Raw genomic sequence first — 230,686 nt, 5'->3', positions numbered from 1 at the left:
ACTTTCTCTTTAGCTACTAATCTAAGTACTTGGCGAGCGACTTTTGCAGGTATTTGATCTTCTAACGTTTTAGCTGCAAGTGCTTCAATGTGTACCAGTGGGCTAAGCGCCAAGCTTTGTGCATCTATATTTATATTGTTAAGGCGGCGCACATAGGCATTATCCTTATATACCGGCATCGCCAAGCTGTAAAAGCGTGCATCGCCACGTGATGAATAAATTGGCAAGCGCAGTTTAAATTCATCTTGTTTTGGTACTAATCCTTGTTCAAATAAAACAATTACTTCGCCTTGTGATGAAGAAATAGTGGACGTATCGCCAAAGCGTTTTTTAAATTCATTTAAGTCTTGGTCAAACCCTTGTTTTTTAGCAAGGCGCATTACATCTTGCTGTAAATAAATATTGTTAGGTTGTATAGCCAATGCTTTTTTATAATCGATATAGGCGTCGTCGTATTGTTTATCACTTTGGTAAAGCAAAGCAGATAAGTAAAATGTGTAGGCATTTTGAAAGCCATTTTTTATGTCTCTGGTTACATTGCTCATGCTCGGATAATGTTGCTGAGCTTCTTTAACGGTTGAGTCTACTTCTGCTTCATTCTCGCTAAGCGCATCAACTTGTACTTTATTAGCTCGGCGAATTTCTACCAATGCGCCTTCAATATCATTTTTATACACGTAGTTAAGTGCTTTATAGCTATGAAGCATGCTCATTTCGTAAGCGGGTGGCACATAAGTTATTGCTGAGTCGTTGGTAAATAAAGCGTTACTTTGTTCAAGGCCAGCACTTACCTGTATTTTTGCGGCTTCACGCTTTTTTTGCATTCGCGTATACACGTTCTCAAATCTGCTTTGCGCATCATCTGGTGTGTTAGCTAAGTCGTTTAAACGAGCTTGCTCAAGTTGGTTGAGTAAGTAGCTGCTGTGCAGAGTGCTATTATTAGCAATAAGAGATTGCGCTTCTTCGATATTATTTTTCTCGATCGCATTTCTTATTGGTGTCATTTGCGTGGCATAGTCATTAAATAGGTCATTAAAGCCCATTGTGCTACATCCACTTAAAATCCAACAAAAGCTTAAAATTATACTTAGGCGCACTGCGCACTCCTCTTAATTTACTTGCATACATTAACATACTATTTTTGGCTAAATGTGTGAAATATTGTAAAAAATCGTAGAGTAATACTGACTGTTAGCAGACAAATATAAGATGAGATTGGTGAACAAAGTGTGAATTTTTCTTGTTGAGTAACAATAATGAAATGCTTAAGGTACTTTATTGGTCTTGTTAAATATAATGATCTCTAAAGCGTAAATGATCTAATTTATTAAAACTAAATACTCTCTTTGCACAGTTATACTAATCCTGTTTAAATGTGCTGCTCAGTAAGCGGTTTTATAGGCGCTTATGACAATGTTTTGAGCCTAGTAGGTTAATTAGTTAATTAAAATAACGCTGTAATTCGCTTTTATTGCTAAGGAATTTTTTTGAAAGCTACGTTGTACACAATCATTGCTTTAATTGCGTTTGCCGCAAATTCTCTTTTTTGCAGAATGGCCTTAGCCGAGGGCTATATAGATGCTTGGAACTTTACTGTTATTCGCTTGCTGAGCGGGGCTGCATGTTTGGGCATTATAATGGCAATTTATACCCATAATTTAAAACGTAAAGGCACATTCAATCCAGCTATTTTAAGTGACAGGGGAAGCTGGCGAAGCAGTATTAGCCTGCTTGTTTACGCGCTTTGTTTTTCGATTGCCTACGTAGAGCTAGATACCGGTACCGGTGCACTAATTTTATTTTCTGCTGTGCAGCTTACTATGATTGGCTGGGGTATTTATCAAAAAGAGCAATTAAGCGTACTTCAGTGGTGTGCATTTATAGTGGCGTTATCTGGTTTTGTATATTTAATGCTGCCATCTGCAGCGGTGCCTTCATTATTAGGTGCATCACTTATGGCACTCAGTGGTGTGGCATGGGGTATTTACAGTATTCGCGGTAAAGTGTGCGTATCGCCACTGCGTACTACTGGGTTTAACTTTATAAGAAGCTTAGTTGCTATCCCTGTTTTATTACTTGTTGGTATGAGTTATTTAAAAAATATGAGTATTGAAGGGGTGTTACTTGCGTGTGCCTCGGGGGCAATAGCGTCTGGAGTTGGTTATAGTGTTTGGTATGTAGCAATGCCATTGCTTAAAAGTACCCAAGCAGCGGTTGTGCAACTTTGTGTGCCGGTACTTGCCGCCATTGCTGGTGTTTTGTTTTTATCAGAGCAGGTAACAGTGGAGTTTATAGTAGCAAGCTCCTTAATATTAGGAGCTGTGCTGGTGTTTATTTTAAATAAAAAGAAGGCTTAACCTAACCTTCTTTTAGGTGGGCGGGCTCACGTTTGTTACAAAGCGTTTATAAATAGCAGGTAAGTTATCAAGTATTGCCTGCTTACCCTGTAGTTCACTGTTTTTTATGCATTCAAAAAGTATTTGCTCGCTAAGCTTATTCACTAATAATTGTGATTGCTTAATATGGCTTATATGCCAAAGCTCAGGCGCTACGCCACCTAAATCGTGCTGGTAAGGGCGATAAAAACCAAATTTAACTAAGTTAGTATCAAGCCAATTACTTAGAGATGCAAACGGGCCACCTTGCAGGTATTCTTCAGGTGTTAGCTGTAGCTTATAATCATCACTCACCGCAGCTTTGTCAAACACATCTAAGTCAGTGCCTAAATGGTGTCTGCTTGCGCCAGGTAGTGCAGAGTAGAGCATTATTGCTATGCATTTATCTACATCATTTAATTTAGTTAAATCTACAACCTTTTGCTGTTTATTATAAACAGGTCGAATACCTAAAAACTTATTATTCCAAATAATTGACTGGCGTTCAAAGTCGCGAAAGCTTGAGGCAATAGTAAGCTCAAATCCCGCTTTTTGAGCTGCACTTTGTAGTGCTAAAAAGTCGCTAATTATAGCGTTGTGCAAGCGATGATTTTGTATATCAGTTAAATGTGTATCACTTTGCCCTGTGATACACATTATTGATGTTGGTTTAGTTACATCCATTATGCTAAAAGTTGCTCTAGTATTTGCTCGTAAATGTCGGTAAGGGCTATCAAATCATCGGTACTTACGCATTCATCTACTTTATGAATTGTTTCGTTACGTGGGCCAAGTTCAATTACTTTAGCACCTGTTTGTGCAATAAAGCGACCGTCAGAAGTACCGCCGGTGGTTTCAAGATTCGTAGTTAAACCAGTTACTGATTTAATCGCTTTTACTGTGGCATCAACAAGTGGGCCGTGCTCGGTAATAAAAGGCAAGCCATTTACTATCCAGCTTAATTCATAATTTAAGTTATGCTTTTGTAGTATGTCATTTACACGTTGTTGTAATTGTTCATGTGTTACTTGCGTGCTAAATCTAAAGTTAAATTGTACTTCTAGCTCACCCGGGATCACATTACCTGCACCTGTGCCGCCATTAATATTTGAAATCTGAAAGCTGGTAGCAGGGAAGTATTCATTTCCGTTATCCCACACCGTTTGGCTAAGCTCAGTAAGGGCAGGGGTTGCTAGGTGAATTGGGTTTTGTGCTAAATGTGGATAGGCGACATGCCCTTGTACACCCTTAACAGTTAAAAAAGCGGTAAGTGAACCTCTGCGGCCATTTTTAACAACATCACCTAATACATCTCGTGATGAAGGCTCGCCTACTAGGCACATATCAATTTTTTCACCGCGCGCCTCTAGCGTATCAATTACACGGGTAGTCCCGTTTATAAACGGGCCTTCTTCGTCGGAGGTAATTAAAAATGAAATTGAGCCTTTATGATCTGGATGTTTAGTAACAAACCGCTCGGTTGCAACAAGCATTGCAGCTAACGAGCCTTTCATATCGGCAGCTCCGCGCCCATGTAATAAACCGTCTTTTATTAATCCTGAAAACGGCGGGCGTTGCCAATTTTTCTGTGGGCCTGTTGGCACAACATCAGTGTGGCCTGCAAAACAAAAGTGCGGTGATTGTGTGCCTTTTCGAGCCCATGTATTTAATGTGTCGGTAAAAAATAATGACTCAATATTAAAACCAACCGCAGCCAGGCGATCGTTCATCATCTGTTGGCAGCCAGCATCCTCGGGCGTTACTGACTCACGTTGTATTAGTGCTTGAGCGAGTGCAATTACATCATCTTTCATGATTTAAATATCTCATCGTATTGAGCTGCTTTAAAACCTAAATGGTAACTGCCATTGTTAACAAGTACTGGGCGTTTGATCATTGCAGGTTGTTCAACTAACAATGGGATAGCACTTTCTTTAGTCAAGCTCTGTTTTTGCTCATCAGTTAGTGCGCGATAAGTTGTGCCACGTTTATTAACAAGCTGTTCCCAATCGAGTATATCTGCAAAATCACTTACCATTTGCTCATTTACGCCATCTTTGCGGTAATCATGAAAAGTAAATTCGATGTTGTTGTCGGCTAAGTATTTTTTTGCTTTTTTGATCGTGTCGCAATTGCTAATACCGTATAGAGTGATCATAAATTTAGTTCTTCTTAATAATAGTTAATAATGTATCTACATCCGCATTTACATGCGAATGTGAGTAATGAAATGTGCCGAGGTTATGGCCGTTAAGTAAAATTAAACTGGCAAGCATGGGCGTTTCTAGTTCGCGTAAATCAAAATAAGCGAGGCGCTGGCCTTTACTTATTTCACTGCCGTTTAATTGTGCTATGTGTGTGTGCGTAATTGATTGCGAACCGGTAATAGTTAGGTTGATTAAAACTTTTAAGCCATTTTTAGCTTGTAAAATAAACTCAGTACCTGCGTTTTTTACTTGTAATAACGTGCCATCAAACGGCGCTAAAATTTTGTGACTACTGAGCTTTACAGTAATACCAGGACCGAGAATACCAAACCTAAAAATAGGTTCGGGATGTTCTTTAAGCGACATTACTTTACCTGTAAATGGGCTTGTAATAAGAATGGCATTACGAGGTGTTTTATTCAGTGCTAAATATTCTATTGTTTGTGCTTTCATATGCTATTGGGCCACCACGTTGTAACCCTCTTTTTTTAATGCAGTAAGCGCTTGTGACGCCGTTTGTTTTTTTACTAATATATAATCGGTATCGTAGGTTGAGATTGAAAAAATAGAAATTTTAGCACGCGCTAATACCCCCGATATATTGGCCATTATTCCCGTTAACGAAAAGCCAAGTGGGCCTACTACTTCAAGTGCTTGCCAATCAGACTCGGTATCTAGGGAGTGTATTTCAAAGCTACTAGGGCAAACAATGGATAGTTCATCATGAGTTTTAGATATAAAAAATAAAGGAAGCTTTAGGAGTGCCGCAGGTATGTCGGCGTCTACATCTAAACTGTGTATAGATAAAACTGTGCTGTGTAATAGTAATGTTTGTTTTGACATTAAACGCCTGCGATACAGCATTATTAATAGCTTTATAGTATAGATTATTGGCTTTAAATTAAAGGTGTAACAGCGACTAAAATAAGCGTTAGTAAATCGATTTTAATAGAGATTAAAAACTTACCCACAATTTCTGTGGATAAGTGTGGGGGTTGCAGGGTATAAATAGCCTAACTACTTAATTATTAAATAAATAATAGCTAGGCTATAAAAAGCACACGTTGTGTTTAATGTGCTATTAGCGCTTCTGCTTGGGCTGCCTGAATTGCAGTTAAGGCGATTGTATACACAATATCATCGACCAATGCACCACGGCTCAAGTCGTTTACGGGTTTGCGCATACCTTGAAGCATAGGGCCGATACTTATTAAGTCGGCACTGCGTTTTACTGCTTTATATGTTGTATTACCTGTATTTAAATCTGGGAATATAAATACAGTCGCTTTACCAGCTACAGGGCTGTTAGGTGCTTTTTTAAGTGCTACATTTTCCATTATAGCGGCATCGTATTGTAGTGGGCCGTCGATAATTAAATCAGGGCGTTTTTGCTGCGCAATTTTTGTCGCCTCACGTACTTTTTCAACATCGGCACCCGTACCCGAGGTACCCGTACTATAGCTGATCATTGCTATTCGTGGCTCTATGCCAAATGCGGAAGCAGAATCGGCAGATTGAATGGCTATATCTGCAAGTTGTTCAGCATTAGGATCTGGGTTTATAGCACAGTCACCGTAAACTAATACTTGATCTGGAAGCAGCATAAAAAATACGGATGATACTAACGATGATCCTGGTGCTGTTTTAATTAACTGAAGTGAAGGACGAATTGTATTGGCGGTGGTGTTTACTGCGCCCGATACCAAACCATCTACTTTACCTTCTTGAAGCATCTTTGTACCAAGCACAACATTATCTTGCAGTTGCTCTTGTGCTACTACAGCAGTTAGGCCTTTGCTTTTACGAATTTCGACCATAGGAGCAATATAATCATTAATGATACTTTTTGGCTCAATAATACTTACATGTTCGTTTAGCTCAATACCTTGTTGCTTGGCAATACGCATTATTTCTTCGCGATCGCCTAATAGTATAGTTTTAGCAATTCCGCGTTGTCCGCAAATAGCCGCTGCTTTTATAGTGCGAGGTTCATTCCCTTCTGGTAATACTACGGTTTTACCTGCTTTACGTGCTTTATCGGTTAATAAATAACGAAATGCAGGTGGTGATAACTTACGCGTTTTGCCTACACTTTGAGCTAGAGTATCGAGCCAGCTTGAATTGATATGTTCTGCATTGTGATCTTTTACTTTTTCAATGCGTTGGTCATCATCATTTGGTACTTCCATATTAAAGTTATGCAGTAACAGTGATGTACGCCATGTGTCGGCATCGGTTGCGAGTATTGGTAAACCGGTTTGCATGGCTTGCTCACACAAGGCCATAATACGTGGCTCTGGCTCATACCCTCCGGTTAACAATATAGCGCCAAGTTTAGTGCCATTCATTGCAGATAGGCATGCTGCAACAAGTATGTCTGAGCGATCGCCCGGTGTTACTAATAAAGTGCCTGGCGTAAAGTAGTTTAAAATGTTTGATACCGTACGCGCACAAAAAGTAATACGGCGCAGACGACGATGAAGCATATCGCCTTCGTTAATTATTGTTGCTTTTAAATACGCGCTTAAGTCTTTTACACGTGGCGCTACTAAGTCAAAATCCCACGGAATTGCGCCAAGCAACATAAACGGATTTTTTTTAAAAATAGGTAAAGACGCTAAACGATTTAATTCGTTTTCAAGCTCTTCAGGTTTGTAAGCATCGACTAAATCGGCGCGTGCACGGCCTTCTTCATCAAGTGGCGCATTTACTTTATTAAAAATACAACCCAGTACATGAGGATGATCAATGCCGCCATGGTTACCTGCTGCAATTTCAAGGCGGTCTTCTATTTGTGTAATGGTGTAATTACCAGGGGTAAGTACAAATACAATTTCAGCGCCGAGCGTTTGTGCAATTTCGCGGTTCACACGTCCAGCATAAGGTTGGCGACGAGTGGTTACCATACCTTCAATAATAGCGACTTCATCATCGTTAATTTTACTCTCAAAACGTTCAACAATTTCCTCTAGTAGGTCATCACCTTTACCGTCAGCAATCATTTGCTCAGCATAATCAAGCGCAAAAGGCAGAGGTGGATTAATAGGTGAGCCTTGAGTAACTATTTGTGTTGATTTTTCAGGACCTGTTTCGCCTGAACGAGGCTGAGCGATGGGTTTGAAAAAGTTAACTTTAACTGTTTTTTGTTCAAGTGCACGCACTAAACCAACCGATACAGACGTTAAACCCACACCGGTAGATACAGGAATCAACATAATACGACGTGCCATAATTAAAGTTCCTTTACTATGCTTGCGGCATCGTTTGCTATTACCCACTCTTCGTTTGTAGGTATAACGATAACTTTAATTTTTGTTTTTTTAATGCTAATAATCCCTTGTTGTCCAAATCGGGCTTTAAGGTTAGCTTCCTCATCGCAATCAATGTTTAAAAAGGCAAGTTGAGAGATTACTTTTTTACGAATAAGATTTGAATTTTCGCCAATACCGCCAGTAAAAATTACAGCGTCTAGGCGCTGTAATGGCACCATGTAGGCTGCAATTTGTTTGGCAAGCCGATAGCAAAACATATCGATTGCTAGAGTTGCTCTTTGATTCCCAGAAAGCGAAGCCTCTTCAATTGTACGGCAATCGTTAGAAAGCCCACTTATGCCCAGTAAACCGCTTTCTTGATTTAGTAAATCGTCAATTTGCTGAGCGCTATAGTTTAGTTGTGTAGTTAAAAAGTTAAATAAACCGGGATCGATATCACCACTGCGCATACCCATAATTAAGCCTGCAAGGGGAGTTAAGCCCATACTTGTATCAACACTTTTACCGCTTTTTATTGCACATACAGAGCAGCCATTACCTAAATGAGCACTAATAAAATTACTTTCTTCAAGGGATTGATTTAATAGCTGAGCGGCTTGATCTGCAACATAGCAGTGGCTTGTACCATGAAAACCATAACGCCTTACGCCAAACTCGGTATATAACTTATAAGGAAGGGCATATAGATAAGCGACTTCATCCATAGTTTGATGAAACGCGGTGTCAAATACCGCGACTTGGGGTAATCCTTTAAAAGATTCTTTTGCAGATGAAATGCCTAATAAATTAGCATGCCCGTGCAGTGGAGCAAGTGTAGCAGCTTGTGTAATTCCCAAAATAACATCTTCGTCGATAAGTATTGATTGTATAAAATGTTCACCACCGTGAACAACACGGTGACCTACTGCTATTAAATGCTCATCTAATTTATGTGATTTAATTAATGCCACTAGGGTATTGATTGCTTCAGCGTGAGCTTCGTTAGCTTTCAAATTAATAGCGGTCTTAGTCCCATTATATTTATATTTTATTGAAGGGGCTTCGCTTCCTAAGCGCTCAGCCAAACCAGAGGTAACCTCGTGACCATTATTTGAATCTATAATGGCGAACTTTAAGCTAGAGCTGCCGCTATTTAGCACTAAAACGTGTTGTGACCTAGGAGAGCTTGTAGGCATAAATTCAATTTCCATAAACAAGTTTAGTAAGTGAATACGTAATAGTTACACTTTCGGCATTAAATAAAGCAAAAACAGTTGAGTGATCAAATGCAAAGCAGTTAACGTAATGTTAAATACTTTACCTTAATTAGTGGGCTTTAGTCAGAACTATATGCTATTTAATAGTAAATTTAAGCTATTTAGCGCAGACAGTGTAACTCCTTCATTTTGTGTTACACTTTAGGTATAGCTCGTATTTGTATTGTATTTAAAAGCAGTATCTGTGAGGAGTCATGATGCAAAAAAGTGTGATGTCACAACTACAAACTGGCCGTTTGTATGGTAAAAAATGGCCGATGCGCAAAGAGCTTGCGCCTTTATTTTTAGAGTTTAGAGTAATTAGAGCAACTGAGCTGGCTATTACAGTAATGCCAATCTTGGCCATGTTAACGTTGTTTTTTCAGCTTAATTACTTAGGTTCTGATTTTTTACCTCAAGCTATTGCGAGTGCATTATTCTTTATATCGCTACCTTTACAAGGTTTATTTTGGTTAGGTAAACGAGCGCAAACGCCTTTAGATCCTGCAATGCAAAAATGGTACAACGAGCTGTACACTAAAATGGCAGCTAATGGATATCAAACGCAGTTAAGTGAAAACAAGCCCCGTTATATGGAGCTTGCTAACTTACTTAAAGATATGTTTGAAAAAATGGATAGAGCATTTACTAAAGAGCAGTTTTAGTAAATTGAGTTATGTAAAACGATAAGGTGACATCGTGCTCACCTTTTTCTTCGAGTGCTGCCCAGTGCTCGGGTCTAAATTTCCACGCGAATGGCGTCATCATTATTAAGTTTTTAATATCAGCAAAGCCAAGCATTACTTGCTCTGTTAAAAGAATTTGTTCTGATTTTTTAAATCCCTTTGGAATCGCAATTTCAGTATGTTCGTTTACTTCTGAATATATATACGATTTCAATTCTTTTAAATGACAAGGGCCAGGGCTTGCAACCACTAATGTTGCGTTTTGATTTGCAAGACGTTCAAGTTCTTCTTCAAACAAAGGTGCAAATACACTTACAAGTACATCAGCAAATTGGTTTTTAAAGGGCGCTTGGCTGATTGATGCCACACTAAATTGGCAATTAGGGTAGCGCTTTGCGGCATATTTAACGGCAGATTTTGAAATATCAACACCGTATACAATAGCGTTTGTTTTACTCGCTATTGCTTGGGTATAAAACCCTTCACCGCATCCTAGATCAATAACCGTATTCGCGCTTATTAGACCGACCAACTCGCTAAGATTTTGTTGTAAAAAGCGGTAGTACCCACGCTCTAAAAATGCGCGTCTAGCTTGCACCATTTCAAGGGAGTCGCCCGGTTGTTTTGAATTTTTTTGTTGTACTGGCAGTAAATTAACATAGCCTTCTTTGGCAAAGTCAAAGCTGTGGTTGTTAGCACAACGAAGTGTTGAATCAGCTTTCAAAAGTGCGAGGTTACATAGCGGGCATTGATATTGTAGACTCATGAGTCTAGGTAGTCCTTATCGTAAAAAGTTTTTACCCAATGCGGGCGATAGGTGATCATAATTGTTATAGCCATGCCGTTGAGCATTGCTTCAGGAAACCAAATTATGGCACTTAAATAAACGTAGTTATCTGCGAGTTCTTGCCAATTGTATTGCCCTATAGCTAAGTAAAATAGAGCACCTAGGCTTATTTTTATACAGGCTATAAACCCTGCAGTTATAAACGCACAAACAAATATATAAACAAAAAAATGACGAGGTAAATACTGGTAACTAATTATAAAGCCAAGGTAGCTTAGTAAAATAGGAATAAACGCACCAATAAGCAGTTGTACTGGTAACAGTTCAAGTTCAATTTGACCAAATGCAGTTAGTAGCGCTGTGGCAAGTAGGCTACTTAAAATCGTTAATCGCCAGCCTAAAATTAATGTAGCGGCGGTAACACCTAGTATGTGTAAATCAAGGCCCGTTAAAATTCCTGCCTTTATTCGCCAAAGCACTGCAAACACTAACGCACACGCAAGCACACCCGTTTGTTGAGCTGATGTGCTATAAAGCGATTTATATGTTTTTTTATCAAAGCTTAAAATAGCAATGATAATTACAAGGGACCAAAGTAGTCCATGTATTGTTATGCTGAGCATCGTAATTACTTAAATGTTGACCATATTGGGGCATGATCTGAGGGTTTTTCAATACCTCGAAGTTCATAATCAATACCGGTATCTATACAGCGTTCAGCAAGTTCATTAGTTGCAAGAACAACGTCAATACGAAGTCCACGGTTATCTACAAACCCTTTTGAGCGGTAGTCAAACCATGAGTATTGGTCGTCTGTTTCAGGGTTTTGCTCTCTAAAGGTGTCTTTAAATCCCCAATTAAGTAATGTTGCAAGCCATTCACGCTCTACCGGTTGGAAAGAACATTTACCTGTTTTTAACCAACGTTTTGCATTTACGTCGCCAATACCAATATCTAAGTCAGTAGGTGATATGTTTATATCGCCCATAACTATTACGTCCTGATCGGGTGTGTGGTTGGTTTCAAGGTGGGTCATTAAATCCGTATAAAACTGGCGCTTATAAGGGAATTTAGTTTCGTGATTAATATTATCACCTTGTGGGAAATAGCCGTTCATTACTGTTAAATCTCGACCGTTATCTTGCTCAACAGTGACGCTTATCATGCGTTTTTGAGATTCATCTGTATCGGTGGCAAAGCCTTTTAATACCGATTTAGGCTCTTTTTTGCATAACATAGCTACGCCGTAATGTGCTTTTTGACCATGAAAGTAGACGTGATATCCCATTTTTTGTACATCTTCTAGTGGGAATGCTTCGTCATGAACTTTAATCTCTTGCAAGCCAATAACGTCTGGTTGATGTTTGTCGATAATTGCTTGTAATTGATGAAGACGAGCACGCAGACCATTGATATTGAAAGAAATCACTTTCATAAAACTAACCTTAAATTTGGATCTATTTGATGGGTTAAATTGTATCAGTAAATACGCGTACATAACATGACTGAATTGAGATAATAGCTGCACAAATGTTGATCAATTGGTGGCTAAAGTTTAAACATTGTAAATGCAATATTAATTTACTAAATAAATAAAAAATTCAATTGAACTTAACTTTATTGAATATATAATGCGCGAAATTCACTTGTTTAGCTCGTTCAAATAGGATCTCTCATGAAAACACAACTACTTTTAGCTACTGCTTTATTAGCATCTGCAACTGCGTCAGCACAAAGCAATACTTACTTCAGTCAAGATAACAAAATTGAGTCTAAGTTATGTGTACTAAGCGCAAACGAAGGCTTTAGTGCTGCTCGTAAAGAAGCTGCCCAGCACGGTGTTTACCTATCTCGTTTTTCTAAAAGCATTTTATGTAATGGCGAAGATATTCGCGATATAGCTAAAAAAACGACGCTAAGCAAAACATCTGCTGATAAAATAGAAGTGTTTGCTAAAGACGCTCAACAAGAAACTCAATTATGTATGACGGCTTTAAAACAAGGTTTAGCACCTGTTCGTCAAAAAATTGGTAACTTAAACTCATTAAAATGTAATGGTCAAAACGTTACTGAGTTTGTTAAACGCTACCAAAACGCAGCAATCTAATAATTAGCTCAACTATATAACTAAAATTGAGATACCTGGTTTTTACCGGGTATTTTTTTGCAAAAATTACAAGGTTGTTTGCAAAGCTTGCAAGCTTAACTTATTGAAAGTGTTTAATAAATACACTTTAAATCATTAACTTATTGATTTGTATGGTTTAACTATTATTGGCATCCGAATTGTATTAACTAAAGTGACATTTAATTAATTACGAAGGATACGTCTTATGAAAAAGTTAACATTAGCAGCAACAATTTTAGCATCGTTAAGCCTAGCAGCTTGTTCATCTAATCAAGGCCTTGAAAGAATAGACAGTGACTTTGCAAGTTTAGATAATGACAGTGATGGCTATATCTCAAAGGTTGAAGCAGATGACGATAACATCTGGCAGCACTTTTCAAATATTGATACCAATATGGATAACGAAATTAGCCGCAAAGAGTTTAACACTTATATGAAGCTCAATAATGGCAAAGTAGCCTCTGATGCTGAAGTAAGTGAATCGGCATTTAAAGCTGAAATCGCTAAATTTGATAAAATTGAAAGTAGCTTTGCAAGTCTAGATAACGACAGCAATGGCTATATCTCGGTAGTTGAAGGTAACGACGATGATATTTCAAATCATTTTGGTTACATGGATAAAAACCAAGATAAACGCATCAGTAAACGCGAATTTATGGGTTACATTAAAAAATACGGTAACGCAGTAGCTGAAGACGATGCATTAGAAGCCATTAAACACAGTTAATAGTTGTTGATTTAATAACTAAAAAAGAAGCCAGTGCTAGTCACTGGTTTTTTTGTGTTTTAAATTAAGTTATTTGATAGATATATTTTCCTAGTTTGGTGTTGTTCTGTCATAATAGATGGCTGTGTATTTTTATTTGTTTAGAGTGTGTATGGTGGGTCGGCGAATTAGTGATGAACAACTAGTTGAGATCATTGAAGCGGCTATTTTTGTTGCAGATAAGCCTGTGAGTAAACGCCACCTTAAAGACACTGTATTAATAGATTTAGCTATTTCTATGGCGCGAATAAACGACGCAATAGATACAATACAAGAACATTTTCAAACTCGTGGTATTCGCTTAGTTGAAGTGGGTAGTGGGTATCGGTTTCAGGCATGCAGTAGTTTAAGCCCTTGGTTAAATAACTTGTGGCAAGAACGCGCACCAAAATACTCGCGTGCTTTACTGGAAACATTATCACTTATTGCATTCAGGCAGCCCATTACACGCGGCGAAATTGAGCAAGTAAGAGGTGTTACTACGGGTTCGAATATTATTAAAACCTTACTCGAAAGAGAGTGGGTTAAAGTGGTAGGGCATAAAGAGATTCCGGGAAAGCCGGCTTTATATGCAACTACTAAGCAATTTTTAGATTATTTTTCGTTAACTGGACTTGAAAACTTACCTGCGCTGCCAACAGAGCAGCAAAGTAAAATTAACCAGTTATTGAGCGATCCTTCTGTGAGAGAACCATCCGAATGAGTATACAAGGTGAAAAGTTACAAAAAGTCTTAGCCCGTGCAGGCGTAGGCTCACGCCGTGAAATGGAAAAATACATTGACGCAAACCGCGTTAGTGTAAACGGTAAAGTGGCAAAGTTAGGTGACCGTGTTGAAGAAACCGATTTGATTCGTGTTGACGGACACACTGTAAAAATTGAAGAAAAAGCAGACCGAATCTGTCGTGTAATTATGTATAACAAACCAGAAGGTGAGTTAAGCACACGTAAAGATCCAGAAGGACGCCGTACAGTATTTGACCGACTCCCTCGCATTGATGGTGAGCGTTGGATTGCAGTGGGTCGTTTAGATGTTAATACATCGGGTTTGATGCTCTTTACTAATGATGGTGAATTAGCTAACCGTTTAATGCATCCAAGCTATGAGGTAGAGCGTGAATACTCTGCACGTGTATTTGGTGAAGTAACCAACGAAACGGTTAAAAACTTACTACGTGGTGTTGAGCTTGAAGATGGTCCAGCCAAATTCACGACCGTTACCCCTATGGGTGGCGAAGGCGTTAACCGTTGGTTTAACGTAACGTTAAATGAAGGGCGTAACCGTGAAGTTCGTCGTTTATGGCAGTCTCAAGATGCGGAAGTATCTCGCCTTATTCGTATTCGTTACGGTAAACTAGAGCTTGATAAGCGCGTGCCACAAGGTGGTTGGATGGAGTATGATTTAGAAACAGTAAACTACTTACGCAAAACCGTTAAATTAGGCCGCGAAACACAAACTAAGCTTTCTGTTATGCCTGAAAAACGCAAAGATAAACGCGCTAAAATCAACCAAATTCGTAAAGCAGTTAAAAAACACAACCAACGTGTTAAGCCTACTAAACGTAAATAATCAATTAGTTATTTATTGAACACAAAAAAGCCGCTAACTGCGGCTTTTTTAATGTGCTTTTAAATAACACGGGACTTTGGCTGAGTTATTTTTTTACCTGAGCATCTAACGATTCACCATTCACTTTACTAGAATCATCGCTCATCAAGTATAAGTAGGTTGGCATTAAATCTTCTGGTGTAGCAAGGGTATCTCTATCTTCACCCGGGTATGCAGCCGCTCGCATAGAAGTACGAGTCGCACCTGGGTTAATACAGTTTACACGAATATTTGTTTTACCTACTTCACATGCCCATGTTTGCATCATGCCTTCTACTGCAAATTTCGAGATGGCGTATGGCCCCCAAAATTCACGGCCTTTGCGGCCTACACCTGATGACGTAAACACGATTGATGCATTATCAGATTTACGAAGAACAGGAAAAAGCGCTTTAGTGATCATCGCTTGCGCAGTCACGTTTACTTTCATTATGTTTTCGAACGTAGATGAGCAAAAATGTTCAAGTGGACCAAGTGACCCTAAAATACCTGCATTATTGAGCAAGCCATCAAGGCGGCCAAATTGATATTCAATTGTTGCAGCAAGGTCGCGATAGTTTTGTTTTGTTGCGCCTTTTAAGTCCATGGGCACAATTGCAGGTTTAGGGTAGCCTGCATTAACAATTTCATCGTAAACACATTCAAGTTTATTAGTTGTTTTACCTAATAAGATAACTGTAGCGCCGTATTTTGCATACGTAATTGCCGCTACTCGGCCAATGCCATCTCCGGCGCCTGTTATTAAAATAATTTTATCTTTAAGTGCGTTTTCAGCCGCTTGATATGTGCGCATAAAAGTACCCATTCATTTATTTTTTTTGATTTTAACATAGCAAAACGTGAAGTAATCGAATTTATTGTAAAATAAGGTGGCGAAAATAGAAACTTTACGTTAAGTTTAACTGGTCTAATGTCTCATTAATAATCTGATTACATTGTTTTAACTTAATACACTTATTAAACACACTATAAAAATAAAATATGTGCGGAGCCAACAATATGAAAAAAATGCTACTTTCACTCTCTGTTACAGCTGCCTTGGCAGGTTGTGGCGGCGGAGAAACGTTAGAAGATGTTAAGAACGACACAGCAGCCGTTATTCCAACAGCAACGGTTACATTTGACCCTGCTGCAGGTATCTTATCGGTACCTAATGATTTATTAATGAGTGGAACCCAAGACGGTACACTTAATATTCCTGGAGAATTAGATGACAACAATGTGTCTATTTCTCGAGCAGCTTATGCAGACCCTCAGCTTGCTCTAGGTGCACTTGATGGTTGGTCTTCGCAGGTTCCTTATAAAATTGATTTAACATTCCCACCAAATGTAAGTTTAGATGAAGCGTCTGCGGGAAGCCCTGGAACGGTAAGGATTTTTGAAGTTGTAATGGGTGCAAGCTTAACTGACGCAGAATGCTCTGTTGTAGCGGCAGGCACTGCTTGTAAATTAGTAGGTGAACTTACTTTTGGCGTTGACTTTGTAACTCAAGCTTCAGGTGATGCCGTTGCCATTATTCCTTTAAAACCATTTACAGCCGGTAGCTCATACATCAATATATTAACTACAGGGCTTAAAGATTCATTAGGGCGTTCTATTGAACCTTCTTCTACTTATGCCTCTGTGAGTGAAGAAGCGCCTTTAATTACAGAAGCCCAACTTGGTTTGCAAGGTGCTGTAAATAGCTACGAAAATGTAGTGGTAAGTTCAGGCGACATTTCAAAAGACGATATTATTTTTTCTAGTGCAATGACTATTCAATCAGCAGGGCCAGTGCTTGGTACTATTAAACAATTGTTAGCTGGTAGTTTGATAAACCCTGCAACTATACCAAAAATAACTGTTACAGAATCTGATGAGGTTGAAACGGTTAAAGATTTTTTAAAATTTCCTGATATAGCTACTTTTGCTCCATTTGATGCTGTTGAATATATTAAAGGCGAGATTACTTTACCAATGTATCTAGGCACACCAACAGGTAAAGGTATAAGCGCTTTGAATGACACATACTGGAAAGCAATGTGTTCAAGCCCTGTTGCAGTATTAAATCAGTTAGCTGCGGATCAAAAGTTACGAGATGAGGGTAAAGAAGAAGATATTGATGCAACTATGTTTGATGAAGGTCCTTATGAAGACGTTTGCCAGCAAATAAATGCTCGTCTACATGACTATCCAAAAATAGATATTACTCGGCATTTAACTAAATATAACCCAGTTCCACTAGCTCAAAGCAATGAGACTATACCTGTACAAATCACAAAGCCAATTTTAGCAGATATAAATGTTTATCGTTCAGCTTATGGTTTACCTGAGCTTGAAAGTATCCCAGAAGGTGGCTGGCCAGTTGTTATTATGCAACACGGTATTACAACACAAAAAGAAAGTATGCTTGCTTTAACGGCGCAGCTTTCTATTCAAGGCTTTGCAACGGTTGCTATTGATCATCCTCGCCACGGTGAGCGTGGTATAGATGTTGGTGATGATGGAACAGACGATTTTAATGCTACAACGGGCTCTGTCCTTAGCTACATGAACTTAAGTTCGTTACTAGTTGCACGTGATAGTCTTCGTCAATCGGCTGCTGATTTATTAGGTTTGCGTTTAGGCTTGAACTTTATTAATGATGCGACGATAAACAGTAAAGATGTAACTTACGTTGGACACTCTTTGGGTTCAATTGTTGCTCCAGCATTTATTGCTCAAGCTAATACGCCAATGGCAGAAACGCTTGATCCGCTATTTAATGTAAATACGGTAGCGCTTGCAAGTGGTGGTGGCGGTATAGCAAGCTTCTTACTTGAATCCGCTGCGTTTGGTCCATTTATCCAAGGTTCAGTACTTTCACAAGCGGGTACAACAGAAGCTGATGAGCTTAACGTTTACTTACAGGACGCTGCGCTTTCTAACTGTGGTTCATTTGAATCGGAGGATAAGGAAGCTTTTTTAACATGTGGTTACAGCGAATATATTGCATCACTTACTACTGCGGGTGAAACGACTAAACTTACTAACATTCAAGGTGTATTTACGCAGTTTGCTTTTGCGGCTCAAACAGCATTAGATAGTGGCGACCCTACGAACTACGCAGCCACTGTGAAAGCATTAGGTACTCCTGTTTATACTAATGTTGTTGTGGGTGATGGTGTTGATAACAAGCCTGACCAAGTGATACCACCAATGGCAGCTAATAATCCTATTTCTGGCACAATCCCATTAGCTAACTTGATGGGTCTTGAAACAGTAAGCTCTTCGCAAGCATTGAGTGAAACACCTTCTAGCTATTTAGTGAAGTTTACGACTGGCCATCATGGTTCCATTTTAACGCCAGCTCAAGATGATGCAGAGGCTTCGACTGTTGAGGGCAGTGCTGCTGCTAATGCAGAAATGCAGTTACAAGTAGCAACTTACTTAGCTTCTCGTGGACGTATGTTATTAGTGTCAAATCCTGAGATTGTGACTAATTAATAACCAGTAAAATAATTAACCTTTAAAAGCCACTGAAAAGTGGCTTTTTTTTGTTTTAAAGCATGCTAAATTAGCTGAAATTTATAAATGGAGAAACCTGTTGGAATTTTTATACGAGTACGGTTTGTTTTTTGCTAAGACAGTCACTTTTGTTATCGCTATAGCAGTTATTTTAATGCTTATAGTAGGTGCTGCAGTTAAGCCAAAAGCAAAAAAAGGTGAAATACAAATTGACGATATATCAGAGCAGTTAGTCGATCTTAAAGAAAGCTTTTTACAAAACACGCTGAGTAAAAAAGAGCTTAAAGCGCATCAAAAACAGCTTAAATCGCATAGTAAAAAAGCAGATAAAGATGAGCCTAAACCTCGTTTATATGTAGTTGATTTTGTAGGTAGTATGGACGCTCACGAAGTAGAAAGCTTACGAGAAGAAATAACGGCTATTATCTCTATTGCCGAACCAAGTAAAGACAAAGTGCTTATTCGTTTAGAAAGTGGTGGCGGTGTTGTACATGGATACGGACTTGCTGCATCACAGTTACAGCGTATTAAAAGTGCAGGCATACCCCTAAGTGTATCAATTGATAAAGTAGCAGCGAGTGGCGGTTACATGATGGCATGTGTTGCGGATGAAATACTTGCAGCCCCTTTTGCTATTGTTGGCTCTATTGGTGTTATTGCTCAGATACCTAACTTTAATAAAATATTAAAGAAAAACGATGTTGAGTTTGAACAAATAACGGCAGGTGAGTTTAAACGTACACTTACTTTATTTGGTGAAAATACAGATAAGGCCCGTGAAAAATTTCGTGAAGAAATTGAGCAAACACATGATTTATTTAAAACGTTTGTAAGCACTCAACGTCCAAGCCTTGATATTAATTTAGTGGCAACAGGTGAGCATTGGTTTGCAACTCAAGCAATTGATAAAGGCTTGGTAGACGTTATAAAAACAAGTGATGATGCATTGCTAGAGCAGCAGCATGAGCGCCAAATTTATAAGATTAAATACAAAATTAAAAAGGGATTAAGCGACAAGCTAGCTCTTGGCTTGAGTAGTGGTGTAAATAAAGTGGGAATAAACTTACTCTCTAAATTTAAATCCTTAAATCCTTAAATTAGAATGTTTTTAGAATTCAGTTTAATTATTTTGACTCGAAAAAAAACCTTGATGCAAAACATCAAGGTTTTTTTATAACAATAGTCATAGATTATGAATCAATAGACTTATGATAATCTTCTAAATCTTTAGCTGCATTGGGGTCGTTAAAGATACTCTCATCAAGTTCACCTTCAGATTTAGCTACAACACAGGTAACCATACAATCCCCGGTTACATTAACCGCTGTACGAGTCATATCTAGCAAGCGGTCTACACCGATAATAATTGCAATCCCTTCTACAGGTAAACCGACTTGGTTAAGTACCATTGCTAGCATGATTAAGCCCACACCAGGTACACCCGCGGTGCCCACAGAAGCAAGTGTTGCAGTTAATATAACCATAAGGTAATCAGAAATAGTTAAATCAACACTAAACACTTGTGCAATAAACACGGTCGCCACACCTTGCATAATAGCCGTGCCATCCATGTTAATAGTAGCGCCTAAAGGGATAGTGAATGAGGCAACAGAGTTGTTAGCGCCTAATTTTTTGGTCGCTGTTTCAAGTGTAATTGGCATGGTTGCGCTTGAGCTTGAAGTACTAAATGCAAATAAGCATGTATGCTTCATTTTTGCTAAGAAAGTAAGTGGGTTCAGGCCAGTTAATATTTTTAAAATTAATGTGTAGTTAACTAAAGCATGTAATAACAATGCCAACACCACAACACCAAAGTATTTGGCTAGGCTCACGATTAAACTAAGCTCAATTGTTGTAAACAGTTTAGCCATTAAAAAGAACACGCCATAAGGTGCAATGTTCATTAAAAGTGTAACTAGTTTTAAAATTACTGTGTTTAAATCCTCAAATACGGTAGCAACACGTTTACCTGCTTTACCACTTAATGCCATAGCTACACCAAATAAAAGTGCAAACACAATAACTTGAAGCATATTGCCTTTGGCCATTGCTTCAAAAGGATTTGTAGGAAACATATCTATAATTACACGTGCAAGGGTAGGTGCTTCTTTAGCATCGTAGGTTGCATTAGATGGCAGGCTTATTCCTTCACCAGGACTAAATAGTAGTGCTAGCGTAATGGCTACTGTTATAGCGATTGCTGTGGTTACTAAATATAAACCAATAGATTTACCACCTAGGCGACCTAATTTTTTAGGGTCACTTAAGCTACAGGTACCACAAACAAGCGATACAAATACAAGAGGCACAACTAACATTTTTAAGCTGGCGATGAATATTTGTCCACCAACATGGAAAATACCATCAACAAAAAAGGCTTTAATTGGCAAAGAGAATAACCCAAGAGGTATTAGATAATCGTCTTCACCAGCTAATATAGCCTGAAATATAAAACCTACTGTAACCCCAAGCGCCATACCAATCATGATGCGAGTGGTTAAACTCATTGAACGGATTTTTGACATATTTCCTGATCTACATTTTATAAATTTGCCATAGACTACCAGCAAGGAAATATTTACTACAGAAAAAGTTAGTATTTATTTAAAAATATTTCACTCAAAAAAGTAATAAAAAACTGTGATTTTAGACTAAGTTATAGGTTAATATTAAGCAGGAATTAATTTTGATTATAATAACAACGCTAGGGAGAGGTTTATGCCTTTAATGCGACTACTCAGCATTTCATTGCTCAGTTTTTTTCTTACAGCCTGTGGTGGCGGTGGGTCACTTGAAAAAGATGGCGGAACAATAGGTGATGGTACAGGGGAGACTGGTGGTGGGACTATTGTACAGACAGCCAATATTGAAATTTCTTTTGAAGACCGCTCTGTCACTGCAGATTCACCATTAGAAATAAAAGCAACTGTTTTAGGTGCTGATGGTCAGCCAGTACAACGACAAGAGGTTAGTTTTACAACCACATTAGGTTCATTTATTCCCGCAACTGGTAGTGCTCTAACCGACACAAGTGGGGTAGCAACTATTGAGCTAGCAGCTGGCAGCGTTGAAGGTGCGGGTACCGTTATAGCAACGTACGAAGATACTAGCAGTAAACTTGGCTTTTATACTGCAGGTGATGAAGCTCCATCGGATGATTCTAGCGCTAATATTGATATTAAAATTTTACAAAACTGCCCCGATAATTGGCTAAATATCGATCGTGATGCGATTGAGCTTAATTTCTCAGATTGTTCAGAAAATAGTAACCTCGTAAGTCAACAGGCTATTATCTATGCAAAAGTAACAAAAGCAGGAACAAATACTCCCGCAAGTGATGTACTAGTTAATGCTACGACAACATTAGGTGTTTTATTGCCAGAGAGCTTAACTGCAAAAACTGACGCATTTGGTATTGCAGTTTTAAATCTTTTGCCTGGAAGTAGCTCTGGTGTAGGTCAAGTTGAGTTGACATCACAAAATAGTATCGCATCAGCTTTATTTGAAATTAATGCAGTTCAAGTTAGTGTTGATTTAAGTTCGGGTATTGGTTCGTCAGCTATTTTATCTGCAGGTTCTACTACTGTAATTACAGCAAAAATTGTAGATAGTAATAATAATTTATTTATGACACCGCTTGAAGTACAATTTACGTCTGCATGTGCTCAAGAATCAACACCTAGAGCAACTATTGATAGTGTCGTAAGTAGTATTGGTGGGATCGCCAGTACAACATATAAAGCTGATGGTTGTAATGGTGTTGATACAATCACAGCCACGGTCGTTACTGGTGGTAATGTAGCAACACAAACGATTAGTATTAATGTAGCAGCCGCTAAGACTGGTTCAATTGACTTTATTGAAGCGACTAATCAAGTTTTAGCCATTAAAGGAGCAGGGGGACAAACTCTCACTGAAAACTCAGAGCTGACTTTTAAACTGCTGGATATTAATGGAACTCCAGTAGGTCAAAAGCAAATAGATTTTACACTTTCACAAAACCCCGGTGGGGCTTTATTAGGCAGTGAATTTGCATTTACGAACTCTGATGGTTTAGTAACTGTAAATATTCGCTCTGGAAGAGCTGCAGGTGTTTTATCTATTACTGCTTCGCATCAAATTGACAGTGAGGATGCCTCTCAAAATAGTGTTATCTCAATTGTTTCAAATGACATTACTGTTACAACTGGGGTACCAGATCAAGACAGTTTTACTCTTGCTGTGAAAACATTTAATACCGAGTCATTAAATGAAGCGGGAGTAACTACCGATTTAACCGTATTTGCCGCAGACCACTTTAATAATTTCGTACCGGATAATACAGCAATTTATATTGCTAGTGAAGGCGGTGCTGTAGGCTCCATTGATGGCGAGCAGTTTACTCCTTTATTGCTTTGCCGTACAACCGACGGCGTATGTAATGCACAGTGGCGTAGCCAACATCCTATTCCGTATCATTATAGTATTTACCAGAATTCAGTAGGGCAAAAGTGTGATCGACATTTTGGAAAAGCCGCACCTTGTTCTTTAGGCATCAGGGAGTCGCAATTAGATGCAAGTGGTAATTTAATCAATTATCTTGACAGTAGTGGTGTTGCAATAACCCTTAGTGAAGCACCAGCACTAGCGCCGATTGATTACCCTCTAGGTGGGCGAGTAAGTTTATTGGCTTATTCGGTGGGTGAGGAGTCCTTCAATGATGTATCAGCAAATGGCGTATTTAATCAAAATGAATTTGACTCTACATTGCAGGATTTACCAGAAGCATTTATAGACTTTAATGAAAATGGTGTGTTTGATGGTGAGTTACCTGCGCCAACTAACCCTGTTAACTCCAATGGCGGGGAAAACGAATGGTACGTTGAGCGCTCTGGTGCATTAAATAATGGCGAGTATGATAGCGGTGATAAGATTTATAATGGTTTATTATGTAGTGATGAAGCCCTTACAGCTAAGGCTTGTACTAGAGAAACAGTAAATGTACGTGCTCGTTCAGAGTTAGTTATGTCTGGTAGTACTCCCTATATTAGAGCTGTAACACCCTTAAATGATTGTACCTTAAATAGTGGTATTAGTTTAGAAGCCACTGATATGGCTGGTATGTGTGACATAAACCTGATTGATATTAGTAACTCGACGCCTTACAGCGCAATTTCGGTTACTATTTTCTTCAGTGATATTCATAACAACCCATTACCAGCGGGCACTACTGTTAAAGTAACATCTGATAATGCTGTATTGAAAGGATTGACTGACTATACTGTTACTAACACAGCGCAAAAATTTCCAGATTCAGTCACTGTCAATATTACTAAAGAGACAGATCCTGATGCTGTAGATTCTGGTTTTTTATATATTGAATTTGAAACACCTGGTGGAGTTAAAACTCAGTATACCGTGATGTCGATTTTGGATGAACCAGAGCCTTAGAAAAAATAAAGTATTTAAAATGCCAACCTTTAGGTTGGCATTTTTGTTTCTGTTCTATATATTCCACATCAATTAATCTAAAAACACTAGTTTGTTTAATTTAACGACAAAAATTGTTCGTTTATTCAGTAAATACTGAAAAGTTTGTATTAAAAGCTTGTAACAACTAGTGTTTGTAGATATACCTATAAATATTCGCGCCGCTTATAGCGGTAAACACATTTTTAATATTTGGTTAGAAATAGGCAACTATGGGCAAATCGCTAGTAATTGTAGAGTCACCTGCTAAGGCTAAAACAATTAATAAATATTTAGGTAATGACTTCATCGTAAAGTCCAGTATTGGGCATGTGCGAGATTTACCTACTTCAGGTTCGAGCAAAGCTAAAGTGCCGGCAACTAAAACGCCAGCAGAAGTTCGCAAAATGGAACCAGAAGAGAAAGCAGCGTATAAAAAGCAACGAGATTATACTAACCTGGTCGCGCGTATGGGTATAGACCCAAACCAAGGCTGGGATCCGCATTACGAAATACTGCCTGGTAAAGAAAAAGTTGTTCAAGAATTACAAAAATTGGCTGAAAATGCAGATCAAATATATCTCGCAACGGATTTGGATAGAGAAGGGGAAGCAATTGCTTGGCACCTTCAAGAAATCATTGGCGGCGAGCCTTCAAAGTATAAGCGCGTAGTTTTTAACGAAATTACTAAAAACGCAATACAACAAGCATTTGAAACACCAGGCGAGCTTAACACTGATATGGTTTATGCGCAGCAAACACGACGCTTTTTAGACCGTGTTGTTGGCTTTATGGTGTCACCTTTACTTTGGGCTAAGGTTGCTCGAGGACTTTCTGCAGGACGAGTTCAGTCTGTGGCGGTACGCTTATTAGTTGAGCGTGAACGTGAAATTAAGGCATTTATCCCTGAAGAGTTTTGGGATATTCATGCTGATGTTAAGAATACTGAGTCTGAGTTACGTTTAGAAGTAACCAAACAAGCAGGAAAGGCATTTAAGCCTGTAAATGAAGCTCAGGCTAGCGCAGCTGTTAAAAGCCTTGAGAATGCAGAATATAAAGTAATTAGCGTTGAAGAAAAGCCAAGCAAAAGTCGCCCAAGTGCGCCATTAATTACTTCAACCATGCAACAAGCGGCAAGTACACGCCTAGGTTATGGCGTTAAAAAGACTATGATGCTCGCTCAGCGTTTGTATGAAGGCGGTTATATTACGTATATGCGTACCGATTCAACTAATCTTTCAAAAGATGCGGTTGAAATGTGTCGTGAGTACGTAACGAACGAGTTTGGTGCTAAATATTTACCAAAAGATCCAATTAGCTACAGCTCTAAAGGTAATGCACAAGAAGCGCATGAGGCTATTCGTCCTTCAAGCGTTACTGTGTTGTCTGGTCATATCGAAGGCGTAGATGCCGATGCTAAAAAACTGTATGAGTTAATTTGGCGTCAGTTTGTAGCGTGCCAAATGGTACCTGCTGAATACGACTTAACAACACTGACTGTTGCAGCTAACGATTTCCAGCTCAAAGCGAAAGGCCGCGTGCTTCGCTTTGATGGTTGGACAAAAGTACAACCTGCTGTGCGTAAAAAGAACGAAGAAGATCAATCACTGCCAGCTGTTAAAGAAGGTGAAATACTTACTTTAATAGAACTTGATCCTAAGCAACATTTTACTAAGCCGCCTGCTCGCTTTAGTGAAGCAAGTTTAGTAAAAGAGCTTGAAAAGCGTGGTATTGGTCGTCCATCTACTTATGCGTCAATTATATCAACAATTCAAGACCGTGGTTATGTACGTGTAGAAAATCGCCGTTTCTTCGCTGAAAAAATGGGTGAAATTGTCACCGACCGCTTAGTTGAAAACTTCACTGATTTAATGAACTTTGATTTTACAGCTAAAATGGAAGGCCGTTTAGATGATATCGCTGAAGGTGAGCGTGTATGGACTCAAGTTCTAGATAAGTTTTATGCTGATTTTTCAACGCAATTAACTGTTGCTAAAGACGAGCCAGAGAACGGTGGTATGCGTCTTAACGAGATGGTTGAAACCGATATAGAGTGTCCTACGTGTAGCCGAAAAATGGGTATACGAACGGCATCAACTGGTGTTTTCTTAGGGTGTACTGGTTACAGCCTTCCGCCAAAAGAGCGTTGTACAACGACAATGAACTTAGTGTCAGGCGATGAAGCGGTTGCAGCCGATGTTGAAGACGAAGAAACTGAAAAGCTAATGCAGATGAAACGTTGCCCGATTTGTGAAACGGCAATGGATTCATACCTAATTGACGAAACCCGTAAATTACATGTGTGTGGTAATAATCCCGCATGTAAAGGGCATATAGTTGAAGAAGGTACCTTTAAAATTAAAGGCTATGACGGACCAATTATCGAATGTGATAAATGTGGCTCTGACATGGAGCTTAAATCGGGTCGCTTTGGTAAGTACTTTGGCTGTAATAATGACGAGTGTAAAAACACACGTAAACTACTTAAAAGCGGCGAAGCTGCTCCACCAAAAGAAGATCCTGTTCACATTACTGAGTTAGAGTGTGAAAAGTCAGATGCGTATTTCGTATTACGTGATGGCGCTGCTGGTATATTTTTAGCTGCAAATACTTTTCCTAAGTCACGAGAAACACGTGCACCTAAGGTAGAAGAATTAAAACGCTTTAGAGACCGCATTTCGCCTAAGTTTTATTATTTAGCAGATGCACCTGCTAAAGATCCTGATGGTAATCTTGCTGTTGTACGCTACAGCCGTAAAAATAAAGCTCAGTATGTTATGACTGAAGTTGACGGTAAAGCTACTGGCTGGACTGCTCATTATGAAGCAGGTAAATGGACAGAAGAAGCGAAGAAAAAGGCAGCACCTAAAAAGAAAGCTGCTGCAAAAAAGGCACCAGCTAAAGCAAAACCTAAAGCCAAAGCAAAGCCTAAAACTAAAAAAGAAGATGAATAAGCACGTTATCGCTTATTCATAACTTTTTATAGGTTTTAAAAAACCATAAAAAACCGGAACGCACAGCTTGTGTCTATTCCGGTTTTTTTATGCCTAGTTAAATGTTTTCGCAACGGCTTTATTAGCAGTACATTTACTAAGTGTATTGGGTATATCAATTTTTATTAAAAAACATAGTCATTTTATCGCACTAAATAGATCGCTAATTTAATGCAATTGGTATGATTAAATTTTAACAGAAGATACTTTTTTATAGCCTTCAGATTCAAGCTCATCATTTACGCATTTTAATACGTAGGCATTTAGCTCTTCATTGCTTACGTCATCATCTTTAGCCCAGTTAACACACATCTCTGTGTATTCTTTTACCATTTCGGCTGAAGCTGTTGGCGCATCGTCTGCTACCGCGTAAGTCGCAGATACTGCAAATAGTGGTGCTACGATTAATGCTAGCAATGCTTTTTTCATTCGTTTATTCCTAAAAAAATGGTGTGATGACTGATTTATCCAGTTTAAAGTTAGGTATAAAGCAGTAGTGCCCAATTCAGAACAACTCTGTTGGTATACTGATTTTTAATCGAAATTGAAATAAAAGATAACGAAATTTTTTTATCGTGAGGATGAGTAATTTACTTGTCAGTTTTTTAACTTTAGTAAGTACAGCATTATCAGCTGGAGTATTATATTTAGTAGCTAAGAAAACTTGATTCTGCGCTTTATACTAATAACTTTGAGATCGCTTTAGGGTAAATTGATTTCTTATGTTCAAAAATAAAATGGATAAGCGCCATTGTATATTTCTGCTATGAGGATATTTTAAGTTTGTAATATCAGCCGTATTATTTGATTTAGTCATAATAAATCCTCAATGTGTAAACACATTTCAGGACGAGACAGCGTTAAACACAAAAAAGCCCAAGTGAATAGCTTGGGCTTTTTTGTGTTTAACGCGCTTAGGTATACACTAAACGCAACTTTTGAGTCATTAACACTGAGCGAAAAAACATGCGTAAGGCTCAAGCGTTGTGGTGCCTTGGTCTAACTTTGCGCTGTGATGGCTAAGCTCGTTATATTCTTTAACGATTGATGTTGGCATATTAATAGCTGTTTGTTGCGAACTTAGATTAAACATGCAGAGCATTTTTTGCTCTCCAAGCGTTCTATGAAAAGCAAGCACAGGCTCAGGCGTTTCAATAAACTCAATATCACCTTCAAGTAGCACAGCTTGGTTTTTGCGCCAAGCCATAAATTCACGATAGGCGTTTAAAATTGAGTTGCTATCATTAGTTTGCACAGCGACTGATTGCTGTTTGTGTGCATCATCAACAGGTAGCCAAGGTTTTACTTCACTAAAACCCGCATTAGATGAATCAGCTTGCTCCCAAGGCATTGGCGTTCTGCAGCCATCGCGCCCTTTAAAATTAGGCCAAAATGTAATGCCATATGGGTCTTGTAAATCTTCAAAAGCAACTGATGCTTCACCTAAACCAAGCTCTTCACCTTGGTACATACACACACTGCCACGAAGGGAAGCAAGTAGGGCGGTTAACATTTTACATTGTTGAGAATTTATCTCGCCGTTTTTACTCCAACGACTTGCTACGCGCTCTACGTCATGGTTACTAAATGCCCAGCACGGCCAGCCTTCCGTCATACGCTGTTCAAGAGTTTGAACCGTAGTTCTGATATATTCACTTGAATAATCATTTGTTAATAGCTCAAAACTATAACCCATGTGCAGTTTGTCACCGCCTTGGGTATATTCTGCCATAGTCGCTAATGAATCCTCTGATGAGATTTCGCCGAGCGATACAGTACCTGGGTATTTATTAAGTAATGTGCGAATGTCTTGCATAAACTCAATGTTTTCTGGCTGAGTGTTGTTGTAGTAATGATATTGAAACGCATACGGGTTATCTTCGCTAAAACCGCGACCTTGGCGTTTATCTATTGGTTTAGCAGGATTGTCGCGAAGTAATGCATCGTGGTAGCAAAAGTTAATAGCATCAAGTCTAAAGCCATCGACGCCTTTTTTAAGCCAAAACTCTACGTTATCAAGCACAGCTTGTCTTACATCAGGATTATGAAAGTTTAAATCGGGTTGTTCGGTTAAAAAGTTATGCAAATAATATTGTCCACGGCGAGGTTCCCACTGCCATGCGCCACCACCAAAAATAGACAGCCAATTGTTAGGAGCTGTTCCATCTTCTTTAGCATCGGCCCAAACATACCAATCAGCTTTGTCGTTTGTTAAATTATCACGACTATCTAAAAACCACTGGTGTTGATCTGACGTATGGCTTAAAACCTGATCTATAATTATTTTAATATCTCGATCGTGAGCTTGGCTTATTAGTTCATCAAAATCGTTTAAGTCACCAAAAAGTGGGTCAATGTCGCGGTAGTCGCTAATATCGTAGCCAAAGTCTTTCATAGGCGATTTGAAAAAAGGTGAAATCCAAATTGCATCAACGCCTAAGCTCTTAATGTAATCAATACGATTAATAATCCCTTTTAAATCACCAATACCATCGTTGTTGCTGTCTTGAAAGCTTCGCGGGTAAACCTGATAAATAACCGCACCTTTATACCACTGCTTTTGGGCCATGCTTTTCTCCATTGTTCCACACAGTATTTAGACTATTTTTTATTGTGATTACGATTAATCACGTTATTTGCAAAAAGCATACGTGAAGCCTTTAATCCTGTAAAAAGTCTGCATACGTATGCACTAAAAATAATGTAATAAAATTATCAAAAATAAGCGCTTAGCGCAGCTTTAGAGAGATGCAATTTGTGTGTTTAATGTTTACCAATTATGTTATTCATTCATTTTTTAGTTAAATTAAACCTAACAGACTGTACTACAAAGGAAATATATCCCAGGCTTTATATTAAATGGTCTGACCAATTTAGCGCTTGGTAAATGTGGAATAATTTAAACTTTATTTTACAGCGATAATCAATTTCATCTTGTTTACATTTAAGTGAAGGTGCTATTAAGTTTCAATAGAATCGATTTAACTATTGATGTTTGTCTTGTATTTTTTATCCTGCTTATTTTTAATTAAATCAGCTGCTTAAAGTTGTGCGCGTGTAATGTGTGTTAATGTTAGGCTACATTGGAATTGTTGAATACGTATGCATAAAGTTGTTAATAAAATAAATCTGGCGTTAATATTCATCCTGACAACAAAATTAGCTCGCCTTGTTTAACTATCACTTAAATATTGAACGCGGGTATCACAATATGGGTAACGGGAAAACATTATGTCTATGTTCAAACCAAGTATATTAACTTTGGCATTAACAGCTGCAGGCTTATCAAGCTTTGCTACACAGGCTGCTCAAGAAGATACAATAAAAAAAGATGATGTAGAAGTTATCGAAGTTAAAGGCTTTCGTGGCAGTGTGGTTGAGTCTATTAACACTAAACGCTTCTCTACTCAGGTTGTAGAATCAATATCAGCTGAAGATATTGGTAAACTACCAGACTCTTCAATTGCTGAATCGATTGCGCGTTTACCTGGCTTAACAGCGCAGCGCTTAGATGGCCGAGCAAGTCGTGTCTCTATTCGTGGTTTTGGTGAAAACGAAAGTGGTACTACATTTAATGGTCGTGAACAGGTATCGATTGGTGATAACCGTGGCGTAGAATTTGACCTTTACCCATCAGAAATAATGAGCGGCGTTACTGTATATAAAACGCCTAACGCAAGTATCGAAGCCGAAGGTATTGCGGGTGTTATTAACATGCAAACCGTGCGACCTTTAAGTAAAGGCGAGCGTGTATTCCAAGTTAATGGCCAATACGAGCAAACCAGCTTTGATAAACTAAACCCAGACGGTAACGACGATGGTTACCGCGGTACTATTTCATACATTGATCAGTTTGCTGATGACACCATAGGTGTTGCATTTGCACTAAACACCATGAGCTCACCAAACCAAGAAAAACGCTGGAACTCTTGGGGTTACCCTGAATTTACCGCTGACGATGGTAATACGTACTCAATTTTAGGTGGCGCTAAACCATTTGTGCGTTCATCGACACTTGAACGTGATTCAGCCATGCTCGTACTTGAAGCGGCACCGACTGACAAACTAAATATGACGTTTGATGCATTATATGTAGATTTTACAGATGAAAAGATCTTACGTGGTATCGAAATTCCATTCGCGTGGGGACAAGGTAGTATCGACTCAAACAGTGTAGTAGTTGATGAAGCATCAGGCTTTATAACAAGCGCTGTAACCCAAGGTCAGCGTGTTGTAGTTCGTAACGATTATGAAGAGCGTGAAGCAGAATTAACCGCATTTGGTTTTAATACTAAATACGATATTGACGATTCTTGGTCAGTTGAATTTGATGCAAGTTACTCGCATGTAGATCGTAAAGTGTGGAGCCTTGAAAGTTACTCGGGCACAGGGCGCGGTGATTCACGTGGTGTTGCAGATAATCTAGGCTACACTTTTAATGGCAGTAATACTGGTGCTACGTTTACTCACGATTTAGATTACAGTGATTACAGCTTAATTCAGTTAGGCGGTCCTTTATCGTGGGGTTCAAGCAAGGCCTTAAATAATCAATATGGTTTAATTGATGCTGATGGAAATGACATTTCTGGTTATAAAGATCAGGCACAGGATGGATTCATAAATGCACCAACGATTGAAGATGAGCTGTCTACGTTAAAACTAGCTGCATCTAAAGTATTAGATAATGAATACTTCAGCTCAATTGAGTTTGGTATGTCTTATAAAGAACGCGAAAAAACAAAAGATTCGCAAGGTTTCTTTATGACGTTATCTGGCTTTTCGCTTGATAACCCTGGCATGCTAGCTGTGCCAGAGCAATATCGCATGGGTAGTGTTGACCTAGGCTTTATTGGCATGGGTGACATGATTGCTTACGATGTTAATGGGTTAGTAAATGACGGTTACTACAGTTTGTTAGATGAAAGCTTAACGAATACGAGCCATTTAACAAAATCGTGGACGGTAAAAGAAGAAATCACCTCAGTATTTGCACAGGCTAATATTAATGCCGAAGTAAGCGGCTTAGCACTTACTGGTAATGTGGGTGTACGTTATGTTCATACCGACCAATCATCGCAGGGTAATGCATTTAACACCGTTGATGATATTGTGGTTGCATCACCTACAAATATTAGCCACGATTATTCTCACGTTTTACCAAGCTTAAACTTATCACTTGCGATTGATGAGCAACAAACAGTTCGCTTTGGTGCGGCTAAAACAATTTCTCGTGCACGTTTAGACGAAATGAATGCATCTATTGATGCATCATATAATACTACACAGGATGAAAATGGTAACTACTGGTCTGTATCGGGTGGTAACCCTAACCTAGAGCCAAAAGAAGCAACTGGTTACGATTTAACGTACGAAAACTACTTTAGCGATGAAGGTTACTTTTCTGCTGCATTTTTCTATAAAGACTTAACCCAGTGGATTTTTGATGGTAAATACGCAATTGATATGTCAGGTGTTGCAGATCCATCAACAGGTGAAATACCAGCAACATCTGAGGGTACAGGTAGTGGTAAAATAAATGGCGGTGGCGGTGACCTATACGGTTACGAGTTATCACTAGCGTTACCATTTAAAGTTTTCCATCCGTCACTTGAAGGCTTTGGTTTAATTGCAAGCCACACAGGTATTGAATCTGATATTGAAGATCAAAACGGTAACGAGTACGAACTACCAGGTCTTTCAGATAAAATTCAAAGTTTAACGGTTTACTACGAGATGAATGGTATGCAATTACGTACCAGCATGCGTAAACGTAGTGCCTTTAAAGGTGATGTATATGGTTTAGGTTTTAACACCGAGCAAGTAGATATCCTAGGTGAAACAATTTGGGATATACAAGCTGGGTATGACTTCTCTGAAGCCGGTGTTGAAAGCCTTGAAGGTTTATCAATTCAATTCCAAGTTCAGAACTTAACTGAAGAGCCGTTCACATCGCTTTCTGGCGATAACGCGCTCCAAGTTCGCGACTATCAAGACTACGGTCGTACTTACTTGTTAGGCTTTAGCTACCAGCTATAATAAAGGTTGTGTTTAGGAGCCCTTGTAATTTGTTTTACAAGGGCTTTTTTATAGCTATTTTATCAAACTTAACAAAGCTTTAATTTGTAAACGTGGACAATAATATGAAACCAATAAAACACGTGATAATTGCAGGCGGTGGTACGGCAGGGTGGATAGCTGCAGCTTTGCTGAATAAAGTGTTAGGTAAAGTAATTAAAATAACCCTTATTGAGTCAAGTACTATTGGCACTATAGGCGTTGGTGAAGCAACAATTCCGCCAATTATTCAACTTAACAACGCGCTGGGTATAAACGAGCAAGATTTTATAAACGCTACTAATGCATCTATAAAACTAGGAATTGAGTTCGAAAATTGGAAAACCCCCTCTCATAGCTACATGCATGCTTTTGGCTCATTCGGAAAAGATTTTCCATTTTGCGATTTTTACAACTTTTGGGTAAAGGGAAAAATTACAGGTTGTGAAGACAGCCTATGGGATTTTTCATTAAATTACCAAGCAGCTAAACGGCATAAATTTGCACCATTAAATACTATACCTAACACACAATTACCTGGCTTAAGTTATGCGTATCACTTTGACGCAACACTATATGCTGAGTTTTTAAAAAAGCTCGCAACATCAAGCGGTGTTGAGCATATTGATGCCAAAATAGAGCAGGTTGAACAATGCCCTCTATCAGGGAATATAAAATCATTAAACCTAGATAACACACAGCAGATAAATGGAGATCTTTTCATTGATGCTACAGGTCAGCGCGCTTTATTAATAGAGCAAACACTAAATACAGGCTTTGTGGATTGGTCTCATTACTTACCATGCGACAGCGCCGTTGCTGTGCAATCTCAAGGCACTGATTCGCTAAAACCTTACACGCGTTCAATTGCGCATAGCGCAGGTTGGCAATGGCAAATTCCGTTGCAAAACCGTGTGGGTAATGGGCTTGTTTACTGTAGCCGTTATTTGTCTGACGATGCGGCAACTCAGTTACTATTAAATAATTTACCCGCTGATCCCATTACGGCGTCACGCGTTATAAAATTTAAAACAGGACGGCGCTTAAAGCAGTGGCATAAAAACGTGGTGTCGGTTGGTCTTGCTAGTGGTTTTTTAGAGCCATTAGAGTCAACCAGTATTCATTTAATACAAAGTGCCGTAACCCGTTTAATAAAGCTGTTTCCGCATAATGGTATTAGCGATGCGTTAGTTGCAGAGTTTAATAAGCAAAGCGTGATAGAAATAGAGCACATACGCGATTTTATTATTTTGCATTACAAACTGACGGAGCGAGAAGATTCTGTTTTTTGGCGCCAGTGTAAGCAAATGGAAATCCCCGATTCGTTGGCTCATAAACTCAATTTATTTAAACACACAGGTAAAGTAGTACGTGAAAACGATGAACTATTTGCAGAGGTTGCTTGGCAGCAAGTGTTTATAGGGCAGGGCCTTATACCCGATGATTACAATAGTATTGTTGACTCATTAAGCAGTGAACAACTTAACGATTTATTTTTTACATTAAAAACGCTTATTACCTCAACGGTAGAACAATTACCTACTCATAAAGATTTTTTAGCAAAAATTAAAAAGGCCTAATGATGCGATTTTTAAACACACTTTTACTTGTAAGTGCGTGCAGCCTACCAACTATTAGCTATGCACTTGACGTTGAACCTACCAATTGGTGGGTTGGCATGAACAAAAATACCATAACCATCATGGTGCATGAGCAAAATATTGCAAACGAGCAAATTAAATTAGCTAAATATAATGGTGTTAAATTAAATAAAGTAACGCGTACTGATAACCCAAACTATGTTTTTTTGAATATTACAATTACCGACGCCGCTAAAGCAGGAACGCTTGAGTTTAACAGCAGCGAAGCGAGTCAAAATTTTGAGTTTTCACTACTTGAACGTGATAAAAACAGCGCAAAGCGCCAAGGGTTTGCATCATCCGATACTCTTTATTTAATTAACCCCGATCGCTTTGCTAATGGTGATAAGCAAAACGATAGCGTTCCTAGCATGTTAGAGGCCGCTGATCCTAGTACTAAGGGGGGGCGCCACGGTGGTGATATACAAGGTGTTATAAACGCACTTCCATATTTAAACGATTTAGGCGTTACACAGCTTTGGTTAACGCCAGTACTTGAAAACAACATGCCAGATTATTCTTACCATGGTTATGCTATTACTGACTTTTATAAAGTTGACCCACGTATGGGCTCAAATCAGTTATACAAAATGTTATCTGTAAAAGCAAAAGAGCAGGGGATAGGCTTGGTAATGGATATGGTCCTTAACCATTTTGGCTCTGAGCATACTTGGGTTAAAGATAAGCCAACTAAAGATTGGATTAATTTTAATGGTGAGTTTAATAAAGGCAAAAATGTCACCAGCCATGCGCGCCAAACCATACAAGACCCACACGCCAGTGAATACGACAAGCGCCAGTTTAACGATGGCTGGTTTGTAGAAACCATGCCTGATTTAAATCAGCGCCAACCACTGTTAAGTGAATACTTAATTCAAAATGCGATTTGGTGGATAGAATACGCCGATTTAAGCGGTATTCGTGTTGATACCTACTCTTACTCAGATAAAGCATTTTTGAGTGATTGGACAAAAGCCATTATGCAAGAATACCCAAACTTTAATATTGTTGGAGAAGAGTGGACGTCTAACCCTGCAATTGCCTCTTATTGGCAACGAGGTAAAAATAATCAAGATGGCTATACATCAAGCCTACCAAGCGTGATGGACTTTTCATTGCAAGAGGCGGTAATTCAAGCGCTCAATGAAGATGAAAGCTGGAATACGGGTTGGGTTAAAGTCTATGAGTCGTTAGCTAATGACTTTTTATACCCTGATACCAATAATATTATGGTATTTGCTGATAACCACGATATGAGCCGTGTATACACCGAGCTTGGACAAGATGCTGCAAAAACTAAAATGGCCATGACGCTATTTTTAACTACGCGCGGTATTGCGCAAATGTATTACGGTACGGAGGTTTTATTAGATAACACCCCAAGTAAAGACCATGGCGATATTAGAATCGATTTCCCAGGTGGATTTAAAGGCCAAACTCGGAATGCCTTTACGGGCGAGGGGCTAACAAAACAGCAAAAAGAGATGCATAACACCATCAGTAACTTGCTTAATTTTAGAAAAAACAGCACTGCGCTAGATAAAGGCAAGTTAGTGCACTTTACGCCTCAACAAGGTGTGTATAGTTATGCGCGTATTAGCGACGAGCAAACTGTATTGGTATTTTTGAATAAAAACAAAAAAGAGCTAACTAAGAATATTAAGCATATGCAGGAAGTAATACCAAAAAATACCAAAGCACTTAACTTATTCACCCACAAAACACAGGTGTTGGGTAATACAGTTGCTTTACCGGCAATGAGTGCAACGGTATTAATTATAAATACCTCTCAATAGTTTACCTGAATACGTATGCAGCAACTGTATGGTTGCTGCAGTAATCTTGAGTATAAAGTTAATAACAATACTGACAAAAAAGACACACAATGAAAAAATCAGTTTATGTACCCGCAGTACTTTGTAGTGCACTTATTGCTACAGGGTGTTCAGAAAACAACAAACCTGAACAACAAACACCCGCACACATGCAAAATGAGCTTACCAAGCCGGTTGTATATCAAGTATTTACCCGTTTGTTTGGTAATACCGAAACTGCCAATGTGCCATGGGGCACTAAAGAGCAAAATGGTGTAGGTAAATTTGCCGACTTTAACGATGCAGCCCTAAAAGGCATTAAAGAGCTAGGTACCACGCACGTTTGGTATACCGGTGTGTTACACCATGCGTTAGTAGGCGATTATACTGATTATGGGATTTCTCAAGATGACCCAGATGTAGTTAAAGGCAGAGCGGGCTCACCGTATGCTATTAAAGACTACTACGATGTAAATCCTGATTTAGCAGTTAATGTTACTCAGCGAATGGATGAATTTAGCGCACTTATTGAGCGTACACATAATCATGGCATGAAAGTAATTATTGATATAGTGCCTAACCATGTAGCACGAAATTACCAATCCCTTGGCAAACCTAAAGGAGTTAAAGACTTTGGCGCACAAGACGACACCACTAAAGCGTATGATAAAAATAATAACTTCTACTACGTACCCGGGCAGTCTTTTCAAGTGCCAACATCGCCAGAGTATCAAGTTTTAGGGGATAATGAGCACCCGCTTGCTGATGGCTTTTTTGATGAAACACCCGCTAAATGGACAGGTAATGGTGCCCGTGCAGCAAAACCCGATATAAACGATTGGTACGAAACAGTAAAAGTTAATTATGGCGTAAAGCCTGATGGCAGCTACGATTTTGCTCAATTGCCAAGTGAATACAAAAATAAAGATTACCGTGCTCATTATGCGTTTTGGCAAGATAAAGAGCTCCCTGACAGCTGGTACAAATTTAGAGACATTGCACTTTTTTGGCTCGATAAAGGCGTTGATGGCTTTAGATACGACATGGCCGAAATGGTGCCTGTAGAGTTTTGGAGCTTTTTAAATTCGTCGATAAAAATGCAAAAAAGCGATGCCTTTTTGTTAGCTGAAGTGTACAACCCGCTAATGTACCGTGCGTATATTCACCAAGGTAAAATGGACTACCTTTATGACAAAGTAGGCTTTTACGACACACTAAAAGCCATAATGCAGGGTAAGCAAGCTGCTAATACTATTTTTGCAGCCCAAAGCCAAGTTACAGATATTGAAGCGCACATGCTGCATTTTTTAGAAAACCACGACGAGCAACGCATCGCTAGCCCTGATTTTGCAGGTGATGCACGCTGGGGAAGACCTGCAATGGTGGTTTCTAGCTTAATTAGTCGCGCACCTACTTTATTATATTTTGGCCAAGAGGTGGGAGAAGATGGCTCAGAAAACGCAGGCTTTGGCACAGCTACACGCACCAGTATTTTTGACTACATTGGTGTACCAGCGCATCAAGCGTGGATGAATAACGGCAAGTTTGACGGCGCTAATTTAACAAAAGAGCAGTCGGCACTTCGTGATTACTATAAAGCCATTATGTCACTAAATAGTTTACCTGCTGTGGTAGGCGGTGAAATGACTGAACTTAGCGTTACAGGAAGTGAGCGAGTTGTAGGTTTTACGCGCAAACTTGGCCAACAAACGCTGTACGTTTTAAGTAACTTTAGCAAACAAGCTCAAACAATTACGGTTAATTTATCAAAAGCGCAATTAGCGACACTTAGCGAGCACACTCAATTGCATGACTTACTTGAGCAGCACAGCACCGAGATCACATCAGGGTCGAAAGGCGCCACATTTACACTCACACTTGATGCATTTAGCAGCGCAGTATTAACAAATAAGGCTAATAATGAATAATCAAAATAATAGCGACAAGCCAAATCTAAGCTTTTGGCAAATATGGAACATGTGTTTTGGCTTTTTAGGCATACAGTTTGGTTTTGCCCTGCAAAACGGTAACGTGAGCCGTATATTTCAAACATTAGGCGCCCAAGTAGATGATATACCCATTTTATGGGTTGCAGCACCGATTACCGGTTTAATTGTACAGCCAATTATTGGTTACTGGAGCGATAAAACATGGGGTCGTTTTGGCCGTCGTCGTCCGTTTTTCTTTGTGGGCGCGGTGTTAACAACGCTTTCATTATTTATTATGCCGCATTCTCCTACGCTTTGGATTGCCGCAGGCATGTTATGGATTATGGATGCGTCAATCAACGTGACCATGGAACCGTTTAGAGCACTTGTAGGCGATAACTTGCCTGAAAAACAACGTGCTACAGGTTACGGATTACAAAGCTTTTTTATTGGTATTGGTGCGGTACTAGCCTCAGCACTACCATGGATGATGACCAATTGGTTTGATGTAAGCAATACCGCAGCGCCAGGGCAAATTCCTGAGTCTGTTAAATACTCATTTTATTGGGGTGGTGTTGTGTTACTCGTTGCTGTGCTTTGGACCGTTGCACGTACAAAAGAGTATAGCCCAGAGCAATTAGCGGCTTTTGAAAAGCAAAGTGCTCAACCTAATACCAGCAAGCTGGTTGATATTAACTTTAACAAAGGCGCCATTATTTTTGTGGTGTTAGGTTTAGCAACCCTCGCATTAGTAATGGGGTTATCGCTTGAAAAAGAGCTTTACCTACTTGCTGGCGGTTTACTAGCGTTTGGTATTGTGCAGTGGATAGCGGGTGCTTTAAAAAGTGCTAATAAAACCCAAGGTGGTTTTTACCAAGTAGTACAAGATGTATTTACTATGCCAGAGGCCATGAAGCAGCTTGCATGGGTGCAGTTTTTTAGTTGGTTTACGTTATTTGCCATGTGGATTTACACCACCGCCGCGGTAACAAGCTTTCATTATGGTAGTAGCGATGCAACCTCTAAGGCCTTTAACGATGGTGCAGATTGGGTGGGTATTTTATTTGCCGCCTACAATGGTTTTGCAGCTATTGCCGCGATGTGTATTCCGTTTTTAGTTAAAAAAATGGGCTTAAAAGGCGCGCATTGTTTTAATTTATTGCTGGGCGCATTAGGACTTGGCAGCTTTATGTTTATTCAAGACCCTAAAATGTTACTTATACCTATGATTGGGGTGGGGTTTGCGTGGGCGTCTATATTATCGCTGCCTTACGCCATGTTAAGTAACGCCTTACCAAGTAAAAAAATGGGCGTTTACATGGGTATTTTTAACTTCTTTATTGTTATACCGCAGTTACTTGCCGCCAGTATTTTAGGGCTTATTTTACGCCACGTATTTTCAAATCAGCCTATTTACGCATTATTAATTGGCGCAGCCTCGTTCGTTGTTGCTGCCGTTGCGGTAATGCGCGTTAAAAATTCACATTAAGGACACACAATGAAAAAATATAACCTTATAACCGCCTCACTTTTAACGTTAGGTTTAACTGCCTGTGGCGCTCAAAACACAAGCACGACGGATGAAACTACCGCTGCACAGGTTACATCGGCGCCAGGCGCACCAGGTGCTGAACCATTTTGGGCTTACGCGGGTAAAACCGGTATTGGTACATCGTACGAGCAATACCAAAACGGCCAATACACTGATGCAGCTGCCACGGGGGATGTATCTAAAGTATGGTTTTCAATCGCTAAAGGTATGATCACCGAAACCATGTTTGGGCTTATTCACCAGGCACAAATAAAAGACATGCAGTTTGTTGTTACAGGTAAAGACTTTACCGTTAGTGAAGCTGATGAATTAGATGTCACCATAGATTACTTATACAAAGATGCACAAGGTCGCCCACTTTCTCTGGCTTATAAAGTAACTAGCACTGATAAACAAGGGCGCTTTAGCCTAGAAAAACACATTTTTACTGACCCAGATGGTCAAACATTATTTGTACGCAGTGTATTTAACACTGAGCTTGAAGGGTTAAAAGCCTATGTTGTTGTAAACCCTTATATAAACAACAACGGGTTAGGTGACTTTGCTAAAACGACTGAGCAAGGCCTTGTCGCATGGGAAGACGATAACTATTTATCACTTCAATCAGTAACCCCTTTTAAAGCTAAAACGGTAGGCTTTACGGGTGAAAGTGATGGTATTAACGCACTTAAAACAACTCAAGCGCTAAACACTCATTATACAAATACTGGCGAAACAGCAGGTAACGTAAGCATGTTGGCAGAGCTTGGTGAAATAAGCGCTAACACCACCTTCGATTTAGCACTTAGTTTTGGTAAAACGCAGCAGCAAAGTATACAACAAGGCGAGCAAAGCTTAGCAAAAGGCTATCAAGCAGTGCTTGATCACTATAACGGTAAAGGTGAAGCGCTCGGCTGGCAAGATTACTTACAAAGCCTAAAACCGCTTAATACCATGGTTGAACAAACAGCCGATAACGGTAAACTTTTATACACCAGTGCCATGGTTTTAAAGGCACAAGAAGATAAAACCAATGCCGGTGCGCTTATTGCCTCATTGTCAAACCCTTGGGGCGAAACCGTATCTGCTAAAGAAGGCTCAACCGGTTATAAAGCGGTGTGGGTGCGCGACTTTTACCAAGTAGCCATGGCATTTATGGCGCTCGGCGATACCGCCACCGCAAAAATAGCATTTGAATACCTTGAAAAAGTACAAGTAAACAGCAAAACCCCGGGCAATAACGGCGATACAGGCTGGTTTTTACAAAAAACACATGTAGATGGTGAGCTTGAATGGGTAGGTGTACAACTAGATCAAACCGCTATGCCTATTATGCTTGCTTGGAAGTTACACAAAGCCAATGTACTCAGCGATGAAGAGCTAAAAAGTTGGTACAGCAAAATGTTAAAACCAGCAGCTGATTTTTTAGTTGATGGCGGCCTTGCTAAAATTTTATGGAACGACACGCAAATTACACCACCGGCAACCCAACAAGAACGCTGGGAAGAGCAAGAAGGTTATTCGCCTTCGACTACTGCGGCAATAGTCGCTGGCCTTATTACAGCCAGTGATATAGCAACGCTTAGTGGCGATTATAAAAACGCGCAGCGCTATCTTGCTACGGCTAAAAAATACAGCAGCGATATTGAATCGCAAATGTTTACTACTAAAGGTAACTTAAAAGGCCAGAATAGCGATGGCGAATACTTTATTCGTATAGGCCAAGATACCGATGCAAACTCAAACACTAAAATTAACGCTAATAATGGCCGCGAAGGGTTTAATAAAAAGCAAATTTTAGATGGCGGGTTTTTAGAGCTAGTACGCTATGGCGTACGTAGTGCTAACGACGAAAGCATTGTTAAAACACTGCCTGAGTACGATGACGAAACGCTTGAAGATAACCTACAAGTTAAATACAGCTTTAGCTTTGACGACGGCAGCGGCACATTTGCAGGCTACCGTCGCTACGGTAATGATGGCTACGGCGAAGATGAAGTTACGGGCACAAACTATGCCGAGGGTGGCAGTAATACACCAGGCCAACGTGGCCGTGTATGGCCATTTTTTACAGGCGAACGTGGTCATTATGAAATTGCAGCAGCCAATGCCAGCAATACATTCAATGACGTAAAACAAGCGCAAATTAAAAACAGCTATGTTAAAGGCTTGGAGCAATTTGCCAATAATGGTCTTATGTTACCAGAGCAAGTATGGGATGGTGTAGGTGTAAATAAAGCTGGGTATGAGCTAGGCGAGGGCACAAACTCAGCAACGCCACTTGCATGGACTCATGCAGAATACATTAAGCTTGTACGCTCACTCAGTGATGAACAAGTATGGGACTATTATCCGGTGGTTGCCGAGTCTCTAAAACACTAATATATAATACCAATTCGCTTAATTAAGTGAGCTATTTTGAGGCAGGCAAAACGTGTTGATAGCTAGGCAAAAAATTCGCTATTTAGTTGTTCTAAATAAGAATTTTTTAACGCAGTTAGCGACACGTTTAGTCCCGCAAAATGATTAAGTATTATTGCGGATTGGTATAAAATGCTGCAGTTATTAAAAAAGCTTCTAAATTTATTTAGAAGCTTTTTTGTTATATTGAAATTTTATTAGAATATTTTAACTGCTACTTTTTCGTGAAATTAATACAGGTGGAAGTAGGGTACTTTGAACTTCTTCACCACGTATCAGTTTTAATAGGTTTTCTACTAACATTTGCCCAGCAATAGTGGTGTTTTGCTCTATTGTGGTTAGTGGTGGGTTTACATAACTCGCAATGGCTATGTTATCAAAGCCGACTACCGCAACATCTTTTGGCACGTTAATATTTGCTTCTTTAAGTGCGCGTATAGCCCCAATAGCAATTAAGTCACTTGCAGCAAATAAGGCGTTAAATTTAATATTATTAGCAATTAATGAACGTGTGGCGTGATAGCCAGATTCTTCAGTAGAGATAGCATTAGCCATTTTACGCTCATTTATTTTAACGTTGTTAGCCCATAGCTCATCTTTAAAACCCTGAAAACGACTAAAAAATTCGGGGCTGTGATCAGAGGCATCACCAATAAAAGCGCAATCAGTTCTACTATGTGCAATAAAGTGCTCAGCGGCGAGCTTACCGCCACCGTAGTTATCGCAACAAACAGTTAAATCGGGACGGTTATCTACCGTTGCTCCCCAACAAACAAACTTAGTGTTTTGTTCAAGTAAGGTGTTAAATTTTGGTTGGTAATCAATGTAATCGCCATACCCGAGTAAAATAATGCCATCAGCTCTGTGGCTGTCTTCGTAGTCTGCTTGCCAATCAGCACTGGCCGATTGAAATGAAACTAATAAATCGTAACCTTCTTTAGCGCAAGCACGGGTAATACTGCCAAGCATGGCTAAAAAGAAAGGATTTATTTGGGACTCGTCAGAGGTGGGATCTTCGAACAACAATAATGCAAGCGTACTACTTTGTTGAGTGCGAAGGTTACTCGCATTTTTATCTACTTTATAATTAAGCTTTTTAGCTATATCGAAAACACGCTTGCGTGTTTCTTCATTAACAAGGTGGCTGTTACGTAAAGCGCGAGATACAGTTGATTGAGATACCCCTGCATAGTGGGCAATATCAAATGAGGTAGCTTTACCTTTCATTGTTACAACTTAATTAAATTGATAAATAATTGTGTCATTTTCGTTTATTGATGAATAATTTCAAGCTTTTTGTGAATTAACGTATATTTTTATTGATAAATTCCTGACACCGGTGTCATAATGTCAGTGTTTTATCATTTTGTTGTCAAAACGTATTCGCTGTCTATATCTTTTATAGGCAGCATTTTTTACTGTGATAGCTACTTTGAGGTGATAGCTCAAAGTATAAATAACAATGGTACACCATTGTAAAATAATAAGCATGAGTCGCTTAACAAAAGAGATAATACTATGAGCCCAAACGCTTCTGCCCAATTTGATCCCATCTTAGTTGCTGATGTTGGCGGCACTAATGCCCGCTTTGCTTTAATAACTGCTTTTAATGAACAGACTAACCAATTTATAATAGAGCACATTAATATTTTTCCTAGTGCCAATTTTGGTTCTCTTGAAAGTGCGCTTGAGCAATACTTACAAACAGTCCCGCATATTTCACCCAAACGCGCATGTTTAGCCGTTGCAGGGCCAATAAAAGCCGGGCAAGTGCATTTAACCAATTTAGGTTGGCATTTTAGCGTCAGTGAATTTAAAACTCATTTTGATTTACAGCAACTTGAAGTCATTAATGATTTTGCTGCCTTTGCTTACGCTGCACCTTACTTAGATCCTAAACAAAACGTCATTGTTAAATCAGGTCAAGCTGATGATAACGCAAACATTGGTGTTATAGGTCCTGGTACTGGTTTTGGTGCCGCGTGTTTAGTTAGAACGTCCCAATCTACCGCAGTGTTGAGTTCAGAAGGGGGGCATATATCACTTGCACCTGTTAATGAACTCGATACTTTATTATTAAATGAGTTACGTAAAGATCATCCCCATGTTTCTATCGAAACAGTATTTTCAGGTCCTGGCATAACGCATTTATACAAAGCAATGTCTGCGGTCAAGGGTGTAACAGCTAAAAATTTAGATGCCGCACAAATTAGCAGCCTAGCGAATAGTGGTGAATGTGACGTGTGTGATGCAACCTTAAACCAGTTTTGTGATTGGATTGGCAGTGTTGCTGGCGATCTAGCCGTAGTTTATGGCGCCTTAGGTGGACTATTTATCGGCGGTGGAATACTACCTCGTATGCAAGTAAGACTTCTTGAGAGCCGTTTTGTTGAACGATTTTCGCAAAAGGGTATTATGTCGCAGTACGCAGGGCAAATCCCTGTAACACTCGTAACACAAGATAATATTCCGCTTATTGGCGCTGCTGCGTGTTTACACAATAGCAAATAGGGCTTTGGTCTTACAGGTTGTATTTGGATAATGGATAGATGAAAAAAGTAACCATAAATAGTGTAGCAAGCCATGCAGGGGTTTCTAAAAAAACCGTATCACGCGTTTTAAACAATGAGCCTAACGTAAGTGCCGCGACCCGAGAAAAGGTGCTTGCGGTATTTAAAGAGCTTGATTACACCCCAAATCCAATTGCACGAGGTCTTGCTCAAAATCGTAGCTTTATTATTGGCTGTTTATACGATAACCCAAGTAAAAGTTATATTACCCGAGTGCAAACGGGCGCCTTAGAAGCGTGTAAAGAAAACAATTATAATTTATTGATACACCCTTGTGAGTTTCGTGGTGAAGCACTTATAAATAATATTGAACAATTACTACAAACTTCTCGATTAGATGGCATTGTATTAACGCCTCCTTTTGGGGATTTTGCTAAACTCGTTTCCTTTTTAAAATCTAAAAAAATCCCTTACGCAAGAGTTGCATCGGCTTTACTACAAGATGATTCAATTTCTGTGCGTAGCAACGATGAGCAAGGCGCATTTGAGATTACCGAGCATTTAATTAACCTCGGTCATAAATCGATAGCCTTTATTAAAGGGCACCCAGATCACAGTGCCACGCAACAACGTTTTAAAGGTTACAGGCGTTCACTTGCAAGCCATGGTATAGAATTTGACGAGCGCTTAGTCGAGGAGGGTAATTTTAGTTATCACTCAGGTGTAGATAGTGCACGTAGTATTTTAGATTTATCACCTAGGCCAACCGCTGTATTTGCATCAAACGATTACATGGCGGCAGCCGTACTTAAATTAGCAACTCAGCGCCAATTAAAAGTGCCTGATGACATTTCAATAGCTGGGTTTGATAATGCACCCATTGCACGTCATATTTGGCCTGGGTTAACAACGATTGCACAGCCCGTTGAGGAAATGACAAAACAAGCCGTAACACAACTAATTTCACACATAGCTCAACCACAAGAGCAGCCGTATCAGGTAACGCTTGAGTCGCGCTTGATTACACGTGAGTCAACCTCTGCGATAAAATAGTGAGTTAAGGATATTTTCACAGTAGCCCGAATATGAGTGACGCTTATTCGGGCTTTTTTTACTCTGATCTTGCTAAAATATACTTTGTGCCTAAAAATGAATTAGGTCATTATTCGGTCATGTTAAAATATTAGACTATTTTTGTTACCTAGGGTTGACACCGGTGTCATTGCTATGCGTTAATACAGTGACACCGGTGTCAGGGTTGTTGTGAGAGGCTCCCTGGTAGCGTACCTTTGAACGGGTAAATCAAAGATGCTCAGTACAGTTATTTACGTGGAGTCTGTAGTTGCTACTGAGCCTTTATCCTCTAACTAATAGAGATGAGTTAAATTATGTTACATCCTCGTATTCAAGAAGTTACCCAGCGCGTTATCGAACGCAGTAAAAATACCCGTCAAGATTATTTAGAACGCATTTCACACGCAAAAAAACAAACAAGAGTTCGTGCCGGTTTAGGTTGCGGCAATATAGCCCATGTTATGGCTGCTTGTAGCAGTGATGACAAAGCGCGCTTAAAGGCTGATGAGCAGCCAAATCTTGCTATTATCAACTCATATAACGATATGCTTTCGGCTCATGTGCCATACAAAGATTACCCAGATTTAATTAAAGACATTGCTACCAAATTCGATGCTACAGCACAAGTTGCTGGTGGCGTTCCTGCAATGTGTGATGGTGTTACGCAAGGGCGTGACGGCATGGAACTTTCACTTTTTTCTCGCGATGTAATTGCTATGTCTACAGCAATTTCTCTTTCGCACGATGTGTTTGATGGCGTTTTTTGTTTAGGTGTTTGTGACAAAATCGTCCCGGGTTTATTAATTGGTGCATTGTCGTTTGGTCATTTACCTGTGTTCTTTTTACCAGCAGGTCCAATGCAATCAGGTATTCCTAACAAAGAAAAAGCACGTATTCGCCAAAAGTTTGCACAAGGTTTAGTAAGCCGCGAAGACTTATTAGAAGCTGAAAGTGCGTCTTATCACAGCGCAGGTACGTGTACGTTCTACGGTACTGCAAACTCAAACCAAATGTTAATGGAAATAATGGGCTTACACCTTCCTGGTAGCTCGTTTATTAATCCTTACACAGAGCTTCGCGATGGTCTTACAGGTAATGCTGTAGAAACAATGCTTAAGCAACTTACAGATGATAAAGACAGTCCGTGTTTAGCCGATGTGATCAGTGAAAAAACGATCATAAACGGCTTAGTAGGCCTGCTTTCTACAGGTGGTTCTACTAACCATGCCATTCATATTGTTGCGATAGCAAAAGCGGCGGGCATTCAGGTTACGTGGAAAGATATGTCTGATTTATCAGAAGTTGTACCATTACTTACACGTATTTACCCTAACGGCTCAGCTGATGTAAACCATTTCCAAGCAGCTGGCGGTATGGGTTTCTTAATGCGAGAACTAGCAAGCGCTGGTTACTTACATACAGATGTTAAAACAATGTTGGGCGATGGCCTTGCGCCATACATGACAGAGCCTCGTTTGGATAAAGACGATAGCTTGATCATGAGCGACTCAACTGGCCCAACTAAAGTTAAATGGGTAGATTGCCCAGCAAACTCGCACGATGAAGAAGTACTTCGTCCAGTGAGTAACCCATTTAGTAAGCAAGGTGGTTTGCAACTTCTAACGGGTAACTTAGGTAAAGCTGTCATCAAAGTGTCAGCTGTTGCTGAAGAACATCAAACCGTTACTGCTCCTGCAAAAGTATTTAGCTCGCAAGGTGCTCTGCAAGACGCATACACGCGTGGCGAATTAAACCAAGACTTTATTGCCGTGCTAAAAGAGCAAGGCCCTAAAGCGAAAGGTATGCCAGAGCTACATAAATTAACGCCAGTAATGGCAACGCTTCAAGATGAAGGCTTTAAAGTAGCCATTGTTACTGACGGCCGTATGTCGGGCGCATCAGGTAAAGTACCTGCTGCTATCCACTTAGCACCAGAAGCAGTAGAAGGTGGCATTATTGCTAAAATCCGAGAAGGTGATTTAGTAACGCTTGATGCGCCAAACGGAATTTTAAAAGTACACGTTAGCGACGAAGAACTTGCTAAACGTGAAGCAGAACTTAGCCTGCCAAGTGCAACATTTGGTACAGGTCGTGAATTATTTACTGGATTTAGAAATATCGTAAGCAGTGCCGATTTAGGCGCGAGTGCTTTTGGACTTGAATAAATATTAGCCATACTGGGTAATGAGGAACAAGTAATGAGTATTGAAAAAATCTTAGCATCGGCACCCGTAGTGCCAGTGGTTGTAATCGAAAAATTAGAAGATGCAGCACCACTTGCAAGAGCGTTATACAACGGTGGCTTAAAAGCCTTAGAAATAACACTACGTACACCTATTGCTGCAGAAGCTGTAAAGCTAATGAAAGCAGAAGTACCTGAAGCTTATGTAGGCACTGGTACGGTAGTAGATAAGGTGAGTTTTGATCTTTCGGTTGCCGCTGGTGCAGATTTTATGGTGAGTCCAGGTGTTAGCGACGAGCTTATTGCTTTAGCTAAAACATCAGATATACCATTTTTACCAGGCGCTGCAACTGCAAGTGAAGTTATGCAACTTGCGTCGCATGGTTTTAAGTATTTAAAATTCTTCCCCGCAGAAGCTGCCGGCGGAACAGCAATGCTTAAATCAATCGGTGGCCCATTACCACATATTACTTTTTGCCCAACTGGCGGCATTAGCCTAGCAACTGCACCTAACTATTTAGCGCTTAACAACGTTATTTGTGTGGGTGGTACGTGGATGCTAGATAAACAACTAATTGAAAATAAAGACTGGCAAGCAATTGAAGCGCTTGCTCGCCAAGCAAGTGAACTTAAATAGGAGTCTAAAATGATTAATGTAGCAATTAACGGTTACGGCCGTATCGGTAGAAATGTTTTACGTGCACTTTATGAGTCAGCTCAAAACAGCGAAATTAAAATTGTAGCAATTAACGATTTAGCACCAGCTAACGTAAATGCACATTTAACGCAATATGATTCAGTTCATGGTCAATTTTCTAAAAAAGTAACGCTTGAAAATAACACTATGCTAATTGGGGATGACGTAATTACGTTAACGCAAGAGCGTGATCCTGCAAACTTACCGTGGAAAGAGCTAAACGTAGATATCGTTTTAGAATGTACTGGTTTTTTCACTAAACGTGATGACGCTGCAAAGCACATTACTGCAGGCGCTAAAAAAGTAATCGTATCTGCTCCAGGTACTGGTTTAGATGCAACAGTAGTACATGGTGTAAACAGCGACGTAATTAATGCTGATAGCAATATCATTTCTAACGCTTCTTGTACTACTAACTGTTTAGCGCCAATTGCAAAAGCAATTAACGACACAGTAGGTATTGAACAAGGTAGCATGACGACTATTCACGCTTACACAAACGATCAAAACTTATCTGACGTTTACCACCCAGATTTATACCGTGCGCGTAGTGCAACTCAATCTATGATCCCAACTAAAACAGGTGCTGCGGCAGCTGTTGGTTTAGTATTACCAGAACTTGCTGGTAAATTAGACGGTATGTCTGTACGTGTTCCTACAATCAATGTTTCTTTAGTTGATTTTACGTTTATCACTAAGCGTGATACGACTGCAGAAGAAATCAATGCAATCATGAAAGAAGCAGCAACGGGTTCAATGAAGAGTATTTTAGAATATAACGAGCTTCCGCTTGTTTCTATCGACTTTAACCATAACCCAGCGTCGTCAATCTTTGATGCAACGCAAACTAAAGCCAATGGCAAACTAGTTAAAGTAATGGCTTGGTACGACAACGAGTGGGGTTTCTCAAACCGCATGTTAGACCAAGTTAAAGCATTAGGTCAGTACTTATAATTGACCTTATAAAAGTTTAGCTTTATCCAACCAAGCCACGCATTGCGTGGCTTTTTTGCGTTTGGTTTATCTGTATATTTGCAATTCAAAATTAGGAGGGAACTATTTGTATTTTTTATACCCTAAATTTTGTTAATATGTGGGTGTGTTAATCAATGGAATTTCGTTGTATTTAATCAACTCAACGACGCAAGGAATAATAAAAATGATCAGAGCTTTATCGCGAAAAGTATTTCGCACAAATCATCTTCAGATAGGTGAGGGCAACATAAGTGGCTACATAGCCTGCTTTTTAGCAATACTGAGTTGCTTAGGCGTATTAGCGTTTCACTTTCCTGAATACTTAACGACACCAGAGCTTAGAAAAAGCTACAGCGTCGACTTTTTACGTCAGCTTATGTTTGCATCATTATTGGTCTCGGGCAGTTTAGGATTACTTAACTTTGTACGTAATACCAATAAGCGTTTAGGGGCTACAGCGTGGTTTTTTATTTTACTCGCTATCATGTTTGGCGGACCAAACGTTGAAGTAAACGAATTTGCTACCGACACACCTTACATAGGGCTTGATTGGTTTATTTTAGATTTACTCGGCTCAACACTCATATTTATTGTTATTGAAAAGCTACTACCCCATCGAAAAGAGCAAAAAATATTACGTAGCGAGTGGCGAGGCGATTTAAACCACTTTTTTGTAAATCATTTAATTATTGGTTTTGTATTACTCGTTACTAACCACTTTGTGCATTATGGCTTTGGCTGGGCTGTATCATCTACAGTACAAGGTTATATAGAGCAAACTCCCTTTGTAGTGCAGTTGTTTTTAATAATACTCGTGGCTGATTTAATGCAGTATTGGGTGCATCGTGCCTATCACGAAGTCCCTTTATTATGGCGCTTTCATGGCGTACATCACAGTGCTAAAGAAATGGATTGGTTAGCGGGCTCTCGCCAGCATATTCTTGAAATACTCGTTACCCGCAGCTTAGTGCTCACGCCTATATTTGTACTTGGTTTTTCACAGCAAATAATTAGTTTGTACGTAATAATTGTGGGTTTACAGGCTGTGTTTAACCATGCAAATGTACGTGTGAAATTTGGCTGGCTAAAGTATTTTATGGTTACACCGCAGTTTCACCATTGGCATCATGCGTCAGATAAAGCCGCGATTGACCGAAATTACGCTGCACATTTTTCGTTTTTAGATTATGTGTTTGGTACTGCTGTTAAAGGCCAAAAAGAGTGGCCACAAGCGTATGGCGTAGTCGGGGATTACATGCCCGTAGGTATGCTTAAACAACAGGTTTACCCGTTTAAGCGCACTAAATAAGTGCGAAAAATCCGAATAAACATAAAATAAAAGCGAGCAAGGTGTTACATTTTGCTCGCTTGTATTATTAATATTAAACTTATTTTAGCTCAACTAATAACTCAGTAAATGTTGGCCTTTGATTTAATGCAGGTTGCATCGCACATTTTGCCATATCGGACATTTTAACAAAGAGCTCACTTTGTCTATCATCGCCAGTTACCGTGCCTAATAAGTCTTCAATTAAACACCCTAATGCACGTACTTCAATTAACTCGATTTGCTTTTGTTGATAATCACTTAGCATGGCTAAGTTTGTGGCTGCACCAAAATCACCAAATAATACATCAGCATCTTTGTTTATCATGGTGTTATGCGCATACACGTCGCCATGGCTTACTTTACAAATATGTAAGTGATGCAGCGTACTTACCATTTGCTGTGCAATTTTTAAAATAGAGTGAGTTGAGTAATGGCAATCATCATCAAAGGTATCACGCGTACAGGTTTCAAGGCTTGGAGGCAGGCCTAAATTAGTAAAGCTTTTATCTATTAGCTCCATCACTAAACCTAGCTGATCACTTTGCTCTATGTAGGCAAGTACCTTAATTAAATTAGCGTGATCGCCTGCTTGTAAGCAGCAATTTACTTCATCAAGCGGGTAGCCGTCGCTGGTAATTGCGCCTTTAAATAATTTAATAGCTACAGCGCTATCAGCTGCTTGCGCTAAATGAATAACGCCCGATGCACCTTGGCCAATAACATGACTAAGTGTGTAATCGTTAAGAGGTTTATTTTCTAAGCTGCTTTTTGTAAGGCACTGGGCTTTATTAAAATCGTTACCGGCAAACGCAAGCCAAGCAAGTTTAGGCAGGTCAAACAGCCAGTCGTCTACGTGTGTTAAGTTATTAGCAGAGAGCCTAACAAGCTCAAGGTTTTTACACTGCGCCATGCTACTTGGCAGTTGCTTAAGTTGATTGCCCGCAAGCGCGAGCTTTTTAAGCTGGGTATAATTACCAAAATCTTCAGGCAATTCGCTTAACGTATTATCGGTGAGTATTAGCCACTCAATATTTTTTGGCAGGCTGTTTAAAGCAAATTCAGAAATTTGGTTACCTTTAAACGCGACCATAATTAAAGCAGGGCATTTAGCGAGCACTTTAGGAATATGCTTAAACTGATTAAACGATAAAAACACACGCTTCAGGTGTGTTAAACAGGCAAATTCATCAGGTAGTGTTGATAATTTATTATTTGATAAATCAAGAACTTCAAGCGTGTCAGCTAAGCTAAAAATTTCTTCAGGAAATGTCGTTAGCTCTTCTACCAATTGCAGGCGAGTAACACCAACAAGTTTGCCACTTTTAAGCTCTTTAAGGGAGTTCATATTAATACCATGTTCTAAAAATGAAAAAGCCAACATAGCTGTTGGCTTAAAGTCGTTCTAACTTACTAAATTGTTCTTTAAAATTGCGCGTTATGGTAAACGTTTTGTACGTCGTCGCAATCTTCTAACATTGCTAAAAAGCGTTCCATAACTTCAACGTCTTCGCCTTCAATCGGCGTTTCAATTTGTGGCACAAAGCTAATTAGGTCTTCGTCAAATTCAGTCACGCCCATTTCTTCAAGCGCTGTACGCGTATTGTTGTACTCTGTGTGAGGAGCAAAAACAGTGACTTTACCGTCATCTACTTCTACGTCAGTTACATCAACATCAGCCATCATAAGAGCTTCAAGTACTGCTTCGTCGTCATCACCGTCAAATACAAAAATAGCAAGGTGGTCAAATAAATGTGAAACAGAGTTTTGAGCGCCAATTTTAGCATTTGCTTTGGTAAAACAAACACGTACATCAGCAAAGGTACGTTTGTTGTTGTCTGTTAAACAGTCAACAATAATCATACAGTTACCTGGGCCGTAACCTTCGTAACGTGTTGCTGCGTAGTCTTCACCACCGCCGCCTTTTGCTTTATCGATTGCGCGGTCAATAACGTGTGCTGGCACTTGGTCTTTTTTAGCGCGTTCAATTAAACGACGTAATGATAAGTTACCATCTGGGTCTACACCGCCGTTTTTAGCACAAATATAAATTTCTTTGCCGTACTTAGAATAAACTTTAGTTTTAGCACCCGCAGTCTTAGCCATTGAATCTTTTTTGTTTTGGTAAGCTCTTCCCATCTGCGTTTCGCCTTAATATATGTAAATAATAGAATAAAATTATAGTGTGTATTCTAAAGGTAAATGCATTCAAGGGCTAGTAAGTATTAAAGCTGATTAAAACAGTCGCGTTTAAAAACTATCTCAAATGTATTTTAGTGAGGGGATTATCGAGGGACTTAGACGTTGGAATTATATCTATTCTTGTAAATTTAACTCAATAAAAAAGGCAACCTGTATAACAGCTTGCCTTACTAAGTAATAAAAAGTAAGTATTACTTACCAAATACGTACACGTTCATCTTCAGGAAGGTATAACGCATCGCCTGGTTTTACATCAAACGCTTTGTACCATGCATCGTGGTTACGTGGCGCCTGGGCTCTAAAGCGACCTGGGGCATGTGTGCCACCACGCAGTTGGTTAAGCATGCTTTGCTCAGTACGTTTTTCTTTCCATACTTGTGCCCACGCAAGGAAGAAACGTTGATCGCCAGTCACGCCGTCAATAACAGGCGCTTCTTTACCATTTAAACTTAGCTTGTAAGCGTGATAAGCCATCGACAAACCACCCACATCACCAATATTTTCGCCAAGGCTATTTCGACCATTAACAAAGTTACCTTCAATTGGCTCGTATTTACTATACTGCGCAGCCAGTTGATCAGCTTTTTTGTCAAATGCAGCGCGGTCAGCATCAGTCCACCAGTTACGTTGCACACCGTTTTCGTCTGACTTTGAACCTTGATCGTCAAACCCATGACCCATTTCGTGACCAATTACAGCGCCAATACCGCCATAGTTTACAGCCGGATCGGCATTTGGATCGAAAAATGGCGGTTGTAGAATCGCAGCTGGAAATACAATTTCATTAAATGAGCTATTGTAGTAAGCGTTTACGCGTTGTGGCGTCATGCCCCAGCGGTTACGGTCTGTTTTTTGTAGCTCTTTTTCAACACTTTCTGCGTGGAAAAACTCACGCATGTTTTTTACATTACCGATTAAATCGTTTTTAGTAATGCTTAAACCATCATAAGACTGCCATACATCGGGATAACCAATTTTTGGTACAAAGGCAGCTAGTTTAGCGCGTGCATTTACTTTTGTGGCATCGCCCATCCACTCAAGGTTATCAATACGTTCACCCAGGGCTGTACGAAGGTTTTCAACCAGCTCTGACATTTGTTGTTTAGATGATTCAGGGAAGTAACGCGCTACGTATATTTTACCAATAGCAAAACCAAGCGAACTTGTGCCTGACATTTCACTTATTGCACGTTTCCAACGAGGGCGAGGCTCTTGCTGTCCGTTTAGTTCTTTGCCAAAAAAAGCAAAGTTAGTATTAAATACGTCTTCTGATAGTAAACCTGCGTTACCGCTAATCGCGTGATACGTTAGGTAGTCTTTCCAAACTGCAATATCTTCTTGATTGATTAGCTCAATCATCGCCTTTATTGGCTCAGGCTGAGATACATTTAACTGAGGTACTTTATAACCTGTTTGCGCAAAATATAAATCCCAGTTAAAACCAGGATAAGCAGTGCTTAAATCGGCGCGTTCAATTTGGTTTAGCGTTAAATCGCGATTACGGCGCTTTTCACGAGGCCAATGACCTTGTGCAATTTTGGTTTCAAGATCAACAATTGCTTGAGCACGCTCAGCGGTATTTTCGACTCCTGCAAACTCAAGCATGTCAGCAATGTGGGCAACATAAGCTGTACGGGTTTTAACAAAGCGCTCAGCGTCTTCAAGGTAGTAAGAGCGATCGGGTAAGCCTAACCCACCCGCACCTAGTGACATTTCATATTTATTAGGGTCTAAGCGGTTAAACCACATGCCGCCACCCAACGGGGCTTTATTACCGGTTAACCAAGACTTTCCAAACATCTTAGCTAAATCATCAGTCGACGATATATCATTAATTTCACTTAATAATGGCTTAATTGGCGCTATACCTAGTTTATTAAGTGTTTCGGTATCCATGTAGGCGTTGTAAAAATCAGCGACTAGTTTTTCTTCTGCGTTTAAATCTTTACGTGCGGCTATTTCTTCAATAATAGCTTTAACATCGCCTTCGCTTCGCTCAGCTAATCCTGAAAATGCACCATAGCGGGTTTTATCTGCAGGCATTTCATAGTTGTCATACCATGTGCCGCTGGCATACATAAAAAAGTCATCGCCTGGTTTAACAGCCTCGTTACGCGCTGTTAGGTCAACACCAAAATTACCTAACTCTGCTTTTTGTGTCACTGCTGCAGTGGCTACTTTAGGTTGTTGCTCTTCTGTTTTTGTTGTTTGCGGCTCTGAACAACCGGTAATAAATGTGGCAGCTAATGCTGCGGCAATTAAACTCTTTTTCATTACTTACTCCTGAGTATCACTGATTGAATTAAAGTAGCAGTGAATCATTTTTATTGTTACGAATATTTAACTTATCGATTGTTATTGATATTAATCATACAAACAAACCTTTTGAGGTGAATCACCACAGCGCTCGATAAAACTAAAATAGAGGAAAAGAGAAAGGCTAATAGGTGCTATAAACGCTTTATTTACCTCGAATACTTAAAAGTATCCGAGCTAAGAGGGGTTACACACTATTTATTTTTTATGCTGGAGCTCCCACATACGGGCATATTCCCCGTCGAGAGTAAGTAACTCATCGTGCTTACCTTGCTCAATAATTTGCCCGGCTTTGAGCACAATAATGGTGTCTGCATCGGTAATAGTAGATAACCGATGAGCAATAACAATACTCGTATGATTACTGGCAACTTCACGCATTGCAGCAAGTATTGCTTGCTCAGAATGAGAGTCTAGTGCAGATGTTGCTTCATCAAAAATTAAAATAGGGGACTTTTTCAAAATGGCACGCGCAATAGCAATACGCTGTTTTTCGCCGCCGGATACTTTTAAACCGCGCTCACCAACCAGTGTTTTATCGCCTTTATCAAGTGTCGCTATAAAGTCTTTTAAGTGCGCCATAGCAATGGCTTCATCAATTTCTGTATCGCTTGCAGATGGTCTACCGTAAGCGATATTTTCACGAATACTGGTGTTAAACAGCACCGTATCTTGTGGGACGATTGCAATGGCTTGTCGAAGGCTCTGAAGTGTTACGTTATTTATAGCTTGGTTATCAATACTAATTTCACCAGCGTTTGTATCATAAAAACGATAAAGCAGTCGCGCTAACGAACTTTTACCAGCACCACTGGCGCCAACGATGGCTACTTTACTGCCTGCTTTAACACTAAAGCTAAGATTATTAAGAATAGGGCGATGCACATCGTAACTAAAACTTACATTTTTAAATGCAATTTCACCATGTTGAATATGTAACACTTTAGCGGTTGATGAATCAGTAATAAGTGGTTTTTTATTAAGTAGCCCAAGCATGTTTTCAAGGTCGGTAAGGGCGCGTCTTATTTCGCGATATACAAAGCCTAAAAAATTGAGCGGTAAAAATAACTGAATCATATATGCGTTAATCATCACAAGCTCACCAATAGAAAGCTCACCGGTAACCACTTCGCTTGCACCAAGCCACATTAAAGCCGTAATAGCACAAGCAATAATAAGTGCTTGGCCTGAGTTGAGCGCAAGTAACGACATTCTATTTTTTAATCGAGCTTTTTCCCAGTTTGCTAAAAAGGTGTCGTACGTTTTAGCTTCAAACTGTTCATTATTAAAATATTTTACAGTTTCATAGTTAAGTAGGCTGTCTATTGCGCGGGTATTACTTTGGTTGTCGGCAGCGTTTGCTTCGCGAATAAAGCGGTTTCTCCACTGAGTAACCACCACAGTAAAGGTAATATAAATAGCGACTGCCAATAATGTAATAAGCGCAAACCAAACAGAAAACAACGTGCCAAAAATAATCGCAACGGTCAGTATTTCAAACAAAGTAGGTACAATGTTAAACATTAAAAAACGCATTAAAAAGCTTAACCCGCTTGTACCGCGTTCTATATCGCGGCTAATGCCACCGGTTTGCCTATCTAAATGAAAAGCCAGCTCAAGTGAATGCAAATGCTTAAATACTTTTAAACCAATATCACGCATAGCGTGCTCGGTAACGCGCGAAAATACAGCATCTCTTACCTCACCTAAAAATACACTAGCAAAACGCAGTGCACCGTACATCAATAACAATAAAGCGGGGATAACTAACAGTGGGTTAATCGACTTATCTACCGAGTCTATAATTTCTTTAAGTGCCCAAGGCATTAAAAGCGTGGCACCTTTTGCGCCTATAAGCGCCATAAGTGCAATAAAAACACGGCCTTTAAATTTTGTAAGGTAGGGCCACAGTGTTTTTACACTTTGGCGTAAATTCATGGCGTCTGGTCGTTTTTCTGTGCTTTGTCTGGGGCGCATTAGTGATCTCTGTTAAAACTAAATACTTAATTAATAAGCATTGTATTTTAAATGCTTGCCCTTATATACTACGCATCCCTTATTTTAGTTTTAAAACGTGAATGTTTAAATTTAGAGTGTTTTTAACTGCCTTTTTGCTACTTGCTGCACTTTTTAGTGTGCAGAGCAATGCTATGGGCGCCTCACAAAATTTAAATATCAATATTAGTACGCAGGTTTCGCTTACTGATATTGCCGATTTAACTAAAATACAGCCTATTAGTAAGTCTGTAGATACTTCGCAGCATAAAAAAACGCATCAAACCGATTTTGACGGGCACCAACCAAGGTTAACTGCCAATAATTCATCATTGTTTTTGCACACTGTTCAAAGTGAGCCAGAATACGATGTGGTTTTTGAATTTTTTGCTCAAAATCTTGTTAGGCATATATTTTTACGACCGAGAGCCGTTAACCGTATACAACCTTGGTATACGTTTGTAACTAATAGTAAAAAGTCGCGCTTGAGTGGCTGGAAAGACGTTAATTTACTCTACAAAGCTGTAACTACCTACCACGCTTAATTTCCCTTATTTAATTTTATTAGGTTTTAACTTTTAAAGTTTTAGCCTGCAGATTAATTGTGCTTTTAAAAAGTACGTTGCTAGCTTTGCTGGCAATAAGGATTCAACATGTTAAGTTTTAAAAAAGATAAAAAGCCGTCTACGGCTAAATTTAAATTAAGCTATATAGCCATGCTAATAGTACTGGTTTTATTAGCTATCAGCGCATTACCAAATTTATACCCTAATAAATCGTGGTTGCACGTAAGTAATACGCCGCACAGCGAAACGCAATCTTTACCGAGCACTAAAACGCTAGTTACTTTTTTAAATAAACAAGGGCTAGAGGTTGAGCAGGGTTTAGATAAGCAATCCACTATTAATATACTTTTAAACGAGCCAACTAAAAGCGCTCAGGCGCAAGCGGCTATAAAAGCGCAATATCCAAACACGCAAGTTAAAATTATTGAGCATGCAACCAGCCCAACATGGTTACAAGATTTTGGTTTATCACCAATAAAGCTGGGTCTTGATTTAAATGGCGGTGTGCTATTTGTACTAGACGTAGATTTAGATAAAGCCGTTGATGAGCAATTAGTCAGTGCGTATCAACAAGCTAAATCAATCATTATTAAGCAAAAAGCACATGGCGTAAAAGCGCAGCAAACTCAGCATGGGTTTGAAATAAACGCACTGCCTAATGCAACCGACAAGTTAACCCCCGTTATTGAAGAGCTACAAAGCCGATTTGCTAATTTAGCCGTTGTAACAAGCAATAACGGCAGCGTTAAAACTGCCAAATTTAGTTATTCAGAGCAAGGCCGCAGCAGCTTTGATAAAGAAGTAATGGGGCAAACACTCACAACCCTTCGTTCACGTATTGAAGAGTTAGGCATTACCGAAGCGGTAACACAGCGCCAAGGAAAGCACCGCATTCGTATAGAGCTACCGGGCGTGCAAGATCCAACCGAAGCAAAACGTATTATTGGTGCAACAGCATCGCTTGGTTTTTACCAATTAAAAGAAATAGGCGGACAAACATTTAATCTGCAATCGGGCGGAACCATAAAGCTCGATCCTGTACCAATTTTTACAGGGGACCATATTAATAATGCAAACATAGGCCGCGATGATTGGGGCAAGCCACTTGTTCAACTTAGCCTAGACGGCCAAGGCGGGGATGCAATGTCGGCGTTTTCAAAAGCCAATATTGGTAAGCCAATGGCAACGGTATACTCTGAGTATTCTCAAAACGCTAAAGGCGAAGTAGTTAAAAAAAGCGAAGTTATTAATGTTGCTAATATTGCTCAGCATTTAAGTTCGCGTTTTAGTATTACCAATATGAAAAGCCAACAAGCGGCAGCCGATCTGGCATTGTTACTCCGTGCAGGATCGCTTACAGCACCCGTTACAATTGTGCACGAACAAACAATAGGGCCAAGCCTCGGCCAAGAAAATATTAGTAATGGCTTAGCCGCGCTTATGTTAGGCATGGGTATTACCCTTGCATTTATGGCGCTTTGGTATCGCCGTTTAGGTCTTATTGCAAACGTGGCACTTATATTAAATTTAACGTCGCTTGTGGGCTTAATGTCATTATTACCAGGGGTTGTGTTAACGCTTCCGGGTATTGCAGGCCTAGTACTAACCATTGGTATGGCGGTAGACACTAACGTAATAATATTTGAACGTATTAAAGAAGAACGTCGCCAAGGCCGTGCACCATATCAAGCTATTCAAGAGGGTTATAAACAAGCCGCAAATACAATATTTGATGCCAATATAACCACCATGATCACTGCACTTATTTTATACGGTATAGGCTATGGGCCTGTTAAAGGTTTTGCAATTACACTCGCACTGGGGCTTTTAACGTCTGTATTTACAGGTGTGTACGTATCAAAAATATTAAGCCAAACATTGTATTTAAAAATGGGTAAAAAAGTAGGAGTAAAAGCACATGCTTAATTATTTTTTGAAAGGTGAAAAGGGCACACGCTTACGCTTTATGGGTATGCTTTTAAGTGCCATTTTAGTGCTACTATCCGTATTTACGCTTACGCAAAAAGGTCTAAATTTTGGCCTAGATTTTACCGGCGGTTATTTAACTGAGTTTACAACCAGCCAAAGTGTCGAACTAAAAGAGCTTCAATCGTTTATTGCTAAAAATCACAACGGTGAGTTTGAGCTAACCGCGCAAGGTAATAGTCATTTTCAATTAAGAGAAGCGCCAAGTGCATCAACTACATCAACAACAGCTAATAGCCCTGACTGGCAAAGCGCTGTTACACAAAACGATGATATAAACGCACAGGTATTATCGTCAGCTTATATTGGCTCACAAGTGGGCGATGAGTTATTTGATCAAGGTTGTTTAGCCATGTTTGCTGCAATGATTGCGGTAATGATTTACCTTGCAGTGCGTTTTGAATGGCGTTTAGCTGTTGGCTCTGTGGTTGCGCTAGTGCATGATTTAATACTCGTTCTTGGATTGTTTTCACTATTACAAATTGAGTTTAACCTAACCGTGCTGGCAAGCTTACTGGCTATTATTGGTTACTCACTTAACGATTCAATAATAGTTGGGGATAGAGTACGCGAGCTTTTACGTGTTCAATCAAACAATGTACTTAGCCCTGCGACTATTATTAATAATGCGATTAAAAGTACGTTAACGCGCACCTTAATAACGTCGGGTACCACACTTGCGACGGTTGCGAGCGTTTGGTTACTTGCAGGCGCACCACTGCAAGGTTTTGCTATTGCATTATTTACCGGCATTGTAGTGGGTACGTTCTCGTCTATTTGTATAGCGGCAACCTTGCCGGAACTATTGGGCTTAAGCGCTAAAAACTACGAAGTTAAAGTAGATGCCCACACGCAAACATTATTAGATATGCCATAAGGTTTTTAATAAAACACAAGCAAAGAGCTGCACCAACCAACAGCTCTTTGCTTGTTTAATGCTTATTTAAACCCCGCTAGTATTCCCACCAAACTTGCGGGGTTTAAAACAATGGTTTTAAGCCTAGCAAAAATGTTAAACTAACTGCCTTATTTTTACTGCCAGTATTGTATTAATCCCCATGAATAAAACCCACGTTATCGAACATCTTCGTTTTGCGCTAGAAGCGCAGCTTACAACAGCAAAAGTAGCGGCAAAAACTGCGCACGACACCGCCACACATGAAGAAAACATAGCCGAAAACAAATACGATACCCTAGGGCTCGAAGCCGCTTATTTAGCACAAGGCCAAGCCCAGCGCGTAAACGATTGCTATAAAAGCATAGAATTGTTTGAGCCTGCCTTCAACGAAAAACCAACCGACAAAATAGCTATCGGTTCGCTGGTATGTTTAGAAAATGATAACGCAGCCCAAAAATGGTTTTATTTAGGCCCAGCAGCTGGTGGTTTAACGGTAAATGTTAAAGAGCACGCAATAGCTGTAGTAACACCCGGCGCACCAATGGGTAAGCAGTTATTAAATAAACAGATTGATGATGAAATTACGTTAACAATTGCAGATAAAGCCCACGAATACGTGGTGGTAGAGATTTTATAAAGCTTTCGTTTTTTAAGAGAGGTATTTGCTTGCAGAGCCATACCAAAGTAATAAACGCTTTTTTATAAATTAATTTGTCGGATGGCATAGCTTCGCCATTTATCCGACCTACGTCAATGTTGTATATATCTTAAATTTACGCTTTATTTATCTAATGCGTAACAAATAATATAGTGGACATACAATGCAATATCGTCGGAATTATGTAAAAGGAGGGTCATATTTTTTTACTGTTAATTTGCTCGACCGTAATAAATCGTTGTTAGTTGAGCATATTGATTTATTAAGAGAGTCTATCCGCGTTGTTAAATCCCAAAGGCCATTTTATATAGATGCATGGGTTGTGCTACCCGATCACCTTCATGCGGTTTTAACCTTGCCATACAACGATACGGATTATTCTGGGCGCTGGCGAGAAATTAAAAAGCGATTTTCAAAATCACTCCCAAAAACAGAGTTTTTAACTCAAACAAGAAAACGTAAAAATGAGCGAGGAATTTGGCAACGCCGTTTTTGGGAACATACCATTAGGGATGATAATGATTATTGGCACCATGTTAACTATGTTCATTTTAATCCGTTAAAGCATGGTCTAGTTAGTCGAATAGTTGATTGGCCTTATTCAAGTTTTCACAGAGCCGTAAAGCAAGGGATTTATACGAATAACTGGTGTGGCGAAAAGATATAAATTATTTGTAGGTCGGATAAGCGAAGCGCCATCCGACAAAGCCATAGCAACATAATACACTTTAGCTTTGTACAAAAGTTTGTTGTTGAATGAAATAACTTTGGCCTTTATTACGCGTCGGATGGCATTGCTTCGCCATTTATCCGACCTACGAGTTAGCCTTTTTCACAAACTTTGCTGTTACCATCATTTCGCCAATGCCATCTACTTTGCAATCTAGCTCGTGATCTTTTTTATCAAGCACTCTTCTAACTACCGCTTTGGTGCCAATTTTAATTACTTGCGAGCTGCCTTTAATTTTTAAATCTTTGGCTACTGTCACTTTGTCACCATCATTTAGCAAAGTGCCATTGGCATCTTTAACTAAAATTGCGTCTTCATCGCTTGTATTATTTGGGTTCCACTCATGGGCGCACTCGGGGCAAACAAGCAGTTGTTGGTCCTCGTAAACATATTCACATTGGCATTTTGGGCAAGCTGGTAGCGACATTTTTAACTCTTATAAAGTACTGTTTTGCGTATTTTAATCTGCATTAGTTGAAAAATATAGTTAATCAATATTTTTCATCTTCACGCTAAAAATATCTCGTTTGTGCGTTTTTAAAAAAGAGCATATAAAGCACATGTCGCTTAAGCAATTTAAGCGCTAACTCGTACAGTAGGTACCTGTTAAAGCACCCATCATATTAAGTGATTCGCGCAATGCCCACTTAGTACGATGGGTGTTTCTATTTATAATGCTTAGCAATGTTACTTAAGCATGCTTTTTATATTTTGACTTAACTAGGAAAAGTCGTGTTTAAAACCTTAATTGTGGTTGATAACAACGAGCAAACGCTTGCTCAATCGTTCGAAAATGTAATTACGTTTAATACCTACTTACGTGATTACCCAAAACATAACGAGCAAAAAACACGCATTATTAATCTGTGCGACTCAAGCCAATACTTGAGCAAAGGTTACTATTGCTCATTACTTGCAGAGGCGCGCAAGCACCAAGTTTTACCCAGTGTAAAAACCATTAATGCTCTTCGTAGTGGCCAAGCTCCTATGTTAAATGTGGGCCAAATAGACGGCATACTTTACTTTGGTATTGCCCAAAACGATTTACAATTAAAAGCGGCAAAGTCGGTATTTAAACAATACCCAGCACCTATTTTATTTGTTGATGAGCAAGGCTTATTACAACAAGGCTCGATGTCGTCTTTAAGCGAGCAGCAGTACAGCGAATTTGTTGCCAAACTATATGACTTTACTAAAACGCAGTGGCGTATTAGTTCTGTGCAACGTCGTTTTAGATGGGACATGGCAATACTTGTTGATCATAACGAAAAAGTACCACCGAGTGATAAAGACGCCATTGCACGTTTTATTAAAGCAGCGGCTAAACACGGTATTTATGCACAAGCATTAAGCTTTGACGAAATTGACAATATTGCCCAGTTTGATGCGTTATTTATTCGCCAAACTACAGCGATTGACCACCCAACGTATCGCCTTGCGAGCAAAGCGCAAAGCCTGGGTTTAGTGGTTATTGACGATGCTGAGTCTATTTTACGTTGTTGTAATAAAGTGTATTTACACGATGCGTTTAATTACCAAAAAGTGCCAAGTTTAAAAACGGTTGTAGTGGCTGATCAAGCAAATGAAACGCTTGAGCAATTAGAAGAAGCGTTTACGTATCCGCTTGTTTTAAAAATGCCTGAAGGGTCGTTCTCAAAAGGTGTGTTTAAAGTTTCAAACCGTGATGAGCTTGCCGCTAAGCTTACAGAGCTGTTTGAATATAGCGCATTAGTGCTTGCACAAGAGTATATGTATACCGAATACGATTGGCGAGTGGGTGTGTTAAATGGCCGTGCAATTTATGCATGCCGCTATTTAATGGCGCGTAACCATTGGCAAATTTATAACCACGATGCTAAACGGTTTTTCTCTGGTGGTTTTGAAACGCTACCTACCTTTGAGTTACCAAAAGCAGTATTAGATGCAGCTTTAAAAGCATGTAAAACAGTGGGTAGGGGTTTATATGGCGTAGATGTTAAAGAGCATCAAGGCAAAGCATACGTACTTGAAGTAAACGATAACCCAAGTATTGATCACAAAGTAGAAGACGGCTATTTAGGCGATGAGCTATACATGATCATTATGGATGAGTTTAAACAACGCTTAGAAGCACGAGGCCGTGGGTAATAACATGAGCAACCTTGTTATTCGAAAGGCGCTTAGCAGTGATTTAAATGCACTGATTGACGTTGAAAATGCTTGCTTTAATAACGATAAATTGAGCCCGCGCAGTTTAAAGCGCTGGCTAAGTGCTAAGCACGGTATTTTACTCGTTGCCCAAAGTGGCGAGCAAATATGCGGCTATGGGCTAGTGTGGTGCCATAAAGGGACGCGTTTAGCGCGTTTATATTCGCTTGCTGTAAAACCCACAATGCAAGGTAAAGGTATTGCAAAAGCACTGCTTACTAGCCTTGAAAAAGAAACGTGTGAGCGGGCTCGTATTTACCTTCGTTTAGAAGTGGCAGTAAATAACGAAGGTGCCATTGGGCTTTATAAAAGCTTGGGTTACAGAGTGTTTGGTCAATATAGCGATTATTACGATGACCACAGTGACGCACTACGAATGCAAAAAAACATTCGACAAACAAGTGAGCTAAAAGTGGCGCGTTTAACGCCGTGGTATCAGCAAACTACCGAGTTTACGTGCGGACCTGCTGCGCTATTAATGGCAATGGGCGCACTTGAGCCAACTACTGAGCTTAGCCAATCACATGAGCTGGCACTTTGGCGTGAAGGTACCACCATTTTTATGACATCGGGTCATGGTGGTTGCCACCCGTTTGGTTTGGCACTTGGGGCTAATAAGCGTGGTTTTAAAAGCGAGGTAATGGTTAATACCACAGAGCCTTTGTTTTTAGATGGCGTGCGCAACGAAAATAAAAAAGTGGTACTTGCCACCGTGCATCAACAATTTGTAGATGGTATTGCACAAGCAAATATACCGCTTACACATAAAGATGTAGAGCTTGAGCATATTGAGCAGTGGTTAAGTAAAGGCTTTAGTGTGCTGTTATTAATTAGCACATATAGTTTTGATGGTAAAAAATCGCCACATTGGGTGTGTGTTACGCATCTTGATGAGCACTGCGTGTATGTTCACGACCCGTTTTGTGAGCCCGGCAGTGATAAACAGCTCGCAATAGATTGCCAATATGTACCTATTGCACGAAGTGATTTTAGTAAAATGTCAGCGTTTGGTAGCCAACGTTTAAGAACAGCGGTGGCTATAGCTAATAAAATATAAGGTTAACAGTGACTTTTTTAGATTTAATTGATGTAGCCCCGTATTCATGGCCAGCTATTGGTACTGCGGCTTTTTGCGGTGCCATTATTGGAATAGAGCGCCAATTGCGTGGTAAACCTGTAGGCATTCGTACATCAGCCCTAATAACGTTGGGCACGTATTTGTTTTTATCCACTGCGTTTAATTTACAAGGGGATGTAATAGATCATTCTCGTGTAGTGGGGCAAATAATTACAGGTATTGGCTTTTTAGGGGCAGGCGTTATGCTCGCAAAAGATGGTGCAGTAGTGGGCGTTACATCAGCTGCAACCATTTGGGTGCTTGCATCAATAGGCGTTATGATAGCGACCGAAAACCTTGGCGCTGCAATAAAACTCTCGGTGCTGGTGGTGGGTATTTTATACGGTGTAGACGTACTTGAGGCTAAATTTAAAAGTTTAAGTAAAGGTGTACACACTAAAGTAAAAAACTATCAAAAACGTTATTATCGAAAAGAATTTAACGAATCAGAACGCCACTAAGAGTGGCGTTTTTTAGTGCTATTGAAATTAGTACTATTCGAACAAGCACTATAATTAGCCAAATAATTTTCGCCTAACTACTTTTCTATAGCCACTGGGTGTTTGGCTTAATACTTTTTTAAACACGCGGGTTAAATGCCCTTGGTCGTTATATCCCACTTCTAAAGCCACTTCTTGAATTGATAAATTTGATGATGCTAATAACTCCTTTGCGCCTTCTACGCGTAATTGTTGCCAATACTCAATAGGGCTTTGGTTTGTTGCGGCTCTAAAGCGGCGGGTAAAAGTACGATAGCTTAAGCTAAATTGGGCAGCGACTTCTTGCAGGTTTAACTCGGTGGCTAAATTGGTTTTTAGCCAAAATTGAATTTGTGCAATTAGCTCATCGGGGTGGCGGTCTACTGCACCTTCTAAGTAGCGTTGATCTTCGTAGGGTTTGCGTATTTCGTGCGAAAAGTTTCGCTCTACATGCTGCGCGGCGGCTTTTGTGTAGTATTGGCTAATAATATGTACGATAACATCTGCAAGGGCATTAAGGCTTGCTACGGTATAGATGCGTTCTGACTGGGTTATAAAAAAGTCGGGTTTTAAGCGTACCTGCGGGTAGTCATGGCTAAATTGTTTGGCGTAATGCCAATGGGTGGTAGCAGGGTGCCCATCAAGTAAGCCTGCCTCAGCTAATAAACAGTTGCCAGTGCCTACACCAATTATATGACTGCCTGCACTAAAGCTTTCGCTCAGCCAATCAACTATTTCTTGATTTGTCCGTACCACTGGGCGCGGGTTTCGCCAAATACCTGGCACTATAATTAAGTCGCTGTAGGGCGCGTTAGTTGTTATGCAATCAGGATTTATAGCAAGGCCTGCGCGGGTGGGTATAGATTCAGCATTTTTAGCCACTAAATTTATAGCAAGTGGCCTAAAGCTTTGCTTATCAAGATGCCCTTTAGCAAAGGCCTCGCCGGCTCTTAGCATTTCTATAGGTAGCGTTAAACTAGTCACTAATAAATGCGGATATACCGCTATAGCAATGTTTAGTGGTGGATTAGTGTGTTTATCAGTCATATAAATGCTCCGACCAGTGTATTTTGGCCTTTTGTGCTGAATATTTGGCTATTAAAGCACAATGTATAGTGCATAATCCATTTAAACTGCCTCCTCTCCTTATAACACGTTTCTAAAAGGTAAATTATGACAGCATTACCCGTTATAGTAGGCATGGGTGGCATTAACGCCGCTGGCCGTACTTCTTTTCATCAAGGTTATCGCCGTATCGTGTTAAATAGTTTAAATGCTCAAGATCGCAGTGAAACATTTTTAGGCCTCGCCACACTGATGAATCTAGTAAGCGTTGTAAACGGCCAATTACAAGATACACAAGGTAATAATGTTGAGCAAAGCGACATAGAAGCACGCTTTGGTGAGCAAATTATTGCTGGTACACTTATTCGTAAAATTGAAAAAGAACACTTTGACGCAGACGCAACACCGTGGCAGCAAAAAATGACACTGAGCGCATCAAGCGATAACGCAATTGTGTTTGAAACGCGTGCTCGCGACTTACCTGCACCTGTTCCAGCTAGCTGGCAAGTTGAAGAGCTTGAAGGCAAAAAAGTTAAAGTAACTATTGCAGCCGACTTAGACATAAAGCACGACTCAACACGCGATAACCCAATTAAATCTGCTGGGCAATTTCCGACTGGGTTTGATCCATCAGTTATGTATAACAGCCGCTATCAGCCTCGTGGTTTGCAAGCCACTATTTTTGCAGCTACTGATGCGATTAAATCAACTGGGCTTGATTGGCAGCATATTATGAATAGCGTAGAGCCAGATAAAATTGGTACCTATTCAGCATCTGTAATTGGCCAAATGGACGACAAAGGCCTAGGCGGTTTAGTAAAAGCGCGCCAGCAAGGCGACCGTGTTAGCACTAAGCAATTAGCACTGGGCTTAAATACAATGTCTACCGATTTTATTAATGCCTATGTTACGGGCAATGTAGGTACTACATTTTCAACTTCGGGCGCCTGTGCAACGTTTTTATATAATTTACGTGCAGCGGTTAATGACATACAAGCAGGGCGTACACGCGTTGCGGTTGTTGCAAGTGTTGAGTGCGCTATTACACCAGAAGTTGTAGAAGGCTTTGGTAACATGAGTGCACTTGCAAACGTTGAAGGTTTGCGCCGTTTAGATAACTTATCAAATGATGAAGAACCAGATTACCGTAATAGCAGCCGCCCATTTGGCGATAACTGTGGCTTTACATTAGGTGAGGGCGCGCAAGTTGCTATTTTAATGGATGATGCTTTAGCCCTTGAGTTGGGCGCTGATATTATGGGCAGCGTACCAGATGTGTTTGTAAATGCAGATGGCGTTAAGAAGTCGATTACATCACCTGGACCTGGTAACTATATTACAATGGCAAAATCAGCCGCACTTGCTAGCAGCTTATTAGGTAAAGAAGCACTGCAAGAACGTAGCTTTATTTTAGCGCATGGCTCAAGTACACCGCAAAATCGTGTAACAGAGTCTTTGATTTATCATAAAGTAGCGCAAACGTTTGCTATTGATAACTGGAAAGTAACAGCGCCAAAAGCGTATGTTGGCCATACTATCGCACCTGCAAGTGGTGACCAGTTAGCGATTGCGTTAGGCATATTTAGTCATAATATTATGCCGGGTATTACCACAATTGATAAAGTGGCTGATGATGTTTATAGCGATCATCTTGATATTCGTAATAGCCATTACGAATGCGCTGATATGGATATTGCTTTTATAAATTCAAAAGGCTTTGGCGGAAACAATGCAACAGCGACTGTACTTTCACCAAAAGTGACAATGCAAATGCTTGCTAAGCGCCATGGCGATGATGTTATGACTAGTTACACACAGAAAAATAGTGTGGTTAGCGCTTCGCAGAAAACGTATCAAACGCAAGCAGATTTAGGCCATTACGAGCTTATTTATCGCTTTGGCGACGGACTTATTGACGACAACGACATTGTAATAGACGAGCAAAGTATTCAGTTACCAGGCTTTGAAAAAGCAATTACGTTTAGCACAACAAACTCCTATCAAGATATGTTTTAAGCACACATACTTGTTAGCAAGGCGCTTTTTAAGCGCCTTTTTTAATGTCTATTATTTGATGCTAACTTGTATAAACGCTATATATATTTAGCAATTAAGCTGTGTTTGTTATTTCGCTTCCAGCCAATATAGCGCTTAGCGAGTAGGGTTGTTAGGCCAATAACAACGCCTATAAATAAAAGTGTTGCCGTGTAACTCATGCCATAACCTTCAGGCAAACCAACGAGAGTATCTGCGTAGGTCATATCGCTAAAATTAAAGCCAAGAATAGGTATAAGTAACCAAGCAATAGCATGTAATAAATACAAATGCACAAGGTATGAAAACATACTTGTTTTACCCAGTACTTGTAAAAAGTTATGCGAAAAATCGGTTTTTAAACCACTTAATGCCTTTAAAGAAATAAGTCCAAGGCCAACTGTAAGTAACATAAACTGCAGCGAAAGTGGATACTTTGTTGGGTTTAGAAACGACATAACAGTGAGCAATGTGCTTGTATGTATAGCAAATTGTGATGTATCACCGTATAAGTTAAATCCACGCAAAATGCCATAAAGCGCAAGGCAAGTAACCCCTAATAACAATGCGTGATTCATTACTTTTTTACTGTATTGTTGCGCTTTGTAATAAACACCAGCGCAATATGCCAATGCCATTAAGCCAACAATGGGGGCCACTGGGTAGGTTGTTCTAATTTGAAAATCAAAAGGGAGATCAAGTACATTTTTTTGATGAGCTATAGACCAAACAGTGTGTGCAAATGTATTAGGCTCAAAGTTTATACCATCAAACACATTATGCCCAAACACGAGTAATAAGTCTGCTATAAAAACGGCATAGATGCCTAGTAAACGCAAAAGACCTAATATTACAAACCCCCAGCCGATTGCCCAAATAACTTGTGCGTATAGCATTGGGTATAATGGGTTAAAGCTCCAAGACCACGAAACAATAGTAAATTCAAACAAAATTAGCACTAAACCACGAATAATTAAGCTCTGTGAAAATGCTTTAGTGGATACATATTTATGCTCTGTTATAGCCGCAGATAGGCCTGCTAAGAATACAAAAAGTGGCGCGCAAAAATGAGATACAAAACGCGTAAAAAAGGTGAGAGTATCAGTACCTGGAATGGTCATCGGATCGGTTACTGAGTAGTTTAGGCAATAGTACATGCCATGGTCTATAACCATGAATATAATGATAATACCCCGAAGTAAATCAATATGATGTAATCGAGGTGTTAAAGCTGAGTCCGACATTTAGGTTCAAAACATGTTATAAAATTTGCGTGTATTATATGTTATATAGTATCAGTGTGCGAGTTTGGTTGCTCATGCCTCGACTGTGTAATAGCTTCATTAAAAGCTATTTAAACTTTTTTACATACCTTAGCGTTATAAAATTAATAACGGCAAGCAAAATAGCTATTTCGTAGCGGCTATAGGCTACAGCTATACCAATTAAGCCCATATTCCAAATACTTGCTGCGGTTGCTGTTCCTGAGGTTGATTTGTTATTTTTCAAAATTGCGCCACCGCCAATAAAACCAATACCAGTAATGATACCTTGCAACATTTTAGATTGAGCTTCTGCGCCATCTAAAACCGACATAGCTATTAATGCATACCCACACGATGCAACAGCAACAAGAGGAAAAGTACGAAGGCCTGCACCATCATGGCTTCGTTCTCTGTCGTAAGCCATAGGTAGCGCAAGTAGGTATGCAATACCTAAGTGTATTAAGTTATCGATGATTTCATTCCACTGTAAATCAATTTCCATTATTGAGCCTATGCGGGTTAAATTTGTTAATAATAAGCAAACAGTGGGCCATAGCATAAATAGTTAATAATCAATGGTTTATTGTAGGAGGCTGTGTTTAATAAAAATTATTGAGGAAACTTTTACATGTTTTTATTACTATTTTACGCAATAGTTAATTTGATCTGAGTTTTAAAGCCTCGTATTCTTTTATCATGCCTTAAAGACGACTATGTGAACCTTTTGCCTTTAAATAAAACATTAATCACAACGACTAAACTTGAAAAAACAGCGTTACTATTTTGCGCTGGGTTATCTGTTTTTGCTTTTTTATTTCCTGAATTTCTCACAGATCACTTACAACCTACCATTAATAAAATTTTAGGTTATTTAGGGTCGCCATTTTTTATATTGGTAAACTTGTTACTTTTTTTTGTGATAGCTATTGCTGTAAGCCCATTAGGGCAACGAAAAATAGGAGGATCGCAAGCACTTGTTGAGTTTAGTACCTCTGGTTGGCTTTCTATGTTGTTTGCAGCAGGGATGGGCTCAGGGCTTATATTTTGGGGAGTAGCAGAGCCTGCACTACACACGGTTAACTCGCCTTTGAAGCAAAGCTTGTATTCAAACCATCAAACAAGTGGTTTGGCGCTTACCTTAGTAAATTGGGGCGCGCATGCATGGGCGCTCTATGCGGTATTTGGCTTGGTATTAGGTGGGCTTACTGGCAATAGTGGCAAAGCGGGCGATATTAGTGCTCCTGCGATCAGTGCAACTAAAGGCGTTATTAATCGGGCTTGGCAGTTACAGCTGAGCTTTAGCATTAAGTTAATTGCCATACTTGCAATATTTTTTGGTGTGGTGGGCACAATTGCTAATTCAACTTTATTACTGCGTAAAGGGCTCGAGCTTGAGCTAGGGGTTGAGTCTGCTTTATTTTCGGGGTTTATTATTATTTTTTTAATTGCGCTGCTCTATACCATTTCGGCAAAGTTGGGGCTTAAAAAAGGAATTCAAACTCTTAGTAAGTTTAATGTGTTTTTAGCATTTGCGCTTATAGTATGGCTATTAATTTTTGTGCCTATAAAGCCAATTATAGACATAGCGATAGGGGGTACATGGGATTACATTCAGCTTATAACCACAGGTACATGGCAGTTTGAAAGCGTACTCAATGACCCCGCATGGGCAGCAGGTTGGACATACAATTACTATTTTTGGTGGTTAGCTTGGGGCCCGTTTGTTGGTGTGTTTTTGGCAAAAATTAGCCAAGGACGGCCGGTTTGGCAATATATTGTAGGTGTTGTATTTGTACCAACCTTTGTGACTATTATATGGTTTAGTGTGTTTTCGGGCTCTGCAATTTCGTGGGATCAAACGCACAATGCAGGGATTTTAGCGGCTATTAAAGTCGATTATACGCAAGGGCTGTTTGTATTTTTCGAGCAATTAGGGTGGCAAGGCGGTTTATTGATTTGGTCAAGTTTATTGCTGTTACTCATTTTTGTAGCCACATCAGCAGACTCTGCTGTTTTGGTTATTCGCCAATTAAGTGGTGCAAGTGAAGCTCAAACATGGAGCTTGTATGCTTGGTCGTTTGCACTAGGTTTATGCGCTTTTGTTTTGTTAATACAAAACAATGAACCATTAAACAGAAGCGTTGCTATTATTGGCGCGCTTCCTTTTTTAATTATATTTATATTGCAATTAATTGGTTTTATTAAAGAGTTCATACGTGAATTTAAGCACTAAGGCTTACATTTTTTTACAATGCTATTTTTAAAATTGTATATAATTTAGGTAATTATATTGGTGGGGTTAATAATGCGTATTTTATTGATTATTTTATTTTCAAATGTATTAATTGGTTGCGCTGCTGCGGGTATAATTTTAGATGGGGCAGCGCGCTCTCAACCTGGCCCAGTAAATGTGGGGCCAGTTGTAAAAGATAAAGAGGGTTTTAGCTTTACTAAACTCGGTGCTGAAGCCGATATGGCTATACTTGAATTTATTAAAGGTAAGGGCAATAACAATACGGTACAAGTATGCAGGCAAGTGAGTAAAGTATTGAAAGAGTGTGTAGAGGTAGAAAAGTCATCCCTACACACTAATGAGCCTATGCAGTTAAAAACTGATGATGAAATAATAAGTGTTGGTCAATAAAGCTGCTTATAAAAAAGTAGCTATGATCGTAGCCTGCTTGCATTTCAAGTGTAAGCGGGTAGCCTTTTTTATCAGCAATAGCGACTAAGTTTTCTGGCTTAAGTTGCTCTTGTAAAAAGCCATCAGCATCGCCTTGGCTTACTAACATAGGTAAGTAATTAGTTGGCTCTGCATTTTTCATCAGCTCGCAGCTGTCATATTGTGCCCAAAGCGCTTTATCATTTCCTAAATAACCAGTAAATGCTTTTACACCCCAAGGGCATTCAACCGGATTTACAATAGGGCTAAAAGCCGAGGCACTTACAAACGCTGTCGGGTTTTTAAGTGCAACCATTAATGCACCGTGCCCGCCCATAGAGTGACCACTAATTGCTTTTGTGCTTGTTATTGGAAAATGTTGTTCAATCAATGCTGGTAACTCATTAACAACATAATCGTACATATTAAAATGAGTGTTGTAAGGAGCTTGCGTGGCATTTACGTAAAAGCCTGCGCCTTGTGCAAAGTCGTAAGCGTCTTCATTGGGTACGTTTTCGCCGCGTGGGCTGGTGTCAGGCGCTACAATAGCAATACCCAGCTCTGCCGCTTTTTTAAATGCACCGGCTTTTTGCATAAAATTTTCGTCGGTACAGGTTAAACCCGATAACCAATAAAGTACCGGTACTTTATTTGCTTCACTTGCGCCAGGTGGTAAAAATACGGCAAAGCGCATAGTACAATGTGTACTTTGCGAGCTGTGGGTATATTGCTTATGCCAACCGCCAGACACTTTTACACTTGAAATATTTTCTAACATACTTAATCCTTAAAAGCCGTAAACTTAAAAGTATTACGGCTTATTATTAAACGTATTTAAGCAAATATTAGTAATGAATTACTGTACGAATGCTTTTACCTTCGTGCATTAAATCAAACGCTTCATTAATATCTTCAAGGCGCATTGTGTGAGTAATAAAGTCACTAAGAGCAAATTCACCAGCCATATAACGCTCAACAATTTCAGGAAGTTGTGAACGGCCTTTAACGCCACCAAATGCACTACCACGCCATACACGCCCAGTTACCAGCTGAAACGGACGGGTTGATATTTCTTGGCCTGCACCTGCCACACCAATAATTACCGACTCACCCCAACCTTTGTGGCAACACTCAAGCGCTGAGCGCATAACGTCAACATTACCGATACATTCAAACGAGTAGTCGACGCCGCCGTCTGTCATTTCAACAATAACTTCTTGAATTGGCTTGTCGAAATCTTTTGGGTTAATTAAATCAGTTGCACCTAGTTTTGTTGCAAGGTCAAATTTAGTGGTATTTATATCAACACCAATAATACGACCTGCGCCTGCCATTTTTGCGCCAATAATCGCAGATAAACCAATGCCGCCTAAGCCGAATATAGCAACAGTGTCACCAGCTTTTACTTTAGCTGTATTTGTAACTGCACCCATGCCTGTTGTAACACCACAACCTAGTAAACAAATCTCTTCTAGTGATGCTTCTTTATTTACTTTAGCGAGTGAAATTTCTGGTAATACAGTGTACTCAGAAAACGTAGACGTACCCATGTAGTGATAAATTGGTTGGCCGTCTTTAAAAAAGCGTGTAGTGCCGTCTGGCATAAGGCCTTTACCTTGTGTTTCGCGCACGGCTGAACACAGGTTCGTTTTACCTGAAGTACACATTTTACATACGCCACATTCTGCAGTGTATAAAGGAATAACATGATCCCCAACTTCAACACTTGTTACGCCTTCGCCAACTGCATAGACAACACCAGCGCCTTCGTGACCTAAAATAGCAGGAAATATGCCCTCAGGATCTTGGCCTGATAATGTAAATGCATCGGTGTGACACACACCTGTAGCGGTAATTTTTACCATTACTTCGCCTTTTTTAGGCATCATCACATCAACTTCTTCAACACTAAGTGGTTGATTAGGACCCCAAGCAATGGCGGCTTTTGATTTAATAAATTCAGACATGTGTTTTATTTCCTTAACTGGCTATTAAAAAATAATTGTAGACCCAATTTGCTTGGGTGATGAGCTTATTGTATTTGTTTCTCAAATAATGATAATCTCAATTTTATTAAAACACTTTTACAGTATGGTAATAATGGCGCGTTGGGATGGAATTGATGAGTTTATAGCGGTTGGTGAAGAGGGAAGCTTTACAGCGGCTGCAAAAATGCTTGGGCTTTCGGTTGCGCATATTAGCCGCCATGTAACAGCGCTTGAGCAACGTTTAAATACGCAACTATTAACTCGTACTACTCGTAAAGTGGTTTTAACCAAAGAAGGCGAAGTGTACTTACATCAAATAAAGCACTTACAACACGCTATGGACGAGGCAACTCAAGGCCTTGCTCAGCAACAAAGTACACCTAAAGGTAAAATTAAGCTCACAGCACCAGTTATGTACGGAGAGAGCTTTATTATGCCCATAGTGCATAATTTTATGAAGGATCATCCCGAGGTCGAAGTTGTTGCCACACTAAGTAACGAACAAGAAAACTTATTAGAGGGCGGATTTGATTTAGCCATAAGGCTAGGGCACTTAAAAGATTCGAGCTTAAAAGCACGTAGGTTAAGTGCTCGGCGTTTTATAATGTGCGCGGCACCACAGTATTTAACGCGATTTGGTGAACCGCATACTTTAGGTGAGCTAAACAGCCATGAATGTTTAATTGGGAATAGTAGCTACTGGCGCGTAAACGAAAATGGGCGCGATAAACACATTAAAATAGCAGGGCGGCTACAGTGTAATAGTGGTTGGGCACTGGTGGATGGCGCAAAAAAGGGGCTTGGTATTGTGCAGCTCCCAGACTACTACATTGAAAACGAAATTAACTCAGGGCAATTGGTGCCTATTTTAACACCCTATCAACCACAGCAAGAAGGGGTGTGGGGCGTATATCCACCAAGGCAGTTTGTGGCCACTAATGTACGGGTATTGCTCGATTATTTAGTTAAAGGGCTGAAAACTTAACCGCGAATTAATGGTTAAACATGTATTGCTGTAAATATAGCCAAGTATCAGATTTATAAATTATTTCTTACATTTTACGCCATACCCAAAGGCACTTTTTTCGTGCTACTATTGCTCAATACTTTTACGATAAGTGTTAAAAATAATATGTTTCAACCGGTTAGCTTATTTATAGGGCTTAGATATAGTCGCTCCTCTAAAGGAAATGCGTTTATATCGTTTATTTCGTTTTTTTCTATTGCCGGTATCGCTATTGGTTTAATGGCATTATTCACGGTAAGCAGTGTAATGAACGGGTTTGAAAATAGCCTAAAAACCAATATGCTTGGACTTATTCCGCATGTTGAAGTTAGCGCAGGTAAAAACACTGCCACCCAAATGGGCAACCTTAAAACCGATCTCGAACAATCTCCTTATGTTGATCATGTAAGCTTGTATCGCCACGGCGAAGCTATCTTGCAAACGAATAAAGACTTGCACGGCGTTTTGCTGCAAGGCCTTTATAACTATAGCGGTTCTTTGTATAAAATTACCGATAAAATAGTGCAAGGCGATTGGAAAGCGGTATTAAACAAAAATTACAACATTGCTATAAGCCGTTATTTGAGCCGTAAATTAGGCGTTAGCGTGGGTGATAAGCTTCGCGTTATTATGCCTAATGCTTCAACGTATACACCCCTTGGGCGATTACCTAGCCAGCGTTTATTTAAAGTTGCCGCAATATACGAAACCGGATCTGAGATAGATATGGCACTTGCGTTTACGAGTGGCGCTTCGCTACAACGGGTATTAAAGCTGGATAAAAACACCGCCCCAAATTTAAGTGTTTCATTGCACGAACCTTTCGAGCTAGATGAATTTATTGAAGCAAGCCAACGTATTCTACAAGATCACAATTACAGTGATTGGCGTAGTACCCAAGGTACTCTATTTGCAGCCGTTGCTATGGAAAAGCGCATTATGTCTATATTGCTTGCCCTCATTGTATTGGTGGCTGTATTTAATATTGTATCGGCATTAACCATGATGGTAAGCGAAAAGCAAGGTGAAGTAGCCATACTACAAACGTTAGGTTTAACGCCTTCGCAAGTGCAAAAAGTGTTTATGGTGCAAGGCTTATATAACGGCGTAATTGGTACTGCAATAGGCGCATTTTTAGGTGTAATATTTAGTTTATATATAAATGAGCTACTTGCATTAGTGGGCTTAAACTTATTGGCGGGTATAGAGCTTCCGGTAAAATTTKATATTTTKAGTTTAGTAATAATAGCGTTTGCCAGTATTGCTATGAGCTTTTTAGCTACCTTATATCCTGCGCGTAAAGCCGCAAAAGTAAAACCAGCAGAGGTATTACGTTATGAATGATTTAGTAATTAGTTGTGAAAATTTAAGTAAAGTTTATCAAGATGGCAGCAACCAAGTTGAAGTATTAAAAGGTGTTGATTTAGCGCTGCAGCAAGGTGAAATGCTCGCTATTGTAGGGAGTTCTGGCTCTGGTAAAAGTACGCTTTTACACATACTTGGCACATTAGATACCGCAAGCTCAGGTAGCGCTAAAATTAAAAACCAAGAAGTTGCAAAACTTTCGCGAACAGAGCAAGCCGCATTTAGAAACCAAAACTTGGGCTTTATCTATCAATTTCATCACTTATTAATGGAGTTTAGCGCAGTCGAAAACGTGGCTATGCCATTATTAATTAAAGGCTTGAGTGCAAAAGAAGCCAAAGCTCAAGCGCTCGATATGCTCGAAAAAGTAGGCCTTGCACATCGCAGCTCGCATAAACCGTCTGCGCTTTCTGGTGGAGAGCGCCAACGCGTGGCTATTGCCCGTGCACTGGTTACAAAACCTGCGCTTGTGCTTGCTGATGAACCAACCGGTAATTTAGATAAACAAAATGCGATTAAAATTTACGATTTAATTAATGAGCTTAACCAAAGCTTAAACACCAGTTTTGTGGTAGTTACACACGATTTAGAACTTGCCGATAAGCTAGGAAAAATAGCTTATTTAGACGATGGAAAACTAGCTATTAAAGAGTCGCAGCATGTTGCTTAGTGCATTTTTAAGTAAACGTTTTAGAGCCTATTCAGGCCACAAAGATGAAAAAAACGGCTTTGTTAGTTTTATCGCTAAAGCGTCGACTATTGGTATTTTATTAGGTGTCGCGGTTTTAATTGTAGCGCTGTCGGTAATTAATGGTTTTGAGCAGCAACTAGTACATAGATTGCTAAGTGTTGTGCCGCAGGTTGAATATGTAGCACCAAGTAGACCCATCGCGAATTGGTCGCAAAAAGTTGAGGGTTTACAAACACAACCGCATGTAACAGGGGCTGCGCCATTTATTGCAGTGAATGGGATGGCGCAATATAAAAGCCAGCTAAAAGCGATAGAAATTCGAGGTGTTGAGCCATCGCTAGAGAGTAATGTATCGGCGGTAAACCAGTTTACCAGTGGTAAATTAGTCAGCCAGCTAGGCCTTGACGATGTAATTTTAGGTAAACAAATAGTAAAACAGTTAGACGCCAAAGTAGGCGATAACATTACATTACTTATTCCGCAAATTAGTCAAAAAGGTCAATCATTATTAGCGCCTAAACGCGTAACACTTAACCTTGCAGGTGTTATAGAAATGGGCGGACCGATTGATAGTACCGCTGCATTTATACATCTTAACAAAGCACAGCAATCATTGGATTACGATGAAACCCAAGTAACAGGGCTGCGTTTAAGTGTTGATGATGTGTTTTCGGCGCATCAAATAGCGCTAAAAGTAGGGCAAACTATTGACGACTACGTGTATATTTCTAGTTGGTTTAGAACTCAAGGCAGCCTTTATCAAGATATTCAAATGGTGCGTACCATTGTTTATATTGTGGTGTTTTTAATTATAGCGGTAGCTAGTTTTAATATTGTATCGTCCTTAGTGATGGAAGTACGCGAAAAACAAGGCAATATCGCAATTTTAAAAACCATGGGCGCGAAAGACAGTACTATTTTAGCCACCTTTGTAATGCAAGGCTTAATGCAAGCATTCATAGGCGTGGCACTAGGGACACTAATTGGCGTGGTATTAGCGCTTAATATAAGTGAGCTTTTTACGTGGATAAGCCAATTATTTGGAGCGAACCCACTTGAGGGCGTTTATTTTATAGAGTTTTTACCAAGTAAATTAGTACTTGAAGACATTGGTATTACAGTGATTGTTACGTTTGTGCTTGCGATACTTGCCACTATTTATCCTGCATGGCAAGCAACCCGCGTAGATCCTGCCAAGGTGCTTGGTAATTAGTAAAAGGGTTTAACATGCGAGCCAGTTACAGTGCAATGCACTTTGTTTATGTGCAATGGCTAAAGAAACGCTCAAAATCAGCAAGTGGCGCAGATGGCGTTTTTGCCTTTTCGCTTATTTTATTATTAAATTGTATTATGCTAGCTGGGGTATTTTTCCCGCATTTAATGGATACCGTAACAAGTGTGTCTCTTGTGATAGTGTGCTTAATTGGCATTGTTTTATTGTTAGGGATTGCAATGTTGAATGGGCTTTATTTAGGAAGCGGTAGCAATTATATCAATAATGTAAAACGTGCCTTTAGGGCTAATTCTAAAAAACGCTACTTTGTAGCAATGATAATTTGGTTATTTGGCTCTATTATTTTGGTATTTCCTTTATTAGCATTAAGGTTTGTTTATCCTTAGCGTTAACAGTAATAAACAATAGGGCACTATAACGAAACCTGTTAAACTAGGCGCTTATTTAAAATTAAGCAATAACTGCTTGGTTGCTATACCTCACTTTGGGATTTACTTTGACTAATAACGATATTTTACGCCGCATTCGCTACACTTTTAACTTAACTGATACTGCTATGGTAAATGTTTTTGCATCAGCAGAGCATACGGTCACCAAAGAGCAAGTAATTGCATGGTTAACTAAAGAAGGTGAAGAGGCTTTTACCCCAATAAGTGATACTGAGTTTGCTAGCTTTTTAAATGGGTTTATTAATACCCAACGTGGCAAACGCGAAGGTGAGCAACCAGAGCCAGAGAAAAAGCTAAACAACAATATTATCTTTATGAAGCTACGTATTGCTTTAAATATGAAAGCAGAAGATGTTATAGCAACACTTGCACTTGTTGATTTTGATTTAAGTAAACATGAGTTAAGCGCATTTTCTCGTAAAGTAGATAACAAACATTACCGTGTTTGTAACGATCAAATATTACGCTTGTTTTTAACTGGCGTACAAAAGCAGCACCGTCCAGAAGAGTCTGCTGAGTAACTCTGGATTTAGCTAATTAGCTTTTAGTTAATGGGTTTTTTACGAGCGCAATGCAGTATAAAGCCCATTAATTGTTATATTTTTAAACAAATCCACACCTAACCTAATACTTCTAAAACTCCCTTTTGAAAATATAAAAATTCGCTTGGCACTGTTCTAATTTTAAATCTGTGAATTTAAATTCATCTTTAATAAATAAAAATCAAACTTCCAATCAAAAATAATTTACGCAGCACGCGTTAAACATCCCAGTTTTTCATGCTAAGGTAATAGTTAATTATATTAAATTAAGACCTTAAAGCATGAATCATAAACTTGATCACGTTTACTTTAACATCTGATAAATACTTTTATTATTAACACGGAAGAATAATTATGAATTATATCCATAGCACAATCGCACAATTAAAAAATAGTAGCCCTGCACAATGCGAGTTTTATCAAGCTGTTGAAGAAGTACTTGAATCACTCGAACCTATCTTAGAAAACTCAGAAAAATACAAAAAAAATGCCATTATACAACGCTTAGTTGAGCCCGAACGCCAAATTATGTTTAGAGTTCCCTGGGTTGATGACGAAGGCAATATTCAGGTCAATAAAGGCTACAGAATTGAGTTTAACTCTGCACTTGGCCCCTATAAAGGTGGCTTACGTTTTCATCCAAGTGTGAATGCCAGCATAATTAAATTTTTAGGGTTTGAGCAAATATTTAAAAATGCTTTAACAGGTTTACCGATCGGTGGTGGTAAAGGCGGGGCAAACTTTGATCCAAAAGGGCGCTCAGATGCTGAAATAATGCGTTTTTGCCAATCATTTATGAACGAGCTCTATCGCCATATTGGCCCTACCACCGACGTGCCCGCTGGAGACATTGGAGTAGGGGCAAGAGAAATAGGTTACTTGTTTGGTCAATATAAGCGTTTGACTGGGCGCTATGAAGGTGTTTTAACAGGTAAAAGCTTATTGTGGGGGGGATCGCTTGTACGAAAAGAAGCCACGGGATACGGCGCTGTTTATTTTGCTGACTACATGCTGCAAGCGCGTGGCGATAGCCTACAAGGTAAGCGCTGCTTGGTCTCGGGCGCAGGTAATGTTGCTATTTATGCCATGGAAAAGCTTTATCAAATGGGGGCAACACCAGTAAGTTGCAGCGACTCTCGTGGCACTGTGTATCATGAGTCGGGTATAGATTTAAATCTTATTAAATATTTAAAAGAGCAATCGCGTGATTGCTTGAGCATATATAAACAAACTCACCCTGATGCTATTTATATTCCTGTAAATGACTACCCTAAAGATGGGCACGCTGTTTGGCGCTTTAATGCTGCCGCTGCTTTTCCGTGCGCCACACAAAATGAATTAACACAGGCAGACGCTAACGCATTATTATCCGGCGGTTGTTTATTAGTAAGTGAAGGCGCAAACATGCCTTCAACAAAAGAGGCTATTGATTGCTTTATTGCTGCAAAAATTGCGTATGGGCCAGGTAAGGCCGCCAATGCTGGCGGCGTTGCGACAAGCCAATTAGAAATGGCGCAAAATGCGAGTATGCAAAGTTGGACCTTTGAAGAAGTTGACGAAAAGCTAAAACAAATTATGAAAAATATATTTGTTACCGCAAACGACACCGCTACAGAATTTGGTGAGCCTGGAAACCTTTTATTAGGCGCTAACATTGCAGGCTTTAGGCGCGTTGCAGATGCAATGATTGAGCAGGGCGTCGTTTAATATTAAAGCTGAACAATAAGGCTTTACTATAATGTGACTTTAAAACTAGCCATAAAATTGAGTATATTATGGTTAGTTTTAAATATTAACGCCATTAATGAACTATAACCCTATAAAGCTCGGTCATAACAGCGTAGGATCAAGTTACTTTCGAATGAAAATTAGGTTTGCACTTTAGGTGCATTAACATATAAAAAATTATGCAACTAACTGCAAAACCATCACTTCCTAATGCGTTACTTATTTCTATTAGCACACCACAATTTAAAGGCGACGAAGCAACAGAGTCGCTTGCAGAGCTTGCTCGTTTGGTAACTACGTTAGGCTTTAAAGTAGTAGGTACACAATCGCAAAAGCAAAGTTCTACCCAAAAAGTTAATGTACTGGGCTCAGGTAAACTAGCTGAAATAGCTCACCTTACCGGCAATAAAGGGGTGGTTGAAGACGAGCAAGAAGATGGTTTACTTGATGAAGACTCTTTAACCGAAATATCCTCAGAAATCCCATCAAACGATTTAGATTTTGCTTGTGCCGATGTAGTGGTATTTGACTGCGATTTAACGCCTTCTCAACTGCGTAATGTTGAGAACCAGCTGGGTGTAGAAGTATTTGATCGCACCGGTATTATCATTGAAATATTTAGTCGTCATGCGCGTACTAAAACATCAAAATTACAAGTTGAAATTGCTCGCCTTAATTATGTCGCGCCACGGCTTCGTGAAACATCAACAGGTGATAAAGAACGCCAAATGGGTAAAGGTGCGGGTGAAACCACACTTGAGCTAAATCGCCGAAAGGTGCGCGATCAATTAGCAGAGTTAAAGCGTGAGCTTGTTAGTGTTCAAGATGTAATGATGGACAGACGTACGCAGCGCTCTGAGCTATTTTCAGTGGCTTTAATTGGTTATACCAATGCCGGTAAGTCGTCAATGATGCGCGCAATTACAGGCAGTGATGTAGAAGGCGAAAACAAACTTTTTGCTACTCTAGATACCACTGTTCGCGCGTTGTATCCGATTACACAGCCTCGTATACTCGTATCAGATACAGTTGGTTTTATTAAAAAGTTACCTCACGATTTGGTGGCTTCATTTCATTCAACGCTCGCTGAGGCACATGATGCGTCGTTATTGTTATATGTTGTAGATGCTTCAGATCCTTCTTTTCGTTCACAGCTTGAAGTAGTACATAAAGTACTGGCAGAAGTTGGGGTAGAAGGTAGTAAAAAATTATTAGTACTGAATAAGTCAGACCAATTAAGTACTGAGCAGCAGCAGTCGCTAATGGATGAATTTCCTGATGCGATGATGACCTCTACGCGTAATCCAGATGATATTAGTAAATTGCACAAATACATTATTGGTATTGCTCAAGAGGACATGATTGAAGAAGAGATTGTTATACCGTACACAGCCAAAGGTATTGTGGGCGAAATTCGCTCAAGTATGAGTGTTGTTAAAGAAGAATATGAATACAGCCATATTAAATTAACAGTGCGCTCGAGTGCGATTGATTTAGAACGTTTAAAAAAGAGAATGTTGAATTTATAATAAATTCAGCAGACAAAAAGCACAGCCAATTGGCTGTGCTTTTTAATAATTGCTTGAGATAGATTTATTATTCAGAGTTCAGGCTTTCTATAGAGGAAAAATTAAGAGAAGGCCTTGTCGCTTAGCTCTTCTTGCATTTGTTCTCGCATTTTAAATTTTTGCAGTTTACCTGTTACCGTCATTGGGTAATTTTCTACAAAACGGATATGTCGTGGCATTTTAAAATAGGCTAGCTTGTCTTTCAAAAACTCACGAATCGCTTGCTCATCAAGCACAGCATCTTCTTTTGGCTGGATCCAAGCGCATACTTCCTCGCCATACTTTTCATCAGTTATACCAAATATGGCAGCATCTTGAATGCCCGGGTAGGTGTAAAGTACTTCTTCTATTTCTCGAGGGTAAATGTTTTCGCCGCCGCGAATAATCATATCTTTAATGCGGCCAACAATCGTGACAAACCCTTCTGTATCCATGACACCTAAATCGCCAGAGTGCAGCCAACCTTCGTCATCTATTGTGGCTTTTGTTTTAGTTTCGTCATTCCAATAGCAGCGCATTATGCCAGCACCTTTACTACACACTTCACCAGGTTGACCAATTTTTTGAATGTTACCTTGCTCATCAATAATTTTAACCTCTGTATGGGCAAGGGCGCGGCCAACCGTCGTTACTTGCCGCTCTATTGAAGAGTCTGTTTCGGTAATGTTGTTTATGGGGCTGCACTCCGTTTGCCCGTAAGCAATCAGTACTTGATGCATGTTCATCAGCGTTTGTACTTTTCGCATTACTTGCTCTGGGCATGTAGAGCCTGCCATTACACCCGTTCGTAAAGTACTTAGGTCGTAATCGTTAAAGTTACTTAATTCAAGCTCACTAATAAACATAGTAGGTACACCGTGCAGCGCTGTGCATCCTTCTTGTTGAACTACATCAAGTGTTGTTTTTGCATCGAACGAATCACCTGGGTAAATGGCTGCTGCACCTTTACTAACACACAATAAGCTACCCAATACCATTGCAAAGCAATGATATAACGGGATAGGGATACATAACTTGTCATCGCTCGTAAAGTGCATAGATTCGGCGACGAACAACGCATTATTTAAAATATTTTTATGCGTGAGCGTTGCCCCTTTTGGGTTGCCAGTTGTGCCTGATGTAAATTGTATATTGATGTCTTGATCAGCATTTAAGTTTGCACCTATTGCTTTCAATTCAAGCTCATGAGCTGCTGTGGGCAAGTTAATAACATCATTAAAAGAGTACATACCAGGAGATGCTTTATCGCCAATGCGAATTATATTTTTAAGAGTGGGCAGTGCTTTTAAATTAAGTGTGTCTTTATCGCAAGTTGCAAGTTCTGGCGCCAAACCATTGAGCATTTCTAAATAATCACTGCCTTTGAAGTTTGATGCTGTGATTAGAGTAGAGCATTCAACACTATTTAAGGCGTATTGTAATTCGTTAGGGCGATATGCAGGGTTGATGCAAACCATTATTGCGCCAATTTTTGCCGTTGCAAATTGGGTTAAACACCACTCAATATTATTAGGAGACCAAATACCAACTCGCTCTCCTGGTTTTACACCAAGGGCCAGTAAGCCCATAGCAAGTTGATTAACTTCTTTTTGAAATTCTTTATACGTTAATCGAATTCCTTGGTGATGAACTACAACAGCTAACGCTTCTGGATTTTTGTCGACAATAAAGTCAAAGTACTCGCCGATAGTTGAATTTGTTAAAGGTGTGCTTTGTATACCTTTAAAATAGCTTTGGGATAACGGTAAGTGATTTATTTGTTCTACTTCTTTTACCGTAATAGTGTCTGTGTGCATTGCTCTCTCCATGAAATGTGTGTGAGTTATGTAAACTACAAAGTTAAAATAAACACATATTGTCGACAAAGAGAAGTGGAATTAGACTAATGTATTATTAGATTAATAAAAGCTAATACTACTTTTTGGACACAAAAAAACGCGTCTTACAATGTAAGTACGCGTTTTTAAATGAGTAATGAGTTTACATTTCGTCGCTACGGTACGTTTTTTTCATTATGTATACGTAGGCATTAACAAATGCATTTTCTTGATATTTTTTAAGGCCGGTTTCTTCAAAAGCAATTGGGATAGGGTTACGCTTAACTTGCTCTTTAATCTCGGTGGTTGAGAACACATGAACATCTAAATTTTCAATTAGCTGAATAGCGGTTTCCATTTTAAAGCCTTTTGCGCTGCCAGCAAATTTACCTTTAGGTTGACGCTCACGAATTGCAACAGAATCAATTTGGTAATCTTGCATTAGTTTTGCAAAATCGAATTGAAATTTACGCATTACTTCAGTGTCGTTACCGTTACCTAAGGTAAAGCGTGTTTGGCGCACATCGCGAATATCAAATACGTCATTATCTTTACTTAAAATACAAAGTAGTACATCACTACCGGTAATTTCTACACCACATGTTCTCATGTCTATTCTCTAAAATAACTTAATTACGCAGTATTATACGCAACGTACATTAAAATGCGAGTGTGGGTATAGTTGTTGGCGAGTAATTAATGCATTGGTGCTTTTATATTTGAATAAAATGATTTTTTTGCTTTAAAAGCTACATTTTATGGATAAAACGAGTGGATTTCACCCCTTTAAACTTGTAATTAAATGCGCGGCACGCGACAATATATCGTTGTAGTTGTATAGACCCTCATCTACATTTATTAGTCAATGCTTATTCGTAAAAGCGTTGTCGACTTATTCTCATTTAATTTATTTAAAATACACGTGATACATTGTAGGTGTCACCACTGTAGCAAGGATTTATAATGCCAGTTATTACTCTTCCAGACGGAAGTCAACGTAGTTTTGAAAACCCTGTAAGCACACTTGATGTAGCAAACGATATAGGCCCTGGTCTTGCTAAGGCAACCATTGCCGGTCGTGTTAATGGCGATCGTGTTGATGCATGTGACCTAATTAGTGAAGACTCTCGCCTTGAGATCATTACCGCTAAAGACGATGATGGCCTTGAAATCATTCGTCACTCTTGTGCTCACTTAATCGGTCATGCAGTTAAGCAACTTTTTCCAGACGCAAAAATGGCAATTGGTCCTACCATTGATAACGGTTTTTACTACGATATCGATATGGATCATTCATTATCACAAGATGATCTTGAAGCAATTGAAAAGCGCATGTTGCAACTTGCAAAAACCAACTACGACGTAGTGAAAAAAACAGTAAGCTGGCAAGAAGCACGCGATACATTTGAAGCGCGTGGCGAAACATACAAAATAGAAATTCTGGACGAAAACATCGCTAAAGATGACCGCCCAGGGTTATATCATCACGAAGAATATGTAGACATGTGTCGTGGACCTCACGTTCCTAACATGAAATTTTGCCAAAACTTCAAAATAATGAAAGTTGCAGGTGCATATTGGCGTGGTGATTCAGAAAACAAAATGCTACAACGCATTTATGGCACCGCGTGGGGCGATAAAAAGCAACTTAAAGCGTATTTAAAACGCCTTGAAGAAGCTGAAAAACGCGATCACCGTCGTATTGGTAAAGCGCTTGATTTATGGCATTGGCAAGAAGAAGCGCCAGGCATGGTATTTTGGCACAACGATGGTTGGAGCATTTACCGCGAGCTTGAAGAGTTTGTACGTGAAAAATTACGCGAATATGAGTACGAAGAAGTAAAAGGTCCAATGATGATGGACCGCTCGCTTTGGGAAAAATCAGGTCACTGGGAAAAATACTCAGAGGCAATGTTTACCACTGAGTCTGAAAAGCGTGAATACGCTATCAAACCAATGAACTGTCCTGGTCACGTGCAAATCTTTAATCAAGGTTTAAAATCGTACCGTGATTTACCACTTCGTATGGCTGAATTTGGTTGTTGTCACCGAAATGAACCATCTGGAGCATTACATGGCTTAATGCGTGTACGTGGTTTTACACAAGATGACGCTCATGTCTTCTGTACTGAAGAACAAGTAATGGACGAAGTTTCAGCGTGTATTAAGATGGTTTACGATACATATGAGACGTTCGGTTTTGAAAAGATCGTAGTTAAGCTTTCAACTCGCCCTGAGCAACGTATTGGCGATGATGAAATTTGGGATAAAGCTGAGCTTGCTTTAGCTGATGCGCTTAAACTAAATGATATCGAATTTGATTATCTTCCGGGCGAAGGCGCGTTTTATGGTCCGAAGATTGAATTTACTTTGTACGATTGTTTAGACAGAGCGTGGCAGTGTGGTACAGTGCAATTAGACTTTGCATTACCGGGTCGTTTAGGCGCTACTTATGTAGCAGAAAACAACGAACGTCGTACACCTGTAATGATACATCGTGCTATTTTAGGTTCTATTGAACGCTTTATTGGCATTTTAACTGAAGAGTACGCTGGTTTATTCCCGACGTGGCTTGCACCAAAGCAAGTGGTAATTATGAATATTACCGATAAACAGGCTCCATATGTTAAAGAAGTTGTACAAAAATTAAATAAACTTGGAATTAGAGCCGCTGCTGACTTGAGAAATGAGAAGATTGGCTTTAAAATCCGTGAGCATACACTGAAGCGTATTCCATATTTACTTGTTGTTGGCGATAAAGAAGTTGAACAGCAAGAAGTAGCAGTGCGTACTCGCACAGGTGAAGACCTTGGCAAATTTAATGTTGATGATTTTGTAGCTAAAATTAGCGAAGAAATTAAAAATCGACAGTAAAAATCGAGCGTGTAAGGCATTAACAAACAGCCATTTACACGCTTATATTATTGATATTCTTGGAGGAACGTACTATTAGAGGCGGCAAGAAAGGGCAACAAACAGCTCAAAAAAATCGTATTAACGAAGAAATTACAGCGCAAGAAGTTCGTTTAATTGACATTGAAGGCGAACAAGCTGGAATTCAGTCATTACAAGACGCGCAAACTATGGCCGATGCAGCGGGTGTTGATCTTGTTGAGATCAGTCCAAACGCTGAGCCGCCTGTTTGTAGAATCATGGACTACGGTAAGTTCATCTTTGAAAAAAGCAAAGAACTAAAAGAGCAGAAGAAGAAGCAAAAGCAAATCCAGATAAAAGAAATCAAATTCCGTCCTGGTACGGATGAAGGTGATTATCAGGTTAAGCTTCGCAACTTACGTAAGTTCTTAGAAGCGGGCGATAAAGCTAAGATTACTATCCGCTTCCGTGGTCGTGAAATGGCTCACCAAGAAATTGGTATAGAATTATTAAACCGTATCAAAGCCGATTTAGAAGAGCTTGCAGTAGTTGAGTCTTTCCCAAATCGTGTTGAAGGCCGCCAAATGGTTATGATGATGGCGCCTGTTGCTAAAAAATAATTTTTAAGCGATAATACGCACCGAAATTAGCTCAGGTCTGCAAGCAATATGCGAATATTCACCTGAGTTAACCGGTCTTAAAGTAAGATTGCGGCATTTATGTTGGGTCTTCACCGGAACATGGCAGTAAGTTAGGCCTAAAAGTGGAGCTATAGAAATATATCTCACGCCTGCTTACTAATTTAAAAGCAATACAATTGGAGTTATTGCAATGGCTTATAAGCTAAAAAGTCACAGTGGCGCTGCTAAGCGTTTCAAAAAGACTGCTTCTGGCGGTTTCAAGCGTAAACAAGCGCATCTTCGTCATATTCTGACTAAGAAAACTTCTAAGCGTAAGTTACACCTACGTCCTAAGATGATGGTTCATAAAAATGACCATGGTCTAGTTTCACGTATGTTACCGTTCGCTTAATAGGGGTTTTTAGAAATGGCAAGAGTTAAACGCGGCGTTGTCGCACGTGCACGTCACAAAAAAGTTTTAAAACAAGCAAAAGGTTACTACGGAGCACGTTCACGTGTTTACCGCGTAGCTTTCCAGGCTGTTACTAAAGCGGGTCAATACGCTTACCGTGACCGTCGTGCGAAGAAACGTACTTTCCGTCAATTATGGATTGCACGTATCAATGCTGCTTCACGTCAAAATGGTCTGTCTTACAGCCGTTTTATCAATGGTCTTAAAAAGACTTCTGTAGAAATCGATCGTAAGATCCTTGCAGATATCGCTGTTTATGACCAAGTTGCATTCGCAGCGCTTGTAGAAAAAGCAAAAGAAGGCCTAGCCGCTTAAGCTTTTTTATATAAGTATTAAAAAGGAGCCTATGGCTCCTTTTTTTGTGCCTGTAATTTAGTAACTTAAACTAATGAGTAATACCAATTCGCTTAATTAAAGGCTCTATTTTGAGGACGAAAAAACGTGTTAATAGCTAGGCAAAAAATTCGCTATTTAGTTGTTCTCGGCAATTGCTCCTGCATTGCACTACCTTGTGCATCCATGCAGTCGTAAATGAGAGTTTTTTAACGCAGGTAGCGACATGTTTAGCCCCGCAAAATGATTAAGTATTATTGCGGATTGGTATAATACTAATAAGTTTATAAAGCCTAAAAACACAGGTGTAAATGAGTGAAATGTATTTGGCTGTATTTTTTTGTTGAATCACCGCAGTTTCCTCATTATAAAAAATTTAGTTGATATAATTTATATAATTAAGGCGTTTGTTAGAGAATTTTATGTTTGCAAGTTTACTAATTTTATCTGCAAGTGTGGCGTATGACGCACACTTACCTCCACTCATTGAGTGGCAGGGGAAAAGCGTAGAGCTTTTACAAAAACAAGGGCCGTTAACAACTGACTTTGAGTTATCTGCAGGTGAAGCGTCGCCCGATTATGCAAATACAATGGCATTTGTAGATAGGTTAGTTGCTGCAAACCCTACTCAGTTTCAATCTCAAACTATTGGCTATAGTAATAGTAAACGCGCAATAAAAATGCTAATTGCCAGTGAACAAGGCTTTTTTGAAGCAAGGCAAATGGCTAATAGCACTAAGCCAACTATTTTTATCCAGGCAGGAATACATTCCGGTGAAATAGACGGTAAAGATGCCATGTTTATGTTACTCAGAGATATAGCGACGGGTAAGCGCCGTGACATTTTAAAAAAGGTAAACATATTATTTATTCCTATTTTAAATGTAGATGGCCATGAACGTAGCAGTGCATTCAATCGCATTAATCAACGAGGCCCTGCAAAAATGGGCTTTAGAACAAATGCTAATAACCTTAATTTAAATCGCGATTTTACTAAATTAGATACACCAGAAGTGAGAAGTGTTTTAAAGGTTATTAATGACTACAACCCAAACTTATACATTGATGTCCACGTAACCGACGGCGCAGATTACCAATACGATGTGACTTATGGTTACAATCCGGTATTTTCGAGCGAATCACCTGCGGTATCAGATGCATTAAACCAGTTTTTTAAACCTCTCATTGACGATACGCTAGCAAAGCAAGGACACACGCCTGGACCACTTGTTTTTGTTATGGATAAACGTGACTTTAAAAAAGGGTTAGCGGGCTGGGTTGCTACGCCACGTTTTTCAAATGGTTGGGGGGATTTAAAGTCTTTACCAACTATTTTAGTCGAAAATCATTCATTGAAGCCTTACAAGCAACGTGTTTTGGGAACTTATGTCTTTTTAGATGGTGCTATTACTGCGCTATCAAAGCACAGCCATGAGTTAGCTAATGCAGTTAAAAAAGAACAAGAATTTGTTCCTAAACAATTAATTGTAAAGCGTGGCTATGCCAAACAAGCAGATACGATTGCACAGTTTAAAGGCATTGAATATTCATCAAGCATGAATTCACTATCGGGTCAAAATGAAGTGAAGTATTTGGGTAAAGCACATACATATACTGACTTACCTATTTATTGGCAAAAAGATGTACAACATACAGTTGAAGTACCTAAAGCTTTTTTTATTCCGCCTGTATATCGCAATATAATTAAGAAACTAAAGTTACATGGTGTCTCTATTAATAAACTTGAAGGGGCAAACACACAGCCTTTAAAAGTAGCAAAGGTGGCAGACTACACGTTTGATAAAGCACCATTTGAAGGCCGTTTTAGAGTATCAGCAAGTTTTGATTACATCCCTGCTATAAATGTAGATTTAGATGGTTGGTACCAAGTAAATACCCAACAAAAAGCGGGCGAATTAGCGGTCCATTTATTGCACCCAGAAGCCCCTGATTCATTTTTTGCATGGGGGGAATTCAATACTATTTTTCAGCGTACTGAGTACATGGAAAACTATGCACTAATTCCGTATGCACGCAAAATGCTAAAAGATAACCCAAAACTTGCGCTTAAGTTTGATGAAAAACTTAAAGATAAATCATTCGCGAGTGACGCAGAGGCACGATTAAACTGGTTATATGAGCAAAGTCCATTTTATGATCAAGCGTACCTAAAGTACCCAATATTGATGTCATTCGAAGAAGAAGTTGTTATTCCAGATCAAAAAAGTAAAGAAATTTAATATGGAAATCATAGCTATACCTGTCACTGCCTTTGCACAAAACAGCCGTATTATTTGGTGTAGCGAGACTAAACACGCCGTGGTTATCGACCCCGGTGGCGACACTGATAAAATAGTAGCAGCCCTTAATGAGCATAAACTAGTATTAAGTGCTATTTGGTTAACGCACGGGCATTTAGATCATGTGGGTGGGGCTGATATTTTACGAAATCAATTTAACGTACAAATTATTGGTCCACAAAAAGATGAGTACTTTTGGTTTGAAAACTTACCTATGCAAGCACAGATGTTTGGATTTAAAGCCATTGAACCGTTTTATCCGGATATTTGGCTAAACCATAATGACACCGTGAGCGTAGGTAAACTTAGCTTTTTAGTGAAACATTGCCCGGGGCATACACCCGGTCATATATTGTTTTACCAAACCGATTACGAGTGCGTTATTGTCGGTGATGTTATTTTTAAAGGCTCAGTAGGGCGCACTGACTTTCCTAAGGGAAACAGTGAACAACTTATAGAGTCGATTAAGACGCATATTTTAACCTTACCTGATAATACTAAAATATTGGCAGGACATGGCAGCGACACGACAGTCGGATTTGAAAAGAAAACAAATCCTTTTGTGAGTGGTAAGTTTGGTTAAGTTGCTTATTTTAAGTTTACAAACTGCATAAAAATTAAAAATAAGCAGACTGAGTTTTAAAATGGTTGTATAATTTAACCAGTTTATTTGATAAATAAGAAATAAAATGTCTCTAAATCACGTAGATCGCCAAATATTGGCACTTTTACAACAAGATGCTAGTTTATCAACCGCAGAAATTGCAGATAAAGTAGGCTTGTCTCAATCTCCATGCTGGCGTCGAATCGCTAAGCTAGAGCAAGATGGTTATATAAAAAGCAAAGTGGCTCTTTTAGATGAGAAAAAACTTGGCTTTGATATGCTTGTATATGCACATGTGCGTTTATCAAATCACGGTAAAAAGAATCTTGCTGAGTTTGAAAAGCTGATCATGAGCTACGACGAGGTAACAGAGTGTTACACTATGGCTGGTACCATGGACTTTATGCTGCGCATAATTTCACAAGGCATAGAAGGGTATGAGCATTTTGTGCGCGATAATTTACTAAGCTTAGAATACGTTCAAGAAGTACATTCTAATGTAACAATGACATGTGTAAAACGCAGTACTTCCCTTCCTTTGTAAAAGCACTTCTTTTAAAAGCTAAACCATTTTTAGTTTAGCTTAACCACATAATGACAATTGTTAACTGAGCGCTAATTTGGTAGAATTTAGCGCTTTTTTTGATACCCATTACACCATTTGAGGACCTCAATGTTTAACTTACTCAGTAGGGCGCCTAGCTCTGCTAAAAACGATATTCTATCTGGATTAACTGTGGCGTTAGCCTTAGTACCAGAAGCAGTTGCGTTTGCCTTTGTTGCAAATGTAGAACCTTTGGTTGGTCTATATGCCGCGTTTATCGTTGGTTTAATTACGGCTATTTTTGGTGGTCGCCCTGGTATGATTTCAGGTGCAACCGGTGCACTAGCTGTTGTCATGGTAAGTTTAGTGCTTGATCACGGTGTTGAGTATCTATTTGCAACTGTGTTGCTGATGGGAATACTGCAAATTCTCGCGGGTGTATTTAAACTCGGTAAGTTTATCCGTATGGTTCCTCATCCGGTAATGCTTGGTTTTGTAAACGGGTTAGCAATTGTTATATTTTTAGCCCAGCTAGGGCAGTTTAAAGTGCCAGACGGTATGGGCGGACAAGAATGGATGACAGGTAATCCATTATTTATAATGCTTGGTTTAGTTGCATTAACCATGGCGATAATCCACTTTTTGCCAAAATTGACTACAGCAGTGCCTTCATCTCTAGTTGCCATTGTAACGGTAACCGGATTAGTGATTGGATTTGATTTAGAGGCGCATACAGTATTAGATTTCTTAAAAGGAATGACTGGTGACGAAGCTGCAACAATCGCTGGCGGCTTACCTGAATTTCATATACCTATGGTGCCTTTTAATTTAGAAACACTGAAAATTATCTTCCCATATGCACTTATTTTAGCGGCTATTGGTTTAATTGAATCATTATTAACGCTTAGCTTAATTGATGAGATTACAGAAACTCGTGGTCATAGTAATAAAGAATGTATTGGTCAAGGCGCTGCAAATATTACCTGTGGTATGTTTGGTGCAATGGGTGGTTGTGCAATGATTGGTCAATCAATGATCAATATTAATTCAGGTGGTCGCTCTCGTTTATCAGGTATAAGCGCTGCACTTATGCTACTTGGTTTTATTATTTTTGCCTCTAGCTTAATTGAAATGATCCCATTAGCTGCACTTGTTGGTGTTATGTTTATGGTAGTACTTGGTACATTTGAATGGGCAAGCTTTAAAATGATGAAGCGCGTACCATTATCAGATGCATTTGTAATTGTTCTTGTGTCGGGCGTGACGGTTATTACTGATTTAGCGATTGCTGTGTGTGTTGGTGTTATTGTATCTGCACTCGTATTTGCTTGGCAGCATGCGAAGCAGATATATACAACTAACTACATTGATCAAGAAGGCGCTAAGGTGTACGAACTACATGGTCCGTTATTCTTTGGCTCTGTTAAAAACTTTTCTGAGTTATTCGATGTGAAAAATGATCCTAAAAATGTGATTGTTGAATTTAAACACAGCCGCGTATCTGACCACAGTGCAATAGAAGCGATAGATACACTTGCTGACAAATACACAAAAGCAGGTAAACAACTTCATTTGCGTCACTTAAGTAAAGACTGTACGCAGTTACTACACAAAGCACGCGATTTAGTTGAAGTAAATGTAATTGAAGATCCTACTTATAAAGTGGCTTCTGACAAACTTGCATAATTATTTACTGAGTAAATAGCTTTTAAAAAAGCGAAAGGTTAAAGCCTTTCGCTTTTTTATTACACCTAGCACACAACTTTGCGTTAAGGCTCTTAAAAACCAAGACAGTTTGTAGTGCTAAACATTCTTATAAATCGATATAATGAGAAATATAATTATTATAAAAATTAACTTTTTTACTGATTTCTGTCGTTAGAATAATAAAAATAACGACCTGTTTAAAAATAAATTTTATATCATTTGAATTAAAACCCCTTGGAGTAAAAGTAAATTTTGAACTGGCAATCTTTGGTTGATAACCGACAACGCTTTTTTTGGCTTTTGCAAATTGCAGGCTGGATTGGTTACGCGCTAGTAAATTACATAGGCTCCAAAGTATTTGAAATGCGTGATATATACGTATTTGTTATTTTACTCAATGCTTACGCTGGTTGCTTAATGACAGTGCCACTTCGTTATATTTACCGTACTGTTTGGAATGCGTCGCCATGGGTACTGATGCTGGTTGTATTTGGTGCTTCTTATGTCACGGGTACTTTGTGGGCAGTAGTTCAAAAGTTTAATTTATGGGAAATTTACCGCCATGGTTACAGACCCCAAGAGTGGTTTTATTATTTACAGCAGGGCTTAGATTCAGTTTATATTATACTGTGCTGGAGTGGATTATATTTTGGTGTTAAGTATTATCAATTGCTACAAGGTGAACGCCAAAAAGCGCTTAAAGCGACAACCATGGCACACGAAGCACAATTAAAAATGTTGAGATACCAGCTTAATCCTCATTTTCTATTTAATACGCTTAATGCTATTTCCACATTAATTTTGGTAAAAGAAAACAAAGATGCTAATTTAATGGTGTCGAAGCTTAGTGACTTTTTGCGTTATACACTCAATACCGATCCAATTAAAAAAGTGCCGTTGGAGCAAGAGCTGCATGCACTTATGTTGTACCTTGAAATTGAACGTGTTCGTTTTGACGAACGACTAAAAATTAACATTGAAGTAAGCGAAGAAGCTAAACAAGCATTATTACCAAGCTTAATTTTGCAACCAATTATTGAAAATTCAATTAAGTACGCTATTGCGCATTTAGCACAAGGCGGTGTAATAGACATTAAAGCACAGGTGTTTGCTAACGAATTATTATTAGAAGTTGGCGATAACGGCCCGGGTACAGATATAAAAGATGGCCAGTTAGTCAATGCACAGGGCGTTGGTGTAGCAAACACAAAAGATAGATTAAAAACGCTCTACGAAAATAATTATTCGTTTGTATTATCACATAATACGCCAAGTGGATTAAAAGTTAATCTGCGGATCCCGTTTGAGAAGGCTGTGAAGAAATGATAAAAATAAAAACACTTATTGTTGATGACGAACCATTAGCACGTAAAGGTTTAGATGTAAGGCTTGCAGAATTTGCTGATATTGAAGTAATCAAACTATGCAGCTCAGGTGCTGATGCTATTGAAACGTGTAAAAACGAAAAAATAGATTTAGTATTTCTAGATATACAAATGCCAGGCATGAATGGCTTCGAAGTTGCCCGAGCGCTTAGTGAAAGCACAAAAGCATTACCTGCGATTGTATTTGTAACTGCTTTTGATCAATTTGCAGTTAAAGCCTTTGAAATTCATGCTTTAGATTACATTTTAAAACCCGTTGATGATAACAGACTAAAACAGGCGGTAGAAAAAGTGCATACCTATTTAAAAACGCAGCAAGACAACGCCCATAAGAAAAAACTAGCGAGTTTTGTAGCCGGGATTACTGGTAATAATTGCGAAGAAATTCTTAAAAAATTAGCCACTGGCGACACCTTAACAGACAGGCGTTACCCAGAGTCACTCGCTGTAAAAGAGCAGGGGGAAATAGTTAGAGTCCCCGTTGCTACTATTCAATGGGTTGATGCTGCTGGCGACTACATGTGTTTACATTGTGAAGATGGTCAAACACATATTTTACGTAAAACAATGAAAGAGCTAGAACAAGAGCTCGACCCTCAGCTGTTTGTACGTGTACACCGCAGTGCAATAGTAAATACAAAACAAATTAGTAAGTTGGTTACGCAGGTAAGTGGTGAGTATTTATTAGTACTTGAAAACGGACAAGAGCTTAAAGTAAGCCGTAGCTACCGTGATAAAGTAAAAGCAGCACTAGCAAGTTAAAACCAACGCCTTTACTACAGATATAAAAAATGCGAGCTTAGCTCGCATTTTTTATATTTACTAATTAATTACGCAACAGTTACAATTTTCATTGTGTTAGTTGCGCCCACAGTTTCCATTGAGTCACCGTGAGTAATAATTACTGTATCACCAGTCTGTAAAGAACCTTGAGAAACTAACGTATCAAGTGCCGCTTTTACCATACCGTCTTTTTCAGTTTTTGTAGAATCAAAAAATACTGGGTAAACACCACGATAAAGTGCTGTTTGGCCTAATGTACTTGCATGACGAGATAGCGAGTAGATTGGTAAACCTGAGCTTATACGCGACATTAATTTAGCCGTGCTACCAGATTCAGTGAGTGTGATAATTGCTTTAACCGAATCTAAGTGATTAGCTGCATACATAGCAGAAAGCGCGATAGATTCAGCGTTGTTAGAAAAGCGACTATCTAAACGATGCTTAGAAACGTGTGTTTCTTTTTGAGACTCTGCACCTAAACAAACACGTGCCATAGTTGCCACTGTTTCTTCAGGGTAATCACCCGCTGCAGTTTCAGCTGAAAGCATTACAGCATCTGTTCCATCAAGAACAGCATTTGCAACATCCATAACTTCTGCACGTGTAGGCATAGGGTTATCGATCATCGATTCCATCATTTGTGTTGCTGTTACTACAGTACGATTTAATGAACGAGCACGACGAATAATTAGTTTTTGCTTGCCCATAAGTGCAGCATCACCAATTTCAACACCTAAATCACCACGAGCAACCATTACTGCGTCAGACGCTAGAATAATGTCATCAACAGCTTCTTGTGTTTCAACGGCTTCAGCACGTTCAATTTTTGCAAGTAGTTGCGCTTTTGAACCAGCAGCTTCAGCAAGTGAGCGTACGTAGCGCATATCGTCGCCACTACGTGGGAATGATACGGCAATGTAATCTACGTCAATTTCAGCGGCCGTGATTAAATCTTCTTTATCTTTTTCGGTAAATGCTGGAGCAGTTAAGCCACCACCTAAACGGTTAATACCTTTATTATTAGATAAAACACCGCCAACAGTTACAGTACAATGTACTAAGTGCCCAGCTACTTTATCAACACTTAGTTGGATAAGGCCGTCATTTAGAAGTAGTAAGTCGTTAGGGCTAACATCGTTAGGTAATTCTTTATAGTCAATACCTACAGAGTTAACATCGCCTTCGCCTTTTTCCATTTTTGCATCAAGAGTGAACTTTGCACCCACAGCAAGCGTTACTTTACCTTCTTTAAAAGTAGAAACGCGGATTTTAGGGCCTTGAAGGTCAGCAAGGATAGCAATATGCTTGCCTAATTTTTTTGCAATATCGCGTACAGCTTGCGCACGGTCTTTATGATCTTGGGCAACACCATGTGAGAAGTTTAAACGTACTACATTAGCCCCAGCGATAATAATTTTTTCTAAGTTGTTATCTCTATCGGTAGCAGGTCCAAGGGTAGCGACTATTTTTGTGCGTCTTAGCATCAATTTCTCCTGTTTGCTTGGTGAAAGCATGTTGACGTTATTTTGTTGAATTAAAATATCTATATTAGATTAAAATATTTTAATTATGTGCAAACTTCAAAGGTTTGCCACTATTTTATACAAAACTATTGTGTCATCATTATGACACCGGTGTCAGAATGCGTCAATGATCTTAATTTCAATTAGCGTTGCTTTTAGTCACCCGAGAGCATTGATGTTTGATATAATTACGTAGCTTATTTATCTGTAATAAAAAAGCATGTTGTATGAGCTCATAGTTAGTATTTTATGACTGTATGAGTATAATGCACGCGGTATTATTTAATTTATACACTGAATTTTCTAACCAAATAGTTGTTACCGAGGAGGACACTAGATGCAAGTTGCATTAGTAGGGTTAGGCGTTATGGGAAAAAATCTTGCCTTAAACTTGATTGAAAAAGGCATAACGCTAGTCGCTTATGATAAAAACCCACATGCGGGTGAAGAGTTACTAAGTTGTGCCAAATCACAAGGCATGGCTGATAGGCTTCACATTGTCTCTGATTTAAGTGACATGGTAAGGCGTTTAGAGGCACCTCGTTCTATTTTATTACTTGTTCCTGCTGGTGAGTTAGTTGATACAGTTTGTAATGAACTTGTAGAGGCCGGCGTTAATTGTGACGATATGATAGTCGATTGCGGTAATAGTAATTATAAAGACGGTATAACGCGTAAACTTAAATACCAAAATAAATTTGAATTTGCCACTATGGGAATTTCTGGCGGTGCAGAAGGCGCTCGTCATGGTCCTGCAATGATGGCAAGTGGTTCTGAAGGTGGTTGGGAACGTATTGAGCCATGGTTTGAAAGAGTAGCTGCTAGCTATAATGGCGATTCGTGTTTTGCACGTGTTGGCCAATCAGCAAGTGGTCATTTTGTAAAAATGGTTCACAACGGTATTGAATATGCACTGATGCAACTTATTGCAGAAGTGTATCAATTACTTCGTTTAGGTACTAATCGTTCTCCAAAAGAAGTAGCTGAGATATTTAATGACTGGTCAGAGGGTCAATTAAATAGTTACTTACTGTCTATTTCTAGCCATATATTGTCACTTGAAAATCATAATAATGTACCGCTTGCGGACTTAATTGATAATAAAGTTGGCGCTAAAGGTACAGGTCTTTGGACTGCGCAAAATGCACTCGAACTTGGTATTGCTGTTCCTTCACTTGTTGCTGCTGTTCAAGCTCGTCATTTAACTAATGCATGTAACACAACGGCTGCACAAGAAATGACATATGCATCTAAATCAACGAACAATGTTGAAATTGATCTGGAAGAGCTAAAAGAGGCCTTCTTACTTTCAAGTTTACTTGCGTATCGTCAAGGTTTAGCGCTAATTAAAGGTGCATCACGTACTCATCAGTGGAAAGTAGATTTATCTAAAACGCTTCAAACGTGGCGCGCAGGTTGTATTATCCGTGCTGATTACTTAGATAGCGTTGCACAAGGTGTTGAATTTATTGACACTCTTGAAAAAGAGTCTAAATCTTTACGAAAAATTACCGGTCAAGCAATAATGACTGGTTTAGCATTCCCTGTATTGGGAGCTACACAAACGTATTTAGCAACATTAACGACACCGAGTAATGGGCATTTAGTTCAAGCCCAGCGTGATTACTTTGGTGAGCACGGCATAAAAACCCACAGTGGTGAAATGTGTCATTTAACTGATTTAGTAGATATAGACGCTAAAGTTAGATAATAAGCAGTTGTTTAAAACGATAAAGGCACGCTATTTAGCGTGCCTTTTGTATTTTTAGCCCTTAAAAATTAACGGCTTAACTCGCCGCGCAAATTGTCTTGCATTAAATGCCTAATTGTCTCGACCTCTAGCTTTTGACTCAGTAAATAATGTAATTTAGTTAAACAAGCCTCAAGTGTCATATCGTAACCACTAATTACACCAATATTTAACAGAGCATTACCTGTTGCATAACCGCCCATGTTTACATGGCCTTTTAAACATTGAGTTAAATTGATAATGACAACACCGCGCTTACTTGCGTCTTCGAGTATTGACAAAAAGCTCGGATCTTGTGGTGCATTTCCAACACCAAAACTAAGTAGCACCAGTGATTTAATATTGCCATTGACCAAGCTTTTAACTACCTCTTGGCTAATACCAGGATACAGATAAAGCACTCCGATAGGTTGAGGTGTTATAGGTGTAACTTGCAGCTCATTTTCAACATATGGGCTAAGCTGACCTTTAATAAGTTGAATATTAATACCCGATAACGCGAGAGGATCAAGATTAGGCGATGCAAAGGCGTTAAACCCATCCGCGTGTGCTTTAGTTGCTCTATTACCTCTAAACAGTTGGTTATTAAAAAAGAGACTTACTTCAGCAATAGGATAATTTGCAGCTAAATACATGGCATTAAGCAAGTTTACTTGGCCATCAGAACGTAATTGTGAGAGCGGTATTTGAGAGCCGGTTACAATCACAGGTTTAGTCAAATTTTCGAACATGAATGACAGTGCTGAGGCTGTATATGCCATGGTATCGGTACCATGTAGGACTACAAAGCCGTCATAGTCTTGATATTTATCTTTGATATCATCAGCAATAAGTTGCCAATGCTCGGGCGACATATCTGATGAGTCTATAAGAGGGCAGTATTCGTGAATATCAAACAAAGGCATTTCATCACGATTAAATTCTGCGTTATTTACTACGGTTTCTGTTAAAAAACCTTCAGCCGGAATATAGCCTCGACTCGATTTTTTCATACCTATAGTACCGCCTGTATAAGCGATATAAATGCGTTTACGTTTCATAAAAAAAGCCCAGTAAAAAAACTGGGCCTAGTATAACGTTAAGCAGCTTTAAATACAGCTGATTAGGTGAAGCTATGCACTTTTATTGTGCAACATTACACACTAAACAGCGTGCGTATACACCTTGTGGATCGTTGTAATCTTTAAGGTTTTCAACTTCAGTGCTTAATTGGTTAATAACACTTTGTAAATTAGCTTGTGTTGCTAACACAGATGTTTTTTGTGTTTGCAAACCAAGCATAGATTTAATAGACGCATTACCAAAAATGTCTTGAATCATTTTTTCTTGCGGGCTTAAATCTTGTTTGATTGTTTTAACTTCATAATGATTAAGCTTAGCAAGTGCAGCAGCGGCTTCAATCGCATCTTGTTTGTCGCCTAGCTTATCAACTAAACCGAGTTCTTGCGCTTGAGATGCAATCCAAACACGACCTTGTGCTATTTTATCTACTTGCTCAGGAGTCATATTACGCGCATCGGCAACTACAGCTAAAAAGCGACCGTATGCTTCTTCAACACTCATTTGAATTACTTCACCCATCTTTTCGTTAAGAGGGCGAGTGATTGAAAAACCAGCCATTTCGGTTGTAGCAACGCCATCTGAATAAACACCAATTTTAGATAAGGTTTTCTCAAATGTCATAAACGTACCAAATACACCAATAGAGCCGGTGATTGTACTTGGTGCTGCCCAAATTTCGTTTGCAGCAGAGGCAATCCAATAACCACCTGATGCAGCCACAGAACTCATTGAAGCAATAACAGGTTTACCAGCAGCTTTAAGGGCTAATACCTCAGCACGAATAACTTCAGAGGCAAACATACTGCCGCCACCAGAGTCTATACGTAGTACAACCGCTTTAACTTTATCATCAAGGCGTGCCTTACGAAGTAGGGCTGCTGTAGAGTCGCCACCAATTTCGCCAGCTTTACGCTCACCATCAACAATTGTACCTTTAGCAACAACTACCGCTACTTTTTCGGTAATAGGGTTATCAAATTCAATCGGTGGTTTAACTAAGCTTAAGTATTCACGAAATGAAACTTGCTTAAATGTTTTGCCATCTTCTCGTGCGCCCACTAAATCAATTAATTGCTTGCGTACTTGTTGATTTGTTTTTAAAGAATCAACCCACTGATGATCAAGTGCATATTTACCTGCATCGCCATCTGCAGCTTTCATTTTTTCAAGATATACGTCCATTGTCTCGTCAAAATTTGACTCATCAAATGGGCGAACAGCGGCAACATCTTGTTTGTATTCGCTCCAAAGAGCGCCTAACCAAACGCGGTTAGCTTCTTTAGCCGCATCAGACATGTCGTTACGAATAAAAGGCTCTACTGCTGACTTAAATGTACCAACACGGAAAATATGCTGCGTTACTTCAAGTTTTTCAAGTGCATCTTTAAAGTAAAGCGGGTACATGCCATAACCTTCAATACCTACGCTTCCGTATGGGTGCATAGCAATTTCGTCAGCATGCGATGCAATATAGTATTGTGCTTGAGTATAATAATAACCCGATGCAATTACTTTTTTGCCAGCTTGCTTGAAAGCATCAATAGCCTTTGTAATTTGCTTAAGTTTATTCAAATGTGCTTTAGGCATCTCTTGTAAATCAAGCAATATCACCGTGATGCGATCGTCTTTAGTCGCTTCGTTTATTACTTCAACAATATCGTCGAGTAATATTTCGCTTGGTGCTTCAGAACCAGAGGTTGCATCACTAATTGCGGCTTCAACTGGGTCTATATATGTTTTCTCTTCAACAATAGGGCCATTTAAGTTAAGCCTAAGTACAGAGCCATTTTCAACTATTATTTGATCATCGTCACTTGAGAGTGACACAAAGAAAATAATTACCAGTAATAAAAACAAAATGTTTAGTATTAAGCGACGAGAAAAATTAATTCCAGCCCAAATACCTTTAAATACCTTTGCTATCAAAATAGCTCCTTAATTTGGTACAGTTAATACATTAGTTCCATCTTAGCCTAGAATAAAAATAAATTTAACTGCTAAATCGTAACGAAGTGTTTATGAACCTGTATAAACGTAAGTTTTTACTGCTATTTTTAATTAAATGCATGCACATATTGCTTATTACTTGCCATTAAAGCAGAATTAGCTAATGTATACAGGTTAGACCAGTTAACGGGGCACAAGATGTTAGAACAACAATTACAACTAAAACACACACAATTACGTAACCGCTTAGTTATGGGCTCAATGCATACAGGTCTTGAAGAGGGCTGGCATAACCGCAAACGTTTACGCGCATTTTATGAAGCTCGTGCAAAAGGTGGCACCGCAATGTTAATTACAGGCGGATACAGCCCTAATTTACGAGGCAAGCTAACACCTATTTCTTCCTCATTTAATAGTTATTACGATGTGTTTAAGCATCGCGCTTACACAGATGCTGTGCATAAACACGGTGGAAAAATTTGTTTGCAACTACTACATGCTGGACGTTATGCATATCATCCTTTCAATCAAGCACCGAGTGCAATAAAAGCACCTATTAATCCTTACAAACCTAAAGCGATGTCGCTTGGCTCGATTAAAAAAACAATTAAAGACTTTGCGCATTCTGCCTATATGGCCGAAAAAGCCGGCTACGATGGTGTAGAAGTGATGGGTTCTGAAGGGTATTTGATTAATGAGTTTATGGCGCCGCACACCAATAAACGCGATGATGAATTTGGTGGCAGCCTAGAAAATAGAATGCGACTTGCACTTGAAATAGTTAAAGCTGTAAGAGCAAAAGTATCTGAAAAATTCTTAATTATTTTTAGATTGTCGGTCATTGATTTAATTCCAAACGGTTCAACACCAGAGGAAGTTATCATCCAGGCTACCGAACTTGAAAAAGTGGGCGTTGATATATTTAATACTGGCATTGGTTGGCACGAAGCGCGTGTACCGACTATTGCGAGTATGGTGCCACCGGGTGCATTTAAAGAAGCATCAAAGCGTTTAAAAGACGTAGTTAATGTCCCTGTGATTGCCGTTAACCGAATTAATACTCCAGAAATTGCGAACGATATTCTAAACGCAGGCGAGGCTGATTTAATTTCGATGGCACGTCCATTATTAGCTGATCCTGAGTTTTTTAATAAGTACGTAAACAATCAATCTAAACAAATTAATATTTGTATTGGGTGTAATCAAGGTTGTCTAGATCACGTATTTAAAAATAAACGTGCTACTTGTTTAGTTAATCCACAAGCGGCATTTGAGCTGGACTACCCGCTAGAGCAAGCAACAAAAGCTAAAAATGTATTAGTTGTCGGCGCAGGTCCTGCTGGTTTATCAGCCAGTTGTTACTTGGCTCAAAAAGGGCACAACGTCACGTTAATTGATCAAAAATCGCAAATGGGCGGGCAATTTAATTTAGCCATGCAGATACCGGGTAAAGAAGACTTTAACCATACACTTACTTACTTCACTAATGAGCTCGAGCGATTAAAAGTAACTGTGGAGCTTGGTAAAGCTTACGACGATTCAATGCTTAAAGATTATGATGATATTGTTTTTGCAACAGGCGTTAGGCCACGTGAAGCCTCTATTAAATGTAGTGACGATAAGCGTGTGTTTGCTTATGACGAAGTTATACGCGGAGAAGTAGCACTGGGCAAATCAATCGCCATTTTAGGTGCTGGCGGTATTGGTTTTGATATGGTTGCTTTTTTAAGTGAACATAAATCACAATCTATTAGCGAGTTTAAAACGCAATGGGGAATTGAGTGTGATGCACAACCTCATAAAGACGAGCGTCAATTGTATATGTTAAAACGCAGTTCGGGTCGTTTTGGTAGTGAGCTTGGTAAAACAACTGGTTGGATACATCGCCAAGTTGCTAAACAGCATGGCGTTAAACAAATTGCGGATTGCCAATATCAAAGTTTTGATAAAAATGGATTAACAATTAATGTTGCAGGAGAAGTTCAAGTACTGCCAGTAGATACTGTTATTGCCTGTATTGGTCAGGTTTCTAACAACGAAGTACTAGAAAGTTACACAGATAATGCAAAAGTGCATGTGATAGGTGGAGCTAAATTGGCTGCTGCAATTGATGCTAAACGCGCTATTTTTGAAGCCCTACAAGTGGCGAGGAGTATTTAACCTTTGTAAATAAATTGAAATAGTTTATCAATTTATACGGTCTTTGTTGTTTATAGTCTATAACTTAATAAACATTGAACACGCAGGATACGCATGAATAAACTAATCAGTTTTTATAACATAATATTGGGTAAACTATCGTTTTTAGATGGTTTACCTGCTTTACTATTTCGCTTGATTTTAGCTCCCGTTATGATTATCGCAGGTTATAACAAACTTGCTATAAGCACTGAAGCAGAAGGCTTTCTAAATAACTTTTTAGCATCGCCTGATGTCGTCCAATGGTTTGGTAATAGTGAATGGGGTTTAGGCTTACCGTTTCCTGATTTACTCGCTTTCTTAGCTGGATGGAGTGAATTTTTAGGTGGTTGGTTGTTATTATTTGGCCTTTTAACTCGCTTGGTGAGTATCCCGCTTATGTTCACAATGGTTGTAGCGGCTACTTCAGTACATTGGCATAACGGGTGGTTTGCAATAGCGCCGACTAATCCAGAAACAAGTGCTGCGCAAGTACTCGATTGGTTATCTATCCCGGGTGCAAAAGAAAGCCTCGAAAACTCACTAGAAGTACAAGACAGGATAGGAAAAATTCGTGGCTTAGTTGAAGAACACGGCTTTCCTGATTACCTATACGAAAAAGGTAAACCATCTATTTTAAATAATGGCATAGAATTTTCGGCAATTTATTTTGCTATGCTCCTAAGTTTATTTTTTATGGGCGGCGGGCGATTTGTTAGTATTGATTACTGGTTAAAGCGAAACGCTATAAAAAAATAGCGCATTAAATGTATTTTATTAATGGCCGCATAGTTGACCCTTTGCGGCCGTTTTGCATTTTAATTTCTCGGTATTTATTATTTAAGGTTTTAAATGTTACTCTATCGTTTTGAATTTTGAGGAATCGTTATGAACGCTATCGAGCTTTTACTTACCCGCCAATCAGACTCTAAACTAACAGAGCCGGGCCCTTCGCCTGAGCAGCTCGACATAATTAAGCAAGCAGCATTACGTGTTCCTGATCATGGCTGTATAGCACCGTGGCAGTTCATCATTGCTCAAGGTGATGCACGCAATAAACTGGGTGAAATTTACCATCGAAGTGCAGTGGCAGAGCAACAGGAAGAAAAAGTAATTAACCGAGCTAAAGAGCTTCCCCTGCGTGCGCCTATGATTGTAATAGCAATTGCTAAATATCAAGAACACCCAAAAGTTCCTCGTATTGAGCAAGTACAAAGTGCAGGCTGCAGTGTATTAGCAATGCAACAAGCTGCATTTGCTCAAGGTTTAGGTGGGGTTTGGCGCACAGGTTACTTTGCACAAAGTAGGGCGGTCAAAAAAGCGCTTAACTTACATGAGCAAGATGAAATTGTAGGTTACTTATACATTGGCACTCCTCAAGTCGAGTGTAAAAAGTCGCCTCGCCATACACCAGAACATTATTTTAGTAACTTGTGAAATAGTATGAACTTTATGCAATCTGCATAGTCATAATTCATTAAGGTTGCCTAGAGTAGTATAAAGAAGTTAGTGGTTTGGCTGTGAGAAGCGCTTGGAAGCACAAAAGTTAATAATTCTTCTTCAGTTTGTTTTTTAATCGGTTGTTTTTTGATACATTATGGAAAGTCTTAATAAAAATAACGATAAAGAAGACGAAAACAATGGGAAATTTATTTTTACAGGAAAAAGAAAACTGGCTTGCGTGGTCAATTTGGGGAATTGTTGGTGCTTTTGTAACACTGTATGTTGCAATGAGCACAAATGCATCACACCTTATAGCAGGCTCTTCAATAGGTATGCTAATACTATTAACTTTGTGGATGCAACAGTCTAAACGTTTTGACTTTGGACGGGCATTTAAAGTGTGTTGTTATGTTTTAGCCCTTAGTGTACTCCCCGCTTTTATGTTTGTAATAGTGCCAAGTGATGATTTAAATCGGTTTGACTTAATTTTTCAAAGTGTAACATTCACGGCATTGAGTTTATTGGCTTGTTTGATTTGTTCTTGGATTGCTCGCAGGCCTAAACAATATTACTGAGTATTGAATTAATAAGCGTATTGAAGTAAATAGCGTAACAAAAGAGCAATATGACTTGTTTTTAATCGTTTAATTATTATTTACGATTAATTTATATTTAGCTCTTTACAAGTAACACGTTTAACCATATTATTCGCGCCGTACGGAGAGATGGCAGAGTGGTCGAATGCACCGGTCTTGAAAACCGGCATGGGTTTATAGCCCATCTAGGGTTCAAATCCCTATCTCTCCACCATTATTTAAAAAAAACCGCCTTATAGGCGGTTTTTTGCTTTGTGGAGTTTAATTAATGACTAAAGCAACGAACCTATCAACCTCACAGCAATTAATAAAACATCTTTTATTATGGGTGGTATTTGGTTACTGCTATCAAAGTGCTATTAGCTTGTTGGCAAAAATGGCGGTCGACGCACAGCCAGAATATCCATTAATTACCGCTTTTGCTTATGGTCTTGGTTTTAATATTTTGGCTGCCCATCTTATTACTAAATATGATAAACATTGGCCAGTAATTGGCTCTGCTTTTATTGGTTTAGTAGGCTTAGTTGCAGTGCCATTTTTACTGTCTGGCGAATCTGGATTATTAGCTACTCCTTTACTTGTTGGAATTTTATTCACTTTACCGCTTTGTAGTTATATTGTTGGCCTAATTAAGCTAAAACTCAGCAAAAACTAGCCCCAAACGGGGTTTATTTTGTGATAGCATATACGTGTCTTTTAACTAACAAAACGTGAAAAACACATTATGTCAGATAATTTTACTACAGATGCTGAAAAAGCAAGTTACGGTATTGGCTTACAAATGGGTGAGCAACTTAAGTCTAATCCTTTTGAAGGCTTAAACCTAAATTCAGTATTTGAAGGCATGAAAGATGCGTACGCTGGTAGCGCATTTCAAGTTGAGATCCCTGAGATTCAAGCTGCATTCGAAAAGATTAACGAAGAGATCCAAGCTCGTCGTGAAGAAGAATCTAAAGTACTTTCTGCCGAAGGTATTGCATTCTTAGAAGAAAACGCAAAACGTCCTGAAATCACAGTAACTGAGTCTGGTCTTCAATACGAAGTACTAGCGACTGGTGAAGGCGAAAAACCAACTGCTGAGTCTACAGTACGTGTTGATTACCACGGTACACTAATTAACGGTACTGTGTTTGATAGCTCATACGAGCGCGGTCAACCAGCTGAATTTCCAGTTGGTGGCGTAATCAAAGGCTGGACTGAAGCATTACAAATGATGCCTGTAGGTACTAAATGGCGTATCTACGTTCCTCATGAGCTTGCTTATGGTGAACGTGGCGCAGGTGCTGCAATCGCACCTTTCTCAACGCTTGTATTTGACGTTGAGTTACACGAAATCCTTTCTTAATTTAACTATTAATTAAGAATTTAAAAAGCCGTGTTCAATTTGAACGCGGCTTTTTTGTGTCTGTAATTTAAGTGTTTAATTCAAATTCGATTAATTGAGTGTTCTATTTTGCGCTAAGAAAATAGTATCGATAAAAAGGCAAAAGCTTTTAATTAATTGTTATCACTAATTGCTCCTGCATTACTTTACCTTTTGCACCCATGCAGTTGTATACCAGAATTTTTTACGCAATTAACGTAAGATTTAATCCCTTAAATTGATCAAATATTATTGCCGATTGATATTATATATTCTAAAAATAAAAAACCGCATTAATAAAATGCGGTTTATAAATATATAAACTAAAAACTATTTTTTAATTATTAAAAATAACCACGAACACCAAAGCGGAAGTTTCTGCCAGGTAGTGGGGCTTTATCTTTAATAAATGAGCTATGTACAAAACCTAACTCATCAGTAATGTTATCCACGTTTATATACAGCTGTGCATCTACACTGCCTAAGCCTAATTGGTAATTAGCCTGTGCATCAAATAACGTATAGCCATCAGTTTGAGTTTCAAATGCAGTTACATCGTTTTGATCAAAGTAATGAGTACCTGTAAGCGTTAGTTGTAAATCACCTAAATCATACTGTAGCTCCGAGCCTAATTTATTGGCTGGGATACGTGGTAGGTTACCTTCATCATCTTTAAGTTTTGCACGAGTTGAATCACCAAATACTTTCACCATAGCGCTTGATGTAATTTGATAGTGAGCATCAAATTCAATGCCATATAGCTCTGCATCTTTACTGGTAAACTGATAAACCGCAACAGCATCATCATGTGCACCAATTGCTGATTCTAAACCGTCTTCTTCATCGTAAACTAAACCTGTATTTTCTTGGAAATAAAAGTTCTTAATATCGTTATAGAAAAAGTTAACGGTGTAACCAAAGTCGCCGCTAAAGCGTCTAAAGCTTAAATCTAGGTTGGTTGAAGTTTCTTGCTTAATATTTTCAGGTTCAAAATGTGCTTCATTACCCTCAATGTTATAACCAAGGCCAAGTTCATACGTACCCGTTGCAATGTGCAAACCGTTAGATAGAAGCTCTGCAGAAAGTGGAGCTCGCTCTGAATGAGAAATACTTGTCGCAATACTATGTCCCGGTTTGTACTGCCATATTGCACCCACTGATACACTTAAATTAGTAAAGCTTTTACTGTAATCAAGCGTTTCTTCGTCGTGTTCTTCTTCAGCTTCGTCGTGGTCATGGTCATGCTCAGCTTCTGAAATTTGGCTTTCTATTTTGTAATCTTCAATACGCGCGCCAAGTTCAATTGTAACGTCACCAAACTCACGCTCTTCTAGTAAATATAATGCGTTAGTTGTCGTTACACTTGCTGGTGTAAATGCTTCTTCACCAATTGCATCGTAGTCAGAATCGCTGTAGTGATAGCCAACCATGCCATGCCAATCAGCAAATTTATGTTCTACATTTAAGCGTGCTTCAGTCGTTTTATTTTTAAAAGTCGTACCAATTTCGCCATCTTCAATTTCGCTGTGCGAGTAATCTGTATAGCCAACACGTAGGTTGATGGTTTCAATCCAGTTATTATGAAGGGCGTAACTTACAAGCCCTTGCCAACGGTCTTGCTCTAAATGTGCATAAACGGCTTCTTCTGCTTCTTCATCTTCATGCTCTTCATGTTCTTCTTCAGTTTCGCCTTCGTGATCATGCTCGTGGTGATGCTCATGTCCTGGAATACCGTAATCGGTATCAATGCTACCGTAAGAAAAACCAATCGTTAAGTGCTCTCCAACATAGCTAGTACCAAAGTTAAGCGTTTCGCTATCAATGAAGGTGTTCTCTACTGAATCTTCTTTTTCAACATCGCCATCATCATCGGTGATAGTAAAGTTTGGTGTTTGGTAATCATCGCCGCTACGTTTTGTACCATCAAAATGAAAGTTAAAGCCGTCATTACCTGTTTCAAGTTTTGCAGCAACTGTGTTTGCGTTAGATACAGTGTCGTGGCTGTATTCAGCAGCACCTGTTAAATCGTCAATATTGCTAGTAGGAATGCGGTTATCAACCACGTTTACCACACCGCCAATTGCACCAGAGCCATAAAGTAGGGTACTTGGACCGCGAAGAACTTCAATTTGTTCAGCTGCTAAACTGTCGCTCGATGTAGCATGATCAGGACCAATTCGTGATGCATCGCTGGCATCTAAACCATTTTGTGTGATTTTAACGCGAGGGCCATCTAAACCACGAATAATTGGGCTTGATGATACAGGGCCAAAGTAACTTGCATTTACGCCTGGTAAACCTTTTAGAGTTTCACCAAGAGTTGGTTTTGATTTATTTCTTAATTCATCACCTGAGAGTACGCTTACTGGCGATATCATCTCGAGGCTATTTTTATGAAGTGCAGAGGCATAAACAACCACTGTCTCAACCGATGTTGGTTTAAGTGATACAGACAGATTGTTTGAAGATTCGCTAACAGCAATACGAGAGTCTACGTAGTTGTCTTTACTAATATGTAATTGGCTATTTGCATCGATTTCTATAGCAAATTCGCCTAAATCGTTACTTTTAACGCTTTGGTTTTTGCCATGTACATGAATTGAGGCATTTTTAATTGGTTGATTTTTGTCATCCATTACTTTGCCAGTAATAGTGGCAGCCAAAGCTGATTGAGAACATAAAACAGAAAAAATAGCAGAGGAGATTAATGTTAACTTTGTCATGGATATATTGGTTCGCGGTTACTATGTTGTGATATAATATAACACCGCAAAATTGACGAATCAACAATGTTATACTATAGCTCTTCTGTTTGCGTTTAAATCAACAAAAATACCGATAAGCTGTATTATTTATCATAAAATTTATAAGATATTGACTCTACTTAGCTATGAAGAACTATTTTACTCCCACTTAAAATAATTACTAAATATTAGGGCGTATTGATATTTCATGGTTGAATTTAAAGCTGTATGTTTGTTTTTTAGGCAAGGCGGAACCTATGTAGTGTGATTGTTCCTATAATACAGACGATAACGCAGCATAAATACCAGACATGTGCTGCCTAAAGGGTTCTTTCTAGGGATGATTAACGCTTCGTTGCCTACATTGATGTTGGTAAGGGGCGTGAGCAGGACGTGGAAGTTTTGCGCTGTTTTTCTTATTTTTACATGAATGTATGCCAGTAGGGTAACACAGGAGCAGTTACTGAGCCCACGAGGTACAAACTTCACGCCACGATTGAACCCCCCTAGATTTAACGAATTTCGACCCAGAAAAGCAACTAGCCTTAGATTAAAATCAATTTAATACACTGAATTATATGTATTTAAGTACCTCCTACTATTGTGTGCCTTTTATAAATGCGCGCATTATTGTTGACAGTTAATTGTTTTATAGTGTGCTGTGTGTAATTATCTTTTCTGTTTGAGCGCTTTTTTGCTAACAACAAATGCTTAAAAGTACATAATTTAATACGCACAATAGTAGGTCAACATGATTTTCAATCCTTATAGTGTAAAATTATCATTCGCTTTGTTTTGCTTAACAGTACTTACTGGGTGTAATAATGCGAAAACGTCGAATCAAGATTCAACTAAAGCAGTTAGCCCATTAAAAAAAGAACATATAATTTTTGATTTTGAACAAAACAATTACAGTCAGTATATAAATACAATTAATGGCTTTAGTGCATTAATAAAAGAAGGAGGAAACCATAAATTAGCGGTGACATTAAAATCTAAATCTAATGTAGAAAGTGACTTTGAATTCATAAACCCAAAAGGCTGGGATTGGCAAGCTATTGGAAATTTTGCGCTAGCATTAGATATTCAAAACCCTGATGAAGTATCTACACACTTATATATAAAAACAGCAGATAAGTCGGGTAAATTTCAAACTCGAAGTGTTGTTGTGCCAGCAAAGTCTCAAAATACGTATTACATAGAATTAAAAGGCGAAAATTTAAATGTTAATTCAGGTATTCGCTCAAACCCACCAAGTTGGAAAAGCAGTTATACGCCAATAATCTATAGAGGCGGACAAAAAAATATCGATGTTAGCAGCATTGTAAAAATATCATTTGGAGTAAAAGGGCTACTTGAAGATAAACGTATTGTAATAGACAACTTGCGCCTTATAAAGCCAACTAATTTTGATACTAACTATCTAAAAGGGTTAGTTGATAAATTTGGTCAAAATGCAAAATTAAACTTCACCAATAAAATATCTTCACCTGAGCAGTTACAAGTTATTTCTCTAAAGGAGCAAGGTGAGTTACAAAACTCACCAATTAAAGGACGTTCTAAATTTAGTGGCTGGAAAAACGGTCCACGATTAAAAGCAACGGGATATTTTAGAACCGAAAAATACAAAGGCAAATGGAGTTTAGTAGACCCACAAGGCTATCTGTTTTTTTCAACCGGTATTGATAACGTTCGTATGGCAAATACATCAACCATTACCGGGTACGATTTTGACCAAAGCTATATTAAGCAGCGCGAAGCTAATGATTTAACACCAGAGGATTCATTAGGATTAAATCCAGCTCCAAAAACTGCGTGGTCAACACGTTATAAAAGCTCAACACTAAGATCTGATATGTTTAATTGGCTACCAGAACCAAGCAATCCTTTTGCTGATAACTACGGCTACAGACGCGAAGTTCACATTGGTGCAATTAATAAAGGTGAAACGTTTAGCTTTTATCGCGCTAATTTAGAGCGAAAATATCAAACTCATAACAACAATGACTTAATGAAACAGTGGCAAAACACCACTGTAAAACGCATGCTTTCATGGGGCTTTACTTCTTTTGGTAATTGGATAGAGGAAGACTATTACCATACTAACCAATTACCTTACTTTGCTAACGCGTGGATCATTGGTAATTTCAAAACGGTAAGCAGTGGTAACGACTACTGGAGTCCATTACCTGACCCATTTGATCCATTATTCGTTGAGCGCGCAGATGTAACGCTTGCAAAAGTAGCCCAGCAAGTTAAAAACAGTCCTTGGTGTGTTGGTGTATTTATTGATAATGAAAAAAGCTGGGGGAAGATGAATTCAGACGCTGGACGTTACGGCATTGCAATTAATACACTTAAAAATAATGCTCAAAATAGCCCTACAAAAGCGCAATTTGTAACCTTGATGAATAATAAATACAGCCAAATTAGCAAACTTAATAAAGCATGGAATACACGTATTACCTCATGGGATGAGTTTGCTGCAGGCGTGACACTTACGCAGTTTAACGAGCAAACTAATATCGATTTATCAGCGATGTTGTTTCATTATGCTAATCAGTATTTTGCGGTAGTTGACGCTGCTATAGCTAAACATCTTCCCAACCAGCTGAATATGGGAGCACGTTTTGCTGACTGGGGCATGACGCCTGAAATAAGAGCCGCCGCTGCCGCGCATGTAGATGTGATGAGTTACAACTATTACCGAGAGGGATTAAATGAAGATTTTTGGGCATTTTTACCTGATATAGACATGCCCAGCATAATAGGTGAATTTCATAATGGGTCGCTTGATTCTGGGCTATTAAACCCAGGTCTTATACACACTCAATCTCAGCAAGAGCGTGGTACTAAATACAAAAAATATATGAATAGCGTTATAGATAACCCATTTTTTGTTGGTGCACATTGGTTTCAATACATAGACTCTCCACTAACGGGGCGAGCATACGATGGTGAAAACTACAATGTAGGCTTTGTAAATGTAACTGACATACCTTACAAACCGCTTGTTGATGCAGCTAAAAGCGTGAATAAATCGTTATATGAACGCAGATATAATAATGCAAAAAATTAAATATATACTAAGCGCTGTGTGTATTTTCTGTTTAGACGTATCTGATAATACAGTTGTCAAGGAAGCTAATACACAGCTACTTCAGCAAGGCCCCTATAAAATATTTAATGAGCAAGCACTTAGGTGCTTGACTTAAATAACCTTGTAAAAACCCTCGCTTCGGGTTATGACTGGCTAGAGGGGCCGGTTTGGGTTAATCAAGGAGGATATTTATTATATTCTGATATACCTAATCATCAGGTTTATAAATATACACCAGGTAAAGGTGCAAGTTTGTACTTAGCGCATAGTGGCTATTCAAATGGTTTAATTGTAAATAAACAAAATGAGCTTGTGCTTTTGCAATCGCGCTCACGTGTTATATCAAAAATGAAGACGCCATTAAACACGCCTAAATCACAATACCTACAAATTGTAAGTCATTATAATGGACAAAAGTTTAACAGCCCAAACGATGGCGTTTTTAACGACCAAGGCATGCTTTATTTTAGTGCTCCACCCTATGGTTTACCTAATCAATTAGATGATGAAGGCAAAGAGCTTAAGTTTCAGGGGGTATATTCACTTAAAAATACAGGGGAACTCACTTTATTGGATCGTGATCTTATTTACCCTAATGGGGTCGCATTATCAGCTGATAATAAAACGTTATATGTGGCGGCATCAAATGCTAATAAACCTGCGTGGTATCAGTATGATTTAAATGACAGTGGTGCAGTGGTAAATAAATCTTTATTTTATGAATTACCACCAGTAATTAAGTATGACCAAGGCTTACCAGATGGTTTAAAGGTACATAAAAGTGGGATTATATTTGCTACAGGTCCCAATGGGTTATGGTTATTTAATAAAAATGCTGAGCTACTAGCTCAAATTGAAATGCCAAATATTAGTGCTAATCTAACGTTTAACCAATCACAAAACCGCGTTTATATAACAGCGCATACACAGCTATTGGCACTTGATTTAAAATAGTTTTGTTATTCTATTGTTAAATTAAAGCCCCTATAAGCACGCTTAATAGGGGCTATTTACTCTTTGTTGCCTACATGAATGAAGGTAAGGGCGTGAGTAGGACGCGGAAGCTTTGCTCGGTTTTTACTTAGCCCACTAGTTTACAAATCTCACGCTGCGATTAAATAGCCTATAGTTTGAACAAATTTTAATTCTCAAAGAATAACAGGCCCTCGGATAATTTCGCTTAATTAAACAGATAACCTTTACAACAACAAACACCTGTTGTAAATTGTTAACAATGAACAGTGTCATGTAAACTAATTCGGTGGCTTAATGAAAGTATCATCACAAACAATCAAAAGTATAAAAGTCGAGTATTACCAAATTCCGCTAGCAGAAGTGTTAAGTGATGCAAAGCATGGCGATCACACTCACTTTGAAGTTATTGCGTTGCATATCATGACTCACGACGGGTATGAAGGGATGGGATATACCTACACTGGTGGAAAAGGTGGTCGCGCAATTTATTCACTCCTTAACGATGAAATAAAGCCCGGATTAATTGGGCAAAATTCTATGTCTATCATGGCAATTTGGGACAAATTGCAGTGGGATCTTCATTATGTTGGCCGAGGTGGACTACTTAGCTTTGCGATTTCAGCAGTTGATATAGCGCTGTGGGATATTAAGTGTAAGCGCTTAAATGCGCCATTATGGCAAGTTGCGGGTGGTAGCAGTGACCAAACAAAATGCTATGCAGGCGGAATAGATTTAAACTTTAGTAAAGAAAAACTGCTTAGTAATATAGATGGTTATTTAAATCGTGGCTTTAATGCAGTAAAAATTAAAGTCGGTAAACCCAACTTTAAAGAAGATATAGAACGTGTAGCCGCAGTAAGAGATCTAATAGGTAAAGATAAAACTCTTATGGTAGATGCCAATTACTCAATGACTGTTGAGCAAGCTATTCGTTTTGCTAAATCTATTGAAAAATACGACATAACCTGGTTTGAAGAGCCGACTATACCTGATGATTACAAAGGCTTTGCTCGCATAGCACAAGCGACTTCAATACCGCTTGCAATGGGTGAAAATTTGCATACATTGCACGAGTTTGGTTATGCGATTGAGCAAGCTAAGTTAGGCTTTTTACAGCCTGATGCGTCAAACATTGGCGGTATTACAGGGTGGTTACACGTGGCAAGTATGGCATATACACACAACTTACCAATTTGTAGCCATGGCATGCACGAGTTACATGTCTCACTGTTGGCATCTCAGCCTCATGCCGGCTTCTTAGAAGTTCATTCATTCCCTATAGATGAATATACAACACGTCCTTTAAGGCTTAAAAATGGCCAAGCATGCGTTCCAGATATAATAGGTACGGGTGTAGAATTTGACCCTCAACTAGTGAAACAGCATTTGATTAAACAGTCGTAATAACAAAAATTAGTAATAAAAGAAAAGAGTTGTTGTGTGTCCACAAATTCAGCGTAGAGATTATTTATCAAGGAATGAATAATTACCTCTTTGTCATAAGATTAAATTTATGAGTACTGATTTTGTGGACGCTTTTATAAAGTTAAATTGTGATTAGTATTGCAACTATTGATTGTTTTACACAAACCCAAATTGCTAAGTCTGCTGTAAATCCTATGGTTGTAATTAACGCCGAGAATAGTTTTATTTCAATGCTTTAAATTAATTAGTTAGGGGCTCTCACAACCCCGCCAAAGCCAGCTTAAATTGCTGGCTTTTTATATTTCACGGGGGGATTACCATTTATTAGTTCTACTAATAAATACAAATCTGTTTATGATGTGATTAATGTATGGGCACTCATTAGTGATTGACCGTACCGTTTAGGAGCCAGATTTTTAAAACTCAGATACAATTTTTATACTTAATTTTTATGTGTATTATATTTGCTTATTCTATTAGCGAAGAAGAAAATACATGTCTGCATCTCCAATCAATTTACTCGATAAATTTTCAAAGCTTTCACAGCAGTGGTCACCTAAAGTAATTGCTGAAATGAATGATTACCAATTTAAACTCGCTAAGATTGAAAATGAATTTACATGGCATTCTCATGCAAACACAGACGAAGTGTTTTTAGTTATTAAAGGAGAAATGAGTATTGAGCTTCGAGGAGTCATTAACACTGGGGAAAACAGTTCAGTACTCACCGCTGAAAATGATGTGTGGATTTAGGCTATTATACTAAATATAAGTATCTCAATGTATTGAGCAAAGTGCCTAATATTATTAAAGCTATTCAATAGCTGCTACATAAAAATACTTGATTAAAAATGGATTATTTATCAAATATATCGGCGTAATATTAATAGGCCCTTTAGCTTTATTTCCTGCTTGTGCCTTACTTGCTATTGTATCTGCTCTGTTTGGATATCAGCCCTTAAAAAACTATATAGATGCGATACTATTCTCGGCTGCAATGGTTGGCGGAAGCTTCTTTTATGTCTATTGCGTACTATTTGTTTACGGGGTACCAATTTCAATTTTATTAAAAAGATTTAATATTTGTAATTTACCTATGGTACTTCTAGCGAGTGTAACTCCATTTATTATAATTATTCCAATAGGGTGGGATGAGCCTATAAGACCCTTACTTTTAATTTGCTTTGGCTCTATTGTTGTTGCTATACACGCTTACTCTTGTTTAAAAGTAAAAAATTAACCAATAAACTTTTTGAGCTTAAATGAGAGTTACCGACTATCAATCATAAGTATATCGAGTTTATGCTGAGCTCTGGCCTGATTTTTTATGTCGATAGGTTCAATCATCTCGCATTCGTCTCTGATCATTTCAGGTATTAGGCTAGGGTAGTGGCGACAGTCCTCAGGTCGGTCGAGGTAGATACTGCAGGTATACATATTTTTAGCGAGAGGGTCTTTTTTAGGGGCAATTTCTAAAAATGGGCAAGCATTTAGCCTTAATCCTGTTTCAGGATCGAACCAAATCTCATTGTTTTTAACGTATTCATAAATTTCGGGATTAAAAAGCTCCCATAAATCTATTTCTTCTTTTGATGCGCTTAAATCGCCGCCGCCGTATTTAATACAGCATTTACCACACTGGTTACATTCTTTCATAATTTAGTTGGCTGTTAACGAGTTTAAGTTAGTTGCTAGTGTAGCACCGAATTTATTTATAGCTGTTCTAAAAGACTAGCGTTTTTGATAATAAACAAATCATACATACTAAAATTACTGATGACATACCTTGTTACCCTTTATAGCGTGCACATCAATATGAATAGTTTAGGCTCAATGTTTATAGAAATAAATTAGCAGGGAGTAACCATGAAAGACGCTTTAGATAATTTTAAGACAGAATTTAATGCAAAACGCTTCTATTGGAAAAATCTGAAAAGCAACAAAGCAAAAGTGTTCTTTATCCTCTTATTTGTAGTTGTTGTTGTGCTAAAAATATTTACGACTGTTTTTACCTTCGATTGGATAGTGGGTTTGCTTTAGTGCCTTTTTCCGTTTCTACCTGAGTACGTTAAGTTATAGGGCGTGTTGAACTCTGTGGATTGAAATTTGTTCAATCTAGAGTCGATTTAATCGCGGCGCGAGGTTTGTAACTTAGTGGGCTAAGTAAAAACCGAGCAAAGCTTCCGCGTCCTGCTCACGCCCCTTACCTACATCCATGTCATAGGTAAGATCTTAAGAAATTGAGTTGAAGCTCAATTCATGATCAAATGGTTGTTACCACACAAACCACAGAATCAAGAAAAGAGCTTCAAATGAATGCTAACATTTTTATTAATAAGTTAAAAAGTATCCTAAGTGAAAAAAAACTGAACCGACTTGGTAAACAAGTAGCATTTACTAAAAGAGAAAGAAATATTACCGCATTTCATATGGTTGTTAGTCTTGTTGCTGCGCTTGGGGATAAAAAACGATCTATTTATCCGAAATATTAAGAGTTTATAATCAGCTAACAGGGCAGTCTATTAAGTATAAGCCTTTTCATAACCAGTTAGTTAAACCTGAACTAGCTGAACTAATGCGAGAGGTAACAAATAGAGTTTTTAATTGTTGGATAAATGATGCGCTTAAGTACACTAAAAAAGATTTGTTCAAGTTTGAGAATATTTTAATTCAGGACGGTAGCTCTATTATGCTTCATCGTTCTTTAAAAGATGTTTTTCCTGGGCGATTTTCAAATACGTGTCCAGCAGCCATTGAATTGCATGCTACTTTAAATTTAACGCAAGGTTGCTTTGAAAAAGCAGGTATAACACCAGACAGTTACTCTGAACGTGAAGAACTTCCAACATTTAAAGAGTTGAAAGGACAGTTGTTACTTGCTGATAGAGGATATTATTCAGGTAGTTATATTCATGAATTAGATAAAGCAGGAGGATTTTACGTATTAAGAGCGAAGGGATTAAAAGCAGTCAGAGTACATAATGCTTTTAAGCAAAATGGACAGGAATTAACAGGAAGTCATTCCCCAAAGTTATGTGAATTGCTTCCCGAATTACCTAAAAATGATCTTATTGATATGAATGTTAGCATAAAAAACAAGCTAACAAGAGTCATTGGGTATTGGTCAAAAAAAGAAAAACAATATACATTTTTAGTCACTAATTTATCTATTGATGAATTTACAGCGACTGAAATAGGCAAATTATATAGGTTACGCTGGCAGGTTGAATTACTTTTTAAGGAGTGTAAGTCTTATAATAATTTACGCGGCTTTCAAACATCAAACGCAACCTTACAAGAGGCGCTAATTTATGTAAGTTTAATAGTAACCACGCTTAAAAGATTTTTAACTGGCTGTATTGAAAAGATATTTAAAACTGAAATGTCTACAATGACAGTAGCAAAAACAACGGGTGTTTGGTGGATTGCCATATTAACAGCGATTATTAGGAAGCATAGGAAAGGATTGTTAAATGCAGTTAATGGAGCATTTGACTTTCTGAGGAAAAATGCAGCTAGGGCACACCCCAAACGCGATCGAAAAACAGGAGTATTTCAGTATGGGGTAGAGCCAAATTTTTAAGGCTGTACTTAATGTTTTTCTTAAGTACCTACCTATGACATCCATGTAGGCAACAAAGAGTTAATCGTCTCTAGAAAGAACCCAAAGGGCAGCGCATGTTTGGCATTAATGCTACGTTATCGCTCATTTATGGGGAATAACCACACAATATAGGCTCTGCCTTGCTTAACTACCAAACATACTGCTGCAAATTCAACCACCAAAGATCAACACGCCCTAGCCCTAATTTGAATAAAATTTTAACCACAAGGCGTTTAACGTCCACGCTATGGTCATTATTAATGTATTATTACGCCATACAGCTAATTCAATAAATCAGTGGTTAAAATAAGCTTTTAACGACTGAACATACTATTTTTACTAAAGTAAAAGCATTTAGTTTAGTAACTCTAAAGGATACCTCGCGATGATGAACACAAAAGTATATAAAGCGGTACATGACCTTGCAGAAGATTTAATGGCGGCAGCTAATAAAAATAACCGTGAAAAGTTTGAATCGTTATTTGCAGAGCTAAAAGCTATTTGTATAGAAAATGAAAACACATCAAAAGATCACCCTGTACAATGGGAAACGCTAGCTGATTTTACCGAAGAGCTAGAGGAGGCAATCACTACTTATGAAAAAGCATTAGAGAAGTCGGTTGCGATTAATAACAAAGATCACATGTCGTCAGTTGCTTTTTCAATGGCTACGTTACAACTAGAGCTTGGTCAAAAAGACGAGGCCATTAAAAATCTTCAAAATGCTAAAGTTAGCGCTAATAAAATTGAAGACAAAGAGCTTAAAGCTGAAATACATGACCTACTAGAGTCACTTATTGAAGAAGAAGGTTAAGCTGATTTAGTGAGTATTATTTAACGTTTTATTTAACTTTATATTTAACAAGAAAGCGCTGGTGGGCTATTTCATACCTTCAGCGCTTTTTTGTATTACAAAGTAAATTAGTTTTGTTTGTTTTTAATCGCTAATTTATCCATAAAGTCCACAATGTACTTTGCTATTTCAACTGGTTTTTCTTCAACACTAAAGTGTCCAGAATCAAGTAAGTGTAGTTCTGCATTTGGTACATCTTTTAGATAAGCTTTAGCGCCTGCGGCTATAAATGCAGGGTCATTTTTACCCCATACAATTAAAGTAGGTGGCTGGTACTTACGTAAGTAAGCTTGCCACTTTGGGTAGTCGAGTAGGTTGTTGTAGTAATCTTGCAGCAATTGCACCTGAATTAATCTATCAGCTCTGGTTTGTAAAAAGTGTGAATCGTGGGTCCAACTGTCGGGGCTCATCACATTGGTATTGTTTTGTACGTCACGTAAATATTGTTTATCAACAATGGCTTGCTCAGAGGTGAATGAATATAGTTTATCTTGTTGTGTTTGTGATTTATCCTCATTTGCGTTCTTAAAAAACGCTTGCCTAGCAGGTGTTAGTCCCTCCAAATATGCATTACCGTTTTGTACAATAAGTGCATCAAGTTGATCCGGATTACTTAACAACATTCTAAAGCCTACAGGTGCTCCAAAATCTTGAACGTAGAGGCTGTAGCGCTTTAGTTTAAGCGTTGTCAGTAGTCCTTCAACATATCTAGCCAGTAACTCAAAAGTATATTTTTGATCCCCAAGGTTTGGACGGTCGCTATAACCTGAGCCTAAATAATCAGGTGCTATAACATGATAACGACCAGATAAAAGCGGAATAAGCTCACGGTAGCTATGTGATGACGACGGATAACCATGTAAAAGTACAATCGTTTGCTTATGCTGTGTGCCAGCTTCTCGGTAAAAGATCTTTTTACCCTCTACATTTGCATATTTATAAACTGTTTTTGAAGGCCATACTGCATCAGTGGCATACACTTTCACACTAGCAAAAGCCACGCTAATTAATATAAAGACGATAAATGAAAGTAAATTAGATGGTTTTATTCTAATTAGATTTTTTAAATTATAGGGCATAAGTAAACTCGTTAATGTTTTGGAAATACAGCTTTATTAACTAATTAGACCAGCTGTCTTAATAATTGCATTCATTAAAACTTCCAATTCACTTAAATATATAAGTATAAAATAGAAAAATCGTTAATCGTTTAACCTCCAAAAGATCGATTCGAATCTGTCGTAAAAACTAAGTGCATATAAAAAATTTAATACTTGTACTTATTTCATGCCGTTAAATTAAAAATGTTTAGCAACAGTTACTCAAGATTGTTTTGCCGTGTGTCTTATAAGTGACTATTATTTGTAACTACAGGAAAATTGTCAGCAATAAACAATGCGGCTTTTGTATTAAGTTATTCTGACTGCTTTATTAATTTAATTGGGTATGTTTTAGAAGAGTTCCACTGGCCTACATATAAGTTGTCCTCTTGATCTACACAAATACAATGCACGTGATTAAAAATGTCCCCGTTACTTCGCATCGGTTGTAGTTCACCGTTTATGTACTGCGGTTGCGGTGCCCCTAAATTAGCTATGAGTGTGTTATTTTTATCAAATATACTAATAAAACCAGAGTCGTCAGCATTTTTATTGTCAATATGCGACCAACACACCGGAGCGTAAAATAGTTCACCTTTAAAAACTGGCCCACCAATATACGCGCCGTTCGCACTTATTTTTGAAAGGTATTCACCTTGTAGAGAAAACACTTTTAAACACTGTTCAAAACGAGAGCTGACAATTAAAGTCGGGTTGGTGGCATCACGTAAATCAACCTCGATGCCATGGGTATTATGTAAATTGTAGTTGGCATCATTGTTATCATGCCCACCCCAGTGCTTGATATATCGGCCGTGTTTATCAAAGTGCAGTAAAAAGTCGCTGCCGTAACCATCAGTAACATATAAGTCACCATTTGGGGCTATGGCTATATCAGTAGGGCGAAAGGGTTGATCTGGCGTATAAGCACCGTATGTTTGCGGGTGACCAATGGTGTAAACAAGTTTGCCATCTAAAGTCATTTTCGCAATAAATCCGGCTTGTGGAATGACATTATTAGTCGGACTATCCCATTGCTCTTTGCTCTGACCATCCCAGTGACGATTAACAATCCAGCCACTGTCGACAACATATAAGAATTCTTGCTCGCCTTCTTTGACAATTTTTAAAGCATGGCCGCCAGGAAATAGTGTGCCAAATGCATCGAGAAGTTCACCTTGTTGTGAATACACCAAAATATTATTTTGGGTATTATCGGTGATCATAAAAATACGCCCTTGTGAATCCATTACCATGGCGTGGCAATTTTCGATTGGGTACTGTTTAGGATCGAGTTTGCCCCAATGCGCATCTACTTTATATTTGAATTTACCATGACCAATTATTTTACCGTGGGGATCTTGGCCGTTTTTAGGAAATGGGTGCGCAAATTGTTGTTTTTGTTTTTCAGTTAGGCTACAAATCATTGGTTTTCCAAATTAAAAAACCAACTCAAGAAAAGGGCTAACAATCTATGAGTTGGTTTGGCTAGAATTACGGATGAACAGTTAAGCGGATTTCCAGTTCAAAATGGCATCGTCGTTAACGGGGTCTAATGGATAATAAACAGCTTCGTTTTCTTTAAAGGATTGATTAGTAACTGCGTTAAATGCGCAGATCATTGACCAACGCGGCTCTGCAGCACGGTTTTGGTTGGATTTATGTAATAAATTACAGTGGAAAAACAGGACATCACCAGGTTCAAGTTCTACATTGACCAGCTCATGGTATTTCATTGCTTCTTCAACAAATTCTAAACAGGCACCTTTTTGATCGCCCGTTTTACTGTGATCAAGTCGGCCTAAATGATGTGAGCCTTTTAAAACTTGTAAGCATCCATTTTCGATTGTTGCTTTATTAATAGCCACCATACAGCTAATCGCTTTAGGGTAAAGCATGTAGTTATCTCGATGCCAGTAACCAAAGTCTTGATGCCACTCCCAAGCGCCGCCAACAAACGGTTCTTTCATCATTATTTTAGTACTTGTATGGTATACCTCTTCACCAATCAGAGTTTCACATACATCAACTAAACGACGGCCACGTGAAAACATACTGTAAAAGTCATCACCGGTTTTTTGCCACAAGCACACTTTACTTACTGCACCATCTGCATCTTTTTTATGCCATGCTCGCTCGTACAACGAATCATCATTAAAGGCGGTTTGCTGTAAGCGGGCAATTTCTTGTTCGTCGTAATAGCCTTTTGCTATAACGTAGCCATCTCGATGAAAGTCAGCAATTTGTTGTGGTGTAAGTTGTCTGTTGTTCATAATTGGGTGTCCTGTAAATGACGACTTGTTGTAAATTGTTGACAATAATGAGTTGAATTAGTTAAACGGTCAAGCTTGAATTTATATAAAAATATGATATTCATATATAAATTAAAGCTGTAATGATTAACTAATTGTTTCTACTAAAATTCAAAAATTATGAGCTAGAAAAATTATTTTTTTATTCATATATGAAGATGGCGAATTGTCATGTTTTTATAAGGTTGGGTGGATGATGAACACAAAAGTAAAAAGTAAATACGCGGTACCTGCGTTAGATAAGGGGCTAGATATACTTGAGTTTTTGGTACTTAAAGGAAGTACTTGTTCACAAAGTGAAATAGCGGCAGGGCTGGGTCGTAGTGCAAACGAAATTTACCGAGTGCTGGTTGGCTTAGAGTCTCGGGGCTATTTAATACGGGATGAATTTTCGGGGCGTTATAGCTTATCTTTAAAGCTTTATAATTTATCTCGGTCTATTTCGCCGATTGATCAAGTGCGTCAATGCGCCATTCCTTACATGGAAGATTTAGCGGTGAGTTTGGGACAGTCATGCTATTTAACTATGCTGTATCAAAGCCAAGCCATGACGGTGGTACAAGCTCGCAGTCACAGTGCAATGCACTTAAGCATTGCAGAAGGATCATTATTTAAGCTAAGTAAATCAACGGCGGGTCAATTATTATTAGCAAATAGTAACGAGCAAGTTCGTGGTATGTTGATTGAACATGATGCAAGTTATAGTACGTTAAAATCTAAAGCGCTAAGCCAGTTGCAACATGAACTCGATGTTATTTGTACACAAGGTCAGCTTGTACAGAGTAATCCTTTGATCACCGGTGTTGATGATTTCTCTGTGCTGATAGGTAAACCCCAAGCAAAATTGATAGCTGCACTGACTATTTCATCTTTTGATGCAGAATTAACATCAGCAGTGAATGCCCAAGCAATAATCGCAGAGCTTAAAAGTACTGCAAGCAAAATCACGGCTTTACTAAACAATTAAACTGATTGGTGAATTTAACGCGCAAAACTGTTTGCGCTGTATTTCCCAGGTGTCTAAAACCCATTAAAAAACCACCTCTAAACTACTTAGTTATCAATACTTCCTCGCCATTTTAAAATCACCTATACAGTGGCGTTAGTTTAAATTATTAGCGCAGTTGTAAAATTTTTGTTTGATTTCGATTGACTTAATGAGAGGTGTTCCATTATTGTTAAAGTTAATTGTTAACAATAATCTGATAACAATAAGGCGTCTCATTAAAATATTAAACAACAATTACACTCTACAAACACATTATTTAGGTGCAAAAATGACTCACACACAATTTAAATTAAATGCGATTTGCGCAGCTATGCTACTCACATCCACATTGACTTATGCTGAGCAAAAAAACGATACATCAGCGCAAAATGATTTAGAAGTTATTCAAGTAACTGGTATCAGAAGTGCTCTAAGTAAATCTGCATCAATAAAACAAGATTCATCAGGTGTAGTTGATGCTATATCCGCTGAAGACATAGGCAAACTTCCTGATACTAATTTAGCAGAATCATTACAGCGTATTAGCGGCGTATCTATTGATAGAGCCAATAACGAAGGTAACCAAGTAACAGTGCGTGGCTTTGGGCCAAGCTTTAACTTAGTGACTTTAAATGGCCGTCAAATGCCAAACTCGTCAGTTTTACAAGAAGCTGGTGTGTCACGTAGTTTTAATTTTAGAGAAATTGCAGCTGAAAGTGTCTCTGGTGTAACTGTTTATAAAACAGGTAAAGCGAATGTCGCATCAGGTGGTATTGGTGCTACCATTGATATTAATACCGCTAAGCCATTTGACTATGATGGCTTTAAAGCATTTGCAAATGTAAAAGCAATTAAAGACACGAGCTCAGAAAAATCGAATGTCACGCCTGAAATATCTGGCATGATCAGCCAAACGTTTGCCGATGATATGTTTGGTGTATTGCTGTCTGTTTCACATTCAGAACGAGAAAGTGGTCGTGAACGTGTTGGAACTTCACAAGGTTGGGTTAAAAACCGTGCTAACCCAAATGGTGTTGATAGCAGTGCTATTGATACTTCAGTCAATCCTACGGGAACTTACTGGGTGCCGTGGACACCAGAAATGGAACGTTTTGAAACGGAACGTACCCGTGATAACGCCCAATTAGTATTACAATTTGCACCTACAGATAATATAACCGCTACGTTTGACTATACTTTATCGCGCTTTGAAGAAATCAGTGAAACGAATAAAATGACATTTTGGTTCGATAACCCAGGTGGTACAGCAGATCAAAATGGTACTTTATTGGATATCACTAATGCCAATGATGAACTTAATTTTTGGGCATGGGAGCTTTACGAGAAAAAAGAGAACGACTCTTTTGGTTTAAATCTCGCATGGCAAGCGTCTGATTCACTTAAATTGAGCTTTGATGCCCATGATTCAACTTCTCATTCAAACCCTGATGGTAATACGGCCGAAACAATCGCGAACTTAAAAAACATTCCTGGTTCTGTGGATTTAATAGGTGCTAATTTCTCAACTGAAGTGCCACGTATTACAGTTGATGACTCATCACTACCGGGCGGCGCTTATAATCCAGATAATATCGTATCGGATTTGTATCAGCGTCGTGGCTATGAGATGAAAAATAACATCAAGCAATATCATGCCAGTGGTATGTGGGAAAACTTAAACAGTGGTGCAATTTCAGCAATTCATTTTGGTGCTATGTACACTGATTATCAAATTGATACTTATTTATCTGAGCAATTCTCATTCGTAGATGTTCCATTAGAAAGTTTAGGAATGACTTTTGATGATGCCTCTGGATTTGCTGACAAGTTTTCAGGGTCAGACCAATTATTCCCTTATATACCAAGGTTTAGTGCGCAAGACTTTGTTGGTATTGTGCAAAATGAAGGGTTATTTAGAGATCCAGATATTTCAACTAATGGCGTACAAGAGCAAACATTGGCATTTTACGTGTCATTAGATGTAAGTACCGAGTTTAATGATATTCCCATAGACATGAATGTTGGGGTACGTTATGAAAGCACGGATGTAACCGGTTACTCTGTGAAGCCAGCCATCGTTGCACTAAATTACCGCCATGCTGAAGAGCTACGTCCTGTGTATGCCGCTGAGGCAACACCACAAGAGCTGGAAGGTGAGTACACGCGTATCTTACCAAACCTTGATTTAAGTGCTGATTTAGATAACGGATACAAAGCACGTTTTTCTTATAGCCGAACACTTGCCCGTGCAGGCATTGGTGCCATGTTCCCGTCAACAACAATCAATGCACGCCCAGAAGGCCCGTTTAATGCATCGCAGGGTAATCCAAACCTTTTACCCATTACTTCAGACAACTTTGATTTTTCGTTTGAGTGGTATGGTAATGATGGTAGTTATGCATCAGTCGGTTATTTCAAAAAGTTTGTAGAAAACTTCATTGGTGCAGGAGTTGTACAAGGCACACTTGATGACATTAACGGTGAGCCACTGCGCGATCCAAGTGCAAATCCGCGCCCAGGTTGTCCAGATAGCTCTGATACGCCAAACCCTGCATGTATGAGTCAAGCGTCTGACCCAGTTGTGACCTTTGATATTTCAACACCTGATAACTTACAAAATCGTGAAGTAGATGGTTGGGAATTAAATGGTCAATATATGATTGAGGATACCGGTTTTGGTGTTGTTGCTAATTATACCATAGTTAACAGTGACGAAGAGTTTGAACCGTATAACTTTGATCAAACCATTGCTCTAGCGGGCTTGAGTGACTCTGGTAACCTTGTTGGTTTTTATGAGAATGACGACTTCGAAGTGCGTCTTGCTTATAACTGGCGTGACGAGTTCTTACTTTCGCTAGGCACAGAGCCTACATTTACTGAAGCATATGGTCAGTTAGATTTTAACTTTAATTACACGATTAATGAATCGTACTCAGTTAATTTTGATGCGCTTAACTTGACTGACGAAACCGTTCGTCGTCATGGCCGCTTTAGCGAACAACTAATATCTGCTGAGCAATATGGCCCACGTTATAGCATAGGTTTCACTGCTAAGTGGTAATGAGCTAATTTGAAAGAGCAAGGCACTCGTAGTCTTGCTCTTTTTGCTCGCTATATAGCAATAATAGAGGTTGCTATGAATGACACATTAAAATCAATTGTAATCGTAGGTGGCGGAACCGCAGGCTGGTTAAGCGCAGGGATCATCGCCGCTTACTTACAAAAACACCATAGTCTTAATTATAAAATTACCTTAGTAGAATCATCAGATATAGCAACGGTTGGCGTCGGTGAGGGCACATGGCCGACCATGCGCAGAACGTTACAAAATATGGGGGTTGATGAAGCACAGTTTATTAATCAATGTAACGTAACGTTTAAACAAGGCGCTAAATTTGCTAACTGGCATAGCACAAAAGAAAACGACTTTTATTACCATCCACTGATGATGCCGCAAGGCTTTGTAGATAATGCTTTAGCTGCAGCTTGGCTAACCCAAAACACTGATTCAGCCGAACCTTACAATCACTTTGCAAATTTTGTTTGTCCTCAACACGCTTTGTGTGAGCACAATTTAGCACCTAAAGCCCTAACAACAGCGCAATACAGTGGTGTGGCAAATTACGCGTATCATTTAGATGCTGGCTTATTTGCTACATTTTTAAAAGATCATTGCATCAACAAATTAAACGTAACACATGTGATAGCCAGTGTTTTATCGGTAAATAATAACGTCCATGGCGATATACACTCATTAAGTTTGGATAATAACACAACGATTTGCGGCGATTTATTTATAGATTGCTCAGGGTTTAAATCTTTATTGTTAGGTGAAAATTTAAAAGTCGGCTTTAAATCATGTAAAGACATTTTATTTGCTGATAGTGCATTAGCAGTACACATGCCGTATGAAGATGACACTCAGGCAATTAGTTCACACACCATTTCTACAGCACAAACAGCGGGCTGGATATGGGATATTGGTCTGCAAACACGCCGTGGAGTAGGGCACGTTTACTCAAGTCGCCATATCAGCGAGGAAGAAGCCAAAGAGCAACTTTTTGATTACTTAAATATCTCCCCCACTAAGCGCGCTGACTTTAATGTTAAAAAAATTAGTTTTGAACCAGGACACCGAGAAAAGTTTTGGCACAAAAACTGTGTAGCGATTGGTTTGTCGGCTGGCTTTTTAGAGCCATTAGAGGCATCGGCCTTATTGCTGGTGGAAATATCCGCTAACTTTATAGCAGAGCAATTACCGGCTAATCGCCAAGTCATGGATATAACCGCCGCGCGATTTAATCGTACTTTTAACTACCGTTGGCAGCGTATTATCGACTTTTTAAAGTTGCACTATATGTTAAGTGAGCGAACCGATAGCCTTTTTTGGCAGCAACATTGTGCTGAGCAAAGTATCCCGCAAAGCTTACAAGATGACTTAGCACTATGGCGAACACATATCCCTAACGACAACCACTTTGATTATTCTGTTGAGGTATTTCCGGCAGCAAGTTACCAATACGTATTGTATGGCATGGGGTTTAAAACGGCGACGACCCATTATGGTAATCACCCTAGTGCGATTAAAAAAGCGCAAAATCTAGCAACTAAAAATACCAAAGACACGGCTGAATTAGTGAATAAATTACCGGATAACCGCACATTATTAAAACAAATAAAACAGTATGGTTTACAAAAAATTTAGCTTAAAAACCGCACTTAAATGAGTAACTTTACGATGACAAACGCAACATTATTAGATAAAAATACACACGCAAACTTATATATAAACAATGCGCGCGCTGGTGAACTTGGTGACAATATTAATTACATTCCCATAGTCGCTGATGAGCTAAAGCAGTTGGTGTTAGATTACCCTGTGTACTTTATGAAAAACCCACAAACAGGCCAGTTTGAATTGTATGCTTTGACTGGATTTACAGCGGGAGAGAATTTATTTTTGCACCAAGGAAGCTGGCGAGCACAACACATACCACTGCATATAAAGCGTGAGCCATTCAAGTTAGGTTTACGTGATACGCCAGAAACACAGCCATCGGATAACGACCTCGCTGTGCTTATTAATCAAGAACACCCACGTGTTAATGCAAATATAGGAGAGCGCATTTTTGATCCACAGGGAGAGCCCACGGCCTACTTAAACGCTGTTTGTGAGCAGTTAATGATGCTGATACATGGTAATAAGCGCACTAGTGCATTTATAACGACCTTGCTAGAGCATGAGTTGTTAGAAGCCGTACAACTGAGCCTTACTCAACATGGCGAAAAGCAAACCTATACTGGTTTATACGCCATTAACGAACAGGCATTGGCGCAGCTTGATATACAAGCACTTAAGTCATTACACGAAATGAGCTATCTCCAAGCCTGTTATATGATCATCGCTTCAACAGGTCATATACAGAAGTTATTAAACTGGAAGAGCGAACTTTAAAATTACAGATGTAATAGGCCGTTTTGAGCGATAACCGGACGGTCATCTTTTTATATCAAATGCATTTAAGGTTTTCCTGACTTGGATTAACTGTTGTCTTGTAAATAATAATTTTGCTCCTGTATAAGGAGCGATATGAGTATCGTGAGATAAGGTTTACTTAGCTACTTTATGTTAATGTAAATAAGGTAATAATTAATTTTAAGGTTGAAGTAATGGAATATAACAATCTATCCAAGCTTATAAAAAAAGTCCTCAAAACAGATCAAAGTGGTAATACATCAATGCCCTCAAGACGCGAAATGACAAGCAAAATTTTTGCGTTTATTATGCTTATTCCTGGAATTATCAGCATTGTGATGACAGTTGCAAGCGAAGGATGGGAAAGTATTTTCTTCGCGACTTCTGCAAGCTTCTTTTTAAGTATATCTATATTGCTTTTTGGTCGAAAGAGCCGTTTAGAGTTTAACGTGACAGAAAAACAGCTTAATTTAAAAACCGCATTATGGGGTTGCTTTCAAAGAAGTAAAGTTGTTACATCGTTTGATACACTATCATTTGAATTGAGTAGTATAGGCGCGCAAGGCCCTTATCAAATTAAGTTTGTTGATCAGTTATATGAATTTAAACAGTATACAGATGCTAAGATGTTCATTTCGTTTTTAAATACAAAATATAATACTACTGCTGTTGAATCCATATCGGATTGGCCAAATAAAACACCGATAAAGTTTGCTCAAAGTGAATTATATAGCTCACCTCAAATTACTCATGGTACTAAAAAAGCTAATTCAAAATCTCATCTGGAAGATGTAGGTTTCAATAGTGAAGATCCTGTTTTCATTGAAATATGGAATCGCAAATCGCTAATAAAACTATCCCTGCCATTTTTTGTTTTTACAGCCATTGCGGGCTTAGTTAAATACGGAGTGCTGTAATGTATTTTAAAGAGCTATCTAGAGAGCTGGCTATTTATCGACAACCAAGGTTAACTAGGTTATTGATAGTTTTGTTGTGTGGTTTCTTTTTATTTATCGGGCTAATTAATGTGTTTAATTCTGATGAAGCAAAATCATTACCGATATGGGTATCTGGGTTTATATGCTGGCTAGGGTGGAGTGGTCTGTTTGGTGGCTATGTATGTCGTTTTGATCTCGCAAAGCAAACCTTGGAATTAAAGTCGAGTAGTTTATATACTATTTTTAAACGTGTGTATAAACTATCAGATATTAAAGGCTTTAAAGCTATACCTAGAAAAGGCTACACACATGACTATAGATTATATGCAGTGTTAACTGATAATACTCATATTGCTTTCGCAAACTACAAAGGACGAGGATTTGCAGTTAAGGAGTGTATAAAAATGGCTGAGTTTGTCAGTAAGCCTTATCAAATCAATATTGATACAGCTTCATTATAATTTTCTTAGAACAAAGTAGCGTGGATTAACATTTTTTTAGAAACCAATCCCAGACGCTTACTTCAGGTCTGGCATTGGTTCAAACTTAAGCATCGATCTGTTCTGATACTTCTAACGCATCATCAACTTCTATTCCCAAGTACCTGACAGTGCTCTCTAGTTTTCTATGGCCAAGTAGAAGCTGACAGGCTCTTAAATTTTTAGTTTTTTTGTAAATTAGTGATGGTTTAGTACGTCTCATAGAATGAGTGCCATATTGAGTCTTATCTAACCCAATTGAGGTGACCCAAGAATCAACTATACGTCCATATTGACGGGTTGAAAGGTGTTCAGAGGAATGAATTCGTGACTTAAACAAGTAATCATAAGAGTTGAGAGTAAATTGCTCTATGAGCGCCACAATTGATTTCCTTGTATTCCCAGTAATTTCAAATTGAACGGGCATACCAGTCTTTTTTTGAACGACTATTGCCCGTGATTGAATTGTTTTACCATGTGCGATGTCGTTAACTTTTAGTGAAACTAAATCACACCCTCTTAGTTTGCTATCTATGGCTAGGTTAAATAGTGCTAGATCTCTTATTTTATGAAAAAGTTCTAGTCGTATTCGGATAGCCCATATTTGCTGCAATTTCAGAGGTAACTTTTGTCCTACAAGCTTATTTTTATTCCAAGGCTCTTTAGGCTGATATATTGTTAACTGGTGCATTAGTTGTACTCCGGTGTTTATGGAGTTTTAAGCTTAGCCCGCTACAAAAGAATTCGGGTATGAGCGAAAACCAGCCATTGAGATTGACTAAATATAATAGTTAATTGAGCCGTCAAACGGCTCTTTGCGCATATATCCATGAAAATGAGCGCTGCGCGAATATTGGTTCGATTAACTCTATCTAAAAAATTTAGAAAACTTTGTGATAGTAATGCCTTAGGTAATTTGTTAAAACTATATAAAGTAGATGAAAGAGCGTTTAGTCGGCAGAAGTATGTGCGATGAATGCACTATTAAATTGTAAGGAGTTAAGGAGGACTCATGCTGTTAGGTTTTTTTTACTGGTAGTGCTGCTTTCATTAATTTTGTTTACAATTGCTCTAGGTACTTCGTCTGATATACCTTTTTTGCAAATAGCTCAGTCTACAGGTTCTATTGCCATAGCAATTAGTGCTTTAGTTGCCCTAAATGTGTATTTGACCACAATTAAAAGGCATAGAGCAGAAGTTAAAAATAATGCTTCTAAGGAGCACCTGAACGAAGCGATTAATTTAATTGAAAGAGCTTATGAGGTATTCACCGATAAAGGGMAAAACATTTCCCCGCCATGAAATGATTGGTTACTGTGGTTTGCAACTGCGCGAATTATTGTTCGCTATTACAATGTTAAGAATAAAATCACTGAAAATAGTCATCTAAATATTGTTCAAGAAAACGAAGAGTACTGGCGAATTCAGTTTTATGAATTATTAGAAAATAATAATGAATCATTTACCGTTGAATATTTTCAGCCAAGTGGTGATAAATATCATCACACAACTATCAGCCGTAAAACAAGCCCTGTAATCTTCAATTTTTCTAGGTGGCATGATGATACTCAAGATGTATTGAAGAAAATTGATGAAGTAGAGTTGTTAGCAAATGGCGCTGTTTCTTTATCTTTTCTTGGCGTAAAAGACTTTATTGAGCAATATGAAGAGTTTAATGAAGAAGTAGAAACTAGAAAGCGTGAACTTTCAAAAAATTCCTAACAAACTGCTAACAGAGCGTTATGTTTAATCAAGAGTTGGATGTACAAATGGGACTATGTGATTTCCTTCTAAAATTTTTTGGCGATATGACTAATTCAGGAATGGTTATTGAGACCATTGGAATATTTTTTGTCGCAAAATACGGAATACCCAGAAATAATGACGCAAGCCTAAATCATACGGTTGTTGTTAATAAAACGGGGGCTGAGTTAAATTTAGCAATAAAAATACTTAAATCTTTTCAGCGCAGAGAGCGACTTGGTTTTATATTAATGGGGCTTGGCATCCTATTAATGTTAATCGATAGAAATATGTAAATTAAAAATATCAAGTCGCTAAAGTAAGAGAAATAACAGTTGGCTTTTTCTCATTTTAGCTAATAATTTTGCCGTATTTAAAGGACTTCAAATGAAACTACAAACATTAGCTATATTTATTATTGGCATAATATCAATTTCAGTATCTATTTATCTTGGTTTTACATATGAGAAATCCACTTTTATGAAATCATGTAAAATAGAAATGGCTAAACAATTTGCTAATAGTAAACTTAAAGCTAACAAACAAGATGTTGAGTGGACATGTGAAACTATGTATACAAATAACGGGAAACTTAACTAAAACACCATGCAAGTCATTTAAAAGGATTAAAAACAGTTGTTTTTTGATCCTTCGTTGCCTATTTAATTGGCTATTTACAAGGCGTGACGAATGTCTGCTGTTGGCACAAAGCTGTCTGACTTCAGATCAAGTCTGAGCTAGTACACATTATGTGTATTAGCTGGTTTAAAACTAAAAAGCCGCTTTGCAGCGGCTTTGATTCAGCATAAAATTTATTTCATTATTTGATATTGTGTTTAATAGCTTTGATTGCGGTGGCGCTGTCTTGCGCTTTTAAGGCTTCAAGAATTGCGCGATGCTCGTTAACGCATTCAGAGCTTGAGGTAATACGCTTGTAGTTTAAACGCATACGCATAACGTAAGGGTACCAAATATTAACCAGCTCTTCGCCACCAGCTTGGTAAATTAAGTATTGGTGGAACGATATATCGATTTTTGTGACTTCGGTGTAATCTTCACGTTCAAGGGCGTCTTGTAACGAAGCTAATATATCTTCTAAGTCTGCGATATTCTGCTCAGTTAAGTTGCCGTTTAGCTCTGTAACCGCATATTCTTCGATACTTCTACGTAGTTTGATCATTAACTTTTGCAGTTTAGGATCAAGTACGCTGTTTACTGATGCACCACAGTTATTTCGTGAAATTAATAAACCTTCTTTGGTCAATTGCAGTATTACATCACGAATAGGGCCACGTGAAAGGCCAAAGCGTTCTGCTAATTCTTTTTCATTTAATTTAGTTTGCGGGGGCATCTCACCAGAAATAATATCGGAACGTAGCTGTTCAGCTATTTGATCTTTTACAGATAAAATTTTTGTTGGTTTAGTTGCGGCCATATTTTTTCCTACGTTTATTTTATGCTTTGTTTTTCTTTACTTAGTGTATATAAAAAAAAGCGAATGGTCTATTGTCAACACATTACAATAGACCACTATTTAAGCTTATTTTTTAAATCGGCGCTCGTACATTTCATTATTCACAGTTTTTGCTGCTTCAACCATTTCAGTATAAGGGCGATCTGTGACTGTAATGAAACCAACATTATAGTTCTCTCCATCATAAGCACGCCCAGTAATAGGCGAGTCTATGTATTGGAACCAATGAGCGCCTATAAAGTATGGGTTATCAAAGACTGAACGCATATAGTCAGTGTACATTTTTGCGCGGTCTTGTTGATTTGATGCATGTATAAGCCCTGGATGGAATAGGCCAGAATCTAATGCACCAACATGGAATTCACCAATAATAGTCGGCTTATCAAATTCACTTAAAAATTCCCACTTTTTAGGCTTGATACCTTCTTTGTATGCATTAAAACTGATCACGTCAACATGCTTTGCTGATGCTCTAACGACTTCAATTGGCATACCCCAATCAGGAAAGCGTGCGCCTAAATACAAGTGATTAGGTAAATGTTTATCCATTGCCGCATCAACTACTCTAAAGTATTTGTCAGCGTAGGCGGTTAACATGATTGAAAAGTCAGCAAGTTGATCGTTGTTTTTAACATCTACTTTTACGCCTTTATCAAACTCCGCCCATGAGGCTAAATTTAAATGCCAGACTTTATTGAGTTTGCTTATGTCTGTGTATTTTCTCTTCATTAAACGCGAGAACTCTGCTTTTGTCGGCACTGTAGCAGCATCTCTACCCAGTGTATTGATCACAATCCCGTAATGGCTCAGTACAGAGTCAGGGCGGCCAAAGCTTTTTTCGTTATCAATAAATACGCCCACTGCCCAAGGGGAGTTTTTAACCTCTTTTGCGACGTTCTCGACTGTTATGTTAGCACGCACTGCAAAATGGGGGTCGAATACATCAGGCATAGCTCCCCAAAAGTCATTACCACTTGAAACTGTTTTAAAGTCACCGATGATCCAGCCATTGGCAAAGTAGGGCACTTGCTGATTATCGTAGTAACTTGGATCTGTCCAGTTACCTAGTGAGGTAAAGCCCCATGTGATCATGCGTTTTAATGTTACTTCACGCCATTTTTGCATATAGTCGCTATTGTTTTGACCATATTTTCGTTCTAGGTTGGCAGAGTAAAAGCTGTAAGTTTCGCCATGAGCGAGTGGACCAGAGTGAGCACTTTTACGATAGCCATAGTGCTTACCCATTGGCTCATCATAACTTGGTAACCATTCAAACAGATCTTTACGAACTTGTGATGCGACAAAGCGACTTGGTAGTGCTTCTTTATTAACTCGGTTCAAGCCTTTTGAATCTTCAGGTGTTAAGCCTGATTCATTGGCACTTTTAAATAGAGATTGGTCAAAATCATAGCCCGTCAATGTGGTTGAGTTGGCAAGACGAATAATATCTAAACCGGTTGCTAAATAAAGGTAACCATCTGGGTCGACTAACGACCATTTACCATTGTGTTTTGCTGTTCTAAAGTAGCCCGTGCCTTCTAGCTTTGGACCTTGTGCCCAACCGCCAAAGCGTGAGCGTTCTGCTGGGCGCTGTGATAGCAGCTGTTGTGCTTCTTGTTTTTTATCTTCGATTAACTCAGCTTCAGAGTCTACTTTGTAGGCAAAGTCTTGTTTTGCATTCTGACCGAACTTATCAACAATGTGGGTTAAAAATTCAGTATCGAATTCAGGGTTAGTACGTAAATCAATTGATTTTATTTGTAGTGCTTTATCATACAGCGCGCTTTGTACACTTAATGAAATTTTGGTGATGCCTTTTAGATTTAAGTTCTTTTTACCCCACATAGAGATAAACTGAGTTTCGTCTGACTGCCAGGTCGCAGGGTTTGAACGTAAGCCTGAGGTAAAGTTAAGCTCTACACTCTCATCACCTTCAGGTGTAGCTAAATCATGGCCATCTAGCTTTGCATAATATGTATGAAAGTCACCAATAGGCACATTGACTGTACGGGTGTAATTGGCACCGTCAATATCAGAGATATCTAAGTATACTTGTACGGAATGCTGGCCAGGGTTTGCAAGCTCGAAGGCAATATTAAAATCTTTGAACTGGCTCCAGTCCCATGGCGTATCGGGAGTAAAGCTGACACCTGAATAAAGATTTTGCTCTGAATTAAACGCAATATTTAAAATATTATCGTTATTATTGACCTCAGCACCGCTGGTTTTTATTTTAACTGCCGTGTCAGCCGTATGCTGTGCATCATCTAATAGCTGCAGAACGGTTCTACTTGTGGTTTTTGTTTCGGCTGCCACGGGCTCTGACACGCTGTTAGTCTGCTGATTACATCCTGTGAGAGCGAGTAGGAGTGCGGTTACAGCTAGATTTTTTTTATGTTTCATTGTTGTCCAACCTTATTTAACTATTTAACACACCATACACGAAAAATAACAAATTGAAAATTGTTAACAAAGTGCAATTTGTTTTATTGCCATCTTTAAAAGGTAACCAATTGATTTTAATTAATTTAAAAGATTGCGGTAAATACAAGTACAAAGCTGATTTGCTCGTTTTTTAAAAATATATGTTGCATACGAGTTAATTATGAAATAATCTCAAATCACTTGCTCATGGTTAATTGTTAACAATTTTAAGGGTTGCATTCTCTGATTGTTATTTCTCAATTAATACACAATGATAACAACAAAATTGGATAAAGATGTATGAATGGTAGCAACCGTAATGTGTTCTTTTTCGCTCTGGTAGTCGCCTTTGGCGGTTTTATTTTTGGCTTAGATGCTGCTTTGATCTCAGGAACGGTTCGTTTTGTCTCTGCTGAGTTTAATTTAACTGATATACAAATAGGCACGGTGGTCAGTGCGCCTGGTTTTGGAGTGTTATTTGCTCTGTTGATTACAGGTTATATATGCAATGTATTTGGTCGTAAAAATACGTTAATAGGTATTGCATTCATTTATATATTTTCTGCTATTTCTTCTGTATTAGCGCCAAGTTACGAAGCGTTAGTAATTGCACGTTTTATTGGCGGTTTAGCGTTTACATCGTTATCAGTAGCCGCGATGTATATTGGTGAAGTAGCCCCAGCTAAGTATCGTGGCAAGCTGGTTTCTATGATCCAAATAAATATTGTCGTGGGTTTATCTGCGGCCTATTTTGCAAACTATTTATTAGTTGAGTTATCACAAAGCAATTATGAATGGGTCAGTAGTTACGCTATGCAAGATAATTTATGGCGTTGGATGCTTGGTGTTGAAGTTATTCCTGCACTTATTTGGTTTTTATTGTTATTTACTATTCCACAAAGCCCGCGTTGGTTAGTTATGAAAGGCAATGAGACACGTGCTAAAGCTGTGTTATTACGCTTAACGAAAAGTAGCACTCTGGCCGATGAGCAACTACAAACAATAAAATCAAGCTTAACTGACTATTCAGATAGCAGCAGTTATTTAGCATCTTTTAAACAGCTACTTGATAGTCGTGTTCGTGCTGCGGTGATAATTGCGTTAACCATTGCATTGGTTCAACAAGTAACAGGTATTAACGCCATAATGTTTTATGCACCAACAGTATTTGAACAACTGGGTGTGGGTACTGATGCGGCGTTTTTAAATGCAGTTTTAATTGGTTTAGTCAGTATTGTTTTTACAGCTGTGGCGATTTTATTAATAGATAAATTGGGTCGTAGACCGCTAGTTATTGGCGGCTTAGCAACAGCGACTCTGAGTTTATTCATGTGTTATATCGGCTTTAGCCAAGCTGAGTACAGTTTATCAGCAGCGCATATTGCAGAATTTTCAAGTTTAAATACAGTGACTGGCCTAGAGCAACTAATTGGTCAGGTGTACCACAGTGATGTTGAGTTTAAACGTGCATTAGCCACTGTATTCTCTGCAGCACAGTTACAAGGTTTTGAAAGCGACTTGATTCAACGAGCGGCTACAATTAATGCTCCTCTTATTTCGTTTGGTATTGCAGGCTTTATAGCAGCATTCCACTTTTCAATAGGTCCGATAATGTGGGTTATTTTTTCTGAAATATTCCCAACCCGTATCCGTGGCGTTGCAATCCCGACGTTTGCCTTTATTGCAAGTTTTGTAAGTTATTTAGTTCAGCAGTTTTTCCCTTGGCAGTTAAATAACTTTGGTGCAGCGAATATCTTTTTGTTTTATAGCATTAGTGGTGTGGTTGGTTTTGTTTTGCTTTATAAAATTATGCCTGAGACAAAAAACAAATCGATAGAAGAAATTGAAGAGCAGTTAGCCGGTGTATCAGCAAAAAAAGCATTGGAGGGCGCGTGAGTACCTTATTAGCCATTGGCGAATGCATGGTGGAACTTGTGCCTAAAGGGGTGAGTGAATGTCAGCAGTCTTTTGCCGGAGATACTTACAACGCATTAGTGTATGCCAAACGTTTTGCAGGGCAATTAAATTGCGAGCTTTTCAGCGCTGTTGGTGAAGATGTTCTAAGTATAAATATGCTTAAAAAGTGGCAGCAAGAAGGTATCAGTAGCAAACAGGTGATCCAAACGGCCGACCATAATGTGGGTATCTATGCTATCTCAACAGATCAGCATGGAGAGCGTAGCTTTGACTATTGGCGTAATCAGTCTGCTGCGAAACACATGATGGAATTATATGAAAAACAACCGTTTGATCTTGGTTTAGGAAAAAGCGACTGGATATTTTTTAGTGGCATCAGTTTAGCCATTCTTGATGATGCGTCAAAACGTGTATTGCTGGATTTATTAGCCAGTTTAAAACAACAAGGCTGCACCATTGCGTTTGATCCTAATTACCGTGCCCGTATGTGGCAATCAAAAGCGCATGCAATTGACTGGTTAGAGCGCGCATATCAAATTAGTGATCTAGTGTTGCCAGGGTTTGATGACCACTACACCTTATTTGGCCACGATAATATTGACGAAATAGTCCAGTATTGCCAACAATTTTCTATCAATGAAGTGGTGATAAAAGCAGGCAGTAAAGGCATGCAGGTATTTTGCCAAAATAACTTAACAGCACAGTGCTCATTTAATCCAGCACCACAACAAGTGGATAGCACGGCGGCAGGCGACTCTTTTGCTGGCACTTACTTAGCAGCGAGGATGACTCACCACGAACCACAATCCGCATTAGATATAGCTGATAAAGTTGCCTCCCAGGTTGTGCAACATCAAGGCGCCATTTTACCTTTTGACGTTTACCAAGCGCTTAATTTAAGCAGTGCAAAGTAAGGAATAGATATGTCTGATAATCAACAAAAATTAAGTTTAGCAAGCCTGCGAGCAATTGAGAGAGGCTATGATCAAAAAGGCCCACAATGGTTAACCGAGTTTGATGTAACGCCATTAAAAGGTGACTTTGCATATCAAGAAGGCATTATTCGTCGTGATCCATCATCAGTTTTGTACATTGATGGTGTTTATCATTGTTGGTATACCAAAGGCGAAGGTGAAACCGTAGGTTTTAATGCTAATGACCCAGAAGCAAAGGTATTTCCTTGGGATTTGACCGAAGTGTGGCATGCCACTTCAAAAGATAGTATTACGTGGCAAGAGCAAGGCGTGGCGATTTCGCGTGGTGAAGCCGGTCAATACGATGATCGAGCTGTTTTTACGCCTGAGGTCTTTGCTCATTTAGGTAAGTATTATTTGGTTTATCAAACAGTCGAGACACCTTATACCAACCGTCAATATGAACATATTGCCATTGCACAGTCAGATTCACCTTATGGGCCATGGCACAAATCGCCAGCGCCTATTATTAGCCCAAGCAAAGACGGTGTATGGTCTGGAGATGAAGACAACCGGTTTGCCGTTAGTAAAAAAGGTAGTTTTGATAGTCATAAAGTACACGACCCCTGTTTAGTTTTTTTCCAAAATAAATTTTACCTGTATTACAAGGGTGAAACGCAAGGTGAGGGCATGAACTTTGGGGGCCGTGAAATTAAGCATGGCGTTGCTATCGCTGACAATGTGTTAGGGCCCTATGTTAAATCTGAATACAATCCTATCTCTAACAGTGGTCATGAGGTTGTCGTGTGGAATTTTAGAGAGGGAATTGCCAGCCTACTGACAACCGACGGTCCTGAAAAAAATACCATTCAATTTGCTAAAGACGGTATTAATTTTGAAATTATGGCACACGTTAAAGGCGGTCCAGAGGCCATAGGTTTATATCGACCAGTAAAAGGCTTTGATGAAAACCCAGCACCGGGGATCAGTTGGGGACTTTGCCATAAATACGATGCCAGTTGGAATTGGAATTATATTTGCCGCTTCACACCACGTAAACAAGTGCTTGATGCTGGCACATTTCAAAATAGTAATTAAGGTTTGCAGTAATGAATAATCAAAATAGCCAATTTGACCCAACTGAACATCCACATCGGCGTTTTAATCCTTTATTAGGGGAGTCAGTATTAGTCTCACCACACCGAGCTAAGCGTCCTTGGCAAGGCCAAGAAGAAAGTGTTGATCATGAAATCAAACCAGCTTATGACGAAAATTGCTTTTTATGTAAAGGTAACACGCGCATAAACGGTGAAGTAAACCCTGATTATGAAGGAACGTTTGTTTTTACAAATGATTTTGCAGCACTACGTGAAGATGTGCCTGATGTCGCGTTTGATGATCCTTTATTTAGTATGCAAACTGAGCGTGGAACAGCACGGGTAATTTGTTTTTCGCCCGATCATTCAAAAACCTTACCTGAGCTTTCGATTAGTGAAATAACCAATGTAGTAGATACTTGGCAACAGCAATGTGCAGAGCTTTCGCAAACTTACCGTTGGGTACAAGTATTTGAAAACAAAGGTGCTGTGATGGGCTGTTCTAACCCGCATCCACATGGTCAAATTTGGGCTCAACATCAGTTACCTAGTTTAGTTGAGCGTAAGCACGTTAATTTACAAAAATACACTCAACAGCATGGATCAAACTTATTGCTTGATTATGCCAAACGAGAAGTTGAATTAGATGAGCGGGTTGTATGTGTTAATGACGATTGGTTAGTGGTTGTTCCTTATTGGGCAGCATGGCCATTTGAAACACTCCTATTACCTCGCTTTTCCATCACTAGAATGACTGACTTAACAGCATCACAGCAAGCTAGTTTGGCTGAGGTGATCAAACAAATAACGGTCAAATATGACAACCTATTTCAATGTTCATTCGCTTATTCAATGGGTTGGCATGGCGCGCCATACGATGATCAAGATGATTCATTTTGGCAATTACATGGCCAGTTTTTTCCGCCATTGTTGCGCTCTGCAACCGTTAAAAAGTTTATGGTGGGGTATGAAATGATGGCCGAAGCTCAGCGTGATATAACGCCAGAACAAGCAGCCACAATTTTAAAACAGCAATCACTGATGCATTATAAAGAGGTGAAGTAATGAACACTGAAAGCAATGCCCGCAACGCATTTTTATCTCACTACGGACGTGATGCTGATTTTGTTGTAAAAGCACCGGGTCGAGTAAATTTAATTGGTGAACACACTGACTATAACGATGGCTTTGTACTACCTTGTGCAATTAAGTACGCCACTTATATTGCCGTTGCGCCGCGTACTGACTCAACTGTAAATGTATTAGCCCTTGATTGTAATGATGAAATTGACAGCTTCGAGCTTGGCCAAGTACTCGCTCATCATCCAAGCCAGAGCTGGAGCAATTATGTCCGCGGGGTGGTTGATGAATTACAGAAACGCGGTCATCAATTAACTGGCTGTGATATTTGTATTACCGGTAATGTGCCACAAGGGGCTGGGCTTAGTTCATCTGCTGCACTGGAAGTGGGGATTGCTTTCGCATTTAATCATTTATGTGATTTATTTATTAAACGTAAAGAAATAGCCGTAATTGGCCAAGCAGCTGAGAACAATTTTGTAGGTTGTAACTGCGGTATTATGGATCAACTAATTTCGGCTTGCGGTCAACAAGGTCAAGCTTTAGGAATTGATTGCCAGTCTTTAGATTTAATTGAAGTGAGCATTAATGAAGGTATGACCATCATGATGATCAATTCAAATGTAAAACGTGGTTTAGTTGATAGCGAATACAACTTACGCCGCGAACAATGTTATGCCGGTGCAGAAGCATTTTCAAAGCCAAGCTTACGTCATGTCTCAATTGAAGAATATGAAGCTAATAAAGCACAATTAGATGAGCAAGTTGCAAAGCGCGTTGAACACATAGTGTATGAAAACGCGCGAACCCTATCGGCAATGCAAGCCTTTACAAATAACGATATTGCAACGTTAAGTAGACTGATGACACAAAGCCATCAGTCTATGCGCGATTTATTTGAAATTACCACCGCAGAAATAGATACCCTTGTGTCAATAATTGCCAGTGTATTAGGTGACAAAGGTGGAGTACGTATGACAGGTGGCGGCTTTGGCGGCTGTGTGGTGGCGTTTGTACCAAATTGTATGGTCGAAGAGGTTAGTGCTGCAATAGAAGCTAATTATCAGCAACAAACCGGTATTAAAGAAACTATTTACACAAGCGTACCTTCAGCTGGTGTATCACTTATAAGAGCGTAAGGACAACCTCATGAAAAAAGTACTGGTAACAGGTGGTGCAGGCTATATAGGAAGCCATACTGTTTTAAGCTTATTAAATGATGGTTTTGACGTAGTAGTAATAGACGATTTAAGTAACGCGAGCCGTGAATCGCTAACTCGCGTAGAAGCGTTATCAAAGCGAAAAGTTGAATTTATTCACGCCAGTTTACTTGATAACGCTAAGTTGTCTGCCACGTTTAGCGAGCACGGGTTTGACTCTGTTATTCACTTTGCAGGTTTAAAAGCAGTAGGCGAATCCATAGGAAAACCACTTGAGTATTACTATACAAATCTGGTGTCTACCTTAAATTTATGTCAATGCATGCTTAAATATAACGTTAATAAACTTGTGTTTAGCTCATCAGCTACAGTTTATGGACAAGGGGCATCAGTTCCTTATACCGAAAGCTTGCCTTTAGGGCGTGCAGCAAGCCCGTATGGGCAAACAAAAGTAATGATTGAGCAAATACTACAGGAAATTGTAGCTTCAAATACTGGCTTACAAGTAGCAAGCTTACGCTACTTTAACCCTATTGGTGCAGATGTTAGCGGCCAAATAGGAGAAGACCCATTGGGTATTCCTAACAATTTAATGCCCTTTATTGCTCAAGTTGCTGTAGGTAAACGTGAAAAGTTAGCTATTTTTGGAGGTGATTATCCCACTAAAGATGGTACGTGTGAGCGCGACTATATACATGTGACTGATTTAGCCAATGGCCATATTAGAGCCCTAAAATGGCTTGGCGAACAACATAACGGCTTATATGAAGCATTTAACTTAGGCACTGGTACTCCTTATTCCGTACTTGGCATAGTAAAAGCATTTATTGAGCATACCGGAATTGATATTAATTTTGAGATTGTAAAACGCCGGGAGGGGGATTTAGCAGCTTTTTGGGCTGATTCATCTAAAGCCGAGTCTGTTTTAGGCTGGCAATGTAAATATACCCTCACAGAGATGATGAAAGACACATGGCGCTGGCAAAGTAAAAACCCCCAAGGTTTCTTAAGCGAGTAACAGTGATGCAGACAATTTCGCTCAAGCAGCCCAATGGCCTAAAAGTAACATTAAGTAGCTATGGCGCCACCATTCGAACAATTGAAGCGCCTAATGGTGACCACCTTGCTTTGTGTTATGACAATGAAGCCGATTGGCTAAGTAATAGGGCCTATTTAGGTTCAACAGTAGGCCGTGTAGCTAATCGCATTGCTGATAGTAAATATCTCGGTGAACAACGTGTTGTCAATCTTGTGTCTAACGAGGGAGCTAACCAATTACACGGAGGTAAAAAGGGCTTAAGTCATGTCAACTGGCAAGTTCTTGAACACGATTATATCAATAACAAGGTGGTTTTTCGCTATGTGAGTCCTGACAACGAGCAAGGCTATCCTGGTCAGGTTGAATTTATTGTGAGCTATCAGCTTATTAATAACCAGTTGGTGATAACAATGCACGGTGACCCGAGTGAAGTCACGCCAATCAGTTTAACTAATCATATCTATTGGAATTTAGCACTGAGTAATCATCATGACATTACTGAGCATTTCGTGAAATTACCCGCTAGATTACGGCTCTTAAAAAATGATCAAAATATTGCAAGTGGGGAGTTTGCTAATGTTTACGATAGCCATTATGACTTTGCAGAATTTACCAAACTAGGCTCAGTCTTAACAGATAATGGCTTTGACGATTATTACTTATTAGACCCTCAAGGGACTCAGCAATTACAACTTCATGGTTCTATTGCTGATAAAAAAACTGGCTATCAAGTTGATATATACTCAACTGCACCTGGTTGTCAGTTCTATACAGGGTTTTACCTTGACCCACAATTCAAACATCTTGATGGTCAACAATTTGGGCCTTATATGGGGTTGTGTATAGAGCCACATGAGTTACCCAATGCGGTAAACCACTCCCACTTTTTAAGTACGTTTTATAGCCCCGAGAAACCTTATTACCAGCAAATAAAATACAAAATTCAACTTAGATAATAATAGATAAGAGATCTCAAATGAAACGGAGAAACTTTTTAAAGTTAAGTGCAGGGTTAATCGGTTCTAGTATGTTGTCTGGTTGCGCTGGATTTTTTGCATCATATCGCGCAGAATTTGCATCAACATCTCCCCTAGATAATTCGAGTTTTGAGGAACAAATCTGGTTAGGTAAACCATTTTGGGCAAATCGGTTACAAGATTGGCGACGTATAGGTAACGAATTACAGTGCACACGAGAAGGTAAAAGTTTTGAAGCCCGTACTGTGTCGTTATTAACACGTCAGCTAAATAACACCTTACAAAGCGCACGTTTAAAGGCGACTGTACGGAACTTAACCCCCGGTAAAGAGGGTTTTTGTGGTTTTTTATTAGGCATAGGTAAAGGTGAGCTAACAGCGAAAGGTGCTGCACTAGCTCAGCGAGCTGGTGGGGTTAACGGAGGAATAATAGCTGCGTTTGATAGTTCAGGTAAGCTATCTTTTCGTCAGTTTGACGATGAAAATAAGTCACTCGAGTTTACAACAATAAATCGAGATTTGTTTAGTTTAAATCAGTATCAGGATGGTTCATCTATTATTTTGGACTGTCAACTTGACCCAACTGATGCAAATCATTTTGACATTCGTCTAGCAGCGATTAACTCAGCTACAGGGCAAGAACTTGGCTTTGGTGTTTTACACAATGTTGCTGCAGATAAATTACAAGGTGGGATATCTTTATTAAGTTCATCTAACCCTTACAAAGTCGGTGCGCGTTGGGGGTTTAGTAATATTGAAACTGGCGGTGAAAAAATCACTGAAAACAATCGTAACTCATTAGGGCCTGTGATGGGCTGTATGTACACGGTTAATAAACATGAATTACGTATGACGTGTCAATTAATGCCTGTTAATTTAGATATAATCAAACAATTACGTCTAGAATTTAAATCTGAAAATGAACAGCGTTGGCGAGCTGGAGCCTCTGGAATTATTGAAGATGGATTTGTAGCAAAGTTCTCATTAAATAACTGGGACTATTTATCGACCTATCAGTACCGCATTGTTGATGATGCTGCTCCAGATATAACGCTTTATTCAGGTTTAGTTGCAAAAGATCCGCAAAATTCCAAAGAATTCAAAATTGCCCTTTATTCATGCATTATTCCAACATCAAAAAGTTTAGATAATACCAATTATACTCGCCTGATAGCTAAAGAGCGTGATATAGGTCGTTATACTAAGGACAACATTTTATTCCCTCATACTGAGCTAGTTGAAAATGGGGCCTTTCATGAACCCGATATGTATGTTTTTTGTGGCGATCAATACTACGAAACGTATCCAACACGCTATGGACGTGATACCAAAGATGCAAAACTTGACACACTCTACAAGTGGTATCTGTGGTATTGGGCGTTTGCACACAGCATTAAAGATAAACCCACAATTATTTTGGCCGATGATCATGATGTGCTGCAAGGAAACTTGTGGGGAAATAGTGGTGAAAATTCCGACATGCCAAAAGAAGCAGATGGCGGCTTTAAGTGGGATAAAGATTTAGTACGCATGGTATACCGCATTCAACATGGGCATAACCCAGAACCTTACGATGCAACACCCATTAAGTACGATATACCAGTAGCGTATGCTGCGTTCGAATATGGCGGGATAAGCTTTGCCATTGTGGAAGATCGTAAATTTAAATCACCACCTGATTATAAAGCAGATAAATTAAATACCACAGGTGAGTTACTTGGTGAGCGCCAAGAAGCATTTCTAAAAGATTGGCAAACAATGCACCCCGGCAAACCTAAAATTTGTATTACAGCTTCTATATGGGGTTCTCCTCAGACGGATAAAAATGGCCAACCGTTGATTGATCATGATTCAAATGGATATCCCGCGGATGGGCGAACACGTGCCGTTAAGCTTGTGAGTGATGCTAACGCATTGGTCATTGCCGGAGATCAGCATTTAGGCTTGTTAGCCTATCAAGGGATTGATAATTACGATGATGGCAGCTTGTTTTTTGCAGGCCCAGCCAGTGCTGCATTTTGGCAGCGTTGGTTTGAACCAGCAGTTCAACTACCTAATCAAAGAAATAATGATAAAAATACAGGCGATTTTATTGATAGTTTTGGTAATAAAATGCGTGTTTTAGCTGCAGCTAATCCAAAAGTGAGTCACCAAGAGTTTGCTGAGCAAAATAATTCATGGGGAAAATTTTTGGCTGATAGAATGCTTAAAAGTGAAGGCTACGGCATTATTAAAGTAAATCATCAGCAACAACACTATCAGTTAGAGTGCTGGGAATGGAATACCAACCCTGCAACTGGTAAACAATTTTCAGGCTGGCCATATGTTAAAAATTTTAACTGATTTAATTTATAAATTAACTTTAATAATTCGGTTTATAACGAGGTTTTAGCTTTCTAGACTATTTAAAAGTTAATTTAGAACAGATAGATACCGTGCGAGGTTGGTTGTAGTTGCTGCTTCGCATTTTTTATAATTAAATTAATATTGTTAACAAAATACAGTTGACAATGAGTTGCATCTCATACTATTGTTTACAAAATGATAACCTGACAACATAATAAAACCTTCAACGGGGAACACACATGACAACCATAAAGAAAACTTTCAAATTAAGCGCATTGACAGCTGCGCTATTTGCTTCGAATTTGATTTATGCACAACAACAAGAAAATGAAAAAACGAAAACCGAAGATGATATTGAGATCATTGAAGTAAGCGGTTTAGCTGCAAGTGTAAAAAAATCAATAAACGATAAACGCTTCGCTGAAAACGTGGTTGATTCAATTAATGCTGAGGATATTGGTAAATCGACAGACCAAAACATCGCAGATGCGCTATCGCGTGTAACGGGTGTTTCAGTACAGACTGTCGATGGCGAAGGCGCACGAGTGACTGTTCGTGGTGCTAACTCTCAGCAAAATAATATTAGTATGAACGGTGTACAGCTAGGCTCGACGGGCTATAGCCAAGGTGTCGATTTATCGCAGTACTCATCAGATATTTTGTCTAAGATTGAAGTTGTAAAAACTCCAAGTGCCGATCATGAAGAAGGTGCATTAGGTGCGAATATTAACTTAACCACAACAAAGCCACTCGATTTAAATTATGAAATAAACACCATGACGCTCGAAGGCCGTTACAACGACCTGTCAGAAGAAGATAACTATAAAGTGTCAGGTACTTTTTCTCGTAAGTTTTTTGATGATACGTTTGGTGTGGTTGTTACAGCTGTTAAAGAAACCAATGCTTATCGTAAAGATCAATACTCTGCAACAGAGTGGTTTGCGACAGAGTCTCCTCTTGCAACCGATACTAACGGTAATGTTGTCGAAAATGCTGTCGGTATTACGCCGCGTAATGTTCAATATCAATATCATGAAAGTCAAAATGACCGTGTCAATTTAAATTTAGGTCTACAATGGCGTGCTTCAGAGGATACTGAATTTAATTTTAATGCCATTATCGGTAAGCAAGATATTAATAACTCGATGCATGGAATTAATACTCGCTCAGTTGAAACTAAAAACTTAGTGGAAGGTGAGGATCCAGGTTTGGCAGGTGTAACTGCTGCGTTTACAGATCCAGAACAAGATTGGCGAACAATTGATCTAGAAACTAATACTTTTACTAAATTTGTAAATCGTTTCGGCAGCGGTGGCTTAGTGCAATCTGAAGGTGATTTTGAAAATAATAATCAAATATTTTCGTTAGATATGAAGCATAACTTTAGTGATTCATTAACTATGGATGCGGGAGTTGGTTACTCAAAAACAGAACAAATTCCCAATAACTCTGTGTATGTGGGGTTACAAAATTTTGCGAATATTAGTGCATGGAGTTTAAAAAATGTTCCACCTGAAGATATGGAACCTGTTGGTTATGATTGTAGTAGTGGTCTGTGTAATTTAGTAACCGGTACGGGCTTAATTGACTATGGCGAAAATAATACCTTTGGTGATCCAGAAAGCTTATGGGATAACTATAGCACCACAGGATTTAACCCTGACGAATTAAACGCTCAACACTTATCATATATGAGCAGAACTTTAAATCAGGTCGAAGATGAACAAAAGTCGTTATTTGTAGATTTTGATTACGTCTTAGACTCAGATAACTTTCGGTCAATTGAGTTTGGTGCTAAATGGTCTAAACGTTCTAAGTATGTGGATGCCCAGCAAGGTACATTTAATAACGTAGGCGAAGGGGTTGTGGTAACAAATCCAAACACCGGTTTGCCAGCAGTACTTGGCAGTGGCCTGCGTGATATTACCGGTGAAATGATAACCGATGGTGAAGAATTTCCAGTTGATGACTTTATGGCTGGCCTCGGTTATAGCCGCGATGCTGTGACAGATGGTTGGAGTAGTTTCTCTGCATTCAAAGCATTTGAAGTCGCTCAGGGTAGCTCTGAGGTGGAATTTAATACTGATGATTCAAATACTCGCAATACAGAATTAGATAACCTAGCATTTTATACTAAATTAAACTTTGAATTGATGGATGGCAAGATCACCGGTGACGTAGGTGTTCGCTATGTCAAAACTACGGTTGAAGTTCAAGGAGCATCTGGTGTGCAGTTTGCTTTTGACCCATCAAATAATGCACGTTTAATGGACCCATTTAAACTTGCAGAACTTCGTGATACCAGCTTACCACTTTGTTCACCTACCAAGTTTTATGGTGCTAATTATAACGAAGAAATTCGTTGGTCACGTGTCGATGGTTTAGGCTATGACACCCTAGGTACTAATGATAAAAAAGATGATATTGTTATTCCAGATCAGGGTCCATGCCATGATCCAAATGCAATTCAAGGTAGTGAATTCGAATCTGAATGGTATTTATGGCGTCACTCTGATGTATCTACAGAGAAACATTGGATTTACGGTGAACGAGTTTATGATGACACAGGCAATTTATTACCTACGGAAGATAGAAGCTTACGTTCATTTACTGTTACGGATGAACACGAGTATGATTTATTCTTACCGAGTTTAAACTTAAATTATTTATATAGTGAAGACACAATCATTCGTTTTGCCGCATCAAAAACGATGGCACGCCCACAAATTGATTCTCTTCGCCCAGGCTTTAAAGTGAGAGAAACACAATGGGGTGGTGAAAATAGGAATAATTCTATTACATTAACTAACCCTAAATTAGATCCACTTGAATCGTTTAATCTAGACATATCATATGAGTGGTACTTCAATGAATCGGGTTTATTAGCCGCTACTTTATTTTATAAGGATATGACTAATTTCGAAGAATCAGAAACTATTGTCACTTATATGGATGATTTGCGTGGTGTTGGGTTAGCTGAAGGGGAAACATACGATCCAAACGATCTCGTACTGATTGCTGGCCAAGATAGCTTGGAAGGGTGTATGCCTAAACGTTTCCAAGGTGGTCAGGATTATGAGTTAGACTGGATGTATTCAGGTGATTTAGAGCAGATGTGTGCCAAATTTAATACTACGCGTATTAAAAATGGTAAAGGTGCATCTATCAAAGGTCTAGAGCTACAGTACATGCAAACCTACGACAACTTACCCGGCATTTGGTCTGGTTTAGGTATGCAGGCTAATTATACTTATCAAGATTCAGAGTATGACCAAGAAGTCTCTTCTATTGATAGCGATGTTAAAGTACCTTCATTAGCTGTTGCATATACGCCTGAGCATAGCTACAACTTAACGGGTTTCTGGGAGAAAAATGGTCATCAGTTACGTTTATCTTATCAAGGTACAACAGACCAGCTAGTGCAACGTTCTTGGGAGAATGGTTCGCTTTGGGAAGAAGGTCGTCAAACCCTTGATTTCTCAGCTAGTTATAAAGTTAATGATAATATCAGTGTTTCTTTCCAAGTCGCTAATTTAACAGATGAGGGAGTTAGACAATACTTTACTAGTCGATTCTTGCAAGCAGGAGGGGTGGCTTTTGATGAAGGTAGCCCACTTGAAGGTGACGCTACTAAATCGCGCACGGTTTATCAATATCATACCGGGCGTACATTTAGGTTGAATACCCGTATTAACTTTTAATGTAGAAGTTGGCCGCACTATTAAAGTGCGGCCTTTTTGTATCTGCTAAGAGCAAATACAATATACTCACTAAACTTACCTTTGAAAGACCGAATAACTTCTCTATGTACAAACCACTTAGTAATTTATAAATATTGGCACGACTTTTTACTTTAAATACAAAAAGTTAAATGACATTTTCAATATGAGGCTTGTACAAAAAGCTATATAGAAGAGATAAATAAGTTCCTTCTTTGGATTGAATCAAGCATTATTTTTATCGTACCTTTGTAAAATATGCCCATACCTAACTTGCTTATATAAGTTGTAATATTGCTTATGCTAATCATATCTACTTGATGAGCTAATTAAGTTTGAGAAGTATTTTTATAGAGAAGATTGAAATACAAAAGTAATCGATGATCATCTGTAGGCCCGTATGACAGTTATCTTGTTTGTATTTGCCTGATAGAGCTGCCTTACAAAGCAAAGTACCTTTTAATCAATTGGTCTAAACTTGATTGAACAAAGATAAAAATGAAAAATAAACAATAAATGAAAGGAGTGATATGAGAAACAATGAACGAGTGAAAAGGCCTGCAAATACTTAGGTATTTACAGGCCTTTTATTGATATACAGTGGCTAAAATAAAGACGTCCTAAAATTGGCCAACTTTAATTAGCATATCTGCGTTAATGTTATCTACTCTTTGTTGGCTACCATCGCGCCAAGTTACGATCACTGAAGTGACTTTTTTAGCTTTAGCTAAACCAAAATGAGCTATATTGAGTAAACTTTGAGAGTGCGATGCGCTGTGTGAGCCTATAACTTGGAGTTGCGATGCTGAGTCAGTTGTTAGTTGAATTTTTGCTCCGAGTGGATCAATCCCAGACCTTGAGTAGCCGACTCGCACCAATAAGTAATGACTATCAGCTAATAAGGTATTATTTTCATATAAATGCCATTTACCATTGTCATCATCACCACTGAGCAAATCGAGCTTACCATCTTGATTATAGTCAAAAGCAGCACCCATATCTCCGTGCGAGTCCTGGCCTAATTCGCTAGTCGCATTGTGAGTAAGCTCAGGCGTAAATGAATAGTCACCTTGGTTAACGAGTAAAACATCGGCAATGCGCTCTTTTAATTCACCAAACCTATACACCATAAAATCCATTTTGGTATCGTTGTTAAAATCTCCAGGTACCACACCCCAGTTATTCGAATTGGTAGCGACTGGAAGCTGCGCTGAAATATCTACAAGTTTGCCATTGTCATTACGTAACAGTACATCTGGTAAGGCTAAGTTTTGTGGCTCCCAGTTGCTTTTATAAGAGGTAATGTTTTTAAATGAGGCGCGTACATCCCAAGCAAGATTATCTGCAAGCATCCACTCAACACGCCACTGGCCATTACCTATATAACCAATATACCAACCTGTTTTATCAATCTTTACAGGAAAGCCTTGGGCACGGTTTTGTGTGATTTGGGCATTATTATCGGGGGTTTCGATCAGCTCTTTGTTTGCACCTAGATAAACAGGCATATGATTGAGTAATTTAGCGCGTGGGAAATGATAAAAATCGCTAAGAATTATATTCTCTTCTGCAATCAATGTAATGCCGTCGTGACTTTTATTACCTTCATCACGAATATCTAACCGTTTAGAGTGGTCATTAAATGAGATACTATTGTTAGCAATAGCATAGTGTAACTTGCCGCGAGCAAGGTAATAATCCATATCACCATCGTTATCAATGTCGGCTTGTGCCATTGCTAGCGTACCAAAGTAGTTTTTTGAGTTATCGGCTAATACATCTTCAGTTACATTGGTAAAGGTGAAATCGTTATTACCTTTGTAAATAATTAACTCACTGTGGCCGTTGAAGCCAAATATATCTAGAATGCCATCGTTATTATAATCGCTTAATAACACCCTCTCAGCGTGTAAGTTTTCAAATTTTTGTGAAGGGTGATAAATAAATTGTCCATTACCCTGGTTTTCGAACAATATATTTCGAGGTGTGTCTTCGTTCACCTGCTTGGCAGCATTGACTTGCATAAAATCAAGGTCGCCATCGTTATCTAAATCAATCCAGCGCACTGAGCGACCTCGAGCACCCATTTTTGATAATCCTGATTCGACAGTAACATCTGTAAATTTGCCATTATCATTACGAAGAAGCCTTTGAGGCTGTGGTGTTTGCCCATTGCCACCACCTAACGCAATTAAAATATCGTTGTCACCATCGTTATCGTAATCACCACTGGCCATACCATGTAGGTCAACTCGAGGATAAATATCAGGCTGTAATGTATATGTATTATCACCATTAGCCAAAAATAAACGTATGGGAGTTGAGTCATGATTCGTCAATAATAAATCATAATGTCCATCATTATCTAGATCTGAAATAGTAGGACCACCGTATTTCCAGTTTTTATCAGTTGTTAAACCCACTTCGACAGAGACATCCTCGAACTTAATTTTAGGTTGGGCTTGCGTACTTGTATTTTGAGTACTGCAGGCTGTAATAGAAAGCGCAATAGAGATAGTACTTAGTTTAAATAGTGTATTACTCATAGAAAAAGGTCCTTATAAGGTGTTGGTTTTGGGCTTAACCAAAGTGAACTCATTAATATAGCTTTCTAAGTTTTCAACAATGTCAGATAAGTTATCGACATTGTTGGTTACTTCGAGTGGTGCTTGCTAAAGGCTGCGCGAAAGTATTGACCAAGCTGACTTACCAGCTTGCTGCTGGGCTGAATAGATGCGCAGATTATAATCTGACATAGGCCTTTTTTTAATGAGGCAATAAGCGCTATAGCTAAGATTCGTGTATTTATTTTATAGTTATTTAGAAATGCCATAATGAATAGTAAATTGTGTTAATTGTTGACAATGTGTTCAGGTTACAGTTTTTTGTTATTACATAGCAACCTTTTTATATCTGTTATAAGTATTAAAATTTCTCTAAATATTGAGGCTTGATGGAAGATATTTGATCATATTATCGGTCGAGATCTTATGATACACCTAACGCTGCTAATAGGGATCGCTTATCTACGTAGTGGGGTATTATACTTATAAATCAATAGTTTATTTTATGGCAACTAGATTAAAGTTAACTAGTTCTTCTTTAATTTGAACGAGTAGATAAAATTTCTTAAACTTTTTTCAAAACAAATGCTGATATTTATTTAGAAAAGAGATATTGTTTGTTTACTGTTAACAATATTCAATAAGTGAGATTAAAATTATGAATAAAAACATATCTCGTCGTTCAGTCCTCAAAATGCTAGCAGCTGGTGTTGCTGCTACAGGAATTTCTGGTTGTACTAGTCATTTAGGTGCTATGACTTCAACAGTTACCCGAGGTACGAAGTCTCATCGCGATAATTGGCACAAAACGCATGATAGAGTTTGGCTCGGTAAACAATATTGGGCTAATCCAATGGAGGATTGGCGAGTTGTTAACGGGTCTGCTGAATGTATTAATAGAGGTGGTAATCGTAGTGTTCATTCGCTTACCCACCAAATAGCGCATCTTGATCAACCTTTTACAATGTCGGTGCAAGTATCTCGTTTAGAGCAAAACAGTAACGATGGTGGCGCAGGGATTCGTCTTGGTGCGAAAAGTGAACTCAATGAATACCGTAGTAATTGTTTTGTTCAACAGGGGTACGACCTAGGCATTAAAAATAATAATTTGGTGTTAGGGAATAATACAGTTCCTTTAATGGTTCCTGTAGGGAATCAAGATATTACTTTAACACTGACAGGGGCTCCGCAATCAGGTGCCATGGCTTTAAAGTTAACAGCTAGCTTAACCTTGTCTGGAAAAATTATAGGTACTCTCACTCATTTGACAGCTGCCTCTGAATTATTGGGTAATGTGGCTTTGGTTAGTAATTTCTCGATTCCATCCGTTACATATGAAAATGCACCTGAAGATAAATTGGGCGCACGTTATAAATTTAGTAATTGGACTATGCAAGGTGAAGCTTTTTCAGTAATAGATGAACAGGCGTTTGGTCCAATACTTTGGACCATGTATTCATTAAGCGATACATTGACAAATGAAGGCTTTGTGATGAAATTGAGTGCATACACAGGGCCAATAGGTGAGCAGGATAATCAACAATTAGAACTGCAAGTACAACGTGATAATCAGTGGGTCGCTATCGATTCGCAAGTCATAGACCATGATGGCTGGTTGGCGACATTTCGTATAGCCAATTGGGATGAAACACGCGATACGCCTTTTCGTGTTATATATCGTGAAAAACACACTGATGGTACACAAACCCCAGATATATATTCAGGAGTTATAAAAGCTAACCCAGCGAGTGAAAAATTACGAATGGCCGCGCTCACGTGCCAAAATGATTATGGCTTTCCGTACCAACCTGTTGCTCAAAATGTCGAAAAACTAAATCCTGATTTGGTGTTCTTTTCTGGTGACCAAATTTATGAAACCCATGGTGGGTTTGGTGTAATTCGTACCCCAGATAATTTAGCTATTTTAAATTATTTACGAAAATTCTATCAGTTTGGTTGGGCTTTCAAAGAGGTAATGCGGAATCAGCCGACAATTTGTTTACCCGATGATCATGATGTACTCCAAGGTAATTTGTGGGGTGAAGGTGGTGCAAGGATGGAAAACATTTCGAAAGATCCTTCAGCAAGTGTTTTAGGTGGTTACATTGATTCTGCACGTGTGATTAATATGGTACATAGAACGACTCTAAACCATCACCCAGATCCTTATGACCCAACACCAACCAATGGTATTAGCTCGTACTACGGGACGATGTTATACGGCGGTGTTGGTTTTGCCATACTTGCCGATAGGCAGTGGAAAAGTGGTCCAGAACGTATTAATGTTGCGGTTGGAGAAACAGGGCAAGATGAAGATCCGCTTTATTATAATCCAATATTTAATCCTCCTGGCTTAGACCTGTTAGGAAACCGCCAAGAGAACTTTCTTGTGAAATGGGGTAATGATTGGCGTGGACATAAATTAAAAGCGGTATTAAGCCAAACTGTATTTGCAGCTATTTCTACTCATCAGCCCTTACCTGATCGTTTCTTGAAGTATGATTTTGATTCAAGTGGCTGGCCTGCCTCTGCACGTAACCGTGCAATTGATGCAATGCGTGACTCTATGGCGTTACATATTTGTGGTGATACCCATTTAGGCTCTTTATCACAATATGGCGTAAATCAGCAAAGGGATAGCAATTGGGCTTTTTGTACACCAGCTATTTCTGCCGGTTGGCCAAGGTGGTGGAAGCCTGATTCTATGAAGATGCCTTATCAAAATCGCCCTGCACATGGGCTTGCTGAAACAGGCGAGTACAATGATACCTTCGGTAATAAGATTTATGTCTATGCGGTTGGTAATCCAGAGGTTGGAAAATCAAATAACCGCTATGTGAAAGCACATGAGAAAGGGAGTGGTTTTGGCTTTATTACATTTGATTCTGAAAAGCTGACATACACAATGGAAGCATATAAGTTTTTAATAGATATAGCCGATGGTAAAGTAAGTAATCAGTTTCCAGGATGGCCAGTAACTATTCATCAACAAGAGAATAAAGGCAAAAATATATTAAGTTAACTTATATGTATTAGTTCAGATAATATCTTACAATTCAACTTGAAAAAGTGAGAGTTACCCGTTTTGATAAAGGTGTCGAATCTTTAAATCAAAACAAACAAAAAGGTAACTCTCATGTTGCATACTAACAACCCAATCATAAAACACAAAGTTGGTTTACTTAACTTTGCTGAAGAACTAGGCAATGTATCAAGAGCCTGTAAAGTCATGGGCGTATCACGAGATACATTTTATCGTTATCAAGAACTCGTTAATGATGGGTATCGATGCATTAATCGGAAAGAACCGCCGTACACCAAATATAAAGAATCGCGTTGACGAAGAAGCATAGCAAGCCGTCATTAAATATGCAGTTGACTATCCTGCTCACGGCCATCATAGAAGTAGCAATGAGCTTCGTAAATTAGGCGTGTTTTTTTCAGGTAGTGGTGTTCGTTCAATCGTTAGCTATACGCTTATAGAAGAGCTACAAAAAGATCTGGATGAATGGATGGATTACTACAACAATGATCGGACTCATCAAGGGAAAGTATGTTGCGGTCGAACATTACTGTACCACTACACTTAAAACATTACTGTACTACTACACTTAAAACATTACTGGATGGAAATTCAACCGTATTATCTTAAAATTTGCCATTATTGTTTTTAAGTAATCGTTGTGGTTGAGGCTTGATGCCATTTCCGCCGCCTAGGCAATAAGTACGTTGAGATCGCCATCGTTGTCGTAATCACCGGCAGACATCCCATGAAGATCTTCGCGTGGAAAAATATCATCTTGTAGTGTGTATGTGTTATCGCCATTTGCCATAAACAACCGAATAGGAGTGGTGTCGTGATTTGTTAGTAGTAGGTCATAATAACCATCACTGTTTATATCTGCAATGGTAGGGCCGCCATACTTCCAATTTTTTGTGTTATTAAACCTGCTTGTTCAGATACGTCAGAAAAGACTACGTTGTTATTTGTTTTACTACTGGGCGTGTGTGTTTATATGTTTTGACTGCATCCCGCTTAGTTTAGAGCGCTGATAATCACTACGCTAAGCGCAGATTTATTGTTTTTAATCATTATTGTCCCTCTTTACATTGGGTTAATTGTTAACAATGTGGGCTATTGTTAAAACATACAAGTAAATTTTAGTAACTATTCTTAATGCTTTTTAACGTATTGGCTTTTGTGCTCTAAAGTTACATTAAATTTTGATAGTGGCTTTACATACAACTTATCTAGGTGTAAATTGTTAACAATAAACATATAAAGGTATGCAAATACATTTTTATATTCCTGGTATCGGCGTTGTTTTTAATGATGCATTACTGGGCCAGTATTTAATTAAACATTATTGAAGGTATAAAAAATATGCAAGCTGCACAATACATAGGTAATAAGTCATTTAATGTTGTTGAAGGCACATCAGTTAAGCCTCAAGCAGGCGAAGTTAGGCTAAGTGTTGGTTACGTTGGAATTTGTGGTACAGATATGCACATATATCACGGCGTAATGGATCAACGTGTATCTATTCCGCAAACAATTGGCCATGAAATATCAGGTGTTGTTGCAGAAATAGGTGAAGGTGTTGAAGGCTTTGCTGTAGGCGAAAACGTGGTAGTACGGCCATTAGATTGGTGTGGCGATTGTCCTACGTGTAATGCAGGCCATACGCATATTTGTCAAAACTTAAAGTTTATGGGAATAGATACGCCAGGTGCTTTTCAGTCAAGCTGGACAGTTAAAGCACGTACTTTACATAAATTACCAGCAGGTGTTGACTTAAAACAAGGCGCATTAATAGAGCCGTTATCGGTTGCGTGCCATGATGTACGACGCTCGCGCTTACAAGCGGGAGAGAAAGTTGTTGTGCTTGGTGGCGGGCCAATTGGGCAATTAGTTGCTGCGGTTGCTAAAAGTGTTGGTGCAGAAGTACTCGTGTCTGAGCCTAACGAAAGCCGCCGTGCTTTTGCCGATGAGCTCGGCGTTAAATCGGTTAATCCCATTGAAGAAGATTTAGCTGCCTATGTAGATAGCTGGACACAAACAAAAGGCGCAGACGTAGTTTTTGAAGTATCTGGCGTTAAACCTGCAATTGAGGCTATGACACAAATAGCTGGGCGACGTGGTCGTATTGTAATGGTTGCTATTCATAGTGCAAAACCAGAAATAGACTTATTTCAGTTTTTTTGGAAAGAGCTAGAGTTGTTAGGGGCGCGTGTATACGAAGCGGCAGATTTTGATTGGGCAATAGAGTTAATTTCATCGGGCCAAATAGATCTTAAACCTTTTATTAGTTCGGTTAGTTCGTTAACTGATATTGGTAGTGCATTTGCGAGTATGGATGGAAATCCAGAAGGTATGAAAGCGCTTGTTGAATGTAATCCACAATAATAAAAATTATAAAGGTATTAAAATGAATAATATGTTAGAAAAATTTAGCTTAGAAGGCAAAGTAGCCCTTGTTACAGGTTGTAAGCGCGGTATTGGTAAAGGTATTGCACTAGGTTTAGCACAGGCTGGCGCTGATATTATTGGTGTGTCTGCAAGCTTAGAGCTTGAAGGCTCAGAAGTAGAAAAAGAAGTTAAAGCCCTTGGCCGAAACTTTAAAGCCTATCAATGTGATTTTAGCGATCGTGATGCGCTTTATTCTTTTATTAATGATGTTAAAAGTGATTTTCCTAAAATTGATATTTTAGTCAATAATGCAGGTACAATCCTTCGTGCTCCTGCGGCTGAGCATGGCGATGATTTATGGGATAAAGTGATTGAAGTTAACTTAAATGCTCAATTTATTTTAAGCCGCGAAATAGGCAAACAAATGATAGAGCATGGCGAGGGTAAAGTTATTTTCACAGCTTCTTTGCTCACCTTTCAAGGTGGCATTACAGTACCAGGTTATGCAGCGAGTAAAGGCGCAATTGGCCAATTGGTTATGGCGCTTTCTAATGAATGGGCTGGCAAAGGCATTAATGTAAATGCGATTGCGCCAGGTTACATTGATACCGATAACACTGAGGCATTACGCAATGACAAAGAGCGTAATGCAGCCATCTTAGCGCGTATTCCACAAGGTCGATGGGGAAATCCTGATGACTTTAAAGGGCCTGCTGTATTTTTAGCATCTGAAGCGGCTAGTTATGTAAATGGCGCTATTTTATTGGTTGATGGCGGATGGATGGGGAGATAGTTCGATGAACTTCCATAATAATGTAAATTTTATAAATGGCGAATATGTTTCGTCTAAAGCAAGTGGCACGATTGAAATATTAAGCCCATCTACAGGTAAAAAAATTGGTGAAATACCAAAAGGCTGTATAGAAGATGCGCAGTATGCACTTGAATCAGCGAATGTAGGGCAGAAAAAGTGGGCTAAATTGGCAGCTCGCACACGCCAAAACATATTGCGTGAATTTGCTAATAAAATTCGTGAAAACAAAAATACGCTTGCACCAATGCTGGTGGCAGAGCAAGGCAAATTGTTATCAGTTGCTGAGATGGAAGTGGATGTAACCGCTACATTTATAGATTACGCATGCGACCATGCGTTAACAATTGAAGGCGATATTTTACCTTCAGACAATGATAACGAAAAAATATACATTCATAAAGTGCCACGTGGCGTAGTTGTTGGTATTACTGCGTGGAATTTTCCGCTGGCATTGGCTGGTCGTAAAATTGGACCTGCGTTAATTACAGGTAACTCTATTGTACTAAAACCAACCCAAGAAACGCCTTTAGCAACTACCGAGCTTGGCCGTTTAGCAAACGATGCAGGCATTCCAGCAGGTGTGTTAAACGTGATAAATGGCTCAGGCTCTGTTGTTGGGCAAGCATTGTGTGAAAGTCCAATAACTAAAATGATCACCATGACAGGCTCTACTGCTGCAGGTAAGCAAATTTATAAAACTAGCGCAGAATATATGACTCCTGTAATGCTTGAACTTGGTGGTAAAGCACCAATGGTTGTAATGGCCGATGCCGATCTTGATCAAGCGGTTGAAGGCGCACTTTGGGGACGCTTTGCTAACTGTGGCCAAGTATGTACTTGTGTTGAGCGTTTATATGTTCAAGAGTCTGTGTACGATGCGTTTATGGCTAAATTTATACCAGCTGTAAAAGCACTTCGTGTTGGGGATCCAATGAACCCAGATACGCAAATGGGTCCTAAATGTAATCAACGCGAAATAGACAACATTGATCACATAGTTCAACAAAGTATTCAACAAGGCGCTTCTGTCGCCACTGGTGGTAAAGTTGCTTTTGTTGAGGGTTTTGAAGGTGGTTGTTGGTACGAACCCACGTTACTTGTAGACGTTAAGCAAGATAACATTGCAGTGCACGAAGAAACTTTTGGTCCAGTACTCCCTATTGTAAAAGTTAAAGATATGGACCAAGCAATACAGTACTGTAACGACAGTATTTATGGCTTAAGCGCATATATATTCACTCAAAACTTTTTTGATATTAATAAAGCCATTAACGAATTAGAAGTGGGTGAGGTATATATTAACCGTGGTATGGGTGAGCAGCATCAAGGTTTTCATAACGGCTGGAAACAAAGTGGCTTTGGCGGTGAAGACGGTAAGTTTGGTTTAGAGCAATATCTAGAAAAGAAAACCGTTTACTTAAAAGAAAAATAATATGATAAAACAACAATCTCCCTGGGTCGTTGATTTATAAATAACAAAGCCGATAATTTATTATCGGCTTTTTATTTTGTTCATGAATTATTTTAAACTTATGCTTATGTCACCGTTAGGCTTGCAGCAGCACAGGAGTATTTCGCCTTCGCGCACAAACGCCAGTGGCTCTTCGTTATACTCCACACTGCCTGAAACTAACGTTGCCCTACAGGCGCCGCAGTAACCTTCACGGCATTGGAATGCGACGTCTATTTTCATGGATTCTAAGCAGTGTAAAAGAGAAGGGCAGCCAGTATTAAACTCTATACACTGGCTGTTTTCTGCAAGCGTTATGCTTGCAGTAGACTTGTCACTCATTATAAATCAAAGTCACCAAATTCAGATGCATCTACTTGCGAGTCGATTTGACCAACAAGGTATGAGCTAATTTCAGCTTCTTGTGGTGCTACTTGCACGTTATCAGACACTAACCACGAGTTTATCCACGGGATAGGGTTACTGTTATTTTCAAACTGTGCTGGTAAACCAATAGCGGTCATACGTGCGTTAGTAATGTACTCAACGTATTGACATAAAATATGCTTGTTTAGACCAATCATAGAACCGTCTTTAAATAGGTATTCTGCCCATTCTTTTTCTTGCTCTGCGGCCTCTACAAACATTTTAATAGCTTCGTCGCGGCACTGCGCTGCAACAATTGCCATTTCTGGGTCGTCTTTACCATCTTGCATAATATTTAAAATATGCTGAGTACCTGAAAGATGAAGTGCTTCATCACGAGCAATAAGCTTAATAATTTTAGCGTTACCTTCCATTAATTCACGCTCAGCAAACGCAAACGAACACGCAAAGCTTACATAAAAACGAATGGCTTCAAGAATATTTACCGACATCATGGCAAGGTAAAGTTTCTTTTTAAGTTCGAACAAATTAACGATCACTGTTTTGCCGTTAATTTCGTGTTTGCCTTCGCCGTATAGATTGTAAAGCGATACAGAATTAATTAAATCATCGTAGTAGGTGGTTACCGCATCGGCACGTTCGCTGATTTTATCGTTGCTAACTATGTCATCAAAAATAAGTTCAGGGGCTTGCGTCACATTACGAATAATATGCGTGTATGAGCGGCTGTGAATTGTTTCACTAAATGCCCATGTTTCTATCCATGTTTCAAGCTCTGGTAACGATACAATAGGAAGTAGGGCAACGTTAGGTGAACGACCTTGTACGCTATCAAGCAATGTTTGATATTTTAAGTTACTTAAAAATATGTGCTTTTCGTGATCTGGCAATGCTTGAAAGTCTAAACGGTCTTTACTTACATCTACTTCCTCAGGACGCCAAAAGAAAGACAGTTGCTTTTCAATTAACTTTTCAAAAATTGGGTATTTTTGTTGGTCGTAACGAGATACGTTTACAGTTTGGCCAAAAAACATTGGCTCTTGCATTTGGTTATTATGGTTTCGGCTAAAAGTAGTATAAGACATGTTTATCACTCAAAAAACTATCAGAACAAAGCGGGCTAAATGCCCGCTTAAAATTAAAATCAGCAACTATATTTTACACGCGCCGCCTGCACAATCGTCATCTTCGACTTCTGGCGTGTCGTCTTGTGCATCAGATGCACCATCGCGTGTATTATGGTAGTACAAGGTTTTAACACCTAATTTGTAGGCGCCTAGTAAGTCTTTTAATAAGACTTTCATAGGTACTTTACCACCTTCGAATTTGTTTGGATCATAATTAGTATTGGCCGAGATAGTTTGGTCAATAAATTTTTGCATTATGCCTACAAGTTGCAAGTAACCATCGTTTGATGGGATGTCCCACAATAGCTCGTAATTATCTTTCAAACGTTCGTACTCAGGTACTACTTGCTTCAAAATACCGTCTTTACTTGCTTTTACGCTAATGTGACCACGTGGTGGCTCAATACCGTTAGTTGCGTTAGAAATTTGTGACGATGTTTCTGAAGGCATTAACGCACTTAGTGTTGAGTTACGCATACCGTGCTCTTGAATACTCGCACGTAATGAATCCCAATCCAGGTGAAGAGGTTCATCACATATTTTGTCTAGGTCACGTTTGTACGTATCTGTTGGCATAATACCTTGAGAATACGTTGTTTCGTTAAACTTAGGACATGCACCACGCTCTTTAGCAAGCTCATTAGACGCTTTCATTAAGTAATATTGAATAGCTTCAAATGTTTTGTGAGTTAGTGCATTTGCGCTGCCATCTGAGTAACGCTTACCGTTTTTAGCTAAGTAGTATGCGTAGTTGATTACACCTATTCCTAACGTACGACGACCCATAGTAGCATTACGTGCAGCCGGTACTGGGTAGTCTTGGAAATCAAGTAAGTTATCAAGTGCGCGTACTGCAAGCTCAGCTAGTTCTTCAAGCTCATCTAGTGACTCAATGGCACCTAAGTTAAACGCAGACAGTGTACAAAGGGCAATTTCGCCTTCTTCGTCGTTTACGTTGTTTAGTGGCTTAGTTGGCAATGCAATTTCTAAACATAAGTTAGATTGGCGAATTGGCGCCACTTTAGAAATAAACGGGCTGTGCGTATTACAGTGATCCACATTTTGTAAGTAAATACGACCAGTGCTTGCGCGCTCTTGTGCAAACATTGAGAAAAGCTCAACCGCTTTAATACGTTTTTTACGAATAGATTCGTCTTGCTCATATTTAATGTATAACGCGTCAAATTCGTCTTGATCTTCAAAAAATGCATCGTAAAGACCAGGTACATCTGATGGGCTGAATAACGTAATGTAATCGTCTTTAATTAAACGAGAGTACATTAATTTGTTAAACTGTACGCCGTAATCTAAATGGCGAACACGGTTGTCATCTACACCACGGTTGTTTTTAAGCACAAGCAGGTTTTCTACTTCTAAGTGCCAAAGCGGGTAGAACAATGTTGCTGCACCGCCGCGTACACCACCTTGCGAACAACTTTTAACAGCTGTTTGAAAATGCTTATAAAAAGGAATACAACCTGTGTGGTACGCTTCGCCGTTACGAATGTGACTACCTAGCGCACGAATTCGACCTGCGTTAATACCGATTCCGGCACGTTGTGAAACGTATTTAACGATTGCAGACGATGTAGCATTGATTGAATCAAGGCTATCGCCACACTCAATTAATACACATGAGCTAAACTGGCGAGTAGGCGTACGTACACCAGCCATGATAGGCGTAGGCAATGATATTTTGAACATTGATACGGCATCGTAAAAACGTTTGATGTAAGAAACGCGTGTTTCACGTGGGTAGTCAGAAAATAAGCTCGCCGCTACTAAAATATATAAAAACTGTGCACTTTCGTAAATCTCGCCCGATACACGGTTTTGAACTAGGTATTTACCTTCAAGCTGTTTTACTGCTGCGTAGCTAAAATTAAGATCGCGAGAATGATCTAGGTATGCATCTAGCTCGTCAAGCTCTTGCTCTGTGTAATCTACAAGTAAATGAGCGTCGTAGCGTTTGTCTTCAACCATTTTTGTTACGTGGTCAAATAAACGTGGTGGCTCAAATTGGCCATAGGCTTTTTTACGTAAATGGAACACAGCTAAACGTGCCGCTAAGTACTGGTAATCAGGCGATTCTTTTGAAATCTGATCTGCAGCTGCTTTAATAATGGTTTCGTGAATATCTTTAGTACGAATACCGTCGTAAAACTGAATGTGTGATTTTAATTCAACTTGCGAAACCGATACGTTTTTTAAACCTTCGGCGGCCCATTCAATAACGCGATGGATCTTATCCAGATCAAGAGGCTCTTTACGTCCGTCACGCTTGCTTACAGATAACTGTTGGTTCATTTGCCTGTATTCCTTGGGGATTATGTATTTTGACCAATGCTTTATACCTCGCAATAGCAAGGTACATACTCATTTATTATAAGTTTCACCGTATTGGCGAATTTAATTGAATAACATTTGGCCACAATATCTGGTGTTGTTCAATTTAGAGATCACAAGATAGTGTGGTCTGAGTTGTTTTGCAAGGGACATAATTGCCCCTATTTGTGGATAACTTTGGGATAACGCATTTGTGTTAGTAGACACTCACCTTCGAACAATCATTTAAGTTGAAATATGCAAAAATCAACTAATGATCTGCTAAATTTACGCATTTTAAAAATAAATTTTGACTGCTTTTTTTATCAGCAAGCTTTGAGTGAAAACTAACACAATCACAATATATAGTGTTTATTAATTAACATAACACTATATATGGTTAAAACCATCAATTGGACTTTGCCAGTTAAAATCAGCATTCCAGCTGTAGGCTTCATCAATACTAGGTATGTAACCCCAAAGTGCCGTTGCAGTGTGCATACCTGCCGCTTTACCAGCTTGTATGTCACGTTCGGCATCACCAATATATAAACAACGGTTTGGTTTTACTGCCATAAGCTTGGCACAATGTAGTAATGGTAGCGGTGATGGTTTGGCCTCAGCCAAGGTATCGCCACTTATTACTACATTGGCATTTTTTAATGCGAGAATTGCTGCCACTAAAGGAACGGTTAAAAACCCAGGTTTGTTAGTCATGATCCCCCATTTGATCTTTTTTTGATCAAGGGCAATAAGCAACGATTCAACACCGCTGAAACAATGTGTGTGATTTGCTATGTTTGCAGCGTATTCGTCAACTAATTGCTTAATAAGCTCGCTTTGGGGTTGTGCTTCCCATAACTCTTTAAAACCAGCCTCTAATAACGCACCTGCGCCGTTAGATGCTGCAGGGCGGTATACATCACTACTAACAGGTTTGATTTTATTTCTAATAAGGACTGCATTTAAAGCGGCGCCTAAATCATCAGCGGTGTCGAGTAGAGTGCCGTCTAAATCAAATAAAAATGCATCGTACTCTATAAAGGGGTGGGGGGCTTGAGAGTTAGCCATTAAGCTAACTTCTCAAAATAAAGTATGTAATTTACGCTAACGTCACTATTGAGCGTATATTGCTTTGATAGTGGATTATAAGAAAGCCCTGTACTTGCACGAACTTTTAAACCCGCTTGCTCTGCCCATGCAATAAGTTGTGCAGGTTTTATAAACTTTTTATGGTCGTGTGTACCTTCAGGCACCATTTTTAAAAGTTTTTCAGCGCCAACAATGGCGTATAAATATGCTTTAGGCGTTTTGTTAAGCGTTGAAAAAAACACGTCTGCACCTGGTTTTGCAAGTGCAGCTACAGCATGAATGATAGATGCTGGGTCGGGAACGTGTTCAAGCATTTCCATACAGGTTATTACATCGAACCTTTCTGGATGTTGCGATGCAAACTCTTCTGCAGGCACTTTTATATAATCTACATTTACGCCAGTTTCTAAACTGTGCAACTTAGCAACAGTCAAAGGCTCTTGACCCATATCGATGCCAGTTACTTTTGCACCCATACGCGCCATGCTTTGGCTTAAAATACCGCCACCACAGCCAACATCGAGTGTTTCTTTATCGAATAAGCCTTGCGTTTTGTTTGCTATAAAGTCTAAACGTAACGGGTTAATTTCGTGAAGAGGTTTGAATTCTCCGTCTAGGTCCCACCAACGCTCGGCGATGGCTTCAAATTTTGCTATTTCTTCGTGATCTACATTTTGATGTTCGGTCATAAAATACTTCCTCGTCAATCTGAGGCCATTATATAGGGCTAAATTGATAAATCGCAAAGTTTTGCGCCTGTAAATTAAAATTAATTGTGATAGCATGGCTGTTAGAAATAATAACAATACTCTTAATACCCAATACCGGGTTGTTGAGAGCTGATACTGAAGGAATGTGATATCAAATGACTGATCTCGCCAATGAAATTCTGCCAGTCAATATTGAAGACGAGTTAAAAAACTCTTACTTAGATTACGCAATGAGCGTAATAGTAGGACGTGCATTACCAGACGTACGTGACGGCTTAAAACCTGTTCACCGCCGCGTTTTGTTTGCAATGAACGAGCTTAGTAATGACTGGAACAAGCCTTACAAAAAATCGGCCCGTGTGGTCGGTGACGTAATCGGTAAATACCACCCACACGGCGATAGTGCAGTTTACGACACAATAGTTCGTATGGCTCAGCCATTCTCACTGCGTTACATGCTTGTAGATGGCCAAGGTAACTTCGGTTCGGTTGATGGTGATTCAGCAGCGGCAATGCGTTATACAGAAGTACGTATGGCTAAAATGTCGCATGAGTTATTAGCCGATCTTGAAAAAGAAACGGTTGATTTCGTTCCTAACTACGATGGCACTGAGTTCATCCCTGATGTTTTACCAACGAAAATTCCTAATTTATTAGTGAATGGTTCGTCAGGTATTGCGGTAGGTATGGCTACAAACATCCCACCACATAATTTAACTGAAGTTGTGAACGGGTGTTTGGCACTTATTCAAAATCCGGATTTAACTATTTTAGAGTTAATGGATTATATCCCTGGTCCTGATTTCCCAACGGCTGCAATTATCAACGGTAAGAAGGGCATCGAACAAGCCTACTTAACTGGCCGTGGTAAAGTGTATATGCGTGCACGCGCCGACATCGAAACCGATGAAAAAACAGGCCGTGAAACAATCATCGTTCATGAAATTCCCTATCAAGTTAACAAAGCTCGCCTAATTGAAAAAATTGCTGAGCTAGTTAAAGATAAGAAAATTGAAGGTATTAGCGCGCTACGTGATGAATCAGATAAAGACGGTATGCGTATCGTTATTGAGATTAAACGTGGTGACGTAGGCGAAGTTATTTTAAATAACTTATATTCTCAAACTCAGTTACAAACTGTGTTTGGTATGAATATGGTTGCGTTAATTAATAACCAACCTAAGTGTTTTAACTTAAAAGAAATGCTTGAAGAGTTTATTATTCACCGCCGTGAAGTAGTAACTCGTCGTACCGTATTTGATTTACGCAAAGCTCGCGACCGTGCTCATACGCTAGAAGGCTTAGCGATTGCACTTGCAAACATTGACCCAATTATCGAGCTTATTCGTAAATCTCCTACACCTGCTGAAGCTAAAATTGCTTTAACAGCACGTCCATGGGAATTAGGTAATGTACAGGGCATGCTTGAAAAAGCAGGTGAAGATAATGTAGCTCGTCCTGATTGGTTAGCTGCCGATTTAGGTATTCGTGATGGTCAATATTATATTTCTGAGCAGCAAGCTCAAGCAATATTAGATTTACGTTTACACAAGTTGACTGGTCTTGAACACGAAAAAATCTTAACTGAATACCAAGCGTTATTAGAGTTGATTGCTGAACTACTTCATATTTTGGCAACTCCTGAGCGTTTAATGGAAGTTATTCGTGACGAGCTAGTTGAAATTAAAGAACAATATGGTGATGAGCGTCGCACTGAAATTAATGCAGCTGCTCACGATATCAGCCTTGAAGACTTAATTACTGAAGAAAACGTAGTAGTAACGCTTTCTCACGAAGGTTATGTGAAGTATCAGGCATTGTCTGATTACGAAGCACAGCGTCGTGGTGGTAAAGGTAAGTCAGCAACGAAGATGAAAGATGAAGATTTCATCGAGCGTCTGTTAGTTGCAAATACACATGATACTATTTTATGTTTCTCTACGGCCGGTCGTTTATATTGGCTTAAAGTGTATCAGTTACCACTAGCAAGTCGTGCAGCGCGCGGTAAGCCAATTGTTAACTTGTTACCACTTGAAGCTGACGAACGTATTACTGCAATACTGCCAGTGCGTGATTACGCTGAAGATAAATACATCTTTATGGCAACTGCATTTGGTACAGTTAAGAAAACACCATTAACGGCTTACAGTCGTCAACGTGCAAGCGGTATTATTGCTGTTAACTTAAATGATGGCGATAGCTTGATTGGTGTTGATATTACCGATGGTAGCAACGAAATTATGTTGTTCACTGATGCAGGTAAAGTTGTACGCTTTAAAGAAGCTGAAGAAACAACCGTTGTTGATGAAAATGGTAACCCAGTATTAGACGAAGAAGGTAACCCTGAGATTCGTTTCAAAGGTGTTCGCCCAATGGGTCGTACTGCTACAGGTGTTCGTGGTATTAAAATGGCCGATGAGCAACGCGTTGTTTCGTTAATTGTTCCAAAAACTGACGGTGCTATTTTAACGGTAACTGAAAATGGTTACGGTAAGCGTACACAGCTTGAAGATTACCCATCTAAGAGTCGTGCAACCCAAGGTGTTGTATCAATTAAGGTGAGTGAACGTAACGGTGCTGTTGTTGGTGCTGTACAAGTTGATGACAACGACGAAATCATGATTATTTCAAATCGTGGTACCTTAGTACGTACTCGCGTTAATGAAGTTTCTACGGTTGGACGTAACACCCAAGGTGTTATTTTGATCAGAACTATTGACGAAGAGCAAGTAGTTGGTTTACAACGTATAGAAGAGATTGAAGTTACAGAAAGTGACTTGATTGATATTGAAGACGTTGAAACTGTAGATACGGTTATTGATGAAGTAGCGGATGATAATCCTCCTTCAGAATAATTGATATTGAAAAAGCGGCCTTGGCCGCTTTTTTTAATGTTGTTGAAAAAAATTAATAGGGTGTGAAGTTATATTCATTCATTAAAACTCAAAGGTTTAGTGGGTGGGTATTGAGCGTTCATGCTTAGTAGTTAAATTACTGGAATGAGGCAAAGGTAATGAGTAAATATAATTTTTGTGCGGGGCCAGCTATGCTTCCGCAAGCGGTTATGAAAAAAGCACAAAAAGAGTTTCTAGATTGGCAAGATTTAGGTGTGTCTGTGATGGAAATAAGCCATCGTAGTAAAGAGTTTTTAGCCCTTACAGCTAAATGTGAAGCCAGCCTTCGTCGTCTAATGAGTATCAGTGATGAATTTGAAGTGCTGTTTATGCATGGTGGTGGTCGTGGTCAGTTTAGTGCTGTGCCATTAAATTTACACCAAGAAGGCAAAGTTGCGGTTTATTGCGAAAACGGCGTGTGGTCAAAAAGTGCAACGGACGAGGCCAACAAGTTTACTCAAGCAACTTCTATTGATGTGCGTAATGATGCCAATGGCGAGTTTTCTATTAAACAGGTTGCTGATTGGGTGTTACCAGAAGATGCATCTTACATTCACTATTGCCCTAACGAAACGGTTGACGGCTTAGAGATTTTTGATGTACCGAGCCACCCAACTGCACCGATCGTTGCTGATATGTCGTCAACTATTTTATCACGCGAGATAGACGTTAATAAATTTGATTTAATTTATGCCGGTGCGCAAAAAAATATCGGCCCGTCGGGCATATCAATCGTTATTGTTCGTAAAACATTACTTGAGCGTGAAGGCTTACCTAAACCAGGCATTTTAGATTACGCATTAGAAGCAAAACAAGGCAGCATGTTTAACACGCCTCCTACATTTGCTTGGTATTTAGCTGCTGAAGTATTTCAATGGCTTGAAAGTAATGGTGGCGTAAAAGCGATGGAAGTTCAAAATATTGCTAAAGCGCAGCTACTTTATGACTTTATTGATGAATCGAGCTTTTATACCAATAAAGTAGCTAAACATTGCCGTTCACGTATGAATGTTCCGTTTTGGCTTAATGATGAAAGCTTAAATGATAAGTTTGTTGCTCAATCTAAAGATGCAGGGTTACTTGCTCTTGAAGGTCACAGAATAGTGGGCGGTATGCGCGCTAGTATTTATAACGCAATGCCTCTTGAGGGTGTTCAAGCACTTGTAGACTTTATGGCTGCTTTTGCAAAGGAGCATATCTAATGGAGCAGCTTCGTTTAGAACCTATTTCTAGAGTAAATGGCACAGTAACCCTACCAGGTTCAAAGAGTCTATCGAACAGAATTTTATTATTAGCAGCACTTGCAAGCGGTACTACCGTTGTAGAAAACTTACTTGATAGTGACGATATACGCCATATGCTGGGCGCTTTAAAGTTATTAGGTGTAAATGTAACTTTAAATGATGAACGCACTGTAGCCACCGTAGAGGGTGTTAGTGGTGTGTTTAATACACCGGCTGAGCCATTGTTTTTAGGTAATGCGGGTACTGCTTATAGACCTTTAACAGCAGTACTTGCTGCCGTTGCTGGTGAATACGAGCTAATAGGCGAGCCACGTATGGAAGAGCGTCCGATAGGGCATTTGGTTGACGCGCTACAAGCACTAGGCGGTGATGTTACTTATACAAAGCACAAAGACTACCCACCTCTTAAAATTGTGGGTGGCCAAATAAAAGGCGGTGAGGTTGAAATTGACGGCAGTATTTCAAGTCAATTTTTAACCGCTCTATTAATGGCTGCGCCATTATTTAACGGTGATACAACAATAACTATTAAAGGTACTTTAGTCTCTAAACCTTATATTGATATTACACTTGATGTAATGGCACGTTTTGGAGTTAATGTTGAGCACAGTGATTATGCAACTTTTAAAGTTAAAGGTGGTCAACAGTATCAATCACTCGATCGCATAATGGTTGAAGGCGATGCATCGTCGGCGTCTTATTTTGTTGCTGCGGCTGCAATTGCTGGTGGTGAGATTGAAATTAAAGGCGTGGGTGCCAAGTCGGTGCAAGGTGATATAGGCTTTGCCAAAGTAATGGAGCAAGTAGGCGCAAAAATTGATTGGTATGATGAGCGTTTAGTTGTTCGCAAAGGCGAATTAAAAGGCGTGGATATTGATGCCAATGCAATTCCTGATGCAGCCATGACTCTTGCAACTGTTGCTCTTTTTGCCAAAGGCCCAACAGCCATTCGTAACATTTATAACTGGCGAGTAAAAGAGACAGACCGTTTATATGCAATGGCAACTGAGCTTCGTAAAGTAGGCGCAAAGGTTGTAGAAGGTGAAGATTTTATAGAGATCACCCCACCTGAAACATTTAATGATGTTGCTGTTGATACTTACGACGATCACCGTATAGCCATGTGTTTTGCAATGGTTGCTGTTGGTGGAAAGCCAATAACAATTAATGATCCAAAGTGTACCTATAAAACATTTCCTACATTTTTCAATGTTTTAGCGTCAGTCAGTGAATAAGCTAATTAGAAGTAATTACAAAAGTTACACACTAATAGCAGATATATTTTAATAACTGACGTATAATGTCGCGGTTTATTTAGGTGTGCATTGCAGGAGGTTTTAAATGCAGGCGTTATTAATGCCCGTGATCACCGTTGATGGCCCAAGTGGTTCAGGTAAAGGAACTGTTTGTCGCTTGTTAGCCGACAAGTTAGGGTGGGATGTATTAGATAGCGGTGCGATTTATCGTGTTTTATCTTTAGCTGCACTTCATCACCAAATTGCATTAGATAATGAAGAAGGGCTTGTCCCGCTTGCTGCAAATTTAGACGTGCAGTTTTTGGTAGATAGCCAAACTAATGCAGGAAAAGTTATTTTAGAAGGCGAAGATGTAACCACTACTATTCGTAATGAAGAAGTAGGCGCTGCGGCATCAAAAGTTGCAGCATTACCTCGCGTTCGTGAAGCACTATTACGTCGCCAGCGAGCATTTCGCACTGAAAATGGCTTGATTGCCGATGGCCGTGATATGGGCACTGTGGTTTTTCAAGATGCGCCGTTAAAAATATATTTAACAGCAAGTGCAGAAGAGCGTGCTCGTAGACGCTTTGTTGAGTTGAATACGCGCGGCCTTGATGTTACACTAAGTGGTCTATTACAGGACATTCAAGCTCGTGACGAGCGCGATATGAATCGTGCCGTTGCTCCGCTTGTACCTGCAGAGGATGCTATTGAGATCGATACTAGCGATTTTAATGCACAGCAAGTGTTTGATAAGGTAATAACTTTATTGGATATTGCTATCTCTGAAGGTAAGCTTCCTAAACGAAGCTAAACACATTTTATGCGCCAGCAGGATGCCAGTGCTATTTTAACAACCCCATGCAGCATGGTTGCTTATTGGTATTAATATATGAGACGTATATTCGTATGTCAGAAAATTTTGCGCAGTTATTTGAAGAAAGCTTAAAGGGTTTTGAAGCAGAGCAAGGCTCTATCGTTAAAGGTACAGTAATCTCTATCGAGAATAACATTGTACTTGTAGATGCTGGTCTTAAATCAGAAAGTGCTATCCCTGCAGAGCAGTTCAAAAATGCTGCTGGTGAACTAGAAGTTGCTGTAGGCGACGAAGTAGATGTTGCACTAGATGCAATTGAAGACGGTTTCGGTGAAACTATCCTTTCTCGTGAGAAAGCTAAGCGTCACGAAGCATGGATCCGTCTTGAGAAAGCATGTGAAGAGCAAGAGACTGTTACTGGTGTTATCAACGGTAAAGTTAAAGGCGGTTTCACAGTTGAAGTTGATTCAATCCGTGCTTTCCTACCTGGTTCACTTGTTGATGTTCGTCCAGTACGTGACACAACTCACCTTGAAGGCAAAGAGCTTGAATTTAAAGTAATCAAGCTTGACCAAAAACGTAACAACGTTGTTGTTTCACGTCGTGCAGTTATCGAATCTGAAAACTCACAAGAACGTGAAGAGCTTCTTGCTAACCTTGTTGAAGGCCAAGAAGTTAAAGGTATCGTTAAGAACCTTACTGACTACGGTGCATTCGTTGACCTTGGTGGTGTTGATGGTCTACTACACATTACTGATATGGCTTGGAAGCGTGTTAAGCACCCTTCAGAAATCGTTAATGTTGGCGACGAAATCGCAGTTAAAGTTCTAAAATTCGACAAAGATAAAACTCGTGTATCTCTAGGCCTTAAACAGCTTGGTGAAGATCCATGGGCAGCTATCGCTGGTCGTTACCCAGAAGGTTCTAAACTTTCTGGTCGTGTTACTAACCTTACAGATTACGGCTGTTTCGTGGAAATCGAAGAAGGCGTTGAAGGTTTAGTACACGTTTCTGAAATGGATTGGACTAACAAGAACATCCATCCTTCAAAAGTTGTAAGCCTTGGCGACACTGTTGAAGTTATGGTTTTAGAAATTGACGAAGAACGTCGTCGTATTTCTCTTGGTCTTAAGCAATGTATTGCTAATCCTTGGCAGGAATTTGCTCGTCTACAGAACAAAGGCGATCAAGTTACTGGTAAGATCAAATCAATCACTGACTTCGGTATCTTTATCGGTCTTGACGGTGGTATTGACGGTCTTGTACACCTTTCAGACATTTCTTGGAATACACCTGGCGAAGAAGCTGTACGTGAATTCAAGAAAGGCGACGAAATCACTGCTATCGTATTGCAAGTTGACCCAGAGCGTGAACGTATCTCTCTAGGTGTTAAGCAAATCGAAGCTGACCCATTCAATAACTACCTTGATGCAAACAAAAAAGGTGCTATTGTTAAAGGTAAAGTGACTGAAGTTGATGCGAAAGGCGCAACTGTTGAACTTATCGAAGGCGTTGAAGGTTACATCCGTGTAGCTGATATTGCTCAAGAACGCGTTGAAGATGCAACTACTGTTGTTTCTGTAGGCGACGAGATTGAAGTTAAATACGTTGGTGTTGATCGTAAGAACCGCACTTTAAGCTTATCTGTAAAAGCTCTTTTCGAAGCAGAAGAGAAAGAAGTACTAGAGAAGCTTAAGAAAGAAGAGCCAGTGTTTGAAAACGCAATGGCAGCTGCTTTCGCAAATGCACAAAAAGACTAATATATAATTAGTTTTTAGTTGGAAGGGCATTTTTGCCCTTCCTATATCTCTTTTTAAGGAAACGCTATGACTAAGTCAGAACTGATAGAAACACTTGCGGAACAACACGCACACGTTCCAGTGAAAGATGTTGAGAATGCTGTAAAAGAAATTCTTGAACAAATGGCCGGCTCATTATCTACTTCAGATCGTATTGAGATCAGAGGTTTTGGTAGTTTCTCTTTGCATTTCCGCGCTCCTCGCACAGGTCGTAATCCTAAGACTGGCGATACAGTTGAGCTTGAAGGAAAGCATGTACCTCATTTTAAACCAGGCAAAGAATTACGCGACCGCGTAAATGAAAGCATTGCCTAGTTAACTTAGTGGAGTAGTTACTTGTTCAAGGTATTAAAAATTATTCTGGTTGCACTATGCCTTATCAGTGCATTTGTATTAGGGTCACAAAACCCACAATTAGTACAAATAAATTATATTATAGCCAGTAATACATTACCTTTAGCTGTAATAATAAGTATCTGCTTTTTATTAGGTGTTTTGATTGGTTGTTTTATTAGCTTTAAATTGTTTTCGCAATTAAAGTGGCAAAACTACCGTTTAAAAAAGCAATTAGCGCCTGAAAAAGATAAAAAAAAGCTTGCCGCGAATAAAGACACCTAATTATGATTGAGCTTTTGTTTTTACTATTACCTGTTGCCGCCGGTTACGGTTGGATTATGGGTAAAAACAGTGCTAAAAACCAAGCTCATCAACTTAATCGTCAGATCACTTCTGAATACAGTAAAGGCTTAAAGTTTCTACTCGACAGAGAAGAAGATCAAGGTTTAGAACATTTAATCAACTTACTTGAAGTGTCAGCCGACTCCGTTGAGCACTATTCTACACTTGCCACCATGTTTCGCCGTAGAGGTGAATTAGACCGCGCAATAAAAATCCATGAACTTTTATTAAAAAATCCAAGCTTAAATGAACAACAAGCTGCAACAAGCCGTTTAGAACTTGCCGAAGATTACATAATGGCTGGTCTACTAGATAGTGCGGAAGAACACTTGGTTTGGTTAGTTAAAGCAGGGCATGTAGAAGCGCTAGATCCTATTATTACTTTATACTCGCAAACCCGTGAATGGGAGAAAGGCATCAACATGTTTGAAGCCCATAGCGAGCTATTTTCAAAAGAACAACAATTTAAAGCGATTGCTAATTTTTATTGTGAGTCGGCTTTAAGTGACAGTACCCCCCAACTAATGAGAAAAGCGATTAGCTTAAATTATAAAGCTGTGCGTCCGCTGTACGAATTAGGTTTAGTTGCTTACGCAAAAGAAGATTACGTTAAAGCTATTTATTACTGGCGTGAACTTGTCACTCAATTCACTTTGTTTGCGCCGTTGTTTATTGATGAGCTTGCCCACAGTTATAAACAATTAAATTTAACACATCAATTTCATGAATTAGTCAGTGATTTATTAGAAAAGGGCGGTGTATTAATTAAAATAAAACATTGCCAAGCCTTACTTGAACAAGGGCATACAAAACAAGCCTTTGAATTTTTAACTGATAGCTTAAAACGTCAGCCTACTATTCGTGGTTTTAGTTTTTTACTGCAATTGATGGGCGATCAAAATAAAAATACCAAAGAAGTACTTAACGAAATTGATAAACTTGTAACCTCTTATATTGCTACAAAGCCTGACTTTCAATGCCAGCATTGTGGTTTTACAAGTTACACAATATATTGGAATTGCCCTTCTTGTAAACATTGGGAAACCATTGTTCCAAGTCGAGGCTTAGACGGATTTTAATAACCCCATATTAATAATTTTACTGCCATACATTAGGATAGTCATGTCTTTCGAACACTCAAAAAAAATTCTTATAGCATTAGATTACGATGATCGAGAAGTTGCCTTAAACTTTGTTAAACAACTTTCTTCTGATACATGTCGTCTTAAAGTCGGCAAAGAAATGTTTACTTATTTTGGGCCTTCATTTGTTAAAGAGTTAATTGATTTAGGTTTTGATGTTTTTTTAGATTTAAAATTTCATGACATTCCTAATACAGTAGCTAAAGCGGTTACTGCTGCTGCGAAAATGGGTGTATGGATGGTAAACGTTCATGCTTCTGGAGGCTTTGAAATGATGAGCAAAGCTAAATCGGCTCTAGAGCAATTTGGTGACAAAGCGCCATTACTTATTGCTGTTACTGTATTAACAAGTATGGACGAAACAGAACTTAAGCGTTTAGGTGTTGATAAATCAGCCCAAGAGCAAGTTATCTATTTAGCTAAGCTTGCAAAGGAAGCTGGGCTTGATGGTGTTGTGTGCTCTGCACAAGAAGCAAAAGCTTTAAAAACAGAGTTAGGTGACAGCTTTAAGCTTGTTACGCCTGGTATACGCCCTGAAGGGAGTGATGCCGGCGATCAAAAGCGTATAATGACTCCTAAGCAAGCTATAGATTCAGGAAGTGACTATTTAGTTATAGGCAGACCGATTACTCAAGCAGATAATCCTGTAAAAGTGCTTAGTGATGCTAATAAATCTATAGCTTAATTTAACAATAAGCAGTCATATAGTGCTGAAAACCCTTACCTTATATGTGTTTTATGTTACATTAATAAAATCAAAATGTAGTAGGGGTTTGTTTTGAAGTTATTTTTTGGTTCTATAGTAATTATTATTGCGGGTCTTTCATTAAACAAGTACGTTTTTTCTAATAAAGCATACGATGGTGTAACAACCGTTACAGATATAATTCCAACGTACCCAGTCGATATGTTTGATTTTAAAAAAACAATGCAAGATTATGCTCATCATCTGTGTTACAAAAATGAAGATACACTCATATCTCAGCATGTAAGCGTTAGTGAATGTATATCAAAGCTTGATGATAAAAAAACAGAATGTGAAAAAAAGGTTTTTCGTTTGGCGCCGCTCAATCTTGAGTCGGAAGTTGAAGTGCTTGATTATTCAAGGCAATATACGCAATGTACATTGCCTTATAAATATATTTTAGGTTAATTACTAACAGATATTATTAGTAATTATAGCCAATTATAATTAAGATCTTAAGCGAATGGATTTCGCTTCAATATCTATTAATTCTTGTTTAAATAAGCCACCAATTGCTTTTTTATAATTAGCCTTACTTGTAGAAAACATCTTTTTTATTGCTTCAGGATCAGACTTATCACCAAGTGGAATAACACCGCCTTCGTTTTTAAGCTTTTGTATAATATTTTCACCAAGGTCACTTACTTTTCCCATACCTGGCTTTTCTAGTACAACATCAATTTTTCCGTCGTCACGTACTTTTTGAATATAGCCTTTAAGCTTTTGACCCACAAATAAGCTTTTAAATACCATATTGTAAAAAACAACACCGAAGTGCGACTCTTCAATTAATACTTTGTAGCCAATATCTGTTTTGCCAGCAACAATTAAATCCACTTCTTGTAAGTGAGTATATTGCGGCTCATCTTTTGATAGGAAACGATTAAAGTTGTTTGAGGCACAAATACGTTGGCTTGCATTATCAAGGTACAGACGTACTAAATAAGAATGACCTTCTTGCATGCGTGGTTTTTGTTCATTAAAAGGTGCAAGCACATCTTTCTCAAGCCCCCAATCTAAAAATGCCCCAATACTATTTATTTCTTTAACGCGAAGTAAGGCATACTCGCCAACTTGAGCATGTGGCTTCTTTATTGTTGCTGTGGCTAAATTAGCATTGTCTAAAAAGATAAATACACTAATACTATCGCCCGCTTCAAGCTCATGTTTTATTTCTTGTTTTGGTAAAAATACTTCACCTAAATCATGGCCGTCTAAGTAAGCACCTTCGTTACTCACTTCTTTTACAAATAATGTTTGTGTGGTTCCTAGGTAACTCATAATTATTCCTGCTCAGGCTTTTTTTTACGGCGCATTGGTGTATCGCCATCAATGTTCATCGGTGCTTTAATTGGTGCTGTAGGCTTTTTAGGTTTAGCTTTGCGTTTAAACGCAGGCTTTTTCACAGCGGCGGCTTTTTCTTTAGATTTGTCCCACGCTGCCTCAGGTTTTTTCTCTTTTAAACCTTTAAACTTAGCTTTTAAGCTCTCTACACTCGCAAATTTTAATTCGTCATTTAAAAATGCTTTTATAGCTAAATAACTTGCCCAATCTTTTGGGCCAACTAATGAGATTGCATTTCCTTTAAAGCCAGCACGTCCTGTACGACCTATGCGGTGAACATACTCTTCGGCGTGTTTTGGTAAATCAAAGTTAATAACGTGCGTTACGCTTAATAAATCTAAACCACGAGATGCAACGTCGGTGGTGATCAATATTTTAAAGTTTTCGCGACTAAACGAATCCATGATATCTAGACGTTTGTTTTGCGTTAAATCACCAGCAAGTGCTACAGATTTGAAGCCTTTAGCATTAAGGGCTTCACTCAAACGGCTCGTGTCAGAACGCGTTGCTGTGAAGATAATACATTGACCAACATTATCTTGGTTTAAAAAATGCTCTAATAGCGCTTCTTTATGATCAAGGTGATCGGCAAGGTATAACGTTTGTTTAATATCGCTATGCTGTTCATTTGCTGCACTTAGCGTAATTTGCTTTGGTTTTTTTAATAGATTACGTGATAGAGCATCTACTTGTGCATGATCAAGTGTTGCAGAAAACAATAACGTTTGACGTAAACGGTGATTAGCTTGCTCGTTAATCATTTTTAACTGCTCGGTAAAACCTAAATCTAAAATACGATCGGCTTCATCAAAAATAAGCAGTTCTAGTCCACTCAATTGTAATGAACGTTTTGTAATGTGATCTGCTAAACGCCCAGGTGTAGCAACTACGAATTGTGGGTCGTTTCTAAGTGCTTTTATTTGGTCATTAAAGTTTTCGCCGCCAAGTATTTTAACTGCCTTAATAGCTGTGCCAGCAATTAATAAACGCAGCTGTGTAAATACTTGCGTAGCAAGCTCACGCGTAGGAGCAACAATAAGTACACGAGGATCGCGTTTGCTGAGTGCTTTTTGTTTCATAACCCTTTGTACAGCAGGTAATAAAAACGCCAAGGTTTTGCCCGACCCAGTTTTAGACTGAGCGAAAATGTCATGCCCTGCAAGTGCGGTAGGCACTGCATGCGCTTGAATATCGGTGGGCTGGGTGATCCCTTGATGTGCTAATTGTGTTTCAAGGCGTGTATCAATCCCAAGATCAGTAAACTGCAATGTGTGTTTCTCCAAAATGAACAAATTAACTCTATAAATTTATTAGCGCATTATAGCTTACACAGCTAGGTCGCTAACAGTAAAAACCAATCTATAGCGCTATTTTTTGCAATTAAACTAAAAAAGCGTAAAATACGCGCCCCATATGCGCCGGATTTACGATTCGGTAAACGCCAATATTGGCTAACAAGGCAAAATAGGAAATATAATGACTGTTGTTCATAAAGATAATGTAACGGGCGATCACTTTGTAGTATGTGCGCTGTATAAGTTTGTAGGTTTACCTGAATTTGAAGCTATCCGTAAGCCATTACTAGAAGTGATGGAAGCAAATGAAGTACGTGGTACTTTATTGCTCGCTGCCGAAGGTATAAACGGCACTGTTTCTGCAAAACGTGAAGGGATAGACAACTTATTAGCATGGTTAGATGAACAACCAAATTTAAAAAATATCGTTACAAAAGAGTCTTACGACGATGAATGTCCGTTTTACCGCACTAAAGTAAAACTAAAAAAAGAAATTGTAACAATGGGCGTTGAAGGCGTAGATCCGTTAAAAGTTGTGGGTAGCTATGTTAAGCCAAATGAGTGGAACGCACTTATATCTGACCCTGAAGTAATTTTAATTGATACACGTAATGATTACGAAATTGAAATTGGTACGTTTCAAAATGCGGTCGATCCAAATACTAAAACGTTCCGCGAATTTCCACAGTGGGCAAAAGAAAACTTAGACCCTGAAAAACACAAAAAAGTGGCGATGTTTTGTACCGGCGGTATCCGCTGCGAAAAATCGACAGCCTACATGAAAGAGCAAGGTTTTGATGAAGTTTATCACCTTGAAGGCGGTATTTTAAAATACCTAGAAGAAGTGCCAAAAGAAGAAACCATGTGGGAAGGCGAGTGTTTTGTATTTGATAATCGCGTTGCGGTTGATCATGACCTACAAAAAGGCTCTTATGATCAATGCCACGCGTGTCGTATGCCAATTACAGAAGACGAAAAGTTAAAGCCAGAATACATGGAAGGCGTCTCTTGTCATCATTGCATTGAAGAAGTAACAGATGAACAACGTGCACGTTTTGCAGAGCGCCAAAAGCAAATAGAATTAGCGCAAGCCCGTGGTGAAGGCCATATTGGGAATGAGGCACAAGCTGTTTTACAGCAACGTAAAGAAGCCAAAAAAGCGCAAAAAGACGCTCAACGCGGTAAGTAACTTTTTACAATAAGTACTACATTCAAAGAGCCTATTTAGGCTCTTTTTTTGTGCCCAAAATTGTGCAGTAATTGTTTTCACACCCCGATGATAGTGTTAACCTGCGAAATAGATTTAGTCATTTTAATGCGCATACAGGAAGGGATTTATGCAAGCCGAACAAGTTGAAATCGCACAATTTTTAGCACAACATCCTCCTTTTGATGACTTACCTCAAAAAGCGCTTAATGAGTTAGCTCAACAAGTAGAAGTTGCTTATTTTAGAGCTAAAACAGATATCTTGAGTTTTGGGCAAGACATATCTGATTTGTACGTAATTAGAAGTGGTTCTGTGGAAATGTATCGCCGAAATGGTGAGCTATACAATCGTTTGGCTACCGCAGGTATATTTGGCCAAATGGGTTTGTTGATGAACCGTAAGGTGCGTTTTCCTGCAACTGCTCTTGAAGATACGTTAGTTTATTGCATAAATGTTGAACTATTTAATCGTTACTGTGATGAGTTTGATGCGTTTGCTGATTACTTTGAAACAGACGGTAACGTGCGTTTACATCAAGCTATTGTCGAGCAAGCCGATGGCAATGACCTTACAACAGCTAAAGTAAAATCATTAATTCACAGAGATGTAGTCACCGTAGATGCAACCTCTACAATACAAGATATTGCTAAATTAATGACCGAAGAGGCGGTATCGTCAGTGTTGGTTACTGATGTAAATAAACCCATAAATGATGACCCAGAAGAAGATGACGGACAAGTAGTTGGTATAATAACCGATAGGGATTTACGTTCAAAAGTAGTGGCTAAAGGGCTTGATTTTAACACACAAGCAAAAAAGATTATGTCTACTAACTTAGTGCTTTTAGATGCTAATGACTATATTTTCGAAGCTGTACTCGCCATGCTTAGAGATAATCTCCATCATTTACCCGTTGTACAAAAAAGACGCCCTATAGGAGTTATCTCCCTCTCTGATATTTTGCGTTATGAATCCCAAAGTAGCTTATTACTTGTACGTGGCATACTGGCTCAACAAACAATAGAGGATTTGGCGCATTATGCGCGCCAATTGCCTAATGTGTTTGTTCGTATGGTTAACGAAGATGCAAACTCACACATGGTTGGTACAGCCATGGCTGTTATAGGGCGTACATTTAAACAAAGGCTACTTGTATTAGCAGAAGAAAAGTTTGGGCCACCTCCTGTGCCTTACTGTTTTATTGCTTTGGGCTCAATGGCTCGAGACGAGCAACTTATTGTAACCGATCAAGACAACGCGCTAATTTTAGATGACAGTTACGACGACGAAAAGCATAACGCGTATTTTCAAAATATTGCCGATTTTGTGTGTGATGGCTTAGCACAGTGTGGTTACACTTACTGTGATGGCGAAATAATGGCGTCGTTTAAAAAGTGGCGTAAAACTCGCTCAGAGTGGTTTGATCAATTTGCTGATTGGATAGCGCAGCCAAAACCACAAGCACTACTTAATAGCTCTATTTTTTTTGACTTAGATGGTGTGTGGGGCAAAACCAAGTGGGCCGACGAGCTTAAAATATTTATAGCAAAACAAAGTAAAGTAAATCGTGTATTTTTAGCTAATATGGCAGCAAATGCTAGAAATAGAACACCTCCGCTTGGTTTCTTTAAAGGCTTTGTTATGGAGCACAATGGCCAACATAAGCGTTCAATGAACTTAAAGCGAAGAGGGACTGCACCTCTTTCTGATGTTATTCGCGTGCACGCATTAGCTATTGGTTCGCGTAAACAAAATTCGTTTGAACGACTAGAAGATATTATTGAAGCTAAACTTTTACCACAGGGTAAAGCGCAAGATTTACGTGACGCACTTGAGTATATTGCCATGATGCGAATTCGCCATCAAGCGTGGCAAATAGAGAAGGGCGAAGAGCCCGATAACGACTTAGATCCACATTTACTTTCTCCTTTTGAACAACGAAACTTAAAAGAGGCATTCGCGATTCTAGAAAAAGCACAAAGCTATTTAAAATTTAGCTACACAGCAAACTCTGGTGTGAAGTAGCTTATGAATCCGCGTAATCATAAAGCAGTTGATTGGCAGGTGAGGTATAACGAGCTTGCCAATAGCACCAAAAATAAACTTTTAAAACACTTCTATGCTGGTGCTTATAATCAAGACAAAGCTGCAATAAAAGACGTACCTTTTGTAGCAATGGATTTTGAGACAACAGGTCTAAATAGCCAGAACGACGATATAGTGAGTGTTGGTTTAGTGCCGTTCAATTTAAAGCGCATTTATTGTAAGCACAGTCGTCATTGGGTTGTGCAGCCTAGGCGCAACCTTCATGAAGAGTCTATTTTAATACATGGAATAACGCACTCTGAGGTGGACGACGCCCCTGACTTTAGTCAAATTATAGAGCCTTTACTTGAAGCGCTCAGTGGTAAAGTTGTCGTGGTGCATTATGCCGCAATAGAACGTCACTTTTTAAATAATGCTTTATTGTTAAGGCTTAAAGAAGGTATTGAATTTGCACTTGTTGACACAATGGAAATAGAAAGAAGAGCACTAAAAGCAAGACAAGGGTTATTAGGGCGATTGTTTAACACAAAATTAGGTTCTCTTAGGCTAACAGATTGCCGTACGCGTTATTCCCTACCGGCATATCAAAATCATAATGCGTTAACGGATGCACTTGCTACTGCAGAACTTTTACAAGCGCAGCTAAGTTATCATTATCGTGTAGACACGCCCATTTCAGAGCTGTGGCTCTAGCTTTTAATGACCCAAAAAAAACGCCGCAAAAATTGCGGCGCTTTCGTTACTAGTTAAAAGTATTTCTAGCTAAAAGTGTTACTTACTAAAAGTATTACTTAACTGGGCGAGGCTCAGTTCGTAAACCTAAAACTAAGCTTAAACACATAAATAATAATACAATAGTAAATGGCAAGCCTGTAGAGACAGCGCCTGCTTGTAGTGCTTCAATTGCTTGTGTGCCGCCAATCCAAAGTAAAGCAGCAGCAATTGCGCCCTCAACCGATGCCCAAAATATACGTTGTGGTACCGGTGCATCAATTTTACCGCCAGCTGTAATTGAATCAATTACTAATGAACCAGAGTCAGATGACGTAATGAAAAATACCAACACTAATAAAATTGCAATAAACGATAAAATATTAGATAGAGGTAATTCATCAAGCATTTGGAACATAGCTAAAGGTACATCAGTTAAACCATTAGTGCCTAACGCACCAATACCATTAACCACTTGATCAATTGCAATACCGCCGTAAATCGACATCCATAAAATAGTAACTAGCGTAGGGATTAGTAATACTGCAATCAAGAACTCACGAATAGTTCGACCACGTGATACGCGCGCAATAAACATACCTACAAACGGAGACCACGAAATCCACCAAGCCCAATAAAATACAGTCCAGCCATGCATCCATGTTTCGTCTTCACGACCATGAGGATTACTAAGCGGAATTATATTTTCTACATAACCCATAATTGTATTAGGAACATTACCCATAGCAACAGCAAAACCTACTAAGCAAACAAACACTAATAAAGCAAAAGCAATTAGCATATTAATGTTACTTAAAAGTTTTACGCCGCCATCAATTCCGCGCACAACAGAAATTATAGCTAGTAGTGTTACGCCCACTATTACTAATATTTGAGAGCCAACACCACCTTCTGTACCAAATACATGGTTAATACCTGCAGAAGCTTGCTGCGCACCTAGACCCAAAGATGTTGCAAGGCCAAATAACGTAGCAAGTACAGCTAAGATATCAATGATATGACCAGGCCAACCCCAAGCTCTATCACCTAATATAGGATAAAAAATAGAACGAATTGAAAGAGGTAAACCTTTATTGTATGTAAAAAACGCAAGAGATAAACCAACAACAGCGTAAATAGCCCAAGGGTGAAGACCCCAATGAAACATAGTTGCGCCCATTGCTAATTTTGCAGCTTCTGGTGTATTAGCGGCTACATTAAGCGGTGTTTCGTACCAACCAGTAAAGTAAGCAACCGGTTCAGCAACGCCCCAAAACATAAGGCCGATACCCATACCCGCAGCAAATAACATAGCAAGCCATGAAACGCGAGAGTGAGAAGGTTTAGCGTCATCACCACCAAGGCGAATATTACCGTAAGGTGAAACAATAAGTGCTAAACAAAAGAGTACAAAGAAGTTAGCAGCCCACATAAATAGGGCATCAAAATTATTAATAATATCGGTCTTGATACTATCAAGCGCTGTTTTTGCAGTTTGTGGGTCGGTAACAAGTATGGCGATTAAAAAGATGACAATCAGGCCCGCACTAGTTCCAAAAACTGGGTTATGGATATCAAACCCCCACTTTTGTACGTTGTCCTGACCTACGGTGTAATCCGTATTGTCAATACTATATTTGTCATGATTTTCCTTCATGCAATACCTCTTTAGTTGTCCTAACAAGCCAAAATAAATTCGGCGTCATATCGAATTACATTAGCCTTTAAATATTAAGTAAAAAGTAATACCGTAATTATTTGAAGACTAACTAATTTGAAGTGTGATCATACAGCTAGTAGTGTATGAGTTAAATATTAAATGTAAATGAATTTGTATTTAAAACGCTGTTTATATAGCTAAATTCATGATTCTTTCATTTGAAAGTCCTAAAATCAAAAATTCAGTGAACGTTAAAATTTAGTTTGCTATTAAAAGTATTAATTTACTTGATTAAGTAAAAAAAGATCATTTTTGAGCAACTTAATTAATGCTTAAATATTAGGGCTTGTTAGTCTTTTAAGATTGAAATTTGTTAAATCTAGTCGCGATTTAATCGTTCCTAGTTTTATAGTTTAGCGGTTCGGTGACAATTTATACGTTATTTTCATGCTTGCATGTACATACGAATAATCAAGAGCCGGCTAGCAAAGAGCAAATTTATCTTCAAGGCTATTATAAATTTATAATCCGATAAGCATCTTTAATCAAGTTGTAATATGAATATGATTTAACACAACATTAGGGTATGTTGAATTTTGGCGATTGAATTTGCAGTAGTGTGTTTGGTCTTTAGGCAAGGCAGAGCCTATGTAGTGTGGTCATTCCCCATAAATAGGCGATAACGCTGCATAAATACCAAACATACACTGCCCTTTGGGTTCTTTCTAGGGACGATTAACTCTTTGTTACTCGGTTTTTACTTAGCCCACTAGGTTACAAACCTCGTGCCGCGATTTAATCGCCCCTAGATTGAACAATTTCAATCCAAAAAGCTCAGCATGCCCTAAGCTATATTTTATAAATAGATAGGCAAAGGATTAATACTATTATGCGTGAAAGCGTTACAAACGATACCAATCAAAACGAACTTGTTAAACGCTTTTGCAGCGTTAGAGACGAAAGCCTAGCTATTATTGAACCACTCACTGTAGAAGATTGCCAATTACAAGCTATGGCAGATGCCAGCCCAACTAAATGGCATTTAGCGCATACCACGTGGTTTTTTGAAACGTTTTTACTTAGTGTTCATTGTAAACAGTACGCAGTGTTTAACCCTCACTATAAAATGCTTTTTAATTCTTATTACAATGGGATTGGAGAGCAATTTAAACGAGCAAACCGAGGAAGCTTATCCAGGCCTGGTTTAGATGAAGTGTTAGCTTACAGAGAACATGTAAATAGCTGTGTAATTGAATTACTTAAGTCTGATGTTAACCCGCACATTAAAGATATTATTGAACTTGGGTTACACCATGAGCAACAGCATCAAGAGCTAATGCTTATGGACATTAAATATAACTTTTCAGTAAACCCATTATTTCCTCAATATAAAACACCGCTTTTAAGTAGCCAAAATAAATCAGTTGATATTAAACCCCTTAATTTTATCAATTTTGAACAAGCCATTATTAATATCGGCACAAATGCCGACGATGAATTTGCATATGATAACGAGTGCCCCAAACACCAAGTACTAATTCATCCATTCAGTTTTGCTAATAGATTGGTCACTAATGGTGAATATTTAGACTTTATAAATGCCGGTGGATATAGCAATCCACAGTATTGGTTAAGCGATGGTTGGGCGCATATTCAAAACACTCGTTTAACGCATCCACTATATTGGCATTGCATAAATAACGAATGGTTTGAATTTACACACTATGGATTGCAGCCATTAAATTTAAGTGCCCCCATCAGCCATGTTAGTTATTTTGAGGCCAGCGCCTATGCTAATTTTGTAAAGGCTCGCTTGCCTACAGAGTTCGAATGGGAATATGCAGCTAAAAACACACCTTTAACAGACACTAATAATAACGACCTAACACCGCAACAAGCAAAAGGTGATACTGAAATAAACCAGTTAACGGATTCATGTTGGCAATGGACAAACAGTGCATATTTGCCATACCCCGGTTTTAAGCCTATTGAAGGAGTAGCAGGGGAATACAATGGTAAATTTATGAATAACCAAATGGTGTTACGGGGCGGGTGTGTGTTTACCCCTCAAAACCATTTACGACAAACATACCGAAATTTTTATTACCCACATCAAGCGTGGATGTGCAGCGGGATAAGACTAGCTAAGGATATAGTATGAGCCAAGTAACAGCGATTAAACAAAGCAACATAACCGACATTGAATTTTTAAACGATGTGATAAGCGGATTAACTCAACAACAAAAAACGCTTCCGTGTAAGTATTTTTACGATGATAAAGGTGCGGCATTATTCGAGCAAATAACATCCTTACAAGAGTATTATGTTACACGTACGGAGTTGTCTATTTTAGAGCAATACTCGCAGTCGATTGCTCAAATGCTACCTGAAAACCTCTCTATTATTGAGCCTGGGTGTGGTTCGGGTAAAAAGGTCGCGTATTTATTAGCGCACATGGCAAACGTAAAAACCTTCGTACCGTTTGAAATTTCTGAGGAGATGCTCAGTTATTCACTTGCACATTTGTCACCGTTATTTCCTGATTTGGCAATTTCGCCATTACTAGGAGACTTTACACATAGCCAAATGGTTAAACAGCTAACCAAAGATACCGCTTTAGATAGTCAAACCAATTTGGTGTATTTTCCAGGCTCTACTCTTGGTAATTTTGCCCCAGTTAAAGCCATAGAGATTATGAATAATTTTCATCGCTTATGTGGTGTAAATGGTTATGTATTAATTGGGGTAGATTTAGTAAAAGAGCGCCAAGTGTTACTTGATGCATATAACGATAAAGCGGGAGTCACCGCTGCATTTAATAAAAATTTACTACAACGTATTAATAATGAGCTAAGTGGCACATTTAATTTAAATAACTTTAGTCATGAGTCACGCTTTAACGAGCAACATAGCCGTATTGAAATGCATTTAGTAAGTAACTGTAATCAAAGCGTGATTATAAATGATCAGCAAATAGAGTTTAAAGAAGGTGAAAGTATCCATACAGAAAACTCTCACAAGTACACGCTCGAATCGTTTACGCAGCTTGCAGCGCAAGCTAATTTAAAGTTAGAGCAAACATGGCAAGACGATAGTGACTATTTTGCATTGTGCTTATTAAGGCCGCTATAAACGTTTACTTAAGTTATCTTTAATAAATGACAACTTTAGCATTGTTAAACTCATAGTTTAGCAATGCGCCATTATTTGATTGCTGTATAAGCTTAGCTTTATTTAAACCATGTAGTCTAAATAGCAGGGGGGCAATAACAGATACCGCAGAGCCTGTAGCACTGTCTTCATTTACTCCAAACTGGGGTGCAAAGTATCTAAAATGCGCTCTGGCATTTTTCTTGTCTTTATTTTTTATACTAAGGGCAATTACTGCATTTTTGTGAAGTTTACTCAAAGCTTTAAAATCAACGTGTAAGCTTTTTAAATCGTCTTTTTCAACGTCCTTACTAAATTCTTCATTAAATAATACAACCGTATAACCGTTTTTATCACCGGTACTGTAGGCTGCTTTTATTGCTAATGAAAACACACTTTGTAACTCACCTTCAGCTAACTCGCTTTTTTTTGGCTCTATGCTTCTTAGTAACAACTGAGCACGTTGTTTTTTTACTTGTATAGTAAAGCGCTCATTACTCATTGAAATAAATACTTCAGGGCAGTAACCAAAATAACCTATTAAAAAATTAGCGGCAGCTAAAGTACCATGACCACAGCGTTTAATTTCACTTGTTTGGTTAAACCAGCGAATTTTACAATGGCGTTTAGTTATTTCATTCTGATTTAAAAATACCGTAGCAGGGTGATTTGATTGTGATGCAATATATTGCATTGTTTTTGATGTTAACCCATTTTTATAAATAACAATTAAAGCACTAGAGCCTTTTAAGTTATTTGTAGAGTTATAAAAAACAGATTCGGTACAAGTGAGTTTTATAAAGCGAAGCGTAAGCCATTTGGGCTTACGCTTCGTTAAACAAAGAGTGTTACCCTTTGCTTGCATACGCGTCGTTATGAATACCCGCTGCACGACCTGATGGATCTGCATTGTTTTGAAACGATGCGTCCCATGCAAGTGCTTCAGGAGTTGAACACGCTACCGACTTACCATGTGGTACACATTTAGCTGATGCATCACCAGGGAAGTGCGATTCAAAAATAGTACGGTAGTAGTAAGCTTCTTTTGAATCTGGTGTATTAATAGGGTATTTAAATTTAGCATTTGCAAGCTCTTGATCGCTCACTTGCTCGTTTACAAACTCTTTTAACGTATCAATCCAGCTGTAACCAACACCATCTGAAAACTGCTCTTTTTGACGCCATAAAACTTCATCAGGCAAGTAGCCATCAAAACCTTCACGTAAAATATGTTTTTCAATTTTGCCATCTTTACACATTTTGTCTTCAGGGTTGATACGCATAGCAACATCAACAAATTCTTTATCAAGGAACGGTACACGTGCTTCAACGCCCCATGCCGCCATTGATTTATTAGCACGTAAACAGTCAAACATATGCAGTTTTGATACTTTACGGTTTAGCTCTTCATGAAACTCTTGTGCGTTAGGGGCTTTATGGAAGTATAAGTAACCACCAAATAGCTCATCAGCTCCTTCGCCAGATAACACCATTTTAATGCCCATTGCTTTAATTTGGCGAGCCATTAAGTACATAGGTGTAGAGGCACGAATCGTTGTTACATCATACGTTTCAATGTGGTAAATCACTTCACGTAATGCATCAATACCTTCTTGAATGGTAAATATGATAGGGTGGTGAATAGTACCAATCATGTCAGCTACTTTTTGTGCAGCTGCTAAATCAGGTGAGCCCTCAAGGCCTACTGAAAAAGAATGCAGCTTAGGCCACCATGCATCGCTTTCATCGTTATCTTCAATACGTTTTGCAGCAAAACGCTGGGTAATAGCAGAAATAACTGATGAGTCTAAACCACCAGAAAGTAATACACCGTAGGGCACGTCACACATTAGCTGGCGTTTAACGGCCGCTTCTAATGCATCTTTAACGTCTTGTGCTTGTGCGTTGTTATCTTTAACTGCATCAAATGTTTCCCAATCACGTTTGTAATAAGGTGTCACTTTGCCATCTTTGCTGTACAGGTAATGCCCTGGTGGAAATTCTTCAATATGCTTACAAATTGGAGAAAGTGCTTTTAACTCCGAAGCAACGTAAAAGTTACCGTGCTCGTCGTGACCCGTGTAAAGCGGGATAATACCAATATGGTCACGGCCAATTAAGTAGGCGTCATTTTCTTCGTCGTATAAACAAAATGCAAAAATGCCATTTAGATCATCTAAAAAGTCAGGCCCTTTTTGTTTATAAAGCGCTAAAATAACTTCACAATCTGATTGAGTTTGAAAAGTAAAATCAACATCTAGCTCTGCTGCAAGTTCTTTATGATTATAAATCTCGCCGTTAACCGCTAAAATATTTGTTTTTTCAGGATTGTATAAAGGCTGTGCACCGCTTGATACACCAACAATAGCTAAACGCTCATGTACTAAAATAGCTTTTTCAGATGCATATACACCAGACCAATCTGGACCACGGTGTCTAAGCAGCTTTGACATTTCAATTGCTTGGGTACGCAATTGAGCGGGATCAGATTTAATATCTAATACCCCAAAAATTGAACACATAGTAACTCCTCATTCCTATTATGTGTGCAGCAGAGCCAATTTGCTGTGCTGCGAAACCTTGTTTTATCAGAAAAAATTACTCAAGTCACATAGCTTTTACAATTAATTAAGAATAATTTATGCACCAAGTAATATATAACTGCACCAAAGCGGGCAATGCATGATGCCTGTTGCTATTTTTACGTCGCTATTATTGTTCAAAGCTTGTGCAATCATCACTTTTAGCCCATTAATAGCAGTGTATTAATACATACTTAGCGCACCATTATGGTGCGCAGCTTAGCTTGTTAAATCAGGAATATGCACAAACCACCTTTCATTCCTGCGCAATAATTTTCCTATTTATTTTTAGAATATTTTTATAGGTTATTTTTAAGTGCAAGGCTCAATTGATGTAGGTGTCCGTCAAGTTTCTGCTTCGCCTTTGCTGCTTCTTCAAACGTTACATATTTGAACTCAACAGTATCTAAAGGTCTAAATTGTGCAAATTGATGTAAGTCGGCTTCAATAACAGTGCCTAAAAGTGGATAGCCCCCAGTGGTTTGGCCATCATTTAGTAACACAATTGGCTCTCCACTTGGTGGAAGTTGAATACTCCCAGGACTCACCCCTAGTGATGGCAAAGAGTGCGAATGCCCCAAATTATTTTTATGCTCAAGCCTTACGCCCATTCGGTTGCTGTTATTACTAACTTTAAATGCGGTAGATACAAAGTTGCTAAGTAAAGGCTCGCCTAATAAGTTGGCATGAGGACTTGGATGCAGTCGTATAAGCTTGCGCTGGGCGGGAGCCATTGCGCCTACTTTTATAAACTCTCCATAGTATGGAGTAATAGGTATTTCATCGCCAGTGGTGAGGGCTCTGCCTTCAAAACCACCAAAACATGCGTTTAAATCTGTAGATTTAGAACCCATAACCTCAGCATTTTGTATACCGCCTTTCACTGCTAAATAAGCTCTTAAGCCCGCTCTGCCGGTAGCAAAACTTAGGACTTGTTTGTTTTTTACTGCGTATGTCCAACCAGGATAAATTGCATGTCCATCAAGGGTTGCTTGCAAATCTGCACCATGAAGCGCAATTATTGTGTCGCAGGTAAATTCCAGTTCGCACAAACCTACAGTTATTTCTAAAACGGCATCATTGTCGTTATTGTTAAGTAATCTATTAGCAATGATTTGTGCATAAGGGTCTAGGCTACCCGCTTTGCTTACACCTAAATGGCGGTAGCCCTTACGGCCAAAATCTTGAATTGTAAGTAATACACCACTTTTAAGTACTTTAATCATGATTTGCTCCTTTATTAATGAGCGGAACAAATTCAAGCGTATCGCCTGGTTGAATTAAACAAGGTTGCTCAGAGGTCGAATCAAACAAAGCTGTATCTGTATGACCTATTATGTGCCAACCACCTGGGGTATCTGCGGGGTAAATTCCAGTTTGTGCAGCACCTATCGCAACAGAACCTTTAGGTACCTTAATGCGAGGCTCATCTCGCCTTGGTGTATGTAATTGTTCATTTAAGCCATGTAGGTAAGCAAAACCGGGCTGAAAGCCTAAAAATAAAACGTGGTACTTGGTGCTACTATGAATATTAATAACCTCATCAGCGCTTAAATTATGATAACGAGCCACGTAATTAATATCCTCACCCTTGTATGTGGTTTTGATTAAGTGATGCTGCCCCTTAAAAGTACTCGTTTTAATATCATTCCACAGCGCAGGTAGCACTTGTAACCACTTATTTAAGTGTTTATCTGATTTTAAATAAAAAGTAAGCGAGTTCATGGCGGGCACCAAATCGATAAATTCATCAGTGCTTTTACAGTGGCTAGCTAAAGCCCAAATTTTCTTTTGAATAGAGAGTCTATCTGTAGCGTCTAAATGCGATGCATCAAACAGTAAACTACTGTTTGTTAATGCATAAATGTAAGGGTCTGACTTCATTAAATAAACCTATTTGTACAACATAATTTAAACGTAACACAGTTTTATTAATTTATTTACACCATTGCGACTAAGTGGTTATGTTTATTGCCCAACTAAATTTAAGAGTATTTTTATATTCAATTAATCGTATTTAACTTATTGAGGACCAAAACTAAATACACTTCGTACTAAATAAGTAATTAGGTTGAAATGAAAATTAGGATAAGGAGGTCTTAATTAGCACGCACTTGTTTAAGAGGTACTTTATGAAACACCCGCATTTATTATATTTATCAGGCGCTGCTATTATATTTAGCGCAGGCAGCTTTGCTTTATCTATGGAAAAGGTTGAGCACAGTAATGTAGAAGCCACCATGCATGTAGAAACCATTGTACTGGGGTCTGGTTGTTTTTGGGGGGCCGAAAAACGCTACGAAGCGCTTAATGGCGTTATTGACGCTGAGTCAGGCTATGCAGATGGCAATGGCTTTAAAGCTACCTACAGAAACATTACTGATCAGTCTCGTCGTTTTGACGAGAACAATTATGCTGAAGTTGTACAAGTTATGTATAACAGCAATATAATTTCAGCAGAAGATCTCTTAAAAAACTATTTTGAAAGTCATGATCCTACGCAAAAAAATCGCCAAGGTAACGACATTGGTACCCAATATCGCTCAATTGTATTAACGACTACTGATGCGCAAGCTAAAGTAGCTGAGCAAGTTAAATCGAAATATCAGCAGCTTTTAACTGATGCGAGCTACGGCAAAATTGAAACGGTTATTAAACCGCTTCAAGGCTTTGTATCGGCAGAAGAGTATCATCAAAATTATTTAGAAAAGAATCCCAATGGCTATTGCCCTGATCATTCTACCGGTGTTGTTTTTAATAAAACACCCGTAGAAAAAGTAGATAACACTGCTTTATTAGCAGGAAAGCAAATCGTAGTTTTAGACTCACGTGAATACTGCCCATACTGTGAAAAGTTTAAAAAAGCGGTCGCAAACGATTACAAAGGCACGATACCAATGTCATTTCGCCATGCTGACCAGCTTAAAGGTTTAACCATTAAGTCAGCCACATGGGCAACACCGACCATTTTATTTTTAGAAAATGGTGTTGAGGTATATGGCCGCCAAGGTTATGCAACGCCTGAAGAGTTTTATAAAGCATTAGGCGCTTTTAAATTGGGTAACAGCGATGCTTATAAAGTTGCCTTTGATGCACGAACAGATAGACCTTACTGTAAAGAGTACAAAGAGTTTAAAAATACACCTGACGGTACTTTTGTTGATAAATTAAGTGGCGAGCCACTATTTGATACAAGCGATAGGTTTAACTCAGGTACTGGTTGGTTGTCGTTTACTCATCCTGTAAAAAACAACGTAACACAGCACGACGATAGCAGCTGGGGCATGACACGCATTGAGCTTCGCTCTAAAAGTACAGGCATACACTTAGGGCATTTATTTCCTGGTGAAGGCCCAAGAGGGCGCGATCGCTACTGCATTAACGCAACTGTACTTGATTTTGTACCAAGAGATAAAAGCTAAACCTTTTCTTTGCAAAGCCTGATTTTAATCAGGCTTTTTTGCGTAAAACAAAATAGTCTTATCATAACCTTTGCAAATTTGTTAAAATAAAAGCGTGCAGCTAATCGTCAATATTATTACTTAGGTTATTAATGAATCAATTTATAAAAATAGCAACGCAGTTAATGTATTTGCCTTTGGCTTTATTAATTTTTATAACCGATGTTAAGTCGTCAACGCACTATGTTGTTGGCGTAGAGAATATAGAGTATCTACCTTACTTTAATGGTAGTGGAACGAATGGTGCAGACTATTATGGCTTTAGTGAAGAACTGCTCACTTTATTTGCACAGCAGCACGATTTTGAATTTGAGTTTTACACGTTGCCAATTAATCGTCTCTATAAAGAATTCATTGACCACCATCATGTTGATTTTAAATATCCAGATAACCCTCAATGGAAACCAAGTTATAAAGCTTCCTTTGGTGATTTAAATGTAATTATTTATTCGCAGCCAACCGTTGTGACTAAAACGGGTATTGCGAGTTTAAGTAAAAATATCACTATTGATGAATGCATTAGTTTTGCAACGGTAAGAGGGTTTACGCCTCAAAGCTTTAAACCGTTAATGAATAATGAAAATGTTGAGTTAATAGAGACAGCTAACGTAATTGAATTAATAGAGTTGCTTTTAAAAGAGCGAGTGGAGTGTATTTACATATCTAACGATGTATTAAATTATAACCTCCTGAAATACTTTAAATTAACCCGACCTGTTTATTTTCAAAACGAATTGCCAATAGATTTACAAGCCTTTTTATTATCGTCGATTGACTACCCTGACATAATCAAGAAATTTAATACCTTCTTGATTTCACATAAAGTGCAAATAAGTAAATTAAAAAAAGAATATCAAATTAAAAATTAACTAAAAAAGCCCCGTAAGTTATAACTTACGGGGCTTTTAAAAGAATTAAACTTGTATTGCATATCATGTGGTTTGCGCCAAAAATAAAAACAGTTCAAGCCAAGTCACCACCTAACTTGAACCGCTTTTTCACACTGACAACATCTTCACACACAATATAAAGATTCTGTTTACTACGCGTTGGTAGTTTTGTATTACATATCATGTGGTTTATGCCAAAAATAAAAACAGCTCAAGCCAAGTCACCACCTAACTTGAACCGCTTTTTCACACTGACAACATCTTCACACACAATATAAAGATTCTGTTTACTACGCGTTGGTAGCTTTGTATTGCATACCATGTGGTTTGCGCCAAAAATAAAAACAGTTCAAGCCAAGTCACCACCTAACTTGAACCGCTTTTTCACACTGACAACATCTTACACACACAATATAAGATTCTTTTCACTGCTACATTTGAGTTACTAGAACTCTAAAGGTTGCATTTATGGCTCTTAAAAAAACAAATTAACTGAGTTGTTTTGAGCTGATGAAGTAACTTTAATATTTAACTTTATTTTCGACAAACGATAAAAACGAAACCAATGAGTGAAAAAAATTAAACTATAGACTTTAGTCTAATGCCTGGCGTTAAGTTTATGTATTTAATTAAAAATATTATTCAAAATTGCAGAGAGGTTTAGACGAGTTCAGTAATACAACACAGAGTAGGTTGTATTACTCAACTCGTCTAATAGGGGATTATTCTTGGATTTTTCTAAACGTATTTACAACCCACTTCGCAAATAAATCAAGCGGGTGATTAGGTGTGCTTGATTCGTGCTGCACTAAATAGTATTTATCTTTAGTTGTTAAAGGCTGTTCGAATAATTTATAAAGCCATTGCTCATCTAGCCAGCTTTGACTAATAGGCAGTGGTATAAGTGCAATGCCCATGCCTTGCTGCGCCGCACGCGCTACACCAAACATGCTATCTATTTGAATAATTTGCGAAGGAGAAAAGTCATCAATCCCTGCTTTTTCGGCCCACTGATGCCAAGCCCACGGGCGAGCTTTGTGTAGGATTAACGGAACTTGGTTAAGGGCTTGACGATGATCGTCCCTCCACTGATCGAGCAATTTTTTATTACATGCAGGAATATACTCAAGGTTAAACAACTCAGTCGCTAACCCTTCAGTAGGTTTACCAGATGACAATACAATAGATAAATCGCTATGACGCGTTAATTCTTTGCGTGTTTTAAGCGTGTCCATTTGCAGGTTTATATTAGGATGCTCTGACGTCCACTCACTTAATTTAGGCATGAGTAGTTCGCTGGCAAAAAATTCAGGCAGCGTAATCGTCAAATTTGTATTTTGCTGCATCTGACTAAACTCGTTAATGGTGCCCTCTAACATTGTGATGATAGGAGACACAGCATCAAAAAAGTTTTTACCCGCTGTGGTTAAGCTAATTGAACGCGTTTTACGTTGAAAAAGCTCAATACCAAGTTGTTCTTCAAGTTGTTTTATTTGATGGCTTACCGCAGACGGCGTTAAGTACAGCTCATTAGCTGCATGCTTAAAACTTAGGCTTCTTGCGGCAAAGCAAAAAGAGCGAAGGCCACGAATAGGAGTTTGCATGTTTTCCAGAATTATTTAATTTATTGAGACGCCTTACTTAGGCAAAATTTGAACCAACTATTTAATACATAAATATCAGTAGGTTAAAAATAAATTTAGCGCTAGTTCACAAAAAGGGTGCAGGCTATCCACAAAATAGTGCAAAGAATCTAAGCGCTTACATTTAATTTATATTTGTATTATAGATAAAATTTACTACAGATGTATGAATGACGGTAAAAATAATGACAAAAGATAAAAAAAATCCCTCGTGAGAGGGATTTTGGGTAACTCAGCGCCATTGGCACTGGGAATGAGGTCGGTACAGGGTAAAGCGTTATTTTAAGCTAAAGCTTAAAAAACCATTTCTGGAACTTCACCGTCAACAAGTAATTTACCTGCTGTTTTACTAATGATTTCATCAACAGATACGCCCGGAGCACGCTCTAATAGATGAAATGCGCCGTCTTTAACTTCTAATACGGCTAAATCTGTTACTATTTTTTTTACGCAATTAACGCCAGTTAGCGGTAAAGAGCAGGCCTCTAATAGTTTAGAGTCACCATGCTTACTTGCATGGGTCATAGTAACAATAATATTTTTCGCGCCAGCGACTAAATCCATCGCGCCACCCATGCCTTTAATCAGCTTTTTAGGGATCATCCACGATGCGATGTTGCCGTTCTGGTCAACTTCAAATGCACCCAGAACGGTTAAGTCTACATGACCACCCCGTATCATGGCAAAACTATCTGCACTATTAAATATGGCTGCACCTTTGGCTGCTGTCACGGTTTCTTTACCCGCGTTAATCATATCGGCGTCTAGCTCTGCTTTAGTGGGGTACGGGCCCATGCCTAAAAGGCCATTTTCGGACTGTAACATAACTTCAATATCATCCGGTACATAGTTTGCGACGAGTGTCGGAATTCCTATACCCAAATTTACGTAGTAACCGTCCTGAAGTTCTTGTGCAACGCGCATTGCAACTTGTTCACGTGATAATGCCATAATTATGCTCCTGCTTAATCTCGTGTTGTTACACGTTCAATGCGTTTTTCAAAGCTGCCTTTAATAACGCGATTTACAAAAATACCTGGGGTATGAATTTGGCTTGGCTCAAGCTCACCCGGCTCTACAATTTCTTCTACTTCGGCAACGGTAATTTTGCCTGCTGTTGCAGCCATTGGATTAAAGTTCATGGCGGTGTGTCTAAACACTAAATTACCAAAGCGATCGGCTTTCCACGCTTTAACAATAGCAAATTCACCCGTTATAGACTCTTCTAAAATATACGGGCGACCATTAAATTCTTTTACGTCTTTGCCTTCAGCCACAGGAGTACCGTAACCGGTTGCGGTGTAAAACGCAGGTATACCCGCGCCACCAGCTCGCATTTTTTCAGCAAGTGTGCCTTGAGGCGTAAGCTCTACATCAATTTCGCCGCTTAATAACTGCTGCTCGAATAGGGCGTTTTCGCCAACGTACGAGGCAACTACTTTTTTAATTTGTTTGTCTTGTAATAAAATACCTAAACCAAAGTCATCAACACCACAGTTATTAGATACTACGGTTAAGTTTTTTGTTTGCATGTGCTTAATTTGTTTAATTAAGCCCTCAGGAATACCACATAAACCAAAACCACCGGCAATAATGGTATCGCCGTCTTTTAATCCTTCCATTGCAGCTTCGTAACTAGAAACTACCTTATCAAAACCGGCCATGAGTCTCTCCTCATTGTGTGCTATTTGTTGTTAATTATCTTGTGTGAGTAGTGAATTATCATTTTATAAGATAGTTATTTAGTGTGTAGTGCCACAGATACTTTGCTCACAGGTTGCTTACCAAGTGCTTTGGTTATTTCCCAGCCAGCCTCACTTAACCTTTTTAAATCAATTCCATGTTCAATGCCAAGCCCTTGCAGTAAGTAAACTACATCTTCGGTGGCAACATTTCCTGACGCACCCTTAGCATAAGGACAGCCACCAAGGCCTGCAACTGCCGCGTCAACCGTTGCTATACCTAGGCTTAAGGCTGCGTAAATATTTGTTAGCGCTTGACCGTAAGTATCATGAAAATGCACGGCAAGTTTAGTTTTATCAATGTGCGTTAAAAGTAACTCTATTAACTGCGTTACTTTTTTAGCGGTGCCAACACCAATAGTATCGCCAAGGCTTACTTCGTAACATCCTAAATCTAATAGTTTTTGCGATACACTCAGTACTGCTTGCGGGTCAATCTCCCCCTCGTATGGGCAACCGAGCACACAACTTACATAACCACGTACGCGAATATTATTAGTTTTAGCAAATGCCATTACTTCGCTAAAACGTTCAATACTTTGCTCTATTGAGCAGTTTATATTTTTTTGACAAAACGACTCACTCGCAGCTGTAAATATAGCAAATTCTTTAATACCAACAGCATGCGCGGCTTGTGCACCTTTTAAGTTAGGTGTAAGGGCGCTTAAATTTACGTCAGGTAAGTTGAGTGCTGATATTACATCCGCTGAATCTGCCATTTGTGGCACCCACTTAGGGGAGACAAACGCGCCAGCTTCAATATCTTTTAAGCCAGCAGTACTTAGCTCGTTAATAAGCGCTACTTTATCGGCTGTGCTTACTGTTTTTTCGTTTTGTAGGCCGTCTCGCGCGCCAACTTCAACAATACGTACTTTACTTGGTAAGGCACTCATTATGCACCTTCCTCAGTTGTATCTTCGACAATAGCAAGTAAGGCTCCATGCGTTACTAATTCGCCTTCACCAAAACAGTAGCTTTTTAAAATGCCGTCGTGTGGTGCGTTAAGCGTGTATTCCATTTTCATGGCTTCGATAATAACAACCGCATCGCCTTTGGTAATTGTGCTACCAATGTCGATTAAGTGCTTAACTACTGTGCCATTAAGCGGCGCGGCAAGTGGCAAAGCTTCGCTTTCGTGCGAACTAATATAGTGTTTATCAACTAGTTCAAGCTTAGTTTGCAGTGCTTTATTCATCACCGTCAAACTATTACCTACCGTACTTACATGTGCGCTGTGTTTTTCGCCGTTAATAAATACACTACACAAGCCGTTATTTAATGTGCCTTGTAGAGTAAATACGTGCTCGTTATGCGTAATACTATAGCCCGCTGGCGTTTTTATAGCGCTTAGCTGTAAATCGGCAAAAGGGACTTTAATTACTTGTGGTGCATTGAGTGTAAAACCAGTTAGTTGTTGCCACGGGCTTGCACTGTTTTGCGCATTTTGTGTGTTAGTTAACGATTCTAAATATGCAAAAGCACCAATAAGCTGACTTGTTTGCAATAACGATTTATCAACCGCAACTAACGAGTCGCCTTGCTCTGCAATAAAGTGTGTACTTGGCGCACCTTGCTTAAAGGTAGGGTGGCTTGCTAAATTATGTAAAAAGCCAATGTTAGTGCTAAAACCCGCTAAATGAAATTGCTCAAGGGCGTGTTGTAAACGGCTCCGTGCTTGTTCGCGATTGTCATCGTGCACAATAAGTTTTGCAATCATCGGGTCGTAAAATGGGCTGATTTCGTCGCCTTGTGCAATGCCTGTATCAATGCGTACAAATTCACTGTTAAGTGGAGTGTGCAGTGCTTCAATAGTGCCCGAACACGGGATAAAGTCGTTAGCTGGATCTTCTGCGTATATACGCGCTTCAAAGCTATGACCCTGCAATTGAATATCACTTTGTGTCAGTGGCAATGTTTGCCCACCCGCAATATTAATTTGCCAATTGACTAAATCTACACCGGTTACCATTTCGGTCACTGGGTGCTCTACTTGAAGGCGCGTATTCATTTCCATAAAGAAAAATTCATCGCCACACAGTAAAAACTCAACCGTACCTGCGCCTCTATAATTTATAGCCAGTGCACAGCGCACAGCTGCTTCACCCATTTCTTTGCGTAGTTCGTCAGATAAACCCGGAGCAGGGGCTTCTTCAATTACTTTTTGATGACGACGTTGCAAAGAACAATCACGATCGCCTAAATAAACACAGTTACCGTAGTTATCTGCAAATACTTGCACTTCAACATGGCGAGGCTGGTTTACATAGCGCTCTAATAACACTAAGTCGTTACCAAAACCGGCAATCGCTTCACGTTGCGCACCTTGAAGTGCGCTCATAAAATCTTTTGCTTCTTGTACAACGCGCATACCTTTACCACCGCCACCAAAGGCAGCTTTAATGAGTACAGGGTAGCCAATTTTTTCAGCTTCACTTTGTAAAAAAGCAGGGTCTTGTTTATCACCATAATAACCTGGTACTAATGGCACATTAGCAGCTGCCATTATTTCTTTAGCGCGGGTTTTAGACCCCATTGCTTCAATACTGCTTGCTGGTGGTCCTACAAAAGCAATGTTGCTAGCTTCGCAGGCTTTAGCAAATTCGCTGTTCTCAGATAAAAAACCATAGCCTGGGTGAATACAATCAGCGCCGCAGTCTTTGGCAACTTGTAAAATTTTGTCTGCCACCAAATACGAATCTTTACTTGGTGCAGCGCCAATATGGTAAGCCTCGTCAGCCATTTTTACGTGCTGGGCATGTTTGTCTGCGTCAGAATAAACCGCGACCGTGGTTAAGCCCATTTGTTTTGCGCTGCGCATTACTCGGCACGCAATTTCTCCACGATTGGCAATCAGTATTTTTTCTAATCGTTGTGTGTTCATAATCAATCCTACAGTTGCCAAGCGGGTGGACGTTTATCAAAAAAAGCACTTAGCCCTTCTTGACCTTCTTCAGATACGCGAATTTTTGCAATACGCTCAGCGGTAAGCTCAATGAGTTCATCGGTAATTTCTTTATTTGCTACATCGTTAATTAATGCTTTTGCGGCTTTTACTGCAACAGGTCCATTATCAATCAGTGTTTGCAGCATATTATCGACCGCACAGTCTAAATTACCGGTTACTTGATGAATTAAGCCAAGTTGCTTAGCAGTATGTGCATCAAATACTTCAGCCGTTAAAAAGTACCTGCGAGCAGCGCGTTCACCAATAGCTTTAATTACATACGGGCTAATAACCGCCGGAATAAGACCCAGCTTTACTTCGCTTAAACAAAATTGAGCATCGTCTTTACTAAGGGCTATGTCGCAACAAGCTATTAAGCCCAGAGCACCACCAAAAGCAGCACCTTGCACAGCGCAAATTGTAGGATGCGGGGAGCTTGCCAATACCTGCATTAATTTAGCTAATTGCATTGAATCAGCTAGGTTATCGGCATAGTTGTTATCCGCCATTGATTTCATCCAGGCTAAATCGGCACCGGCTGAAAAGTGTTTACCCTCTGTTTTTAAAACCAGAGCACGAATATCAAGCGTATTTGCATGTTCAATACACTGAATCAGCTCGTGTATTACTTCACTGTTAAATGCGTTTCTTTTTTCTGGGCGGCTTAACACAAGTACAGCCACATTAGATTTTGTTATTTGTAGTGTTACTGACATTTTGTGCTCCGGTTACATTCTAAATACGCCAAATTTTGAATCACGTTGTGGTGCATTGTTCGCAGCCGCTAACGCAAGCCCTAATACATTACGCGTGTCGGCAGGATCTATAATGCCGTCATCCCACAAGCGTGCGCTGGCGTAATACGGATGACCTTGCTTTTCGTATTGATCAATAATTGGTTTTTTAAAGTCAGTGATTTCTTGCTCGCTCATGTTTTGGCCTTTACGTGCTAAACCATCTTGTTTAACTTGCGCCATTACACCCGCAGCTTGCTCGCCGCCCATTACAGAAATACGGGCATTAGGCCACATCCACATCATGGTTGGTTCAAATGCGCGGCCACACATTCCGTAGTTACCTGCGCCGTAAGAGCCGCCAATAAGTACAGTGAATTTAGGCACATCAGCACACGAAACCGCCATCACCATTTTAGCGCCGTGCTTTGCAATGCCTTCGGCTTCGTATTTTTTACCCACCATAAAGCCGGTAATATTTTGTAAAAACACTAAAGGAATATTGCGCTGAGCACACAGCTGAATAAAGTGCGCGCCTTTTTGCGCCGACTCACTAAATAAAATACCGTTATTAGCCACTATGCCAACCGGGTTGCCATAAATGCTGGCAAAACCGGTGACCAGCGTTTCACCAAAGTAACGTTTAAATTCATCAAATGATGAGTCATCCACTGTGCGCGCTATTACTTCGCGTACATCAAACGGCTTTTTAAGATCGGTGCCTACAATGCCGTAAAGCTCGTTTATATCGTATCGCGGCGGTTTTACATCCTCTAGAAGAGGGACTGTAGGGCGTGTGTAATTAATACGCTCAATACATTGGCGCGCAATAGACAGCGCATGAGCATCATTTTCAGCAAAGTGATCGGCAACACCCGACACTTTACAGTGCACATCGGCGCCGCCTAGTTCTTCAGCGGTTACTTCTTCGCCTGTTGCTGCTTTTACAAGGGGCGGGCCGGCTAAAAATATAGTGCCTTGATCTTTTACAATAATGCTTTCATCGGCCATTGCAGGTACGTACGCACCACCAGCGGTACATAAACCCATTACTACAGCAATTTGTGGAATGCCTTTACCCGACATACGGGCTTGGTTGTAAAAAATACGACCAAAATGCAGCTTATCTGGAAATACATCATCTTGCTCTGGCAGATTTGCACCGCCCGAATCCACCAAATAAATACACGGTAAGTGGCAACGCTCTGCGATATCTTGTGCGCGTAAATGCTTTTTAACGGTAAGCGGAAAATATGTACCGCCTTTAACCGTGGCATCGTTTGCAATAATCATGCATTCAACGCCTTTAACACGGCCAATACCGGCTACAACGCCTGCACAAGGTATTGCTTGTTCGTACACACCAAAGGCAGCAAATTGTGAAATTTCTAAAAACGGTGAGCCTTCATCAATTAATGTACTTATACGGTCGCGAACAAATAATTTACCACGGCCTTCGTGGCGCTCTTTTAATGCAGCGCCTCCGCCTTGGCTAATTGTGGCTACTTTATCGCGTAAATCATCCACCAGCGCTGACATATTTTTATGGTTTTGCACAAACGTTGGATCGTGAGGATTAACGCTCGATTTTAAAATAGTCATGGTTTAATCCTTAACGGCTTTCAGTGAAAAGTTCGCGGCCTATAAGCATGCGGCGTATTTCTGATGTACCTGCACCAATTTCGTAAAGTTTAGCGTCACGAAGAAGACGGCCCGTTGCGTATTCGTTTATGTAGCCATTGCCACCTAAAATTTGAATCGCATCAAGTGCCATTTTAGTTGCAAGCTCAGCTGCGTATAAAATTGCACCGGCTGCATCTTTACGGGTGGTTTCGCCTCGGTCACACGCTTTGGCTACCGTGTATACGTATGAGCGCGCAGCATTCATTTGTGTATACATGTCGGCTACTTTGCCCTGAATTAACTGAAATTGACCAATAGGGGTATCAAACTGTTTACGCTCATGAATGTACGGCACCACTATGTCCATACACGCTTGCATTATGCCAAGCGGGCCCGCTGCAAGTACTACGCGTTCGTAATCAAGGCCACTCATAAGTACTTTAACGCCTTCGTTTAAGTTACCTAAAATATTCTCTTCTGGCACTTCGCAGTTTTCAAATACTAGCTCACAGGTGTTTGAGCCGCGCATGCCCAGTTTGTCTAGCTTTTGCGCTGTTGAAAAGCCCGGAAAGTTGCTCTCAACAATAAACGCGGTAATGCCTTTAGCACCGGCGTTTAAATCTGTTTTAGCGTAAATAACGAGTGTGTGTGCGTCGGGACCATTAGTGATCCACATTTTGTTGCCGTTTAAAATGTACTTATCGCCTTTTTTTTCGGCTTTGAGTTTCATTGATACAACGTCAGAGCCCGCATTAGGCTCGCTCATTGCAAGGGCACCAATGTGCTCACCACTAATAAGCTTAGGTAAGTATTTTTCTTTTTGAGCTTGTGACCCGTTACGGTTAATTTGATTAACACACAGGTTTGAATGTGCTCCGTAGCTTAAGCCAATAGATGCACTAGCACGGCTTATTTCTTCCATAGCAATAACATGTTCTAAGTAACCTAAACCGGCGCCGCCAAGTTCTTCAGATACGGTCATACCTAGTACGCCCATTTCGCCCATTTGAGTCCAAAGTTGATTTGGAAAAGCGTTATCTAAGTCCGTTTTTTCAGCAAGCGGGGCAATCTCCTGACTCGCAAAACTGTTTACGTGGTCGCGGATCATATCGGCAGTTTCGCCAAGGCCAAAGTTCATTTCTTTATATAGTGAAATAGTGCTCATGATTTATTCCTGTGTGACGTGTGTGTTGTCAGTGTGTTGTTATTTTAAAAATAAACTTACTCGTCTATTTTGTTTAATGTGTCTCTGCAGCGACGCTCGGCAGTAACTAGTTCCATAAGCACAACTTTTATGTCGTCCATTTGCTGAGATAGGTCTGCTTTTTTTTCTGAAATAAGGTCAAGCATAGTAACCAACTGCTTAGCGCTTGATTTATCTGCGTCGTACAGTTCAAACAAACGACCGGTTTCAGCCAATGTAAAGCCAAGGCGCTTACCACGTAATATTAGTTTTAAACGCACTTTATCGCGTTTTGAATAAATACGGGTTTGACCATTACGTTCTGGTGTTATTAACCCTTGGTCTTCGTAAAAGCGAATAGAGCGGGTTGTAATGTCAAATTCTTTAGCGAGTTCACTAATGCTAAATGTTTGTTCATTACTTGCCGGCATTTTGGCTGAGCTTGCAAAGTTTGTTTGATTATCTGGTTTCATAATTGTATTTACCTCATTCGAATAACTCCAATATAAGTGAAGTTTACGTAAAGGTAAAGCTTGGTGTGATTTGAAACTGTTTATAAAGGGATGTTTAAGCGAGGTATTGATTTATATTATTAATATTCAATGGGTTATTTTTATTTTGTCAGTGTAGTCTAACCGATGGAAAATAATCCTTACACTTATAAAACTAAAAATTAAGCTGTTTTTAGTTGACGTTGGCGTAAACGTTAGTATTGTGTAAGGGTATTAAATAATAAATGAATACTAAATTAATAGAGCAAATATACTAACAACTATTTGCATATAAATACAATGGAGTTAGTTATGACTTTAGAATCAGTGGTAATTGTAGCAGCAAAACGTACCCCAATGGGTGGTTTTATGGGAGCGTTAAGTGATGCGCAGTCTACCGAGCTTGGCGCTACCGCCATTGCCAGCGCACTTGCACAAACTGGTTTAGCTAATGATGCAATAGACGAAGTAATTATGGGCTGCGTATTACCAGCAGGCCTTGGACAAGCACCCGCACGCCAAGCAATGTTAAAAGCAGGCCTTGCTCTTAGCACTGGTGCTACAACAATTAATAAAGTATGTGGCTCTGGTTTAAAAGCGGCCATGCTTGCAAACGATTTAATTAAAGCCGGCTCTATTCAATCTGCTATTGCCGGTGGCATGGAAAGCATGACAAACGCACCGTACTTCATACCAAAAGCGCGTTGTGGAATGCGTATGGGACATGGCGAAATAAAAGATCACATGATGAGCGATGGCCTTGAAGACGCCTACGACAACAAAGCAATGGGTTGTTTTGCACAAGACACCGCCGACGAGTACGGCATTGGCCGCGAGCAAATGGATGCGTTTGCATTAGGCTCATTAAGTAAAGCTAAAGCCGCGATACAAAATGGCAGTTTTGATAACGAAGTTGCCCCGCATACGATGCAAACACGCAAAGGCGATGTAACAGTTTCGATTGACGAGCAACCAGGTAACGCCCGCCCAGAAAAAATTCCTACCTTACGTGCAGCTTTTAAAAAAGACGGCACTATTACAGCGGCTAATTCATCGTCAATTTCAGACGGTGGCGCAGCGCTTATATTAATGAGCGAATCAAAAGCAAAGGAACAAGGCTTAACACCGCTTTGTAAAATTGTAGCGCACAGCACGCATTCTCAAAAACCAAGTGAATTTACAGTAGCGCCAGTAGGGGCTATGAACAGCGTGCTTGAAAAAGCAGGCTGGGCTGTAAACGATGTTGACCTTTGGGAAATTAACGAAGCATTTGCCATGGTAACCATGCTGGCTATTAACGAGTTAAAACTTGATGAAAGCAAAGTAAACGTGAATGGTGGTGCATGTGCACTTGGCCACCCAATTGGTGCAAGCGGCGCGCGTATTTTAGTAACGCTAATTCATGCCCTTAAAAACCGAGGCCTTAAAAAAGGCATCGCGTCTTTATGTATTGGTGGCGGTGAAGCGGTTGCTATGGCTGTAGAAGCGTATTAACTAAATATTTAATAGTTATAAGAAAGCTGTACGAATAACTATAAAAGCGCTGCACTAATAATACTTACAAAGCGGCGCTACCAATTTCAAAAGAGAACACACAACTCACACACTAGGATTTAATCATGCACCAAGTACCACTACTTATTAATGGCGAATTTATTCAATCAGCATCAAAAGAGCTTATCGATGTTATAAACCCAGCAACTCAAGAAGTACTTGCACAAGTGCCATGTACCACAGAATCAGAAATGGACGCGGCAATTGCCTCAGCTTCTGAGACGTTTAAAACATGGAAAGACGTACCAATTACTGAACGTGCTCGCATTATGATGAAGTACGCTGCGCTATTAAAAGAACACCACGATGAGCTTGCTACCATTATTTGCCACGAATTGGGTAAAACATTTGAAGATGCAAAAGGCGATGTTTGGCGCGGTATTGAAGTAGTAGAACAAGCAGCAAACGCACCATCATTAATGATGGGTGAAACAATGGAAAACGTAGCGCGTAAAATCGATACGTATTCTTACATGCAGCCACTTGGCGTGTGTGCAGGCGTAACCCCGTTTAACTTCCCTGCAATGATCCCTCTTTGGATGTTCCCGCTGGCTATTGTGTGTGGTAACACCTTTATTTTAAAACCGTCTGAGCAAGATCCACTTACACCAATGCGCTTAGCAGAGCTATTTATTGAAGCCGGCGCACCAAAAGGCGTATTACAAGTTGTTCACGGTACAAAACCACAAGTAGACCGCTTACTAGAAGATAAAGCAGTACGTGCTATTTCGTTTGTTGGCTCGTGTGGTGTAGGTGCTTATATTTATTCTAAAGGCACGCAAAATCTTAAACGTGTGCAAGCGTGTGTTGGCGCTAAAAATCATATGGTTATTATGCCTGATGCCAGTAAATCGCACGTTGTAAACAACCTAGTAGGCGCATCGGTAGGTGCTGCTGGTCAACGTTGTATGGGTATTTCGGTTGCTGTATTTGTAGGTCAAGCAAGTCAGTGGGTAGATGAAATTAAAGCAGGCTTTGAAAATGTACGCCCAGGCGTGTGGGATGATGCAAACGCAGCATACGGTCCACAAACATCAAAAGCAGCAAAAGCACGTATTTTATCACTCATTGCCGGTGGTAAAGAGCAAGGCGCTACCTGTTTAATTGATGGTTCTGACTTTACGGTTGAAGGGTATGAGCAAGGTAACTGGGTTGGCCCAACGTTATTTACTGACGTAACCAAAGAAATGGATTTATACAAAGAAGAAATATTTGGCCCAGTACTCGCGTGTATGTTTGTAGACACGCTTGATGAAGCAATCGCGCTTATTAACGACAGCCCTTACGGTAATGGTACCTCGTTATTTACCTCAAGCGGCGCAGTGGCTCGTAAATTCCAACACGAAATTGAAGTAGGCCAAGTAGGTATTAATGTGCCAATTCCGGTGCCACTTCCGTTCTTTTCGTTCACTGGTTGGAAAGGCTCGTTTTACGGCGATACACACACGTACGGTAAACAAGGTATTCGCTTTTACACAGAAACTAAAACGATTACATCACGTTGGTTTGAAGACGACATTGCCTCGGGTCCAAACATGAGCATTAACTTAAAGTAATCGTAATTAAAAAATGAGTAAATAAAAGAATAATTAATAATAAAGATGGGCGCGAAGGCTACTTCACACACAACACACACATAAGCTTTCGCCGCTCGTCACAAACTATCCCTGTGACGGGAAACACTAACAACACAACTAACACAATTAAAGAGGTCTACCATGGACTTTAACTTATCAGAAGATCAACAAGCTTTTGCGCAAACAGCACGTCAGTTTGCCGAGTCAGAACTTGCGCCCCATGCAGCAAAATGGGACCGCGAGCATATTTTTCCTAAAGACACGATTAAAGCGGCGGGTGAGCTTGGTTTTTGTGGTTTATACACGCCAGAGGAAGCAGGCGGCCTTGGTTTATCTCGTTTAGATTCGAGCATTATTTTTGAGCAGCTTGCTATGGGCTGTACCGCAACAACGGCCATGTTAACCATTCATAATATGGCCACCTGGATGGTAGCAAGTTTTGGTACCGATGCAGTTAAAGACAAATACGTAGAGCAATTAGTAATGGGCGAGTTACTTGCCTCTTACTGTTTAACAGAGCCAGGCTCGGGCTCAGACGCCGCATCACTTAAAACAAAAGCCGTACTTAAAGGTGATGAGTACGTAATTAATGGCTCAAAAATGTTTATATCGGGCGCGGGCGAAACCGAAGTATTAGTGGTAATGGCACGTACAGGCGGCGAAGGCGCTGCGGGTATTTCGGCATTTGTAGTCCCAGCCGACGTAAAAGGCGTGGAATACGGCAAAGCTGAGGAAAAAATGGGTTGGAACGCACAACCTACACGCCTAATTAGCTTTGAAGATGTACGCATTCCTGCGCATAACTTGTTAGGCGCCGAGGGAGAAGGCTTTAAATTTGCGATGCAAGGCTTAGATGGCGGGCGCATTAATATTGCAACGTGTTCAATTGGTACAGCGCAGGCAGCACTTAATACCGCCCGTGAATATTTAAAAGAACGCACCCAATTTGGTAAACCACTCGCTGCGTTTCAAGCGCTGCAATTTAAAATTGCCGATATGAACACCGAGCTTGTAGCTGCGCGCCAAATGGTTAGGCTTGCTGCATTTAAACTTGATAATAACGACGTTGAAAAAACCACTTACTGCGCTATGGCTAAACGCTTTGCGACCGATGTTGGCTTTAACGTGTGTAATGATGCACTGCAAATTCATGGTGGTTACGGTTACATAAAAGAATACCCGCTTGAGCGCCATGTACGTGATGTGCGCGTTCATCAAATTTTAGAAGGCACTAACGAAATTATGCGCGTAATAATAGCGCGCCGTATTTTAGCTGAATCTGCAAGCGACGTTTTATAAGGAGCAAGTTATGTCACAATCAAAGCCGTGTATTGAATTAACAACCGAAGGCCATGTTGCTATTTTAACTATGTCTAACCCGCCAGCTAATACCTGGACAAAAGACACCTTAATTGACTTAAAAAACAAAGTTAACGAGCTTAATAATAATAAAAATATTTATGCATTAGTACTGACTGGTGAAGGCGAGAAGTTTTTTAGCGCGGGTGCCGACCTAAACGTATTTTCTGGTGGCGATAAAGGCGTGGCCGCCGATATGTCGCGTGTATTTGGTGAAGCATTTGAAGCGCTTACTAATTTTAGAGGTGTGTCGGTTGCAGCCATTAATGGTTATGCAATGGGCGGCGGGCTAGAAGTTGCCCTTGCGTGCGACGTACGTATAGCGGAAGAGCAAGCACAAATGGCGCTCCCTGAAGCTAAAGTTGGCTTATTACCCTGTGCGGGTGGTACTCAAAATTTAGCATGGCTTGTAGGCGAAGGCTGGGCAAAACGGATGATTTTATGCGGCGAGCGCTTAAAAGCTGATAAAGCCATGCAAATTGGTTTAGTAGAAGAAGTAGTACCACAGGGTGAAAGCTTTGCGGCAGCATTAAAACTGGCTAACCAAGTGGCCGATCAAAGCCCCACCTCAGTTGCAGCGTGTAAAACATTGATTCAAAAAGGGCGTTATCAACCCATGGCAAGTGTATTGCCTCTTGAGCGTGAATTGTTTGTTGGTTTATTTGATACCGAAGATCAACAAGAAGGCGTAAACGCCTTTTTAGAAAAACGCCGCGCTAACTGGGTAAACGGCTAATGAGTGCTTTAACAGTATTAAATAACGTCGATGAGCCCGTAGTATTTGAAACTGCAACCGCAGAAAATGGCAGTTTAATAGGGGTTATTACACTTAACGCACCAAAAGCATTAAATGCGCTTAATTTTGAGATGATCAAATTACTTGAGCCGCAATTGCGAGCTTGGCAAGACGATGATGCAATCGCAATGGTGTTGTTAAAAGGCACAGGCGATAAAGCATTTTGTGCAGGCGGCGATGTTGTAAGCCTTCATCATGCAATGGCGCAAGGTAAACCAACAAGCTTAGTTGAAGAGTTTTTTACGCTAGAGTACAAGCTTGATTACCTTATTCATACCTTTGATAAACCTATCCTCGTTTGGGGTAACGGCATAGTGATGGGCGGCGGTTTAGGGCTAATGGCAGGTGCTAGCCACCGCGTAGTAACCGAAACATCGCGCATTGCCATGCCAGAGCAAACCATAGGCTTATACCCAGATGTAGGCGGCAGTTACTTTTTACATAAAATGCCACAAGGTGTGGGGCTATTTTTAGGGCTAACGTCAGCTTCTATTAATTGTGAAGATGCACGCTTTGTATCGCTTGCCGATCACTTTATCGACAGCACTAAATACGATGCCATGCTAGCGCAAATTTTAGCTGCTAACTGGGGCAAAACTCCAAGTTTAAATCATGAGCGTTTAACTAAATTATTAACCGATTTAGATAACCAATCTGCGCGTATGCCTAAAGGCAATATTAAAGCTAACTTAACAACCATTCAAAAATTAGCTGAATTTAATACGCTACAAGAACAAGTTGATTATATTTTAGGCCTAGCTACTGACGATAAATGGCTGCAACGCGCCCAAAAGTCACTTAAGCATGGTTGCCCACTAAGTTGCGCGCTAGTAAGTGAGCAGCTAAAAGCCAGTAAAGGCAAAAGCTTACTTGCGTGTTTTAAAATGGAGCTGGGTATGTCGGTACGCGCTGGCGAAGTAGGTGAATTTCAAGAAGGCGTAAGAGCACTATTAATAGATAAAGACGGCGCGCCTAATTGGCAATACAAAACACTGAGTGATGTACCACAAGCCATAATAGAGAGCTTTTTTGCTAACCATTTTGGCGAAAACCACCCACTCAATGGCTTAGACACCCCAACACACACATAAAGGAAAGACGATGACTAAACTCAATATTGGTTTTATCGGCTTAGGTAATATGGGCGGCCCTATGGCGGCTAATTTAATTAAAGCCGGCCATAATGTTACAGCATTTGATTTAAACCAGTCGGTCTTAAATGAACTTGCGAGTAAAGGTGTACACGCAGCTGAAAATGCAAAAGCATGTGCAACCAATGCCGATATACTTATTAGTATGTTACCTGCGGGCAAACATGTTAAATCACTTTATTTAGGCAATAACGACGATAGCGGTTTAATTAAGGTACTTAGCAAAAACACCTTAGTGATAGATTGCTCAACAATAGATGCAGAGTCGGCCCGTGTGGTTGGCAGCGCACTTGGCGAGCAGGGCATTAGCTTTGTAGATGCACCGGTATCGGGCGGCGTTGCAGGCGCAACCGCAGGTACACTTACTTTTATTGTAGGCGGCGAAAAAGCCGCGTTCGATAAAGCAAATACAGTGCTGAGTGATATGGGTAAAAACATATTTCATGCAGGCGATATTGGCGCAGGGCAAGTAGCAAAAATATGTAATAACATGCTACTTAGTATTTTAATGGCAGGCACCAGCGAAGCACTGCAAATGGGCATAAATAACGGCCTAGACCCTAAAGTGCTTAGCGACATAATGACCGCAAGTTCTGGCCGTAACTGGACGCTTGAACTTTACAACCCTTGTCCAGGTGTAATGGATACCGCACCTGCAAGTAACGATTACAAACCAGGCTTTATGGTTGATTTAATGGCTAAAGACTTAGGACTTGCCATGGAAGCCGCGCAGCAAAGTAATTCATCAACCCCAATGGGTTCAATGGCTAAAAATTTATACACTATGCTACAGCACCAAGGTGCGGGTAGTGATGACTTTAGTGCCATTTTTAAACTGTTTTCTAAGTAGGAGCAACGCGTGGAAATTAAAAATAACACGGTAGTAATAACCGGTGGCGCACAAGGTTTAGGCTTTGCAATGGCGCAAAAGTTTGCACTTATGGGTGCCAACATTGCTTTAATAGATATGGCGCAAGACTTATTAAACAACGCATGCGAGCAATTGACACAGCTTGAAGGTGTAACCAGCAATATTAAAGGTTATGCCGCAAACGTAACAAATGAGAGCGAAGTAGAAAACGTATTTAATACCATCAACAGCGATTTTGGTCACATTGGTGTGCTTATAAACAACGCCGGTATTTTACGCGACGGCATGTTTATAAAGGCTAAAGACGGCAAGGTCGTTAAAAAAATGTCTCTTGAGCAATTTCAATCAGTGATTGATGTAAACCTGACCGGTGTGTTTTTAGCAGGGCGAGAAGCTGCAAGCCACATGATTGAATCTGGCAAAGGCGGCGTTATAGTTAATATGTCGAGCGTAGCGCGCGCAGGTAACATAGGCCAAACAAATTACGCAGCATCAAAAGCAGGCGTAGTGGCACTTACCACCACATGGGCTAAAGAACTTGGTCGATTTGGTATACGTGTAGGCGCTATTGCACCAGGTGTAATAAGTACCGCCATGACCGACGCCATGAAGCCCGAAGCCAAACAACGTATGCTTGCAGTAACGCCAGTAGGGCGCTTAGGCGAAAGCGACGAAATTGCCCATACTGCACAGTACATAATCGAAAACGACTTTTTTACAGGCCGCGTGGTTGAAATAGACGGCGGTATTCGTTTGTAAAACAAGCGGGATTAAGATTGATTTTAAAAGCATGGCGCTTGTGGGCTGTGCTTTTTTGTTTTAAATCGGGGAGTTTATAATCTTGAAAACGGGCTAACAACCCCGTTTGCACCTTGCTGCAATACATGAGTATAAATTTGTGTAGTACGCACGTCACTATGACCTAGCTGTGTTTGTACTGTGCGGATGTCAGCGCCGCTTTGCAGTAAGTGTGTAGCGAATGAATGGCGCAAAGTATGTGGTGTAACGTGTTTATTAATGTTTGCATCAAAAGCGGCTTTTTTAACAGCGCGTTGTAATTGCTTTTCATCGATATGATGACGCCTCAGTTGCTTGCTCTCAGGATCAATACTTAATTTATGTGATGAAAATAAATATTGCCAGCCCAGCTGTCTATTGTGGTTTGGATATTTTTTACGTAACAAATGCGGCATGTACGCACCGCAATACAAAGGGTTTTTGAGATCTAACTGTAGATAACTATCAACTAATTGTATTTGGGAACGCAACTGCGGTGTGAGCTCTACGGCAAGGGTTACGACACGATTTTTGCCTCCTTTGCCATCCCAAATTCGAATGCAGTTATAGTCAAAGTCAATATCGTGTACCCGTAAACGCAGTACCTCCATTAATCGCATACCACTGCCATAAAGTAATCCACAGGGTAGATAATGCTTTGCAGAGCACACTTTAAAAAAATTATTTATTTCTTGCTGCGTTAAAACTACCGGTAGTTTAGTTGCTCGTTTGCTCTTAACAAAACTTAATGATAATGAAAGTGGCTTTTTAATCACTTCTTTAAATAAAAAGCTCAACGCATTTAAGGCTTGTGTTTGAGTGTTAGGAGCAACATTTTGTTGATTGACTAAGTGATTTAAAAAAAGTTCGACCTCATTATCTCCCATCGTTGTTGGGTGCCTCATAGAGTTAAATCGAATAAACGAAGCTACCCAGTATAAGTACGCTTTAATAGTACTTTTAGCATAACGTTTTAGATACATTTGTTCGGCTATCATAGTTAAATAAGGTGATTTCATGATATGAATCTCTGGTAAAAGTTAACTGTATATATAGACAGTGCTTGTTGTTTTGTCCAATATTACTGATCTCCACCATTTCGGTGTATTTATGTATTGATTAAAAATAATTTCCAGTTAACTAATTGTTTACAGGTGTTTATTTGATGGTTAAGATAAATGCACTGTAATATATGGACATTTGTCGGTTTATAAAACGACAAATGTCGTAGACAAAATTGTTATGAGTGAAAGTTAAATCTCAATCCATGTTTTCAAGAAATATAGTAATCAATAATAAAAGGTTGGAATTAAATAATGAAGTTAGCTGACAAGGTTGTTTGGGCAATAATAATCCCTGGAGCGATTTGGTTTTTTTCTATCGTAATAAGGATACTTATTACAGACAATCCACCTTGGGATGAATTTGGTCTCTACATCTTGTTTACTATAGTTCTGATTTCATTGATTAAGCCTCTGAACCTGCTATTTTACCCTGAATCTAGAGAAAAATATGCTGCTGAGAAATCCGAGAAAAAACTACAGAAACAAATTAAAAAAGAACGCTACGTAACTACTAAGTGCAGTTGGTGTAATCAAACCTTCACGCCAGCAGAGTCAGGATACCGATTTCATTGCAGTAGAAGATGCAATTCAGAAGATTCTTAATATTTATTTCAGCCTATCATCGAGATAAGTTGAGATTTCAACTCATAACAATGCAAATGCACTCGGACAGTTTAAAGCGCCGCTCCTCGTTCCTCGTCGCTTTGCTTCAAACTGCCGGTGATTTGCGGCGTTATGTTGCATAAGGAAGTGTCGGTGAATAATCAACTTTGCGAGAATTATCGAAAAGAAACTTTTGATACTTTAAAGTTGATTTCATCAAAAACTGAACAGCTTGATTATCAAAATAAAGTACCTATTGCTCATGTATCCGCAGAGCTATTTTGCTCTTGGGAATCCTGCTACCAAGATGTAAAAAATCGAGATTGGTACCAAAGCACGTTCTCAAAAGAAGAATTTGAAGTATTAAATCGTTTTGACGAAATCTTTGAGCAAGTTTGCTCTGAAACTGAACAAGATGTTCCGTACATTACAGAATTTATTCAAACAAAGCAGTGGCTTACTTTATCAAAAGCAGCTAAATTGGCTCTATTGGAGTTAACTGCAACATAACAAGAATTTAAAGCGGGACTGCTAACAGTTTGCTCGGTTTCGCTTCGCTACACATTTTAGCAAACAATTATCAGCCCCTTAAATGGGCGTTATATGGTTCACTTCCCCGCCAGCTCAACTTTATTTTTCGTAGATTGTCCTTTTTATTTATAAACGATTTCATACTTATCTTTTCAACAAAGTAATTGGTGTAGACATTCGTCCACACTTTGCTATAATGACTTTGAATCGTTAAGGGAGGAACAATGTATAGCAAAACATAAAAACAAACATATTCAAGCCGCGATAGACTATGCGATAAGCAATGGGTGGATATTTATCAAGGGCGGAAAGTCGGCACACGCATTCGGTAAACTCCGATGCGGAAACGCAAATCATCCAGGACACACTATGAGTGTCTGGTCTACTCCGAAGAGTGATGAAAATCATGCTAAACAAATTCGAAATAAAGTAGACAAATGTAAATAACAAGGTGGCAAAAGCCACCTTCATTTACAAACCCAAAGGACAAATAACAGTTGGCTTTTCTCCTTTGTCGCAAATTTTAGCCAACTATTTTTTGCCTCTTAATAAGGCGTTAGGTTGAATTATGAACACATATGAGTTTTCACTAGTGCTATCCGGCGTAGATGAAACCACACCAAATTTAGACGATGCATTGTTTGAAGCAGGTTGTGATGATGGCTTGGTGTGCACCTATAACAATACCGTCTATGTTGACTTTATGCGTGAAGCTATAAACTATAAACAAGCTGTAATGTCTGCTATCAAAAATGTCGAATCAGCCGGATTAAATGCTAGAGTTATTTCTGTCGATGCAGGAGATTTAGTAGGTATTAGTGATATTGCACAACTATCAGAACTATCGAAAAAAACAATTAGCGCATATAAAGATGGAAAGCGTGGAAAGGGAAATTTCCCTAGTCCTATTCAAAGAATAAAGAATACAAGTCCAATATGGCGGTGGAGTGATGTTGCTACTTGGCTAGCAGAACATGGAAAAATAGATATAGAGTTGGCAAAAAATGCCTTGATCACAGAAGCTATAAATCAAGCGTTACAACAACGAAACCCCAAACCAATAGTAAAAGAATTAGTAAATAAGCTACAAGCTGTTGCTATGTAATACCATCCTTTAACGATTCAAGTAAAAAAGCACCTTCAGGTGCTTTTTTTATAGCTAGTATATAAACTAATTAGACTTTGAGTGTTTTGAATAAAACCATATAACAAGAATTACAAGTGGGACTGCTAACAGTTTGCTCGGTTTCGCTGCGCTACACATTTTAGCTAACAATTATCAGCCCCTTAAATGGGCGTTATATGCTCAAGGAAGAATTGTGATTAAATTTCTAGTTTCTTTTTTAGTTTTACTACCGTTATTTGCACAAGCGAATACAGATTTTTGTGAGGATCATACTCCTAGAACTACAGCAACTCATGGTGGTGAAAAGTATGGCCTTGTTGTTCCAGGCAGCAAAGTTAAAAAGGCTGGTTCATGGTCACCTAAAGAAATGGTTTCACCACCATTAGCAACTTATAAAGCCTACTCTTTAGTTCAGGATTGGGCTGTTAGTAATTTGCCAAAATTTGATGGTATCGAAATTAGAAGTGTAGAGTTAATTAAATACCATTGTCTGGTTGGTTTTTTTAAAGAGGAGTATTGGTATTACATTGTCGAATACGATCCTCTTATTGATGGCAACAAAATGTATGGTTCAAAAAATTTCGTTGCTGTTTTAATGTCGGGCGAGGTTATTGGTGTTGAGAGCATATAACAACACGCCCAGAGGTGGACAGCAAGCGCTAAAGCTCACTTTCCACCGCAAATTTTAACAGCGGTGAACCCTTACTTTTCAATGCGGTTAAGTAAGTTGATTCATCGTAGGGCGTATGTGTTTTCCAGCACCTAAATAGAATTCGTATCCACTTAAATGCCAATGATCTGATGATGGTATTATGGGGTTTTCCTTTGGCTTCTTGCTGACGATAATATGCTTTTGCCCAAAATGAATAGCGCACAGATAATCCTGCCCATTCCACAAATGTTTGCCTTAAAAACTTAGTGCATGAGTACCGCCAGTGTATCCATTCTTTCTTGCCACTGCGTTCGGTTACTGGAGCAATGCCTGCGTATTTTTGTATGTCAGCGGCGCACTTATAGCGGTCACGATTTGATCCCATAGCGGCTAATAATCGAGGTGCTAATTGTGGCCCCGCCCCAGGTAAACTATCAAAAATAGCGCGATCTGTATGTTGCTTATAAAGTGTTTTAATTTCGTCATCAAATCGTGTTATTGCCAACATCAGCTGTTTAAGTTGCGGAACGAGGCATTCAATAAGCAATAAATTTGGCGTGATCACCGCCATATCTTCGGTGAGTATTTCTGCATCCTTGATTTCTTTTATCCGCTTTTCATTAACGAGTGGGTAGCGGGAATTATGTTGATTAAAGAAGTCGAGTAGTGTTTGTTTCCTCGCTTTTTTAGCGTGAGCAAGAGAGGGCCAGCGCAGTAAGAAGTCACAGAATATTTGAGTGTCTTTTTCTTTAAACCAATCAATCACGTGGGGATAATAATTTTTTAGCGTTGTGGCTATTTTATTGGTTAAATTAACACGATCTTGTACTAGTTTACGTCTGTATTCGACAAGCTGCGCAAGACACCTAACGTCCTCTGAATCCGGCCTAATAACCGTTAATTTATCCATGTGAAGTTGTAATATTTCAACTTGAATAATTGCATCAGTAGGATCATCTTTAGCCCCGCTGTGCGTAAATGCAGCACGGTATTTAGCAACACTAGATGGGTTAATCACAAATAATACAATGTGCTTAAATTTACTGAGTGCATATATAAGTGGGCCTTTTTTTAGCTCACACGCGACAGCAACAGATCTGCCGTTGTAGCGTTGTTTTAACTCAAGCGCCCATGCATTAATTGACTTAGGTTCAGAGGAAATCACACTTAAATGTTGTGTATTTGTGTCACGATTTATTTCACAAATATCGTGTTTACGGTCAGCCCAATCGGTCCCGATAAGGGCTGCAAAATCTGAGACGTTAAAGGCTTCCATTTTGGGCCTCCTAGAGGTAAAGTGAAAGAATAAATAGAGGCTAATAGTGTTTCTCGCAGGTCTTATAGATAGTCGGCATTACGACAATCCCTGAGTATGCGTATTGAAACAAATAACTCCTGTTGATCCGAAAGTCTTGTTACAAACATTGATTGTTTCCGCTCAAATATTCGTGATCAACAGAAGCATATTCCATGTATTAATGAGATAGGTAAATACATTAATTAATGGAACGGAGTAACTATAAGTTGCTCATGTTCGTTCGTAAACTCACTGGGACAATTAACAGTTGGCTTGGCGCTTCGCGCAAGTTTAGCCAACAGTTAATTGCCCCTTAGCAAAGCGTTATGTGTAATGATGAAAACTCAAGCATTTGTAATATTAATTAGCTGTTTTGTTTGCTTTAAAGCTATTGCTATTCGAGTAGTATCTTGCGACAAACAAGATACCGAATATATTGCTACTAAGCATTCTTCGGGCGCTTTAATACAAGCTAACGAAATAGAAAAGGTTTTCCCTCGTGATAGCCTTAAACACAATGAAATTTGCGAAGTACGCAATGAAATAATTATGGATGGTTTAGCTTTTACTTTGTATAAACTGCAAAGCGAAGAACAAAGGTATATTTCGGTGTATAACGGCTTAGACGGTAATTTCAAACTGTACGGTCCTTAATAGTGTTGAACCAAAATAGATACTCAGTTATGGTTTTTTTATCAATAAAAACAAATTAAAAAACGAGTTAATCTATAGACTCTTTATGTGCCCATAAGATAATTTATGAACCGGTTTGTTAAAATAACTATTACTATTTTTCTTTTTGTAATCGCTTCTTATTATCTGTATTTCTATATTACTCCTAGTGTTACTGTAATAAATAAATCTGAGTACGTTATAACAAAGGTAAATGTTAGCTTGCCCAAAAGTAATTTAAATTTTGGGTCTATTGAACTTGAGCAAGCAAACACCATTTACTACTCACTTTCACAAAATGATGGTAGTTATAATTATTCATTCAATATAGACGGTAAATTAATAACAGGGGCTTGTGGTTATTTAACAAATAATGAACTTAATAAACGGTTAGTAATTATTGTTAGCAAAAGAAACCTGGTAGGTTGTAACCAATAGGAAAATAACAACTCGCCCAGAGGTGTACGACTAGTTATATTTAGCTATTAATTACAAATAGTAAAAGTGGTAGCCTTTGTATTTTAAAGCCGTTAAATACGTCGAATCTTTGTTTTTTAGTCGGTTTTAACTAACGCACCATGTTTATAGATTTTACTATGACATGGTGCGACAGTTGTTATTGTTTACAATTTGTATTTTAAAGCTACTTTACTAGCTTTTTTCTAATAATTCTTTTCTTATAATTTCAGCCCCAGCGCTCAAGGCATTTAGTTTACCTCTGGCTATATGGTGAGGTAGTGGAGCCATGCCGCAGTTTGTACACGGGTAAAGTTTGTCGGCATCTACAAATTGCAGTGCTTTACGTAGCGTATTAGCTACTTCTTCTGGCGTTTCGATAGTGTGATTTGCTACATCAATTGCGCCTACCATTACTTTTTTACCGCGAATGAGTTCTAGTAAATCCATTGGTACATGTGAGTTATGGCACTCTAATGAGATAATATCGATATTGGATCGCTGAAGCTTAGGGAATGCTTCTTCGTATTGGCGCCATTCGTTTCCTAGTGTTTTTTTCCAATCTGTATTGGCTTTAATGCCGTAGCCATAGCAAATATGCACGGCGGTTTCGCATTTAAGACCTTCAATTGCGCGCTCTAATGTAGCAATACCCCAGTCGTTTACTTCATCAAAAAATACGTTAAACGCGGGCTCATCAAACTGGATGATATCAACGCCTGCGGCTTCTAATTCTTTTGCTTCTTGATTGAGTATTATGGCAAATTCCCACGCTAGTTTTTCGCGGCTTTTATAATGATCGTCGTAAAGCGTGTCGATCATTGTCATTGGGCCTGGCAATGCCCATTTAATAGGTTGCTTGGTTTGCTTGCGTAAAAAATTAGCGTCTTCAACAAATACAGACTTTTGACGGCTAACGGGGCCCACAACGCTGGGTACGCTTGCGTCGTATCGGTCACGAATTTTTACTGTTCTACGTTTTTCAAAGTCAACGCCATTAAGGTGCTCTATAAATGTAGTTACAAAATGCTGCCTTGTTTGCTCACCATCGCTAACAATATCAATACCTGCTTGTTGTTGGTCGAATAATGACAAGCGAAGGGCGTCGTGTTTTCCTTGGGTTAATTCATTACCTTGCAATTTCCAAGGTGACCAAAGTGTTTCTGGCTCTGCAAGCCATAAAGGCTTAGGTAAACTGCCAGCGGTAGATGTAGGTAGTAATTTTTTCATAATAAATAATGCCGTATATTTTAGTTAATTATTAAACGTATCTTTAAGCGCGTTATTACTGCTTGTTACTATTAGTTGTTATGACAGATAGCTAGTAGAGAATTGCTCAAGAACTGTTTGGTACGGCTTGATAAAATGCTCTTGTGCAAACTTGCCTTGCTCGTTTGCTAACTTGCCACGCTCTTCTCGGTCATACACAATTTGCGTTAGTGAGTGGTCCAAGTTTTTTAAGTTTGGTTTATATGATTTTCCCGCTGTTGCGTTGGCATTATAAATCTCTGGTCTGTAGATTTTTTGAAACGTTTCCATCGTACTAATGGTGCTTATAAGCTCAAGATTGCTGTAATCATTAAGTAAATCACCAAAGAAAAACAATGCTAAGGGAGCGGCGCTATTTGGCGGCATAAAGTAACGTACCTGCAAGCCCATTTTTTTGAAGTATTGCTCAGTTAAAGATGATTCATTTGGCTCGTATTCAACGCCAAGTACCGGGTGTTGGTTTTCGGTGCGGTTGTAGGTTTTGTTATCTGACACACTTAGGCATATAACCGGTGGTTTTTTAAAATTTTGTTTGTATGTATCCGAATTTACGAATGACTGAAATAGTTTGCCATGTAATACCCCAAAGTCATCAGGAATACTAAATTGAGGCTTTCCTTTATTGTGCTCTTGTAGGAGTACGCTAAAGTCGTAGTCGCGTACATACGATGAGAAGTTGTTTCCTACAATACCTTCAATGCGTTTATTTGTTTTATGGTCAACTATATTTGTTTTTAATATTTCGATAGAGGGGAAGCTTTCGCCGCCATCTTCAATACCTATCTCAACAGAGACAATTTCAAGCTCAACAGCATAACGCTCACCTTTGGTGTTATCCCAATGGGCTAGGGCATTAAAACGGTTGTTAATCATGTTTAAGGCGTTACGCAAGTTTGCTTTGCGGTATTCACCTCTGGCTAAATTAGCAAAGTTGGTTGTGATACGCGTATTAGTTGATGGATGATAATTTTCGTCGAGTGAAACGCTCTTTATATTAAATGTAAAATCTTTTTTCATCGTGTTTATATCCAATTTTATAATTTAAACCTGATTGATGCTTTGCGCTTTATTAACCTTTTAACTTAGTGTGCTGGTTTGTTATCCAGCGGCTTTAAGTTGTTAGTAATAGTGTTTAGCGCTAAGGGATGAGTAATTTATACGTTGATTGGTATATGAAGAAAAACGGTTTAATTTCACATAAAACATGAGTCATATTCATTAATCATTATTGTTAGATTCGATTACGTAGCAATTGACGAAAAAAAGGCATAAATCGATAAAAACAAAGTGCGGATGTTTAGCCGTTTAGACTTCCTTTGTGCTGATGTGCACTTTATTCATGTTGAACATGAGGAATATTCAAAGGGGGTTTTTACTGTTATAACAGTATATTAGCCAAATTTTTAGTATGTTGCGCCGTTGTTTATACTAAAAGTCATCACTGGAAACGTTTTAATTAGCTATAAAGGCAGATACTTCAGCTCATCTAACATAAATGATAAACCGACCTTTTTGAGTACATATATAAATGCTTGTAAATTAATAAAAGCGTTATTAGCCGTATTAGTAACAATGGAAGTACGTTAACTAAGTTATACTCGTTTTTTAATCACCTCTCCTATATAGATCAGGTGGGATAGGCCAGATTAAGTCCAAGCATCCTATTTACGTGATTGTAAAAATGCACTCACTTTTGATGGTGTTTTAGTACTTAATATTTGCCATACCAAAGTTGGGCAAAGAGAAGCGTTCGATCAATTACTTGGGAAGGAATTTGCAGGAAATATTTTTAGTTTTACTATTGAAGGTAGCAATAAAATTGCGTTCGCTTTTAACAATAAAATGCCTGCACTTACTGAGGATGAATTACTTGCTAAAGCGCATGTGTTACAAAAATTAATAAACGTACCAATGACGCGCTATGCGAGCTTTTGATTAATTAAAAATGGTTAGTTTAATGTACTGTGAAATGGCGCGTTTAAATCCATCCGTCTATCTGTTGTTCATTTAAACGTGGTTAAACTAACCTTACTCTGAATAAAAATAATAAAGTACATACCCGTACGGAAGCACTCATACATGGATTACTGTAAAAATATAATCGCTAGATTTATAAGCGCGATGCAAAAACGACCTGGATTATTGGCTGTGCTGGCTTTTTTGTCGGGTGTTGCCAGCTATGCACTTGTAGATAGAAAAGAGTCTTTTTCGCAAGTTATTGCGATATTTTTACTTATTAGTTGGTTGTGGCTAATTATTGATAATTGGCTGCGGGACAAAGTAGAAGAAAAATTTGGTGTGGCTGTATCTCCTAATGTAATGCGTTTTGCGCTACAAATGGTGCAACAAGAAAGTCTATTTTTTGCTTTGCCGTTTTTTTTAGCGGTTACCCAGTGGGACCATCCTCAAGCAATTTTTACCTCCCTCATTGTTTTGTGTGCGGTTATATCGGTTATAGACCCCTTTTATTACAAAAAACTTGCTAGAAACCGTACGTTATTTAGTGTGTTTCATAACTTTGCTTTATTCGTTGTTTTGCTTGTTACTTTACCTATTTTGTTAAACCTTACAACGAGCCAAAGTTTAGCTGCAGCCCTTGTAACAGCTGTAGTAGTTACTCTTCCGAGTTTAAACAATTTAATGCCTAATGCGCGCTGGTGGCGTTTTCCTATTCTTGTATTTATTTTATGTGCTTTGAGTACTGCTGTATGGCAATTAAGAAGTTATGTGCCTCCTGCTGCGCTGCGCTTAACCGATATTACATTAGCTCATGAAGTTGATTTACAGCATAAAAAGCCAGTAGGGAGTATTAAACAGTTAGACTCTTATACACTGCATCATCAAGGTTTATATAGTTGGACCGCCGTTAAAGCACCAAGAGGCTTAAATGAAAAAATATTTCATGTGTGGCTTCATAATAAAAAGGAAGTTGATCGGATCACGTTAAATATAAACGGCGGGAGAGAGCTTGGTTACAGAGCATGGACCCACAAGGTAAATTTTCCTCGCGACTCTGTTGGTAAGTGGCAGGTAAAAGTAGTCACCGAATCAGGTCAGTTAATAGGTTTAACGAAATTTACTGTTACACCTTAATTAACTTAGCTGGCTGTATTTTAAACACATAGCTGATATAGTTTTTGTATTCCAAACTAATGGACATAGTTAATGAGTATTGCATTTGAGATTTTTATTTGGCTAATAGTTGATACTGGCTTGAGCTTTTTATTTTACTCGACCGGTTGGCTACTATTAAAAATGGTTACGTTTGGGCTGTATAAAAGCGAGTTTAAAGACTTTGCATCTTATAAAGCCAGTAAGGCTAGAAGAGTCGACTTAACCTTCTTACTCGGTTTTGGTTTTTATGTTGCACTGATTGTCCTCATGGCTTATTTAAGTCATTAAACTGAAAAACAAATTAGGTTAATAATTTTAAGAATAATAAGCAGCTTAATGAGTTATTGCTGCTTATAGTTTTCCCCTTTATCGCACTTTTTTACACTTCCTACTTATACTTTTCCTGTTTTTGTAATAGGGAACACCTCACCGTGAGTACTATAACTATCATTTTACTATTAAATTAAGTACCTGCTAGAGCATTGCTCGGTGCGTATATAGCTTTGGTTTGTTGGTTGAAATCCGAGCTAATTGCAACTTGTAGTTTATGGGTAATACTTAGTAAATACTTCAAATCTAATAAATAAAACAATATATATGCATCCATTTATTGCGCTAACACGTTTTATAACAATACTATGCGCCACTTTTTACCATTTATGATGGTTTTGGACTTAATAAATGACTCACTATTTAAAATATGTATTTGTTATTACGACTCTAGCGGGAGTAAATACAGCTTACGCACAAGCAAAAACACAAGAGCACTATCAAGAGCTTGAAGTGGGCGTAGGCGGAAATATTAAGCATACCAATACTGACGTAAATTATAAAAATAAAGAGTTTGATTTACATATTCACCCATTATGGGAAAGCCGATATGTAACCGAAGGTCGAGATAACCTTGCTGGTAATGGTATTGCATCAATTGCTACTGAGTTTAATTATAAAAACTTTGCGGTGATCCCTTGGGCGGCAAAAGGTATTAGTAGTGATTATTCAGAGCTTAATTTAAATGCTATTTATACCGCTCACTTATCTGAGCGGATAGAGATGTATGTAGGTTATAACTATATTAAAGCTCGTGAAGAAGGCATTGATGCTCACGATAATGAGCTAAGCCTCGACGTTGCGTATTTTTATGCGGACGATATTCAGTTATTAAGTAGTGTTTATCATTCATTTGATGCCAGCGGTACATTTTTGGAGCTGGCAGTAAAAAAAGATTTTTATATTAACGATTTACTATTATTGGATATTCAATCAGGCGTGGGGTTTAATGCTGGGTATGTTAGTGATGGGCACAACGGAATTAACAACGTAAAGTTTACTGCAAACTTGTCGTATCAACTTTTTAATCAGTTAGCCTTATACACGTATACAAGCTATAGCATTGCCGTTAATAAAGATGAAAAACGCTTTGCAGGTGACGAGACACTTCGAAATATATTTTGGGGTGGTGTAGGGCTAAGTTATCAATACTAATCGTAACGGTTTAAATTAATTAGGTGCAGTAAATTTACTGCACCTAATACCAATTTGCAATAATACTTAATCATTTTGCGGGGCTAAACGTGTCGCTACCTGTGTTAAAAAACTTTGATTTACGACTGCATAGATGCAGAAGGTAGAGCAATGCAGGAGCAATTGCCGAGAACAACTAAATAGCGAATTTTTTGCCTAGCTATCAACACGTTTTTCTACCCTCAAAATAGATCACTTAATTAAGCGAATTGGTATAATACAAAACCCACAACTCTTAACTCTTAACTCTTAACTCTTAAAACTACTTATGCTGCTTATTTTGATGTTCGTGGCTGTCATTGCTGTTATTCGTTTTACTTTCTTTGTTATCAACTTTTTGAATGGGTTGATTACGAACACACATTAAGTCATCAGCCATATATTGGCAGCTTCCTATATATAAGTCGTTATGCCCACCCTGATACTGACACGATTGTGACTTTTGCTTTTCAAAGCATGCTTTCACTGCTATTTGATTAAGTGGCTGAGAATGTGCTGCCGCATAAACACTTAAAAGTAATAATGAAGGAGCAAGTAAAACAAACAGTAACTTATATTTAATAGTCATAATTTTCTCAATGCTTTGGTGGTGGTTTATTGCCTGGCGGCGGGCCACCAGCTGCTCTTACAGACTCACCATGAAGGCAGCCAATAAACAAGTTTTCGCTCGGGCTGGCAGCATGATAATGATAGCCTCTGGTTTCATCTGTTATACCACGGCATTCGTCGAGTGACTCTTCATTGCCTTGTGCATCTTTCATTGCGTAAATACCGTAACCGTCAACGGCATAACCTATTAAAGGGGCGTGTCCGTCAGTATTTGGAGCTGAATTGGTACATCCTGTTGTTGAATGATAGTGATAACCTTGGTGCAGGTTAATATGCCCACCGCAGTCGTCAAATGCTGCAATTGTATAACTGCCCAAAATAGCATTTATAGGTGCAGGGCCTGAAAGTTCAGTACCATCAAGCGCTAAGCCCACGGTATGTAATCGGCTGGATTTTTTACTCACTATTGGTGTAGTCGGAATTAAATAAGTAAGCGAAAAGTTATCTTCTAAATAAGATAGCTTGCATTCAATACAATTTTGTTTGTATTGTTCTTCTACATCTGGGCGTGCGGCACCTGAGCAAGATTCTTTTGTTGCTGTATAACGAACTTTATTTGTTTTTGCGTCATACAACACCCATTTTTCATCGCCGTAGTATTCATCTAGCTTAAGAATAAAGTCGCCAGTTAAATCGACTAGCTCTCCTTTACCTTGTTTATCAAACCAAGTACCTGATACATCAGCTCCGTCTGTTGTGCTGCGAGGGCAAAATGAGCCAGGCTCTCTGCCTGCGGGTGCACCTGATGTAGTAAACTCATAACAGGTTGTTTTAGTACCTTGCTGGGTTTCACAATCAACAATTTTAGGCTCTGTAATAAAAGCCCCTTGTTTGAACATAGATAGCTTTATTGATTGATTCGCTTTTTGCGGCTCACTAAGTGGGCTACTGACTTGCTCGGTATTTTTGTTAGTAGATGAGTCGTTGCAGCCACTTAGAGTTAAAGCTGTTGCGGTAACAATGATTGCACATGCGTTATAATTTTTTAAGCCCATTACTTGTATCCTTTTCGGTATAGGTTTTGGCGTACTTATACTGTGGCATATTACTGGCCAAATGTGTAAAAAGTATGCAAGCGAGTGAATTTAACACACGATAAAGTATGTTTAACGGCGCGGTTGTTGCTAAATTTCAGTTTTAAATTTAATTATTACTATGCTTTGAATCAATAAACAATGCGTATGTGTAATACATAATAACTATAAAATGTTAGTGTTTAGCTATCGTTTAAAAAAGTTGAGAATTACATATGAAGTTTTTAGTATTTTTAGGCACAGTACGCGATAGCACTCCACCAAAACCAGCTCGCTTAGGCTTAAGGGTTTCTAGGGCTTGTATAGAATGCTTAAGAGAGCATTTTGGCAGCCATGAGTTTGAATTAATTGATGCGTTGGATTTTCCTAGCGTAAACGTATTTAAACCACACTTTGCATACGCTAAAAGTAATGCACCTACAGAGCTCACTCTATTAGCTGATAAAAT

191 protein-coding genes, 1 tRNA gene and 1 pseudogene (2 of these 193 running past the window's edge) are annotated in these 230,686 nt (G+C 39.1%); 125 read left to right on the top strand and 68 right to left on the bottom strand.

Annotated features, from left to right (window positions below; genetic code table 11):
- Window positions 1-1,097, bottom strand: partial view of a COG3014 family protein gene (locus tag EU510_RS05110; protein ID WP_149592541.1) — the 5' portion only. The gene continues 268 nt to the left of window position 1, outside the view; 1,097 of the gene's 1,365 nt are visible here — the first part of the coding sequence; its start codon is at window positions 1,095-1,097; its stop codon lies beyond the left edge, outside the window.
- 390 nt (window positions 1,098-1,487) lie between these two features.
- Here EU510_RS05110 and EU510_RS05105 point away from each other — a divergent pair, with 390 nt between their 5' ends.
- The gene (locus tag EU510_RS05105; protein ID WP_149592540.1) at window positions 1,488-2,357 is read left to right on the top strand and encodes a DMT family transporter; all 870 of its coding nucleotides are present in this window, start codon (window positions 1,488-1,490) and stop codon (window positions 2,355-2,357) included.
- 12 nt (window positions 2,358-2,369) lie between these two features.
- On the opposite strand, the gene EU510_RS05100 is transcribed toward EU510_RS05105, so the two are convergent.
- The 7 genes from EU510_RS05100 to EU510_RS05070 form a co-directional block, all read right to left on the bottom strand.
- Window positions 2,370-3,059 carry a M15 family metallopeptidase gene (locus EU510_RS05100; protein ID WP_149592539.1) on the bottom strand — a complete coding sequence of 230 codons (690 nt, stop codon included), beginning with the start codon at window positions 3,057-3,059 and terminating at the stop codon, window positions 2,370-2,372.
- The gene (gene dapE / locus EU510_RS05095; protein ID WP_149592538.1) at window positions 3,059-4,189 is read right to left on the bottom strand and encodes a succinyl-diaminopimelate desuccinylase; all 1,131 of its coding nucleotides are present in this window, start codon (window positions 4,187-4,189) and stop codon (window positions 3,059-3,061) included. Before dapE ends, EU510_RS05100 begins: the two co-directional genes overlap by 1 nt.
- On the bottom strand, window positions 4,186-4,533 hold the full coding sequence (locus tag EU510_RS05090) for an ArsC family reductase (RefSeq protein ID WP_149592537.1): 348 nt from the start codon (window positions 4,531-4,533) through the stop codon (window positions 4,186-4,188). The genes dapE and EU510_RS05090 overlap by 4 nt, the downstream gene beginning before the upstream one ends.
- 4 nt (window positions 4,534-4,537) lie before the next feature.
- The gene (locus EU510_RS05085) at window positions 4,538-5,035 is read right to left on the bottom strand and encodes a PTS glucose transporter subunit IIA (protein ID WP_149592536.1); all 498 of its coding nucleotides are present in this window, start codon (window positions 5,033-5,035) and stop codon (window positions 4,538-4,540) included.
- A 3-nt stretch (window positions 5,036-5,038) separates the two neighbouring features.
- Window positions 5,039-5,425, bottom strand: coding sequence for an ACT domain-containing protein (locus EU510_RS05080; protein WP_149592535.1), 387 nt, complete (start codon window positions 5,423-5,425; stop codon window positions 5,039-5,041).
- Between the two features lie 227 nt (window positions 5,426-5,652).
- The gene (gene pta, locus EU510_RS05075) at window positions 5,653-7,812 is read right to left on the bottom strand and encodes a phosphate acetyltransferase (RefSeq protein ID WP_149592534.1); all 2,160 of its coding nucleotides are present in this window, start codon (window positions 7,810-7,812) and stop codon (window positions 5,653-5,655) included.
- A 2-nt stretch (window positions 7,813-7,814) separates the two neighbouring features.
- Window positions 7,815-9,029, bottom strand: coding sequence for an acetate kinase (locus EU510_RS05070; protein WP_149592533.1), 1,215 nt, complete (start codon window positions 9,027-9,029; stop codon window positions 7,815-7,817).
- Between the two features lie 278 nt (window positions 9,030-9,307).
- Here EU510_RS05070 and yfbV point away from each other — a divergent pair, with 278 nt between their 5' ends.
- Entirely contained in the window at window positions 9,308-9,754 is a 447-nt protein-coding gene (gene yfbV, locus EU510_RS05065; protein WP_024596543.1) for a terminus macrodomain insulation protein YfbV, read from the top strand.
- Here yfbV and EU510_RS05060 read toward each other — a convergent pair.
- From EU510_RS05060 to xthA, 3 genes are read right to left on the bottom strand one after another with little or no spacing between them, the layout of a single operon-like run.
- Window positions 9,738-10,541, bottom strand: a complete 804-nt coding sequence (locus EU510_RS05060; protein WP_149592532.1) for a putative RNA methyltransferase — start codon at window positions 10,539-10,541, stop codon at window positions 9,738-9,740. The two genes, yfbV and EU510_RS05060, sit on opposite strands and share 17 nt — an antisense overlap.
- Entirely contained in the window at window positions 10,538-11,185 is a 648-nt protein-coding gene (locus EU510_RS05055; protein WP_149592531.1) for an energy-coupling factor ABC transporter permease, read from the bottom strand. The genes EU510_RS05060 and EU510_RS05055 overlap by 4 nt, the downstream gene beginning before the upstream one ends.
- A gap of 5 nt (window positions 11,186-11,190) precedes the next feature.
- A complete protein-coding gene (gene xthA / locus EU510_RS05050) occupies window positions 11,191-11,997 on the bottom strand; it encodes an exodeoxyribonuclease III (protein WP_149592530.1) in 807 nt (268 codons plus the stop codon).
- 240 nt (window positions 11,998-12,237) lie between these two features.
- Here xthA and EU510_RS05045 point away from each other — a divergent pair, with 240 nt between their 5' ends.
- The 4 genes from EU510_RS05045 to rluB all read left to right on the top strand — a co-directional run bounded on the left by EU510_RS05045 (window position 12,238) and on the right by rluB (window position 15,025).
- Entirely contained in the window at window positions 12,238-12,669 is a 432-nt protein-coding gene (locus EU510_RS05045) for an exonuclease III (protein WP_149592529.1), read from the top strand.
- A 226-nt stretch (window positions 12,670-12,895) separates the two neighbouring features.
- The gene (locus tag EU510_RS05040) at window positions 12,896-13,417 is read left to right on the top strand and encodes an EF-hand domain-containing protein (RefSeq protein ID WP_149592528.1); all 522 of its coding nucleotides are present in this window, start codon (window positions 12,896-12,898) and stop codon (window positions 13,415-13,417) included.
- 151 nt (window positions 13,418-13,568) lie between these two features.
- The gene (scpB, locus tag EU510_RS05035; protein ID WP_149592527.1) at window positions 13,569-14,159 is read left to right on the top strand and encodes an SMC-Scp complex subunit ScpB; all 591 of its coding nucleotides are present in this window, start codon (window positions 13,569-13,571) and stop codon (window positions 14,157-14,159) included.
- Window positions 14,156-15,025 carry a 23S rRNA pseudouridine(2605) synthase RluB gene (rluB, locus tag EU510_RS05030; RefSeq protein WP_138488964.1) on the top strand — a complete coding sequence of 290 codons (870 nt, stop codon included), beginning with the start codon at window positions 14,156-14,158 and terminating at the stop codon, window positions 15,023-15,025. The genes scpB and rluB overlap by 4 nt, the downstream gene beginning before the upstream one ends.
- A gap of 85 nt (window positions 15,026-15,110) precedes the next feature.
- Here rluB and EU510_RS05025 read toward each other — a convergent pair whose 3' ends face one another.
- Window positions 15,111-15,857 (bottom strand): YciK family oxidoreductase, encoded by a 747-nt coding sequence (locus tag EU510_RS05025; RefSeq protein WP_149592526.1) that lies wholly within the window; start codon window positions 15,855-15,857, stop codon window positions 15,111-15,113.
- Between the two features lie 206 nt (window positions 15,858-16,063).
- Between EU510_RS05025 and EU510_RS05020 the strand changes: the two genes are divergently transcribed.
- Both EU510_RS05020 and sohB read left to right on the top strand, forming a co-directional pair.
- Complete coding sequence (locus tag EU510_RS05020; protein ID WP_149592525.1) at window positions 16,064-18,529, top strand: VolA/Pla-1 family phospholipase; 2,466 nt, start codon at window positions 16,064-16,066, stop codon at window positions 18,527-18,529.
- Window positions 18,530-18,629: 100 nt separating this feature from the next.
- A complete protein-coding gene (gene sohB / locus EU510_RS05015) occupies window positions 18,630-19,646 on the top strand; it encodes a protease SohB (RefSeq protein ID WP_149592524.1) in 1,017 nt (338 codons plus the stop codon).
- A gap of 94 nt (window positions 19,647-19,740) precedes the next feature.
- Here sohB and EU510_RS05010 read toward each other — a convergent pair whose 3' ends face one another.
- Entirely contained in the window at window positions 19,741-21,075 is a 1,335-nt protein-coding gene (locus EU510_RS05010) for a dicarboxylate/amino acid:cation symporter (protein WP_149592523.1), read from the bottom strand.
- Between the two features lie 193 nt (window positions 21,076-21,268).
- On the opposite strand from EU510_RS05010, the gene EU510_RS05005 reads away from it, so the two are divergent.
- A complete protein-coding gene (locus tag EU510_RS05005) occupies window positions 21,269-23,980 on the top strand; it encodes a hypothetical protein (protein WP_149592522.1) in 2,712 nt (903 codons plus the stop codon).
- 251 nt (window positions 23,981-24,231) lie between these two features.
- Window positions 24,232-26,952 carry a type I DNA topoisomerase gene (topA, locus tag EU510_RS05000; protein ID WP_149592521.1) on the top strand — a complete coding sequence of 907 codons (2,721 nt, stop codon included), beginning with the start codon at window positions 24,232-24,234 and terminating at the stop codon, window positions 26,950-26,952.
- Between the two features lie 225 nt (window positions 26,953-27,177).
- Here the strand turns inward: topA and EU510_RS04995 are convergent, their stop codons facing one another.
- Together EU510_RS04995 and EU510_RS04990 are read right to left on the bottom strand one after the other, a co-directional pair.
- Entirely contained in the window at window positions 27,178-27,420 is a 243-nt protein-coding gene (locus EU510_RS04995; protein WP_007582596.1) for a hypothetical protein, read from the bottom strand.
- Window positions 27,421-27,937: 517 nt separating this feature from the next.
- Window positions 27,938-29,560, bottom strand: coding sequence for an alpha-glucosidase family protein (locus EU510_RS04990; RefSeq protein ID WP_149592520.1), 1,623 nt, complete (start codon window positions 29,558-29,560; stop codon window positions 27,938-27,940).
- 662 nt (window positions 29,561-30,222) lie between these two features.
- Here EU510_RS04990 and EU510_RS04985 point away from each other — a divergent pair.
- The 6 genes from EU510_RS04985 to EU510_RS04960 all read left to right on the top strand — a co-directional run bounded on the left by EU510_RS04985 (window position 30,223) and on the right by EU510_RS04960 (window position 42,340).
- Complete coding sequence (locus tag EU510_RS04985; protein ID WP_149592519.1) at window positions 30,223-33,027, top strand: TonB-dependent receptor; 2,805 nt, start codon at window positions 30,223-30,225, stop codon at window positions 33,025-33,027.
- Window positions 33,028-33,131: 104 nt separating this feature from the next.
- The gene (locus EU510_RS04980; protein WP_149592518.1) at window positions 33,132-34,625 is read left to right on the top strand and encodes a tryptophan halogenase family protein; all 1,494 of its coding nucleotides are present in this window, start codon (window positions 33,132-33,134) and stop codon (window positions 34,623-34,625) included.
- A complete protein-coding gene (locus tag EU510_RS04975; protein ID WP_149592517.1) occupies window positions 34,625-36,481 on the top strand; it encodes a glycoside hydrolase family 13 protein in 1,857 nt (618 codons plus the stop codon). The genes EU510_RS04980 and EU510_RS04975 overlap by 1 nt, the downstream gene beginning before the upstream one ends.
- Window positions 36,482-36,570: 89 nt before the next feature.
- Entirely contained in the window at window positions 36,571-38,427 is a 1,857-nt protein-coding gene (locus EU510_RS04970; RefSeq protein WP_149592516.1) for an alpha-amylase family glycosyl hydrolase, read from the top strand.
- Window positions 38,420-39,916 (top strand): MFS transporter, encoded by a 1,497-nt coding sequence (locus EU510_RS04965; protein ID WP_149592515.1) that lies wholly within the window; start codon window positions 38,420-38,422, stop codon window positions 39,914-39,916. The genes EU510_RS04970 and EU510_RS04965 overlap by 8 nt, the downstream gene beginning before the upstream one ends.
- A gap of 9 nt (window positions 39,917-39,925) precedes the next feature.
- Window positions 39,926-42,340 (top strand): glycoside hydrolase family 15 protein, encoded by a 2,415-nt coding sequence (locus tag EU510_RS04960; protein WP_149592514.1) that lies wholly within the window; start codon window positions 39,926-39,928, stop codon window positions 42,338-42,340.
- Window positions 42,341-42,586: 246 nt separating this feature from the next.
- Here the strand turns inward: EU510_RS04960 and EU510_RS04955 are convergent, their stop codons facing one another.
- Window positions 42,587-43,606, bottom strand: coding sequence for a LacI family DNA-binding transcriptional regulator (locus EU510_RS04955; protein ID WP_149592513.1), 1,020 nt, complete (start codon window positions 43,604-43,606; stop codon window positions 42,587-42,589).
- 291 nt (window positions 43,607-43,897) lie between these two features.
- Here EU510_RS04955 and glk point away from each other — a divergent pair, with 291 nt between their 5' ends.
- From glk to EU510_RS04925, 6 genes are all read left to right on the top strand, one after another.
- Window positions 43,898-44,890 carry a glucokinase gene (glk, locus tag EU510_RS04950; RefSeq protein WP_149592512.1) on the top strand — a complete coding sequence of 331 codons (993 nt, stop codon included), beginning with the start codon at window positions 43,898-43,900 and terminating at the stop codon, window positions 44,888-44,890.
- 38 nt (window positions 44,891-44,928) lie between these two features.
- Complete coding sequence (locus EU510_RS04945; RefSeq protein WP_149592511.1) at window positions 44,929-45,942, top strand: LacI family DNA-binding transcriptional regulator; 1,014 nt, start codon at window positions 44,929-44,931, stop codon at window positions 45,940-45,942.
- A gap of 335 nt (window positions 45,943-46,277) precedes the next feature.
- Complete coding sequence (gene edd / locus EU510_RS04940) at window positions 46,278-48,128, top strand: phosphogluconate dehydratase (RefSeq protein WP_149592510.1); 1,851 nt, start codon at window positions 46,278-46,280, stop codon at window positions 48,126-48,128.
- 33 nt (window positions 48,129-48,161) lie between these two features.
- Window positions 48,162-48,782 carry a bifunctional 4-hydroxy-2-oxoglutarate aldolase/2-dehydro-3-deoxy-phosphogluconate aldolase gene (gene eda / locus EU510_RS04935; protein ID WP_149592509.1) on the top strand — a complete coding sequence of 207 codons (621 nt, stop codon included), beginning with the start codon at window positions 48,162-48,164 and terminating at the stop codon, window positions 48,780-48,782.
- A gap of 9 nt (window positions 48,783-48,791) precedes the next feature.
- Window positions 48,792-49,796, top strand: coding sequence for a type I glyceraldehyde-3-phosphate dehydrogenase (gap, locus tag EU510_RS04930; protein ID WP_149592508.1), 1,005 nt, complete (start codon window positions 48,792-48,794; stop codon window positions 49,794-49,796).
- 205 nt (window positions 49,797-50,001) lie between these two features.
- Window positions 50,002-51,126, top strand: coding sequence for a sterol desaturase family protein (locus EU510_RS04925; RefSeq protein WP_149592507.1), 1,125 nt, complete (start codon window positions 50,002-50,004; stop codon window positions 51,124-51,126).
- 79 nt (window positions 51,127-51,205) lie between these two features.
- On the opposite strand, the gene EU510_RS04920 is transcribed toward EU510_RS04925, so the two are convergent.
- The 4 genes from EU510_RS04920 to EU510_RS04905 form a co-directional block, all read right to left on the bottom strand.
- Window positions 51,206-52,528 (bottom strand): leucine-rich repeat-containing protein kinase family protein, encoded by a 1,323-nt coding sequence (locus tag EU510_RS04920; protein WP_149592506.1) that lies wholly within the window; start codon window positions 52,526-52,528, stop codon window positions 51,206-51,208.
- Between the two features lie 41 nt (window positions 52,529-52,569).
- Complete coding sequence (locus EU510_RS04915; protein ID WP_002959761.1) at window positions 52,570-53,283, bottom strand: YebC/PmpR family DNA-binding transcriptional regulator; 714 nt, start codon at window positions 53,281-53,283, stop codon at window positions 52,570-52,572.
- Between the two features lie 258 nt (window positions 53,284-53,541).
- The gene (locus tag EU510_RS04910) at window positions 53,542-55,620 is read right to left on the bottom strand and encodes a M13 family metallopeptidase (protein ID WP_149592505.1); all 2,079 of its coding nucleotides are present in this window, start codon (window positions 55,618-55,620) and stop codon (window positions 53,542-53,544) included.
- Window positions 55,621-55,860: 240 nt separating this feature from the next.
- The gene (locus tag EU510_RS04905) at window positions 55,861-57,639 is read right to left on the bottom strand and encodes an ABCB family ABC transporter ATP-binding protein/permease (protein ID WP_149592504.1); all 1,779 of its coding nucleotides are present in this window, start codon (window positions 57,637-57,639) and stop codon (window positions 55,861-55,863) included.
- Window positions 57,640-57,740: 101 nt separating this feature from the next.
- Between EU510_RS04905 and EU510_RS04900 the strand changes: the two genes are divergently transcribed.
- The 5 genes from EU510_RS04900 (at window position 57,741) to EU510_RS04880 (ending at window position 62,432) form a co-directional block, all read left to right on the top strand.
- Complete coding sequence (locus EU510_RS04900) at window positions 57,741-58,202, top strand: hypothetical protein (protein WP_149592503.1); 462 nt, start codon at window positions 57,741-57,743, stop codon at window positions 58,200-58,202.
- A gap of 108 nt (window positions 58,203-58,310) precedes the next feature.
- On the top strand, window positions 58,311-60,149 hold the full coding sequence (secD, locus tag EU510_RS04895; protein WP_149592502.1) for a protein translocase subunit SecD: 1,839 nt from the start codon (window positions 58,311-58,313) through the stop codon (window positions 60,147-60,149).
- A complete protein-coding gene (gene secF / locus EU510_RS04890; RefSeq protein ID WP_149592501.1) occupies window positions 60,142-61,086 on the top strand; it encodes a protein translocase subunit SecF in 945 nt (314 codons plus the stop codon). The genes secD and secF overlap by 8 nt, the downstream gene beginning before the upstream one ends.
- A gap of 181 nt (window positions 61,087-61,267) precedes the next feature.
- Window positions 61,268-61,744, top strand: coding sequence for a GreA/GreB family elongation factor (locus tag EU510_RS04885; RefSeq protein WP_149592500.1), 477 nt, complete (start codon window positions 61,268-61,270; stop codon window positions 61,742-61,744).
- A gap of 184 nt (window positions 61,745-61,928) precedes the next feature.
- Window positions 61,929-62,432, top strand: a complete 504-nt coding sequence (locus tag EU510_RS04880) for an REP-associated tyrosine transposase (protein WP_149592499.1) — start codon at window positions 61,929-61,931, stop codon at window positions 62,430-62,432.
- Window positions 62,433-62,580: 148 nt separating this feature from the next.
- Here the strand turns inward: EU510_RS04880 and EU510_RS04875 are convergent, their stop codons facing one another.
- Entirely contained in the window at window positions 62,581-62,922 is a 342-nt protein-coding gene (locus EU510_RS04875) for a zinc ribbon domain-containing protein YjdM (RefSeq protein ID WP_149592498.1), read from the bottom strand.
- A gap of 305 nt (window positions 62,923-63,227) precedes the next feature.
- Here EU510_RS04875 and EU510_RS04870 point away from each other — a divergent pair, with 305 nt between their 5' ends.
- The 3 genes from EU510_RS04870 to EU510_RS04860 are packed head-to-tail and all read left to right on the top strand — an operon-like array spanning window position 63,228 to window position 66,260.
- Window positions 63,228-64,622 (top strand): RimK family protein, encoded by a 1,395-nt coding sequence (locus EU510_RS04870; RefSeq protein ID WP_149592497.1) that lies wholly within the window; start codon window positions 63,228-63,230, stop codon window positions 64,620-64,622.
- 4 nt (window positions 64,623-64,626) lie between these two features.
- Complete coding sequence (locus EU510_RS04865; RefSeq protein WP_149592496.1) at window positions 64,627-65,739, top strand: GNAT family N-acetyltransferase/peptidase C39 family protein; 1,113 nt, start codon at window positions 64,627-64,629, stop codon at window positions 65,737-65,739.
- Window positions 65,740-65,747: 8 nt separating this feature from the next.
- Window positions 65,748-66,260, top strand: a complete 513-nt coding sequence (locus tag EU510_RS04860) for an MgtC/SapB family protein (RefSeq protein WP_149592495.1) — start codon at window positions 65,748-65,750, stop codon at window positions 66,258-66,260.
- Between the two features lie 54 nt (window positions 66,261-66,314).
- On the opposite strand, the gene EU510_RS04855 is transcribed toward EU510_RS04860, so the two are convergent.
- Window positions 66,315-67,325 carry a GlxA family transcriptional regulator gene (locus EU510_RS04855; RefSeq protein WP_149592494.1) on the bottom strand — a complete coding sequence of 337 codons (1,011 nt, stop codon included), beginning with the start codon at window positions 67,323-67,325 and terminating at the stop codon, window positions 66,315-66,317.
- 126 nt (window positions 67,326-67,451) lie between these two features.
- On the opposite strand from EU510_RS04855, the gene EU510_RS04850 reads away from it, so the two are divergent.
- The gene (locus EU510_RS04850) at window positions 67,452-69,359 is read left to right on the top strand and encodes a beta-ketoacyl synthase (protein WP_149592493.1); all 1,908 of its coding nucleotides are present in this window, start codon (window positions 67,452-67,454) and stop codon (window positions 69,357-69,359) included.
- Between the two features lie 77 nt (window positions 69,360-69,436).
- On the opposite strand, the gene EU510_RS04845 is transcribed toward EU510_RS04850, so the two are convergent.
- Window positions 69,437-70,621 carry a DUF1624 domain-containing protein gene (locus EU510_RS04845; RefSeq protein WP_149592492.1) on the bottom strand — a complete coding sequence of 395 codons (1,185 nt, stop codon included), beginning with the start codon at window positions 70,619-70,621 and terminating at the stop codon, window positions 69,437-69,439.
- Window positions 70,622-70,727: 106 nt separating this feature from the next.
- Entirely contained in the window at window positions 70,728-71,144 is a 417-nt protein-coding gene (locus EU510_RS04840) for an MgtC/SapB family protein (RefSeq protein ID WP_058549073.1), read from the bottom strand.
- A 213-nt stretch (window positions 71,145-71,357) separates the two neighbouring features.
- Between EU510_RS04840 and EU510_RS04835 the strand changes: the two genes are divergently transcribed.
- A complete protein-coding gene (locus tag EU510_RS04835; protein ID WP_262501190.1) occupies window positions 71,358-72,875 on the top strand; it encodes a BCCT family transporter in 1,518 nt (505 codons plus the stop codon).
- A 72-nt stretch (window positions 72,876-72,947) separates the two neighbouring features.
- Window positions 72,948-73,286, top strand: a complete 339-nt coding sequence (locus tag EU510_RS04830; protein ID WP_149592491.1) for a hypothetical protein — start codon at window positions 72,948-72,950, stop codon at window positions 73,284-73,286.
- On the opposite strand, the gene fghA is transcribed toward EU510_RS04830, so the two are convergent.
- Window positions 73,240-74,082, bottom strand: coding sequence for an S-formylglutathione hydrolase (gene fghA, locus EU510_RS04825; RefSeq protein WP_149592490.1), 843 nt, complete (start codon window positions 74,080-74,082; stop codon window positions 73,240-73,242). The genes EU510_RS04830 and fghA overlap by 47 nt on opposite strands.
- 67 nt (window positions 74,083-74,149) lie before the next feature.
- Window positions 74,150-75,271 (bottom strand): S-(hydroxymethyl)glutathione dehydrogenase/class III alcohol dehydrogenase, encoded by a 1,122-nt coding sequence (locus EU510_RS04820; protein ID WP_149592489.1) that lies wholly within the window; start codon window positions 75,269-75,271, stop codon window positions 74,150-74,152.
- Between the two features lie 133 nt (window positions 75,272-75,404).
- Here EU510_RS04820 and EU510_RS04815 point away from each other — a divergent pair, with 133 nt between their 5' ends.
- The 8 genes from EU510_RS04815 to hflX all read left to right on the top strand — a co-directional run bounded on the left by EU510_RS04815 (window position 75,405) and on the right by hflX (window position 83,836).
- The gene (locus EU510_RS04815) at window positions 75,405-76,277 is read left to right on the top strand and encodes a LysR family transcriptional regulator (protein WP_188085399.1); all 873 of its coding nucleotides are present in this window, start codon (window positions 75,405-75,407) and stop codon (window positions 76,275-76,277) included.
- Window positions 76,278-76,424: 147 nt separating this feature from the next.
- Entirely contained in the window at window positions 76,425-77,642 is a 1,218-nt protein-coding gene (locus EU510_RS04810) for a lipoprotein-releasing ABC transporter permease subunit (protein ID WP_149592487.1), read from the top strand.
- Window positions 77,635-78,333: a lipoprotein-releasing ABC transporter ATP-binding protein LolD gene (gene lolD / locus EU510_RS04805; RefSeq protein WP_007375330.1), complete on the top strand. Its 699-nt coding sequence runs from the start codon at window positions 77,635-77,637 to the stop codon at window positions 78,331-78,333. The genes EU510_RS04810 and lolD overlap by 8 nt, the downstream gene beginning before the upstream one ends.
- Window positions 78,323-79,567 carry a lipoprotein-releasing ABC transporter permease subunit gene (locus tag EU510_RS04800; RefSeq protein WP_149592486.1) on the top strand — a complete coding sequence of 415 codons (1,245 nt, stop codon included), beginning with the start codon at window positions 78,323-78,325 and terminating at the stop codon, window positions 79,565-79,567. The genes lolD and EU510_RS04800 overlap by 11 nt, the downstream gene beginning before the upstream one ends.
- Before the next feature lie 14 nt (window positions 79,568-79,581).
- On the top strand, window positions 79,582-79,974 hold the full coding sequence (locus tag EU510_RS04795; RefSeq protein WP_149592485.1) for a hypothetical protein: 393 nt from the start codon (window positions 79,582-79,584) through the stop codon (window positions 79,972-79,974).
- A gap of 110 nt (window positions 79,975-80,084) precedes the next feature.
- Window positions 80,085-80,558, top strand: coding sequence for a DUF1456 family protein (locus EU510_RS04790; protein ID WP_002960721.1), 474 nt, complete (start codon window positions 80,085-80,087; stop codon window positions 80,556-80,558).
- Between the two features lie 375 nt (window positions 80,559-80,933).
- Complete coding sequence (gene gdhA, locus EU510_RS04785; RefSeq protein WP_149592484.1) at window positions 80,934-82,286, top strand: NADP-specific glutamate dehydrogenase; 1,353 nt, start codon at window positions 80,934-80,936, stop codon at window positions 82,284-82,286.
- Window positions 82,287-82,486: 200 nt separating this feature from the next.
- Entirely contained in the window at window positions 82,487-83,836 is a 1,350-nt protein-coding gene (gene hflX / locus EU510_RS04780) for a GTPase HflX (RefSeq protein WP_149592483.1), read from the top strand.
- A 101-nt stretch (window positions 83,837-83,937) separates the two neighbouring features.
- Here hflX and EU510_RS04775 read toward each other — a convergent pair whose 3' ends face one another.
- Both EU510_RS04775 and EU510_RS04770 read right to left on the bottom strand, forming a co-directional pair.
- Window positions 83,938-85,671: an AMP-binding protein gene (locus tag EU510_RS04775; RefSeq protein ID WP_149592482.1), complete on the bottom strand. Its 1,734-nt coding sequence runs from the start codon at window positions 85,669-85,671 to the stop codon at window positions 83,938-83,940.
- A 184-nt stretch (window positions 85,672-85,855) separates the two neighbouring features.
- Window positions 85,856-86,302, bottom strand: coding sequence for a DUF3010 family protein (locus tag EU510_RS04770; protein WP_149592481.1), 447 nt, complete (start codon window positions 86,300-86,302; stop codon window positions 85,856-85,858).
- A gap of 353 nt (window positions 86,303-86,655) precedes the next feature.
- Between EU510_RS04770 and thrS the strand changes: the two genes are divergently transcribed.
- The 10 genes from thrS (at window position 86,656) to EU510_RS04720 (ending at window position 97,293) form a co-directional block, all read left to right on the top strand.
- Window positions 86,656-88,566, top strand: coding sequence for a threonine--tRNA ligase (thrS, locus tag EU510_RS04765; protein WP_149592480.1), 1,911 nt, complete (start codon window positions 86,656-86,658; stop codon window positions 88,564-88,566).
- A 59-nt stretch (window positions 88,567-88,625) separates the two neighbouring features.
- Complete coding sequence (gene infC / locus EU510_RS04760; protein ID WP_002960714.1) at window positions 88,626-89,186, top strand: translation initiation factor IF-3; 561 nt, start codon at window positions 88,626-88,628, stop codon at window positions 89,184-89,186.
- A gap of 211 nt (window positions 89,187-89,397) precedes the next feature.
- Window positions 89,398-89,598, top strand: a complete 201-nt coding sequence (gene rpmI, locus EU510_RS04755) for a 50S ribosomal protein L35 (protein WP_002960713.1) — start codon at window positions 89,398-89,400, stop codon at window positions 89,596-89,598.
- 15 nt (window positions 89,599-89,613) lie between these two features.
- Entirely contained in the window at window positions 89,614-89,973 is a 360-nt protein-coding gene (gene rplT / locus EU510_RS04750) for a 50S ribosomal protein L20 (RefSeq protein ID WP_002960711.1), read from the top strand.
- A gap of 440 nt (window positions 89,974-90,413) precedes the next feature.
- Entirely contained in the window at window positions 90,414-92,231 is a 1,818-nt protein-coding gene (locus EU510_RS04745; RefSeq protein WP_149592479.1) for a M14 family metallopeptidase, read from the top strand.
- Between the two features lies 1 nt (window position 92,232).
- Window positions 92,233-92,874 carry an MBL fold metallo-hydrolase gene (locus EU510_RS04740; RefSeq protein ID WP_149592478.1) on the top strand — a complete coding sequence of 214 codons (642 nt, stop codon included), beginning with the start codon at window positions 92,233-92,235 and terminating at the stop codon, window positions 92,872-92,874.
- Window positions 92,875-92,980: 106 nt separating this feature from the next.
- The gene (locus EU510_RS04735) at window positions 92,981-93,439 is read left to right on the top strand and encodes an Lrp/AsnC family transcriptional regulator (protein ID WP_002960703.1); all 459 of its coding nucleotides are present in this window, start codon (window positions 92,981-92,983) and stop codon (window positions 93,437-93,439) included.
- A 129-nt stretch (window positions 93,440-93,568) separates the two neighbouring features.
- On the top strand, window positions 93,569-95,125 hold the full coding sequence (locus tag EU510_RS04730) for a SulP family inorganic anion transporter (RefSeq protein ID WP_149592477.1): 1,557 nt from the start codon (window positions 93,569-93,571) through the stop codon (window positions 95,123-95,125).
- A gap of 273 nt (window positions 95,126-95,398) precedes the next feature.
- The gene (locus EU510_RS04725) at window positions 95,399-96,472 is read left to right on the top strand and encodes a sensor histidine kinase (protein WP_149592476.1); all 1,074 of its coding nucleotides are present in this window, start codon (window positions 95,399-95,401) and stop codon (window positions 96,470-96,472) included.
- On the top strand, window positions 96,469-97,293 hold the full coding sequence (locus EU510_RS04720; RefSeq protein ID WP_149592475.1) for a LytR/AlgR family response regulator transcription factor: 825 nt from the start codon (window positions 96,469-96,471) through the stop codon (window positions 97,291-97,293). Before EU510_RS04725 ends, EU510_RS04720 begins: the two co-directional genes overlap by 4 nt.
- A gap of 68 nt (window positions 97,294-97,361) precedes the next feature.
- Here EU510_RS04720 and pyk read toward each other — a convergent pair whose 3' ends face one another.
- Window positions 97,362-98,798 carry a pyruvate kinase gene (pyk, locus tag EU510_RS04715; RefSeq protein ID WP_149592474.1) on the bottom strand — a complete coding sequence of 479 codons (1,437 nt, stop codon included), beginning with the start codon at window positions 98,796-98,798 and terminating at the stop codon, window positions 97,362-97,364.
- A gap of 376 nt (window positions 98,799-99,174) precedes the next feature.
- Between pyk and gndA the strand changes: the two genes are divergently transcribed.
- Window positions 99,175-100,548: an NADP-dependent phosphogluconate dehydrogenase gene (gene gndA, locus EU510_RS04710; protein ID WP_149592473.1), complete on the top strand. Its 1,374-nt coding sequence runs from the start codon at window positions 99,175-99,177 to the stop codon at window positions 100,546-100,548.
- A gap of 68 nt (window positions 100,549-100,616) precedes the next feature.
- Here the strand turns inward: gndA and ansA are convergent, their stop codons facing one another.
- Window positions 100,617-101,627 (bottom strand): asparaginase, encoded by a 1,011-nt coding sequence (ansA, locus tag EU510_RS04705; protein WP_149592472.1) that lies wholly within the window; start codon window positions 101,625-101,627, stop codon window positions 100,617-100,619.
- Between the two features lie 82 nt (window positions 101,628-101,709).
- The gene (gene sppA / locus EU510_RS04700) at window positions 101,710-103,575 is read right to left on the bottom strand and encodes a signal peptide peptidase SppA (protein ID WP_149592471.1); all 1,866 of its coding nucleotides are present in this window, start codon (window positions 103,573-103,575) and stop codon (window positions 101,710-101,712) included.
- A gap of 219 nt (window positions 103,576-103,794) precedes the next feature.
- Between sppA and EU510_RS04695 the strand changes: the two genes are divergently transcribed.
- The 7 genes from EU510_RS04695 (at window position 103,795) to EU510_RS04665 (ending at window position 109,158) form a co-directional block, all read left to right on the top strand.
- A complete protein-coding gene (locus EU510_RS04695; protein ID WP_149592470.1) occupies window positions 103,795-105,756 on the top strand; it encodes an FAD-dependent oxidoreductase in 1,962 nt (653 codons plus the stop codon).
- A gap of 93 nt (window positions 105,757-105,849) precedes the next feature.
- The gene (locus tag EU510_RS04690) at window positions 105,850-106,533 is read left to right on the top strand and encodes a DoxX family protein (protein WP_149592469.1); all 684 of its coding nucleotides are present in this window, start codon (window positions 105,850-105,852) and stop codon (window positions 106,531-106,533) included.
- A gap of 129 nt (window positions 106,534-106,662) precedes the next feature.
- Complete coding sequence (locus EU510_RS04685; RefSeq protein WP_149592468.1) at window positions 106,663-107,211, top strand: NAD(P)H nitroreductase; 549 nt, start codon at window positions 106,663-106,665, stop codon at window positions 107,209-107,211.
- Window positions 107,212-107,414: 203 nt separating this feature from the next.
- Window positions 107,415-107,792: a hypothetical protein gene (locus EU510_RS04680; protein ID WP_149592467.1), complete on the top strand. Its 378-nt coding sequence runs from the start codon at window positions 107,415-107,417 to the stop codon at window positions 107,790-107,792.
- Window positions 107,793-107,936: 144 nt separating this feature from the next.
- Window positions 107,937-108,027 (top strand) — tRNA-Ser (locus EU510_RS04675).
- A gap of 54 nt (window positions 108,028-108,081) precedes the next feature.
- Complete coding sequence (locus EU510_RS04670; RefSeq protein WP_149592466.1) at window positions 108,082-108,468, top strand: hypothetical protein; 387 nt, start codon at window positions 108,082-108,084, stop codon at window positions 108,466-108,468.
- A 69-nt stretch (window positions 108,469-108,537) separates the two neighbouring features.
- Complete coding sequence (locus EU510_RS04665) at window positions 108,538-109,158, top strand: FKBP-type peptidyl-prolyl cis-trans isomerase (protein WP_089347571.1); 621 nt, start codon at window positions 108,538-108,540, stop codon at window positions 109,156-109,158.
- A gap of 362 nt (window positions 109,159-109,520) precedes the next feature.
- On the opposite strand, the gene EU510_RS04660 is transcribed toward EU510_RS04665, so the two are convergent.
- On the bottom strand, window positions 109,521-111,899 hold the full coding sequence (locus EU510_RS04660) for a TonB-dependent receptor (RefSeq protein WP_149592465.1): 2,379 nt from the start codon (window positions 111,897-111,899) through the stop codon (window positions 109,521-109,523).
- A 772-nt stretch (window positions 111,900-112,671) separates the two neighbouring features.
- Between EU510_RS04660 and EU510_RS04655 the strand changes: the two genes are divergently transcribed.
- The 5 genes from EU510_RS04655 (at window position 112,672) to EU510_RS04635 (ending at window position 118,660) form a co-directional block, all read left to right on the top strand.
- Entirely contained in the window at window positions 112,672-114,999 is a 2,328-nt protein-coding gene (locus tag EU510_RS04655; protein ID WP_149592464.1) for a beta-galactosidase, read from the top strand.
- 123 nt (window positions 115,000-115,122) lie between these two features.
- A complete protein-coding gene (locus EU510_RS04650; protein ID WP_262501189.1) occupies window positions 115,123-115,974 on the top strand; it encodes an SMP-30/gluconolactonase/LRE family protein in 852 nt (283 codons plus the stop codon).
- A 315-nt stretch (window positions 115,975-116,289) separates the two neighbouring features.
- The gene (locus tag EU510_RS04645; RefSeq protein ID WP_149592463.1) at window positions 116,290-117,399 is read left to right on the top strand and encodes a mandelate racemase/muconate lactonizing enzyme family protein; all 1,110 of its coding nucleotides are present in this window, start codon (window positions 116,290-116,292) and stop codon (window positions 117,397-117,399) included.
- A 516-nt stretch (window positions 117,400-117,915) separates the two neighbouring features.
- Window positions 117,916-118,173 carry a cupin domain-containing protein gene (locus EU510_RS04640; protein ID WP_149592462.1) on the top strand — a complete coding sequence of 86 codons (258 nt, stop codon included), beginning with the start codon at window positions 117,916-117,918 and terminating at the stop codon, window positions 118,171-118,173.
- 88 nt (window positions 118,174-118,261) lie between these two features.
- On the top strand, window positions 118,262-118,660 hold the full coding sequence (locus EU510_RS04635; RefSeq protein WP_149592461.1) for a hypothetical protein: 399 nt from the start codon (window positions 118,262-118,264) through the stop codon (window positions 118,658-118,660).
- Window positions 118,661-118,689: 29 nt separating this feature from the next.
- Here EU510_RS04635 and EU510_RS04630 read toward each other — a convergent pair whose 3' ends face one another.
- A complete protein-coding gene (locus EU510_RS04630; protein WP_149592460.1) occupies window positions 118,690-119,076 on the bottom strand; it encodes a YkgJ family cysteine cluster protein in 387 nt (128 codons plus the stop codon).
- Between the two features lie 210 nt (window positions 119,077-119,286).
- Here EU510_RS04630 and EU510_RS19875 point away from each other — a divergent pair, with 210 nt between their 5' ends.
- The 4 genes from EU510_RS19875 (at window position 119,287) to EU510_RS04620 (ending at window position 121,838) form a co-directional block, all read left to right on the top strand.
- A complete protein-coding gene (locus tag EU510_RS19875; RefSeq protein WP_188085398.1) occupies window positions 119,287-119,460 on the top strand; it encodes a hypothetical protein in 174 nt (57 codons plus the stop codon).
- A gap of 272 nt (window positions 119,461-119,732) precedes the next feature.
- Window positions 119,733-119,912 (top strand): hypothetical protein, encoded by a 180-nt coding sequence (locus EU510_RS20010; protein WP_262501188.1) that lies wholly within the window; start codon window positions 119,733-119,735, stop codon window positions 119,910-119,912.
- The gene (locus EU510_RS04625; protein WP_316836173.1) at window positions 119,891-121,003 is read left to right on the top strand and encodes an IS4 family transposase; all 1,113 of its coding nucleotides are present in this window, start codon (window positions 119,891-119,893) and stop codon (window positions 121,001-121,003) included. The genes EU510_RS20010 and EU510_RS04625 overlap by 22 nt, the downstream gene beginning before the upstream one ends.
- Window positions 121,004-121,409: 406 nt before the next feature.
- On the top strand, window positions 121,410-121,838 hold the full coding sequence (locus EU510_RS04620; RefSeq protein WP_149592459.1) for a tetratricopeptide repeat protein: 429 nt from the start codon (window positions 121,410-121,412) through the stop codon (window positions 121,836-121,838).
- 107 nt (window positions 121,839-121,945) lie between these two features.
- On the opposite strand, the gene EU510_RS04615 is transcribed toward EU510_RS04620, so the two are convergent.
- From EU510_RS04615 to EU510_RS04605, 3 genes are all read right to left on the bottom strand, one after another.
- Window positions 121,946-122,863: an alpha/beta fold hydrolase gene (locus tag EU510_RS04615; protein ID WP_262501187.1), complete on the bottom strand. Its 918-nt coding sequence runs from the start codon at window positions 122,861-122,863 to the stop codon at window positions 121,946-121,948.
- A gap of 428 nt (window positions 122,864-123,291) precedes the next feature.
- A complete protein-coding gene (locus tag EU510_RS04610; RefSeq protein WP_149592457.1) occupies window positions 123,292-124,404 on the bottom strand; it encodes a 6-bladed beta-propeller in 1,113 nt (370 codons plus the stop codon).
- An 81-nt stretch (window positions 124,405-124,485) separates the two neighbouring features.
- On the bottom strand, window positions 124,486-125,250 hold the full coding sequence (locus tag EU510_RS04605) for a phytanoyl-CoA dioxygenase family protein (protein WP_149592456.1): 765 nt from the start codon (window positions 125,248-125,250) through the stop codon (window positions 124,486-124,488).
- Window positions 125,251-125,485: 235 nt separating this feature from the next.
- Here EU510_RS04605 and EU510_RS04600 point away from each other — a divergent pair, with 235 nt between their 5' ends.
- From EU510_RS04600 to EU510_RS04575, 6 genes are all read left to right on the top strand, one after another.
- The gene (locus EU510_RS04600; RefSeq protein WP_149592694.1) at window positions 125,486-126,256 is read left to right on the top strand and encodes an IclR family transcriptional regulator; all 771 of its coding nucleotides are present in this window, start codon (window positions 125,486-125,488) and stop codon (window positions 126,254-126,256) included.
- Between the two features lie 310 nt (window positions 126,257-126,566).
- Complete coding sequence (locus EU510_RS04595) at window positions 126,567-129,338, top strand: TonB-dependent receptor (protein ID WP_149592455.1); 2,772 nt, start codon at window positions 126,567-126,569, stop codon at window positions 129,336-129,338.
- Window positions 129,339-129,413: 75 nt separating this feature from the next.
- The gene (locus EU510_RS04590; RefSeq protein ID WP_149592454.1) at window positions 129,414-130,982 is read left to right on the top strand and encodes a tryptophan halogenase family protein; all 1,569 of its coding nucleotides are present in this window, start codon (window positions 129,414-129,416) and stop codon (window positions 130,980-130,982) included.
- 33 nt (window positions 130,983-131,015) lie between these two features.
- A complete protein-coding gene (locus EU510_RS04585; RefSeq protein ID WP_149592693.1) occupies window positions 131,016-131,732 on the top strand; it encodes a SapC family protein in 717 nt (238 codons plus the stop codon).
- A gap of 215 nt (window positions 131,733-131,947) precedes the next feature.
- Window positions 131,948-132,670 (top strand): hypothetical protein, encoded by a 723-nt coding sequence (locus tag EU510_RS04580; RefSeq protein ID WP_149592453.1) that lies wholly within the window; start codon window positions 131,948-131,950, stop codon window positions 132,668-132,670.
- Complete coding sequence (locus EU510_RS04575; RefSeq protein ID WP_149592452.1) at window positions 132,670-133,152, top strand: hypothetical protein; 483 nt, start codon at window positions 132,670-132,672, stop codon at window positions 133,150-133,152. Before EU510_RS04580 ends, EU510_RS04575 begins: the two co-directional genes overlap by 1 nt.
- Window positions 133,153-133,237: 85 nt before the next feature.
- Here the strand turns inward: EU510_RS04575 and EU510_RS04570 are convergent, their stop codons facing one another.
- The gene (locus tag EU510_RS04570) at window positions 133,238-133,861 is read right to left on the bottom strand and encodes a tyrosine-type recombinase/integrase (protein ID WP_010388419.1); all 624 of its coding nucleotides are present in this window, start codon (window positions 133,859-133,861) and stop codon (window positions 133,238-133,240) included.
- 281 nt (window positions 133,862-134,142) lie between these two features.
- On the opposite strand from EU510_RS04570, the gene EU510_RS04565 reads away from it, so the two are divergent.
- The 4 genes from EU510_RS04565 (at window position 134,143) to EU510_RS04555 (ending at window position 135,513) form a co-directional block, all read left to right on the top strand.
- Window positions 134,143-134,472, top strand: coding sequence for a hypothetical protein (locus EU510_RS04565; protein ID WP_149592451.1), 330 nt, complete (start codon window positions 134,143-134,145; stop codon window positions 134,470-134,472).
- 276 nt (window positions 134,473-134,748) lie between these two features.
- Window positions 134,749-134,892: a hypothetical protein gene (locus EU510_RS19870; protein WP_188085397.1), complete on the top strand. Its 144-nt coding sequence runs from the start codon at window positions 134,749-134,751 to the stop codon at window positions 134,890-134,892.
- 20 nt (window positions 134,893-134,912) lie between these two features.
- Window positions 134,913-135,209, top strand: a complete 297-nt coding sequence (locus tag EU510_RS04560) for a hypothetical protein (protein ID WP_149592450.1) — start codon at window positions 134,913-134,915, stop codon at window positions 135,207-135,209.
- A gap of 91 nt (window positions 135,210-135,300) precedes the next feature.
- Complete coding sequence (locus EU510_RS04555; protein ID WP_149592449.1) at window positions 135,301-135,513, top strand: hypothetical protein; 213 nt, start codon at window positions 135,301-135,303, stop codon at window positions 135,511-135,513.
- A 220-nt stretch (window positions 135,514-135,733) separates the two neighbouring features.
- Here EU510_RS04555 and EU510_RS04550 read toward each other — a convergent pair whose 3' ends face one another.
- Together EU510_RS04550 and EU510_RS04545 are read right to left on the bottom strand one after the other, a co-directional pair.
- Window positions 135,734-136,348, bottom strand: a complete 615-nt coding sequence (locus tag EU510_RS04550) for a GntR family transcriptional regulator (RefSeq protein WP_149592448.1) — start codon at window positions 136,346-136,348, stop codon at window positions 135,734-135,736.
- 105 nt (window positions 136,349-136,453) lie between these two features.
- Window positions 136,454-138,790 carry an agarase gene (locus EU510_RS04545; RefSeq protein WP_149592447.1) on the bottom strand — a complete coding sequence of 779 codons (2,337 nt, stop codon included), beginning with the start codon at window positions 138,788-138,790 and terminating at the stop codon, window positions 136,454-136,456.
- Window positions 138,791-139,111: 321 nt separating this feature from the next.
- Between EU510_RS04545 and EU510_RS04540 the strand changes: the two genes are divergently transcribed.
- The 9 genes from EU510_RS04540 to EU510_RS04500 all read left to right on the top strand — a co-directional run bounded on the left by EU510_RS04540 (window position 139,112) and on the right by EU510_RS04500 (window position 153,041).
- Window positions 139,112-140,707: an MFS transporter gene (locus EU510_RS04540; RefSeq protein ID WP_149592446.1), complete on the top strand. Its 1,596-nt coding sequence runs from the start codon at window positions 139,112-139,114 to the stop codon at window positions 140,705-140,707.
- Window positions 140,704-141,642, top strand: coding sequence for a sugar kinase (locus EU510_RS04535; RefSeq protein WP_149592445.1), 939 nt, complete (start codon window positions 140,704-140,706; stop codon window positions 141,640-141,642). Before EU510_RS04540 ends, EU510_RS04535 begins: the two co-directional genes overlap by 4 nt.
- Window positions 141,643-141,651: 9 nt before the next feature.
- On the top strand, window positions 141,652-142,740 hold the full coding sequence (locus EU510_RS04530) for a glycoside hydrolase family 117 protein (protein WP_149592444.1): 1,089 nt from the start codon (window positions 141,652-141,654) through the stop codon (window positions 142,738-142,740).
- 11 nt (window positions 142,741-142,751) lie between these two features.
- Window positions 142,752-143,804, top strand: coding sequence for a UDP-glucose--hexose-1-phosphate uridylyltransferase (locus EU510_RS04525; protein ID WP_149592443.1), 1,053 nt, complete (start codon window positions 142,752-142,754; stop codon window positions 143,802-143,804).
- Window positions 143,804-144,958 (top strand): galactokinase, encoded by a 1,155-nt coding sequence (gene galK, locus EU510_RS04520; RefSeq protein ID WP_149592442.1) that lies wholly within the window; start codon window positions 143,804-143,806, stop codon window positions 144,956-144,958. The genes EU510_RS04525 and galK overlap by 1 nt, the downstream gene beginning before the upstream one ends.
- Before the next feature lie 10 nt (window positions 144,959-144,968).
- A complete protein-coding gene (gene galE, locus EU510_RS04515; protein ID WP_149592441.1) occupies window positions 144,969-145,997 on the top strand; it encodes a UDP-glucose 4-epimerase GalE in 1,029 nt (342 codons plus the stop codon).
- 5 nt (window positions 145,998-146,002) lie between these two features.
- On the top strand, window positions 146,003-146,974 hold the full coding sequence (locus EU510_RS04510; RefSeq protein ID WP_262501194.1) for an aldose epimerase family protein: 972 nt from the start codon (window positions 146,003-146,005) through the stop codon (window positions 146,972-146,974).
- A gap of 20 nt (window positions 146,975-146,994) precedes the next feature.
- A complete protein-coding gene (locus EU510_RS04505) occupies window positions 146,995-149,337 on the top strand; it encodes an alkaline phosphatase D family protein (protein ID WP_149592439.1) in 2,343 nt (780 codons plus the stop codon).
- A gap of 242 nt (window positions 149,338-149,579) precedes the next feature.
- Window positions 149,580-153,041, top strand: coding sequence for a TonB-dependent receptor (locus tag EU510_RS04500; RefSeq protein ID WP_149592438.1), 3,462 nt, complete (start codon window positions 149,580-149,582; stop codon window positions 153,039-153,041).
- 638 nt (window positions 153,042-153,679) lie between these two features.
- Here the strand turns inward: EU510_RS04500 and EU510_RS04495 are convergent.
- A complete protein-coding gene (locus EU510_RS04495; RefSeq protein ID WP_149592437.1) occupies window positions 153,680-155,605 on the bottom strand; it encodes a CRTAC1 family protein in 1,926 nt (641 codons plus the stop codon).
- A 676-nt stretch (window positions 155,606-156,281) separates the two neighbouring features.
- Between EU510_RS04495 and EU510_RS04490 the strand changes: the two genes are divergently transcribed.
- Both EU510_RS04490 and EU510_RS04485 read left to right on the top strand, forming a co-directional pair.
- Window positions 156,282-158,645 carry an alkaline phosphatase D family protein gene (locus EU510_RS04490; RefSeq protein WP_149592436.1) on the top strand — a complete coding sequence of 788 codons (2,364 nt, stop codon included), beginning with the start codon at window positions 156,282-156,284 and terminating at the stop codon, window positions 158,643-158,645.
- 114 nt (window positions 158,646-158,759) lie between these two features.
- A pseudogene (locus EU510_RS04485) lies at window positions 158,760-159,126 on the top strand (helix-turn-helix domain-containing protein); the annotation flags it as partial.
- A 210-nt stretch (window positions 159,127-159,336) separates the two neighbouring features.
- Here EU510_RS04485 and EU510_RS20005 read toward each other — a convergent pair.
- Window positions 159,337-159,468: a hypothetical protein gene (locus EU510_RS20005; protein WP_262501193.1), complete on the bottom strand. Its 132-nt coding sequence runs from the start codon at window positions 159,466-159,468 to the stop codon at window positions 159,337-159,339.
- 539 nt (window positions 159,469-160,007) lie between these two features.
- On the opposite strand from EU510_RS20005, the gene EU510_RS04475 reads away from it, so the two are divergent.
- Genes EU510_RS04475 through aldA form a run of 3 tightly spaced genes read left to right on the top strand, consistent with a single transcriptional unit; the run spans window position 160,008 to window position 163,279 of the window.
- Window positions 160,008-161,030: a zinc-dependent alcohol dehydrogenase gene (locus tag EU510_RS04475; RefSeq protein WP_149592435.1), complete on the top strand. Its 1,023-nt coding sequence runs from the start codon at window positions 160,008-160,010 to the stop codon at window positions 161,028-161,030.
- Between the two features lie 31 nt (window positions 161,031-161,061).
- Window positions 161,062-161,826 carry a 2,5-didehydro-3-deoxy-L-galactonate 5-reductase gene (locus tag EU510_RS04470; protein ID WP_149592692.1) on the top strand — a complete coding sequence of 255 codons (765 nt, stop codon included), beginning with the start codon at window positions 161,062-161,064 and terminating at the stop codon, window positions 161,824-161,826.
- A gap of 4 nt (window positions 161,827-161,830) precedes the next feature.
- Entirely contained in the window at window positions 161,831-163,279 is a 1,449-nt protein-coding gene (gene aldA / locus EU510_RS04465) for an aldehyde dehydrogenase (RefSeq protein ID WP_149592434.1), read from the top strand.
- 87 nt (window positions 163,280-163,366) lie between these two features.
- On the opposite strand, the gene yfaE is transcribed toward aldA, so the two are convergent.
- From yfaE to ubiG, 5 genes are all read right to left on the bottom strand, one after another.
- On the bottom strand, window positions 163,367-163,639 hold the full coding sequence (gene yfaE, locus EU510_RS04460) for a class I ribonucleotide reductase maintenance protein YfaE (RefSeq protein WP_149592433.1): 273 nt from the start codon (window positions 163,637-163,639) through the stop codon (window positions 163,367-163,369).
- Window positions 163,639-164,769, bottom strand: coding sequence for a class Ia ribonucleoside-diphosphate reductase subunit beta (gene nrdB / locus EU510_RS04455; RefSeq protein WP_149592432.1), 1,131 nt, complete (start codon window positions 164,767-164,769; stop codon window positions 163,639-163,641). Before nrdB ends, yfaE begins: the two co-directional genes overlap by 1 nt.
- Window positions 164,770-164,835: 66 nt before the next feature.
- Window positions 164,836-167,118 (bottom strand): class 1a ribonucleoside-diphosphate reductase subunit alpha, encoded by a 2,283-nt coding sequence (gene nrdA / locus EU510_RS04450; protein WP_149592431.1) that lies wholly within the window; start codon window positions 167,116-167,118, stop codon window positions 164,836-164,838.
- Between the two features lie 408 nt (window positions 167,119-167,526).
- Window positions 167,527-168,207, bottom strand: a complete 681-nt coding sequence (locus tag EU510_RS04445) for an HAD-IA family hydrolase (RefSeq protein WP_149592430.1) — start codon at window positions 168,205-168,207, stop codon at window positions 167,527-167,529.
- Window positions 168,207-168,917: a bifunctional 2-polyprenyl-6-hydroxyphenol methylase/3-demethylubiquinol 3-O-methyltransferase UbiG gene (gene ubiG / locus EU510_RS04440; protein ID WP_149592429.1), complete on the bottom strand. Its 711-nt coding sequence runs from the start codon at window positions 168,915-168,917 to the stop codon at window positions 168,207-168,209. The genes EU510_RS04445 and ubiG overlap by 1 nt, the downstream gene beginning before the upstream one ends.
- A gap of 176 nt (window positions 168,918-169,093) precedes the next feature.
- On the opposite strand from ubiG, the gene gyrA reads away from it, so the two are divergent.
- The 10 genes from gyrA to EU510_RS04390 all read left to right on the top strand — a co-directional run bounded on the left by gyrA (window position 169,094) and on the right by EU510_RS04390 (window position 179,903).
- The gene (gene gyrA, locus EU510_RS04435) at window positions 169,094-171,793 is read left to right on the top strand and encodes a DNA topoisomerase (ATP-hydrolyzing) subunit A (protein ID WP_149592428.1); all 2,700 of its coding nucleotides are present in this window, start codon (window positions 169,094-169,096) and stop codon (window positions 171,791-171,793) included.
- A gap of 158 nt (window positions 171,794-171,951) precedes the next feature.
- A complete protein-coding gene (gene serC / locus EU510_RS04430; protein WP_149592427.1) occupies window positions 171,952-173,034 on the top strand; it encodes a 3-phosphoserine/phosphohydroxythreonine transaminase in 1,083 nt (360 codons plus the stop codon).
- Complete coding sequence (gene aroA / locus EU510_RS04425) at window positions 173,034-174,311, top strand: 3-phosphoshikimate 1-carboxyvinyltransferase (protein ID WP_149592426.1); 1,278 nt, start codon at window positions 173,034-173,036, stop codon at window positions 174,309-174,311. The genes serC and aroA overlap by 1 nt, the downstream gene beginning before the upstream one ends.
- Window positions 174,312-174,417: 106 nt before the next feature.
- Window positions 174,418-175,128, top strand: a complete 711-nt coding sequence (cmk, locus tag EU510_RS04420; RefSeq protein WP_149592425.1) for a (d)CMP kinase — start codon at window positions 174,418-174,420, stop codon at window positions 175,126-175,128.
- Window positions 175,129-175,223: 95 nt separating this feature from the next.
- Complete coding sequence (gene rpsA, locus EU510_RS04415; protein WP_002961176.1) at window positions 175,224-176,891, top strand: 30S ribosomal protein S1; 1,668 nt, start codon at window positions 175,224-175,226, stop codon at window positions 176,889-176,891.
- A 66-nt stretch (window positions 176,892-176,957) separates the two neighbouring features.
- Window positions 176,958-177,245, top strand: a complete 288-nt coding sequence (ihfB, locus tag EU510_RS04410; RefSeq protein ID WP_007583054.1) for an integration host factor subunit beta — start codon at window positions 176,958-176,960, stop codon at window positions 177,243-177,245.
- Between the two features lie 21 nt (window positions 177,246-177,266).
- Window positions 177,267-177,548, top strand: a complete 282-nt coding sequence (locus EU510_RS04405; protein ID WP_024600249.1) for a lipopolysaccharide assembly protein LapA domain-containing protein — start codon at window positions 177,267-177,269, stop codon at window positions 177,546-177,548.
- Window positions 177,549-177,550: 2 nt separating this feature from the next.
- Window positions 177,551-178,687 (top strand): lipopolysaccharide assembly protein LapB, encoded by a 1,137-nt coding sequence (gene lapB / locus EU510_RS04400; protein WP_149592424.1) that lies wholly within the window; start codon window positions 177,551-177,553, stop codon window positions 178,685-178,687.
- 43 nt (window positions 178,688-178,730) lie between these two features.
- The gene (gene pyrF, locus EU510_RS04395; RefSeq protein WP_149592423.1) at window positions 178,731-179,435 is read left to right on the top strand and encodes an orotidine-5'-phosphate decarboxylase; all 705 of its coding nucleotides are present in this window, start codon (window positions 178,731-178,733) and stop codon (window positions 179,433-179,435) included.
- A gap of 93 nt (window positions 179,436-179,528) precedes the next feature.
- Window positions 179,529-179,903 carry a hypothetical protein gene (locus EU510_RS04390; protein ID WP_149592422.1) on the top strand — a complete coding sequence of 125 codons (375 nt, stop codon included), beginning with the start codon at window positions 179,529-179,531 and terminating at the stop codon, window positions 179,901-179,903.
- 39 nt (window positions 179,904-179,942) lie between these two features.
- On the opposite strand, the gene EU510_RS04385 is transcribed toward EU510_RS04390, so the two are convergent.
- Together EU510_RS04385 and EU510_RS04380 are read right to left on the bottom strand one after the other, a co-directional pair.
- Window positions 179,943-180,776: a S1 RNA-binding domain-containing protein gene (locus EU510_RS04385; RefSeq protein ID WP_149592421.1), complete on the bottom strand. Its 834-nt coding sequence runs from the start codon at window positions 180,774-180,776 to the stop codon at window positions 179,943-179,945.
- Window positions 180,777-180,778: 2 nt separating this feature from the next.
- The gene (locus EU510_RS04380; protein WP_149592420.1) at window positions 180,779-182,107 is read right to left on the bottom strand and encodes a DEAD/DEAH box helicase; all 1,329 of its coding nucleotides are present in this window, start codon (window positions 182,105-182,107) and stop codon (window positions 180,779-180,781) included.
- A gap of 208 nt (window positions 182,108-182,315) precedes the next feature.
- Here EU510_RS04380 and EU510_RS04375 point away from each other — a divergent pair, with 208 nt between their 5' ends.
- The 3 genes from EU510_RS04375 to EU510_RS04365 all read left to right on the top strand — a co-directional run bounded on the left by EU510_RS04375 (window position 182,316) and on the right by EU510_RS04365 (window position 186,081).
- Window positions 182,316-183,323, top strand: coding sequence for a rhodanese-related sulfurtransferase (locus EU510_RS04375; protein WP_002961191.1), 1,008 nt, complete (start codon window positions 182,316-182,318; stop codon window positions 183,321-183,323).
- 148 nt (window positions 183,324-183,471) lie between these two features.
- On the top strand, window positions 183,472-185,367 hold the full coding sequence (locus EU510_RS04370; protein ID WP_149592419.1) for a DUF294 nucleotidyltransferase-like domain-containing protein: 1,896 nt from the start codon (window positions 183,472-183,474) through the stop codon (window positions 185,365-185,367).
- 3 nt (window positions 185,368-185,370) lie between these two features.
- A complete protein-coding gene (locus EU510_RS04365; RefSeq protein ID WP_149592418.1) occupies window positions 185,371-186,081 on the top strand; it encodes a 3'-5' exonuclease in 711 nt (236 codons plus the stop codon).
- Between the two features lie 94 nt (window positions 186,082-186,175).
- On the opposite strand, the gene EU510_RS04360 is transcribed toward EU510_RS04365, so the two are convergent.
- A complete protein-coding gene (locus tag EU510_RS04360; protein WP_149592417.1) occupies window positions 186,176-187,756 on the bottom strand; it encodes a BCCT family transporter in 1,581 nt (526 codons plus the stop codon).
- An 892-nt stretch (window positions 187,757-188,648) separates the two neighbouring features.
- On the opposite strand from EU510_RS04360, the gene egtB reads away from it, so the two are divergent.
- Complete coding sequence (gene egtB / locus EU510_RS04355) at window positions 188,649-189,920, top strand: ergothioneine biosynthesis protein EgtB (RefSeq protein WP_149592416.1); 1,272 nt, start codon at window positions 188,649-188,651, stop codon at window positions 189,918-189,920.
- Complete coding sequence (egtD, locus tag EU510_RS04350) at window positions 189,917-190,891, top strand: L-histidine N(alpha)-methyltransferase (RefSeq protein WP_149592415.1); 975 nt, start codon at window positions 189,917-189,919, stop codon at window positions 190,889-190,891. Before egtB ends, egtD begins: the two co-directional genes overlap by 4 nt.
- 19 nt (window positions 190,892-190,910) lie before the next feature.
- On the opposite strand, the gene EU510_RS04345 is transcribed toward egtD, so the two are convergent.
- From EU510_RS04345 to pxpB, 4 genes are all read right to left on the bottom strand, one after another.
- Entirely contained in the window at window positions 190,911-191,774 is an 864-nt protein-coding gene (locus tag EU510_RS04345) for a PhzF family phenazine biosynthesis protein (RefSeq protein WP_149592414.1), read from the bottom strand.
- Window positions 191,758-193,431: an asparagine synthase B gene (asnB, locus tag EU510_RS04340; RefSeq protein ID WP_149592413.1), complete on the bottom strand. Its 1,674-nt coding sequence runs from the start codon at window positions 193,429-193,431 to the stop codon at window positions 191,758-191,760. The genes EU510_RS04345 and asnB overlap by 17 nt, the downstream gene beginning before the upstream one ends.
- Before the next feature lie 359 nt (window positions 193,432-193,790).
- Window positions 193,791-194,717 carry a biotin-dependent carboxyltransferase family protein gene (locus EU510_RS04330; protein WP_149592412.1) on the bottom strand — a complete coding sequence of 309 codons (927 nt, stop codon included), beginning with the start codon at window positions 194,715-194,717 and terminating at the stop codon, window positions 193,791-193,793.
- A complete protein-coding gene (pxpB, locus tag EU510_RS04325) occupies window positions 194,710-195,375 on the bottom strand; it encodes a 5-oxoprolinase subunit PxpB (protein ID WP_149592411.1) in 666 nt (221 codons plus the stop codon). The genes EU510_RS04330 and pxpB overlap by 8 nt, the downstream gene beginning before the upstream one ends.
- Before the next feature lie 248 nt (window positions 195,376-195,623).
- Here pxpB and msrA point away from each other — a divergent pair, with 248 nt between their 5' ends.
- Both msrA and EU510_RS04315 read left to right on the top strand, forming a co-directional pair.
- On the top strand, window positions 195,624-196,913 hold the full coding sequence (gene msrA / locus EU510_RS04320) for a peptide-methionine (S)-S-oxide reductase MsrA (protein ID WP_149592410.1): 1,290 nt from the start codon (window positions 195,624-195,626) through the stop codon (window positions 196,911-196,913).
- Between the two features lie 131 nt (window positions 196,914-197,044).
- Complete coding sequence (locus tag EU510_RS04315; RefSeq protein WP_149592409.1) at window positions 197,045-197,821, top strand: amino acid ABC transporter substrate-binding protein; 777 nt, start codon at window positions 197,045-197,047, stop codon at window positions 197,819-197,821.
- Window positions 197,822-198,564: 743 nt separating this feature from the next.
- Here the strand turns inward: EU510_RS04315 and EU510_RS04310 are convergent.
- The 9 genes from EU510_RS04310 to EU510_RS04270 all read right to left on the bottom strand — a co-directional run bounded on the left by EU510_RS04310 (window position 198,565) and on the right by EU510_RS04270 (window position 208,184).
- The gene (locus tag EU510_RS04310) at window positions 198,565-199,446 is read right to left on the bottom strand and encodes a LysR family transcriptional regulator (protein WP_024590165.1); all 882 of its coding nucleotides are present in this window, start codon (window positions 199,444-199,446) and stop codon (window positions 198,565-198,567) included.
- A 333-nt stretch (window positions 199,447-199,779) separates the two neighbouring features.
- On the bottom strand, window positions 199,780-200,436 hold the full coding sequence (locus EU510_RS04305; protein ID WP_007376577.1) for a CoA transferase subunit B: 657 nt from the start codon (window positions 200,434-200,436) through the stop codon (window positions 199,780-199,782).
- Between the two features lie 14 nt (window positions 200,437-200,450).
- Window positions 200,451-201,149 (bottom strand): CoA transferase subunit A, encoded by a 699-nt coding sequence (locus EU510_RS04300; RefSeq protein ID WP_008135270.1) that lies wholly within the window; start codon window positions 201,147-201,149, stop codon window positions 200,451-200,453.
- A 74-nt stretch (window positions 201,150-201,223) separates the two neighbouring features.
- Window positions 201,224-202,120: a hydroxymethylglutaryl-CoA lyase gene (locus tag EU510_RS04295; RefSeq protein WP_149592408.1), complete on the bottom strand. Its 897-nt coding sequence runs from the start codon at window positions 202,118-202,120 to the stop codon at window positions 201,224-201,226.
- On the bottom strand, window positions 202,120-204,108 hold the full coding sequence (locus EU510_RS04290; RefSeq protein WP_149592407.1) for an acetyl/propionyl/methylcrotonyl-CoA carboxylase subunit alpha: 1,989 nt from the start codon (window positions 204,106-204,108) through the stop codon (window positions 202,120-202,122). The genes EU510_RS04295 and EU510_RS04290 overlap by 1 nt, the downstream gene beginning before the upstream one ends.
- 8 nt (window positions 204,109-204,116) lie before the next feature.
- Window positions 204,117-204,887, bottom strand: coding sequence for an enoyl-CoA hydratase/isomerase family protein (locus EU510_RS04285; RefSeq protein WP_149592406.1), 771 nt, complete (start codon window positions 204,885-204,887; stop codon window positions 204,117-204,119).
- A 12-nt stretch (window positions 204,888-204,899) separates the two neighbouring features.
- A complete protein-coding gene (locus EU510_RS04280) occupies window positions 204,900-206,507 on the bottom strand; it encodes a carboxyl transferase domain-containing protein (RefSeq protein ID WP_149592405.1) in 1,608 nt (535 codons plus the stop codon).
- Between the two features lie 10 nt (window positions 206,508-206,517).
- Window positions 206,518-207,693: an isovaleryl-CoA dehydrogenase gene (locus EU510_RS04275; RefSeq protein WP_007376571.1), complete on the bottom strand. Its 1,176-nt coding sequence runs from the start codon at window positions 207,691-207,693 to the stop codon at window positions 206,518-206,520.
- Between the two features lie 56 nt (window positions 207,694-207,749).
- Complete coding sequence (locus EU510_RS04270; RefSeq protein ID WP_008135264.1) at window positions 207,750-208,184, bottom strand: MerR family transcriptional regulator; 435 nt, start codon at window positions 208,182-208,184, stop codon at window positions 207,750-207,752.
- A 330-nt stretch (window positions 208,185-208,514) separates the two neighbouring features.
- Between EU510_RS04270 and EU510_RS04265 the strand changes: the two genes are divergently transcribed.
- The 7 genes from EU510_RS04265 to EU510_RS04235 all read left to right on the top strand — a co-directional run bounded on the left by EU510_RS04265 (window position 208,515) and on the right by EU510_RS04235 (window position 216,269).
- Window positions 208,515-209,696: a thiolase family protein gene (locus EU510_RS04265; RefSeq protein WP_149592404.1), complete on the top strand. Its 1,182-nt coding sequence runs from the start codon at window positions 208,515-208,517 to the stop codon at window positions 209,694-209,696.
- A gap of 125 nt (window positions 209,697-209,821) precedes the next feature.
- On the top strand, window positions 209,822-211,312 hold the full coding sequence (locus EU510_RS04260; protein ID WP_007376568.1) for a CoA-acylating methylmalonate-semialdehyde dehydrogenase: 1,491 nt from the start codon (window positions 209,822-209,824) through the stop codon (window positions 211,310-211,312).
- A 162-nt stretch (window positions 211,313-211,474) separates the two neighbouring features.
- Window positions 211,475-212,632, top strand: coding sequence for an acyl-CoA dehydrogenase family protein (locus tag EU510_RS04255; RefSeq protein ID WP_149592403.1), 1,158 nt, complete (start codon window positions 211,475-211,477; stop codon window positions 212,630-212,632).
- A 10-nt stretch (window positions 212,633-212,642) separates the two neighbouring features.
- Window positions 212,643-213,428, top strand: coding sequence for an enoyl-CoA hydratase (locus tag EU510_RS04250; protein ID WP_149592402.1), 786 nt, complete (start codon window positions 212,643-212,645; stop codon window positions 213,426-213,428).
- On the top strand, window positions 213,428-214,579 hold the full coding sequence (locus EU510_RS04245) for an enoyl-CoA hydratase/isomerase family protein (RefSeq protein ID WP_149592401.1): 1,152 nt from the start codon (window positions 213,428-213,430) through the stop codon (window positions 214,577-214,579). The genes EU510_RS04250 and EU510_RS04245 overlap by 1 nt, the downstream gene beginning before the upstream one ends.
- 10 nt (window positions 214,580-214,589) lie before the next feature.
- Entirely contained in the window at window positions 214,590-215,489 is a 900-nt protein-coding gene (gene mmsB / locus EU510_RS04240; RefSeq protein ID WP_149592400.1) for a 3-hydroxyisobutyrate dehydrogenase, read from the top strand.
- Window positions 215,490-215,498: 9 nt separating this feature from the next.
- Window positions 215,499-216,269, top strand: a complete 771-nt coding sequence (locus EU510_RS04235) for an SDR family oxidoreductase (RefSeq protein WP_149592399.1) — start codon at window positions 215,499-215,501, stop codon at window positions 216,267-216,269.
- Window positions 216,270-216,343: 74 nt separating this feature from the next.
- Here the strand turns inward: EU510_RS04235 and EU510_RS04230 are convergent, their stop codons facing one another.
- Window positions 216,344-217,306, bottom strand: coding sequence for an integron integrase (locus EU510_RS04230; protein ID WP_149592398.1), 963 nt, complete (start codon window positions 217,304-217,306; stop codon window positions 216,344-216,346).
- Window positions 217,307-217,603: 297 nt separating this feature from the next.
- Between EU510_RS04230 and EU510_RS04225 the strand changes: the two genes are divergently transcribed.
- From EU510_RS04225 to EU510_RS04205, 4 genes are all read left to right on the top strand, one after another.
- A complete protein-coding gene (locus tag EU510_RS04225) occupies window positions 217,604-217,954 on the top strand; it encodes a hypothetical protein (RefSeq protein WP_149592397.1) in 351 nt (116 codons plus the stop codon).
- A 153-nt stretch (window positions 217,955-218,107) separates the two neighbouring features.
- On the top strand, window positions 218,108-218,464 hold the full coding sequence (locus EU510_RS04220; protein ID WP_149592396.1) for a hypothetical protein: 357 nt from the start codon (window positions 218,108-218,110) through the stop codon (window positions 218,462-218,464).
- Window positions 218,465-219,053: 589 nt separating this feature from the next.
- Window positions 219,054-219,590: a helix-turn-helix transcriptional regulator gene (locus tag EU510_RS04210; RefSeq protein ID WP_149592395.1), complete on the top strand. Its 537-nt coding sequence runs from the start codon at window positions 219,054-219,056 to the stop codon at window positions 219,588-219,590.
- A gap of 214 nt (window positions 219,591-219,804) precedes the next feature.
- Window positions 219,805-220,242 (top strand): hypothetical protein, encoded by a 438-nt coding sequence (locus tag EU510_RS04205; protein ID WP_149592394.1) that lies wholly within the window; start codon window positions 219,805-219,807, stop codon window positions 220,240-220,242.
- Window positions 220,243-220,270: 28 nt separating this feature from the next.
- On the opposite strand, the gene EU510_RS04200 is transcribed toward EU510_RS04205, so the two are convergent.
- Window positions 220,271-221,539 (bottom strand): IS110 family transposase, encoded by a 1,269-nt coding sequence (locus EU510_RS04200; protein WP_149592393.1) that lies wholly within the window; start codon window positions 221,537-221,539, stop codon window positions 220,271-220,273.
- 354 nt (window positions 221,540-221,893) lie between these two features.
- On the opposite strand from EU510_RS04200, the gene EU510_RS04195 reads away from it, so the two are divergent.
- Window positions 221,894-222,214, top strand: a complete 321-nt coding sequence (locus tag EU510_RS04195) for a hypothetical protein (protein WP_149592392.1) — start codon at window positions 221,894-221,896, stop codon at window positions 222,212-222,214.
- 669 nt (window positions 222,215-222,883) lie between these two features.
- On the opposite strand, the gene EU510_RS04190 is transcribed toward EU510_RS04195, so the two are convergent.
- Together EU510_RS04190 and EU510_RS04185 are read right to left on the bottom strand one after the other, a co-directional pair.
- A complete protein-coding gene (locus EU510_RS04190; RefSeq protein WP_149592391.1) occupies window positions 222,884-223,918 on the bottom strand; it encodes a methionine synthase in 1,035 nt (344 codons plus the stop codon).
- A gap of 78 nt (window positions 223,919-223,996) precedes the next feature.
- Window positions 223,997-224,974, bottom strand: coding sequence for a DUF1852 domain-containing protein (locus tag EU510_RS04185; protein WP_024599076.1), 978 nt, complete (start codon window positions 224,972-224,974; stop codon window positions 223,997-223,999).
- A 1,062-nt stretch (window positions 224,975-226,036) separates the two neighbouring features.
- Between EU510_RS04185 and EU510_RS04175 the strand changes: the two genes are divergently transcribed.
- From EU510_RS04175 to EU510_RS04165, 3 genes are all read left to right on the top strand, one after another.
- Complete coding sequence (locus EU510_RS04175; protein ID WP_149592390.1) at window positions 226,037-227,050, top strand: DUF5924 family protein; 1,014 nt, start codon at window positions 226,037-226,039, stop codon at window positions 227,048-227,050.
- Window positions 227,051-227,122: 72 nt separating this feature from the next.
- Window positions 227,123-227,359 (top strand): hypothetical protein, encoded by a 237-nt coding sequence (locus EU510_RS04170; protein WP_149592389.1) that lies wholly within the window; start codon window positions 227,123-227,125, stop codon window positions 227,357-227,359.
- Window positions 227,360-227,752: 393 nt separating this feature from the next.
- On the top strand, window positions 227,753-228,556 hold the full coding sequence (locus EU510_RS04165; RefSeq protein WP_149592388.1) for a hypothetical protein: 804 nt from the start codon (window positions 227,753-227,755) through the stop codon (window positions 228,554-228,556).
- A gap of 301 nt (window positions 228,557-228,857) precedes the next feature.
- Here EU510_RS04165 and EU510_RS04160 read toward each other — a convergent pair whose 3' ends face one another.
- Window positions 228,858-229,163, bottom strand: a complete 306-nt coding sequence (locus EU510_RS04160) for a hypothetical protein (RefSeq protein ID WP_149592387.1) — start codon at window positions 229,161-229,163, stop codon at window positions 228,858-228,860.
- 7 nt (window positions 229,164-229,170) lie between these two features.
- Entirely contained in the window at window positions 229,171-230,199 is a 1,029-nt protein-coding gene (locus EU510_RS04155) for a YHYH protein (protein ID WP_149592386.1), read from the bottom strand.
- Window positions 230,200-230,453: 254 nt separating this feature from the next.
- Between EU510_RS04155 and EU510_RS04150 the strand changes: the two genes are divergently transcribed.
- Window positions 230,454-230,686, top strand: the 5' portion of a protein-coding gene (locus EU510_RS04150) for an NADPH-dependent FMN reductase (RefSeq protein WP_149592385.1). 427 nt of this gene lie beyond the right edge of the window; 233 of the gene's 660 nt are visible here — the first part of the coding sequence; its start codon is at window positions 230,454-230,456; its stop codon lies beyond the right edge, outside the window.

The organism is Pseudoalteromonas sp. FUC4 (assembly GCF_008370255.1).
Classification (GTDB): domain Bacteria; phylum Pseudomonadota; class Gammaproteobacteria; order Enterobacterales; family Alteromonadaceae; genus Pseudoalteromonas.
Note: the sequence above shows the minus strand (reverse complement) of the source record. Positions and strands in the feature narration are given on the sequence as shown.

Excerpts from the sequence above, each read along its gene's own strand:
- EU510_RS05100 (WP_149592539.1), bottom strand. The coding sequence starts at position 3,059 with ATGGATGTAACTAAACCAACATCAATAATGTGTATCACAGGGCAAAGT.
- dapE (WP_149592538.1), bottom strand. The coding sequence starts at position 4,189 with ATGAAAGATGATGTAATTGCACTCGCTCAAGCACTAATACAACGTGAG.
- EU510_RS05090 (WP_149592537.1), bottom strand. The coding sequence starts at position 4,533 with ATGATCACTCTATACGGTATTAGCAATTGCGACACGATCAAAAAAGCA.
- EU510_RS05085 (WP_149592536.1), bottom strand. The coding sequence starts at position 5,035 with ATGAAAGCACAAACAATAGAATATTTAGCACTGAATAAAACACCTCGT.
- EU510_RS05080 (WP_149592535.1), bottom strand. The coding sequence starts at position 5,425 with ATGTCAAAACAAACATTACTATTACACAGCACAGTTTTATCTATACAC.
- pta (WP_149592534.1), bottom strand. The coding sequence starts at position 7,812 with ATGGCACGTCGTATTATGTTGATTCCTGTATCTACCGGTGTGGGTTTA.
- EU510_RS05070 (WP_149592533.1), bottom strand. The coding sequence starts at position 9,029 with ATGCCTACAAGCTCTCCTAGGTCACAACACGTTTTAGTGCTAAATAGC.
- yfbV (WP_024596543.1), top strand. The coding sequence starts at position 9,308 with ATGCAAAAAAGTGTGATGTCACAACTACAAACTGGCCGTTTGTATGGT.
- EU510_RS05060 (WP_149592532.1), bottom strand. The coding sequence starts at position 10,541 with ATGAGTCTACAATATCAATGCCCGCTATGTAACCTCGCACTTTTGAAA.
- EU510_RS05055 (WP_149592531.1), bottom strand. The coding sequence starts at position 11,185 with ATGCTCAGCATAACAATACATGGACTACTTTGGTCCCTTGTAATTATC.
- xthA (WP_149592530.1), bottom strand. The coding sequence starts at position 11,997 with ATGAAAGTGATTTCTTTCAATATCAATGGTCTGCGTGCTCGTCTTCAT.
- EU510_RS05045 (WP_149592529.1), top strand. The coding sequence starts at position 12,238 with ATGAAAACACAACTACTTTTAGCTACTGCTTTATTAGCATCTGCAACT.
- EU510_RS05040 (WP_149592528.1), top strand. The coding sequence starts at position 12,896 with ATGAAAAAGTTAACATTAGCAGCAACAATTTTAGCATCGTTAAGCCTA.
- scpB (WP_149592527.1), top strand. The coding sequence starts at position 13,569 with ATGGTGGGTCGGCGAATTAGTGATGAACAACTAGTTGAGATCATTGAA.
- rluB (WP_138488964.1), top strand. The coding sequence starts at position 14,156 with ATGAGTATACAAGGTGAAAAGTTACAAAAAGTCTTAGCCCGTGCAGGC.
- EU510_RS05025 (WP_149592526.1), bottom strand. The coding sequence starts at position 15,857 with ATGCGCACATATCAAGCGGCTGAAAACGCACTTAAAGATAAAATTATT.
- EU510_RS05020 (WP_149592525.1), top strand. The coding sequence starts at position 16,064 with ATGAAAAAAATGCTACTTTCACTCTCTGTTACAGCTGCCTTGGCAGGT.
- EU510_RS05010 (WP_149592523.1), bottom strand. The coding sequence starts at position 21,075 with ATGTCAAAAATCCGTTCAATGAGTTTAACCACTCGCATCATGATTGGT.
- EU510_RS05005 (WP_149592522.1), top strand. The coding sequence starts at position 21,269 with ATGCCTTTAATGCGACTACTCAGCATTTCATTGCTCAGTTTTTTTCTT.
- topA (WP_149592521.1), top strand. The coding sequence starts at position 24,232 with ATGGGCAAATCGCTAGTAATTGTAGAGTCACCTGCTAAGGCTAAAACA.
- EU510_RS04995 (WP_007582596.1), bottom strand. The coding sequence starts at position 27,420 with ATGAAAAAAGCATTGCTAGCATTAATCGTAGCACCACTATTTGCAGTA.
- EU510_RS04990 (WP_149592520.1), bottom strand. The coding sequence starts at position 29,560 with ATGGCCCAAAAGCAGTGGTATAAAGGTGCGGTTATTTATCAGGTTTAC.
- EU510_RS04985 (WP_149592519.1), top strand. The coding sequence starts at position 30,223 with ATGTCTATGTTCAAACCAAGTATATTAACTTTGGCATTAACAGCTGCA.
- EU510_RS04980 (WP_149592518.1), top strand. The coding sequence starts at position 33,132 with ATGAAACCAATAAAACACGTGATAATTGCAGGCGGTGGTACGGCAGGG.
- EU510_RS04975 (WP_149592517.1), top strand. The coding sequence starts at position 34,625 with ATGATGCGATTTTTAAACACACTTTTACTTGTAAGTGCGTGCAGCCTA.
- EU510_RS04970 (WP_149592516.1), top strand. The coding sequence starts at position 36,571 with ATGAAAAAATCAGTTTATGTACCCGCAGTACTTTGTAGTGCACTTATT.
- EU510_RS04965 (WP_149592515.1), top strand. The coding sequence starts at position 38,420 with ATGAATAATCAAAATAATAGCGACAAGCCAAATCTAAGCTTTTGGCAA.
- EU510_RS04960 (WP_149592514.1), top strand. The coding sequence starts at position 39,926 with ATGAAAAAATATAACCTTATAACCGCCTCACTTTTAACGTTAGGTTTA.
- EU510_RS04955 (WP_149592513.1), bottom strand. The coding sequence starts at position 43,606 with ATGAAAGGTAAAGCTACCTCATTTGATATTGCCCACTATGCAGGGGTA.
- glk (WP_149592512.1), top strand. The coding sequence starts at position 43,898 with ATGAGCCCAAACGCTTCTGCCCAATTTGATCCCATCTTAGTTGCTGAT.
- EU510_RS04945 (WP_149592511.1), top strand. The coding sequence starts at position 44,929 with ATGAAAAAAGTAACCATAAATAGTGTAGCAAGCCATGCAGGGGTTTCT.
- edd (WP_149592510.1), top strand. The coding sequence starts at position 46,278 with ATGTTACATCCTCGTATTCAAGAAGTTACCCAGCGCGTTATCGAACGC.
- eda (WP_149592509.1), top strand. The coding sequence starts at position 48,162 with ATGAGTATTGAAAAAATCTTAGCATCGGCACCCGTAGTGCCAGTGGTT.
- gap (WP_149592508.1), top strand. The coding sequence starts at position 48,792 with ATGATTAATGTAGCAATTAACGGTTACGGCCGTATCGGTAGAAATGTT.
- EU510_RS04925 (WP_149592507.1), top strand. The coding sequence starts at position 50,002 with ATGATCAGAGCTTTATCGCGAAAAGTATTTCGCACAAATCATCTTCAG.
- EU510_RS04920 (WP_149592506.1), bottom strand. The coding sequence starts at position 52,528 with ATGTTGGCTTTTTCATTTTTAGAACATGGTATTAATATGAACTCCCTT.
- EU510_RS04915 (WP_002959761.1), bottom strand. The coding sequence starts at position 53,283 with ATGGGAAGAGCTTACCAAAACAAAAAAGATTCAATGGCTAAGACTGCG.
- EU510_RS04910 (WP_149592505.1), bottom strand. The coding sequence starts at position 55,620 with ATGAAAAAGAGTTTAATTGCCGCAGCATTAGCTGCCACATTTATTACC.
- EU510_RS04905 (WP_149592504.1), bottom strand. The coding sequence starts at position 57,639 with ATGCGCCCCAGACAAAGCACAGAAAAACGACCAGACGCCATGAATTTA.
- EU510_RS04900 (WP_149592503.1), top strand. The coding sequence starts at position 57,741 with ATGTTTAAATTTAGAGTGTTTTTAACTGCCTTTTTGCTACTTGCTGCA.
- secD (WP_149592502.1), top strand. The coding sequence starts at position 58,311 with ATGTTAAGTTTTAAAAAAGATAAAAAGCCGTCTACGGCTAAATTTAAA.
- secF (WP_149592501.1), top strand. The coding sequence starts at position 60,142 with ATGCTTAATTATTTTTTGAAAGGTGAAAAGGGCACACGCTTACGCTTT.
- EU510_RS04885 (WP_149592500.1), top strand. The coding sequence starts at position 61,268 with ATGAATAAAACCCACGTTATCGAACATCTTCGTTTTGCGCTAGAAGCG.
- EU510_RS04880 (WP_149592499.1), top strand. The coding sequence starts at position 61,929 with ATGCAATATCGTCGGAATTATGTAAAAGGAGGGTCATATTTTTTTACT.
- EU510_RS04875 (WP_149592498.1), bottom strand. The coding sequence starts at position 62,922 with ATGTCGCTACCAGCTTGCCCAAAATGCCAATGTGAATATGTTTACGAG.
- EU510_RS04865 (WP_149592496.1), top strand. The coding sequence starts at position 64,627 with ATGAGCAACCTTGTTATTCGAAAGGCGCTTAGCAGTGATTTAAATGCA.
- EU510_RS04855 (WP_149592494.1), bottom strand. The coding sequence starts at position 67,325 with ATGACTGATAAACACACTAATCCACCACTAAACATTGCTATAGCGGTA.
- EU510_RS04850 (WP_149592493.1), top strand. The coding sequence starts at position 67,452 with ATGACAGCATTACCCGTTATAGTAGGCATGGGTGGCATTAACGCCGCT.
- EU510_RS04845 (WP_149592492.1), bottom strand. The coding sequence starts at position 70,621 with ATGTCGGACTCAGCTTTAACACCTCGATTACATCATATTGATTTACTT.
- EU510_RS04840 (WP_058549073.1), bottom strand. The coding sequence starts at position 71,144 with ATGGAAATTGATTTACAGTGGAATGAAATCATCGATAACTTAATACAC.
- EU510_RS04830 (WP_149592491.1), top strand. The coding sequence starts at position 72,948 with ATGCGTATTTTATTGATTATTTTATTTTCAAATGTATTAATTGGTTGC.
- fghA (WP_149592490.1), bottom strand. The coding sequence starts at position 74,082 with ATGTTAGAAAATATTTCAAGTGTAAAAGTGTCTGGCGGTTGGCATAAG.
- EU510_RS04820 (WP_149592489.1), bottom strand. The coding sequence starts at position 75,271 with ATGTCTGAATTTATTAAATCAAAAGCCGCCATTGCTTGGGGTCCTAAT.
- EU510_RS04815 (WP_188085399.1), top strand. The coding sequence starts at position 75,405 with ATGGCGCGTTGGGATGGAATTGATGAGTTTATAGCGGTTGGTGAAGAG.
- lolD (WP_007375330.1), top strand. The coding sequence starts at position 77,635 with ATGAATGATTTAGTAATTAGTTGTGAAAATTTAAGTAAAGTTTATCAA.
- EU510_RS04800 (WP_149592486.1), top strand. The coding sequence starts at position 78,323 with ATGTTGCTTAGTGCATTTTTAAGTAAACGTTTTAGAGCCTATTCAGGC.
- EU510_RS04795 (WP_149592485.1), top strand. The coding sequence starts at position 79,582 with ATGCGAGCCAGTTACAGTGCAATGCACTTTGTTTATGTGCAATGGCTA.
- gdhA (WP_149592484.1), top strand. The coding sequence starts at position 80,934 with ATGAATTATATCCATAGCACAATCGCACAATTAAAAAATAGTAGCCCT.
- hflX (WP_149592483.1), top strand. The coding sequence starts at position 82,487 with ATGCAACTAACTGCAAAACCATCACTTCCTAATGCGTTACTTATTTCT.
- EU510_RS04775 (WP_149592482.1), bottom strand. The coding sequence starts at position 85,671 with ATGCACACAGACACTATTACGGTAAAAGAAGTAGAACAAATAAATCAC.
- EU510_RS04770 (WP_149592481.1), bottom strand. The coding sequence starts at position 86,302 with ATGAGAACATGTGGTGTAGAAATTACCGGTAGTGATGTACTACTTTGT.
- thrS (WP_149592480.1), top strand. The coding sequence starts at position 86,656 with ATGCCAGTTATTACTCTTCCAGACGGAAGTCAACGTAGTTTTGAAAAC.
- rpmI (WP_002960713.1), top strand. The coding sequence starts at position 89,398 with ATGGCTTATAAGCTAAAAAGTCACAGTGGCGCTGCTAAGCGTTTCAAA.
- rplT (WP_002960711.1), top strand. The coding sequence starts at position 89,614 with ATGGCAAGAGTTAAACGCGGCGTTGTCGCACGTGCACGTCACAAAAAA.
- EU510_RS04745 (WP_149592479.1), top strand. The coding sequence starts at position 90,414 with ATGTTTGCAAGTTTACTAATTTTATCTGCAAGTGTGGCGTATGACGCA.
- EU510_RS04740 (WP_149592478.1), top strand. The coding sequence starts at position 92,233 with ATGGAAATCATAGCTATACCTGTCACTGCCTTTGCACAAAACAGCCGT.
- EU510_RS04735 (WP_002960703.1), top strand. The coding sequence starts at position 92,981 with ATGTCTCTAAATCACGTAGATCGCCAAATATTGGCACTTTTACAACAA.
- EU510_RS04730 (WP_149592477.1), top strand. The coding sequence starts at position 93,569 with ATGTTTAACTTACTCAGTAGGGCGCCTAGCTCTGCTAAAAACGATATT.
- EU510_RS04720 (WP_149592475.1), top strand. The coding sequence starts at position 96,469 with ATGATAAAAATAAAAACACTTATTGTTGATGACGAACCATTAGCACGT.
- pyk (WP_149592474.1), bottom strand. The coding sequence starts at position 98,798 with ATGCTAAGACGCACAAAAATAGTCGCTACCCTTGGACCTGCTACCGAT.
- gndA (WP_149592473.1), top strand. The coding sequence starts at position 99,175 with ATGCAAGTTGCATTAGTAGGGTTAGGCGTTATGGGAAAAAATCTTGCC.
- ansA (WP_149592472.1), bottom strand. The coding sequence starts at position 101,627 with ATGAAACGTAAACGCATTTATATCGCTTATACAGGCGGTACTATAGGT.
- EU510_RS04695 (WP_149592470.1), top strand. The coding sequence starts at position 103,795 with ATGTTAGAACAACAATTACAACTAAAACACACACAATTACGTAACCGC.
- EU510_RS04690 (WP_149592469.1), top strand. The coding sequence starts at position 105,850 with ATGAATAAACTAATCAGTTTTTATAACATAATATTGGGTAAACTATCG.
- EU510_RS04685 (WP_149592468.1), top strand. The coding sequence starts at position 106,663 with ATGAACGCTATCGAGCTTTTACTTACCCGCCAATCAGACTCTAAACTA.
- EU510_RS04680 (WP_149592467.1), top strand. The coding sequence starts at position 107,415 with ATGGGAAATTTATTTTTACAGGAAAAAGAAAACTGGCTTGCGTGGTCA.
- EU510_RS04670 (WP_149592466.1), top strand. The coding sequence starts at position 108,082 with ATGACTAAAGCAACGAACCTATCAACCTCACAGCAATTAATAAAACAT.
- EU510_RS04665 (WP_089347571.1), top strand. The coding sequence starts at position 108,538 with ATGTCAGATAATTTTACTACAGATGCTGAAAAAGCAAGTTACGGTATT.
- EU510_RS04660 (WP_149592465.1), bottom strand. The coding sequence starts at position 111,899 with ATGACAAAGTTAACATTAATCTCCTCTGCTATTTTTTCTGTTTTATGT.
- EU510_RS04655 (WP_149592464.1), top strand. The coding sequence starts at position 112,672 with ATGATTTTCAATCCTTATAGTGTAAAATTATCATTCGCTTTGTTTTGC.
- EU510_RS04645 (WP_149592463.1), top strand. The coding sequence starts at position 116,290 with ATGAAAGTATCATCACAAACAATCAAAAGTATAAAAGTCGAGTATTAC.
- EU510_RS04640 (WP_149592462.1), top strand. The coding sequence starts at position 117,916 with ATGTCTGCATCTCCAATCAATTTACTCGATAAATTTTCAAAGCTTTCA.
- EU510_RS04630 (WP_149592460.1), bottom strand. The coding sequence starts at position 119,076 with ATGAAAGAATGTAACCAGTGTGGTAAATGCTGTATTAAATACGGCGGC.
- EU510_RS19875 (WP_188085398.1), top strand. The coding sequence starts at position 119,287 with ATGAAAGACGCTTTAGATAATTTTAAGACAGAATTTAATGCAAAACGC.
- EU510_RS20010 (WP_262501188.1), top strand. The coding sequence starts at position 119,733 with ATGAATGCTAACATTTTTATTAATAAGTTAAAAAGTATCCTAAGTGAA.
- EU510_RS04620 (WP_149592459.1), top strand. The coding sequence starts at position 121,410 with ATGATGAACACAAAAGTATATAAAGCGGTACATGACCTTGCAGAAGAT.
- EU510_RS04610 (WP_149592457.1), bottom strand. The coding sequence starts at position 124,404 with ATGATTTGTAGCCTAACTGAAAAACAAAAACAACAATTTGCGCACCCA.
- EU510_RS04605 (WP_149592456.1), bottom strand. The coding sequence starts at position 125,250 with ATGAACAACAGACAACTTACACCACAACAAATTGCTGACTTTCATCGA.
- EU510_RS04600 (WP_149592694.1), top strand. The coding sequence starts at position 125,486 with ATGAACACAAAAGTAAAAAGTAAATACGCGGTACCTGCGTTAGATAAG.
- EU510_RS04595 (WP_149592455.1), top strand. The coding sequence starts at position 126,567 with ATGACTCACACACAATTTAAATTAAATGCGATTTGCGCAGCTATGCTA.
- EU510_RS04590 (WP_149592454.1), top strand. The coding sequence starts at position 129,414 with ATGAATGACACATTAAAATCAATTGTAATCGTAGGTGGCGGAACCGCA.
- EU510_RS04585 (WP_149592693.1), top strand. The coding sequence starts at position 131,016 with ATGACAAACGCAACATTATTAGATAAAAATACACACGCAAACTTATAT.
- EU510_RS04580 (WP_149592453.1), top strand. The coding sequence starts at position 131,948 with ATGGAATATAACAATCTATCCAAGCTTATAAAAAAAGTCCTCAAAACA.
- EU510_RS04575 (WP_149592452.1), top strand. The coding sequence starts at position 132,670 with ATGTATTTTAAAGAGCTATCTAGAGAGCTGGCTATTTATCGACAACCA.
- EU510_RS04570 (WP_010388419.1), bottom strand. The coding sequence starts at position 133,861 with ATGCACCAGTTAACAATATATCAGCCTAAAGAGCCTTGGAATAAAAAT.
- EU510_RS04560 (WP_149592450.1), top strand. The coding sequence starts at position 134,913 with ATGTTTAATCAAGAGTTGGATGTACAAATGGGACTATGTGATTTCCTT.
- EU510_RS04555 (WP_149592449.1), top strand. The coding sequence starts at position 135,301 with ATGAAACTACAAACATTAGCTATATTTATTATTGGCATAATATCAATT.
- EU510_RS04550 (WP_149592448.1), bottom strand. The coding sequence starts at position 136,348 with ATGGCCGCAACTAAACCAACAAAAATTTTATCTGTAAAAGATCAAATA.
- EU510_RS04545 (WP_149592447.1), bottom strand. The coding sequence starts at position 138,790 with ATGAAACATAAAAAAAATCTAGCTGTAACCGCACTCCTACTCGCTCTC.
- EU510_RS04540 (WP_149592446.1), top strand. The coding sequence starts at position 139,112 with ATGAATGGTAGCAACCGTAATGTGTTCTTTTTCGCTCTGGTAGTCGCC.
- EU510_RS04530 (WP_149592444.1), top strand. The coding sequence starts at position 141,652 with ATGTCTGATAATCAACAAAAATTAAGTTTAGCAAGCCTGCGAGCAATT.
- EU510_RS04525 (WP_149592443.1), top strand. The coding sequence starts at position 142,752 with ATGAATAATCAAAATAGCCAATTTGACCCAACTGAACATCCACATCGG.
- galK (WP_149592442.1), top strand. The coding sequence starts at position 143,804 with ATGAACACTGAAAGCAATGCCCGCAACGCATTTTTATCTCACTACGGA.
- galE (WP_149592441.1), top strand. The coding sequence starts at position 144,969 with ATGAAAAAAGTACTGGTAACAGGTGGTGCAGGCTATATAGGAAGCCAT.
- EU510_RS04510 (WP_262501194.1), top strand. The coding sequence starts at position 146,003 with ATGCAGACAATTTCGCTCAAGCAGCCCAATGGCCTAAAAGTAACATTA.
- EU510_RS04505 (WP_149592439.1), top strand. The coding sequence starts at position 146,995 with ATGAAACGGAGAAACTTTTTAAAGTTAAGTGCAGGGTTAATCGGTTCT.
- EU510_RS04500 (WP_149592438.1), top strand. The coding sequence starts at position 149,580 with ATGACAACCATAAAGAAAACTTTCAAATTAAGCGCATTGACAGCTGCG.
- EU510_RS04495 (WP_149592437.1), bottom strand. The coding sequence starts at position 155,605 with ATGAGTAATACACTATTTAAACTAAGTACTATCTCTATTGCGCTTTCT.
- EU510_RS04490 (WP_149592436.1), top strand. The coding sequence starts at position 156,282 with ATGAATAAAAACATATCTCGTCGTTCAGTCCTCAAAATGCTAGCAGCT.
- EU510_RS04475 (WP_149592435.1), top strand. The coding sequence starts at position 160,008 with ATGCAAGCTGCACAATACATAGGTAATAAGTCATTTAATGTTGTTGAA.
- EU510_RS04470 (WP_149592692.1), top strand. The coding sequence starts at position 161,062 with ATGTTAGAAAAATTTAGCTTAGAAGGCAAAGTAGCCCTTGTTACAGGT.
- aldA (WP_149592434.1), top strand. The coding sequence starts at position 161,831 with ATGAACTTCCATAATAATGTAAATTTTATAAATGGCGAATATGTTTCG.
- yfaE (WP_149592433.1), bottom strand. The coding sequence starts at position 163,639 with ATGAGTGACAAGTCTACTGCAAGCATAACGCTTGCAGAAAACAGCCAG.
- nrdB (WP_149592432.1), bottom strand. The coding sequence starts at position 164,769 with ATGTCTTATACTACTTTTAGCCGAAACCATAATAACCAAATGCAAGAG.
- nrdA (WP_149592431.1), bottom strand. The coding sequence starts at position 167,118 with ATGAACCAACAGTTATCTGTAAGCAAGCGTGACGGACGTAAAGAGCCT.
- EU510_RS04445 (WP_149592430.1), bottom strand. The coding sequence starts at position 168,207 with ATGGCTAACTCTCAAGCCCCCCACCCCTTTATAGAGTACGATGCATTT.
- ubiG (WP_149592429.1), bottom strand. The coding sequence starts at position 168,917 with ATGACCGAACATCAAAATGTAGATCACGAAGAAATAGCAAAATTTGAA.
- gyrA (WP_149592428.1), top strand. The coding sequence starts at position 169,094 with ATGACTGATCTCGCCAATGAAATTCTGCCAGTCAATATTGAAGACGAG.
- serC (WP_149592427.1), top strand. The coding sequence starts at position 171,952 with ATGAGTAAATATAATTTTTGTGCGGGGCCAGCTATGCTTCCGCAAGCG.
- aroA (WP_149592426.1), top strand. The coding sequence starts at position 173,034 with ATGGAGCAGCTTCGTTTAGAACCTATTTCTAGAGTAAATGGCACAGTA.
- cmk (WP_149592425.1), top strand. The coding sequence starts at position 174,418 with ATGCAGGCGTTATTAATGCCCGTGATCACCGTTGATGGCCCAAGTGGT.
- rpsA (WP_002961176.1), top strand. The coding sequence starts at position 175,224 with ATGTCAGAAAATTTTGCGCAGTTATTTGAAGAAAGCTTAAAGGGTTTT.
- ihfB (WP_007583054.1), top strand. The coding sequence starts at position 176,958 with ATGACTAAGTCAGAACTGATAGAAACACTTGCGGAACAACACGCACAC.
- lapB (WP_149592424.1), top strand. The coding sequence starts at position 177,551 with ATGATTGAGCTTTTGTTTTTACTATTACCTGTTGCCGCCGGTTACGGT.
- pyrF (WP_149592423.1), top strand. The coding sequence starts at position 178,731 with ATGTCTTTCGAACACTCAAAAAAAATTCTTATAGCATTAGATTACGAT.
- EU510_RS04385 (WP_149592421.1), bottom strand. The coding sequence starts at position 180,776 with ATGAGTTACCTAGGAACCACACAAACATTATTTGTAAAAGAAGTGAGT.
- EU510_RS04375 (WP_002961191.1), top strand. The coding sequence starts at position 182,316 with ATGACTGTTGTTCATAAAGATAATGTAACGGGCGATCACTTTGTAGTA.
- EU510_RS04370 (WP_149592419.1), top strand. The coding sequence starts at position 183,472 with ATGCAAGCCGAACAAGTTGAAATCGCACAATTTTTAGCACAACATCCT.
- EU510_RS04365 (WP_149592418.1), top strand. The coding sequence starts at position 185,371 with ATGAATCCGCGTAATCATAAAGCAGTTGATTGGCAGGTGAGGTATAAC.
- EU510_RS04360 (WP_149592417.1), bottom strand. The coding sequence starts at position 187,756 with ATGAAGGAAAATCATGACAAATATAGTATTGACAATACGGATTACACC.
- egtB (WP_149592416.1), top strand. The coding sequence starts at position 188,649 with ATGCGTGAAAGCGTTACAAACGATACCAATCAAAACGAACTTGTTAAA.
- egtD (WP_149592415.1), top strand. The coding sequence starts at position 189,917 with ATGAGCCAAGTAACAGCGATTAAACAAAGCAACATAACCGACATTGAA.
- EU510_RS04345 (WP_149592414.1), bottom strand. The coding sequence starts at position 191,774 with ATGCAAGCAAAGGGTAACACTCTTTGTTTAACGAAGCGTAAGCCCAAA.
- asnB (WP_149592413.1), bottom strand. The coding sequence starts at position 193,431 with ATGTGTTCAATTTTTGGGGTATTAGATATTAAATCTGATCCCGCTCAA.
- EU510_RS04330 (WP_149592412.1), bottom strand. The coding sequence starts at position 194,717 with ATGATTAAAGTACTTAAAAGTGGTGTATTACTTACAATTCAAGATTTT.
- pxpB (WP_149592411.1), bottom strand. The coding sequence starts at position 195,375 with ATGAAGTCAGACCCTTACATTTATGCATTAACAAACAGTAGTTTACTG.
- msrA (WP_149592410.1), top strand. The coding sequence starts at position 195,624 with ATGAAACACCCGCATTTATTATATTTATCAGGCGCTGCTATTATATTT.
- EU510_RS04315 (WP_149592409.1), top strand. The coding sequence starts at position 197,045 with ATGAATCAATTTATAAAAATAGCAACGCAGTTAATGTATTTGCCTTTG.
- EU510_RS04310 (WP_024590165.1), bottom strand. The coding sequence starts at position 199,446 with ATGCAAACTCCTATTCGTGGCCTTCGCTCTTTTTGCTTTGCCGCAAGA.
- EU510_RS04305 (WP_007376577.1), bottom strand. The coding sequence starts at position 200,436 with ATGGCATTATCACGTGAACAAGTTGCAATGCGCGTTGCACAAGAACTT.
- EU510_RS04300 (WP_008135270.1), bottom strand. The coding sequence starts at position 201,149 with ATGGCCGGTTTTGATAAGGTAGTTTCTAGTTACGAAGCTGCAATGGAA.
- EU510_RS04295 (WP_149592408.1), bottom strand. The coding sequence starts at position 202,120 with ATGAGTGCCTTACCAAGTAAAGTACGTATTGTTGAAGTTGGCGCGCGA.
- EU510_RS04290 (WP_149592407.1), bottom strand. The coding sequence starts at position 204,108 with ATGAACACACAACGATTAGAAAAAATACTGATTGCCAATCGTGGAGAA.
- EU510_RS04285 (WP_149592406.1), bottom strand. The coding sequence starts at position 204,887 with ATGTCAGTAACACTACAAATAACAAAATCTAATGTGGCTGTACTTGTG.
- EU510_RS04280 (WP_149592405.1), bottom strand. The coding sequence starts at position 206,507 with ATGACTATTTTAAAATCGAGCGTTAATCCTCACGATCCAACGTTTGTG.
- EU510_RS04275 (WP_007376571.1), bottom strand. The coding sequence starts at position 207,693 with ATGAGCACTATTTCACTATATAAAGAAATGAACTTTGGCCTTGGCGAA.
- EU510_RS04270 (WP_008135264.1), bottom strand. The coding sequence starts at position 208,184 with ATGAAACCAGATAATCAAACAAACTTTGCAAGCTCAGCCAAAATGCCG.
- EU510_RS04265 (WP_149592404.1), top strand. The coding sequence starts at position 208,515 with ATGACTTTAGAATCAGTGGTAATTGTAGCAGCAAAACGTACCCCAATG.
- EU510_RS04260 (WP_007376568.1), top strand. The coding sequence starts at position 209,822 with ATGCACCAAGTACCACTACTTATTAATGGCGAATTTATTCAATCAGCA.
- EU510_RS04255 (WP_149592403.1), top strand. The coding sequence starts at position 211,475 with ATGGACTTTAACTTATCAGAAGATCAACAAGCTTTTGCGCAAACAGCA.
- EU510_RS04250 (WP_149592402.1), top strand. The coding sequence starts at position 212,643 with ATGTCACAATCAAAGCCGTGTATTGAATTAACAACCGAAGGCCATGTT.
- EU510_RS04245 (WP_149592401.1), top strand. The coding sequence starts at position 213,428 with ATGAGTGCTTTAACAGTATTAAATAACGTCGATGAGCCCGTAGTATTT.
- mmsB (WP_149592400.1), top strand. The coding sequence starts at position 214,590 with ATGACTAAACTCAATATTGGTTTTATCGGCTTAGGTAATATGGGCGGC.
- EU510_RS04230 (WP_149592398.1), bottom strand. The coding sequence starts at position 217,306 with ATGAAATCACCTTATTTAACTATGATAGCCGAACAAATGTATCTAAAA.
- EU510_RS04225 (WP_149592397.1), top strand. The coding sequence starts at position 217,604 with ATGAAGTTAGCTGACAAGGTTGTTTGGGCAATAATAATCCCTGGAGCG.
- EU510_RS04210 (WP_149592395.1), top strand. The coding sequence starts at position 219,054 with ATGAACACATATGAGTTTTCACTAGTGCTATCCGGCGTAGATGAAACC.
- EU510_RS04200 (WP_149592393.1), bottom strand. The coding sequence starts at position 221,539 with ATGGAAGCCTTTAACGTCTCAGATTTTGCAGCCCTTATCGGGACCGAT.
- EU510_RS04195 (WP_149592392.1), top strand. The coding sequence starts at position 221,894 with ATGATGAAAACTCAAGCATTTGTAATATTAATTAGCTGTTTTGTTTGC.
- EU510_RS04190 (WP_149592391.1), bottom strand. The coding sequence starts at position 223,918 with ATGAAAAAATTACTACCTACATCTACCGCTGGCAGTTTACCTAAGCCT.
- EU510_RS04185 (WP_024599076.1), bottom strand. The coding sequence starts at position 224,974 with ATGAAAAAAGATTTTACATTTAATATAAAGAGCGTTTCACTCGACGAA.
- EU510_RS04175 (WP_149592390.1), top strand. The coding sequence starts at position 226,037 with ATGGATTACTGTAAAAATATAATCGCTAGATTTATAAGCGCGATGCAA.
- EU510_RS04170 (WP_149592389.1), top strand. The coding sequence starts at position 227,123 with ATGAGTATTGCATTTGAGATTTTTATTTGGCTAATAGTTGATACTGGC.
- EU510_RS04165 (WP_149592388.1), top strand. The coding sequence starts at position 227,753 with ATGACTCACTATTTAAAATATGTATTTGTTATTACGACTCTAGCGGGA.
- EU510_RS04160 (WP_149592387.1), bottom strand. The coding sequence starts at position 229,163 with ATGACTATTAAATATAAGTTACTGTTTGTTTTACTTGCTCCTTCATTA.
- EU510_RS04155 (WP_149592386.1), bottom strand. The coding sequence starts at position 230,199 with ATGGGCTTAAAAAATTATAACGCATGTGCAATCATTGTTACCGCAACA.